This is a genomic window from Lysobacter sp. CCNWLW3, assembly GCF_036697405.1.
Classification (GTDB): Bacteria; Pseudomonadota; Gammaproteobacteria; order Xanthomonadales; family Xanthomonadaceae; genus Lysobacter.
On sequence record NZ_JBAHWA010000001.1, the window covers coordinates 219,483 to 450,168 of the forward strand.

Consider the following 230,686-nt stretch of genomic DNA (forward strand, 5'->3'; position numbering starts at 1 on the left):
AGCTGCGAGCTGGTCACGGTGGCGCCTTCCTCGAACTTGATTTCCTTGAGCACGCCGTCGACCGGCGAAGGGACTTCGAGCACGACCTTGTCGGTTTCGAGGTCGACCAGGTTCTCGTCGCGCTTGACCGCGTCGCCCGGCTTCTTGTGCCACGTGGCGATAGTGGCGTCGGAGACGGACTCGGGCAGGACGGGGACTTTGATCTCGGTGCTCATGGGGTGGGCATCCTGGCTTGCTTGATTGGTATGTGATGGACGTGGAGCGGAAGGGGGTTCGCAGCGGGACCGGCGCCGATTACTCGGCGCTGGCCTCGCCGTGCAGCGAATTGACCAGGGCGTCGGCGACCAGCTTGGTCTGCTCGGCGACGTGGTCGGCCAGATGGCCCGCCGCCGGCGAGGGCGAACGCGCGCGGCCGGCGTAGTGCAGGGCCTGCTTCGGCGCCAGGCAGGCGGCCAGGTGGTGGCGGATCTGGTACCACGCGCCCTGGTTCTGCGGTTCTTCCTGGCACCAGACCACGTCCTTGGCCGCGGCGTAGCGCTTGAGCTGTTCGCTCAGGGCTTCGCGCGGGAACGGGTAGAGCTGCTCGACGCGCAGCAGGGCGACGTCTTCCAGGCCCTGCTTCTGCGATTCTTCCAGCAGGTCGTAGTAGACCTTGCCCGAGCACACCACGACCCGCTTGACCTTCTTCGGGTTGGCGGCGGCATCGGGGATCAGGTGCTGGAACTCGCCCTGGGCCAGTTCGTCCAGGCTCGACACCGCCAGCTTGTGGCGCAGCAGCGACTTGGGCGTCATCACCACCAGCGGCTTGCGCGTGCTCATGCGCATCTGCCGGCGGATCATGTGGTAGGCCTGGGCCGGGGTGGTCGGCGCGCAGACCAGCATGTTCTCCAGCGCGCACAGCTGCAGGAAGCGCTCCAGGCGCGCGGAGCTGTGCTCCGGGCCCTGGCCTTCGTAGCCGTGCGGCAGGAACAGCGCCAGGCCGCACAGGCGGCCCCACTTGGCCTCGCCCGAGGACAGGAACTGGTCGATCACGACCTGGGCGCCGTTGGCGAAGTCGCCGAACTGGGCTTCCCAGATGTCCAGGGTCATGGGATCGGCGGTCGAATAGCCGTACTCGAACGCCATCACCGCTTCCTCGCTGAGCAGCGAGTCGATGATGGTCACGTCCGCCGGCGTCTTGACCAGCTCGCGCAGCGGCAGCACGTAATCGTCGCTGGTCTGCTCGTGCAGGATCGCGTGGCGGTGGAAGAAGGTGCCGCGGCCGCAGTCCTGGCCGACCAGGCGCAGCTTGTAGCCTTCGGTCAGTAGGGTGGCGTAGGCCAGGTTCTCGGCGAAGCCCCAGTCGCCGGCGAGCTCGCCGGCGGCCATCTTGCGACGGTCCTCGTAGATCTTGGCCACGCGCGGATGCAGCTTGACGTTGTCGGCGACGGTGTTGATCTGCACCGCCAGGCCGTCGAGCCTGGCGCGGTCGAAGGTGGTGTCGACGGGGTCGGTGATCTTGCCCGACAGGTACTTCGACCAGTCGATGGTGAACTCGTCCGGCTTGACCTCGACCAGTTCGGTGGTGACCGCGCCGGCGTCGAGCTTGTCGCGGTAGCCGTCGACCAGGGCCTGCGCCTCGGCGGCCTGGATCGCGCCTTCGGCGACCAGACGCTCGGCGTACAGCTCGCGCGGGGTCTTGTGCTTGCGGATCACCTGGTACATCAGCGGCTGCGTCGCCGCCGGCTCGTCGGCCTCGTTATGGCCGTGGCGGCGGTAGCAGACCAGGTCGATGACCACGTCGCGGCCGAAGCGGTTGCGGAAGTCCAGCGCCAGCTCGGCGCAGAACACCACGGCTTCCGGATCGTCGCCGTTCACGTGCAGGATCGGCGCGCCGACCATCTTGGCCACGTCGGTGCAGTACAGGGTCGAGCGCGCGTCTTCGCGGGCGCTGGTGGTGAAGCCGACCTGGTTGTTGATGACGATGTGGAGGGTGCCGCCGACCGCGAAACCGCGCGCCTGCGACATCTGGAACAGCTCCATGCCCACGCCCTGGCCGGCGAACGCGGCGTCGCCGTGCAGCAGGATCGGCAGGACCTGGGCGCGGCCCTGGTCGCCGCGGCGGGTCTGGCGCGAACGCACGCTGCCGGCCACCACCGGGTTGACGATTTCCAGGTGCGAGGGATTGAACGCCAGCGCCAGGTGGACCGGGCCGCCGGGGGTGGCGACGTCGGCGCTGAAACCCATGTGGTACTTCACGTCGCCAGTGTGGGCGTGGTCGCCCTCGACGTGCTCGAACTTGCCTTCGAACTCGTCGAACAGCTTGCGCGGCGGCTTGCCGAGGGTGTTGACCAGCACGTTGAGGCGGCCGCGGTGGGCCATGCCGATGACCACGTCCTGGGCGCCGTGTTCGCCAGCGCGGCGGATGGTGGTGTCCATCAGCGGGATCAGGGCGTCGCCGCCCTCCAGCGAGAAGCGCTTCTGGCCGACGTACTTGGTGCCCAGGTAGCGTTCCAGGCCGTCGGCCGCGGTCAGGCGCTCAAGGATGCGCTTCTTGTCGTCGGCGCTGCGCCCGTACTTGCCGGCCGCGGTTTCCAGGCGTTCGTACATCCAGCGGCGCTGTTCGGCGTCGGCGATATGCATGAACTCGGCGCCGATCGGGCCGGTGTAGGTGGCCTTGAGCAGGGCGACCAGGTCGCCGAGCTTCATGCGTTCCTTGCCCGCGACGCCGCCGGTGCTGAATTCGCCGGACAGGTCGCTCTCGGACAGGCGGTGGAAGCCCAGCGCCAGGTCCGGCGCCTCGGGCTTCTCCAGCAGGCCCAGCGGGTCGATGTCGGCCGCCAGATGGCCGCGCGAACGGTAGGCGGTGATCAGCTTGCCGACCCCGCGCTCGCGTTCGTCGCTGGGGCCGGTGGCGGTCGCGGCGCTGCCGTTGAGCAGGCCCCGCGCGGCGGCCCGGCTGGCCTGGGCGATGGCGTCGATGGCGGCCGAATGCGGCACGTCGCCGGCCTCGCGGCCCTTGAAACCGTCGAAGTAAGCCTTCCATTTGGCCCCGACGCTGTCGGGATCGACCAGGTACTGCTCGTACAGGTCTTCGATGAAGGCGGCGTTGGCGCCGAGTTGCGAGGACTGGGAGAACTGCTTCAGGAGGCTGTCCACGATGGTTATCGGGAAACTCTAGGGGGCGGATGTGGAGTCGCGCGCGCGCTCACGGCGCTACGCGCGGACATAGGATCGGAATTATAGCGGTAGTGTTAAGCCCAGCGGCATAACTACTTAGGTCTAAGCGACAGATTTTCTTCGATTTCCGGCCACGGACCGGGCCGGACCGTCGAAACGACCGCTGCGGCAAGCCCTGCAAATCTCGGGCCGGCGCGCGCGGTTTCAAGCCGCGCCGGAAGCCGCTGCCGGCGGGCCCGGGGTTTAGCCGGCACTCAGGCCGGCGCGCCGGGCGCGGGGCTAGATCCCGAGCGCGCGGTATTCGCTGCAGGGGCGGGCGCGTTCCCAGACCGGGTCGTAGTGGGCGCGCAGCTGGCGCGCGCGGGCGCCGTCGTCGATGCGGGTCTCGCCCTCGAAGCGGTGGCCCAGGGTGCGGAAGTACCAGCCGTCGCGGTCGTTGACGACGTAGGCGGAAGGGTAGGTCTGGTCGACCGGTTCCTCGATCGCGCGGAACTCGAACGCGGTCGGCAGGCGCTGGGCCAGGCCGATCAGCGGCGCCAGCGCGCGTTGCGGCGCGGCCGGGTCCTGCAGCAGCACGCGCACGCCGCCGCCGGCGACCGCGTGGCCGCGCAAGGCGGCGATCGCGTCGGGGCGGTCGAGCAGGCCGGGGTCGAGTTCGCGGCTGTAGATCGACAGGCCGCGGCGCGCGCCGGCGATCACGCCCAGCAGCGCGGCCAGGGCGGCTTCGCGGCTGTCGACCGGGTTGGCCGCGCCGAGCAGGCGGCGCATGCCCAGGTGTTCGATGCCGGCTTCCAGGAAGCGCTCGCCCAGCGGCAGGAAGCCGTGGCGGGCGTAGAAGCCCACCGCGCCGGCTTGGCTGTGCAGCGATACCTCGCGCCACCCCAACTCGGCGGCGCGTTGCAGCAGGGCGCCGAGCAGGGCGTCGCCGACGCCGCGCCCGCGCCAGGCCGCCAGCACGGCCATGCGGCCGATGCGCCGGTCCGGACCGAGCCGGCCGGTGCCGATCGGGGTGCCGGCCGCGTCCAGGGCCAGCACGTGCTCGCACAGCGGATCGCGCTGCGCGTCCAGTTCCAGTTCCTCGGGGACGTTCTGCTCGCGTACGAACACGGCCTCGCGCACCGCCCGCAGCGCCGGCTTCGCGGCGGCGTAGTCGGCGACGACGACGATGCTGAAACCGCGATCGGACGGGCCCGCGCTCACGCCTCGTCTCCCTCGTCCTGATCTTCGTCCAGGCCCAGGCGGTAGTGGCCGCCGGCGATCAGCTCGTGCACGCAGGCGCGGCCGGCCTCGGACAGCGCGGCGTACACGGCCCGGTCGATCTCGACCGCGTTGGCCACGGCCTGCGCGTCCTTGGCCGGCAGGGCGTATTCCTGGCCGCTGACGTAGAGGCGCGCGGCCTGGCCCTTGGCGTGGGCGCGGCGCCAGGCCAGGCGCGACCAGGGGTGGCGCCACAGGCTCGCCCCGCGCTCCAGGTCCCATTCGATCTCGATGCGCGAACGCGCCGGTTCGGCGCCGGCCGACACCACGCCGGCGGCGCGGTAGACGGTGATGAAGCGGCCGAACCAGTCGCCGAGGCGGTCGGGGTCGTTCATGCGCAGGGCGTTCAAGGCCTCGACCACGCGCGCCATCGCGGCGGCGTCGATCTCCGCCGGGTCCGGGGGCGGCGCCAGGTCGGGGTCGCGGTAGCGCAGCGATTCGTCGGCGTCGGCGGCCAGGGTGTCGATGTAGTCGCCCATCAGTTCGGCCGCGGACGGCGCGCGCATGCCGATCGAGAAGGTCAGGCAGGCGTCTTCGGCGACGCCGTGGTGCGGCACGCCCGGCGGCAGATACAGCATGTCGCCCGGGCCCAGCACCCAGTCGTGGCTGGGCGCGAACTCGCGCAACAGCTTGAGTTCGGCGTCGGGGCGGAAATCCTGCGGCGGGTTGGGGCCGGCGTCGATCTGCCAGCGCCGATGGCCCTGGGCCTGGAGCAGGAACACGTCGTACTGGTCGACGTGGGCGCCGACCGAGCCGCCGGGCGCGGCGAAGGACACCATGATGTCGTCGACGCGCCAGCGCGGCAGGAAATCGAAGGCCGGCAGCAGGGCGGCGACGTCGGCGTCCCATTTGTCCACGTCCTGCACCAGCAGGGTCCAGTCCTGATGCGGCAGCGCCGGGAACTCGGCCTCCTCGAAGGGGCCGTGGCGCAGGGAATAGCGGTCGCTGGCGCGGTCGTGCTGGATCAGGCGCGACAGTGCGGCCTCTTCGCAGGCCAGGCCCGCCAGGTCTTCAGGCTGGATCGGCGAGACCAGGCCCGGAAAGGCGTTACGGATCAACAGCGGTCGCTTCTGCCAGTAGTCGCGCAGGAATTGCGCGGCGGGCATGCCCAGCGGCGGCGCGCGGCCCGCGTCGACCTCGATCGGGTAGGCGGCGGGCTTGGACTTGCCGACGGGCGCGGCGGGGGATTTCTTGGCCATGGGGCGGACGAACTCGGGGCGGGCGCGGCTGGCCGCGCGGATTGCGCCATTGTCGCTCATGCAGCGATGAAGATAGGGACTAGGGGCCGAGTTCCCCCTTTAAAAAATGGGGCAGGGGGATTTGCTTTTGCTCGCGCACGGCCACAGCAAATCCCCCGGCGCCGCCAGCGAAGCATCGACTTCCGTTCGCGTCGGGCGCCCGCCCCATTTCAAAGGGGGCGATGGGATAGGCGCGATGCCCTCAGCTGGCGATCTCGTCGTAGCCGCGTCCCAGGAACTGCAGCAGGCACCAGCCGTGCCCGAACGGGTCGGCCAGTTGCACGATCCGGCCCCAGTTGGCCTCGCGCACCGCGCCTTCCTGGACCGCGCCGGCCGCGAGCGCGCGCGCCAGCGCCGCATCCAGATCCTCGACCACCACGTCCACGTGCGCCGGCATCCAATGGCGCGCGTAGTCGCGCGCCGAACCGCTGGCGCCGATGCTGCCGGCGGCCTTGCGCAACAGATAGATCGGCAGCTGAGCGCCGTCGAGTTCCAGCACGCTGTCGCCCAGGCGGCGCGCCGGGCGCAGGCCGAAGGCGGCGACGTAGAAGGTTTCGGCCGCGGCCAGGTCGGGAACGTCGAGATTGAGCAGCAGCCGCATCGTCGTCATGGCGCGGACTCGGCCCAGGCCTGCGTCAACGCAGGCCGATGGCTTCGGCGAAGGAGCGGTAGAACTCGCCGTCGGGATCGCTCTCGCGGTCGATTTCGATCGGGTAGGGCGTGGCTTCCTGCGGCATCGCGTTGAGCACGCCGATGAAGGCCCCGATGTCGCGGGTGTAGAAGACGTACTCGCGGTGGTCGGGCTCGGTGAACACGATCGCCAGCAGGCTGTGGCCGGCGGCCTCGATGCGTTCGCACACGCGATCCTCGAAGCGCTGCATGGCCTCGAGTTCGTCCGGCGAGGCGGTGTCCAGGCTGCGGTCGTCCTGGTAGGCCCAGATCAGGTTCAGGCGTTCCGGATAGGCGCGGAAATCGAATCCGCGCTCGAAACGCTTGAGCCGCATCAGCGACAACCCGTCGTCGGCGCGGTGCTCGGCCAGGGTCCAACCGCGGGTGTCTGCCATGGCGCGTGCGCTCCTTGCGGCCTCAGATCTCGCGCGCCAGGCGTTCGGCCAGGCCGCTGTAGCTGCCGGGCGTCATCGCCAGCAGGCGTTGCTTGTCGGCGGCCGGCAGTTCCAGGCCGGCGATGAACTCGCGCATCGAGGCCTCGTCGATGCCGTGGCCGCGGGTCAGCGCCTTGAGCTGCTCGTAGGGGTTGGGCAGGCCGTGGCGGCGCATCACCGTCTGCACGGCTTCGGCCAGCACTTCCCAGGCCGCGTCGAGGTCGGCGGCCAGACGCTCGGGATTGACGCTGAGCTTGCCCAGGCCGCGCAGCAGCGCATCGAAGCCGATCAGGGCATGGCCGAAGGCGGTGCCCAGCGCGCGCAGCACGGTGGAGTCGGTGAGGTCGCGCTGCCAGCGGCTGATCGGCAGCTTGGCGGCGAAATGCTCGAACAGGGCGTTGGCGATGCCGAAGTTGCCCTCGGCGTTCTCGAAGTCGATCGGATTGACCTTGTGCGGCATGGTCGAGCTGCCGACTTCGCCGGCCTTGACCGCCTGCTTGAAGTAGCCCAGCGAGATATAGCCCCAGATGTCGCGGCACAGGTCGACGCAGATGGTGTCGATGCGGCGCTGGGCGTCGCAGATCTCGGCGATGCCGTCGTGCGGTTCGATCTGGGTGGTGTAGGGCTGCCAGTCCAGGCCCAGAGAGGTCACGAAACGCTGCGAGAACGCCGGCCAGTCGATGTCCGGATACGACGCCACATGGGCGTTGTAGTTGCCGACCGCGCCGTTGATTTTGCCCGGCATCGGCGCGGCGGCCAGGGTCTCGCCCTGGCGCAGCAGGCGCGCGACCACGTTGGCGATTTCCTTGCCGACGGTAGTCGGCGAGGCGGTCTGGCCGTGGGTGCGCGACAGCATCGGCAGCGCGGCGTGCTCGTGCGCCATCGCGCGCAGGACCTGGATCAGCTGGTCCAGCCTGGGCAGCAGCACGTGCTGGCGCGCCTGGTTCAGCATCAGCGCGTAGCTGAGGTTGTTGATGTCCTCGCTGGTGCAGGCGAAGTGCACGAACTCCAGCGCCGGGCCCAGCTCGGCGTCGTCCTTCAGGCGTTCCTTGATCAGGTACTCGACCGCCTTGACGTCGTGGTTGGTGGTGCGCTCGATCTCCTTGACCCGGGCCGCGTCGGCCACGGAGAGCTCGTCGGCCAGCGCGCGCAGGCGCGCGCTGGCCGCGGCCGAGAACGGCGCCAGTTCGGCGATGCCCGGTTCGTCGGCCAGGGCCAGCAGCCATTCCACCTCGACCTTGACCCGGGCCTTGATCAGGCCGAATTCGGAGAAGATCGGGCGCAGCGCGTCGACCTTGCCGGCATAACGGCCGTCGAGCGGGGAAAGGGCGAGCAGCTGGGCGTTGAGGTCGGCGGACATGTCGGGGCAGGGCGGGAAACAGTCGATCATTCTAACAGCCCGGCGGTTTGCCCCGTCCGGAGCGCGCAGTACGGCGTGGCGCAGCCGCCCCCCGTCCGGCCGCCCGCACTCGACGCCCGCGGGCGCGGCGGCCATCATGGCGCCAGCCAGCGATGTCCGATGCCAGCCTCCTGCGCGGCCCTTGTTTCGGCCGGCCGCGCACCCGACCTCATCGACGTGGCCTCGCGCCGGCCGTTCCGCCCGCGCGCCGCCACGGCTCGCAACCCCCACGATTCAATGGAGTTGGCAATGGCGACCCGACGCAAGGCCCCGGCCCGATCCGCGGCGAAAACCCCCACCGCCGCCGAGCCGGCCTTCCGCCTCGAGCACGACAGCATGGGCGAGCTGCGCGTGCCCGCGGCCGCGCTGTGGGGCGCGCAGACCCAGCGCGCGGTGCAGAACTTCCCGATCTCCGGCCAAGCCATGCCGCGCGAGTTCATCCGCGCACTGGCCTACGTCAAGGCGGCCGCGGCCGAAGTCAACGGCGACCTCGAACTGCTGGATGAGGGCCAGTGGCTGGCGATCCGCGACGCCGCGCTGGCGGTCGCCGACGGCCGTCACGACGCCCAGTTCCCGATCGACGTGTTCCAGACCGGTTCGGGCACCTCCAGCAACATGAACGCCAACGAGGTCATCGCGACCCTGGCCACGCGCGCGGGCAAGGCCAAGATCCACCCCAACGACCACGTCAACCTGGGCCAGAGCTCCAACGACGTGATCCCGACCGCGATCCGGGTCTCGGCCAAGCTGGCCGCGACCGAATCGCTGCTGCCAGCGCTCAAGCACCTGCGCAAGACCATCGAGCGCCGCGCCAAGTCGCTGGCCAAAGTCACCAAGACCGGCCGCACTCATCTGATGGACGCCATGCCGCTGACCTTCGGCCAGGAGTTCGGGGCCTGGGCCTCGCAGCTGGGTTCGGCGCAGGAACGTATCGAGGACAGTCTCAAGCGCGTGCGCCGCCTGCCGATCGGCGGCACCGCGATCGGCACCGGCATCAACGCCGATCCGCGCTTCGGCAAGGCCATGGCGCGCGCCCTGTCGACGCTGGCCGGGACCAAATTCGAATCGGCCACCGACAAGTTCGAAGGCCTGGCCGCGCAGGACGACGCGGTCGAGCTGTCGGGCCAGCTGCTGACCCTGGCGGTGGCGCTGAGCAAGATCGCCAACGACCTGCGCTGGATGAATTCCGGCCCGCTCGCCGGCCTGGGCGAGATCGAACTGCCGGCCCTGCAGCCGGGCAGCTCGATCATGCCGGGCAAGGTCAATCCGGTGATCCCGGAAGCCGTGGCCATGGTCTGCGCCCAGGTCATCGGCCACCACAGCGCGATCACCGTGGCCGGCCAGAGCGGCAACTTCCAGCTCAACGTGATGCTGCCGCTGATCGCCTACGACCTGCTGGATTCGATCCGCTTGCTCGCCAACGTCATGCGCCTGCTCGCCGACAGCGCGATCGCCGGGCTCAAGGTACGCGAAGACCGCGTGCGCGAAGCGCTGGACCGCAACCCGATCCTGGTCACCGCGCTCAATCCCATCATCGGCTACGAAAAGGCCGCCGCGATCGCCAAGCGCGCCTACAAGGAAGGCCGGCCGGTGCTGGAGGTCGCGATCGCCGAGACCGGCATGGCCGAGAAGGAACTGCGCCGGCTGCTGGACCCGGCCGCGCTGACGCGCGGAGGCATCCACGGCGGTGGCGGGGGCGGCGGCTGAGTCCGTCGCGCGGTTAGCGGCGCGATGGCGCCGCGCAGGCCGGGTGCGGCCTTAGGCGCGCTTCCGGCTCGCGCAGTTGCGGATGGTCGTAGGGGATGTAGTTGTTCCAGAACCACGGAACGCAGGTCGGCCCCAGCGCGGCGTCGATCAGGTATTTGTAGATGCTCTCGCCGTTGGAGCTGTTGCTGAGGATCACCAGGCAACGCCGCCCGTCGGCCACGCACAGCGCGAGGTTGTTGGTGCCGTCGTCGTGGCCGCCCTTGAACCAGGCGCGACCCTGCGGCTCGCGGTAGGTCACCCAGCCCAGCGCGGAGGCAAGCTCGATGCCGCGATTGTCTTCGCCGACATCCTCGGACAGGGTCGGGAACTGCTGGACCGAATGGATCGCGACCTGCGGGCGCAGCAGCTCGGCCTTGCTCGCCGCGCTCAGGCCGTCGCCGCGGGCCAGGGCGGCCAGGAAGGCGGCCTGGTCGGCGATGGTGGTGTCCATCGAGCCGGCCGCGCGCACGGCGCCGCGGCGCTTGTGGCCCAGCGGCCGGTTGCGTTCGTCGTAGCCGATCGCCAGGTCGGCGGCGAAATCCTCGCGCCAGACCATGCCGCTGCGTCGCATGCCGTGGCGGTCGAACACCTGCCGTTGCATCAGCTCGCCGGCGTCTACGCCCAGGCCGGCTTCGATCACGAACTGCAGCAGGTTGATGCCTTCGCCCGAATAGGCGTAACGGCTGCCGGGTTCGAACTCGAACTTGAGCTTGCCCTTGGCGTCGTAGCCCTGCGGGGTGAAGAAGCGGAAGTTGGCGAAGCCGGAGCGGTGCGACAGCAGCAGGCGCGGGGTCAGCTTGCGCCAGCGCTCGTCGCCGGCCAGGTCGGCGTACTTCTCGTACTCGGGCAGGGGCTTGGGCAGGTAGTGCGCGATCGAGCGGTCCAGGTCCAGCCGGCCCGATTCGACCAGCGACATCGCCGCGTAGGCGAATTCGCCCTTGGTGATGGAGGCGCCGTACATGACGGTATCGGTGGTCAGCGGCAGTTGCTTTTCCTGATCGCGCCAGCCGTAGGCCTTGAGGTGGACGATACGGCCCTGGTCGATCACCGCCAGCGCCAGTCCGGGTACGCGCCCGGCCTGCATCAGGCGCTCGACTTCGCGGTCCAGCGCCGCGCCGCGCAAAGGCGCGGATTCGCGCACGGCCTGGCCGGCGCAGCCGGCGAGCAGCAGGATTGCGAAACAGGCGGGCAGAAAGCCGGAGAACAAGCGAAGTGCGGGCATGACGAGACCTCCGAGCTGGGTTCGGACGGCGACCCGCGTGGCGGGCGTCAGGGGGATTCGCTACAGGTCGAGCGGGTGCCCGTCGCAGCACCGGAGAAGCGACGGGCACCGCACTCGGTTAACTGCTGCAGTCGTGCACGCTGCCCTGGTCGAGGGTGGCGAAGGGCTTGAACGCGGGCAGGCTTGCGACCAGCGCGTCCTGGGCCGCGCGCATCTCGACGACGCGCTTGCACAGGCGCTGGGCCTGCTGGGCGATGTTGTTGGCCTCCGCGTCCATCTTGTCGCCGACCGCGCCCGGGTCGCCCTTGACCAGGCCTTCGATGGTTTCGCTGACCGCCTTGCCGGCGATGTCGGCGCCGGCCTTGCCGATCGCGATGCCGTCGTCGCGCACGCCCATGGCGTTGCTGTACAGGCGCTGGGCCTGGCTGCGCTGGGCCGGATTGAGCGTCACCGCCTTGCCGTCGATGCTCAGGTCGCCCTGCTTGGTGATGACCGCGACTTCGCTGCCGCCGTGCAGGCTGATGCGGTCGTCGCCGAGTTCGATGTGCTTGAGCACGCTGTTGCCGATCGTTCCTCGATCGTGGTTGCCGCAGCCGACCAGGGCGACGGCGAGCAGGCTGCTGGCGAAAGCGGCGGTGGCGAGTTTCATGGCGGAATCCTGCGATCGGAAGGCGGGTAGGGACGGCATCATTCGTCGTCGCGCGGGACGGTGACGGTACCGGCGACGTCGCGGTGGTCGACCGAACCGCTGCCGACCGAGCCCACGTGCAGGTTGCCGCGCACGCCGATCACATCGATGTCGCCGGAGCCGATCTCGCCGACGTCGACGTTGCCGCCGACCTCGTGCAGCTCGACGTCGCCGGAGCCGATATCGCCGACCTTGGCGTCGCGCGCGATCTTGCGCGCCTTGAGGTCGCCCGAGCCGACCGAGACCACGTGCAGGGAGCCGATGTCGTCCAGTTCGATGTCGCCGGAACCGACGTCGGCGGTGACCTGGCCGCGCACGTTCTCGGCGCGCACGTCGCCGGAACCGACATCGGCGCTGAGCGCGGCCACGCCGGTGGCGCGCGCGTCGCCGGAGCCGACGTTGAGCTGGACCATCAGATCGGCCGGCACCGTCGCCTTCAGGCGCAGATAGGCGTAATGATCGCCGAGGCTGAACCAGCTGCGCTCGCTGCGCCGGGCCACCACCACCAGCTTGTCGCCGACGCGGTGCTGGCTGAGGGTGAGTTCGGGCAGGTACTTGGCGTCGGAGGCGCAGGCGCGGCCGTGGACCGCGTGCTCGGCGCCGGTGACGACTTCGAGCTCGTGCTGGCCGATGTCGAAGACCACCGCCTTGGCGCCGGCCAGGTCCAGCTGCAGATCGCGGGCCTGGGAATGCTGGCAGTTGCCGTCCTGCGCCGTCGCTGCCAGGGGCAGCAGGGCGAGGGCGGCGAGCATGAACTTGCGCATCACGTACTCCTGTCGGGTCTGACCCGCCGCAGCGGCGGGCGTCGCGTACTCGGATGCAGCGGGGGCGATCAGGGTTGCAATGGGGTGACGCTGGGGGGGCCGCTTGTGAGCCTGCGCCGGGCGGTGCCGCTGTGCGGTCCGCCCGGCGCCGCGGGATATCAGCCCTCGTCGCGCCAGCGGCGCAGACGGACCGCGGCGAAGATCATCGCCGCGCCGGCGGCCGCACCGATCCACAGCTGCAGGCTGCCCAGCACCGAGTACATGGTGCGCAGGTTGATGACTTCGTGGATCACCGAGGGGCCTTCGCCGTTGATCTCGCCGATATTGGCCGCGTCGATCCAGCCGCCGGGGAACACGCTGACCAGCGAGCGGGCCACGATGTTCTTCCAGAACCAGCCGCTTTCCAGGTTGAACAGCTGCATCAGGTCGAACCAGGAGACGAAGATGCCGGCGAACAGCGGGATCATGATCGCCCACAGGAAGGGCTTGCTACGGGCCCAGGAGGAGCACAGCATCAGCCAGCCCACGGTCGGCAGCGCCCACAGCGCATAGATCGGAATGCCGGCCAGCAGGTTCAGCGCGACGGTGAACGGGCTGCCCGGACCCCACAGCAGGGTGATCGGGTTGCCGCCGTGGAACATCACCACCACGCTCAGGATCAGCAGGAAGCCGATCATGGTCAGCAGCGAGGCGGCGACCGCCAGGGCCGGCGCGGTCAGGGTCGCGCTGGCGACTTTGGACAAGACGGTCTGTCCGTCCGACACCGGCAGCGATTTCCAGAACAGCACGCTGCGGTCCTTGCGCTCGTCGTAGAGGCTGCCCAGGCAGTAGAAGAACACCACGAAGGCCAGCACCATCAGCGGCCAGCTGCCGGCCATGAACAACAGGCCGTCGACCGCGCCGCCGAGCTCGCGCACATCCTCGGAGTTGAGCTTCTCGGTGAGCTTGGACAGGTCCAGGCCGTTGAGCCGGAAGTTGCCGTCGTCGGTGCTGATCATGGCGTGGCTATTGGAATCCATGACCCGGCGCGCGGCCAGTTCGCCGACGCCGATGCCCATGATGCTGAGCAGCAGGAAGATGGCGCCGGCGACCATCGGCGCCCACAGGAAGCCGCCGCGGTGCTCCCAGAACTCGCGCCGCAGCAGCAGGCGGAAGGTGTGGGTGGGATGGACCGCGGCCACGGCGCGCGGGGCGGGGCGGTCGGCGTTGAGATCGATCGCGTTCATGCGTAGGTCCCCTTCATGGTGGCGACGAACAGGTCGGCCAGGCCCGGCGTGCGGGTTTCGCCCAATTCGGCCAGGCGGTCGTGCGGCGCGCCGTCGAACAGCATCACGGTCTTGCCGAACGGCAGCGAGCGTTCGTCCAGCGGCGTCAGGCCGCGCGCTTGTTCGAGCTTGTCGGCGTTGACCAGCACTTCGACGAAGCGGTCGCCGAGCACTTCCATGTCGCTGTTGAGCACGACCTTGCCGTCGCGGATGAACATCACGTCGGTGAGGATGTGTTCGATCTCCTCGACCTGGTGGGTGGTGACGATGATGGTCTTGTCCTCGTCGAAGTAGTCCTCCAGCAGGCGCTGGTAGAACTGCTTGCGGTAGAGGATGTCCAGGCCCAGGGTGGGCTCGTCCAGCACCAGCAGGCGGGCGTCGATCGCCATCACCAGGGCCAGGTGCAGTTGCACGATCATGCCCTTGGACAGTTCGCGCACGCGCAGGTTGGGCTTGAGCTGGGTGCCGGCGAGGAAGCGTTCGCACTTGGCGCGGTCGAAGCGCGGATGCACGCCGGCGACGAACTCGATCGCCTCCTTGACCCGGATCCAGCGCGGCAGCACCGCCACGTCGGCGATGAAGCACACGTCGCGCATCAGTTCGTCGCGCTGGGTGCGCGGGTCGCGGCCCAGTACCTTGAGCTCGCCTTCGAACGGGATCAGGCCGAGGATGGCCTTGAGCGCGGTGGTCTTGCCGGCGCCGTTGGGACCGATCAGACCGACGATGCGGCCGGCCGGGATCTCGAAGGCGGTGTTGTCGAGGGCGACCTTGTTCTTATAGGCCTTGCGCAGGCCGCGGGCGCTGACGACGTTGGCGAGGGAGTCGGCGTTCATTGCGCACCCGCCTTGCCGTTGCCCGCCGACAGCAGCTCTTCCGTGCTCAGGCCCAGCCGCAGGATGCGCTCCAGCACCAGCGGCCATTCCTCGCGCAGGAACCGCTCGCGTTCGTTCAGCAGCAGTTTCTTGGCAGCCTCTTCGGTGACGTACATGCCCAGTCCTCGGCGTTTTTCGACTAGCGCCTCGTCCGCCAATTCCTGATAGGCGCGCGAGACGGTGATGGGGTTGAGCTGATACTCGGCCGCGACCTGCCGCACGGAGGGCAGGGCGTCGCCGGGCTTGAGCACGCCGTCGAGCATCATGGCGACGACGCGTTCCTTCAGCTGGCGATAGATGGGAGCGCCGTCGCTCCATTGGATAGCGGTCATGGTTCAGCCCCGCGGTGCGAATGAGAAATAAGGCATGACTAAGGCCTGGCGATTGCGCCGCGCGGCCTTCCGGGCCTTGCGGTGCGGTACTGCGTCGTCGGCCGGCTCCGCGGCAGAAGCTTTGTCGAGTGCGTTGGCCAGAGCGACCGCGGTGGCGACCTCGGCCGTCAGGGCGGCGACATCGGCCGTCAGGGCGGCGACATCGGCCAGGCTTTCGACCTGTTGGGCGCGGGCATCGATGCGCAGGGCCTGGGCCTCCGCGCGACGCACGATGGCGGCGGCGTCCAAGGGCAGGGGCGCGACGGCGGCCGCGACCCGGGCCTGGGCGGCGGGGGCTTCCGGCAGGGCCGGATTCGCCGCCACCAGGGCCAGTACCAGGGTGGCGCCGCTGACCAGGAGGGCGGAAATCGAGTTATGGAGCTTGCTGTTCATGCGAACGTCCTGCTCGTTGGTAGACCGGTGTTGTATGCAACTATAACACCAAAACACGTCCGGTCAAGTCCGGCGTACCCAACTGAAGTCATACTTGGCTCACCGGCCCTCCAGCCCCCGTTCCGAGCCCGCCATGACCGCCACCGCCTCCCGAATCCGCCGTACGGCCGCCGCCGCCGCCGTTTCCTTGCTCCTGGTCGCCGGCCTGGCCTCGGCCGCCGGCGGCCTGCTGGACCGCAGCTTCCGCCCGTTGGCGGGCAAGCAGGCCGTCAATCTGCGCAGCCAGTACGGCGGCGAGGTGCTGCTGGTGGTCAACACCGCGAGCAAATGCGGCTTCACCCCGCAATTCGAGGCCCTGGAAGGGCTGCATGCCAAGTACAAGGGCAAGGGTTTCGCTGTGCTCGGCTTTCCCTCGGGCGATTTCAAGGCCCAGGAATTCGAGGACGAGAAGCAGATCCAGGAGTTCTGCACGCTCACCTACGGGGTCAAGTTCCCGATGTTCGAGAAGGTGCACGTGATCGGCGACCAGGCCACGCCGCTGTATCGGGACCTGGCGCGCAGCGCCGGCGAAGCGCCGAAGTGGAACTTCCACAAGTACCTGATCGGCCGCGACGGCAAGCTGATCGCCAGCTACGGCAGCAAGATCAAGCCCGACGATCCGACCGTGGTGGCCGCGATCGAGGCTGCCCTGAAGGCGCCGCGCCCCAACAAGGCCGGTTGAGCGCGCACGTTCGCGACGCCGCGTGGCGACCGCGCCGGCGCCAATAACGTGAATTCCGCCGCGATTGCCGATAGGCGCGCAGCCCGCGACAATGGCAGGCTTGCGCCCGCATCCGCAGCGTCAATCATTCCCAATACCAAGGAGTAGGGACCCGATGAAGGCTTTCGTGCGCGGCGCCGCCGCGCTGATCACCACCGCCGTCGCGCTGAGCAGCGCGGCCGCCATTGCCCAGGACAAGACCGTGCTGACCACCGAACGCGAAAAGATCAGCTATGCGATCGGCCTGGACGTAGGCAAGTCGATCAAGCCCGTGGGTCCGGACCTGGACATCGCCGCGTTCGAAAAGGCGGTGCGCAACAGCTTCGACGGCGGCAAGCCGCTGATCAGCGAAGACGACGCCCGCGCCACCGATCAGGCCCTGCGCGCGCGCGTGGCCGCGCGCGACGGCAAGTCGGCGCCGGGCACCGCCCCGGGCACGCCGCCGCCGGCGCCGCCGGCCGTGGCCAAGGACAAGGTCAGCCAACTGGTCGGCGGCTACATGGTCGGCCCCTCGCTGGCGCCGATCAAAGCCGAGATCGAAGTGCCGCTGCTGATGCAGGCCGTGCGCACCGTGCTGGCCGACGGCAAGCCGCTGCTGAGCGAGGCCGAGGAAAAGACCGTGCTGACCGCCTTCAGCGATCGCATGCGCAAGAAGATCGAGGCCGAAGCGGCCGCCGCGGGCGACAAGAACCGCGTCGCCGGCGCCGAGTTCCTGGCCAAGAACAAGGCGGTCAAGGGCGTGTTCACTACCCCGTCGGGCCTGCAGTACATGGTGCTGCGCGCCGGTTCGGGCGCGCGTCCCAAGCCGGGCGACCGCGTGCGCGTGAACTACAAGGGCTCGCTGCTGGACGGCACCGTGTTCGACAGCTCCTACGACCGCGGCCAGCCGGCCGACTTCGGTTTGAACCAAGTCATCCAGGGCTGGTCCGAAGGCGTGGCGATGATGAACGTGGGCGCGAAGTTCCGCTTCTGGATCCCGGCCGAACTGGCCTACGGCCCCAAGGGCGCGCCGCCCAGCATCGGTCCGAACGCCACTTTGACCTTCGACGTCGAACTGGTCGAGATCCTTTGATGCCAGGGTGTCCGGCGTCACGGCGTCGGGCACGCGCGGCATGCGATAAGCGATACGTTCAGCTGGCCGCTGGCACTTTGGCGGCTCCCCCGATGCAAGACGGCATGACCGAGCAGGCATGCCCACCCACCAGGAGTTCCGTTTGATGAAGCCCTTCCTGCGCCACACCGCCCTCGCGCTCGCCGTGGGTTCGTTGGTCCTGTTCGCCGCCGGCTGCGACAAGAAGCCTGGCGAAAAGGCCGATGCGGCCAAATCCGAAACCGCTAAGGACGAAGGCAAGGGCGACGTCAAGAACATCCCCGGCCTGGCCACCGAGAAGGAGCAGGTCAGCTACATGATCGGCCTGGACATCGCCAAGTCGCTGGAGATGGCCAAGGACGAGATCGACCTGGACACCATCAACAAGGCCATGAAGACCGTGCTGGCCGGCGAGAAGCCGCTGATGGACGAAAAGCAGGCCGCGGAAGTGCGCGACAGCTTCGCCCAGAAGATCCAGGCCAAGCAGATCGCCAAGATGATGGCCGAGGCCAAGAAGAACCTCACCGACGGCGAGGCCTTCCTGGCCGCCAACGGCAAGAAGCCGGGCGTGGTCACCACCGCCTCGGGCCTGCAGTACCAGGTGCTGACCGAAGGCAAGGGCGCCAAGCCCAAGCCCACCGACATGGTGCGCGTGCACTACAAGGGCACCTTGCTGGACGGCAAGCAGTTCGACAGCTCCTACGAGCGCAACCAGCCGGTCGAGTTCCCGCTGCAGCAGGTGGTGCCGGGCTGGCAGGAAGGCATCGCGCTGATGCCGGTGGGCAGCAAGTACAAGCTGTGGATTCCGAGCAAGCTCGGCTACGGCGAGAAGGGCACCCCGGGCGGTCCGATTCCGCCCAATTCGGTGCTGGTGTTCGAGGTCGAGCTGCTCGACGTGCTCGGCGGCGGCCCCAAGCCCGGCGGCAAGTAAGCAACCGCGCCTCGTGCGCACGCGCGTCCGGCGGCGGAGTTCGCCGGGCGCGAACGCAACAGAACCAGAGAGCCCGACATGCGCGTTACGATTTTCGGCACCGGTTACGTGGGCTTGGTCACCGGTACCTGCCTGGCCGACGTCGGCCACGACGTGGTCTGCGTCGACATCGACACGGCCAAGGTCGACGGCCTGAACCGGGGCGTGATTCCGATCTACGAGCCCGGCCTGGAGCCGATGGTCAAGGCCAATCACGCCGCCGGCCGTCTGCACTTCACCACCGACGCCGCCGCCGCGATCGCGCACGCCGACATGATCTTCATCGCGGTCGGCACGCCGCCCGACGAGGACGGCAGCGCCGACCTGCAGTATGTGCTGGCCGTGGCCCGCACCATCGGCTGCCACATCGAGCGCGCGGTGGTGGTGGTCAACAAATCGACCGTGCCGGTGGGCACCGCCGACAAGGTCCGGGCCGCGATCGCCGCCGAGCTGGCCCAGCGCGGGGTCGAGGTCGGTTTCGACGTCGCCTCCAACCCGGAATTCCTGAAGGAGGGCGATGCGGTCAACGACTGCATGCGTCCGGACCGCATCGTGGTCGGTGCTTCCAATCCGGTCGCGGTCGAGAAACTCAAGCGCCTGTACGCGCCGTTCAACCGCAATCACGAGCGCATCGTGGTGATGGACGTGCGTTCGGCCGAGCTGACCAAGTACGCCGCCAACGCGATGCTGGCGACCAAGATCAGCTTCATGAACGAGATCGCCAACATCGCCGAGAAGGTCGGCGCCGATATCGAAATGGTCCGCCAGGGCATCGGTTCGGATCCGCGCATCGGCTGGCACTTCATCTATCCGGGCGCCGGCTACGGCGGCTCCTGCTTCCCCAAGGACGTGCAGGCGCTGGCGCGTACCGCCCAGCACAGCGGCTATCGCGCGCGCCTGCTGGATGCGGTGGAGGCGGTCAACGACAGCCAGAAGGGCCACCTGTTCGAACTGATCCAGCGCCACTACGGCGGCGATATCCGGGGCAAGACCTTCGCGGTCTGGGGCCTGGCCTTCAAGCCCAATACCGACGACATGCGCGAGGCCTCCAGCCGGCGCCTGCTGAGCCAGTTGTGGGAGGCCGGCGCCAAGGTGCGGGCCTACGACCCGGAAGCCAGCGAAGAAGCCCAGCGCATCTTCGGCGAGCGCGACGACCTGGTGCTGTGCGATTCCTCGCGCGCGGCCCTGGCCGACGCCGACGCCCTGGTCGTGGTCACCGAGTGGAAACAGTTCCGCAGCCCCGATTTCGCGCGCGTGCGCAACGCGCTCGCCGATGCGGTGATCTTCGACGGCCGCAATCTCTATCACCCCGATGAAGTCGAGTCGGCGGGCCTGGCCTATTACGGCATCGGCCGCGGCCGCTCGATCCTGCTGGAAACGCCGTGAGCGCCGACCTCGCCAACGCCGAGGCCGAACGGCGCCTGATCGACCTGGAAACGCGGCTCGCGTTCCAGGAGCACGCGCTGCTCGAGCTCAGCGACGCGCTCGCCGCCGCGCGCGACGAAGAAGCGCGCACCACGCTGCTGCTGCACCGCGCTTTGGAAGAACTGCGCCAACTGCGCATGGCCCTGTCCAGCGGCGGTCCGGTCGGCAACGACGCCGCCAGCGAACCGCCGCCGCCGCACTACTGAACGGGGCGGCGCGTTCACCGCGATCGCCCGCGCTCGTTGAATCCCTTATCCACGCACGTCCCAGCCGAAGATCCAAGCCGATGAGCGACACACTGCGCGACCAATTGTTAGGCCTGGGCTTCAAGCCGGCGCCCAAGCCCGAGCGGCCCGAGCGGCCCGAGCGCGGCAACGATCCCAAGCGCGGCGGCAGCGGTCGTCGCGACGGCAAGCCCGCGCAGGGCGCGCGCAGCGACGCGCGCGCCCTGGGCGGCAAGCCCGCCCAGCCGGGCCCGCACCGCCACGAACAGCGCCGCGGCCCGGGCGGCAAGTCGGCCGGCAAGCCCGGCGCCAGACCCGCGCAGGCGGGCCAGCCGGGGCAGGGCAAGCCGCGCTCGCGCGAGGACATCGACCTGGCCAAGGCCTACGCCATCCGCGCCCAGCGCGAGAAGGACGAACGCATCGCCGCCGAGCAGGCCAAGCAGGAAGAGGCGCGCCTGCGCCGCGAGGCGCGCGCGCGCCTGAGCGAGCTGGTCAAGGGCCAGGCGCTGAACGTGCCGGACGCCGAGATCGCGCGCCACTTCCCCTACGGCGGCAAGATCAAGCGCATCTACGTCACCCCCGACCAGCTCAAGGCGCTCAACGCCGGCGAACTGGGCGTGCTGCAGATGGACGGCCGCTACGTGCTGGTGAGCGCGCAGATGCTGGCCCAGGCCGAGGAAGTGTTCGCGCCCGCGGTCGCGCTCAAGGTCGACCCGAACGCGCCCGCGCAGGACGATCCCTATGCCGATCCGCAGTACCAGGTGCCCGACGATCTGGTCTGGTAAGGTCGCGCTGCCCCGGTCCGCCCGTTCCGATCAACCCGCGCCGCGCGACGGCGCACGCGGCTCGTCCGCGAATGGATTCCGATGCGCGTAGACGAGCGTCAGTCAGACTATCTGCCGTATATCGACGGCCTGCGCGCCGTCGCCGTGCTCGCGGTGGTCGCCTACCACCTCAACGCGGTCTGGCTGCCGGGCGGCTTCACCGGCGTCGACATCTTCTTCGTCATTTCCGGTTTCGTGGTCAGCGCTTCGGTCGCGCGTTTCCCGCGCGCCGGCTTCTTCGAATCGCTGCTGCGTTTCTACGCGCGCCGCCTGCGCCGGATCGCGCCGGCGCTGATCGTCTGCCTGCTCGCCACCGTGGCGGTCAGCGCGCTGTTCATCCCCGAGGCCTGGCTCAGCGAGACCAGCCGCAACACCGGGCGCATGGCCTTCTTCGGGCTCAGCAATTTCGTCCTGGCCGCGACCGGCAACGACTATTTCTCGCCCAAGGTCGAGTTCAATCCCTACACGCACACCTGGTCGCTGGGCGTGGAGGAACAGTTCTATGTGGTGTTCCCGCTGCTGTTCCTGGCCTGGAGCTACGGCGCGCGCAAACGCTGGATCTCGCTGGCGCTGTTCGCCGTCGGCGCGGTCGTCTCGCTGTGGTACGCGCGCGGATTGAGCCAGGCCGGCGACCGCGCGGTCGAGGCCTTCTATCTGAGCACCAGCCGCTTCTGGCAGCTCGGCGCGGGCGTGCTGCTGTACCAGGCGCTGAGCCTGGCCGGGGTATCGGCGCGCACGGGCGAGGGCGGTGCGCGCGCCTGGATCTGGTTGCGCTCGGCCGGACTGGCGCTGGCGGCGCTGCTGATCGCGGCCGGCTTCGTGCATGCGCGGCCCGGGCACTCGCCCTGGCCCGACGGCCTGTGGCCGGTGCTGGGCACGCTGTTGCTGCTGGGCCTGCTGTACGCGGGCGGCGCGGGCGGCTGGCTCGGGCGTTTGCTGTCGACCGCGCCGGCGGTCGGGGTGGGGCGCATTTCGTATTCGCTGTACCTGTGGCATTGGCCGGTGTTCGTGCTGTTCCGCTGGACCCTGGGCCTGGAATCGGCCGGCACGCGCGCGCTCGCGCTGGGGTTGGCGTTCGCGCTTGCGGTGGCCTCCTATCGCCTGGTCGAGCGCCCGCTGCGCCATGCCGCGCCGCTGGTGCGCATGCGCAACTGGGGCTTCGTGACCGCATCGGTGCTGGTGGTGTTCGCCTCCAGCGCGATCTACCGGCACGTCGCGCGCCATGCGCAGGACTACTCGCTGAGCGTGGTCAGCCGCAACGCCGACGACTGGTATCCCTACGGGCCGCAGACCGATCCGGCTTATCCGGGCTGCAAGCTGGGCTCGCGCACCGAACAGATCCAGGGCGGCGCGGCGTGGGTCTACGAACGCAGCGGCTGCACGCCGGCGCCGACGGACGCGCGCCGCGTGTTCGTGGCCGGCGATTCGCATGCCGGCGGCTACTCGGAACTGCTGCAGCGCTCGGTGCTGGCCAGCGGACGCTCGGTGACGCTGTACTTCGCCGGCGGCTGCGGCGTGGCCGGCCTGGTCGACCGCCGCGAGTTCGACAACCCGCAGTGCCGCGGCTACGTGGACGCGGTCGTGGCCGATGTGACGCGCAAGGCGCGCAGCGGCGACGTGCTGTTCCTGCCGGCGCTGCGCCTGCCGCGCCTGTCCGAGCAGTGGATGCTGTTCGACGAGCGCGCCGCGGTGGGCACGGCCTTCGGCGCCGATGCCGAGGCCTCGCGGCGGCAGGGCGTGACGGCCGCGATCGAGCGCCTGCGCCCGCTCGCCCAGCGCGGCGTGCGCATCGTATTCGAAGCGCCCAAGCCCCTGTTGCGCGCGCCGCCTTACCGCTGCTCGGACTGGTTCAACCGCGACAACCCGATCTGCGCGCGCGGGCTGAGCGTGGAGCGCGACTTCCTGCAGCGCTATCGCGCCCCCAGCCTGGCCGCGCTGCAGCAGATCGCCGCGCAGTTGCCGGGCGCCAGCGTCTGGGATCCGTTTCCGGTGCTATGCCCGGGTCCGGCCTGCGCCGCGCAGCGCGAGGGCCGCCCGCTGTATTTCGACGGCGACCATCTCAGCGGCTACGGCAACCGGGTACTGCTGCCGAGTTTCGCCGCGCATCTGGACGGGTTGAGGGCCGGCGCGGCCGCGCCGGCGGTGGCCGCGGACGGGCATTGAGGTCGGGGGCCTCGCGCCCCGGCTCAAGCGGCCCGCATCGCCCGTGCCGCGTCCGGATCGGTCCGCGCCGGACGCATGCGCGCGATCATCGCCGCGATCGCCTGCGCGGTTTCCAGCGGCCGCTCCATCGGAAACAGATGGCTGCCTTCGATCCAGGCCCAGCGTTCGCCGACCAGGCGGCGGGTGGCGGCACTGCCGGCATGGCGCAGCTCGCGCGAGCGCGTGCCGGCCAGGAAGGCCACCGGCACGCGTAATCGCGTCGCCAGATCGCTGAGCGCAGTGGTGGGCAGGCTGCGATAGATCGCGTACTCGGTCTCGCGCACGAACGCGAGCTCGCGCGTGCCGTCGTCGGCCACGCGGGTGCCGTGCTCGACGTAATCCTCCAGTACGCGCGGATGCCAGCGCGCGAACGCGGGCTTGGCCTGGAAATGCGCGCGCACCGCGTCGCGGTCGGGCCAGTGCTTGCGCCGTTGCAGGGTCGCGCGTATCGGCATCAGCAGGTTGTCCAGGCCGGTGCGGCGACCGATCGAGACCAACTGCGCGCGCCAGCCCGCGATCAGCGGCGAGTCCAGCATCACCACGCCGGCCACGCGCGCGCGCAGCGCGCTGTCGGCCAGGCGATGCGCGGCGAGCAGGCTCAGGTAACCGCCCAGGGAATGCCCGACCAGCCATATCCGCGGCGCGTCGCCGGCCGCGGCCCGCACGCGCGCGACCAGTTCGTCGACCAGGTGCGGCCAATCCGGCGTCACCGGATAGCGCGGATCGTGGCCGATGCGCTCCGGCCGCACGACCCGGTAATCGGCCGCGAGCGTGTCCAGCATCAGTGCGTAGACCGGCGCCGGAAAGCCGTTGGCGTGCGAGAACAGCAGCAGATCGTGCATGAGCGGTCGCGAAGATGGGCGAGTGCGCCCGGGTTCGGGATAACCATACCATTGCGTACGGTGAGGCGGTAGCGGTCGCGGCCGACGCCGCGGGGCGCGAGCCGCGCCCGGATCGACGCAGGCGGCTCACGTGTCGGCGCAAGTCGCTGGCGGTGAGAACGCGCTTGCCTAGGATGGTCCCGGGCCGAGCTTCGGCCTTGCCTGTTCGCACCACAAACCTATCGAGAGGGAACTCATGCGCTTCATTCCGTTTGCCGGCCTGACGCTGTCGGGCCTGATCTGCTGTACTTCCGCGCTGGCCTGCGACACCGTGCTGACGCCCGACGTGATCACCATCAGCGAGTCCGGCAGCTATTGCCTCAACGCCAATCGCGACCGCCCGATCCTGATCACCGCGTCCCAGGTCGAACTGGATTGCAAGGGGCGCACCGTTTCGCGCCGTCCCGATTCGACCAGCGAATACATCGGCATCCGCGCCGACCTGGGCGACGGCGTCACCATCCGCAACTGCCGCGTCGACGGTTACCGCAGCGGCATCACCATGACCGTGGAGCGCAGCGCGCAGCTGATCAACAACACCGTCTTGAACTCGACGGAGATCGCGATCGGCGTCGCCGGCAGCCGCGACCCGGGCCCGCCGGGCATCCGTCTGACCGGCAACCGCGTGATCGGTTACAAGCTCGGCGACGACGCGTACTCGGTGTGGACGCCGGCGTTCGACGTGTGGGACGCGCCCGGCGTGCAGCTGATCAACAACGTGGTCGTCGGCTATCGCGGCGCCCGCGGCGTATTGCTCAAGCGCTCGCCGGACGCGCAGCTGACCGGCAACCAGTTCCTGGACTTCATGGTCGAGGCCAGCGGCGTGATCGCGCTGGACGAGTCGCCGCGCGCGCGCCTGGTCCACAACACCGTGGCCATGGACCGGGTCCGCGCGCGCGAGGCCTTCTACGCCAATACCGCCGACCATACCTGCGTGGAGAACATCGCCATCAACACCCAGGGCTGGGGCAGCGGCTGCGCGGTCTCGCGCCACAACATCGAGCAGCCTTGGATGGGCGAGAACTGAGCGAGGGAACCGCGACCGGCCGCGGCGCGCGCGAGCGTCGCGGCCGCTCGTTTCGGGAGGTGGTGCTCGCGGTGGAGCAGGCGGCTGCGGTTGCGGCCAGATTCGTCGCCGCCGTCGGTCAAGACGAGCAGCTACTGGGTGCGACGCCGATGCCGCCGACCTCGTCAGCGCAGCCGCCATCGCCATCGCGATTTCCGGTTGCCGATACCAGCGCCAACACACGCCACCATTGCTTTTGCGACAAAAGTCACGTCGCCGCAGGCACAGCGCCATTATTGCGCGCATGATCCAACTCGCTCAGCACGCATACCCATCGCACGAGTCGGCGCAGCCGGCGCCCGTTCTGGCGCAAATCGCCGCTTATGCGAGAAGGTGCGCGCGGGATTGGGCCTAGGCTGGGACACGGACATCGCCTGCGCTGGCCATGTGCGGCCGTGCTTGCGGCGAAGACGGGGATCCAGCGACTGCGAAGTCGTGCCTGGCGAGGCCCTGGATCCCCGCCTTCGCCGGAATCACGGCAGCGGCGCCTTCAGCCGAAGGCTTCGTGGCTCAGTTCGCGGATCGTGGACACGCCCAGGTCGCGCAGGATGCGGTGGGTGCGGTGCGGCAGCGGCGACTCGTCGATGTCGTGCGGGGCGATGTTCTTGCCCGGCACGCCGGGCAGGAACTCGATCCCGGCCGCGGCATAGCAATGCTGGACCAGCGCCGAGCAGTACAGGGCGCCTTCCTTGGCCAGCAGGTTGCTGCGCCGGCGCAGGCGCCGGCTGTGCATGGCCATCAGGGTGCCGACCAGTTCGCTGATCGAATAGCTGGACAGGCCCGACAGCAGGTCCAGGCCGGCGATCTGGATCTTGCGGATCTGCTCCTCGTCCAGGCCGAAGTCGAGGATGGCGATGTTGGGAAAGGCCTCGGCGTCGTAGTAGCGCTCGACCCGGTTCTCCTGCACGCCCAGGCGGATCTGGCGGTAGCGCAGGTCCAGGTCGGACTCGATCACCCACCACTGGCCGTCGATGCGGCGCTCGCTGAAGACGAAGGCATGCGACCACAGGCTGCGGTGGCCGTCGTGGGTCAGCGGCGCCTGGGCCTTGCGGATCAGCTTGTTGATGAAGTCGCGGCCGCCGCACAGGCCGATCCGGCCCGGGCCGGCGTACTTTTCGATGAAGGCCGCGTTGCCGAGGTTCTCGTCCTGGTCCTCGGCGTCGTGGTCGGGCGGCAGCGGGTCGCTCATCGGTCGGGCTCGGCTGGGGCGGCGGGCGGGGCGCTCGGCGAGCGCCCCGCGTGGTGTCACTCCGGATCGTAATCCAGATTCGAGGCCAGCCAGCGCTCGGCCTGGACCACGCTCACGCCCTTGCGCCGGGCATAGTCTTCGACCTGTTCCTTGTTGACGCGGCCGACCACGAAGTACTGGCTGCCCGGATGGCTGAAGTAGTAGCCCGAGACCGCCGCGGCCGGGTACATGGCGTAGCTCTCGGTCAGCTGCAGCCCGGCCTTGTTTTCGGCGTCGAGCAGTCGGAACAGGGTGACCTTCTCGCTGTGCTCGGGGCAGGCCGGGTAGCCCGGGGCCGGGCGGATGCCGCGGTAGCTCTCGTCGATCAGGTCGTCGTTGGCCAGGGCCTCGTCGTCGGCGTAACCCCAGAATTCCTTGCGCACGCGCTGGTGCAGGCGTTCGGCCAGGGCCTCGGCGAAGCGGTCGGCCAGGGCCTTGAGCATGATCGCGTTGTAGTCGTCGTGGTCGGCCTCGAAGCGCGCCACGTGCGGCTCGATGCCCAGGCCCGCGGTCACCGCGAAGGCGCCGATCCAGTCCTGGCGGCCGGAGTCCTTGGGCGCGATGAAATCGGCCAGGCAGAAGTCCGGGCGATCGATCGGCTTGTCGGCCTGCTGACGCAGGAAGTGCAGGGTGGTGCCGGCCTCGTCGCCCAGCACCACGTCGTCGCCGACGCTGTTGGCCAGCCACAGGCCGAACACCGCCTTGGCGCTGATCCACTTCTCCTCGACGATGCGCTTGAGCATCGCGCGCGCGTCGCGGTAGAGCTCGCTGGCCTGGGCGCCGACGACCTGGTCGGTGAGGATCGCGGGGTAGCGGCCGGCCAGTTCCCAGGTGTTGAAGAACGGCGTCCAGTCGATGTATTCGACCAACTCGGCCAGCGGGTAGTCGTCGAACACGTGCAGGCCCGGCTGCTTCGGCGCCGGCGGCACGTAGTCGCCCCAACCGCCGTCGTAGCGCTGGCCGCGCGCCTTCTCCAGGGACACCAGGCGCTTGCCGTCGCCGCGGTTCTTGTGGCGTTCGCGGATTTCGGCGTAGTCGGAAGCGTTGGCGGCCACGAACGGCTCGCGCAATTCGATCGAGATCAGCGACTGGGCCACGCCGACCGCGCGCGAGGCGTCCTTGACCCAGATCGTCGGCGACTTGTAGTGCGGGTCGATCTTGAGCGCGGTGTGCGCGCGCGAAGTGGTCGCGCCGCCGATCAGCAGGGGCATGGTGAAGCCCTGGCGCTGCATCTCGCGGGCGACGTGGCTCATCTCCTCCAGCGAGGGCGTGATCAGGCCGGACAGGCCGATCAGGTCGGCGTTCTCGGCCTTGGCGCGATCCAGGATGGTCTGCGCCGGCACCATCACGCCCAGGTCCACCACGTCGAAGTTGTTGCAGGCCAGGACCACGCCGACGATGTTCTTGCCGATGTCGTGGACGTCGCCCTTGACCGTGGCCATCACGATCTTGCCGTTGGACTTGCCGACGTCGCCGGTGCGCAGCTTCTCGGCCTCGATGTAGGGCAGCAGGTAGGCCACCGCCTTCTTCATCACCCGCGCCGACTTCACCACCTGCGGCAGGAACATCTTGCCGGCGCCGAACAGGTCGCCGACCACGTTCATGCCCGCCATCAGCGGGCCTTCGATCACATCCAGCGGACGGGTGGATTCGGCGCGCGCCGCCTCGGTGTCCTCCTCGATCCACTGGTCGATGCCGTGCACCAGCGAATGGCTGAGCCGGTCGCGCACCGGGCGCTCGCGCCAGGCCAGGTCCTCGACCTTCTTCTCGCCCTTCTTGCCCTTGTAGCGGTCGGCGATCTCGAGCAGGCGCTCGGTGCCGTCGGCGCGGCGGTTCAGGACCACGTCCTCGACCCGCTCGCGCAGGTCGGCGTCCAGATCGTCGTACAGCGGCAGCGCGCCGGCGTTGACGATGCCCATGTCCATGCCGGCCCGGATCGCGTGGTACAGGAACACCACGTGGATGGCCTGGCGCACCACCTCGTTGCCGCGGAACGAGAACGAGACGTTGGAGACGCCGCCGGAGATGTGGCTGTAGGGGAAGCGCCGCTTGAGCTCGCGGGTGGCCTCGATGAAGTCGACCGCGTAGTTGTTGTGCTCCTCGATGCCGGTGGCGATGGCGAACACGTTGGGGTCGAAGATGATGTCCTCGGGCGGGAAGCCGATCTCCTCGGTCAGCAGCTTGTAGGCGCGCGAGCAGATGTCGACCTTGCGGTCGATGGTGTCGGCCTGGCCGACCTCGTCGAAGGCCATCACCACCACCGCCGCGCCGTAGCGGCGCACCAGGCGCGCCTGGCGCAGGAATTCGGCTTCGCCTTCCTTCATCGAGATCGAGTTGACGATGCCCTTGCCCTGCAGGCACTTCAGGCCGGCCTCGATCACGCTCCACTTGGAGCTGTCGACCATCACCGGCACGCGCGCGATGTCGGGCTCGGCGGCGATCAGGTTGAGGTAGTCGACCATCGCCTTCTCGGAGTCGAGCAGGCCTTCGTCCATGTTGACGTCGATGACCTGGGCGCCGTTCTCGACCTGCTGGCGCGCGACCACCACCGCCTCGTCCAGGCGGCCTTCCATGATCAGTTTCTTGAACTGGGCGCTGCCGGTGACGTTGGTGCGCTCGCCGACGTTGACGAAGTTGCTTTCGGGCGTGATCTGCAGCGGCTCGAGGCCGCTGAGACGGGTTTGGCGGGGAAGTGCGGAGGTCATTCGGGAATGCGCTTGAGAAAGGGGGCTTTGGGTAAGGGGAGGCGGAGGCGCGAGGCGCGAGCGAAAGCGCTTTACTCACTTCTCACTCCTCTACGCTCACTCCTGCTACATCACGCTGCCGCGCTCACCACCTGCGGTAGCCGGCGCGGTTCCACGCCCGCGACCACCGCCGCGATCGCGGCGATATGCGCCGGGGTGGTGCCGCAGCAGCCGCCGACCAGGTTCAGCAGGCCGGCCTGGGCGAACTCGGACAGCACCGCGGCCATGTCCTCGGGCGTCTCGTCGTAGCCGCCGAAGGCGTTGGGCAGGCCGGCGTTGGGATGGGTGCTGACATAGGCGTCGGCGACCTGCGACAGCACGTCGACGTGCACGCGCAGGTCCTTGGCGCCGAGCGCGCAGTTCAGCCCGATCGCGAGCGGCTGGACGTGGCGCAGCGAGTACCAGAAGGCTTCCGCGGTCTGCCCCGACAAGGTGCGGCCGGAGGCGTCGGTGATGGTGCCGGAGATCATCAGCGGCATGCGCGCGCCGCGCGCGTCGAAGGCTTCCTCGACCGCGAACACCGCCGCCTTGGCGTTGAGGGTGTCGAAGATGGTCTCGACCATGATCACGTCGGCGCCGCCGTCGATCAGGCCGTCGGTGGCCTCGCGGTAGGCGATGCGCAGTTCGTCGAAGGTCACCGCGCGGTAGCCGGGACGGTTCACGTCCGGGCTCAGCGAGGCGGTGCGGCTGGTCGGGCCGAGCACGCCGATCACGAAGCGCGGGCGCGCCGGGTCCTGCGCCTCGGCGGCGTCGCAGGCCTCGCGCGCCAGGCGCGCGCCGGTGGCGTTGAGTTCGTAGGCCAGGTGCTCAAGGCCGTAGTCGGCCAGCGAGATCGTGGTCGAGTTGAAGGTATTGGTCTCGATCAGATCGGCGCCGGCGGCCAAGTACTCGCTGTGGATGCCGGCGATGATTTCCGGCCGGGTCAGGCTGAGCAGGTCGTTGTTGCCGCGCTGGTCGCGGGCGCAGCCGCAGCCTTCGCCGTGTTCGTGGCCGGCTCCGGCCGCTTCGGCGGCGCGCAAGGCGTCGTAGCCTTCGGCGAAGCGCTCGCCGCGGTAGGCCGCCTCGTCCAGCTCGTGGCGCTGGATCATGGTGCCCATCGCGCCGTCCATCAGCAGGATGCGTTCGGCGAGCGCGTCTTGCAGGGCTTGCGCGCGGGTCGGGTTGAGCCAGGGCAGGGTTTTCATGTTCAGGCCTTCTTGGACGGCTTGCGCGCCGGGGTTTCGGCGGGGGGTTTGCGCGCGATCAGGGCGATGACTTCGAAATGCGGCGGCCGGCGCTCGCGGGTCACGGTTTCGCAGCTGACGATCTCGAAGCCGGCCTTGGTCGAGAACTTCTGCAGGTCCTTCTCGGAGAAGCCCAGGTTGACGTGGCCGTAGGCCGCGACCACGCCGCGGTGCTCGTGGCGGGCCAGGCTGGTCAGCAGCAGGCGGCCGCCCGGGCGCAGCACGCGCTCGGCCTCGGCCACCGCCTGCGCGGGGTGCTCGGCATAGGTGAGGGCGTGCATCAGCACCACCAGGTCGAAGCTGCGGTCGGGGAAGGGCAGGGCGTGCATGTCGCCTTCGCGTACCTCGACGTTGTCGAGCTTGCGCAGGCGCTCGGAGGCGGCGGCCACCACCTTGGTGCTGGCGTCCAGGCACAGGTAGCGGTTGGAGTGCGGCGCCAGCAGTTCGGCCAGCACGCCGTCGCCGGAGGCGATGTCGAGCACGTCGCCGGGCTGCAGCAGGGGCACCGCCGAGCGCGCCAGCGCCTCCCAGGTACGGCCCGGGGAGTAGTGGCGTTCCATGTCGCCGGCGACCGAGTCGGCCCAGTTCTGATCGGCCGCGCGCATCGACAGCACCGCCGCCACGCGTTCGGCGTCCTGGCGCAGCAGCGGATCGTCGCTGCCGGTGCTCAGGGTCAGCCAGAGCGCGCGCTGGGCCTGGTCCAGCGCGCCTTCGTCGAAGCGGTAGTAGGCCGACACGCCGGCGCGGCGGTCGCGCACCAGGCCGGCTTCCTTGAGCTTGGACAAATGGGTCGACACGCGCGGCTGGGCCAGGCGGGTGATCGCCGACAGTTCGGCCACCGTCAGTTCCTCGCGCTCCAGCAGGGTCAGCAGACGCACGCGGGTGGCGTCGGCGAACACCTTGAGTCGTGACGACCAGCCTTCGAGATCCATGAGTTGAGCCTTAGAGGTGCGGGATTCGCGCGCGGGGATGGGCAGGGAGGACCGCTCGCAGGCGGCCGCGGGACGGGCCCGATCCGGGATCGCCGCTTCCTCGGCTTCCATCAACCTATCGCGATACAGAGATAAGTGTCCTCCGCGCGCCCGAAAGGGTCAAGTCTTGCGCCGCGCGCGATGCAGCTGGCGTTGGGCTGGGAGGTGGGGTTATTCGGCGGGCACGGCTACAATTCGCGCAGCGGCCGCGGACCGATGGCCGCGGCTCGATCCGCGCGCGGGTTTGCGGCGCACGGATCCCTGTCCCGGGGGCGGTTTCGCGACCGCCTCCACCCCAGAACCAGCAGAGGTGCCGACGTGGATTTTGGCTTTACCGAAGAGCAGTTGATGATCCAGGACGTGGCGCGCCGTATCGCCCAGGAAAAGATTGCTCCCAGCGCCGAGCACCACGACCGGACCGGCGAATTCCCGCTCGAGAACATCCGCACCCTGGGCGAGAACGGCCTGATGGGCATCGAAGTGCCGGCCGAGTACGGCGGCGCGGGCATGGACCCGATCAGCTACGTGCTGGCCATGGTCGAGATCGCGGCCGGCGATGCCGCCCACTCGACCATCGTGTCGGTGAACAATTCGCTGTTCTGCAACGGCATTCTCAAGTTCGGCACCGAGGAGCAGAAGCAGCTCTACGTGCGCGCGATCGCCGAGGGCCGCGAGATCGGCGCCTTCGCCCTGACCGAACCGCAGTCGGGCTCCGACGCCACGGCGATGCGCTGCAAGGCGGTCAAGCAGGCCGACGGCAGCTTCGTGATCAACGGCAAGAAGAGCTGGATCACCTCCGGCCCGGTCGCCAAGTACATCGTGCTGTTCGCCATGACCGACCCGGACAAGGGCGCGCGCGGCATCACCGCCTTCATGATCGACACCGCCAAGCCCGGCTTCCACCGCGGCAAGACCGAGCCCAAGCTCGGCATCCGCGCCTCGGCCACCTGCGAGATCGAGTTCGAGGACTACGTCGCCCGTCCCGAGGACGTGCTCGGCGACGAAGGCCACGGCTTCAAGATCGCCATGGGCGTGCTCGACGCCGGCCGCATCGGCATCGCCAGCCAGGCCATCGGCATCGCCCGCGCCGCCTACGAGGCCACCTTGGCCTACGTGCGCGAGCGCAAGGCCTTCGGCCAGCCGATCGGCGCGTTCCAGATGACCCAGGCCAAGATCGCCGACATGAAGTGCAAGCTCGACGCGGCCCTGCTGCTGACGCTGCGCGCGGCCTGGCAGAAGGGCCAGGCCGAGAAGAACGGCGGCCGCTTCAGCAACGAGGCCGCGATCGCCAAGCTCACCGCCTCCGAGGCGGCGATGTGGATCGCCCACCAGGCCGTGCAGATCCACGGCGGCATGGGCTATTCCAAGGAAATGCCGCTGGAGCGCTATTTCCGCGACGCCAAGATCACCGAGATCTACGAAGGCACCAGCGAGATCCAGCGCCTGGTGATCGCCCGCAACGAAACCGGTCTGCGCTGATCGCCGCGGCATGAAACGCTCCGGCTCGTACCGAGTCACCGCCTCACCCGGGGACCGCGCTCGCGGTCTGCGGGTATCAAAGACCGCCAAACGCGACGCGGGCCTGCGGGCCCGCGGACGCGTCGCCCTGCATCAAGCCGTCACACCCGCGAACTGAATCTCTTCACGGCCCATGCGCGAGCGTGGGCCTCATTCCATCGGACCTCCAAGTTCCCATGAGCAGCAAACCCAAAGCCGCGAAACCGACCGCCGCCGCCAAACCGGCGTCCGCCCAGCGCTCCGCCAGCAAGAGCGCGGCGGCCAAGAGCGACGCCGTGTCCCTCGAGCCGATCATCGCCGCGATGCGCAAGCGCCTGCCCAAGGCGCGCCACGCCGAGGCCGAGGCCTTCGCCCAGGCCTTCTACCGCCGCATGAGCGGCGACGAGCTGCCGCAGCACAGCCCCGATGGCTGGGCCGCGCTGGCCAGCGACTTCCTCGAGTTCGCGCGCGCGCGCAAGACCGGCAAGGCGCTGGTGCGCCTGTTCAACCCGACCATCAAGACCCACGGCTGGGAGTCGGCGCACACCGTGCTGCAGATCGCCAACGACGACATGCCGTTCCTGGTCGACTCGGTGACCATGACCCTGGCCGAGCAGGGCATCGGCGTGCACGTGCTGGGCCATCCGGTGGTGACCTTCCGCCGCGACAAGAGCGGCAAGATCGTCGCCGTCGGCGAGGGCGTGGCCGAATCCCTGATGCACCTGGAGATCGACCGCCAATCGGCCGAGGCCATGCCGCGCGTGCAGAAGGCGCTGGAAGCCGTGCTCGAAGACGTGCGCGCGATCGTGCGCGACTGGGCGCAGATGCGCGACAAGATGGGCGAGGTCGCCGATGCCCTGGGCAGCCGCAAGCTGCCGGTCAGCGACGACGGCCGCCACGAAGCCCAGGAGTTCCTGCGCTGGGCCGCCGACAACCATTTCACCTTCCTGGGCTACCGCGAATACGAGGTGACCAAGAAGGGCGGCCAGGAAGTGCTGTGCGCGGTGCCGGGCAGCGGCCTGGGCCTGCTGCGCGGCCAGGACGCGGGCACGCCGCGCCCGCTGACCTCGCTGGCGGCGCACTACATGCCGCAGTCCGGTTCGGTCGATGCGCTGATCCTGACCAAGACCAACGCCCGTTCGTCGGTGCATCGCCCGGGCTACATGGACTACATCGGCGTGCTCAGCTTCGACGCCGACGGCAAGCCGGTGCGCGAGGAGCGCTTCATCGGTCTGTACACCTCCAGCGCCTACAACCGCCGCCCCTGGGACATCCCGCTGGTGCGCCAGCGCCATGCCTATGTGATGGAGAAGTCCGGCCTGTCGTCCGACAGCCACAGCGGCAAGGCCCTGCGCCACATCCTCGAGACCCTGCCGCGCGACGAGCTGTTCCAGTCCGGCGAAGAGGAACTGCTGCGCACCTCGACCGGCATCCTCGGCCTGCAGGAGCGCGTGCGCAGCAAGCTGTTCCTGCGCCGCGACCGCTACGGCCGCTTCTTCTCGGGCCTGGTCTACATTCCGCGCGACCGCTTCAACACCGACGTGCGCCTGCGCATCGAGGCCATGCTCAAGCGCATGCTGCACGGCGAGCAAGTCGACACCACGGTGCTGATCGGCGAATCGCCGCTGGCCCAGCTGCACCTGATCGTGCGGCCGAAGTCGGGCGAGGCGATCCAGATCGACAACGCCGCGATCGAGGCCGAGCTGGCCCAGATCGTGCGCGACCGCCGCGACGAGCTGCGCGAGGCCCTGGTCGCGCGCCACGGCGAGGAGCGCGGCCTGGCCCTGGTCAACCGCTACGGCCGCGCGCTGCCGACCGGCTACGTCGACGAAGTCTCGGCCGCGGTCGCCGCCAACGACATCGAACACCTGGCCGCGCTCAGCGGCCCGGACGACCTGCGTCTCAATCTGCGCCGCATCGGCAGCGGCGAGGGCGGCCTGCGCTTCAAGTTCTACCGCCAGCACGACGACATTCCGCTGTCGGACGCACTGCCGATGATGGAGAACATGGGCCTGCGGGTGATCTCAGAGCACCCCTACCGCCTGACCGCCGGCGACACCCCGCTGTACATCCAGGACTTCGAGGTCGAGACCGTCGGCGCCGAGGTCGACGTGTCGCGCCTGGACGAGACCTTCGAGGACGCGTTCGGCCAGATCTGGCGCGGCAACGCCGAGAACGACGGCTTCAACCGCCTGATCCTGGCCGCCAACCTGTCCTGGCGCCAGGTCGCCATGCTGCGCGCCTACTGCAAGTACCTGCTGCAGGTCGGCGTGCCGTTCTCGCAGAGTTACGTCGAGGAAACCTTCTTCCGTTATCCGCTGCTGGCGCGCCTGTTGGTGGAACTGTTCGAGGCCCGCTTCGATCCCTGCACCGGCAAGGAAAGCAAGGCCGACATCAAGGCCGGCATCGAGCGCCTGAGCCAGCAACTGCAGGCCCTGGCCGGCGGCGACGCGGCCGTGCTGGCGGCGCTGCAGCCGGTGATCGAAGCGCGCAACGGCAAGCGCGAACAGCAGATCGACGTGACCCGCGCGACCCTCAAGGGCCTGCTCGACCGCGTGTCCAGCCTCGACGAGGACCGCATCCTGCGCAGCTTCATCGGCGTGATCGACGCGACCCTGCGCACCAGCTACTACCAACGCCCGGCCAACGGCGGCGAGCGCGGCTACGTCAGCTACAAGTTCGATTCGGCGCAGGTGCCGGATCTGCCCAAACCGCGTCCGTACCGCGAAATCTTCGTCTACGGCCCGCGCGTGGAAGGCGTGCACCTGCGCTTCGGCCCGGTCGCGCGCGGCGGCCTGCGCTGGTCGGACCGCCGCGAGGACTTCCGTACCGAAGTCCTGGGCCTGGTCAAGGCGCAGATGGTCAAGAACACGGTGATCGTGCCGGTCGGTTCCAAGGGCGGGTTCTTCGCCAAGCGTCCGCCGGTCGGCGGCGACCGCGACGCCGTGCTGGCCGAGGGCATCGCCTGCTACAAGATGTTCATCAACGGCCTGCTCGACATCACCGACAACATCGTCGACGGCAAGATCGTGGCGCCGCGCGACGTGGTCCGCCACGACAACGACGACCCCTACCTGGTGGTGGCCGCCGACAAGGGCACCGCGACCTTCTCCGACATCGCCAACGGCATCGCCGCCGAGCACGGTTTCTGGCTCGACGACGCCTTCGCCTCGGGCGGCTCGGTCGGTTACGACCACAAGGGCATGGGCATCACCGCCAAGGGCGCCTGGGAGTCGGTCAAGCGCCACTTCCGCAGCCTCGGCCGCGACAGCCAGAGCCAGGACTTCACCGCCGTCGGCATCGGCGACATGTCCGGCGACGTGTTCGGCAACGGCATGCTGCTGAGCAAGCACATCCGCCTGCTCGCGGCCTTCGACCACCGCCACATCTTCCTCGACCCGAACCCGGACGCGGCCAGGACGTTCAAGGAACGCGAGCGCATGTTCAAGCTGCCGCGCTCGAGCTGGGACGATTACGACAAGAAGCTGATCAGCAAGGGCGGCGGCGTGTACCCGCGCTCGGCCAAGTCGATCCCGCTGTCGCCGGAGATCAAGGCCGCGCTGGGTATCGACGCCGGCGTCGCCGCGCTCAGTCCGACCGAACTGATGAGCGCGATCCTGAAGGCGCCGGTGGACCTGCTGTGGAACGGCGGCATCGGCACCTACGTCAAGGCCAGCAGCGAGTCCAACGCCGACGTCGGCGATCGCGCCAACAACGGCCTGCGCGTGAACGGCAACGAGCTGCGCTGCAAGATGGTGGGCGAGGGCGGCAACCTGGGCCTGACCCAGCTCGGCCGCATCGAGGCCGCGCTGCACGGCGTGCTGCTCAACACCGACTTCATCGACAACTCGGCCGGCGTGGACACCTCGGATCACGAGGTCAACATCAAGATCCTGCTCAACGGCCAGGTCCAGAGCAAGAAGCTGAGCCTGCCCGAGCGCAACAAGCTGCTGGCCTCGATGACCGACGAGGTCGCCGAGCTGGTGCTCAACGACAACTACCGCCAGAACCAGGCGATCAGCCTGATGGAGCGGATGAGCCTGTCGCGCCTGGGTTCCAAGCAGCACTTCATCCGCACCCTGGAGTCGCAGGGCCTGCTCGACCGCCAGATCGAGTTCCTGCCCTCCGACGCCGAGATCGCCGAGCGCAAGGCGCGCGGCCAGGGCCTGACCCGTCCGGAGCTGTCGGTGCTGCTGTCCTACTCCAAGCTGGTGGCGTTCCAGCAGCTGCTGGATTCGGACGTGCCGGAAGACCCGTACCTGTCCAAGGAACTGGTGCGCTACTTCCCGCAGCCGCTGCAGAAGAAGTACGCCAAGGCGATGGAGAACCACCGCCTGAAGCGCGAGATCATCGCCACCGCGGTGACCAACTCGACCATCAACCGCATGGGCGCGACCTTCCTGCTGCGCATGCAGGAAGACAGCGGCCGTACCCCGGGCGAGGTCGCCAAGGCCTTCACCATCACCCGCGAGACCCTGGACGCGCGCGAGCTGTGGGCGCAGATCGACGCGCTCGACGGCAAGGTCGCCGAATCCACCCAGATCGACGCCCTGCAGGTGATCTGGAACCTGCAGCGTTCGTTCACGCGCTGGCTGCTGTCGCGTCCGGGCGCGATTCCGGACATCGCCACCGCGGTCGCGCGCTACCACGACGGCTTCAAGGACATCCGCGCCGGCAAGGGCATCCTCGGCGACGGCCAGCGGCCGGCCTACGAGGCCAGCTTCGCCGACTGGAAGGCCAAGGGCGTGCCGGTCGCGCTGGCCGACCAGCTCGCGGCGCTGCCCTACCTGGAACCCAGCTGCGACGTCATCGAAGTCGCACGCGAGCGCAAGCTCAAGCCGGTCGAGGTGGCCAAGGTCCACTTCCGCCTCGGCGAGGCCTTGCGCCTGCCGTGGCTGCAGGAGCAGATCGACGCGCTCACCGTCGACGGCCGCTGGCATGCGGTCGCGCGCGGCGTGCTGCGCGAGGAACTGGGTACCCAGCAGCGCATCCTGGTCGGCCAGGTGCTGGCCATGCCCGGCGCCACCGCCGAGGCCAAGGTCAAGCAATGGCTGGAACGCGACGACGTTTCGCTGCGTTTCACCCTGGCGATGCTCAACGAGCTGGCGGCGCAGAAGTCGCTGGACTACCCGACCGCCTCGGTCGCGGTGCAGCGTCTTTCGCAGCTGGCCTCGCGCGGCTGAGTCCCGCGTCCCTTCCCCGAAGGCGGGGGAGGGACGTCGCTGTTCCCGTTTGGGGTAGGAGCGGCGTAAGCCGCGACCCGCGTAGCGGTCGTAGCCGCGCGGTCGCGGCTTACGCCGCTCCTACCCCAGCGCTTTTCTACTCCGCCGCATCCCTGCGGAATCCGCCGTCATCGGCATTTGCCCTGGCGCGGGTTATGCTGCGCTCGCCATCCGTTCGGAGCCGCCGATGACCGCGACGCCCCGCATCGCCTTCCTCGCCAGTCCCATCGACGAGGCGCAACGCGCGCTCGCCGAGCTGATCGCATCGCACGGCCAGCACGAGCCGGCCGATGCCGACATCCTGGTCGCGCTGGGCGGCGACGGCTTCATGCTGCAGACCCTGCATCGCTACGGCAGCCTCGGCAAGCCGGTGTACGGCATGAAGCTGGGCACGGTCGGTTTCCTGATGAACCAGCACGGCGAAGGCCTGCTCGAGCGCCTGGCCGCGGCCGAACCGGCGGTGCTGCGGCCGCTGGAAATGGTCGCGCTGACCGAGTCCGGCGCCACCGTCGGCTCGCTGGCCTACAACGAGGTCTCGCTGCTGCGCCAGACCCGTCAGGCCGCGCACCTGCGCATCGACCTCAACGGCCAGACCCGCCTGGACGAGCTGATCTGCGACGGCGTGCTGGTGGCGACGCCGGCCGGCAGCACCGCCTACAACTTCTCCGCCCACGGTCCGATCCTGCCGCTGGGCTCGAGCGTGATCGCGCTGACTCCGATCGCGGCGTTCCGTCCGCGGCGCTGGCGCGGCGCCTTGCTCAAGGCCGACACCGAAGTGCGCTTCCGCGTGCTCGATCCCTACAAGCGTCCGGTCAGCGCCACCGCCGACTCGCACGAGGTGCGCGACGTGGTCGAGGTGATGATCCGCGAATCGCTGGACCGCACCGTGACCCTGCTGTTCGATCCAGAGCACAACCTCGAAGAGCGCATGCTGATCGAGCAGTTCACCAGCGGCTGAGGCGGCGCCTCTGGCTTCCTGTGGGAGCGGCGTGAGCCGCGTTCGTCTCTTCATGGAGCTGCGCGATCGCGTCCCACAGAGGGAGGCGGCCGCGTCGGCACGAGGAGGGCCGACTCGGATCGCGGCTCAAGCCGCTGCTCCGTCGTGCGGTAGCCCCCGTCATGCGGTCGCAAGCGCTGAGACGCCGCAGGAGGCACAATAGCCGCATGCCCGACCGCGACGCCGACCCCCTGATCGTAGCGATCTCCTCGCGAACCCTGTTCGACATGGAGGAGAGCCACCTGCTGTTCGAACGCGAGGGGCTGGACGCCTACGCCAGCTTCCAGCGCCAGCACGAGGACGATCTGCTCGCGCCCGGCATCGCCTTCCCGCTGGTGCGCAAACTGCTCGCGCTCAACGAGGGCGCGCCTACGGAGGCGCCGCGGGTGGAGGTGATCCTGATCTCGCGCAATTCCGCCGACAGCGGCCTGCGCATCTTCAATTCGATCGCCCACCACGGCCTGGCGATCAAGCGCGCCGCGTTCAGCAACGGCGCGCCGCCGTTTCCCTACATCAAGCCCTTCGGCGCCGACCTGTTCCTGTCGGCCAACGCCGAGGACGTGCGCAACGCGCTGCGGGCCGGGGTGGCCGCGGCCACGCTGCTGCCGGCCAAGGCGCCGCAGCAGCGCCACGATCAGCTGCGTATCGCCTTCGACGGCGACGCGGTGATCTTCGACGACGAGGGCGAGCGTGTATCGCGCGAAGGCGGCCTGGCCGCGTTCGCCAAGCACGAGCGCGAGCACGCCGGCGAGCCGCTGTCGGGCGGCCCGTTCCGCGGTTTCCTCGACGCCTTGCATCGCCTGCAGGCGGCGTTCCCGATCGGCCCCGACGCGCCGATTCGCACCGCACTGGTCACCGCGCGCTCGGTGCCCGCGCACGAGCGCGTGATCCGCACCTTGCGCGAATGGGGCATCCGTCTGGACGAAGCCTTGTTCCTGGGCGGCCGCGCCAAGGGCCCGTTCCTGGAAGCCTTCGGTGCCGACATCTTCTTCGACGATTCCGAGCACAACATCGTCTCGGCGCGCGACCACGTCGCCGCCGGTCATGTGCCGCACGGCGTCGCCAACGGCTGACCGCCGGGCCGCGCAATCGCGTGCCGCGTCAGCGCGGCGCGGCCTCGGGCGCGCCGAATGGCAGGCGGATATCGCTGAGTTTCCAGCTCAAGCCGGAGCGGGTCAGCACGAACACCACCGGCTCGCCGTCGGCGTTGGCGACCGTGGCGGTGAAGCGCGAGGGCGACTCGAAACCGTATCGGGCGTCCTTGAGCGGATCGGCCGGCAGATTGGGCGCGTAGCTGTCCTGGCCGCGCCCGCCGCCGCCGAGGCGGTTGAACAGGTTGCGGCCCTCCAGCACCGCGCCGATGCCGACCGGCGTAGCCAGCGCGTCGACCGCGCCGCCGGCGACGCCGCTGGCGATGCGCACCGCGATCGCGCCGAAGGGATTGGCCTGCACGTCCTCGCCGGCTTCGCGCACCAGATAGTCCTCCAACTGGGCCTTCAGGCTCAGGCGCAGGGCCGGGAAATCGATGTGCTTGGACAGGGCGGCGGTGTCCTGCTCCTGCACCGCCTTGCGGATCGCGTTGACGGTCAGATACGGGCCGGCGGCGACATAGCCGGCCAGCAACAGCAGCACCAGGACGACTAGGGCGATCCACTTCTTCATGCAGGTCCACCGGGCACGGGAGGAGGCCAGCTTAGCGCCCCTGCGCCCAAGCGCGCTTGAATGCCGTCAGCGCCGGCGCGGGGTCGCGGGCCGTAGCCGTGTCGACGCGATGCAGCGCCGGTCGCATGGCGATCGCCCAGCGGGCCATACCCGCCGCCACGCAGCGACCGGACTTCAGAACTCCAGGTCCAGCGCCGCGCACAGGTAGTCGGTGAACGGCGCCAGGCCGCTCAGGTCGGTTTCCAGGGTCTTGAGCAGGCGCGGGCCGGTCATCACCTCGTCGCCGATCGCGCGCAGGGCCACGAAATTCTTGCGCCGCAGGTCGTGGGCGAACTCGAAATCGTCGGGGAAACCGCGCGGCATGCGCACCAGCATCTCGTCCTCGTCGAGGTCGAAACGGCGGCGGAACTTGGGCTCGTGCGCGGCGGCCTTCCAACTGCCGGGGTTGTCGAGGATGAAGTGGCGGATGCGCCGCAGCGAGTCCGGCTCCGGATGCCACAGGCCGGAAGCGATGAAGCAGTTGCCCGGCTGCAGGTGCAGATAGAACGACGGCGCTTCGACCTGGCGGCCGCGTTCGTGGAACAGGCGCGCGCCCTGCCAGGTCTTGTACGGAGTCTTGTCGTTGGCGAAGCGGGTGTCGCGCTGGATCCGGAACAGCGAGCCGCCGACGGTCTTGGGCTCGGAGCGGTAGTGCTCGCTGACCCCGGCCAGCACCGGCTGCAGGTCGGTGAGCAGGCGCTGGAACGGGCCACGCACGTGTTCGTCGTACTCGGCCTTGTGGGCCTGGAACCATTCGCGCTCGTTGTGGCGCGCCAGGCCGCGCAGGAACTTGAAGCTGGCGTCGGAAAAATAGCGGCTCATGCGTATCGGATTGGAGTGGATGCCGTGAGTATGGCCGGGCTCAGCTCAAGACCGCGTCGATATCGCGGCCCCAGGCCTCGAGACGGTCGAGCAGGGCCAGGCGCGCGCCGTCCTGGGCATGCGCCAGGCGCAGCGCCGCCAGTTCGGCGTGGAAGCGCTCGAAGTTGTACTCGCCCAGGCCGGCGTCCTGGTACAGGCGCCGGCGGCGGTAGTCGTTCCAGCGCTCGTGTTCCTCGGGCGACAGCGTCTGCGGCCAGTTGCGCGCGCGATAGCGGAACAGCAGTTCGGGCAGGCGCGCGTCGCGGAAACCGAACGCGGCGGCGCCCAGTTCGGCCGGCGCGGTGGTGCGCACCTGCGCGAACAGGCGCTTGTCGCCGTCGCCGATGAAGCCGTCGTAGAGCGAGGCGTCGGCGTCGGCGGCCGTGCGCTCGCGCTCGACGCCGTAGACCCGGCGCACCTTGTCGGCCAGGGCGGGGCCGACCGCGCGCAGCACCGCGGCGCGGCGCTCGATCGCGGCCGGGTCGATCTTCAGGCGCTCGAAGTCGGGCTCGCGCAGATGATCCCAGGCGATCAGGGCCGGGCAGCGGTTGGTCTGCACTTCCTTCAGCGCGACCCGGGTCTCGCCTTCGGGCAGATCGGCCAGGGGCGTGTACAGGCGATCGGCGATCGCGTCGGCGTCCAGGCCGAGCAGGGCGTCGGGCTCCTGGTCGAGGTCGAACACGATCACCCGGCTGTCGATGCGCGGATGGCGCGCGATCGGCAGCACCGCGGCCGCGCACAGCCGGCTGGCCGGAAAGCGCTGGGAGACGTGCAGCACCGGCTTCATGCCGACCACGTCGAGCAGGCTGGCGGCGTAGCGCTTGTCGCGCAGGCGCAGGGCGTAGTCCCACAGCCGCGGCTGCGCGGCCTTGAACTTGCGCGCCAGCCCGATCAGGGCGCGCACGTCCGACAGCGCCTCGTGGGCGTCGCCCACGCGCACGCCGTTGGCCAGCGCCAGATGCTCGAGCTTGAACGAGGTCTGGCCGTCTTCGCGCTGCGGCCAGACCAGGCCGTCGGGGCGCAGGGCGTGCGCCAGGCGCAGCACGTCGAGCAGGTCCCAGCGCGAGTTGCCGCCGCGCCACTCGCGTTCGTAAGGGTCGTAGAAGTTGCGGAACAGGCCGTAGCGCACGAACTCGTCGTCGAAACGCAGCGAGTTGTAGCCCAGGCTGCAGGTCTCCGGGCGCGACATTTCGTCGAAGATCAGGGCGAAGGCCTCGGCCTCGCTCATGCCGTCGCGCAGGGCGTCCTGCGGCGCGATGCCGGTGATCAGGGTCGCCGTCGGGGAGGGCAGCAGATCGTCGGCGGGCTTGACGAAGACGCTGATCGGGTCTTCGATCTCGTTGAGCTCGGCATCGGTGCGCATCGCCGCGAACTGGGCGATGCGGGTCGTGCGCGGATCGGCGCCGAAGGTTTCCAGATCGTAGAACAGGAAGCTCGCGGCCATGCGCTCAGTCGTCCGCGGGCAGAAGCGAGAGGCGCGCGCGCACCGCGGCGTCGACCGCGTCCCAGTCCAGCGTGTCCAGGCTGTCGTGGCCGCGGGTCAGTTCCACCAGCAGCTCGCGCTGCAGGTTGCCGCGCTCGAAGGCGGTCGCGTAAGGCATGCGATGGAAGGTGACCATGGCGTAGCGTGGCATGAAGCGGTCGGGATGGCGCTCGGCGAGGCGGCGCTCGAGGGCGCGCTGCAGCAGGTAGTCGTCGTCGTCGACGCGATCGCGCATCTCCAGGTAGTTCTCCAGCGCCATGGTCTGGATCGCGCGCGCGTTGGGCAGGCGCTGGGCCTGGAACGCGGCGAACGCGGCGGCGCGGTCGGCGCCGTCCTCCAGCTGCCGGGCCAGGGCGACGCAGTCCTCGAAGGCGCAGTTCATGCCCTGGCCGTGGAAGGGCACCATCGCATGGGCGGCGTCGCCCAGCAGCACCGCGCGTTCGTCCAGGTGCCAGCGCTCCAGGTACAGCGTGGCGAGCAGGCCGGCCGGGTTGCGCTCGAAGTCCTGCTCCAGGTTCGGGATCAGCGGCAGGGCGTCGGCGAAGTCGCGCTCGAACAGCGCGCGCGCCTGGGCGCCGTCGCGGATGCTGGCGAAGCTGGGCTCGCCTTCGTTGGGCAGGAACAGGGTGACGGTGAAGGTTCGCTCGTCGTTGGGCAGGGCGATGCACATGTAGCGCCCGCGCGGCCAGATGTGCAGCGCGTTGGGCTCGATGCTGAAGCCGCCGTCGGGCGCGGGCGGGATCTCCAGTTCCTTGTAGGAGTGGCCGAGGAACTCGGTGCGTTCGCCCAGGTCGGTGGCGCGGTTCATCGCCGCGCGCAGCGCCGAGCCGGCGCCGTCGGCGCCGACCAGGCTGCCGAAGCCGGCGTCGTGGACGCTGCCGTCGCGCTCGTCGAGGAAACGCGCGACACGGGCATCGAAATCCACCGATTGCAGGCCGCGGTGGAAATGCAGGCGCGCGCCGGCGTCCTGGGCGATCTGCAGCAGGATCAGGTTGAGCTCGCCGCGGTGCACCGACCAGATCACTTCGCTGTCGTCGCGGCCGTAGCGCTGCAAGTCGGTGCGGCCGTCGAGGAAGTGGACCATGCGCCCGCGCATCATCACCGCCTGGGCCATCACCGCCGCATCCGCGCCGGCCAGGCGCAGCGCATGCAGCCCGCGTTCGGCCAGGGCCAGGTTGATCGAGCGCCCGCCCTGGTAGCCCTTCAGGCGCGGATCGCCGCGCTTCTCGTATACATCCACGTCCCAGCCGCGCCGCGCGAGCAGGGTGGCCAGCAGCGCGCCGGCCAGGCCCGCGCCGATGATGGTGAGGTGCTTCGAATGGTCTGCGATCAAGGCGCTTCACTCTCTAGCTGTTGTTCTGGACGTCACCTCGCATAGGCGCGAGCGATTGCTTCTTGCGGTCATTCCCGTCGGCCGCCGTTGTTCTTGTTGTCATTCCCGCGCAGGCGGGAATCCAGGAACTTCAGCGTTGCCTACGATTTCCGGCCATAGGTCCTTCCAGGTCGGATTCCGCTCTTCGATCAGGCGTATCTTCCATTCCCGATTCCACTTCTTGATCTGCTTCTCGCGTTGAATGGCGCTTTCCATCGATTCCGACAATTCATACCAGACTAGGCGAGTGACATCGTATCGTTTGCTGAAACCCTCGGTGACGTGTTCGCGATGCTGCCATACACGAGCCACAAGATCGCTGGTCACGCCGACATAAAGCGTTCCCTTGCGGGTGCTGGCCAAGAGATATACCGTCGGCGATTAGCCCATAACGTCGGGTCACTGGATTCCCGCTTGCGCGGGAATGACAGCCTCAGCTATCGCTGTTTCTTCAAACCTAGACATCGCCGTTCCTCCAGGCTTCCACCGCGCGCACGAACCGCAGCACGTCCGCATGCGTGTTGTACAGCGGGGCCGGAGAGATGCGGATCACGTCGGGCTCGCGCCAGTCGCCTAGCACGCCGTTGGCGGACAGGTGGTCGAACAGTGCGCGGCCGGCGTCTCGGCCGCTGAGACCGCGGCCGCCGATCACGCGCAGCGACAGCTGGCAGCCGCGTTGGGCCGGGTCCTGCGGGGTCGCGATCTGCAGGGTCTGCGACAGGCGGCCGCGGATCAGGCTTTCCAGATAGCCGGTCAGGCGCAGCGATTTCGCGCGCAGGGCCGGCATGCCGACGCGGTCGAACAGCTCCAGCGAGGCGCGCAGAGGCGCCAGGCCGAGGATGGGCGGGTTGCTGAGCTGCCAGCCTTCGGCGCCGGGCGTGGGCACGAACTGCGGGCCCATGCGGAAGCGCGTGCCCGCCTCGTGGCCCCACCAGCCGGCGAAGCGCGGGCGCTCGCTGTGGGCATGGCGTTCGTGCACGAAACAGCCAGCGACCGCGCCGGGACCGGCGTTCAAGTATTTGTAGTGGCACCACACCGCGAAATCGACGCCGCTGTCGTGCAGGGCCAGTTCGAGGTTGCCGACCGCGTGGGCGAGATCGAAGCCGCAGACCGCGCCCTGGGCCTGGCTCAGGCGCGCGATCGCGGCCAGGTCGAAGGCCTGGCCGCTGCGGTATTGGATGCCGGGCCACAGCACCAGGGCCAGGCGCGGTCCATGCTCGGCGATCGCCGCCGCGATCGCGGCCATGGAATAGGTGCCGCCGGGCAGGTCGGGTTCCAGTTCGATCAGGTCGGTCGCCGGATCGAAACCGTGGAACTGGATCTGCGAGGCCACCGCGTGCCGGTCGGACGGGAACGCGCCGGCCTCGATCAGGATCGCCGGGCGCTCGCGCGTGGGCCGGTAGAAGCTGACCATCATCAGGTGCAGGTTGGCGGTCAGCGAATTCATCGCCACCACTTCGGACGGCCGCGCACCGACCAGGCGCGCCAGCGGTTCGCGCACCAGTTCGTGGTAGGGCATCCATTGCGCCGAGCCGGTGAAATGGCCTTCCACGGCTTCGTGCGCCCACTTGTCCAGCACCTCCTCGACGTGCGCGCGCGCGCCGCGCGGCTGCAGGCCCAGCGAGTTGCCGCAGAAATAGGCTTGTTCGGACTCGCCGTGGCGCGGCAGCAGGAACTGCCCGCGCAGGGTCGGCAGCGGGTCGGCGGCATCCAGGGCCAGCGCGTGCGATTCGGAATACAGGTCGGTCATGGACTCAGGGCAGGTTCGCGTCTAGGACGGTCTTGGCGTAGGCGGGCGCGTACAGTTCGTCGACCTCGACGCACAGCTGCACGGACGGGTAATGCGGGGGCAGGCTGTCGCGCAGGGCCGCAAGGACGATGCCCGACAGGGCGCCGCGCACCGCTTCGCTGCGCCCCGGCAGGATCTTGAGCCGGGCGTGAACGAAGGCGCGGCCGCGCTCGGCGGTGCCGACGCGGTAATGCTCGAGCGCACAGGCGCGGCTCTTGATCGCGAGCTCGTCGAAATGGCCGCTGAGCGCGAGCGCTTGGTTGATCCGGGCCAGGGCCGCGTCGGCGTCGTAGCCGGCGAGGTTGGCGGTGTACTGCAGGCTCAGGTGCGGCATCGCCGGGGCTCAGGCGAAGCGCGCCAGCGGCAGGCCCAGCCATTCCAGGGCGGTGCCGTGGTACAGCCGTGCCTGCTCGGCCGGCGGCAGCGACAGCGAGGCGATGCCGGCGCCGGGCTCCTGCTCGCCCAGCGGGAAGGGATAGTCGGTGCCCAGCATCACCCGCGACACGCCGCAGGTGTCCAGCAGGTATTGCAGGGCGCGCGGATCGGCGACCCAGGAATCGAAGTACATCCGGCCCAGATACTCGCGCGGATTGCGCGGATTGTCGGTGGCGACCAGGTCCGGGCGCATGTTGAAGCCGTGTTCGATGCGGCCGATGGTGTAGGGGAAGCTGCCGCCGCCGTGGGCCATGCAGATCTTCAGCTTGGGCAGGCGTTCGAGCACGCCGCCGAACACCAGGCAGCAGGCCGCACGCGACTGCTCGGCCGGCATGCCGACCAGCCAGGGCAGCCAGTACTTGGGCATGCCGGCCGCGCCCATCATGTCCCAGGGGTGGACCAGCACGGCCGCGCCCAGGTCGCTGGCGGCCTGGAAGAACTCGAACAGTTCCGGCGCGTCCAGGTTCCAGTCGTTGACGTGGCTGCCGATCTGCACGCCCTGCAGGCCGAGCTGGTCCATGCAGCGTTCCAGCTCCTGCACCGCCAGCCGCGGCGACTGCAGCGGCACCGTGCCGATGCCGGCGTAATGGCGCGGGTGCGCGCGGCAGGTCTCGGCCATGTGGTCGTTGAGCGCCTGGTGCAGTTCCAGCGCATGGTGCGGCTTGGCCCAATAGCTGAACATCACCGGCACGGTGCTGATCACCTGCACCTGCACGCCGAAGCGCGCGTAGTCGTCGATGCGCTCCTGCGGGTCCCAGGTCTTGGACCAGATCTCGCGGAAGAACTTGCCGTCCTTGTAGATGCGGTGGCGGCCGTCGTCGGTGTGGTGGATCACCGGGAAGCGGTCGTCGCCGAACTTGCGCGCCAGGTCGGGCCAGTCGCGCGGCAGGTAATGGGCGTGGGTGTCGATCTTGAGCATCGCGGCCTCAGGTGTCCGGCATGACGTATTTGGCCGGCGCCGGATTGAGATGTCCGCACTGGCCGCAGCTGCGGTGCTCGCGCGAGGCGTAGAAGCGATCGAACACCGGCGGGAAGTCGGTTTCGATGTTGCGCAGGTGGAAGAACTCCTCGTACAGCTTGTGGTTGCAGCGCTCGCAGAACCACATCAGGCCGTCGTCCTCGTCCGGGCGGCGCCGGCGTTCGATCACCAGGCCGATCGAATCGGGCATGCGCTGCGGCGAATGCGGCACCCGCGGCGGCAGCAGGAAGGTCTCGCCGGCGCGGATCGGGATGTCGCGCACCGCGCCGTCTTCCTGGATGCGCAGGACCATCTCGCCTTCGAGCTGGTAGAACCACTCCGCGCCTTCGTCCCAGTGGTAGTCGGTGCGCTGGTTGGGCCCGCCGACGATCATGACGATGAAGTCGTCGACATAGATCGTCTTGTTGCCGACCGGCGGCTTGAGCAGGTGGCGGTGTTCCTCGATCCAGGCTTGCAGGTTGAGCGGTCCGGGCAGCATGGTCCTACTCCGTGGCGCGCGGCAGGCGCGCGACGCATTTGAGTTCGATCGCGATCGGGGTCGGCAGCGCGGTGATGCCCAGGGTGGTGCGGCAGGGCGCGCGGTCGATGTCGGGGAAGGCTTCGGCCCAGGCCGCGTTGTAGGCGGCGAAATCGCGCGCCATGTCGGTCAGGTAGACGGTGACGTCGACCAGATCGTCCCAGCCGGCGCCGCTGGCCTCCAGCACCGCGCGCACGTTGGCGAACACCGAGCGGCACTGCAGGGCGATGTCGTAGGACACCAGGCGGCCGTCGGCGTCGTGGACGTTGCCGGGGATGCCGTTGCTGGCCGGGTCGCGCGGGCCGATGCCGGACAGGAACAGCAGCTCGCCGACCCGGCGCGCATGCGGGTACAGGCCGACCGGGCGCGGCGCGGCGTCGGTGCGCACGCTGCCGTCGGAGGCGCTCATCGCGGCGAACCGCCGTGGGTGGAGTGCACGCGCGCGATCGCGGTGTCGTAGGCCGACTGCAGCTCTTCGTGCGACTCGATGTCCATGCCCAGGTCGTGCACGCGGCCGTTGCGCAGGCTGTAGACCCAGCCGTGCACGGTCAGCGGCTGGCCGCGCGCCCAGGCGTCGCGCACGATCGTGGTCAGGCTGACGTTCTGCACCTGCTCGATCACGTTGAGCTCGCACAGGCGGTCGTGGCGTTCGTCCTGGTGGGCGTGGGCGATGCAGGACACGTGCTTGTCGGCGACATCGGTGACGTGGCGCAGCCAGTTGTCGACCAGGCCGTAGCGGTGGCCGTGCAGGGCCGCATGCACGCCGCCGCAGCCGTAGTGGCCGACCACCAGGATGTGCTTGACCTTGAGCACGTCGACCGCGAACTGGATCACCGACAGGCAGTTGAGGTCGGTGTGCACGACCACGTTGGCGATGTTGCGGTGGACGAAGACCTCGCCGGGGGCGAGGTCGATGATCTGATTGGCCGGCACGCGCGAATCCGAGCAGCCGATCCACAGGTATTCAGGGGCCTGCTGGCGCGACAGCTTGGCGAAGAACTCGGGGTCCTCGGCGCTGATCCGTTGGGACCATTCGCGGTTTTTCTGCAGCAGGTCGTCGAGTTGCGTCATCGCTTATCCCAGGTGAAGGCCGACGTTCTTGGCGTCGGTGAAGAAACGCATGGCCTCGACGCCGCCTTCGCGGCCGAGGCCGGAGGCGCCCACGCCGCCGAACGGCGTGCGCAGGTCGCGTTGCAGCCAGGTGTTGATCCAGACCATGCCCACGCGCAGCTGCGAGGCCAGGCGATGGGCGCGGTTGAGGTCGCGGGTCCAGACCGAGGCCGACAGGCCGTAGTCGCCGGCGTTGGCCAGGGCCAGGGCGTGGCTGTCGTCGTCGAAGGGTTGCAGGGTGAGCACCGGGCCGAAGATTTCCTCGCGGTTGCTCGCGGTGTCCGGGCCCAGGCCTTCGATCACGGTCGGGGCCACGTACCAGCCCGCGCGTTCCAGCGCGCCGCCGCCGCACAGCACCTGTCCGCCTTCCTCGCGCGCGCGATCGAGCGCGCGCAGGACCTTGTCGTAGTGGGCCTGCGACACCAGCGGGCCCAGCGTGGTGGCTTCGTCGTCGGGGGCGCCCGCGCGCAGCGCCTGCGCGCGCTCGACCATGGCCGCGCGCACCTCGGCGTAGATCGGGCGTTCCACCAGCAGGCGCGAGCCGCACAGGCAGATCTGGCCGGAATTCTGGAAGGCCGAGCGCACCAGGGTATCGAGCTGGCCGCGCCAGTCGCTGTCGGCGAACACCAGGGTCGGGTTCTTGCCGCCCAGCTCCAGCGAGACCTTCTTCAGGCGCGGCGCGGCCAGCGCGGCGATGCGCTGGCCGACCGCCGTGCTGCCGGTGAACGAGATCGCCCGCACCGCATCGTGATTCACCAGCGGCTCGCCGACCTGCGGGCCCAGGCCGTGGACGATGTTGAGCACGCCGCGCGGGAAGCCGATTTCGGCCGCGAGCTCGCCGAGCATGGTCGCCGTGGCGGGCGTCACCTCGGAAGGTTTGGCGACCACGGCGTTGCCCGCGGCCAGGGCCGGGGCGATCTTCCAGGTGAACAGGTACAGCGGCAGATTCCAGGGCGAGATGGTCGCGACCACGCCCAGCGGCGAGCGCAGGGTGTAGTTGAGCCCGGCCTGGCCGTGGTGGGATTCGCTGGCGAACTGGGTCGCGGCGTGGGCGAAGAAGCGCAGGTTCGACACCGCCCGCGGGATCTCGACCTCGCGCGCGAGCCGGATCGGCTTGCCGGCGTCCTTGGACTCGGCGTGCGCGAACGCCTCCAGCCGCGATTCCAGCGCATCGGCCAGTTTCTCCAGCCAGCGCGCACGCTCGCTGTGGGGCAGGGCGGCCCAGGCCGGGAACGCAGCCTGCGCGGCGGCGACCGCGGCTTCGACATCGGCCGCATCGCCGGCGGCGACCTGGGCATACGCCTGCGCATTGGCGGGATCGTAAACGTCCAGCCAGGCGCCGCTGGCCGGGTCGCGGGACTGTCCGTCGATGCAGTGCCGGAAATAGCGCATCCGACTAGCTTAACGCGTGGGCCGTCCAGCGCCCATCGCGAGCGCGCCGGTCCCGGCGCTCGCGGCCAGGCTCACGGCCTCGCCGCATCTTGCGCGCGGTTCGCGTGCCGCAGCGCGTCATGCTGCGGCCAAGCTGCGCAAAGCCCGAACGCATCCAGGTCCCAGCTTCGCCATCGCCGGGCCCGATCCGGGCCTCTCGGCACTTGACGCGCCGGTTAGCGGCTCTGCACATTCGGGCGGACCCTTCTCATCCATGCCCGATGACGGACGGCGACGTCGACATGCGGGCCTCAACGGCGGAAGAATCAACGTGGACAGACGCGATTTCCTGACGATGTCGGGCCTGGGATTGGCCGGGCTCATGGTTCCCTACGGCAACCTCATCGCCGCCGAGGCGCTGTTGTCGCCGATGGACGTGGCCAAGAAGAAGGCGCTGGCCGACGCCGCCTTGGGCGCGGCCACCCAGGCCGGCGCCTCCTATTGCGACGTGCGCATCGGGCGCTACCTGCGCCAGTTCGTGATCACGCGCGAGGACAAGGTCCAGAACGTGGTCAATACCGAGTCCACCGGCATCGGCATCCGGGTGCTGGTCAACGGCGCCTGGGGCTTCGCCGCCACCAACCGCCTGACCAACGACGGCGTGGTCAAGGCCGCGCAGCAGGCCGCCGCGATCGCGCGCGCCAACGCCAAGAGCCAGACCGCGCCGGTGCAGCTGGCCAAGGCGCCGGGCGTGGGCGAGGTGTCGTGGAAGACGCCGATCAAGAAGAACTCGATGGAGGTCCCGCTCAAGGACAAGGTCGACCTGCTGCTGGGCGTCAACGCCGCGGCGATCAAGGCCGGCGCCGACTTCGTCAACTCGATGCTGTTCCTGGTCAACGAGCAGAAGTACTTCGCCTCCACCGACGGCTCCTATATCGACCAGGACGTGCACCGGATCTGGGCGCCGATGACGATCACCGCGATCGACAAGGCCAGCGGCAAGTTCCGCACCCGCGAAGGCCTGTCCTCGCCGATGGGCATGGGTTTCGAATATTTGGACGGCGCCGCCTCGGGCAAGGTGGTCTCGCCCAACGGCGTGGTCAACTACAGCGATTCCTACGACATGCTCGAGGACGCTGTGGCCTCGGCCAAGCAGGCGCGCCAGAAGCTGACCGCGCCCTCGGTGAAGCCGGGCAAGTACGACCTGGTGCTGGACCCCTCGCACACCTGGCTGACCATCCACGAGTCGGTCGGCCACCCGCTGGAGCTGGACCGCGTGCTCGGCTACGAGGCCAACTACGCCGGCACCAGCTTCGCGACCCTGGACAAGCTCAAAGACAAGTTCCGCTACGGCAGCGACAACGTCACCCTGTTCGCCGACAAGACCCAGGTCGGCAGCCTCGGCGCGGTCGGCTACGACGACGAAGGCGTCAAGACCAAGCGCTGGAACCTGGTCAAGGACGGCACCCTGGTGGACTACCAGACCATCCGCGACCAGGCCCATATCGTCGGCAAGACCGAGTCCGACGGCTGCTGCTATGCCGACAGCTGGTCCAGCGTGCAGTTCCAGCGCATGGCCAACGTCTCGCTGGCGCCGGGCAAGAACAAGCTCAGCGTCGCCGACATGATCAAGGACGTCGAGAACGGCATCTACATCATCGGCGACGGTTCGTTCTCGATCGACCAGCAGCGCTACAACGCCCAGTTCGGCGGCCAGCTGTTCTACGAGATCAAGAACGGCAAGATCACCGGCATGCTCGAGGACGTGGCCTACCAGATCCGCACGCCGGAGTTCTGGAACGCCTGCACCGCCGTCTGCGACGACAGCGACTACCGCCTCGGCGGTTCGTTCTTCGACGGCAAGGGCCAGCCGGGCCAGGTGTCGGCGGTCTCGCACGGTTCGAGCACGGCGCGCTTCAACGGCATCAACGTCATCAACACCGCCCGCAAGCTCGGCTGAGCGACGCCAGGAGAATTCAGATGAGTATCTTTACCGAAGCCGAAGCCCGGGCCATCCTCGAGAAGGTCGTCAAGCTGTCCAAGGCCGACGAGTGCACGGCCAGGCTCAGCGGCTCGATCAACGGCAACATCCGTTTCGCCCTCAACAACGTCTCCACCAGCGGCATCGTCGACGATGCCGACCTGGCGGTGCAGGTCGCCTTCGGCAGCCGCGTCGGCGTGGCCACGATCAACGAGTTCGACGACGCCGCGCTCGAACGCGTGGTCCGCCGTGCCGAGGACCTGGCGCGGCTGGCGCCGGAGAATCCCGAGTTCATGCCGGCGATCGAGAAGCAGGCCTACAAGCCCAGCAAGACCTTCAGCGAGGCCACCGCGGCGATCACCCCGGAATACCGGGCCCAGGTCGCGGCCGATTCGATCGCGCCCTGCCGCGCCGAGAAACTGACCGCGGCGGGTTTCCTGGAGGACGGCCAGAGCTTCGTCGCCTTCGCCAACAGCAAGGGCAATTTCGGCTACCAGCGCGCCACCAACTTCGACTACACCTGCACCGTGCGCACCGACGACGGCCGCGGTTCGGGCTGGGTCGGCCGCAACCTAATGAACGCCGACGACTTCAAGGCCGACAACGACGTGCGCACGGCCATGCGCAAGGCCACCGAGTCGGCCGAGGCCAAGGCGCTGGAGCCGGGCAAGTACACGGTGATCCTGGAGCCGGCCGCGGCCGCGGGCCTGATCTCGTTCATGATGAATTTCTTCGACGCCCGCCAGGCCGACGAAGGCCGCAGCTTCCTGTCCAAGAAGGGCGGCGGCAACAAGCTGGGCGAGCAGGTCTACGATCCGCGCGTGAACATCGTCTCCGACCCCTGGGACGAGCGCGCCGCGGTCATGCCCTGGGACAACGATGGCCTGCCGCGCGAGAAGATGGCGGTGGTCGAGAACGGCAAGGTCGCGGCCTTGCGCTATTCGCGCTACTGGGCCAAGAAGCAGGGCAAGCGCGCGGTCGGCACGCCCGGCAACCTGCTGATGGCCGGCGGCGACAAGTCCACCGCGGACCTGATCAAGGGCACCCAGAAGGGCATCCTGGTCACCCGTACCTGGTACATCCGCCTGGTCGATCCGCAGACCGTGCTGCTGACCGGCCTGACCCGCGACGGCACGTTCTACATCGAGAACGGCGTGATCAAGCACCCGGTGAAGAATTTCCGTTTCAACGAATCGCCGGTGATCATGCTCAACAACATCGAAGAACTCGGCAAGCCGGTGCGCGTGGCCGGCGACGAGTCCTCGTTCGTGATGATGATCCCGCCGATGAAGCTGCGCGATTTCACCTTCACTTCGCTGTCGGACGCGGTCTGACGCCCACCGGCGCGGGCGGCGCCGCCGGTTTCCGGCGCGCCGCCCGTCGCCGACGCGCTGCATGCGCGTTCCATCGATTCCGCCGAGTCCTCCACGCCTGTGCAACGACGCGACTTCCTGAGTTTCACCGGCCTGGGTCTGGCCGGTCTCATGCTTCCCTACGGCCGCAGCATCGCCGCCGAGGCCCTGCTGGAACCGGTCGACGGCGCGCGCCGCCGCGCCCTGGCCGACACCGCCTTGAACGCCGCCCGCGAGGGCGGGGCGTCGTACTGCGACGTGCGCATCGGCCGTTACCTGCGCCAGTCGGTGATCACCCGCGAGGCCCAGGTCCGCAACATCGTCAACGGCGAGTCCGCCGGCATCGGCATCCGCGTGCTCTGCGAGGGCGCCTGGGGTTTCGCCGCCACCGCGCGTTCCACCCCCGAGGCCGTGGCCGGCGCGGCGCGCCAGGCGCTGGCGATCGCGCGCGCCAACGCCAAGGCCCAGACCCGCAAGGTCGAGCTGGCGCCGGTGCGCGGGGTGGGCGAGGTGCGTTGGGCCACGCCGGTGCGCAAGAACGCGATGGCGGTGCCGATCAAGGACAAGGTCGATCTGCTGCTGGGCGTGAACGCCGCGGCGATGAAGGCCGGCGCGGACTTCGTCAATTCGACCCTGTTCGTGATCAACGAACAGAAGTACTTCGCATCCACCGACGGCAGCTACATCGATCAGGACGTGCACCGCATCTGGTTGCCGCTGACCGCGACCGCTGTGGACAAGGCCAGCGGCAAGTTCCGCACCCGCGACGGCCTGTCGGCGCCGATGGGCATGGGCTACGAATACCTGGACGCCGATCCGGCCGGCAAGCACGCGCTGCCCGGCGGCATGACCGGCTACGGCAGTTCCTACGATGTGATGGAGGACGCGGTCGCGGCCGCCAAACACGCGCGCGCCAAGCTCAAGGCGCCCTCGGTCAAGCCCGGCAAATACGACCTGGTGCTGGATCCGTCCAATATGTTCCTGACCATCCACGAGAACGTCGGCCATCCGCTGGAACTGGACCGCGTGCTCGGCTACGAGGCCAACTACGCCGGCACCAGCTTCGCCACCCTCGACAAGCGCGAGCAGGGCTACCGTTACGGCAGCGAGGCGGTCAGCTTCGTCGCCGACAAGACCCGTGCCGGCAGCCTGGGCGCGGTCGGCTACGACGACGAGGGCGTGAAGACGCGCGAGTGGGACCTGGTCCGCGACGGCATCCTGGTCGACTACCAGGCCACTCGCGACGAGGCCCACATCCTCGGCCACAAGGAATCGCATGGCTGCAGCTACGCCGATTCCTGGTCCAGCGTGCAGTTCCAGCGCATGGCCAATGTCTCGCTGATGCCGGGCAAGAAGCCGCTGAGCGTGGCCGAGATGGTCAAGGGCGTCGAACGCGGCCTGTACGCGCACGGGCGCGGCTCCTATTCGATCGATCAGCAGCGCTACAACGCGCAGTTCGGCGGCCAGCTGTTCTTCGAGATCAAGAACGGCGAAGTGACCGGCCTGGTCGAGGACGCGGCCTATCAGATCCGCACGCCGGAGTTCTGGAACGCCTGCGTGGCGGTCTGCGACCAGCGCGATTTCCGCCTGGGCGGCTCGTTCTTCGACGGCAAGGGCCAACCCAGCCAGGTCTCGGCGGTGTCGCACGGCTCCAGCACGGCGCGCTTCAACGGCGTCAACATCATCAACACCGCGCGTTCGCTGTAGGCGCCGCACCGATGCGTACCGCCGCCGCCCGCTCTCTCCAGGCGCCCCAGGGCGCGGACGCGCGCGCGTGAACCGCGCGCAGTTCCTGCGCCTGATGCTGGGCGGCCTGGCCGGCGCGGCCCTGGCCAGGCCCTGGCAATCGGCGCTGGCGGCGGCCGAGTACGACTTCTGGTTCACCCGCCTGAAGTACGACTCCGGCGACTGGGACGTGGACCAGCGCATGCCGGCCAACCTGATCACCTCGCTGATCGACTACACCAACCTGCGCGTGGACCCCAAGGAGCACGTGCTGGCCCTGGCCGATCCCAAGATGCTGACCGCGCCGTTCTGCTACCTGGCCGGGCACAAGCTGGTCGAGTTCAATCCCGACGAGCGCCGCAACTTCGAGCGCTATGTGCGCAACGGCGGCTTCGTCTTCGTCGACGACTGCAACCACGACATCGACGGCCTGTTCGCGCGTTCGTTCGAGTCGCAGATGGCGGCGATCTTCGGCCGCAAGGCGATGAAGAAGCTGCCCAAGAACCACCCGATCTACCGCAGCTTCTTCGTCTTCGACGGCCCGCCCGCGACCGGTTTCGAGCTCAACGGCTGGGGCGACGACCTGGTCCACGAGTACCTGCAGGGCATCGAGATCGACGGCCGCCTGGGCGTGCTCTACAGCAACAAGGACTACGGCTGCGAGTGGGACTACGACTGGCGCAACAAGCGCTTCCTGGCCGAGGACAACACCAAGTTCGCGGTCAACATCGTCATGTACGCGCTGACCGCGTGAACGAACCAGCAAGGGCAACCCCATGAGCCAGACTCCCAGCGAATCCGATATCCAGGCCGAACTCGCGCAACTGAGCACGCTGCGCAGCGCGATCGCGCAGGCCATCGTCGGCCAGGACGACGTGGTCGAGCAGTTGCTGATCGGCCTGCTCGCCGGCGGCCACTGCCTGCTGGAAGGCGTGCCCGGCCTGGGCAAGACCCTGCTGGTGCGCTCGCTGGGACAGGCGCTGGAGCTGCAGTTCCGGCGCGTGCAGTTCACCCCGGACCTGATGCCCAGCGACATCCTCGGCACCGAACTGCTGGAGGAGGACCACGGCACCGGCCACCGCCACTTCCGTTTCCAGCCCGGCCCGATCTTCACCAACCTGCTGCTGGCCGACGAGCTCAACCGCACCCCGCCCAAGACCCAGGCGGCGCTGCTGGAGGCGATGCAGGAGCGCACGGTCAGCTACGCCGGCGTCACCCACACGCTGCCGTCGCCGTTCTTCGTGCTGGCCACCCAGAACCCGCTGGAGCAGGCCGGCACCTATCCCTTGCCGGAAGCGCAGCTGGACCGCTTTCTGCTGCATATCCGCGTCGACTACCCCAGCGAGCGCGAAGAGCACGACATCCTGCAGCAGACCACCGGCGCCCACAGCGCCCAGGTGCCGCGGGTGATGCACGGCGAGCAGGTGCTGGCCCTGCAGGCGCGCGTGCGCGAGGTCCATCTGGGCGACGATCTGCTGCTGTGGATCACCCGCCTGGTGCGCGCGAGCCGGCCGCGCGACAGCGCCCTGGCCGAAGTGCGGCAGTGGGTGAAGTGGGGCGCCGGTCCGCGCGCGGGCCAGTCGCTGGTGCTGGCGGCCAAGGCGCGCGCCCTGCTGCACGGGCGCCTGGCGGCCACCCGCGACGACGTGCTGGCGCTGGCCGCGCCGGTGATGCGCCACCGCCTGCTGTTGTCGTTCGCGGCCGAGGCCGAGCAGAAGAGCGCCGACGACGTGATCGCGGCGCTGCTGCGCGGCGTGCCGTTCGCCGGCGCCTGAGCGGCGCAGGGGCAGGGCGGATAGGGCGATGAGCGATCTGATTCCGGCGGCGGTGCGCGCGCGCTTGCGCAATCTGCGCCTGACCTCGCGGCGCGCGGTCGGCGCGCACGGCCTGGGCCTGCATCGCAGCCGCAGCCGCGGCGCCGGCCTGGAGTTCGCCCAATACCGCGCCTACGAGCCCGGCGACGAACTGCGCCAGATCGACTGGAAACTGTATGCGCGCTCGGACCGCTTCTTCGTGCGCGAGGCCGAACGCGAAAGCCCGCTGGCGGTGTGGCTGCTGATCGACGCCAGCGCCTCGATGATCCAGGCCGACGCCGCGCGCCCGGGCTGGACCCGCCTGGATGCGGCCAAGGCCCTGGCGGCCTGCGTGGCCGAACTGGCGCTGCGCCAGGGCGACCGTTTCGGCCTGATCGCCTTGCGCGGCGACGGCCTGCGCCTGCTCGCGCCGGCCGCGGGCCCGCGCCAGCGCGATCGCCTGCTGCTGGAGCTGCAGGCGTTGTCGGCGCAGGGCAGCTGGCCTGCGGCCGACAAGCTGCGGCCGCTGTGGGAGCGCATCGGCGCCGACGATCTGGTGTTGATGCTGGGCGACGGTTTCGACGAAAGCGGCATCGCGGTGGCCGAGCGCCTGGCCGCGGCGCGGCGCGAAGTGCTGAGTCTGCGCATCCTCACCGCCGAGGAGCGCGATTTCCCGTATCAGGGCGGCCACCGTTTCCGCGATCCGGAGACCGGCGAGGAATTGCTCGGCGACGGCGTCGCGCTGCGCGCCGAGTTCCTGGCCCGGTTCGGCGCGGCCAGGGCCGAGATCGACGCGCGCCTGGACGCCAGCGGCATCCGCCACGCCGAGTACGTGCTGGACCAGGAACTGGATCTGCCGCTGCACCGCCTGTTCGGCGCCCGCGACGCCGCGGAGTACGCGTGAACTTCGCCTTGCTGCTGCCCGCCGCGCTGGCCGCGCTCGCGGCCCTGATCCTGCCGCCGCTGATCCATCTGGCGCGCCGTAGCGAGCAGCGCCCGACCGATTTCGCTGCGTTGCGCTGGCTGCGCCAGAAGCCGCGTCCGCGTCATCGCATCCGTTTCGACGAACGCCTGTTGTTGGTGCTGCGCTTGCTGCTGCTGGCGCTGCTCGCGCTGTGGCTGGCGCGGCCGGTGTCGTACGGCGCGGTCAGCCACCAGCCCTGGATCGTGGTCGCGCCCAGTGTCGATGCTCAGGCCGTGCCGGCGGGCGAGGGCGCGCGCGTGCGTTGGCTGGCGCCGGGTTTTCCCGCGATCGACACGCCGCCGCCGGCGCAGCCGGTCGCGCTGGCCAGCCTGTTGCGCGAACTCGACGCGACCCTGCCGCCGCAGGTGCCGCTGCGCGTGCTGGTGCCGGTCCAACTCGGCGGCGCCGACGGGCAACGGCCGGCCCTGGCGCGCAGCGTGCAATGGCAGGTGGTCGCCGGCACGACGGATGCCGCGGCAGCCGTGCCCACGGTCGCGCCGCCCAGGCTCGCGATCCGTTACGCCGCCGAGCGCGCGAACGCATTGCCGTATCTGCATGCCGCGGTCGCGGCCTGGTCGCCGCAGAACGTCGTCGTCGATAGCGCCGTCGCCAGCGCCGCGGCGCCGACCGACCCCAAGACGCAGGTGCTGGTGTGGCTGGCGCCGGGCGCATTGCCCGCGCCGGTGCTGGACTGGATCGGCGCGGGCGGCACCGCCGTGCTCGACGCGCAGACAGCATGGCCGCAGACCGGTGCGCGTGCGCCGCTGTGGCGCGATACGGATGGCGCGGTGCTGGTCGAAGGCGCGGGCTACCGCAACGGCCGCGTGCTGCGCTTCACCCGCGCACTGACGCCGCAGGCGATGCCGGCGCTGCTGGAGCCGCAATTCCCGCGCCGCCTGCGCGAACTGCTGAGCGCGCCGGCCGCGGCGCCCACTCGCGTCGTCGCCGGCGATTACGCACCGCGCACCGGCGGCCCGACGTTCGACCTGCCCGCACGTGATCTCAAGCCCTGGCTGGCGTTGCTGATCGCGGTCTTGTTCGCGCTGGAGCGCTGGTTCGCCACGCGTCCGCGCCGGGGCGTGACGCCATGAGCGCCACGCAAGGCCTGCGGACCCTGCTGGCGGGCGCGCGACTGCGGCGCGGCCTGGATGCGGCACTGATCGCCGCGCCCTGGCTCGCGGTCGCCACAGCGCTGGCGGGGCGGTGGAGCGGCGCGGTCGCGGCGGTATCGCTCGCGCTGGCCGGCATCGTCGTCGTCGCCTGGGCCTGCCGGCGCCACGCCGTGCGGTTGGACACGCAGTGGCTGGCGCGCCGGCTCAACGCACGGCGCGTGGACATGGACGACAGCGCCGACCTGCTGTTCGCCGACAACAACAACCTGGGCGCCCTGCAGAGCCTGCAGCGCACGCGCCTGCGACAACGCATCGAAACCGGCGCCACGCCCGATCTGCGCCCAGCCTGGTCGCTGCGCCGTTTGGCGCTGTCTGCCGCGCTGGCCGCGGTCGCGTTGCTCGCGATCCTGCTCTGGCCACGGCCGAGCGATGCGCCGCTGAGCGAACGCCTGGCCGATGCGGTGGGTTTGGCGCCGGCGCCCACCCAGACCCGGCTCACGCAAACGCTGCTCGCGCTCGCGCCGCCCGCATACACGCGCCTGCCTGCGCGCGAGGCCAGCCAGCTCGAAGCCAAGACCGTGCAGGGCGCGCAGCTGCGCTGGAGGCTGCGCTTCCAGCCGCAACCGAGCTCGGCCGAACTGGTGTTCCACGACGGTCGTCGTCTGCCCTTGCAACGCCAGGGCGAGGACTGGTCGGCGAGCCTGGTCCTGGACAAGTCGACCCTGTACCGGATCGTGCTGGATGCGCGGGCGCTGCCGCTGCAAACCCGGCGCCTGTACCGCCTGGATGTCGTACCCGACCGTGCGCCGCAGCTGCGCGTGATCGAACCCGACCGCGGCCTGACCCTGCTCGCGGCGGGGCAGCGCGTGTGGCCGCTGGTGTTCGACGCCAGCGACGACTACGGCCTGGCCGCGAGCGCGAGCCTGCGCATCACCCTGGCGCAGGGCTCGGGCGAGAACATCACCTTCCGCGAGCAGCGGCTGAGCCTGCGCGGCAACGGCACGGCGACCGCGAAACGCTACGCGCACCGGCTCGACCTGGCCGCGCTCGGTTTCGCGGTCGGCGACGATCTGATCGTGCAGCTCAGCGTCGACGACAACCGCCGGCCGCAGCCGCAGAGCGCGCGCAGCCCCAGTCTGATCCTGCGCTGGCCGGCGGACCTGGGTCAGGAAGCGACCGGCATCGAGGGCCTGGTCAAGACCACGTTGCCGGCCTATTTCCGCAGCCAGCGCCAGATCATCATCGACGCCGAAGCCCTGTACGCGCAGCGCCGCAAACTTGAAGCCGATCGGTACGTGAAGCGCTCCGACGAGATCGGCGTGGACCAGCGCATCCTGCGCCTGCGCTATGGCCAGTTCCTGGGCGAGGAGGCCGAGGGCGAGCCAAAGCCGCCGACCAACGATGCCGAGGACGTCGCCGCCGCCGAGCACGAGGCGCATGCCGAGGGGGGCGATGCCCACGACGACCACGATCACGCACCGTCGCCGGCGCCGTCGCGCTTCGGCGATGCCGGTTCGGTGCTGGAGGAGTACGGCCATACCCACGACCACGCCGAAGCCGCGACCCTGCTCGATCCGGAAACCCGCAAGCTGTTGAAGGCCGCGCTGGACGAGATGTGGCAGTCGGAGCTGCATCTGCGCCAGGGCCATCCGGACCAGGCCTTGCCCTATGCCTACCGTGCCCTGCGCTACATCAAGCAGGTGCAACAAGCCAGCCGCATCTACCTGGCGCGGGTCGGCCCGGAACTGCCGCCGATCGACGAGACCCGGCGCATGAGCGGCGAGCGTACAGGCCTGGCCAGACGCGGCGATGCCTTGAACGCCGCGACCGCGTCCGATCCGGCGCTGGAATCGCTGTGGCGCTCGCTCGAAGCGCCGCCGGCACTGGCCGGTTCGGCGATCGACACCGCCGCGCTGGAGCGCTGGCTGCGCGAACACGAGGCGCGCGTGCCGGATCCGCTCGCATTCGTCGCAGCGATCGACGCGCTGCGCGAGCGTCCCGATTGCGTCGCATGCCGGGCCCGCTTGCGTGGCCTGTTGTGGCCCTTGCTGACCCGTCCGCCGGCCGCGCTGCCGCGCCGAGAGGACGGCGGCGACGAAGGCCGGCGTTATCTGGATGCCTTGCGACGGGAGTCGGCGCCATGAGCGACTTCGCGTACACAGCGGATATCGTGCCGCCGGAAATCGCGCTCGCCGCCTTGCTCGCGCTGGCGGTGCTGATCGCGCTGGCCGGGCTGGTCTGGCGCCAGCTGCGCGCGCCGGCCGAACTGCGCGCGCAGGCCTGGCGTTTCGCGTTGCTGCTGCTCGCGCAACCGGCCTGCGCGATCTTGCTGTATTTCGCCTTGCTGCCGCCGCTGCTGCCGGGCCAGGCCGGCACGATGCTGGTCGCGACCGCCGGTAGCACCGGTTTCGCCGAGGGGGGCGCCGGCGATGTGCGCATCGTGCTGCCCGAGGCAGCGGCCACGCTGGACGGCGAGCGCGTGCCGGACCTGGCCACGGCCTTGCGTCGGCACCCGGGCACGCGTTGCCTGCATCTGATCGGCGCCGGTCTGGAAGCACGCGATCTCGATGCGGCGCGCGGGCTTTCGATCGAGTTCGAACCGGCGCCGCTGCCGCGCGGTCTCAGCGGCCTGTGGCTGCCGCGCCGGATCGCCGCCGGCGACGAGTTCGAGATCCATGGCCGCGCCGAAGGCCTGACCGGCGGCAGCGTCGAATTGCTCGATCCAGCCGGCCATCGCGTCGATCGCGCGGCGCTGGAGGAGGGTGGCGCGTTCGCGCTTGCCGGCAGTGCGCGCGGCGAGGGCCTGGCGAATTTCGCGTTGCGCCTGCTCGACGCGCAACGCAAACCGGTGGAGCAGGTCGAGCTGCCGCTGCGGACCGTGGCCGAGCCCGCGCCGCGCGTCCTGATCCTGGCCGGCGCGCCCAATCCCGAACTCAAGTACCTGCGCCGTTGGGCGCTGGACAGCGGTGCGCGCCTGCAGACCCAGATCGGCGTCGGCGGCGGCCTGCAACTGGGCGATGCGCCGATCGCGATCAACGCCGCGAACCTGTCCGGTTACGACTTGGCCGTTGTGGACGAGCGCGGTTGGGACAGCCTTGGGGCGGCGCAACGCGCGGCCCTGGTCGAGGCCGTGCGCAACGGCATGGGACTGGTGTTGCGCGTCACCGGGCCCTTGTCCGACGGCACGCGCGCGCAATGGCGTGCGCTGGGTTTGAACCTGGATGCCGGCCGCGATGCCGCGAACGCCAAGCTCGCGCTGGACGGCGGCGCCGACGAAGACGCGATCCGCGCGCGCATCGGCCCGGGCAGCGCGGACGCGCCGCGCGCGCGCGACGAGGTCGTGCCTGAAACCCCGGTCCTGAGCCGTCGCGTGTTGCACTTGCCGTCGACGCAGGCCCAGACGCTGCTGCGCGACAGCGACGGCGTCGCGCTCGCGGTCTGGCGCGAACACGGACGCGGGCGTGTCGCGCTGTGGACGCTCACCGATAGCTTCCGTCTGGCCTTGGCCGGTCGCGGCGATCTGCACGCGCGGATCTGGAGCGACGCATTCGCGACGGTCGCACGCGCGCAGGCGGGCGCTGCGCCCCAGATCGAAGCCGAAGCGCGCCCGCATCAACGCATGAGTCTGTGCGGGCTCGGTGCCGGCGCGCGCGTGTCCGGCCCGGACGGGCGCGAGCTGGCGTTGCTGATCGACCCGGCCAGCGGCAGCCGTCGCTGCGCGGCGTACTGGCCGCGTATGTCAGGCTGGCATCGCCTGCGCCTGGGCGAACAGGACTGGCCGTTCGCGGTGCGCGGCGCCGATGAAGCGCCGGGTCTGCGTGCGAGCGCCTTGCGGGAGCAGACCCTGGCGCTGGCCGCGCAAGCGCCGTCGCAAGCCGGTACCGGCATGGCACCGGCGAATGCGCATCGCAGCCCGTCCTGGCCGTGGTTCCTGGGCTGGTTGCTGTTGAGCGCGGCCTTGTGGTGGTTCGAACGTTCGCGCCTGGGACGTGCGCCGCTCGCGAGCTAGGCTGGCCCGGAAACGTCGGCGCCGCTGGCGGCCGAGACGCGAAACGGTTTCCACCCGCCAGGCGGATCCCATTCGCCCGCACCCGCGATCTCGGCGCTGGTGATGCGGTCGATAACCACGCCGTCCAGGCCGAGCATGTGGCTGCGCCATTGCAGCGCCGCATCGCGATCGAAGCTGAAGAGGCGTTGCGCCGAGGCGACCAGCAAGCATTCGTGGCCGGCGGCCAAACTGCCGAAGTAGCCGTCCAGGTCGAATTCACTGACGCCGCCATCGCGCAGGTCGACGAAATACACGCGATGCCCTGCGCCGACCACGAGGAAATGCGACCAGATCGTGCAGGACTCGAAGCCGTGGTAGTCGTCGCGGTAAGCGTGCAATTCGACGCGCACGAACGGCCGCTCGCCGTTGTGGACCAGGAAGATCTTGTCCGGTACGCCGGCGGGCCCGTCCAGGCGACCGATACGGATCGGCGGCATCGCGTCCCAAGGCGGATCGAGTGGGCCGCCGGCGACGACGCTGTACACGCTGCGTGTTCGCTTCAGATCGACTGCATGCGTCCGCCGTCCACCGCCAGGCTCACGCCGTTGACGTAGGCCGCGGCCGGCGAGGCCAGGAAAGCGATGGCGGCCGCGATCTCCGCCGGCTGCGCGAAGCGCCCGACCGGCACGGTCTTGCGCATGCCCTCGACGATGGCTTCCTCGGATTGGCCGGAGCTGCGGGCGCGCTCGCCGATGATCTGGGCGATGCGGCCGGTCTCGGTGTAGCCGGGCAGCACGTTGTTGACGGTGATGCCGGACGGCGCCAGTTCGCGCGAAAGGGTCTTGGCCCAGCTCGCGACCGCGCCGCGGATGGTGTTGGACACACCCAGGCCGACGATGGGTTCCTTCACCGAGGTCGAGATCACATTGACGATGCGGCCCCAGCGTGCCGACTGCATGCCCGCGAGCACCGCCGCGACCAGGGTCTGGTTGGCGAGCAGGTGGCGGTTGAAGGCGTCCAGATAGGCCTCGGGCAGGGCGCTGTGGGCGGGGCCGCCGGGCGGCCCGCCGGTGTTGTTGATCAGGATGTGCACCGGTCGGCCGGCCGCGAGCGCTTCGACCTGGGCGCGCAGCGCGGCGCTGTCGGCGACGTCGGCCGCGATCCAGCCGTGCTGCTGCGTCGCGCGCGTGGGCAAGGCCGCGACCACGGCCTGCAGGGCCTCGGGCCGGCGCGCGAGCACGGTGACGTCGGCGCCGAGCAGGGCCAGTTCCTGCGCGGCGGCGCGGCCGATGCCGTCGGAGCCGCCGCAGACCAGGGCGTGTTTGCCGGTGAGATCGAGGTCCATGGCGGTCTCCGTAAGGTCAGGCGTCGGGCAGGCCGGCGCGCATCAGGGCCGCGACTTCGCGTGCGTCGTCGCCGCCCAGCGCATCCAGGTGTTCGGCGACCGAGAGGCGGTTGGCCAGCGGGTGGTTCTGGCTGAACTTGAACTTGAGCGTGGCGCGCTCGACCTCGAAACGGAAGCCGACGATGCCGCGCAGCTGTCGGCGCAGGTCCTCGCGTTCGACCTCGAAGCGCCAGTCGCTGCCGACCCGGGCTTCGTGGTGGACGCTGAGGTCGTCGACCAGGCGCGCGAGTTCGGCCTCGTCGTCGTAGGTATCCAGCCGCCCATGCAGATGCGCGACCGCGTAATTCCAGGTCGGCACCCGCGCGGCTTCCTCTTTGTCCGGATACCAGCCCGGCGAGACGTAGGCGTGCGGGCCGTGCACCACCGCCAGCGCGCTGCCGGCATGGCCGGCCTGCGGGTTGGGTTTGGCCCAATGCCCGCGCAGCTGGATGCGCTCGCCGTCGCGTCGGTACAGCACCGGCAGGTGCGAGACCGTGGGCTCGCCGTCGCGCACGCTGATCAGGCTGATGAAGTTGTCGCGCGCGAACAGCGCGTCCAACGCGCTCAGGTCGGTCTCGGCGAAGGCGCGAGGCAGGTACATGCGGCGCTCAGTGCCGCTGCGGCAGCTTGAGCACCATCGACTCGCGCAGGGCATCGTCGTCGGCGGCGCGCGGCGGAGTCAGCTCGTCGATGGCGAAGCCGCGCTCGGCCGCGTCCTCGTCGTCCAGGCCGTCCAGCGAGACGAACTCGGCGTCCATCAGGGCCGCGCGGGCGGTGTCCTCGCTGTCGTAGGCCAGGGTATTGCCGTCGCTGTCGAAGACCTCGGCGGTGCCGGCCTCGCGCACGCGCAGGCGCGCCCAGATCACGGTGCGGCCGAGAGTGGCCAGCCACCATTCTTCGCGCAGGGTTTCGTTCATGGGGTCATCGTTCATGGAGGCATCGCTCATGGCAGCACCGTCGACAGCGCCCACAGCAGGCCGGCGCAGACCAGGCCGGCGATGATGGTCAGCAGCGACAGTCGGGCCGGGTTGGCCAGGCCGTCGAGATTGCGGTCCTGGGCCGTGCGGTAGCCGCGCGCCAGCAGCCAGCGCCAGGCGCCGGGATTGGCGAACGCGCCCGCGCCGAGCTCGCGCTGCAGGTCTGGATGGCGGTCGCGGATGTGCACCAGCGACAGCGGCCAGAAGATCACGAAGGCGCAGAAGCCGGCGATGGCGACGGCGACGAACAGCAAGGCTAGGAACAAGATCATTGGGGCAGGGATTCGGGATTGGGGATTAGGGATTCGTGAAAGCAGGATGCGCGGCCGGGGACGGTTCCGTCCTTGCCGTTGCGAATCCCGAATCTCAAATCTCTAATCCCTGTTTCATCAGAACTCGGCGCTGCCGGGCGCGCGCGGGTAGGGGATCGCGTCGCGGATATTGCTCAGTCCGCAGACATAGACCACCAGGCGTTCGAAGCCCAGGCCGAAGCCGGCGTGCGGGACCGTGCCGTAGCGGCGGAAATCGCGGTACCAGCCGTAATGGGCCGGATCCAGGCCGAACTGCGCCATGCGCGCGTCCAGCACGTCCAGGCGCTCTTCGCGCTGGCTGCCGCCGATGATCTCGCCGATGCCCGGGGCCAGCACGTCCATCGCCGCGACGGTCTTGCCGTCGTCGTTGAGGCGCATGTAGAAGGCCTTGATGTGCTCGGGGTAGTTGGTGACCACGACCGGGCGGCCGACGTGCTGCTCGGTCAGCCAGCGCTCGTGCTCGGTCTGCAGGTCCAGGCCCCATTCGACCGGGAACTCGAACTTCTGCCCCGACTTCTGCAGCAGGCCGATCGCGTCGGTGTAGTCGATGCGTTCGAACGGCGCGTTGACGAAGGCTTCCAAGCGGGTGATCGCGTCGGGTTGGACGCGCTCGGCGATGAAGGCCAGGTCGTCGCCGCGCTCGTCGAGCACCGCGCGGAACATGTACTTGAGGAAGTCCTCGGCCAGGCGCGCGTTGGCGGCCAGGTCGTTGAAGGCGACCTCCGGCTCGATCATCCAGAACTCGGCCAGGTGGCGGGTGGTGTTGCTGTTCTCGGCGCGGAAGGTCGGCCCGAAGGTATAGACCTTGCTCAGCGCCAGCGCGTAGGCCTCGGCATTGAGCTGGCCGGACACGGTCAGGAAGGTTTCCTTGCCGAAGAAGTCGCGCGAGAAATCGACCGCGCCGTCCTTGCCGCGCGGCAGGTTGGCCATGTCCAAGGTCGAGACCCGGAACATCTGCCCCGCGCCCTCGGCGTCGGAGGTGGTCACGATCGGCGTGCTGATCCAGTAGAAGCCGTTCTCGTGGAAGAAGCGATGCGCGGCCTGGGCCAGGCAGTTGCGGATGCGGGTGACCGCGCCGAACAGGTTGGTGCGCGGGCGCAGATGGGCGAACTCGCGCAGATATTCCAGCGTGTGCTGCTTGGGCTGCATCGGGTAGGTCAACGGCTCCTCGACCCAGCCCACCACTTCCAACTGGCTGGCCTGGATCTCGTAGCTCTGGCCCTGGCCCTGCGAGGCCACCAGGATGCCGGTGGCGATCACCGCGCAGCCGGTGGTCAGGTGCTTGATCTCGCTGTCGTAGTTGGACAGCGCGGCCGGCGCCACCACCTGGATCGGCGCGAAGCAGGAACCGTCGCTGACATTGACGAAGCTGAGCCCGGCCTTGGAATCGCGACGGGTACGCACCCAGCCGCGCACCGTGACTTCACCGCCCGCCGGGACCTTGCCTGCGAGTGCCTGTTCGACGCTGACCACCGTCATGAGATTCCTGCCTTGGAACGCTGTTCGATAAGAACCGGGGATGATAACGGATCGGCGCGATCCTAAGCGCCGACGGCGCCGCTACACTCGGGTCATCGAGGGCAGGGGAGCGGGGCATGGGACGAGTTTGGATGGCGGCGTTGCTGTGGCTGTGCGCCACGAGCGCCTGGGCGCAGGCGCCCACGACCCTGGACGAGGCCCGCGCCGCGCGTTTCGCCAAGCTGGCCCTGGACTGCGTGCAGCGCGAGTACCCGAACAAGCTCTCCCACCAGTTGCGCGGCGACGCCGACGTGCTGCCGCCGCGCAAGCTCTATCCGGCCTTCTACGGCTGCTACGACTGGCATTCCTCGGTGCACGGGCATTGGCTGCTGGTGCGCCTGCTGCAGCGCTATCCGCAGGCCGAGTTCGCCGCGCCCGCGCGGCGCGCCCTGGCCGCCAACCTGACCGCGGCCAATATCGCCGGCGAACTGGCCTACCTGCGCGCCGGCAGCGACGAATCCTTCGAGCGTCCCTACGGCCTGGCCTGGCTGCTGCAGCTGGGCACCCAGCTGCGCGGCTGGGACGATCCGCAGGGGCGGCAATGGGCCGCCGCGCTGGAGCCGCTGGAGCGCGAGGCCGCCGGGCGCCTGCTGCGCTGGCTGCCCAAGCTGACCATGCCGATCCGGGTCGGCGAGCATTCCCAGACCGCCTTCGCCTTCGGCCTGGCCCTGGACTGGACCCAGGCCAGCGGCGATGCGCGCCTGCACGAGGCGCTGCTGGCGCGGGTGCGCCAGTTCCACATGAACGACCGCGACTGCCCGATCGCCTACGAGCCCTCCGGCCAGGACTTCCTCTCGCCCTGCCTGGCCGAGGCCGACCTGATGCGGCGCGTGCTCGCGCCGGCCGAATACGCGCGCTGGCTGAAAGCCTTCCTGCCGGGGATCCCGCGCAAGGCCGACGCCGGCTGGCTCACCCCGGGCGTGGTGCTGGACCCCACCGACGGCAAGCTCGCCCATCTGGACGGCCTGAACCTGAGCCGGGCCTGGATGCTGGAAGGCATGGCGCGCGGCCTGCCGCCCGGCGACCGCCGCGTTGCGGCCCTGCGCGCGGCCGCCGCGCGCCACCGCGACAGCGGCCTGGCCGCGGTCAGCGACGCCCACTACGCCGGCGCCCACTGGCTGGGCAGTTTCGCGACCTATCTGCTGGCGCCGCCCGGAACTTGAAACGCTGCGTCCCGGGGCCATATCGGCAGGGTGCAGGCCGTCGCCACGGCCCGCCTGCTACCATGACCGCCTAGCAAAGAGAGTCCCCCGATGTCCGTCAGCCTCGCTCCCGCCGCCCTCGACCGTGTCCGCCACTTCCTGGCCGAGACGCCCGATGCGCTGGGTCTGCGCTTCGGCGTGACTCGCACCGGTTGCTCGGGCTGGCAGCACATCGCCGACCTGGCCCGCGACCAGCGCGAGGGCGACACCGTGTTCGAACAGGACGGCGTGCGCATCTACGTCGATCCGATCAGCCTGCCGCTGGTCGACGGCACCCGCATCGAATTCGTCAAACACGGCCTGGGCGAGCAGTTCGTGTTCCAGAACCCGAACGCCAGCGCCGAGTGCGGCTGCGGCGAGAGCTTCACCACGGCCGCCGACGCGGCCTGAGCCCTGACGCTGCGCGCGGCCGATCCGGGCCGCGACCGCGGATAACCGATAGCCGCCTGCGTACCGCGGGCGTTTTGCGCTTGCGCGGGCTGCGGTCTCGGACGGCTCTGACACCCTCTCTGCCGCGTCTGTCCGAATCGGTCCGCTAGTGCCTGCATTGACTTTCGGCCTAGCGATTACGAGCAAGTCGCGGGCTAGACTCGGGCTTCGCTCCGAGGGGATGCAGGCATGTTCCGCAAGTTCGTAGTGGCCGCGCTCGCCGCGGCCGTATTCGTCGTCGCACCGGCGCAGGCGCAAAACGCCGACGCCCGCCTCAAGGCCTATTTCGAAGCCGAATGGGAGCGCGGCCTGGTCGAGAGCCCGGAGGGCGCCAGCTACAACGGCGACAACCGTTTCAACGACCGCTGGACCGATCGCAGCCTGGCCGCGATCGCGCAGCGCGAGGCCGCCGACCGCGACGCGCTGGCCCGGCTCAAGGCGATCGACCGCGCCGCGCTGTCGGCCGACAGCCAGCTCGATTACGACACCTACGCCTGGAACCTGGAACGCAACATCGAGCGCCAGAAGTTCCGCGAATACCTGCAGCCGGTCGGCCACCAGGGCGGCGTGCAGAACGCCGACGGCATCGCCGAGGTGCTGCCCTTCGCCAGCGTCAAGGATTACCGCGATTGGCTGGCGCGCTTGAACGCGCTGCCGGAGGCGATCGAACAGACCACCGCGCTGATGCGCGAAGGCCTGAAGCAGGGCAGCACGCCGCCGCGCGTGCTGATGCAGCGGGTGCCGGCGCAGATCGCCTTGCAGATCGTCGACGACCCGGCCAAGAGCGCCTATTACCGCCCGTTCCTGCGCTTCCCGGCATCGGTGCCCGAGTCCGAGCGCGCGGCGCTGCAGGCCCAGGCCCGGCAGGCGATCTCCGAACGCGTCGTGCCCGCCTACCGCAAGTTCGCCGCCTTCTTCCAGGACGAATACCTGCCCAGGACGCGCGCCGGCATCGCCGTGTCCGATCTGCCCGAGGGCCAGGCCTATTACGATTTCCTGGCGCGCTACTACACCACCACCGATCTGAGCGCCGAGCGGATCCACCAGACGGGCCTGCAGGAAGTCGCGCGCATCCGCGCCGAGATGGAGAAGGTCAAGGCCGAGGTCGGTTTCAAGGGCACGCTGCAGGAATTCTTCGCCTACCTGCGCAGCGATCCGAAGTTCTTCTACAAGACGCCGCAAGACCTGCTGACTGCCTACCGTGCGCTGTCCAAGCGAATCGATCCGGAATTGGTGAAGGTGTTCCACACCATTCCACGCCAGCCTTACGGCGTGCGTCCTATTCCCGACAACATCGCGCCGGACACCACCACCGCCTACTACCAGCCCGGCGCCGTCGACGGCAGCCGCGCCGGCTATTACTACGTCAACCTGTACAAGCCGGAAGTACGGCCGAGCTGGGAAATGATGGCGCTGTCGCTGCACGAGGCCGTGCCCGGCCACCACTTCCAGTTCGCGCGAGGCCTGGAACTGCCGGAGCGGCCGATGTTCCGCCGCACCGCCTACTTCGTCGCCTACGGCGAGGGCTGGGGCCTGTACGCCGAGCAGCTGGGCTACGACATGGGCCTGTACGACGACCCCTACGACCGCTTCGGCCAGCTCACCTACGAGATGTGGCGCGCGGTGCGCCTGGTGGTGGACACCGGCATGCACGCCAAGGGCTGGAGCCGCGAGCGCGCGATCGCCTATTTCAAGGACAACGCCGCCAAGACCGACCAGGACATCGTCAACGAGGTCGACCGCTACATCGGCACCCCGGGTCAGGCGTTGGCCTACAAGATCGGCCAGCTCAAGATCTCGGCGCTGCGCGCCAAGGCCAAGGCCGCGCTCGGCGAGCGCTTCGACCTGCGCGCGTTCAACGACGAAGTGCTGGCGACCGGCTCGGTGCCGCTGCAGGCGCTGGAGGCGCACATCGATGCGTGGATCGCGGCGGAGCGGGGCAGGCGCTGAGCTCGCTCGGCGCCTGGGGAAAAGCAAATCCCCCTCGATCCCCCTTTTTCAAAAGGGGGGAGACGAACAGTGCGATACGGGACTTTCCGGAGTTGACGGTTCCCCCCTTTGAAAAAGGGGGGCTAGGGGGGATTTGCTCCCCCGCGCTCAATCGATCAGCCGATCAGTTTGCCCAACATCCGCAAGCCGCCCGTCCACACGCCGATCGCGGTGCCCAGGCTGGTCAGGAAGAAGTTCAGCAGCACGCGCGCGACCCGGTTGCGCCACCAGCCGCGCCAGGTCTGGACGTCGTCGCGCAGGGCCATGAAGTCGGCGTAGGTCGGCTTGCGCACCCAGGCCTCGGTGAGCGCGCTGAGCGTGCCCGAGGCCAGGGCCGGGTGCAGCGGGGTGATCGGCGAGGCCACGAACGCGACCAGGATGCTGAGCGGATGGCCGCCGGCGACCGCGCAACCGATCGCGCCGAGCACGCCGGTCGCCAACACCCACTGCAGCAGCAGATCGGAGCCGACGTCGATGCCGCCGCGCCAGAAGCCCCAGGCGAAGCCGCCGAGCACGAACACGGACAGGAAGATGGTGAACCAGGGCACGTTGCTCTTTTGCGGCAGGGATTCGAGTTCCTCGCGCACCGCCGCCGGCGCGCGGGTTTCCTCACGCAGGTGCCGGGCCAGGCCCTGCAGGTGTCCGGCGCCGACCACGGCCAGCACTTCGCGCGCCTCGCCGTGCGATTCGCGCAGGCGCGCGGCCATGTAGCGGTCGCGTTCGGCGATCACGCTTTCGTACAGCTGCGGGCTTTCGCTGGCGAACTCGCCGAAGCTGGATTCGAGCATGTCGCCCTGCTTGAGCTTCTCGATCTCCGCTTCGCCGACTTCCTCGTCGGCGAACAGCGCCGCCAACAGGCCGCCGCCGAGCTTGGCCCGGCCCCACCAGCCCAGTTTGCTGGAGGCGCGCTTGAAGGTCAGGCCGACTTCGCGGTCGATCAGGTGCACCGGCAGTTCGCGCTGGCGCGCTTCCAGCACTGCGCGCTTGAGTTCGGCGCCGGGTTCGATGCCGAGCTGCTCGGCCAGGCGGCGCTGGTAGGCAGCCAGGGCCAAGTTGGCGGCGAACAGCGCGGTCTTGCCGGTGCGCAGGACCTGGATCAGGTCCAGGCGCGCGAGCGCGTCGGGGTCGGTGAGCGCCTGCAGGCGCTGCGGGTCCAGTTCCACCGCGACCGCGTCGTAGGCGCCGCTGCCGACCGCGTCGCGCACCGCGTCCACGCTGGCCTGCGACACGTGCGCGGTCCCGAGCAGGGTGTAGCGGACGCCGTCGCGTTCGACGATGGCATGGGGTTGGCCGTGCAGGCCGTCGGTCATCGGTGCATTCATTCGGTGATTGGGCGCCGTACGGGGGCTGGCACAGGAGGCCCGGCAGGATAGAGGCTGGGGGGGATAGCGGCAAACCGCCCAGGTACGACCGTGGCCGGGCCGGGAAGTGCCCGGCCCGCCGCGCTCACTGTTCGCGTGCGTCGAACGGCGCCCGGTACCAGAACACCAGGCCCAGCGCGAGCACGATGGCGCCGATCCAGCGCAGCCAGCGCGGCCAGGCCGGCGCCGGTTGCAGCAGGTCCAGTTGGCTCACCAGCAGGGTTTCGCAGGCGCCGTTGCCGGTGTCGTCGCGTGAGGTCGAGGTGCCGCGCACGAAGTTCATGCCGGCCTGGTGCTTGTACACCACCAACTGGCCGCGCAGGCGCACCTGATCGCCCACCCGCAGCTCGCGGATGCCCTCGGCGATGTCGCTGCGTTCGGTCAGCAGATGGTTGTTGGACAGGGCGCGGGTGTGCTCGGGCCCGATCGCCGCATCGCCGCCGTAGCGGTAGTTGCAGGTCCATTCGCCGTTCCAGAAGGCCATGCGCTGATAGGCGCCGTCGCTGGCGTTGGCGCCCCAGACCAGGCACAGGTCGGCGACATTGAGATGGTCGTTGGTGCGCTCGTGGAAGGTATCCCAGAAGGTGTCCGAGTCGTGCCGGCTCACCACCAGGCCGGTGATGTCGTAATCGGCGACCGGTTCGATGCGGTAATCGACGTCGCCGGCCTGGATCGAGAACGGCGCGTCGGTGCTCGCGCGTTGGCGCGGCTCGGTGAGGACCTCTGGCAGCAGCAGGGCGCGCTCGGGCACGGTCTCGCGCTTGAGATAGCCGAATGCGAGCAGGCCGGCGCCGAGGATCAGCATCAGGCGGATCGGCGAGATCACCGGCGCGCGCTCCGGCCCGCGTCCGAGCGCAAGCCTCGGGCGTGTGTGTGCATAGCCAAGTCCACCGCCTTCCCCTGATCCTGCCGCGGCGCCCGTGGCCGCAAGCGCGCAGAGTAGAAGCAAGCGCGGCGCCGGAACAAGAGCGCCGTGCGGCGCGGCGATCAGGCCGCGGCGCGCGCGCCCGCGGCGGCGTCGAGCAGGGCCAGCGCGTGCTCCTGGGCGATGCGGCGGATCTCGCGGCCCAGATCGGGATCGTCGACCGCGCGCGCCAGCATCGCGCCGCCCACGCACAAGGTGGCCATGGTCACGGCGCGCGTGCGCGCGGCCGCGCCGTCGCCGATGTCGCGCTGCAAGGCGTGGATCAGGCTGTCCAGCACCTGCGTGTAGGCCTGCTTCACGCATTCGTCGCCACGCGCGACCTCGGACGAGAAGGTGATCAGCGGGCAGCTGTAGTCCATCTCGGCGGCATGGCGGTCGGACAGGTACTCCGCCACCAGTTGGCGTGAGTCGATCGAAGGGGCGCCGCCGGGTTCGTCGGGGCCGCAGTGCAGCAGGTGGCTCACGACCTCGGCGTACAGGTCCTGTTTGCGCTGGAAATGGTGGTAGAAGCCGCCCCGGGTGAGGCCGGCCTCGGACATGACCTCGTCGATGGAAACCTCGGCGAAGCCGCGTCGCGTGAACAGCCGGCGCGCGGCGGCGACGATCTTCTTGCGCGTACGCGCCTTGTGCTCGCGGCTGTAGGGCATGGCGGGAGGGCTCCGTGCGGGCTTCGAGTCCGGAATAGCACGATTGTAATTATGTTCTTGAACATATTAAGACCCGTCGCAGAATCGGTCGCGTTCCCCACCACGCAAGGAGCGTCACCGTGAAGCTGTACTACTTCGAATCCCCGAATCCCCGCCTGGCCTGCGCCGCCGCGCGCCAGGTCGGCGCCGCGGTCGAACTGGTCCGGGTGGACCTGATCCGCGGCGAGCAGCGCCGGCCGGACTACCTGGCCCTGAACCCCAACGGCCGGGTGCCGACCCTGGTCGATGGCGACCGCGTGCTGTGGGAGGCGCCGGCGATCGCCGCGCACCTGGCCCAGCGGCAGGGCTCGGATTTCTGGCCCGGCGACGCGCAGGACCAGATCGAGTTGCTGCGCTGGCTGCATTGGAACAGCACGCATTTCACCCGCCACGCGATCGGCCTGTTCTTCGAACACGTGATCAAGCCGCGCCTGGGCCTGGGCGAACCCGGCCCGGCCCAGGTCGAGGAAGGCACGCGCTACTTCCACCAGTTCGCCCAGGTGCTGGAGCGGCAGTTGGAGGATCGCGATTATCTGGTCGCCGACCGTCTCAGCCTGGCCGACTTCGCGGTCGCGATGGTGCTGCCCTGGGCCGAAGAGTCGCAGTTGCCGCTGCAGGACTACGCCCGCATCCGCGGCTGGTACGCGCGCATCGCCGCCTTGCCGGCCTGGCGCGAACCTTATCCGGCGCCGGTGGCGGCGCAGGCGGCCTGAAGCGTCGCGGCGCCCGAGCGGGCGCCGCGGCCGCCGTCAGGCCCAGCCGTAGGGCAGGTTGGGGCTGGACACCATGCGGTCGCCGACGCGTTCGCCGTGCAGGAAGCGCAGGCCGGCCTCGATCACGCCGCTGTCCTCGAGCACGCGCCGGTGGCCGAGGCCGCGCGTGCTCAGCAGGCGCGAATCCGGCCAGTAGCGCGCATAGCGCTCGCCTTCCGACCAGGGCACTTCGCGGTCGCCCAGGTCGTGCACGATCAGGGCCGGGCTGGCGATGGACGGGGCGTTGAGGTGGGCCTGCTGCTCCTGGAAGCCGATGCCGATGCGCGCCTCGAAGTAGGCGAACATGCGTCGGCACAGGTGCTCGCCGATCCAGACCAGGTCGGCGAAACGGTAGGCGGCCGCGACCGGATCGGCGGCCGGCGCGATCAGCACGGCGCGCTCGGCGCGCAGGCCGCGCGCCATCGCCAGCAGGGTGGCCGCGCCGCCCAGGGAATGGCCGATCACCGCCGCCGCCGGGCCGTAGTGGCGGCCGACCGCGAGCAGGTGATGGGTGAAGTCGGGCAGGGTGCTCTGGCGGCCGGGGCTCTTGCCGTGCGCGGGCTGGTCGAAGGCGACCACCGCGTAGCCGTCGCCGCGCAGGCGCTCCAGCCAGGGCGCGATGCGGGTGCCGTGGCTGGACCAGCCGTGCGCGAACAGCACATAGGGCTGGTTCTGCGGGTCGCCCCAGACGTAGGTGGCGATGCGCTGGCCGTCGACCTCCAGCTCGCCCTCGCGTGCGCCGTGGCTGGGCGCGGTCAGGGCGCGGCTGCGCGAGGACGCGAACGGGGTGCTGAACAGCAACGCGGCGCGGCGCACGGCCGCCTCGGGCGCGAACCGGCTGCCGATCAGGAAGCCCAGGCGGACGCCGTAGAGCTTAATAAAACTACGAACGGTCGTGCTAATTTTGGCGATGAGCGGGTACATGGCGGAGCCTCTCTGCACGAGATCAGGCGGTGGGGGAGGAGTAGGAACGGATCAGGCGTTCGAACGCGCGCTGGCCGCGCTCGACGCTGGTTTCGAAGCCGAACAGGCCGGCGTCGTGGTGCACGACCAGGGCCAGCCCGTAGATCTCGAATGCCAGCTGGGGGGCGTCGGTATCGGTCTGCAGCTCGCCGGCGTCGACCGCCATCTGCACCGCGCGCGCGATGTCGTTGCGCCAGCGGGTTTCGTGCTGCAGTACCCGGTCGCGCAGCGGGCCGGGGCGGTCGTCGTACTCGTTCACGGCCGACAACAGCACGCAGCCGCCGGAAGTGTGGCGGGCCCAGTCGAACCAGGCGGCGATGATCGCGCGCAGGCGCGGCAGGCCGCGCCTGGCCTTCAGCGCCGGCAGCAGCACGTATTCGAGGAAGCGCTGGCCGGCGGCGTCGAGCACCGCCAGCTGCAGGTCCTCGCGCGAGCCGAAGTGGGCGAACACGCCGCTCTTCGACATGCCCACGGCCTGCGCCAGCGGGCCAATCGACAGGCTCTCCAGCCCGCCGCCGACGGCGATGCTGTAGGCCCGGTCGATGATCGCGTCGCGGGTGGCGGCGCCCTTGCCGGTGGCGGTCAGATTGGACATGGTCGAGAAAATAGCACGTTCGTTCGTTTTGTGCCTGCCGCTTGTCGGCAAGGCTACGCCCAAACGGCACACTCAGGGTGTGCGGATCAACCCGATTCCGGCGGCGCGACGGTGTCGCCCGGCCCCAGCGGCCGCAGCATCTGCACCGTGTCCAGCCAGCGCCCGTGTTTGCGGCCCAGGCCCGGGAACACGCCGACGGTGCGAAAGCCCAGGCGTTCGTGCAGGGCCACCGAGGCGGCGTTGGAGCCGTCGCCGATCACCGCGACCATCTGCCGGTAGCCGCGCGCCTCGCAGTCGGCGATGAGCGCTTGCAGCAGGGCGCGGCCGACGCCGCGGCTCTGGCAGCCGGGTTGCACGTAGACCGTGTCCTCGACCGTCCAGCGGTAACCCTCGCGGCTGCGATAGCTGCTGGCGTAGGCGTAACCGGCGAAGGCGCCGTCGAGTTCGGCCACCAGGTAGGGATAGCCCTGCGCCAGCACCGCCTGCCAGCGCCGCGTCATCTCGGCCAGATCGGGCACCGCATATTCGTACGTGGCCACGCCCTCGCGCACTTCCAGCGCGTACAGGGCGGCGATCGCCGGCAGATCGCCGGCGACGGTGGGACGTATCAGCGGCGCGGCGGCCACCGCGCTCAATCGCGGTAGCGCTTGAGCAGGTCGCCGTAGGCGTCGATGCGGCGGTCGCGCAGGAAGGGCCAGATCCGGCGCACGTGCTCGCTGCGGCCCAGGTCGACCTCGGCCATCAGGATTTCCGGTTCGGCCTTGAGCGACTGAGCCAGGAACTCGCCCTGCGGGCCCAGCACATGGCTGGTGCCCCAGAAGTCGATGCCGGCCGCGTCCAAGGGCGATTGCTCGTGGCCGACCCGGTTGCAGCTCAGCACCGGCAGGCCGTTGGCGACCGCGTGGCCGCGGTGACTGAGCACCCAGGCGTCGCGCTGGCGGTCCTTCTCGGCCTGCTCGTCGGTCGGGTCCCAGCCGATCGCGGTCGGGTACAGCAACAGCTCGGCGCCGGCCAGGGCCATCAGGCGCGCGCCTTCCGGATACCACTGGTCCCAGCACACCAGCACGCCCAGGCGCCCGACCGAGGTCTGGATCGGCTCGAAGCCGATGTCGCCGGGGGTGAAGTAGAACTTCTCGTAGAAGCCCGGATCGTCCGGGATGTGCATCTTGCGGTACTTGCCGGCGGTGGAGCCGTCGGCGTCGAAGACCACCGCGGTGTTGTGGTACAGCCCGGCCGCGCGGCGCTCGAACAGCGAGCTGACCAGGACCACGCCGTGCTGCTTGGCCAGCGCGCCCAGGCGCTGGGTGCTGGGGCCGGGAATGGTCTCGGCCAGGTCGAACTCGGCCACCGACTCGTGCTGGCAGAAATACGGCCCGTTGTGCAGTTCCTGCAGCAGCACCAGCCTGGCGCCGCGCTTGGCGGCTTCGCCGACGCGCTCCTCGATGTTGGCGAGGTTGGCCTCGCGCGAGCCGTGGTCGCGGTCCTGGATCAGGGCGACGGGCAGGGTGGTCTTCTTCATGGGGGCGAGAATCCGGACGCGGGATGGCGACTATTGTAGGGCTCGCCGCCGATGCGCTTCATCTGCATGGCGCTGGACGTCGATCCTGTTCCGCCCAGCCGCCGCAGTGCTGGCGCGCGGCAATAACCAACCGAAACGGTCGATCCAGGTATTCGCCGGCGATAGGGGCGATGCACTGGCGGCGGCCCGGCCTGAGCGCGTCAGGCCGCGCTGCCGAGAGCGGACGGCGTTCGATACCTGTCGCGCTTAAGCCTCAGGACTCGCGGGCGGCGGCGTTGGCGCCGTCGACCACCCAGGCGATGCCGCTGGCGGCGGTAAAAAGCAGGAACACCAGCAGGGCCTGTTTGGAACCGGCGCCGGCGACCTTGCACGCGAGCAGGGCGGCCAGACTATAGGCGTGCAGCGCCTGCACGGTCGCGGCGCCGCGGCTGGCGGCTTGTCCGATGCGCCAGCGCGGGGTGAACAGCCAGACCTTCCGCAGCCGCGGCTTGAACCACAGGGCGATCAGCATGCCGGTGCCCCAAGCCGCGAACAGCACGCTGGCCACGATCGGCAGCACGGCGCTCATGTCCGGCTGCGGTGCCACGCTTAGGCCACCAGGCCCTGCGGCAATTGCATGGTGATGCAGTGCAGGCTGCCGTTCTGCCAGATCAGCGGGCGGCAGGGCACCGGCACGATCTCGCGGTCCGGGAAGGCCTGGGCCAGCACGGCCTGGGCCTCGCCGTCGGCGGCATCCCCGTAAGCCGGCATCAGCACGGCTCCATTGACGATGAGGAAGTTGGCGTAACTGGCCGCCAGCCTTCGGTTTTCGTCGATCACCGGCTGCGGCCACGGCAGCGCGAACAGGCGATAGGGCTGGCCGTCGCGGGTGCGCAGCGCGGCCAGCTCGGCGGCCATGGCCTGGAGCTCGGCGTAGTGCGAGTCGGCGGGGTCGTCGCAGCCCTGGTAGACGATGGCGTCGGCCGCGGCGAAGCGGGCCAGGGTGTCGATATGGGCGTCGGTGTCGTCGCCTTCCAGATAACCGTGGTCCAGCCACAGCACCCGGTCCTGGCGCAGCCAGTGCGACAGCTTGGCGGTGATCTCTTCGCGGCTGGCGTCCGGATGGCGCTCGTGCAGACACTGCCAGGTGCTCAGCAGGCTGCCCGCGCCGTCGGTTTCGATGGCGCCGCCTTCCAGAGCAAAATCAATGCTTTGTCGGTCACTCTTCAAGAAGATTCCCTGATCGTGCAGACGCTCGACCAGGAGGTCGTCCTGGCTGGCGTCGAACTTCCCGCCCCAGCCGGTGAAGCGGAAATCGAGCAGGCGGAAGCCGTCGCCGGCGCGCAGGCTGATCGGGCCGGAATCGCGCAGCCAGGTGTCGTCGTAGGGCGCTTCGACGAAGCGCACCCGGCCCATGTCGATCCGGGCCGAGGACAGGCGGGCGCGGGCATAGGCCTGGACATCGTCGTCGGCGACGCAGACGACCGCCGGCTGGAAGCGGGTGATCGCCGCGACCAGGGCGATGTAGGTGTCCTCGACTTCGCCCAGGCGATCGGCCCAGTCGGTGTCGGCGTTCGGCCAGGCGATCAGGACCGCGGACTGGGGTTCCCACTCCGCGGGGAAGCGCAATGCTTGCTCGGTCAAAACACGGTCTCGTTCGACGGCGTCAGCGCACGGCCGGCTTGGGCCCGATCTCTTGCGCGTCGGCCTTGTTGGCGACCACGTCGACCACCTTGTTCTTCTCGAAGTACACGGTGAACGCCGGGTAGACCCAACGGTTGATGGTGGGCCACTGGCGCTTCTGGCCGCCGCGCGGGTCCAGGCGTTCGGCCGGGGCGCCGTAGCGGGCCTCGACCTGGGCCATGGTCTGGCCGCGGACGGGCATCGCCGCCTTGTTCTCTTCGGACACGCGCTCGATCAGCAGGGTGTCGGCGGAGGCGGCGGTGGACAGGAGCAACAGGGCTGCAAACGCGAGTGCGGCGGGAGCGGTGCGGGACTTCATGGGTGCAACCTCGCTGGAGGACGCGAGATTGTACGCACAAGCCCCGATGCCACGGCAGCACGCGGCCGTCACGTTTTCGCGATCCGGCCGGGCCGGCGAGGGCGCCGCCGCGCAACGCAGAAAGGCCGCCTCGCGGCGGCCTCTCAGTCGAGCGATCATGGGCGCGAACGCCCAGGAACAGCTTCTTAGCGCTGACGCGCCTTGAAACGCGGGTTCGACTTGCAGATCACGAAGACCTTGCCACGGCGGCGAACGACTTTGCAGTCGCGGTGACGGGCCTTCGCCGACTTCAGGGAGGACAGGACCTTCATGACAGACCTCGGCAACAGGATTGGAATAGACAGCCCGCGATAATAGCGGGTATTTCCCACTACGATCAAGTGCTTGCACGAAATAATTTGCGCGGCGGCCGGGTCCGGGGTTTTCCGGGCCCCGGATCGGCCCCGCGGCAGTCCCGCCAGGGGCGGGCAAGCGGTGCCGTCCTTGCATAATAGAGGGATGACTACCCCCCACGACAGCAGCATCCCCGTCCTCACCATCGACGGCCCCTCCGGCTCCGGCAAGGGCACCATCAGCCGCCTGGTCGCCCAGTCCCTGGGCTGGCACTACCTGGATTCCGGCGCCCTGTACCGCGCGGTCGGCGTCGCCGCCGGCTGGGCCGACCTCGACCTGGCCGACCCGGCCGCCCTGGTCCGCTGCGCCTTCGACACCCGCATCGGCTTCCGCGACGACGAGCGCGGCGAGCTGCGGGTGCTGGTCAACGAGCAGGACGCCACCGACGAGCTGCGCACCGAGACCGCCGGCGCCGCCGCCTCGGCCATCGCCGCCATCCCCGAGGTCCGGGCCGCCCTCAAGGACCGTCAGCGCGCCTTCCGCCAGGCGCCGGGCCTGGTCGCCGACGGCCGCGACATGGGCACGGTGATCTTCCCGGACGCCCCTTACAAGGTCTTCCTGACCGCCAGCGCCGACGAAAGGGCGGAAAGGCGCTATAAGCAGTTGAAAGACAAAGGGGTTTCCGTTACTTTAGATGGTCTGCTGCGGGAGATTCTCGCCCGCGACGCCCGCGACGCACAGCGAGCGGTGGCACCGCTGCGACCGGCCGACGACGCCGTGCGCATCGATACCACCGGCCTGGGCATCGCCGAGGTGGTCGAACGCGTGCTGGCCTTGTTGCCGGCGCGCTGACGTTTGCGCAAACGCGGATCGAACGCGCAGCAGTGGCGGCACCGCAGTAAAAATCCAGCCCCGTCGCAATCCCGCGGCGGGATCCACAACGACACATGGTGCGGCTCCATCGCGCCACATAACGGGTGGGTCGACCACGCGCTGCTTGCGTCGCTACGACAGCGACGATGCCAGCCGGTGCGGCCCGTGTGTTCAACCGAGTAAATCAACTAATGACCGAATCATTTGCCGAGCTGTTCGAAGCTAGCCAGCAGTACCTGGCCAAACTGAAGCCGGGCGCCATCGTCACCGGCGTAGTCGTGGAAGTCCGCGGCGACGTGGTGGTGATCAACGCCGGCCTGAAGTCCGAAGGCATCGTGCCGATCGAACAGTTCCGTAACGACGCCGGCGAGATCGACGTTGCCGAAGGCGACGAAGTCAAGGTCGCCCTCGACTCGATCGAGAACGGCTTCGGCGAAACCGTGCTGTCCCGCGAGAAGGCCAAGCGCGCGATGGTGTGGGACGAGCTCGAAGAGGCGCTCGAAAAGAACGAGACCATCACCGGCCGCATCAGCGGCAAGGTCAAGGGTGGTTTCACCGTCGACATCAAGGATGTCCGCGGCTTCCTGCCCGGTTCGCTGGTGGACGTGCGCCCCGTGCGCGACTCCGCCTACCTGGAAGGCAAGGAACTCGAGTTCAAGCTCATCAAGCTGGACCGCAAGCGCAATAACATCGTCGTCTCCCGCCGTGCGGTGGTCGAGAGCGAGTACAGCGTCGAGCGCGAGCAGCTGATGGAGAAGCTGCAGGAAGGCGCGATCCTGAAGGGCGTCGTCAAGAACCTCACCGATTACGGTGCGTTCGTCGACCTCGGCGGCATCGACGGCCTGCTGCACATCACCGACATGGCGTGGAAGCGCGTGCGTCACCCGTCCGAAGTCGTGGAAGTCGGCCAGGAGCTGGACGTCCGCGTGCTCAAGTACGACCGCGAGCGCAACCGCGTCAGCCTCGGCCTCAAGCAGCTGGGCGAGGATCCGTGGGACAACATCGCGCGCCGCTACCCGGCCGACACCCGCGTGTTCGGCAAGGTCAGCAACGTCACCGATTACGGCGCGTTCGTCGAGATCGAGCCGGGCGTCGAAGGCCTGGTCCACGTCTCCGAAATGGATTGGACCAACAAGAACGTCAACCCGTCCAAGATCGTGCAGGTCGGCGACGAAGTTCAGGTCATGGTGCTGGACGTCGATGAAGAGCGTCGTCGTATCTCGCTGGGCATGAAGCAGGTCACCTCGAACCCGTGGGAGACCTTCGCGGCCATCCACAAGAAGGGCGACAAGGTCGAAGGCCAGATCAAGTCGATCACCGACTTCGGCATCTTCATCGGCCTGGACGGCGGCATCGACGGCCTGGTCCACCTGTCCGACATCAGCTGGAACACCACCGGCGAAGACGTGGTCCGCAACTACAAGAAGGGCGACACCCTGGAAGCCGTCGTCCTGGCCGTGGATCCGGAGCGCGAGCGCATCAGCCTGGGCGTCAAGCAGCTGGAGCAGGACCCGATGGGTCAGTACGTCGCTTCCAACGCCAAGGGCTCGATCGTCAAGGGCGTGGTGAAGGAAGTGGACGCCAAGGGCGCCACGATCGAACTGGCCGACGGCATCGAAGGCTACGTCGCTGCCCGCGACATCGCCAAGGAGCGCGTCGAGGACGCCACCCAGTACCTCAAGGTGGGTCAGGAAGTCGAAGCCAAGATCATCGGCACGGACCGCAAGGGCCGTTCCATGCAGCTGTCGATCAAGGCCAAGGACGAAGCCGAGCAGCAGGAGGCCCTGGCCGACTACAACCGCGCGGCCTCGGAAGCTTCCAGCGGCACCACCAAGCTGGGCGCGCTGCTGCGCGAGCAGCTGAGCGGCAACAAGTCCGAGTAATACCCAGCGTCAAGGCGCGCCGTTCCGGGCAACCGGACCGGCGTCGCCGCAATACCGCGGAGGCGGCCCGGCCCAGCCGGGTCGCCTTCGATTTGTGGCACCGTCGCGGCGCCGTCGTATCGGCACCGTCCCGACATCCCAGTAAAGAGCTTGCGCAGCGCCCATGACCAAGTCCGAACTCATCGAGATCCTTTCGCAGCGTCAGGCCCACCTGAAGGGCGACGACGTGGATCTGGCGGTGAAGGCCTTGCTCGAAATGATGGGCGGCGCGCTGTCGGTGGGCGAACGCATCGAGATCCGTGGCTTCGGCAGCTTCTCCTTGCACTTCCGTCCGCCGCGCCTGGGCCGCAACCCCAAGACCGGCGAGTCGGTGGCGTTGCCGGGCAAGCACGTGCCGCATTTCAAGCCCGGCAAGGAACTGCGCGAACGCGTCAGCGGCGTGGCGCCGCTGGACGACGACGCTTCCTGACCCAGTCGCTTGCGATCGCCGTCCCGAACGCGGGGCAGGGCGATCTCCCTTATCTGTGTACGCTATCCGTCGCCGTTCCCGCGTGCGCGACGACCCCGCGTGCGCTTCCGCCATTCACCGCTTAACCGCCGCCTCACGCCTCCGCTAAGCTAGGGGCGACACCGCGGACGCCGGAACCCCCCCATGCGCCTGATCCGTTTCCTCATCGCCTTCGTCTGCCTCGCGGCCGGCGCCACCGTCGGTGCGCTCAACCGGCAGATCGTGCCCATCGACCTGGGCTTCGGCACCTTCCCGACCACCCTGGGCGTGGCCCTGATCGTGTCCCTGCTGCTGGGCGTGCTCGCCGGCGGCCTGGCGATCACCGCCAGCCTGGTGCTGCCGCTGCGCCGCCGCCTGGCGCGCGCCGAGCGCGCCGTCGCCACCCCACGCGAGACCTGAGGCATGGAATTCATCAGCGAGTGGTTCTGGTTCTTCCTGCTGCTGCCGATCGCGGCCGTCAGCGGTTGGGTGATCGGCCGCCGCGGCGGCGAGCGCCACAGCGACAACCAGGTCAGCCATCTGTCGACCACCTATTTCCGCGGCCTCAACTACCTGCTCAACGAGCAGCCCGACAAGGCCATCGAGATCTTCCTGCACATCGCCGAGCTCGATAAGGACACCTTCGAGACCCAGGTTGCGCTGGGCCACCTGTTCCGTCGCCGCGGCGAAGTCGACCGCGCGATCCGTCTGCACCAGGCGCTGGTGCAGCGCCCCGGCCTGAGCGACCAGCAGAAGGTCCAGGCCCTGCTGGCGCTGGGCGAGGACTACATGCGCTCGGGCCTGCTCGATCGCGCCGAGACCGTGTTCAGCGACCTGGTCGCGCTGGACATGGCGCCGCTGGCGCTGCGCCACCTGATCGGCATCTACCAGTCCGAGCGCGACTGGGACAAGGCGATCGAGAACGCGCGCCGCTACGAGGCCGCCACCGGCGAGCCCATGGGCAAGCTGATCGCCCAGTTCGAATGCGAACTGGCCGACCGCCAGCGCGCCGCCGGCGACGTCGAAGCCGCGCGCGGCGCGGTCAAGCGCGCCTACGAGGCCGACGCCAACTCGGTGCGCGCCGGCATGCTCGAGGGGCGCATCGAGGTCGAGGCCGGCAACGACGCCGCCGCGATCCGCGCCTTCGAACGCGTGGCCCGCGCCGATCCCGACTATCTGCCGGAAGTGCTGCCCTCGCTGCTGAGCTGCTACGAGCGCGACGGCGACCCCACCGGCGCACGCGCGTTCCTGGCCGAGATGTGCGAGCACTACCGCGGCATCGCCCCGGTGCTGGCCCTGACCCGCATGGTCGAGGCCGAGGACGGCGTACCGGCCGCGCGCAGCTACCTCGCCCGCCAGCTCAAGGACCGGCCCTCGGTGCGCGGCGAGGCCGCCCTGATCGACCTGACCCTGGCCGAGGGCGCCGATCCGCTGGCGACCCTGCACGACCTCAAGCACATCACCGACCAGCTGCTGGTGCGCAACCCCAGCTACCGCTGCAACCGCTGCGGCTTCGGCGCGCGCAGCCACCATTGGCAATGCCCCAGCTGCAAGGAATGGGGAACGGTCAAGCCGCTGCTGAACTACGCGGTGGTCTGATCCGCATGGCGAGTTGGCTGATCACCCACCTGCTGATCGGAGCGGTCGGCACCTGGCTGGCGCGCTGGTACGCGCTGCGCATCCAACTGATCGACCAGCCCGGCGAGCGCCGCAGCCACGCCGTGGCGACCCCGCGCGGCGGCGGCATCGCCCTGGTCATCGCCCTGCTGGTCGCGACCCTGGCCCTGGCGGTGCGCCTGCCCGCGCAAGCCCCGCTGCTGGCCGCGTTCGGGCTGGGCCTGGCGCTGGTGGCCGGGGTCGGCCTGATCGACGACCACCGGCCGCTGCCGGCTTCGCTGCGGCTGGCGGTGCACGCCCTGGCCGCGGCGGTGTTCGCCTACGCGGTCTGGCACGTGCTGGACGCGCCCTGGCTGGCCCTGGGCGCGTTCGTGGCCGCTCTGGCGCTGACCAACGTCTGTAACTTCATGGACGGCATCAACGGTCTGGCCGCCAGCCAGGCCGCCCTGGTCGCCCTGGCCCTGGGCTGGCTGGCGGGGGCGCCGGGGCTGTGGCTGGGCCTGGCGCTGGCCGCGGCCTGCCTGGGTTTTTTGCCCTTCAACTTTCCCAAGGCCCGGATTTTCATGGGCGATGTGGGCAGCGGGGCGCTGGGATTCGCCCTGGCCGGGCTCGCGGTCCTGGCCGCGGCCGGTCTGGGCAGCCGATCAGCGGTCGTCCTGATGCCGCTTTCGGCGTTCCTTATCGACGCGGGCTTGACACTGTTACGACGCATGCTGCGTCGGGAAGCGTGGTGGACCGCACACGCACAACACACTTATCAGGTCTGGGCGAGGAGAGTAGGGCACACCAAAGTCACCATCGCTTACGCCATGCATACCCTCGCAGCTGTGCTCGCGCTCCCAATCCTGCTGCAAACGAGAATGGCTTTCATGCTGTGTACGGTTGCGGCGTGGTATATGTCCGGCGCTTTTTTGTGGTGGTGGTTGCAGCGCGCCGGCTCCGAGCCGGCGTTGAATTCTCCCGGCTAAGGTATAGGGGCATGGAATGAGCTCATGGCGCGATCGTCTTAAAGGTGCACTGCCGCGCACGGCGGTAGTCGCGCACGATCTCGCGATGGTGTGGTTGGTCTGGCAGGCGCTGTACCGCCTGCGCTTCGGCATCATCCCCGCCCCCGTTCCGCTGCCGCTGTGGTCGACCGAGATCGCCTTGGTGATGATCGCCCAGGGCCTGGTGTTCTGGCAGGTCGGTCTGTACCGCGGCCTGTGGCGCTTCGCCGGCGTGCCGGATCTTTGGAACATCTTCAAGGCCTGCATGCTCGGCCTGTTCGCGATCGTGCTGGTGCTGTTCCTCTATAACCGCCTCGACACCACCATGCCGCGCACGGTGCTGGTGCTGTATCCGGTGGTCCTGGTCGGCATGCTGGGCGCGCCGCGCCTGCTGTACCGCGCCTGGAAGGACAGCCGCGTCGAGCGCGCCAACACCGCCTCGGTGCGCATCCTGATCCTCGGCGCCGGCCGCGCCGGCGAAGCGCTGGTGCGCGACCTGCGCCGCTTCGGCACCTACGAGCCGGTCGGTTTCCTCGACGACGCCGCGCGCCTGCGCGGCAGCAAGGTGCAGGGCGTGCCGGTGCTGGGGCGCGTGCCTGAAGTGGCCGAGATCGCGCGCGAGACCGCGGCCAAACTGCTGGTGATCGCGATGCCCTCGGCCGACGCCAGCGCGCTGCAGCGCGTGGTGATCGCCTGCGAGCGCACCGGCCTGCCGTTCCGGATGGTGCCGCGTCTGCAGGACGTGCTGGAAGGGCGTTCGCTGCCGGGCGAGCTCAAGGAAGTCGCGATCGAGGATCTGCTCGGGCGCAAGCCGGTGCTGCCGGACTGGAAGGCGATCCGCAGCTGGCTGGGCGCGCGTTCGGTGCTGGTCACCGGCGCCGGCGGCTCGATCGGTTCGGAACTGTGCCGCCAGTGCGCGCGCCACGGCGCACGCCGCATCGCCCTGATCGAGATCGACGAACTCGCCCTGACCCAGACCGAGGCCGCGCTGCGCCGCGATTTCCCCGATCTGGAATACATCCCGATCCTGGGCGACTGCGGCGATCCGGCGGTGATCGCGTTCGCCCTGGACCAGTCCGAACCCGACGCGGTCTTCCACGCCGCCGCCTACAAGCAGGTGCCGCTGCTGGAAGCGCAACTGCGCGAAGCGGTGCGCAACAACGTGCTGTCCACCGCGACCGTGGCCAAGGCCTGCCGCGAGGCCGGCGTCGGCACCTTCGTGCTGATCTCCACCGACAAGGCGGTCGACCCGGTCAACGTGCTCGGCGCGACCAAGCGCCTGGCCGAGATGACCTGCCAATCGCTGGCCGACCAGCGCTCGACCCGCTTCGTGACCGTGCGCTTCGGCAACGTGCTCGACTCGGCCGGCAGCGTGGTGCCGCTGTTCCGCGAACAGATCCGCAGCGGCGGCCCGGTCACGGTCACCGACCCGGAGGTCACGCGCTTCTTCATGACGATTCCCGAAGCCTGCCAGCTGATCCTGCAGGCCTCGGCGATCGGCAGCCACGAGGCGATCTACACCCTCGACATGGGCGAGCCGGTGCCGATCCGCCTGCTCGCCGAGCAGATGATCCGCCTGGCCGGCAAGCAGCCGGGCCGCGATATCGCGATCATCTACACCGGCCTGCGTCCGGGCGAAAAGCTGCACGAGACCCTGTTCCACGCCGACGAGCGCTACCGCCCGACCCAGCATCCCAAGATCCTGCAGGCCGAACCGCGCAGCGTGTCGGCCAGCGTGATCGAGCCGGCCATCGCACAGATGCGCGAGGCCTCGGCGCGCTACGACCGCGAAGCGCTGAATCAGCTGCTGCGCATGGCCGTGCCCGAATTCGCCCCGGTCGGTGAACATCCCGATTACGTCGAATCCACTACCGTGGTGGCATTCCCGACACGCAACGCCAGGAAGGTTTGATGGCAGCTCGCATCCGTAAAGCAGTGTTCCCGGTCGCAGGACTGGGGACCCGGTTCCTGCCCGCGACCAAGACCGTACCCAAGGAAATGCTGCCGATCGTCGATCGGCCGCTGATCCAGTACGCGGTCGACGAAGCCATCGAGGCCGGCTGCGACACCCTGATCTTCGTCACCAACCGCTACAAGCACGCGGTCGCCGACTACTTCGACAAGGCCTACGAGCTGGAACAGAAGCTCGAGCGCAGCGGCAAGTTCGAACAACTGGAACTGGTGCGCAACGTGCTGCCCGAAGGCGTGCGCGCGGTGTTCGTGACCCAGGCCGAGGCCCTGGGCCTGGGCCATGCGGTGCTGTGCGCCAAGCCCGTGGTCGGCGACGAACCGTTCGCGGTGGTGCTGCCGGACGATCTGATCTGGAACCGCGGGCCGGGCGCGCTGCGCCAGATGGCCGACGCGGCCGAGAGTTCCGGCGCCAGCGTGATCGCGGTGCAGGACGTGCCGCGCGAACAGACCGGCAGCTACGGCATCGTCGCCACCGACAACTTCGCCGGGCGCCAGGGCCGCATCCGCGCCATCGTCGAAAAGCCCGCGCCCGAAGTCGCGCCCAGCAACCTCGCCGTGGTCGGCCGCTACGTGCTCAATCCGCGCATCTTCTCGCTGCTGGAGAACACCACGCCGGGCGCCGGCGGCGAGATCCAGCTCACCGACGCGATCGCGGCCCTGCTGGCCGAGGACACCGTCAACGCCTACCGCTTCCAGGGCACGCGCTTCGACTGCGGTACCCACCTGGGCCTGATCGAAGCGACGATCCGTTTCGCCCTCGATCACGAAGTGCTCAGCGATTCGGCGCGCCTGCTGATGCAGAACGCCTTGAGCGAACTGGGTGTCGCCGATCTGGAGTGATGCCAGGGGTTTGGAGAGCAGCGGCTAGCGGCCAGGCGCCGTGCTTGCTGGCTCGCCGTCGCCGCGATCGGAGGCGGGGTACCCGGCCATCGACAGCGGCGATTCAATCAGGCGCGCCGCGATGCGTCCGATAGAACAACAAAGCGCATAGCGCGGCGAGTCCGATCCAGACCGCCACGATCACCGCGGCGCCGACACGGCCTGCCGGGCCGCCGTCCAGGCCGCCGGCACGCGCGGCACGCGCGCGGCACTCGATCATGACGGCCGCCGGAATCATGCGGATCGCCCAGGCGATCCCCAGCGGCAGCAGTAGCAGATCGTCCAGATAGCCCAGGACCGGGATGAAGTCCGGAATCAGGTCGATGGGGCTGAGCGCATAGGCCACGATCGCCGCGACCAGCAGCTTGGCGTACCACGGAGTGAGCGGATGCCGCGCCGCCAGGTACAGCGCGTGGATCTCGCGCTTGAGTTCGCCGGCGCGTTGCCGCAGTGCATCGATCCATGGCATGCCTTCGGCCTCTACGGTGGCTGACGCCGACGGCGCGGGTCGCGTCACGATGTACGCCAGGTCGGGGCAGGGCAATAGCGCCCGTCCCGCACAGGCGCCGTCGGTGCCGCCGAAGGGCTGGCACGGCCCGGCGCCGGTTCCCGGCCTAGCGGTAGCACCAGAACGTCGCCATCGCCAAGGCCGCGCACAGCGCGGCCAGTGCGCGCGCCAGCGCCGCCATGCGGCCGACCCGGCCGATCCAGCGCTGCGCGACCGTTCCGCGCAGCACGCGTACATCGCGCAGGGTGCGCCAGTCGCGCGGCGGGAAGCGTTGTTCGCTGCGCGCGGCCGCGGCCAGCCGATGCAGGCTGCGGCCCAGCAGCCACAGCGGCACCGTCGGCAGCAGCGCCAGGGCCACCAGCAGGCCGCGCAGCCAGCGCCGCGTGCGCTCGCTATCGCCGGCCAGCGCCAATTGCCGCAGGACCTCGCCCAGCCAGGCGTCGAGCTGCCACAGCGCCAGCACGCACAGCGCCGCGATCGCGACGATGATGCGCAGGCTGCGCCTGCGATAGGCTAGGTCGGCCGGGTGGATTTCCGTATCGCGCACCGTGCGTCGCTCTCGCTGGCGTCCTCTGGCTCGACCGCATTTCAGCAAACCCCGCCGCCGTATTCCAGATCCGCCCGCTCATGACCGTCGCCAGCTATTACCGCGCCACCTTGCCGCCGATCGCCGAACGGCCTGCCTTGCAGGGCCGCGCCGAGGCCGAGGTCTGCGTGATCGGCGGCGGCTTCGCCGGGCTCAACACCGCGCTGGGCCTGGCCGAGCGCGGGGTCGCAGGGGTGGTCCTGGTCGAGGCCCAGGCCCTGGGCCACGGCGCCTCCGGCCGCAACGGCGGTTTCGTGTTCGGCGGCTACTCGCGCGGCGAGGACGCGCTGCTGCGCGAACTCGGCCCCGAGCGCGCCCGCGCCCTGTATGCCGGCACCACCGATGCGGTCGAACTGATCCGCACGCGCATCCATCGCCATGGCCTGGACTGCGACGCGGTCGAGGCCGGGGTGATCTGGGCCAACTGGTTCCGCGATCCGCAGCTGCTGCGCTCGCGCCAGCGCCTGCTGGCCGAAGCTTACGGCGCCGACTGGCGCTGGCTGGCGCAGGACGAACTGCGCGCCCTGGTGCGCAGCCCGCGCTATCACGACGGCCTGTTCGAGCCGCAGGCCTTCCATTTCCACCCGCTCAAGTACGCGCACGGCCTGGCCATGTTGGCCGAACGCGCCGGCGTCGCCGTGCACGAGCGCAGCCCGGCCATTTCGCTGCGCCGCGACGGCGCGCTGTGGCGGGTCGGCACGCCGCAGGGCGAGATCGCCGCGCGCCAGGTCGTGCTGGCCTGCGGCGGCTACCTCGCCGGCCTGCGCGCGCGCGTGGACGCGGGGGTGATGCCGATCGCGACCTACGTCATGGTCACCGAGCCGCTGCACGCGCGCCTGGACGAGGCCCTGCGCACGCGCGCGGCGGTCTACGACACCCGTTTCGCATTCGACTACTACCGGCCATTGCCGGATACGCGCCTGCTGTGGGGCGGACGGATCTCGGTGCTGGACCGTTCGCCGGCGGCGGTGGAGCGCCTGCTGCGGCGCGACCTGCTCAAGGTGTTCCCGCAGTTGCAAGGCGTGCGCATCGAGCAGGCCTGGTCCGGCCTGATGAGCTATGCGCGCCACCAGATGCCGCAGATCGGCCAGGTCGAGGAGGGCCTGTGGCTGGCCCAGGCCTTCGGCGGCCACGGCGTGGCGCCGACCACCTACGCCGGCGAAGTGCTGGCCTCGGCGATCGCGCAAGGCGATCCGCGCTGGCGCGAATTCGAACGCTACGGCCTGGTCTCGGCGCTGAAGCCGGCCGGTCTGCTGGGCGCGCAGCTGAGTTACGCCTGGGCGCAGCTCAAGGATCATTGGAAGGACTGGAACGAGAGGGTGCGCGGGTGAGCGAAGACGAAAAGACCATCGCCTACGGCGATCTGAGCTGGAGCGAGTTCGAGAAGGTGATGCTGTGCGCGGGCACGGTGCTGCGGGTCGAGGAATTTCCCGAGGCGCGCAAGCCGGCCTGGAAACTGTGGGTGGACTTCGGCCCGCACGGCGTGCGCAAGACCAGCGCGCAGGTCAAACAGCTGTACGCGGCCGAGCAACTGGTCGGCCGCCAGATCGTGGGCGTGATCAACTTCCCGCCCAAGCAGGTCGGGCCGTTCCGTTCCGAGTTCCTGCTGACCGGTTTTCCCACCGAGGAGGGCGTGGTGATCACCGCGATCGAACGGCCGGTGCCGAACGGCACGCGCCTGGCCTGACGCCGCTGCGCGGCCTTGGGGTAGGAGCGGCGCGAGCCGCGACCGCGAAACCGGCTCGCGTCGCCGCTGCGATGGCGCGGTCGCGGCTTACGCCGCTCCTACCCCAAAGCGCGTCGCACATTAAAAATGTTCAATGCGGCGCCCAGGCCTGCGTAGTCCGCGGCTGCCTAGCCTGCATACGCGATCGTTCCGGTCGCGCATTCGGGAGAGGCCGTCATGATCCGCAAACTGCTGGTTCCGATCGCTACCGCATTGCTGTTCCTGAGCCTGGGTGCCAACGCCGCGCAGTCCGCCGCACCGGCCGTGCCGCCGGCAGCGGCCGCCAAGCCCATGGCCACGCGTCCCGCAACCCAACCGATGGCCGCCGCCGCGGCCAAGCCCGCGCCGGCCGCAGCCGAGCACTGCCGCGACACCAAGGGCAAATTCGTATCCTGTGAAAAGAAAACCGAAACCAAGCATTGCCGCGACGCCCAGGGCAAGTTCACTGCCTGTCCCAAGTGATCCCGCGGTCGGCTACCGTGGGCCGACCGCCAGCGCAACCGGACCTCGTCCACAGCAAGGGCAGCTTCGGCTGCCTTTGCTGTTTTGCGGGTCGCATCGATGCGAAGCGGGGCCTATTCCTGCTCGAGCCTATGCGCTTTCTGGATGACCACTAGCGCGCGCAATATCGACACGACCAGCAGCACATGGAACAGTCCGCTCCAGAGCAGGCCAGTGGGGATGCTGCCGAGACGGTAGAACTCGTCTGGATAGAGCTGTGCGAACGTGAGCCAGATCGACGCCGACAGCAACAACGGTCCGACGATCGACCAGACTTCGGAACGACGAAAGGCGCCGATCAGGAGCACGCCGATTCCCGCCCAACCCAGCCACGCGCCGATCGACGCCTGCGGCAGCAGCATGCCGATCACGCCTACGCCGTGGCCGGCGAACACCGGCACGGTGCCGTAGGCGAGGATCAAAGCGAGCGCCAGGCAAAAACGTCCTGTTCTGAAGTCCATGGCCTCTGTCCTGGCTGTTGAGTACGCGCCGGTACGGCGCCGCCATCATGCCGCAAAGCCCCAGCGCAGCCCACGAACGCAACAAGGCAGCCGTGCTGCCCTGTTGTCTTGCGTCGCGAAGGCCGTAGCCTTCGCGTTGGCTCACAGGCTCACAGGCTCACAGGCTCACAGGCTCACAGGCTCACAGGCTCACAGGCTCAGAGCGCCTCGAACACGCCCGCCGCGCCCATGCCGGTGCCGATGCACATCGTCACCAGGCCGTACTTCTGCTGGCGACGGCGCAGGCCGTGGACGATGGTCGCGGTGCGGATCGCACCGGTCGCGCCCAGCGGATGACCCAGCGCGATCGCGCCGCCCAGCGGATTGACCTTGGACGGGTCCAGGCCGCTGTCGCGGATCACCGCCAGCGCCTGCGCGGCGAAGGCTTCGTTGAGCTCGATCCAGTCGATCTGGTCCTGGCTCAGGCCAGCCTGCTTGAGCGCCTTGGGAATCGCCGCGATCGGGCCGATGCCCATCACTTCCGGACGCACGCCGGCGACCGAGAAGCTGACGAAACGCGCGAGCGGGGTCAGGCCGTAGTCCTTGACCGCCTGGCCCGAGGCCAGCAGCACCGCGGCCGCGCCGTCGCTCATCTGCGAGGCGGTGCCGGCGGTGACCGTGCCGCCGAACTGGCCGTTGCGGAACACCGGCTTGAGCTTGGCCAGCGCCTCCAGCGAGGCGTCGGCGCGCGGGCCTTCGTCGAGCTCGATCAGGCTCTTGCGCAGCTTGATGGTGTTGCCGGCCAGGTCGGGCTGGTGCGACAGCACTTCGTACGGGCTGATCTCGCTGGCGAATTCGCCGGCCTGCTGCGCGGCGATCGCCTTCTGATGCGAGGCCAGCGCGAACGCGTCCTGGTCCTCGCGCGAGATCTTCCATTCCTCGGCGACCTTCTCGGCGGTGATGCCCATGCCGTAGGCGATGGCGACGTGGTCGTCCTTGAACACGCTCGGGCTGAGCGCGACCTTGTTGCCCATCATCGGCACCATCGACATCGACTCGGTGCCGCCGGCCAGGACCAGGTCGGAATTGCCCAGGCGGATCTCGTTGGCGGCCAGGGCCACGGCCTGCAGGCCGGAGGAGCAGAAACGGTTGATGGTCTGCGCGGCGATGGTGTTGGGCAGGCCGGCCAGCAGCACGCCGATGCGCGCCACGTTCATGCCTTGCTCGCCCTCGGGCATGGCGCAGCCGATGATCGCGTCGTCGATGCGGTTGAGGTCGATGCCCGGGGCCTGGGCGACCACCGACTTGAGCACATGCGCGAGCATGTCGTCGGGACGGGTGTTGCGGAACACGCCGCGCGGGGCCTTGCCGACCGGGGTGCGGGTGGCGGCGACGATGTAGGCGTCTTGAACTTGCTTCATGATCTTTCTCCGAAAGAGGGATTCGGGATTAGGGATTCGGGATTAGTTAGGAGCGGCGATTCGGGAGTCGCTATCGCGAATCCCGAATCTCGAATCACCAATCTCAGTTCCTCAGCGGCTTGCCGGTCTTGAGCATGTGCGCGATGCGCTCCTGCGTCTTGGGCATCTGCGCCAGGGCGACGAAGTGTTCGCGCTCGAGCTTGAGCAGCCATTCCTCGTCGACCAGCGCGCCGCGGTCGACTTCGCCGCCGCAGATCACGGTGGCGATGCGGGTCGCGATCTCGTAGTCGTGCGGCGAGATGAAACGGCCTTCCAGCATGTTGACCAGCAGCATCTTGAAGGTGGCGATGCCGACGTCGCCGGCGACCTGGACCCGGCGGCCGGGCAGGGGCGGGCGGTAGCCGCTCTCGGCCAGGCCGCGCGCCTGGGCCTTGGCCACGTGCAGCAGTTCGAAGGCGTTGAACACGACCGCATCGCCGTCGCGGGCCAGCTTGAGCTCGCGCGCTTCGAAAGCCGAGCTCGAAACCTTGGCCATGGCCACGGACTCGAACGCGGTCTTGAGCTGGGCGAACACGTCGCCGCCCGGACCGGCCGCGTCGGAGGCGCGCACCGCGAACTCCTTCAAGCCGCCGCCGGCCGGCAGCAGGCCGACTCCGGCCTCGACCAGGCCGATGTAGCTTTCCAGCGCGAACACGCTCTTGGCCGCGTGCATCTGAAACTCGCAGCCGCCGCCCAGGGCCAGGCCGCGCACCGCCGCGACCACCGGCACCAGCGAATACTTGATGCGCTGGCTGGTGGCCTGGAAGTTGGCGACCATGGCCTCGAAGCCCTTGAGGTCGCCGGCCTGCAGCAGGCCGAGCGCGCCGGACAGGTCGGCGCCGGCCGAGAACGGCTCCTTGGGCTGCCAGATCACCACGCCCTTGAACTTCTTCTCGGCGATGCCGATGGCTTCCTGGATGCCGTCGAGCACGTGGTCGTTGACCGTGTGCATCTTGGTCTTGAAGCTGATCACGGCGATGTCGTCGCCGTCGTCGGCCCACAGGCGGATGCCGTCGTTCTCGAACACGGTCTGGCCCTGCGAGAACTTCTCGCCGAGCAGGGCGTCGGGATAGCGCTGGCGCGCATAGACCGGGTTGGACGAGCGCGCGACCTTGGCGTTGCGGCCCGGGCTGTAGCTGCCGTCGGCGCCGTGCACGCCGTCGCGGCCGTCGAACACCCAGTTCGGCAGCGGCGCGGGCGCCATCGCCTTGCCGGCCACGATGTCCTCGGCGATCCAGTCGGCGACCTGCTTCCAGCCGGCGGCCTGCCAGGTCTCGAACGGGCCCAGCGACCAGCCGTAGCCCCAGCGCATGGCGAAATCGACGTCGCGCGCGGTGTCGGCGATCGATTCCAGGTGGAAGGCGCTGTAGTGGAAGCTGTCGCGGAACACCGCCCACAGGAACTGCGCCTGCGGATGGCTGCTGGCGCGCAGCGCGGCGAACCTCTTGGCCGGGTCGCGCTCCTTGAGCAGGGCGGCGACGTCGGCGTCGAGCTCGCCGGCCGAGACGCGGTAGTCCTGCGCCTTCAGGTCCAGCACCAGGATGTCCTTGCCGCGCTTGGTGTAGACGCCAGCGCCGGTCTTCTGGCCCAGCGCGCCCTTTTCGATCAGCGCGGCCAGCCACTTGGGCGCCTTGAAGTACTGATGCCAGGGGTCGTCGGGCAGGGTGTCGGCCATGGTCTTGATGACGTGGGCCATGGTGTCCAGGCCGACCACGTCCGCGGTGCGATAGGTCGCCGACTTGGGCCGGCCGATCGCCGGGCCGGTCAGGGCGTCGACGGTGTCGAAGCCCAGGCCGAACTGCTCGGTGTGGTGCATCGCGGCCAGCATCGAGAACACGCCGATGCGGTTGCCGATGAAGTTGGGGGTGTCCTTGGCGATCACCACGCCCTTGCCCAGGGTGGTGGTCAGGAAGGTTTCCAGGCCCTCCAGCACGCTGGCGTCGGTGCCGCGGGCCGGGATCAGCTCGGCCAGGTGCATGTAGCGCGGCGGGTTGAAGAAGTGCACGCCCAGGAAGCGGTGGCGCAGCTGCTCGGGCAGCACCTCGGCCAGCTTGTTGATGCCCAGGCCCGAGGTGTTGGACGCCAGCACGGTGTGCTCGGCCACGAACGGGGCGATCTTCTTGTACAGGTCCTGCTTCCAGTCCATGCGCTCGGCGATGGCCTCGATGATCAGGTCGCAGCCGCGCAGCTGTTCCAGGCCGGTTTCGTAGTTGGCCGCGCTGATGCGCTCGGCCAGGCCCTTGGCGGCGAGCGGGGCGGGGCTGAGCTTGCCCAGGTTGGCGATCGCCTTGGCGACGATGCCGTTGGGATCGCCCTCCTTGGCCGGCAGGTCGAACAGCACCGTGTCGACGCCCGCGTTGGTCAGGTGCGCGGCGATCTGCGCGCCCATGACGCCGGCGCCCAGGACCGCGGCTCGGCGGACAAGCAATTTATTAGACATCGTCTGCAACTCCTTGGATTGATTGCATTTATGCTGCGGCGCCAGGGCGGAAACGGAGGCAGGGCCACCGATGGGGTCGCCCGGGCGCGTTCGGAAAGGGGTGGCTGGAGCGGTCCGGCTCAGCTCTTGAAGCCGGCGGCGGCGAAGCGGATCAATTCGCGGCCGGCGCGTTCACGATGCGCCGCCTCGGTGACACCGGCGGGTCGCTTGATCAGGCCGAAGTCGGCCATGGCGTAGGTCAGCGACCCGGCCAGGAAGTCCAAGCGCCAGTACAGCTCTTCCTTGCTCAGGCCCGGCACCGCGGCCGCGATAGCCTTGGCGAACTCGCGCAGCACGTGGCCGTAGTGGTCGGACAGGAACTTGCGCAGGCTGTCGTTCTTTTCGGCGTAGGCGCGGGCGACCACGCGCACGAAGGCGGCGCCGCCGTGGCGGTCCTGGGCCAGGGCCAGGGCCGGCTCCACGAACGCGGCCAGGATCGGCTCGAGTTCGCCCGGATGCTGCTGGACCGCGTCTTGCAGGGCGCTCAGGCGCTGCCGGCTCATGTCGTCCATGCGCCGCCGGAACACCTCGTTGACCAGGTTTTCCTTGCTGCCGAAGTGGTAGTTGACCGCGGCGATGTTGACGTCGGCGCGGCTGGTGACCTGGCGCAGCGAGGTGCCGGTGAAGCCGAACTGGGCGAACAGCTCTTCGGCGGCGCCGAGGATGCGGTCCTTGGTGGAGAAATGGGCGGTGGCGGCCATGGGGCTCCGGGGTGGCTGAATCAAACGCTTGTTTGATCCTAGTCCGGGCCCGGCCGGATCGTCAACGGATTTTCAGCACAACCGTGCAAATCGCCTGAGCGATCCGGTAGAATTACCGTAGCCATATTGGCTAAACCCGCGTCCTGTCGCGGGTTTTCTGTTATTCTCGGGCCCTCGCAAGGAAGCAGTAGCGGCCCGCCTACCCGGAGAATTTCCATGGCGCTGGAGCGCACCCTGTCCATCATCAAGCCCGACGCCGTCGCCAAGAACGTGGTCGGCGAGATCTACACGCGTTTCGAGAAGGCGGGCCTGAAGGTCGTCGCCGCCAAGATGAAGCACCTCTCGAAGCAGGAAGCCGAAGGTTTCTACGCCGTGCACCGCGAGCGTCCGTTCTTCGCCGCCCTGGTCGAGTTCATGATCAGCGGCCCGGTGATGATCCAGGCGCTGCAGGGCGAGAACGCCGTGCTCAAGCACCGCGACCTGATGGGCGCGACCAATCCGAAGGACGCCGCGCCGGGCACCATCCGCGCCGACTTCGCCGACAGCATCGACGCCAATGCCGTGCACGGTTCGGACAGCCTGGAGAATGCCGCGATCGAGATCGCGTACTTCTTCCCGGCCACCGACGTGTACGCGCGCTAAGCCCACGTCGTGAACGACCTCCGCGCCAACCCGAACGATCTTGCGCACGCCGGCGACACGCCGGCGTCGGCAACGCCCGCCGGCGCGGACGTCGTTAGTGTCGTCAACGCCGACGTCGGCGCCGCCGACGTCGCGGTCGTCGCGACGCAGCCGGTCAACACCGGCTTCGTCGCGTTCGATCCCAGCAAGACCAATCTGTTCGATCTCGACCGCGTCTCGCTGGAGGATTTCTTCGAGCAGACCCTGGGCGAGAAGCGCTTCCGCGCGCACCAGGTGATGAAGTGGATCCACCACCGCTACGTCACCGACTTCAACGACATGACCGACCTGGGCAAGGCGCTGCGCGCCAAGCTCGAGCAGCATGCGCAGGTGCGCGTGCCGCAGGTCGTGTTCGACAAGGCCTCCAGCGACGGCACCCACAAGTGGCTGCTGGGCATGGACCCGAAGAACGCGATCGAGACGGTGTTCATCCCCGACAAGGGCCGCGGCACCCTGTGCGTGTCCTCGCAGGTCGGCTGCGCGCTGAACTGCCAGTTCTGCTCGACCGCCACCCAGGGCTTCAACCGCAACCTGTCGACCGCCGAGATCATCGGCCAGGTCTGGGTCGCGGCGCGCCACCTCGGCAATGTCCCGCATCAGCAGCGCAAGCTCACCAACGTGGTGATGATGGGCATGGGCGAGCCGCTGGCCAATTTCGACAATGTCGTGCGCGCCATGAGCATCATGCGCGACGACCTGGGCTACGGCCTGGCCAACAAGCGCGTCACCCTGTCGACCGCCGGCATGGTGCCGATGATCGACAAGCTCGGCGAGGTCAGCGACGTCTCGCTGGCGGTGTCGCTGCACGCGGCCAACGACGAGCTGCGCAGCGAACTGGTCCCGCTCAACAAGAAGTACCCGATCGCGCAGCTGATGGAAGCCTGCGTGCGTTACGCGCTGCGCAAGCGCGGCACCTCGGTGACCTTCGAGTACACCCTGATGAAGGGCGTCAACGACCAGCCCCAGCATGCGCGCCAGCTGCTGCGCCTGCTGCGCCAGTTCGACAACGCGGTGCAGATGAAGGACGCGGCCAAGGTCAACCTGATCCCGTTCAATCCGTTCCCGGGCACGCGCTACGAGCGCCCGGACGACGCCGCGATCCGCAGCTTCCAGAAGCTGCTCAACGACGCCGGCATGATCGCGCCGGTGCGCCGCACCCGCGGCGACGACATCGACGCGGCCTGCGGCCAGCTCAAGGGCCAGGTCATGGACCGGACTCGGCGCCAGGCCGAATTCCGCAAGAAACTCGAATCTCAGGGGCTGGGCGATGCGGCTTGAAGGACGCGCGATGTGGGCGAAGTGGCCGCTGTTGGCGGTGCTGCTGGCGCTCGCCTCGACCTCGCTGTCCGGCTGCAAGCGCCTGACCTTCGTCCGCCCCAATTTCGACAAGACCAAGTACGAACACACCGGGCCGGACTACGCGGTGCGCGACGACAAGCGCACCAAGGACGCCTCGGCGGCGCGCACCCGGGTCCAGCTGGCCCAGGCCGCGCTGCGCAACGGCGACCTCGACGGCGCCGAGCGCGACGCGCGCACCGCGCTCAAGGCCGACCCGCGCTCGGCCGACGCCCTGACCATCCTGGGCGCGACCGCCGAACGCCGCGGCAACATGGCCGAGGCCGGCCAGCACTACAAGAAGGCCGTCGACCTCGCCCCCGAACGCGGCGCCTTCCTCAACAACTACGGCGCCTGGCTGTGCGCCAGCGGCCGTGCCGTCGAATCGCTGAGCTGGTTCGACCGCGCCCTGGCCGACAGCGCCTATGCCACCCCGACCGCGGCCCTGGCCAATGCCGGCAGCTGCGCCGCCACCGCCGGCCAGAACGAACGCGCCGAGCGCGACCTGCGCACCGCGCTGGCCCTGGACGCCAACAACGCACTGGCCCTGGGCGGGCTGGCGCGGCTGGAATTGCAGAAGGGCAACGCCTTCGAAGCCCGGGCTTTTTCTGAACGCAGGCTGGCTGCCGCTCCCGCAGATCCGGATGCGCTGGTGCTTGCGTCACAAATCGAACAAAAACTCGGCGACACGGCTGCCGCCGCAAGATACGTTCAGCGTCTACGGGCGGAGTTCCCTGACGCGCAGGGCTCCGGGACAGGGGATGACGGTAAGCGATGATGCTTTCGAACGAAGTCGCGCCTGACGGCGGGGGTAGCTGTGGCGCGCGCCTGAAACTTGCCCGCGAGCGGGCCGGCCTGTCGCATGCGGACGTGTCCGCGCGCCTCAAGATGCCGACCCGCGTGGTGCAGGCGCTGGAACAGGACGACCTGGAGCGCATCGGCGCGCCGGTGTTCGTGCGCGGCCAGCTGCGCAGCTATGCGCGCCTGCTCGGGGTCGATCTGGAACCCGAACTCGACCGCGTCGCCGTCGCCCAACTGGCGCCGTCGCAGCTGGTCAGCCATACCCACACGCCGCGCTACCGCCGCGTGTTCGAACAAGCCACCCGGCGCGCGATCTACATCGTGCTGACCGCCGCGATCGCGGTGCCGGTCTGGCTGGCCACGCGTCCGCACCTGGACAGCAGCCTGGCCGTGCAGTCGCTGGACGTGCCGGCCACGCCGCTGGCCGACGGCGCCGCGCCCGCCGCCGAACCCGCCGCCGCGGCCCAGCGCACCCCGCTGATCGCCTCGATGGCGCCGCTGCCGGCCGCACCGGCCGCGCAGCAGACCGCCTTGTCGCTGAACTTCACCGGCGACAGCTGGGTGCAGATCTACGCGACCGACGGCCGCACCCTGGAGCAGGGCCTGCTCGGCGCCGGCGAACGCCGCAACTACGCCGCCGGCGAAGTCGCGCGCGTGGTGCTGGGCAACTCGTCCGCGGTGCAAGTGCAGCAGGCGGGCCAAGCCGTCGATCTGGCGCCGTTCAGCCGCGCGAACGTCGCGCGCTTTACGCTATCCTCTGACGGTTCCCTCGCGCCGGTCTCCGACTGACCCGCGACGCGGGTCTGCGCATGCCCCTGTAATCGGCATGTCCCTCACTGGCCCGCACCGCGGGCCGGTCATATTCCTTTGGGCTCCAGCCGGTCGGCGGGGCGAGATGAACGATGGCGATCGACGATCTGGCTGACGAACACGAACAAAGCGAACGCGTACTGGAGTGGTTGCGCCGCAACGGCGCCGGACTGATCGGCGGCGTCGCCCTGGGTCTGGCCGCGATCGGCGGCTGGAAGTGGTGGGAGAACCATCAGGTCCAGCAGCAGGCGCAGATCGCCAATCAGTACCAGGCCGCGCTCGACGCGATCGAGGCCAAGGACAAGGGTGCCGAAGCCAAGGTCAAGGCGCTGGGCCAGAACACCTATCACACGCTCGCCGCGCTGCGCCTGGCGCAGTCGCAGGTGGCCGCCAACCAGCGCGACGCCGCGATCGCGACCCTGCGCTCGATCCGCAGCGAGGATCCGGCCATCGCCGATATCGTCAACCTGCGCCTGGCGCGTCTGCTGATCGACGCCAAGCAGGCCGACGCCGCGCTCAAGCTGCTCGCCAACGCCACCACCCCGACCGCGATCGCGGCCCGCGGCGACGCGCAACTGGCCCTGGGCCAGCGCGCCAAGGCGCAGGAAGCGTATACCCAGGCGATGACCAAGCTCGATGTGGCCTCGCCGCAGCGCCGCTTGCTCGAACTCAAGCTCACCGAAGCCGGCGGTTCCCCGGTCAAGCCCGAGGCCAAGTCTTGATGAAGGTTGCAGCCATGCCCCCCAGCCGCACCGCGGTTCGAGCTTCTACGATGCGCGTCACCGCCGTGGTGATGTGCGCCTTCGCCTTGGCCGGTTGCTCCACCGTCAAGGGCTGGTTCGGCGACGGCAAGAAGGACGACGGCAAGCCCAACGAGCCGGTCGAACTGACCGACATCGTCCCGACCGCCAATGTCGCCAAGCTGTGGTCGGCGCAGGCCGGCAAGGGCGAAGGCCGCATGGGCGTGCGCCAGGGCCCGACGATCGCCGACGGCCGCGTCTACGCCGCCGCGATCGAAGGCGGCGTGCACGCCTTCGACCTGCAGACCGGCAAGTCGGTCTGGGATTACCAGCCGATGCGTCAGGGCGAGGACGCCAAGAAGAAGGACAAGGACATCCGCCTGTCCGGCGGCCCCGGTGTGGGCGAAGGCCTGGTCGTGGTCGGCAGCCTGGAAGGCGACGTGATCGCGCTCGACGCCGTCAGCGGCGCCGAGAAGTGGCGCGCCAAGGTCGGCAACGAAGTCATCGCCGCGCCCGCCATCGGCATGGGCCTGGTGTTCGTGCGCTCCAACGACGGCCGCCTGAGCGCCTTCGACGCCGCCAGCGGCGAACGCCGCTGGTTCTGGACCCGCGACGTGCCGATGCTGTCGCTGCGCGGCAACGACGCGCCGGTGCTGGGCCCGGGCTTCGTCTTCGTCGGCAACGACGACGGCACCGTGGTCGCGCTGTCGGCCACCGACGGCCGCCCGATGTGGGAGCAGGCGATCTCGCAGCCGGAAGGCCGCACCGAGCTCGACCGCATGGCCGACATCGACGGCACGCCGGTGCTGGAAGGCAGCACGCTGTATGCGAGCAGCTTCAAGAAGCAGACCCTGGCCCTCGACGGCCCCAGCGGCCGTCCGATGTGGAACAGCGAGCACGGCGGCTCCGGCCGGATCGGCGTCAGCGCCGACCGCCTGGTCGTTACCGATCCCACCGGCACCGTGTTCGGCCTGGACAAGGCCGGCGGCAGCGCGATGTGGCAGCAGGCCGGCCTGGCCCGCCGCAACGTCACCGGCGCCGCGATCCAGGGCGACTACGCCGTGGTCGGCGACTTCGACGGCTACGTGCATTGGCTCAAGCTCGACAACGGCGAATTCGCCGCGCGCCAGCGCGTCGGCGGCAAGGCCCTGCGCGCCGCGCCGGTGGTCTCCGACGGCGTGCTGGTGGTGCAGAACGTCGAAGGCGAGCTGACCGCGTTCAAGCTGCAGTAAAGCCGGGACTCGGGATTCGGGAGTAGGGATTCGCAAGAGCGGGTCCCGAAGCGGCGCAGCCTGCGCCGTTCGGCCCACCCAATTAATGGCATGGCCCGGTCGGCGAGAGCCGCACCGGGCCGTTCGTTTGTGGCCCTGGCCGCAGCCGTGAAAAACGCCGGAGCGCCCGCTCTGGCACTATGTACCACCGCCTTACCCCGGAATTCCTGCTGCGCGCGCCCGGCGCCGTGGTCGCGCTGTTCCGAATCCCAAATCCCGAATCACTAATCCCGGCTCTGAATCATGCTTCCGTTAGTTGCCCTCGTTGGCCGCCCCAACGTCGGAAAATCGACCTTGTTCAACGCGCTCACGCGCAGCCGCGACGCCCTGGTCCACGACCAGCCCGGCGTCACGCGCGACCGTCACTACGGCGTCTGCCGCCCGGAGGGCCTGCGCCCGTTCGCGGTGGTCGACACCGGCGGCATCGCCGGCGAGGACGAAGGCCTGGCCGGCGCGACCGCGCGCCAGGCCCGCGCCGCCGCCGAGGAAGCCGACCTGGTGCTGTTCATCGTCGATGGCCGCGAAGGCGCCTCGGCCCTGGACGACGACATCCTCAAGTGGCTGCGCAAGGCCGCGCGCCCGACCTTGCTGGTGGTCAACAAGACCGACGGCATCGACGTCCAGGCCGCGCTCAACGACTTCGCCCGCTACGGCTTCAGCGACCGCGTCGCGGTGTCCTCGGCGCATCGCCAGGGCATCGACCGCCTGCTCGAGGAAGTGCTGGCCAAGCTGCCGGAAGAGGGCACCCAGGCCGAGCTCGACAGCGACCCCTCGCGCATTCGCGTGGCCTTCATCGGCCGTCCCAACGTCGGCAAGTCGACCCTGGTCAATCGCCTGCTCGGCGAGGAACGCATGATCGCCTCCGAAGTGCCGGGCACCACCCGCGATTCGGTCGCCATCGACATGGAGCGCGACGGCCGCCTGTACCGCCTGATCGACACCGCCGGGCTGCGCCGCAAGTCGCGGGTCGACGAGGCGGTGGAGAAGTTCTCCATCATCAAGACCTTGCAGGCGATCGAGCAGTGCCAGGTCGCGGTGGTGATGCTGGACGCGGGCGAGGGCGTGACCGATCAGGACGCCAGCGTGCTGGGCTACGCGCTCGACGCCGGCCGTGCGCTGGTGGTGGCGGTCAACAAGTGGGACGGCCAGACCGATTACCAGCGCCAGCAGACCGAAAACCTGCTGGTGCGCAAGCTCGCGTTCGTGGATTGGGCCGAGGCGGTGCGCATCAGCGCCAAGCACGGCTCCGGCCTGCGCGAGCTGTTCAAGGCCATCCACCGCGCGCACGACTCGGCGACCCGCGAGTTCGCCACCGCCGAGGTCACCAAGGCCCTGGAAATCGCCTACGAGACCAACCCGCCGCCGGTGGTGCGCGGTCACGTCGCCAAGCTGCGCTACGCCCATCCGGCCGCCAGCAATCCGCCCACCTTCGTCGTCCACGGCACCCGCCTGCGCACCCTGGCCGACAGCTACAAGCGCTACCTGGAGAACTTCTTCCGCAAGCGCTTCAAGCTGGTCGGCACGCCGGTGCGCTTCATCTTCAAGGAAGGCACCAACCCTTACGAGGGCAAGAAGAACGTGCTGACCGAGAAGCAGGTGGCGAAGAAGCGGCGCCTGATCCGGCATGTGAAGCGCGGGAAGTGATTGGGGCGCGCGTCGCGCGCCCAGGACGGCATCTGCCCATGGTCTGATCGAGATCGTTGCAGGCGGTCTTCTTCAAGTCGCGGACAGACAACCTGGAACGGCATCGCACAACGCCCGCCCTCCGACCGCGCTGCAGGCCTTGGCGCATGGCGCTAAAGTCACTGGATTCCCGCCTTCGCGGGAATGACGGCAAAAGAAGCGAATGTCGCCGGTTTCGTATCGCCACGTCGCCTCGGGAGCCGATCAACAGCCCATGCCAGTCGAGTCCCGCGCCACCGCGATTCCCCCCGCCGACCTCAGCCTGGGCCTGCTCGCCGGCGGCCGCGCCAGCCGGCTCGGCGGCCTCGACAAGGCCTGGCTGCTGCGCGACGGACAGGCCCAGGTGCTGCGACTGGCCCAGCGTTACGCATCGCGGACCGCCGCCGTATTGGTCAGCGCCAATCGCGATCTGGACCGCTACGCCGCCCACGGCCTGCGCGCCGTTGCCGATCTGCGCCAAGGCATCGGCCCCCTGGGGGGCCTGGAAGCGCTGGCCGCCGCCTGCGCCACGCCCTGGCTGCTGACTCTGCCGGTCGATGCGTTGGCGCCGCCCGAGGATCTGCCGGAACGCCTGGCCGCGGCCGGCGCCCACGGCGCCTGCGCGATCGACGACGACGGCCTGCAGCCGTTGTTCGCGCTGTGGCGGGTCTCGGCGCTGCGTCCGGGGCTGGCCGATGCGCTCGCCCACGGCTGCCTCGCGGTGCAGGGCCTGCAGGCCGACTTGGGCATGGCGCGCGTGCGCTGCGATGGCCTACGCTTCGGCAACCTCAACACTCCCGACGATCTGGTCGCGGCTGGTATCGCCGCCGCCGATGCCGACCGACGCCATGCATGATTTCCCCACCGGCCTGAGCTACGACGAAGCCATGGCGATCGTCGCCGAAGTCGCGGCCGCGCATCGCCTGGCCACCGAAACCCTGGCCCTGCCGCGCTGCCACGGCCGCGTGCTGGCCCAGGACGTGGACGCGCCGCTGGCGCTGCCGCCGTTCGACAACAGCGCCATGGACGGCTACGCCTTCCGCCATGCCGATCTGGCCGGGCAGGGCGCCGGCCTGCGCCTGGCCGGCGAGCAGTTCGCCGGCGCCGCCTTGGCGCCTGCGCTGGAACCGGGGCACTGCCTGCGCATCACCACCGGCGCGCCGTTGCCGGCCGGCGCGGACACGGTCGCGATCAAGGAGAACGTGCGCCTGGATGGCGAGTTCGTGCTGATCCCCGTCGACACCGCGGCCGGCGCCAACGTGCGCTACGCCGGCGAAGACGTGCGCCTGGGCGATCGCGTGCTGCACGCGGGCCAGATGCTGACGCCGGCGCGGGTGTCGCTGGCCGCCTCGCTGGGGCTGCCCGCGCTGACGGTGGCGCGGCGGCCGACGGTGGCGGTGTTCACCACCGGCGACGAACTGGTCGAACCCGGACTGCCGTTGGGCCCGGGCCAGATCCACGACAGCAACCGCGACCTGCTGATGGGCCTGCTGCGCGCCGACGGCCTGGAGCCCACCGCCTGGCCGCGCCTGCCCGACGATCCGCGCCAGGTCGAGATCGCGCTGCGCGACGCCGCCTGCGCCTTCGACCTGGTCCTGACCTGCGGCGCGGTCTCGGCCGGCGAAAAGGACCATGTGCCGGCGGTGCTGGCGCGGTTCGGCCGCACCCACTTCTGGAAGGTGCGCATGAAGCCGGGCATGCCGCTGCTGTTCGGCAGCCTGGACCAGGCCCGCTTCCTCGGCCTGCCGGGCAATCCGGTCTCGGTGATGGCGACCTACCTGACCTTCGGCCGCGCCCTGATCGACGGCCTGCAGGGCCGCGGCGAACCGCGCCCGCGCTGGCGCGCGCGCCTCACCGACGCGATCGACAAGACCCATCCGCGCCGCGAATTCATCCGTGCGCGCCTGTCCGCGGGCGAGGACGGCAGCCTGTACGCCGACCCCAATCCGGCCACCGGCTCGCACCGCCTGCGCGCGGCCGCCGATTCCAACGCCCTGATCGTGATCGGCGAAGGGCCGCAGATGCTGGCCGCGGGCGCGGCGGTCGAGGTGCTGGCGTACTGATGCGCGCAACGCAGCGTCGCCGCCGGCGCCGCACAGCGCGGCTGCGAAGGCGGATAATCGCGGCATGAGCATCGAACGCATCACTCCGGCCGAAGCGCTGCGCCGGCAACGCGCGGGCGCGCTGTTGATCGACGTGCGCGAAGCCCACGAACGCGCCGCCGGCCGCGCCGAGCACGCGCTGGGCGTGGCCCGCACCGAGCTGGAAACCGAGCCCGGCGCCAGCATCGCCGGCCGCGACAGCGAGGTCCTGCTGATCTGCCAGTCGGGCGCGCGCTCGCTGCTAGCCGCGCAAGCATTGCTCGACGCCGGCTATGCGCGCGTGGCCTCGGTCGACGGCGGCACCGCGCGGTGGATCTCAGAGGGCCTGCCGCTGGCGGCGCCCGATGCCGACGCCGATTTCTACGACCGCTACTCGCGCCACCTGCGCCTGCCGGAAGTCGGTGAGGCGGGGCAGCGCCGCCTGCAGGCCGCGCGCGTGGCCGTGGTCGGCGCCGGCGGCCTGGGCTCGCCGGCCGCCTACTACCTGGCCGCGGCGGGTATCGGCACCCTGGTGCTGGCCGACGACGACCGCGTCGATCGCAGCAATCTGCAGCGCCAGATCCTGCACACCGAAGCGCGCATCGGCACGCCCAAGGTGGAGTCGGCGCGGATCGCGCTGAGCGCTTTGAATCCGCATATCCAGGTGCTGGCCTTCCCCGAGCGCATCGATTCGGGCAACGTCGAACGCCTGATCGCCGACGCCGACGTGGTCGTCGACGGCGCCGACAACTTCCCGGTGCGCTACCTGCTCAACGATGCCTGCGTGAAACTGGGCAAGCCGCTGGTCTACGGCGCGGTGCACCGCTTCGAAGGCCAGGCCAGCGTGTTCGACGCCGGCCGCCGGCGCGGCCAGGCGCCGTGCTACCGCTGCCTGTTCCCGGAACCGCCGCCGCCGGAAGCCGCGCCCAACTGCGCCGAAGCCGGCGTGCTGGGCGTGCTGCCGGGCGTGATCGGCCTGCTGCAGGCGACCGAGGCGATCAAGCTGATCCTGGGCCTGGGCGAGCCGCTGAGCGGGCGCCTGCTGCACTTCGATGCCTTGGCGATGCGTTTCCGCGAGACCCGATTGCGCCCCGACCCGGGCTGCGCGGTGTGCGCGCCCGGCCTGGCCTTCCCCGGCTACATCGATTACGCCGCCTTTTGCGCCGCGCACTGAGCCGCGCGCAAGGATGTGAAAACGGCCGACACACGGACTGTGCGACGTTCCGGTGATCGGGGACGGCCGATGCGGACGGACGAGTGGAGGCGGGCATGCGGGGAGCGGGAGCGACGATACTGCTGGCGCTGGCGTGGTTGAGCGCACCGGCGCATGCCGGCGAAGTCTGCGCACCGGCACCGGGTCCGGACAGTTATGCCGCCCGCATCGCCGCGATCGCCTGCCAGGAAAACGGGCTGTGGTTCGGCGCCTTCATCGACGTCAACGGCCGCCTGGCCAGCACCACCGTGGCCGAAGCCGAAACCTCGCGCCTGCGCGACGGCAGCACCCCGGCCTGGCGCCGCGTCGCCGACTACTGGAAGGGCAGCGGCTTGCTCTGGCAGATGAGCAGCTTCGCCGGCGCCGCCGAATGCAGCAGCGTGCCCGGCGCCGAGCCCGGCCAGACGCGCGTCGCCGACGCGTCCTGTCGCGCCTTCCTGATCGACAACCCGTGGTCGGCGGTGTTCGTGTCCTACGTGATGAACCGCGCCGGCGTGCCCAACTTCCGCGCCTCGGCCAGCCACATCGATTACGTGCGCGACGCCTATCTGCACCCGGACAGCAGCCCGTTCCAGTTCGCCGATCCCGACACCGCCACGCCCGCGCCCGGCGACCTGCTGTGCTTCGTGCGCGCCTCCGGCACGGTGTTCGGCCATGAAGGGCTGAAGGCCTTCCTGGATCGCGAGCAGGGCGCGCTCAACATGCATTGCGACATCGCCGCCACGGTCGACGGCGGCAAGCTCTATACGATCGGCGGCAACGTGCTGCAGGGCGTTACCCTGCGCGAACTCAACCTCAACAGCGGCGGTCGGCTGTGGGGCTTGCCGCGGCGCGGCGTCGGCCCGCCCGACTGCCGGCCCGGCCACGAGCAGGGCTGCAACTTCAACCGCCAGGATTGGGTGGCGCTGCTCAAGCTCAAGACCATGGCCCCGACCACGCCGCCGCCGACCCTGACCCCGGCGCGCAACTGCTGCGAGGTCTGTCCGCTGCCGATCCCCGCGGGCATGCAACGCTGTCCCGCGAATCCGCAGCCGCAGTCGCCGGCACCGCCGCCGGCAGGTTAGGACCCGCCGGCACCGGCCGCGAAGAAATCGCGCAATGCCTGTTCGAACGCCGGCTGCGCGCCGATGCTGCTGTGGTCGGCACGGGGCAAGGCGATCACCCGCGGCGGCGAAGCCAGCGCGGCGATCAGGCGATCGGTGTTCGCGGCCGGAATCACCCGGTCCAGACCGGCGCGCAGCACCAGGGTCGGGCCGCGATAGCCGGCCAGCCAGCGCGCCGAGTCGTAGCGGTCGCGCACGATCCAGTCCGCCGGCAGCAAGGGGTAGTGCGATTGCGCGACCGCGGCCAGGCTGTCGAACGGCGTGATCAGCACCAGCCGCTCGACCTTGCGCTGCGAGGCGACGTGGCTGGCGATGCCGCTGCCCAAGCTGCAGCCGATCACGTCGATGGCCTGGCCCGGATGCGCGGCGCGCACGCGGTCGTAGAACGCCAGCGCGTCGCCGAACAGCGCCGCCTCGCTGGGCACGCCGTCGCTGGCGCCGAAGCCGCGGTAGGCGAGCAGGTAGACGCTGCGATCCGGGAACAGACGCTCGAGCTGATCGCGGCGCTCCTCGATGCGTTCGGCGTTGCCGCCGAAGTAGAGCAGGGGATGCGGCGCTTCCGGCCGGATCGCCCAGCCGCGCAGTTGCACGCCCTCGCGTTCGATCGCGAAATCGGTGCTGGCCGGATCGACCCGGGTGTACTGGCCGTAATAGATCAGGTCGCGTTGCTTGGCGTACATCAGGCCGCAGATGCCGGCGTAGACCACGGCCGGCAGCCCCACCATCGCCATCAAGGCATGCTTGGAGAGTTTGAGCGCCATTGCGTTTCCCCTGGGTTGGTACGGCGTCGTTGGGATCCGGCTTTGACTATGACCAACGTCGAACGCGTCCGGCAACGGGCAGGCGATCGCGACCAGTCCGGTCGGGGCCGCGCGACGGCCGCGTCTAGGCGGCCGCGAGCACCGCGTCGATCTGTTCGGGCGTGGTCGCGTAGCTGGTCACCAGGCGCACGAAGCGCTGTCCGGCGGCGATCGCGAAGCCCTCGGGCAGGCCGCGGCTGGCCCAGTCCGCACAGACGATGCCGGCCTCGCGCCAGCGCGCGGCCAGCGCCGCCGGCACCACCGCGAACACCTCGTTGGCCTGGGTCGGCCAAGGCTGGCGCACGCCGGGCAGGGCGGCCAGGCCGGTCGCGAGCCGCGCCGCCATCGCATTGGCGTGGCGGGCGTTGTCGCGCCAGTGCCCGTCCTCGAGGTAGGCGGCCATCTGCGCGCCCAGCAGGCGGCTCTTGGACAGCGTGTGGCCGGCGCGCTTGCGCTGGAACGGCAGCGACGCCGCCAGCGCCGGGTCGAACATCAGCACCGCCTCGCAGGCCAGGGCGCCGTTCTTGGTCGCGCCGAAACTCAGCGCGTCGAAACCGGCCTGCCAGCTCATTGCCGCGGCGCTGCAGCCCAGGGCCACGATCGCATTGCCGAACCGCGAGCCGTCGAGGTGGCAGCGCAGGCCGTGGCGGCGCGCGAGCGCGGTCAGCGCCTGCAGTTCCTCCAGCGTGTACAGCGTGCCGGCCTCGCTGACCTGCGACAGCGACAGCACCGCCGGCTGCACGCTGCGGGCGATGCCGGGGCTGAGCCGGGCAAGCGCCTCGCTCAGTCCTGCCGGGGTGATCTTGCCGGCCACGCCGGGGATGCCGATCAGCTTGGCGCCGCCGCTGTAGAACTCCGGCGCGCCGCATTCGTCCTCGAGGATGTGGCTCTCGGCGTGGCACAGCACCGCGCCCCAGGGCGGGCACAGCGCGGCCAGGGCCAGCGCGTTGGCGGCGGTGCCGGTGGCGGTCAGGCAGACCTGCAGCGGCCGCTCGAACAGCGCCGCCAGCGCGGCCTCGGCCTGGGCACAGTAGCGGTCGGCGCCGTAGGAGGGCTCGGCGTCGGCATTGGCGCGCACGATCGCCTCCAGCACCCGGGCGCTGGCGCCGACCACGTTGTCGCTGGCCAGGTTGATGATCGGGCGCGGGCCCGCCGGGCCGCCGCTCATCGCGGGTGGGCGCGCTGCGCGGCCTCGAACGCGGCCAGTTGCTCGGGCGTGGCCTCGGCCTGGTGCCGGGCCTTCCACTGCGCGAACGGCTGGCCGTAGACGGCCTCTCGCGCCTCGTCGCGGCTCATCGTGATGCCGCGCGACTCGGCGGCCTCGCGGTACCAGTCGGCCAGGCAGTTGCGGCAGAAGCCGGCCAGGATCATCAGGTCGATGTTCTGCACGTCGGGGCGGTCCTGCATCAGGTGCTGGCGCAGGCGCCGGAACGCGGCGGCCTCGATGGCGATGGTGTCGTGGTCGATTTCGTTCATGGCGACTCGGTCGGTGCGGCGTGAATGGGGGATAATGCGCGGCCCAGAACCCGACGCCAATCCCGCCTCATGACGTCCGCTCCGACCCCGGCCCGCATCCTCGACGGCAAGCGCATCGCCGAGGACCTGCTCGACAATCTCAAGGCCCGGGTCGACGCGCGCGTGGCGGCCGGCCTGTCGCGGCCCGGCCTGGCGGTGGTCCTGGTCGGCAACGACCCGGCCTCCAGCGTGTACGTGCGCAACAAGCGCCGGGCGGCGCAGAAGGTCGGCATCCGCGCGATCGACTACGACCTGCCGGCCAACACCAGCGACGCCGAACTGCTGGCCCTGGTCGACCGCCTCAACGCCGACCCCGAGGTCCACGGCATCCTGGTCCAGCTGCCGCTGCCGGACCGTCGCGACGGTACCGCGCTGATCCACCGCATCGACCCGCGCAAGGACGTCGACGGCTTCCATCCCGAGAACGTCGGCCACCTCGCGCTGCGCCAGTTCGGCCTGCGGCCCTGCACCCCGCGCGGCATCACCACGCTGCTGGCCTACACCGACCGTGCGGTGCGCGGGCAGAGCGCGACCATCGTCGGCGTCAGCAACCACGTCGGCCGGCCGATGGCGCTGGAGCTGCTGATCGCCGGCTGCACCGTCACCAGCTGCCACAAGTTCACCCCGCCCGAGGTGCTGGAAGCCTCGGTGCGCGGCGCCGACATCCTGGTGGTGGCGGTGGGCCGCCCGCAGCTGATCCCGGGCGAGTGGGTCAAGCCCGGCGCGGTGGTCATCGACGTGGGCATCAACCGCCTCGACGACGGCCGCCTGGTCGGCGACGTCGGTTTCGCGGCCGCCGCGCAACGCGCCAGCTGGATCACCCCGGTGCCCGGCGGGGTCGGCCCGATGACGGTCGCGACCCTGATGCAGAACACCCTGGAAGCGGCCGAGGCGGCGGGCGGCTGAGCTTCGCGGCTTTGGGGTAGGAGCGGCGTCAGCCGCGACCCGCGCAGGTTGCCGTAGCTTCGTGATCGCGGCTGACGCCGCTCCTACCCCAGGGCAGGGCAGCGAACCCGCATCTGGTGGCCCGGACCGAGGCCGCGCCCAGCCCTAGTGGCGCATCCGCCCACGGAACGCCGAATTCCACCCGTCGCCCCAGCGCCACGGCTCCGGTTCGGGTTACAATGACTCGCTTCATCCTCCCGGGCCCGCCCATGCTGCGCATCCAGGCTGAAGCGCTTACTTACGACGATGTGTCTCTCGTCCCCGCGCATTCGAATGTCCTGCCTAAGGACGTAAACCTCTCCACGCGCCTGACCCGCGACCTGTCGATTCGCCTGCCGATCCTGTCGGCGGCCATGGACACCGTCAGCGAGGCCCGCCTCGCGATCGCGCTGGCCCAGCTCGGCGGCATCAGCATCCTGCACAAGAACATGAGCCTGGAAGCCCAGGCCGCGCAGGTCGCCAAGGTCAAGAAGTTCGAGGCCGGGGTGATCCGCGAACCGTTCACGGTGGGGCCGGCGACCACGATCGGCGAGGTGCTCAAGCTCACCCGCGCGCGCAACATCTCCGGCGTGCCGGTGGTCGACGGCGGCCAGCTGGTCGGCATCGTCACCAGCCGCGACATGCGTTTCGAGACCAAGCTCGACGATCCGGTCCGTCACATCATGACCAAGCGCGATCGCCTGGTCACCGTGCGCGAAGGCGCCAGCGACGAGGAAGTGCTGCAGCTGCTGCACAAGCACCGCATCGAAAAGATCCTGGTGGTCAACGACGGCTTCGAGCTGCGCGGCCTGATCACCGTCAAGGACATCCAGAAGAAATCCGACAACCCCAACGCCGCCAAGGACAGCGCCGAGCGCCTGCTGGTCGGCGCCGCGGTCGGCGTCGGCGGCGACACCGAAGCGCGCGTGGAAGCCCTGGCCACCGCCGGCGTCGACGTGATCGTGGTCGACACCGCGCACGGCCATTCGCAGGGCGTGCTGGAGCGGGTGCGCTGGGTCAAGAAGAATTTCCCGCAGTTGCAGGTGATCGGCGGCAACATCGTCACCGGCGATGCCGCGCTGGCGCTGATGGACCACGGCGCGGACGCGGTCAAGGTCGGCGTCGGTCCCGGTTCGATCTGCACCACGCGCGTGGTCGCCGGCGTCGGCGTCCCGCAGGTCACCGCGGTGGCGATGGTGGCCGAGGCGCTGCAGGACCGCATCCCGCTGATCGCCGACGGCGGCATCCGCTATTCCGGCGACATCGGCAAGGCGCTGGTCGCCGGCGCGTCCACGGTCATGGTCGGCGGCCTGTTCGCCGGCACCGAGGAAGCGCCGGGCGAAATCGAGCTGTTCCAGGGCCGCAGCTACAAGAGCTACCGCGGCATGGGCAGCCTGGGCGCGATGGAGCAGGGCTCCAAGGACCGCTACTTCCAGGACGCCTCCGACGCCGACAAGCTCGTGCCCGAAGGCATCGAAGGCCGGGTGCCGTACCGCGGCTCGCTGGGCGGCGTGGTCCACCAGCTCGCCGGCGGCCTGCGCGCCACCATGGGCTACGTGGGCTGCGCGACGATCGAGGAGATGCGCAAGAAGCCCAGCTTCGTGCGCATCACCAACGCCGGCGCCCGCGAAAGCCACGTGCACGACGTCCAGATCACCAAGGAACCGCCGAACTATCGCGCCGGCTAGTGCCGGCGCGCGGGATTGGGGATTGGGGATTCGGGATTCGGTAAGGCCGGTCCGTCCCCATCCCAGCGTTCCGCTTTGACGAATCCCGAATCCCCATTCCCGAATCCCGGCTCTCATGACCGACATCCACAGCGACAAGATCCTGATCCTCGACTTCGGCGCGCAGTACACGCAGCTGATCGCCCGCCGCATCCGCGAGATCGGCGTGTACTGCGAAATCTGGGCCTGGGACCACGACCCGGCCGAGATCGTCGCGTTCGGCGCCAAGGGCATCATCCTTTCCGGCGGCCCCGAATCGACCACCGAAGCCGGCGCCCCGATCGCGCCGCAGCAGGTGTTCGACGCCGGCCTGCCGCTGCTGGGCATCTGCTACGGCATGCAGACCATGGCCAAGCAGCTCGGCGGCGACACCGAAGCGGCCGACCAGCGCGAGTTCGGCCACGCCGAAGTGCAACTGGTCGCGCACGACCGCCTGTTCGACGGCCTCAAGGACCACCCCGGCTCGCCGCCGCGCCTGGACGTGTGGATGAGCCATGGCGACCACGTCTCCAAGGCCCCGGAAGGCTTCGTCGTCACCGCCAAGACCGACCGCATCCCGGTCGCCGCCTTCGCCGACGACGCGCGCCGCTGGTACGGCGTGCAGTTCCACCCCGAAGTGACCCACACCAAGCAGGGCCAGACCCTGCTGCGCCGCTTCGTGGTCGACATCTGCGGCTGCCAGACCCTGTGGACCGCGGCCCACATCATCGAAGACCAGATCGAGCGCGTGCGCGCCCAGGTCGGCGGCGACGAGGTCATCCTCGGCCTGTCCGGCGGCGTCGACTCCTCGGTGGTGGCGGCGCTGCTGCACAAGGCCATCGGCGACCAGCTGACCTGCGTGTTCGTCGACACCGGCCTGCTGCGCTACAACGAGGGCGACCAGGTGATGGCGATGTTCGCCGAGCACATGGGCGTCAAAGTCGTGCGCGTGAACGCCGCCGACCGCTACTTCGACAAGCTCGCCGGCGTCAGCGACCCGGAAGCCAAGCGCAAGATCATCGGCAATCTGTTCGTCGAGATCTTCGACGAGGAATCGCACAAGCTGGCCAACGCCAAGTGGCTGGCGCAGGGCACGATCTACCCCGACGTGATCGAGTCGGCCGGCAGCAAGACCGGCAAGGCCCACGTGATCAAGAGCCACCACAACGTCGGCGGCCTGCCCGAGAACATGAAGCTGGGCCTGGTCGAACCGCTGCGCGAGCTGTTCAAGGACGAAGTGCGGCGCCTGGGCGTGGAGCTCGGCCTGCCGCGCGAGATGGTCTACCGCCATCCGTTCCCGGGCCCCGGCCTGGGCGTGCGCATCCTGGGCGAGGTCAAGCGCGAGTACGCCGACCTGCTGGCCAAGGCCGACCACATCTACATCGACGAACTGCGCAAGGCCGGTCTGTACGACAAGACCAGCCAGGCCTTCGCGGTGTTCCTGCCGGTGAAGTCGGTGGGCGTGGTCGGCGACGCGCGCGCCTACGAATGGGTGATCGCGCTGCGCGCGGTGGAGACCATCGACTTCATGACCGCCCATTGGGCGCATCTGCCCTACGACTTCTTGGGCACGGTTTCTAACCGTATTATCAATGAGTTGCGTGGTGTTTCTCGCGTCGTTTATGACATAAGCGGCAAGCCGCCGGCGACGATCGAGTGGGAGTAGTCGACCTGCTTGCGAGCCACAGGCTCGCAGGTCGACTACTGACCGGCCATGGATGGCCGGGCCGGACCAGCCGCAGCTGAAGTGTTGCGCCATGGACGGCAGCCGCATTGCTGCCGGCTCTAACGCCTCCCAATCTAGCTCCACTAGCCGGCTAGGCGGTCGCCAGTTCGCTGCGTTTCGCCGGCCCGAACACCAGCAGGCTGAGAGCGGCGAGCACGCAGACGCCGACGCCTCCGAACAGCAGCACCCAGCCGAAGCCGTGCACCAGCGCGGCATGGCCGGCCGCGTCGATCGCCGCGGGCGACAGTTCGCTCACGGTGCCCGCCGGCAACGCGGCCGGATGGCCGGCCGCGATCCGCTGCGCCATCGCCTGCAGCTGCGCGGCGTCCACGGCGCCGGACAGGGCCTGGCGGAGATGCGAGGCGATGCCTGCCAGCAGGATGAGGCCCATCAGCGCGATGTTGATCGCCAGGGTGATCAAACGCGCGCTCATGTCGATGCCGGAGGCCATGCCGGCGCGGTCGCTGGACACCGCGCCGGTGGCGGTGTTGGTCACCGGGGTATTGGTCAGCCCCAGGCCGATGCCGGCGATCACAGCGCCCGGCAGCATGCTCAGCCAGCTGGGCTGTTCGACCGCGCTGCCGTAACGCATCGCCACGAAGCCCAGGCCGATCGCGAACAGCCCGCTCGGGATGACCACGCCCGGGCGATAGCGCAAGGCCAGGCGCTCGGCCAGCGGCGGCACCACCAGGGTCGGCAAGGTGTAGGCGAGCAAGGCCAGGCCGGTGGCCACCGCGTCGTAGCCCAAGGCGCCCTGGAAGTAGATCGGCAGGTAGATCATGAACGGCCAGAAGCTGAAGTTCATGCCGACCGAGCCGATCAGCGCGCCGGAAAACTCGCGCGACTTGAACACCGTCAGGTCGAACATCGGATGCGGCGTGACTCGCTCGACCACCCAGAACGCGACGAAGACCGCGAGCGTCGCCGCGACGATGCTCAGGCCGACGGGGCCGGCGTAACCCAGCTCCGGTCCCTGGGTGATGTAGTAAGTCAGGCCCAGCACGGACAGGGACAAGGTGAGGATGCCGAGGACGTCGAGCCGCTGCGCCTGCGTATCGCGCGACTCCACGATGCCGGCCAGCGCCAGCAGCATCGTCAGCAGGCTCAGGGGCGCGTGCACCAGGAACACCCATTGCCAGTTCGACAGCGCCACGATCGCGCCGCCGATCAGCGGGCCGAAGCCCAGGCCGACGCCGAACACGATGCCCCAGATCGCGAAGGCCTTGCTGCGTTCCGGGCCCGGCCGGAACTGATGCGAGAGCACGGCGGTCTGGCAGATCAGCATCGTGCCCGCGCTCATGCCTTGCAGGAAACGCGCGACGATCAAGACCTGCACGTTGTGCGCCAGGCCGCAGATCAACGAGGTCAGGCCGAACAGCAGCAGGCTGATCAGCAGCACGCGCCGGCGCCCGTAGCGATCGGCGAGGGTGCCGGCGGCCATCAGCACCGTGGTGCAGGCGATGGTGTAGGCATTCATGATCCACTGCATGTCGTTGAAGTCGCCGTGCAGCAGCGTTTCCAGGGTCGGCAGGATCACAGGAACGCTGGAAATCTCCAGGCCGAACATCAGGGCGGACAGGGACACGGCAGCCAGCGCGATCGCGTTCTTGCCGGTAGCGGGTGAGCTCATGCGCAGGTTCTCGATAGTGACGCGGGCACGCGGCCGCGCCGCGGTCACCGCGGCCAGGCGTGCGGGGCAGGGAAGAAACGTTCGTTGCGACGGCGGGTCGCTACCGCGTCCGGCGCAGCGCGCCGGGCGGAGATGCCGCTGGCCCGAAGGCCTTCGGGCCGTCGACGCAGGCTATTTTCGGGCCGGCACTTTCATGATGGAAATGATTTAATTTTGTAGCATTGATTAATTCACATCATGGATAGCCGGCCGTGGACTTCGACCCGACCCTGTTGCGCGCCTTCGTCGCCGTCAAACACAGCGGCGGATTCACCCGGGCGGCGCAGCGCCTGCACCTGACTCAATCCGCGGTCAGCCATCAGATACGCCGCCTCGAGGAACAGGTCGGCCGGCCCCTGCTGCATCGCACGACGCGCAGCCTGACCCTGACCGAGGACGGCGAAGACTTCCTGCGCTACGCCGAGCAGATCCTGGAATCGCTGGATGCCTTGAGCCGGCGCTTTCTGCCGTCGCCGGTGTCGGGCATCGTGCGATTCGGCGTGCCGGAAAATTTCATGGGCGAGCGACTGCCGACCTTGCTGTGCCAGTTCGCGCGCGGCTATCCAGCGGTGCGGCTGGATGTCAGCGTGGGCATGAATTTCGATCTGCACAGCATGATCGACGCCGACGAGCTGGATCTGGCGGTGGTGATCAGCGTGCCCCGGCACGAGCGCGGCACCGTGCTGCGGCGCACGCGTCTGGTCTGGATCGCCGCGGACGGCTTCGACCCCGCACCCGGTGCGTCCCTGCCGCTGGCCTTCTATCCGCCGCCCTGCGTGTATCGGCGCGAAAGCCTAGCCGCGCTCGGCCGCACCGACATCGAATGGCATGTGATCTTCACCTCGCCCAGCCACCAGGGCCTGCGTGCCGCCGTGCTCGCCGGGCTGGCGGTGACCGTGCTGACGGTGGACGACCTGGAGCCGGGCATGAAGATCGTCGACGGCCTGTACGGTCTGCCGTCGTTGCCGAAGGCGGATTTCGCCCTGATCTGCGGTGCCGGCGGTAAAACCCCGGCCGCGCTGGAGTTCGGGCGCCTGATCCTGGATATGCCGGAGCCGTCGATCGCCGCGAAACGCGCGGGCGCGAAAGCGTGAAGCCCGCGCTCGCCGCAGCCGCGACCGTGCGCGCTCCGCGCGGCTCGGGGATAATCGCGGTTTGCGCGTACGGAACCGACGGGTGAGCGAGCAGGACGACATCGACGAACGCTGGATGCGCCACGCCCTGGCCCTGGCCGAGCGCGCCGAACGCGAGCACGACGAGATCCCGGTCGGCGCGGTGCTGGTCTCGGCCGGGGGCGAGATCCTGGGCGAGGGCGGCAACCGCAACATCGGCGACCGCGACCCCAGCGCCCATGCCGAGATCGTGGCGATGCGCGAGGCCGGCCGCCGCCTCGACAACCACCGCCTGATCGGCGCGACCCTGTACGTGACCCTGGAGCCCTGCGCGATGTGCGCCATGGCGATGGTGCACGCGCGCATCGCCCGGGTGGTCTACGGCGCCAGCGACCCCAAGACCGGCGCTGCCGGCAGCGTGTTCGACCTGCTCGCCGACCCGCGCCACAACCACCGCGTCGAAGTCCGCGGCGGGGTGCTGGGCGAAGAAGCCGGCAGCCGCCTGACCGCCTACTTCCGGCGCAAGCGCGGCAAGACCGACTGAAGCCACGGGCCTCGATGTAGGAGCGGCGCAAGCCGCGACCACGCCAGTTCAACCACGACGCAAACCCGATACGCAAGCGATCAGGCGGCGACGGAATCGCTGGACCGGCTTGAACGCGACATGGCGGTCGCGGCTCGCGCCGCTCCTACCCCGAGACGACCGGCGCCGCCGCCAGATCCTGCAGGACCGACGCCGGCCGCGATCGCGAGCACCCACGCCATCTCAGCGCCTCACTCCACCGGCAGCTTGCGCCCGTCGCGATCGAACTCGCGCTTGAGCTCGGCGTCCAGCATGGTCACGCTCATGCGCGCCTCGCGGCCCAGGTTGATCGAGGCCGCCAGCACCAGCAGCACGCCCAGCATGGCCAGCCCGGTCGGCACGCCGCGCAGGCGGTAGTCGCTGAACTGGTCGATGCCGATTGCCAGGCTGGTGGCCACGAACGCGCTCATCGCCGCGTACAGCAACTGCAGGCAGGTCAGGATCAGCCGCACCCGGCGCCGGTGCTGGATGATGCGCGCCTCCAGATAGGCGCGCGCATCGTCATTGCTGGTGTCCTCCAACTGCTTGAGCTGCTGGCGCATGCGGTCGACCACGCGCGCCAGGCGATTGTTCGAGGACACCAGCAGGGACGCGGTCGCGGTCAGGAAGAACGCCGGCGTGATCATCGCCGAGACCACGGCGTAGTGGCCGGCGGAGAGGTTCAGCACATCGCTCATGGCGCGGATTCCAGCGGCAGCGGGGTGGACGCCCTATGATGCCGCCAGACGGGGCTTTCGTCAGGCCTCGCTGCGCGGCTTGCGCACCTTGGCGCGGCGGTGGCCGTGGTCCATTTCCTCGTTGACCGCCTCCACCGCCAGCGAGGACTCCAGCGCCAGCAGCACGCTGGCGGCGAACATCGCCAATACGCCGCACACCGCCAGGATGGTCGGCAGCGAGGCCAGGCGGTAGCCCAGGTAGGCATCGCCGGCCACGGTCAGGCTGGTGCCGACGAAGAAGCTGATCGCGGTGTACAGCAACTGGCTGCCGCGCAGGATGATCTTGCTGCGGCGCTTCTGGCGCGAGATATGCGCTTCCAGCATCCGCCGTTCCTCCTCGTCCTCGGTCTCGGCCAGCTCCTTCAGCAGCACGCGCGCGCGGTCGATCACCCGCGCCAGGCGGTTGTTGGCCGACAGCAGCAGCGAGGCGGTCGCGGTCAGGAAGAACGCGGGCGCCAGCATCGCGGTCAGGATCGCGTAGTGGGCGTAAGCGGCGGTCTGCGACATCGGCCGGGGGAGCGGGGAGGGGAGGTGGGCTATGATGCCCCGAACGGACGCATCGCGGCGAGGACACGACAGGGGCCCATGACAGCGAAGAACGGCAACGACCACCGACTGATCTGGATCGACCTGGAGATGACCGGGCTCGACACCGACAACGACGCCATCCTCGAGATCGCGACCGTCGTCACCGACGCCCAGTTGCAGGTGCTGGCCGAGGGGCCGGAGCTCGCGATCCGCCAGCCGCTGGAACGGCTGATGGCCATGGACGAGTGGAACCGCAACCAGCACAGCAAGTCCGGCCTGTGGCAGCGCTCGCTGGACCAGGGCGTGGGCCTGGAAGAGGCCGAGGAGCGCACCCTGGCCTTCCTGGCGCAGTGGGTGGCCCACAACGCCTCGCCCATGTGCGGCAACTCGATCTGCCAGGACCGCCGTTTCCTGCACCGCCAGATGCCGCGCCTGGAGAAGTACTTCCACTACCGCAACCTCGACGTCAGCACGGTCAAGGAACTCGCGCGCCGCTGGGCGCCCGAGGTGCTGGCCGGCGTCGGCAAGGACGCCAAGCACACGGCCCTGAGCGACGTGCACGACTCCATCGCCGAACTGCGCCACTACCGCGCCGCCATGGGCAAGCTGGGCGGCCTGGGCTGATCGTGGCGCCGCCGCGCGGCCCTTCGCGAATCGCGGCCTAGGGTAGGAGCGGCGTAAGCCGCGACCCTGAAACACGAACGGCGACCCAACAGCGAAGTAGGCGGAATCTCCGGTCGCGGCTCACGCCGCTCCTACCCCAAAAGCGCGCGCCGCCGCCTTCCTGTGGGAGCGGCGTAAGCCGCGATGCTCTTGCGGCCCTCATCGTCGCGGGGATTCAATCGCGGCTTACGCCGCTCCCACAACCGCGCCCGCTCAGGCCTTGGGCTTCGCAGGCCGCGCCGCATCGCCGTCGTCGGCGACCGCCTTCACCAGCACATCCGACAGCGGCCTGCCGTCGGCGTCGTGGTGATACACGTGCAGATCGCGCTGCGGGTAGGGAATGCTCAAGCCGCGCCCGATGATGTCGTTGCGCACCGCTTCGTTGAGATCGCTGCGCGTGCGCAGCACATCGCCGGTCTTGGCCCAGACCCGCAGCTCCAGGTTGACGCTGCTTTCGCCCAGGCCGACCACCAGCACCTCGGGTGCCGGCTCCTTCAGCACCTTGGCGTGCGCGGCCGCGGCGCCCAGCAGGGTCTCGCGCGCCTGCTGCAGATCGTCGTTGTAGCCCACGCCCACCGCGATATCGATGCGGCGGCGCGGATTGGCGGTGAAATTGACGATGGGCGCGGTGGTGATCAGGCTGTTGGGCAGCACCACAGTGCGGTTGTCGATGGTGCGCAGCCGGGTCTGGAACACCCGGATCTGATCGACCGTGCCCTCGATGCCGGCGGCCTGCACGTAGTCGCCGACCCGGAACGGGCGCTGCATGATCAGCATCACGCCCGAGGCGATGTTGGACAGCGAATCCTTCAGCGCCAGGCCGATCGCCAGGCCCGCCGCGCCCAGCACCGCCAGCACCGAGGCCGGCGACACGCCCAGGGTGAACAGCGCCGAGGTCGTGACCACGACCACCATGCCGGCGTAGGCGATGTTGCGCAGGAAGCCGCGCAGGGTGGCTTCCATGTGGCCGCGCGCCATGGCGCGGTCGAGCGCGTTGGACAGGCGCTTGGCCAGCCAGATCCCGATCAGCAGGATCGCCAGGGCGCCGGCCAGCTTGAGCCCGGCGGCCTGCGCCATGCCCCACCAATCCACGCCCTTGAGGTCCGCCAGCGACGCGGGGACCTCCACCTGCACCGGCGGGACTTTCGCCGTCACCGCCTCAGCCCGCCTTGGCCTTCGCCAGGCGCAGCCAGGTGTCGACCACGGTGTCGGGGTTCAACGACACCGACTCGATGCCCTGTTCCATCAGCCACACCGCCAGGTCCGGGTGGTCGCTGGGGCCCTGGCCGCAGATGCCGACGTACTTGCCCTTGGCGCGCGCGGCCGAGATCGCCATCGCCAGCAGCTTCTTCACCGCCGGGTCGCGCTCGTCGAACAGCTTGGCCACGATCGCCGAATCGCGATCCAGGCCCAGGGTCAGCTGGGTCAGGTCGTTGGAGCCGATCGAGAAGCCATCGAAGATCTCCAGGAACTCGTCGGCCAGCAGCGCGTTGGACGGCACCTCGCACATCATGATGATCTTCAGGCCGTTCTGGCCCTGCTTGAGGCCGTTCTTCTCCAGCACCTCGACCACGCGCCGGCCTTCGTCCAAGGTGCGCACGAACGGGATCATCACCCAGCAGTTGGTCAGGCCCATCTGCTCGCGCACCTTCAGCACCGCCTGGCATTCCAGGGCGAAAGCGTCGGAGAACGAGGGATCGACGTAACGGCTGGCGCCGCGGAAGCCGATCATCGGATTTTCTTCATGCGGCTCGTAGCGCGAGCCGCCGATCAGGTTGGCGTATTCGTTGGACTTGAAATCCGACAGGCGCACGATCACCGGGTGCGGCGCGAACGAGGCGGTAATGGTGGCGATGCCCTCGGCCAGGCGGTCGACATAGAACTGCACCGGATCGTCGCCGTAGCCGGCGATCTTCTCGTCGATCTTCTTCTTGGTGGCCGCGTCCTGCTGCGCGTATTCCAGCAGCGCCTTGGGATGGATGCCGATGTGGCTGGCGATGATCATCTCCAGGCGCGCCAGGCCGACGCCGGCATGGGGCAGCATGGCGAAGTCGAACGCGCGCTCCGGGTTGGCGACGTTCATCATCACCTTCAGCGGCGCCGGCGGCATCTTTTCCAGATCGGCGACGTGGCGCTCGAAGGGCAGGGCGCCGTCGTAGATGTAGCCGGTGTCGCCCTCGGCGCAGCTGACCGTGATGGTCTCGCCGTCCTTGATCGTCTCCAGCGCGTTGCCCGTGCCGACCACGGCCGGCACGCCCAGCTCGCGGGCGATGATCGCCGCGTGGCAGGTGCGGCCGCCGCGGTTGGTCACGATCGCGGCCGAACGCTTCATCACCGGCTCCCAATCGGGGTCGGTCATGTCCGCGACCAGCACGTCGCCGGGCTGGACCCGGGCCATGTCGTCCAGGCTGCGCACCACGCGCGCCACGCCGCTGCCGATCTTCTGGCCGATGGCGCGGCCTTCGGCGACCACCGGGCCGCGGGCGCCGAGCTGGTAACGCTCGATCTGGGTGGCCTTGGCACGCGACTTCACCGTTTCCGGGCGCGCCTGGACGATGAACAGCTTGCCGCTGACGCCGTCCTTGGCCCATTCGATGTCCATCGGGCGGCCGTAGTGCTGTTCGATCACCAGCGCCTGCTTGGCCAGCTCGTGCACGTCGGCGTCGTCGATCGAGAAGCGGTTGCGCAGCTCGGCCGGGGTGTCCTCGATGCGCACGCGCTCGCCGGGCTGGTCGGAATAGACCATGCGCAGCTGTTTGGCGCCGATCGAGCGGCGCAGGATCGCCGGCTTGCCCTGGGCCAGGGTGGGCTTGTAGACGTAGAACTCGTCCGGATTGACCGCGCCCTGGACCACCATCTCGCCCAGGCCGTAGCTGGAGGTGATGAAGACCACGTCGCGGAAGCCGGATTCGGTGTCCAGGGTGAACAGCACGCCGGAGGAACCGACGTTGGAGCGCACCATCAGCTGCACGCCGGCGGACAGGAACACGTCCTCGTGCTTGAAGCCGTGGTGGACGCGGTAGGCGATGGCGCGGTCGTTGTAGAGGCTGGCGAAGACCTCCTTGACCTTGCGGACCACGTCGTCCTCGCCGGTCACGTTCAGGAAAGTCTCCTGCTGGCCGGCGAAGGAGGCGTCGGGCAGGTCCTCGGCGGTGGCCGAGGAGCGCACCGCCACCGCCACGTCGCTGCCGCCGTTGTCGCCGCACAGCTGGCGGTAGGCGCTGCGGATGTCCTGGTCCAGGGCCGGCTGCAGTGGGGCGTCGATGACCCAGCCGCGGATTTCGCCGCCGGCCGCGGTCAGGGCCGGCACGTCCTCCACGTCCAGCGTGGCCAGGCGGTCGAAAATGCGCTGGTGCAGGTCGTTATGGGCGATGAAGTCCTTGAACGCCTCGGCCGTGGTGGCGAAGCCGCCCGGCACCGAGACCCCGAGGTTGGCGAGGTTGCCGATCATCTCGCCCAGCGAGGAGTTCTTGCCGCCTACGCGGGCCAGATCGTTGAGGCGCAGCGCGTGCAGCCAGAGGATGTTCTCGTTCAAGGCACACTGTCTCCGAGGGGGGAGGTCGCGCCCGGGCGCGGCCAAGCGGATATGATCGCCGCTGCGCCGAGCGCATACAAGCTTGATCCGACGGGCTTTTTCGTATTGGAACGCGGTTTTGGAGGGTTGGGCGATGGCAGGAACACGGCCGGTTTTCTACGTTTCGGACGGCACCGGCATCACCGCCGAGACCATAGGCCATAGCCTGCTGACCCAATTCACCGAGACCCGCTTCGTCACCGACCGCATCCCCTTCGTGGACAGCGTCGAGCGCGCGCGCGAGGTCGGGGCCAAGATCCGCGAGGCCGCCCACGCCCACGGGGTGCGCCCGATCGTGATCAATTCCTGCATGGACGGCGAGGTCGGCGCGGCCCTGGCCGAGAGCGGGGCGCTGATGCTGGACGTGTTCGCGCCCTTCATCGAGCCCCTGGAGCGCGAGCTGGAGGAGAGCCGCCAGCGCCGCATCGGCCAGGCCCACGGCATCGCCGATTTCGAGACCTACCACCGCCGCATCAACGCGATGAACTTCGCCTTGACCCACGACGACGGCCAGAGCATCGACTACAACGAGGCCGATCTGATCCTGGTCGCGGTCTCGCGCGCCGGCAAAACCCCGACCTGCGTTTACCTGGCGTTGCACTACGGCGTGCGCGCGGCCAACTATCCGCTGACCGAGGAAGACCTCGAGCACGACCGCCTGCCGCCGCGCCTGCGCCCCTACCGCAACAAGCTGTTCGGCCTGACCATCGACCCGGTGCGACTGCAGCAGATCCGCCAGGAGCGCCGCCCCAACTCGCGCTACGCCCAGTTCGACACCTGCAAGCGCGAGGTCGCCGCGGCCGAGGCCATGTTCCGCGCCGAGCGCATTCCGACCCTGAGCACCACGCACACCTCGATCGAGGAAATCGCGAGCAAGGTGCTGACCACGCTGGGCATCAACCGCGAGATGTTCTGAAGACCGTTCAGGGAGGCCTGTCGAAGGCCGGGCGGCCGCCGCTGCGAAAGCGGTTTCGGTGCGCTGCCTATGATGCGGCAGGAACCCTTAACTTAGGCTTCTGAAGCAGGGTCGTCAACGCTGCCGCGAAGCGGTTCGCGCGTGTAGGATCGGCCGCATGACATCGCTCGCAGCCCGCTCCGCACGCATCCCGCGACTGACCCGTTTCGGTTGGTTGATGGGGCTGTACGCCGAGAACCATCGCCGCCTCACGCGCCTGTTCGCGCCCGCGGACCTGGCCCCCGGCACCTACCTGTCCTCGATCGGGGACGGCCTGGACCTGCAGCTGGACGTGATCGAGCAGCACCGCTACACCACCGAGCTGCGCATGACCTACGCGCTGCTGGACCCGCTCACCGGCGAACCCGACCCCTCCGCCTGGCTGCGCCTGTACAACGACGCCCATCAGCTGGAAGCCACGAATTGCTATGTCGGGCGGCGCTGGCAGGACGTGATCGGCATGTACCCGCCGCCGGCGGAGCTGATCGGCCACCGCATGCGCATGAACACTTTTTTAGGAAAGTGGCTCGAGTATCTAGCCGAACGTGGTCATGGCATGGCAACATTGCGCCCGGTCGAGATTCGCCCGCCTGGAACACCCCTCAACGAGGGCCCAGGCGGGGCGGCAAAAAAATTAGCGATGAATGCTTGACGACATCGCTGAACGCCCGCTAGAATTTTCGTCTTTCCAGCACGTGGGGCCATAGCTCAGCTGGGAGAGCGCTACAATGGCATTGTAGAGGTCGCCGGTTCGATCCCGGCTGGCTCCACCACTCTTCGAACACTGTGAAAGGGTTTCGACGAGTTAGCTGCAAGAACAATCAGTTTTGTCCCCATCGTCTAGAGGCCTAGGACATTACCCTTTCACGGTAGCGACCGGGGTTCGAATCCCCGTGGGGACGCCAAGCAGCAAAGATAAGGCCCTGATTCGTCAGGGCCTTTTTTTTTCCGGAGTTGGTCAGATCTAGCTCAGCTCAGTTCTGCAGTCGGTCCCTTGTCCTGCAGCCTCTTGCCGCAAATGGGAGTTTGCATCCCCGACCGACGCCAGTATCCGAGGCGCTCCTGCGACTTGCAGCGAACGGCGATCTCAAGCGAGAAATCACCGATTCGACTAGGACCGACGCCGATTAATCTTTACGCTTTCCCTTGTTGGGACGGTGCGGCATTGCGAGGGCGCGCCCGGCTCTGGAGCTTCCTGATTGCGTCATCAACGTCGTCCAGGACGGCCGTGCGAATGGCAGCGATTGTCTGGAAGTTCTTGAACAATGGCAGTTCGCTAGCAATCTCGTTCTCGATGTCTTCCAAAGACTGCATGAACAACATAATCCGAGTCTTCCGGTGGTGCATGCGGACCAGCTGATTCTTCTCCAATAGGATCTGAGCTGTTAGATCATGAATTCGATTCCATGCAGTGGAATCAATAGCCGTGTCATACATGCACTCTTCAACGTAGATGAATTTCCTGCTCAAGATCCGTGCGTAGTAGCCGCCAGATCTGGACGCTACGATTGTCGACTTGCTTGAAAGGCTGGCCGAGTCCGTAGTCCTCACCAGCCCGTTGCGATGCAGGAAATCCAGGCAGTCTTCGACCTTTCGATGCGTTGCTCCAATTCTGCAAAGCAAGTCGCAACATTCTTCGACACTGACCTCCATTGACTTCTCGTCCTTTGCTCGATGCAGCAGAAACTGCAACGCAAAAGCACGGAGCATTCTGAGTCGCCGCGCGCCGAGACGGGCGTCGAAGATGTTCACGCCCTCGGCGCGCCCCTCTCGGAAGTGCTGCCACTGGCCTAAAGTTGTGCCCTTAAAGACTTCGTGAAATGGAAAGTAATACTGAGTTTCACCCTGGAGATATTGCTGCAACGCCCTGTCAGCTTCGATGTGGCCAGACGTTAGGAAATTGCGGACTAGAGTGATTCCCTTGCGAATATTGAGATCGGCGATCGCTTCAACGTAGTCGCCCGCCTGCCCCCTAAGGATGCTCTGCTGGACGATGTCAAAGAACACGCTCAGGTCCGGAACCTGCAATCGCATGTTGTTCGCAAGGTCGATGCTCGCGGACTTCTTATGCAAGATCTTCTTTGCATAGGTGAGGCGGGCGGAAATCACCGCCTTCAATGGCGGCGGGTCGAGCCAGAGCTTTCGCAGCTCGTAGGCATCAAAAGCCGAGTCCGTCTTGTGTCGTACGAAAGTAGTGTCTCGCACGCTCACTATCACGTGGCAATGAACTCGCTTTGACAGCGCCAGCCCCTCGGCAAAAACCGCGGTCTCAAGCTCCTCGTCTTCATATAGATCGATGTTGTCTACGACAATAACAGCGAGATTCTTCTTAGCAAGAAACGTCAAAACCTTGTCAACGTAAGGTTCCGTCGCTTCATAATCGTCATAAATTTTCTTTGCAATCAGGCGATTCAGCTCAATCTGATCGTTTGCGAGCATGGCCAGAGGCCCTCGCTTCAGTGCCTGAATTTCGGCTTCATACGCGGGTTCGACTACAGACTTGTAGTCCACGGGCGCATTGGGAATGCGCGTCGCGAGATAGTCTTTTAGTTGCGCGTATATGAATTTCCTCGGGTCTCCGGTCTTGCCCATTGCCTCCATGTCAATGTAAATCCAATGGGCCTTCTTCTGGGAAAGGGTTTCGCTTCCCGTGACGAGTTCGAAGTGTTTCAAATAAGTAGACTTGCCAGCTCCGACGGAGCCAATGATCAACGTAACTGGCGGGGCGTGGCTCGGGGCGCTCTTCTCAATGATCGTCTGCAGATGATCACGCTGCTTTTGTCGATTGATTCGCTGGGCTGGCACGACGCTACGGGGTTTTGGATCCGCTAAGTGCATGCCAAGCATTGCGTCAAACTTCGTCCTTGCCTCTGTTGACACAAAGCATCGGCGAAGCACTTCGCTGTCGTGGAGTAGGGATTCAGAGTAAAGCGCTCCATCGAGCGCCGGGGTAATTTGGTCGGCAATGTTGTTGCGGTCGACACGGTCGTCCGCAACCTTGAAAGCGGTAAGCAGTCGCTCTTCCGGGGCTGGCAGTTCGTTAGTTATTCGGCTGAGGCTGCCCGCTGCAACGTTCTCTGCGCTCAGTATGTTGAAAAGTTCTTCCGCCTGGCCATGCTTGTCAAAAGGGAAGAGCAGCGACGCGTAGTTGTCGTTGGTGGAATTCTCGGTATTGAAGAAGCACCAACACAGTCCGTTAGTGACTACTACAACCTGGGCGCTTTTCCGCTTGGCGTACTCTTTGGCTTGTTCTATCGCGCTGGAAATCTCCCCATCACCTAGAACGCTTCCGCCCAGCTTTAGCTTTGCCTTGTTGGTAGGCGTCGGGAACGCCGCGCCAGCCTTCTTAGCTTCCACAATGATTGTGATGTCCCCAGATCTGAGGCAGTAGTCGATGAAGCCGGCTTTGCTGTCGCCGGGCGCATACTCTTCAACGATGACGGCACCGTAAGTCCATCCGAGGACTTCTCGAAGCATTCGGTCAATTACGTCATACCGGGTTTGAGCCTCATTCGCCTGAGATAGATCCTTTTCACCCACAAAGGCCTTCAGGTCGTCAAATCGCTCGGAAGTCTCGCCCCAGTCCGTCACCCGGCTATCAGCCATCCGCAATCCCCTGGTCCATTCAAACGGTCCCAAGGATTCTAGACGTCGCCCGGTCTGTAACAAGGTACGGGGAATCTATGATTGTAAATTATTGAAATTACTAGCATTTACGTTCAGTATGCTCGAGCTGCATGTGCCCGACCATGCAAAGATCGGGTCGGAACTTTACGAGGGATCCCCATGGGGACGCCAAGTAAAACACTTTGGTCTTGGGAAACGGGGCCCTAAGTTTTTTGCGTTCGGCGTTTGCGCATGCCAATGCTGTTCGGTCAACACAGCGCTTCGAACCTCGCAGGCATTTTGCTCTGCGCGATTGATTGTTCGCGGCCTGACGCCGCGCGAATCGCAAGGACATCGGCGCGAAGCCGGCGGCGATGCGCAGCGCGATCCGGCGACGCGTTCGCGCGGACGCTGCCTCGTTCTCCATCATCGAAGTTCCATCGTGCGGATCCGCTTCGATCGCGGATCGCCACGCGAACGCGTCGCCTCGTCTTCGATGCACATGCGGCCGCACGTCCGCTCGATTAGCGCTGCGCCATGGCTGCGATCCATGCTTCGGCCGATCGCGCATGCGCGTCCCAATCGGATAGGACACCCTCGTCCTGCTTTCCTGGCCAAACCCGTTGACCGCGTCCGTGCAGGCCGGCGACGCATCGTGCCGTACGCACGCGACAGGACGGCCGAGTCCAGTCCCGGCGGCCCATCCTCGGCGCTCGCTATGCCCATGCCCGTATCGAACGCCGCGACCCTGCTCAGCCTCATGTCCGCATTCCGCTCCCGTACGCGGGGCGCCGCCGCACCGCGCTCGCGACCGATCGTACACACTGATGTCGTCGCGGATCCTCGGCGGAGTTGGTGCCAGCAGTGGCCGCACCGGCGGCCACGAGAACAGTGTTCGACCCGCGGTTGAGAGATGTGGAAACGTGCCGTGCGCCTGATCTCAACGGTCCGCGGCCCCTGGTTGCGTACCTGCCTCTCGGCCGAGGCGCCGGGTGACCGATTTGTACTCCAAATTGCGTTGAGTACTAGGACGCTTGCGCGCGTCGATCCACTGAACATTTTCAGATCGAAGCGAGGCGGAGTCTTGACAAACAGCGGCGACTCAAACCGCTACTCGAACCACAAATAGGAGAATTGGGATATGAGTAGGTGTACCGCACCAGTGAGAGGACATCGCACCGCCAGCGCAGCAGCTGAGTGCCCAGCTTGTAGCAGCCGCAGTCGCAGTTACGGGTATTCGCCCTACACGGCGCCGTATTCCCCGCCTGCTTACTCGTCCCACTCATTGTCAGGAAGCAGTGGCGGAGGGCGGATTGGCGGCGGGTCGGGCGGCAGCGCAAGACCGAGCTGGTCAAGGGCAGGTTCTACCGTGATGTACACGCCCGCCGAGGTGAGAACACTCACCCCGTTTCGCGAAACCGTCGAGAGCCGAGCAGCCGTGCCTGATCTCCGGGACGTGTTTCTTTGCCACGCATGGGACGACCGGAAGGAGGGCGCTAAAGAGCTGCACGATCTGCTTGAAGCCAAGGGTGTATCGGTTTGGTTTAGCGAGAAGGACGTCGCCCTTGGTACCTCATTGATGCGCGAAATTGACAAGGGACTGGCGAAGTCGCGAATTGGGATAGTGCTGGTGACCCCTGCGCTGCTGAACCGCCTCAAAGCAGAAGGCATCGCCGACAAAGAGCTTTCCGCGCTCCTTGCCCGTGATCGGCTCATCCCCATCGTGCATAACACGACGTACGAGGCGCTACGCGAGGTCAGCCCGTTGCTAGGCTCGCGTAGCGGCCTGAGCACTGCAGACGATCCGATGGCAGATGTAGCGGCCAAGTTGGCGGAGCTGGTTGCCGTCGACTAAGCGTATGAATTTATGAGACTTTGAATCGGTGTTGGTAGCGGTCACGTAGGACGCGGAATGGACGACGGCGCTTCAGGTAATCAGGTGGTTAAGCGGGTATAGCCGTGGGGACGCCGAGTAAAAATAGAACCAGGGCTCGGGAAACCGAGCTCTGATTCTTTTGCGCGCAGCGAAAGTTCATCGCGCAGCGAAAGTTCGTGCCGCACTCGATATTAAACGCACGCCGCGCTAGCTTGCGCGCATGAGGCGCCATCGCCATGCATCGAGTCTGGGAACGCGCGCCAGCGCGGCGGCGTCTTCTCCGCATCCTTGATCGCGACGAGGGCATCGCTGATCGTCACGCGCAAATCGGGCATGGAATCGGCGTGCATACCGTTGTGCAGGCTTTCGCCGACCATGCGCGAAAGGCGGATTACCGTGTTCAATGCAGTAAGCACGCAGGTTACCCAGCTCGATCAGCATCAATTGCGCCAGAACCCGCGCCGCAGCTTTGCGCTCGCCGTGCTTGCGCAGCAGATCGATCAGCCAGACGCTGAGCGCGATCATGGCCGCGACCGCGGTCGAGTCGATCGCCCAAGCCGTGCGGATCTAGCTCAAGAGATATCTCAATGCACCGCTTCGCTGCCGCCGCTGGGCGCGTCCAGCGACGGACGCTGGCTGTCGGCGAGTTCCTTCTCGAACTCGGCCTCGAACTGTTCGAAGCTCAGGCCGCGGTCGGCGGCTTCCTGGGCGGCGGCGGCGCTGAGCGCGGGCGAGAACTTGAGCTGCACGGTTTCGCCTTCGCGCTCGTGCAGGGCGGCGGCGCGCTTGAGCATGATCAGCACCTTGGCGGCGCTTTCGGAGCCGCCGACGATACGGCCCCCCAGGCCCAGGGTCCATTCGCCGTCGCGTCGCACGATGCCGCCCAGCAACTGGCCGTTGCGGTCGCGCATTTCCGCGTGCGGCTCGATCGCGGGCGGGGCGGGGGCTCGGGCGGCCTTGGCGGCCTTGCGCTTCTTGGCGTCGCGGCGGGCTTTGGAATGGATCGACATGGGGCTTCCTTTGGCCGCTACCGGACCGTCTACGCGCAGATCATAGCCCGAGCCGGAAGGCGCCGCGCCCCGTCGCCGGGGGCGCGGCGGCGCCCGTCGTTCAGCCGATCCGCGTCGAGTTCAGGCGCAGGGCATTGGCCACCACCGACACCGAACTCAGGCTCATCGCCAACGCGGCGATCATGGGGCTGAGCAGGCTGCCGGTGAGCGGATACAGCAGGCCCGCGGCGATCGGCACGCCTAGCGCGTTGTAGAGGAAGGCGAAGGCCAGGTTCTGCTTCATGTTGGCCACCGCCGCCGCCGAGATCGCACGCGCGCGCACGATGCCGTTCAGATCGCCCTTGACCAGGGTGAGCTGGGCGCTGGCCATCGCCACGTCGGTGCCGGTGCCCATGGCGATGCCGACGTCGGCGCTGGCCAGGGCGGGGGCGTCGTTGATGCCGTCGCCGGCCATCGCCACGCGCCGGCCCTGCGCGCGCAAACGCTCGATCAGGGCCGCCTTGTCCTGCGGCCGCATCTCGCCGTGCACGCCGTCCAGGCCGAGCCTGCGGCCGACCGCATGCGCGGTGGTCGCCGCATCGCCGCTGGCCATCACCACCTTGAGGCCGGCGTCCTGCAGCGCACGTATCGCCGCGGCGGTGGTGGCCTTGATCGGATCGGCCACCGCGAGCACGCCGGCGGCACGGCCGTCCACGGCCAGGAACATCGCGCTGGCGCCGTCGCCGCGCAGGGTTTCGGCGTGAGCGGCGAGCTCGCCGAGGGCGATGCCGTCCTCGGCCATCAAGGCCGCATTGCCGAGCGCGAGCCGGCGTTCGCCGATGCGTCCACGCACGCCCAGGCCGGTCGCTGAATCGAACTCCTGCGCCGCCTCCAGGCGCAGGCCGCGTTCGCGGGCGGCCGCGACCAGGGCCGCGGCCAGCGGATGCTCGCTGCCCTGGTCCAGGCTCGCGGCCAGGCGCAGCACCTCGTCGGGCGCATGGCCCTCGGCGGCGATCGCCTCGCGGAACGCCGGCCGGCCTTCGGTGAGGGTGCCGGTCTTGTCCACGATCAGGGTATCGATCTCGCGCAGGCGCTCGATCGCCTCGGCATCGCGGAACAGCACGCCGGCCTCGGCGGCGCGGCCGCTGGCGACCATGATCGACATCGGCGTGGCCAGGCCCAGCGCGCAGGGGCAGGCGATGATCAGCACCGCCACCGCGTTGAGCACGCCGTAGGTCCACGACGGTTCCGGCCCGAACAGGCCCCAGCCCAGCAGGGTCGCCACGGCCACGCCGAGCACGCCGAGCACGAACCAGAACGCGACCCGGTCGGCCATGCGCTGCATCGGCGCGCGCGAACGTTGCGCCTGCGCCACCAGTTGCACGATCTGCGCCAGCACCGTGTCGGCACCGACCCGCGAGGCGCGCATCACCAGGCTGCCGGTGCCGTTGAGGGTGGCGCCGATCAGCGCATCGCCGGCCTGCTTGGCCACCGGCATCGGTTCGCCGGTGAGCATGGATTCGTCGATGCTGGAGCGGCCGTCCAGCACCTCGCCGTCGACCGGCACCTTCTCGCCCGGGCGCACGCGCAAACGGTCGCCGACCTGCACCTGCGCCAGCGGCACGTCCTCTTCGCCGCCGTCGTCGCGCAGGCGCCGCGCGTGCTCCGGGGCCAGGCCGAGCAGGCGCTTGATCGCGGCGGAGGTCTTGGAGCGTGCGCGCAATTCCAGCAGTTGGCCCAGCAGGGTCAGCGAGACGATCACCGCGGCCGCCTCGAAATAGACGCCGACGCGGCCGTGCTCGCGGAACGAGGCCGGGAACAGATCGGGAGCGAGCGTGGCCACCACGCTGTAGCCGAACGCGGCGGCCACGCCGATGCCGATCAGGGTCCACATGTTCGGGCTGCGGTTGCGGATCGAGGCCAGGCAGCGCTGGAAGAACGGCCAGCCGGCCCAGAGCACGACCGGCGCGCTCAAGGCGAACTCCAGCCAGGTGCGCGTTGCGTTCGACAGCGCCGGCCAGTTGTGGCCGAACATCGCCAGGACCAAGGTCGCCAGACTCAAGGGCAGGGTCCAGGCGAAACGGCGGCCGAAGTCGTGCAGTTCCGGATTCTCCTCCTCGTCCAGGCTGGGCGTCTCCGGTTCCAGCGCCATGCCGCAGATCGGGCAGGTGCCGGGACCGACCTGGCGCACTTGCGGATGCATGGGGCAGGTGTAGACGGTGCCCGCGGGCGCGGCGATCGGCTCGGCCGGCGAGGGCGCCAGGTACTTGGCCGGGTCGGCGAGGAATTTGCTGCGGCAGCCGGCCGAGCAGAAGGCGTGGTCGTGGCCTTCGTGCTCGGCGTGGTGCGGGCTCTTGGCCGGGTCCACGCGCATGCCGCAGACCGGATCGATCACGCTCGCGGTGTTCGCATCGGCGGTCTTGTTCGCGCAGCACGAGTGCGCGGGAGCGGGCGGCTGCGCGTGATCGTGCCCATGGTCGCGATGGTTCATGCGTCCTCCTGGGCCAACGCGGCCAGGATCGGGCAGCGCTCCAGCGCGCCGTGTCCGGGGCAGGCTTCGATCAGTTCGCGCAGGCCGTCGCGGATGCGGGTGAGCTCGGCCAGCTTGCGCTCGACATCGGCGAGTTTCTCGCTGGCGGTGGCCTTGAGTGCGGCCATGTCGCCGTCGCGGCGCGAGGACAGGTCGAGCAGGTCGCGGATCTCGACCAGGGTGAAGCCCAGCGCCTTGGCGCGGCGCAGGAAGCGCAGGCGTTCGACGTCGCGCTCGTCGTAGGCGCGGTAGCCCGATGCCTGGCGCTCGGGCGGCGGCAGGATGCCGTTGCGTTCGTAGTAGCGCACGGTGTCGATGGGGACGCCGGCGCGTTTGGCCAATAGACCGATCTGCATGACGTGCAATCCGTATCGGAGTGGAGTTGGGGCCAGTGTCCGGTCTGGACCATGGTCCAGAGTCAAGCCCCGTATCCGGCGGCGAGGCTGCCCGCCGCCGGATGCGGTTCACGATCAATGCCGCGCGTAGACCGTGCTCTCGCCGTCGCCGCCCACCAGCTCTACCGCATAAGCCTGGACGCTGCCGTCGGGCATCTCCATGCCCGGCGAACCGGCCGGCATGCCGGGCACGGTCAGGCCGCGCGCCTTGGGCTTCTCCTGCAGCAGGCGCTGGATATCGGCGGCCGGCACGTGGCCTTCGACGAAATAGCCGCCGACCTCGGCGGTGTGGCAGGAGCCCTTGCCGTAGGGCACGCCCAGGCGTTGCTTGACCGGCTGCAGATCCTCGCGATCGCGCACTTCGACCTGGAACCCGGCCGCTCGCACGTGCTCGACCCAGACGCTGCAGCAGCCGCAGCTGGGGCTCTTGTGGACCACCATCTTGGGCAGCGCCGGGTTCGGGGCGAGGTGCGCTGGGTGTTGCTCGTGCTGCTCGTGAGCGGCTGCGGGCGTTTCGCTGGCGACCGCGGCGGGCGCAGGCGCGGCGGCGCCGCTGCAGGCGCTGGCCGCGAAGGCGGCGGCCAGCGCCACAGCCAACATAGGCATCGTGGGTTTCATTCGGTGTCCTCGACTATCAGTGCGAGTGTTCATGCGCGTCGTGGGCTTCGGCGGGTGGCTCGGGCTTGGCTGCGGCCGGTTTCGCAGGCCGGGCCGCCGGCGTCGCTGCGGGCGCCGCGTGCTCATGCGCCTTGCCGTCCGCATGGCGGTGACCGCTGGATACCGGAGCTTCCGGCGCGGCCTTGCCTGCAGGTGGCTCGCCTGCGCCGGCCTGCATGCCGGCGTCGTGATTCCCATGCCCGCTGTCGTCGCTCCCGTGCGCAGCCTCTTCGCCATGATGGTCGGACGCCCCGTCCGGCCGGGTCTCGCCGCCACCGTGCGAATGCCCGCCGCTTTCGGCGACCAGGGCGCGATACTCGGCCTCGTCCATCGACGGCAGGGCCTGCAGCAGCGCCGCCATGTTCCAGATGTAGTCGTCGCCCATGCTGCGGCCCCAGGCCGGCATGCCCGAGGCCTTGATGCCGTGCTTGATCGTCCAGAACGCCTGCGCGGGATCGTCCGGCGCCTGCTTGCTGAAATCGGGCGGGGCGGGGTAGAGGCCGCGGCTGAGTTCGGTGCCCTGCATGCCGGGCGCCAGATGGCAGCCGGAGCACATGGCCTGGTAGTTGCCCGCGCCCTGGCGGATGCGTGCGGCGCTGGCCAGGTCCGCAGGCGGTTGCAGCTCGTTCGCGCGCATCGCGATCGAGCGCTCGCGCACCGTTTCCAGCACCGCGTACACCGGCCGGGTGTGCGGCGCGTCGGCGCCGACGTCGTAGATGCCGGCCCAGACGAAGCCGCCCGCCGCCGCGGCCAGCGCGGTGAACGCGACGGCGATCGCCAATGAGGTCTTGCGTGTATTCATCGACATGGCGGCCCCCTCAAAACCACACCCGGACGCCGGCGACGACGCGGGTGTCCCGGGTCGATTCGCCTTCGTCGCGGCGCAGGTCGGCGGTGTCGCCGAATGCACGCTCGTGGACCACGCCCACATAGGGCGCGAAGCGACGGCTGAACTCGTAGCGCAGCCGCAGTCCGGCCTCGAGCGTGCTCAAGCCCGAACCGACGCCGCGCTGCTTGTCCTGACTGCCGTTGAACTCGAGCTCGACCAGCGGCTGCAGGATCAGGCGATTGGTCAGCAGCACGTCGTACTCGGCTTCCACATTGGCCGCGACGCGGCCGGAGGCGCCGACATAGGCGGTGGCCTGAACCTCGAACTTGTACGGCGACAGGCCCTGCAGGCCGACCGCGAACCAGTCCTGCGAACGGCCGGGTTTGAAGTCGTGCTTGGCGCCGACCACCACGTCCCACCAGGGCGTGATGCTGCGGCCGTAGAGCGCTTCGAGGTTCGCCGCCCCGGTGACGCCGCCTTCGCGCTCGCCCTCGCTGCGCAGCCACAGGCGGTTGAGATCGCCGCCGAACCAGGCCGTGGCCTCCCAGGCCTCGCCGCGGCCGTGATCGGTATCGCCGACTTCCAGACGGTCGAACAGCACGTAGGTATTGAACTCGCGCGCGTGCTGCATGTGCTGGCGCAGCGGCGGGAACGCCGCGGCGCGGTCGGCGTCGGTGAGCGGCGGAATCGGCTCGCGCGGGGCCTGGCTCGCGGCGGGCGCGTGTCCCATCGCGGCGTGATCCATCTTGGAATGGTCCATGCCTGCGTGGTCGCCGCTGTCCTGGGGCGGAGCCTCGTGGCCCATCTTCGAATGGTCCATGCCCTCGTGCTCGCCGCCGCTCTTGGACGCAGCCTCATGGCCCATCGCGGCGTGATCCTTCTTGGAATGGTCCTGCGCCGGTTCGGCTTGCGCCGGCGGCTTGGGCGTAGGCGGCTGCGGCTGAGCGGCATGTGCGCCATGGTGCTGCGCCTGCGCGGCCGCCGCGAACGCGAGCGTCAAGGCAGCGAGTGCGGCGCGACGGGAAAAGAGGAGGGCGCTCATTCTTCGACCCTCACTTCGCGCATCATGCCCGCTTCCATGTGATAGAGCAGATGGCAGTGGTAGGCCCAGCGGCCGAGCGCGTCGGCGCGCACGCGATAGCTGCGGCGCGTTCCCGGAGGCATGTCGATGGTGTGCTTGCGCACCTGGAATTCGCCCTTTTCGTCTTCCAGGTCGCTCCACATTCCGTGCAGATGGATCGGATGGGTCATCATGGTGTCGTTGACCAGGGTGATGCGCATGCGCTCGCCATAGTTCAGGCGCAAGGGCTCGGCGTCCATGAACTTCTGGCCGTCGAACGACCAGGCGAACTTCTCCATATGGCCGGTCAGGTGCAGCTCGAGCGTGCGGCTGGGATCGCGGCCGTCGGGGTCCTGGAACAGGCTCTTGAGATCGGCGTAGCGCAGCACCCGGCGGCCGTTGTCGCGCAGGCCGATGCCGGGATCGTCGAGCCGCGGCGTGCTGGACATGGTCTGCATGTCGATCAGCGGATTGCCGGTTTCGGTGGCCGGGTGCCCGCCGGCATCGCCGGAGTTCATGCCGGCCATGTCGTGACCGGAGTGGTCCATGCCGGCCATCGACGGCGCGCCGCCGGCCATGCCCATGCTGGCGCCGCAGCTGCCCTCGGGCATCGTCTTCCTGGACGCGCCGTGGCTGCCGTGATCCATGCCGCCGTGGCCCATGTCGTCCATGCTCAGGATGACGCGCGGATCGGGCGCGGGCACCGGCGCGGACAGGCCTTCGCGGACCGCGAGCGTGCCGCGTGCATAGCCGGTGCGGCCCATGTCCTGGGCGAAGATCGTATATGCGTCCTGCCCCGAGGGCTCGACGATCACGTCGAAGGTCTCGGCCACCGCGATCCGGAATTCGTCGACGCTGACCGGATGGATGTACTGGCCGTCGGCCGCCACCACGGTCATTTTCAGGCCCGGGATGCGCACGTCGAAGTAGCTCATCGCCGAGGCGTTGATGAAACGCAGCAGCACCTTCTCGCCTGCGCGGAACAGCCCGGTCCAGTTGGCCGCCGGCGCGGTGCCGTTGAGCAGGTAGGTGTAGGTATGCGCGTTGATATCCGACAGATCGGTCGGGGTCATGCGCATGCGCCCCCACTGGCCGCGATCGCGCAAGGTCGCCGCCAGCCCCTGTTCGCGCGCGTCGCGGGCGAAGTCGCCGACCGTGCGCTTGTAGGTGTTGTCGTAGTCCGACATCTTCTTCATGCGCCGGAACAAGGCGGCCGGGTCCAGGTCGGTCCAGTCCGACAGCAGCAGCACGTGTTCGCGGTCGTAGTGGAACGGCGGCGGCTGCAGCGGGTCGACCACGATCGCGCCGTACAAGCCGGCCTGTTCCTGGAACATCGAATGGCTGTGGTACCAGTAGCTGCCGGACTGGCGCAGCTGGAAGCGGTACGCATAGGTCTCGCCCGGCGGAATGCCGTCGAAACTCAGGCCGGGCACGCCGTCCATGTTGGCCGGCAGCAGGATGCCGTGCCAATGGATGGAGCTGGTATCGCGCAAGCGGTTGGCGACCCGCAGGGTGACCGTGTCGCCCTCGCGCCAGCGCAGGATCGGCGCCGGCAGGGAGCCGTTGACGGTGATCGCCGGGCGCACGCGGCCGGTGAAATTGACCGGCGCGGTGTCGATGGCGAGGTCGAAATCGAGCCCGCGCAGCTCGCGGGCGGCGGTAGCCAGGGCCGTGCCTGCGAACGCGGGCGAGCGCCACAGCCCCAGCCCGGCGGCGACGCCGCCTGCGGCCAGGCCGGTGACGAAACGCCGGCGCGAAGGCTCGGCCAGGGTATCCGGCCGTCGGCCGGAGAAATCGGAAGGCATCGTCGAACTCCAAAGGATCGATAACGCCGGCGCGAGACGCGACGGCGGCACCGGGCCCACGCGGACGCGAACGCCCGCGGTGACCCGCCTGAGCGCGCCGCGACCGCGGCGCGTGGAGCGCTTATGCGATGGGAGGTCGGATCGGGTAGGGCAATGCCGGCGCGTCGTGATCGACCGGCATCGGCCGCGCGATCAGGCTGTGGCCGATATGCGCGCCGCCGAAAGCGAACGCGATCGCGGTGGCCGGCGCGGGCTGCAGGCAGGAACAATCGCAGGTCGGCGACTTGCAGCAGTCCGGCTGGGAGGCATCGGGCGCGTGGCCCCGGTCGTGGCCGCGGTGCTCGGCGCTGGCCGACATCCGCTCGTGATCCATGCCGGCCATCGACATGCCGTCGTGGCAAGAGGTATGGGTCATGGCGGCGGCTTCGATCGCGGCCGTCATGTGGCTCAGCTGCATTTGCGTGGACGCGACCGCGTACGCCGATCCGTTGAGGATCAGGCCGACGCACAGCAGCAGTCGCAGCAAGACGGACATCACCGGCCTACTTTAGCGCCGGCACGTCGGCTTGTCGTCAAAATGCGGGAAAACAGCCTGCGAAAGCCTGAACCCTGGTTCAGACCCACGACTGTGAATCCGGCCGGCCGCGGGCGTTTTCGCCGCGTTGACGGGGCGCCCCGTATCTGTGGCGCATGGCCCCTACCGCTGCCAGGCCAGCCCAGACGCCCCGCGGCGCCGCCGATGCCGCCTCCGCGCGCGAGGCGGCGCAGGCGGGCTTGCGCTACGTCAGCGATGCCGCCCCCGGCATCGTTCGCCTGCGTTCGGGCCGTGGCTTCCGCTACCGCGATGCGCGGGGGCGGCCGGTGCGCGACCCGGCGACCCTGGAACGGATCCGCTCCCTGGCGGTGCCGCCGGCTTATCGGGAGGTATGGATCTGCGCCCAGGCCAACGGCCATCTGCAGGCCACCGGTCGCGATGCGCGCGGACGCAAGCAGTACCGCTATCACCCGGACTGGCGGCACGCGCGCGACCACGGCAAGTTCGACCGCATCGTCGAGTTCGGCTCGGCGCTGCCGCGATTGCGCCGGCGCCTGCGCGCCGACCTCAAGCGTCCGGGCTTCCCGCGCGACAAGGTGCTGGCGATCGTGGTCGCGCTGATGGCCGACACCCTGCTGCGGGTCGGCAACCATGCCTATGCGCGCAGCAACGGCAGCTACGGCCTGAGCACCTTGCGCAACCGCCATATCGACTTCCTGCGCGGCGGCCGCGCCCGCCTGCATTTCCGCGGCAAGGGCGGGCAGGTGCATGAGGTCGCGATCGACGACGCCAGGCTGGTCGGGCAGATCCGCCGTTGCCAGCAACTGCCCGGGCAGTCCCTGTTCCAATACCTGGACGACGACGGCACGGTGCAGCCGGTCGATTCGGACGCGATCAACGCCTATCTGCGCCAGGCCATGGGCGGCGAGTTCAGCGCCAAGGACTTCCGCACCTGGGGCGGCACCCTGGCCGCGTTCCGGCGCCTGGCGCCGCTGCCGCTGCCCGAGGGCCAGCGGGGCAGGGCGGCGAGCGAGCGCGCTTTGGCGCAGGTCGAGAACAAGGTGGTGCGCGAGGTCGCTCAGGCGCTGCGCAATACGCCGGCGGTCTGCCGCAAGTCGTATATCGATCCGGTGGTCTTCGCCGGCTGGCGCGAGGGCGCCTTGTCGCCCTACGCGATGAAGGCGCGCGGAGAACGCCAATGGGAGCAGGCGGTGCTCAGCTACCTCAAGCGCCGGCATCGTCGCCGGCGGAAGGCCTGAAACCACAGGCACGGCGCGTCTGTGCGGTAGCCGGACCGGGCGGGCGGCTTGGCTGCGCCGACCGCCCGGCGAACCGCCGTCAGGCCGACGGCGGGTGCTGCATCGGATGCGAGGAGCGGTGCCGGAAACGCCGCGTCAGCCACTCGCCCAGGTCGTCCACCACCGTGAACGCGGCCGGGATCACGATCAGGCTCAGCAGGGTCGAGGTGATCAGGCCGCCGATGACCGCGATCGCCATCGGCGCTCGGAAGCTGGAATCGCCGGCGAAGCCCATCGCGATCGGCATCATGCCCGCGCCCATGGCCAGCGTGGTCATGATGATCGGCTGGGCGCGCTTGCGGCAGGCGTCGATCAGTGCGTCGTGCTGGCTCAGCCCGTGCTCGTCCTCGGCGATCACCGCGTAGTCCACCAGCAGGATCGAGTTCTTGGTGGCGATGCCGATCAACATCAGCAGGCCGATCAGGGCCGGCAGGGACAGCATGTTCTGGGTCAGCAGCAAGGCACCGAACGCACCGCCCGCGCACAGCGGCACTGCGGTCAGGATGGTCATCGGCATCAGCGCATGGTTGAACAGCAGCAACAGCACCATGTAGATGCAGATCAGACCCGCCGCCATCGCCAGCATGAAGCCGATGAACAGCTCGACGAAGACCTCGGCGTCGCCGGTATTGAGGAAGCTCACGCCCGGCGGCAGCTGCTTCACGCTGGGCAACTGCTGCACCGTCTCCATGACATCGCCCAGCGGCCGGCCGTTGAGTTCGGCGGTCAGGGTGACGTTGCGCTGGCGTTGGTAGCGCGAGATCAGCGAGGGACCGCTGCCCATCTGGATGTCGGCCACCGCGGCCAAGGGCACCGGCCCGTAGCGGCCGGGCACCCGCAACTGCCCGATCAAGGCCGGATTCGCCAGCGCGGCCTCGGCGAAGCCGACCCGGATCGGAACCTGGCGATCGGGCAGGTTGAGCTTGGCCAGGCGCTGCTCGTAGTCGCCGGCAGTGGCGATGCGCGCGGCCTCGGCGATATCGGCGGTGGCCACGCCCAGGTCGGCGGCCCGCGCCGGATCCGGCACGATCTGGATTTCGGGGCGCAACAGCGAGGCCGACGAAGTCACGCTGCCCAGCCCGGGGATGCGGCGCAGGTCGCGCTCCAAGGCGATCGACGCGTCCTGCAGGTGCTGCGGATCGTCGCCGGACAGCACCAGTTGCAACTGATTGCCCGGTTCGGAACTGACATAGCTCACGCGCACGCCGGCCAGCTTGGCCAGGCGCTCGCGCGCTTCGCGTTCCAGCACGCGCTGGTCGCGTTCGCGGTCGTCGGCGACGCCCCAGTCCAGCACCAGGGTGGCCTTGCGCGATTCGCCGATGCCGGTGGTCGAGGGATCGCCCAGATCCAGCACGCTGCCGATCGCGGTGTAGACCTGCTTGAGCTCGGGGATGTCCTTGAGCAGCAGGCGCGCGCGTTCGGCCACGGCCTTGGTTTCCTCCAGCCGCGTGCCGGGCGGCAGCTCCAGGCTCAGGTTGCTGCGCCCCAGGTCGGACTGCGGGATGAAGGTGGCCGGGATCAGCGGCACCAGCGCCAGCGAGGCGAAGAACAAACCGGTGGCGATCCACAAGGTGCGCGCGCGATGGCGCAGGGCCGCGTCCACCCAGCCCAGGTACCAGCGCATCAGCTTGGAATCGCCTTTCTCCTCGCCGTGCGGCTTGAGCAGGTAGGCGGCCATCATCGGCGTCAGCAGGCGCGCGACCAGCAGCGAGAACAAGACCGCGGTGGCGGCGGTCCAACCGAACTCGCGGAAGAACTTGCCGGCGATACCCGGCATGAACGCCACCGGCACGAACACCGCCGCCAGGGTCAGCGAGGTCGCGATCACCGCGTTGCCGATCTCCCCGGCGGCCTCGCGGGCCGCCTCCAAGGGCGATTTGCCCATGCGCAGATGGCGGACGATGTTCTCGATCTCGACGATGGCGTCGTCCACCAGGATGCCCACCACCACCGACAGCGCCAGCAGGGTGATCAGGTTCAGGGTGAATCCGAAGAAGTACATCACCGCGAAGGTCGGAATGATCGACAGGGGCAGGGCCAGCGCCGATACCCAGGTCGCGCGCCAGTCGCGCAGGAACAGCCACACCACCAGCAGCGCCAACAACGCGCCCTCCCAGAGCATGGTCATCGACGAATCGTAGGAGCGGTGGGTCTCCTCGATGACGGTGGTGACCAGGCGGAAATCGATGCCGGCGTGGCTAGCCCTGAGGTCCGCGAGCGCCTGGTGCACGCCTTTCTCGACCTTGACCTCGCTGGAGCCGCGCGTGCGCGACATCGAGAACGCGACCACGTCGCGGCCGTCCAGCAGCGCCGCCTCGGTGGGGTCGGCGGCGGCGTCGCTGACCTTGGCCAGCGCCGACAGGCGCACCGCGCGCCCGTCCGGCAAGCTGATCGAATAGTCGCGCAGGGCTTGGGCATTGCCGACCGTGCCCAGAGTGCGGATGGTCTGCTGCGCACCGTCCAGTTCGGCCTTGCCGCCCGCGCGCTCGACCTGGATCTGCGCCAACTGCCGCGATACGTCGCCGGCGGTCACGCCGAAAGCCTGCAGGGCGTTCGGGTCCAGATCGATGCGCACCTGCCGCTGCACGCCGCCCACGCGGGTGACCCGGGCCACGCCGGGCACGCCGTACATCGCGCGCGAAACCTCGCGGTCGACGAACCAGCTGGCCTCGTCGGGCGTCATCTGCGGCGCGACCAGGGCGTAGGTCATCAGCGAACCGCCGATGTCGACCTTGGAGATCACCGGCTCCTGGATGTCCTGCGGCAGATCGGTGCGAATGCGCGTCACCGCGTCGCGGGTGTCGTCCAGCGCGGTGGCCAGATCGGTTTCCAGTTGGAACTCGATATTGGTGGTGCTGACGCCCTCGCTGACCGTGGAGATCACCCGCTTGACGTTGGTCACGGTCGCGACCGAGTCCTCGACCTTGCGCGTGACCTCGGCCTCGAGCTGGCTGGGCGAGGCGCCCGGCTGGGTCACCGTGACCGTGGTCATCGGGAATGCGACATCGGGGAAGCGCGCCACCGGCAGCTTGTAGAAGCCCCACAGCCCGGCGACGCACAAGACGAAGAACACCATGATCGCCGGCAGCGGCCGGCTGATCGCCCAGGAGGAGAAATTCATCGTGCGCCCGCCTTGGCGGTCGCGGCCGGCACCACGCGCACGCGGTCGCCGTCGCCGAGGAAGCCCGCGCCCTCGGCGACGACCTGCTCGCCTTGCTTCAGGCCCTCGATGATCTCCACCATTGCGTTCGTGGTCAGGCCGGTGCGCACGCGCTTGCGCTGCACCACATGCGCATCCTTCATGGTGAACACGTAGCTATGCCCGTCGCGCTGTACCACCGCGGTGCTGGGCACCATCAGGGCGCGGCCGGCGCCGGTGACGATGCGGCCCTCCACGTAGACGCCCGGCTTGAGCGCGCCGGGTTCGGGCAGGTCGACGTAGACTGTGCCGGTGCGCGTCTGCGCATCGACGCCGGGTGTGACCGCGCGTATGCGGCCGGCGACGGTGCCGCCTGCATAGGGCAGCTCGACCGTATTGCCGACCGCGACCCCGGCCAGCTGATCCTCCGGCAGTTCGGCCCGCCATTCCAGGCGGCCGTCGCGAATCAGGCGCAGCAGCTCGTTGCCCGCGGCCACGACCTGGCCCGGCTGCACCAGGCGTTTGGAGATCACGCCGTCGGCGGGCGCGCGCAGCTGAGCGAAATCCCGGCGCAGCTTGGCCGCGTCGCGGCCGGCGCGGGCGGTGGCGACCTGGGCCTCGGCCTGCACGCGGGTGGCGCGCAGCTCGTCCAGATTGCCGGCGCTGATCAACTGCTCGGCGGCCAGTTTGGCGCCGCGATCGTAACTGACCTGGGCCAGCGACAAGGACGCCTGCGCCTGCCGCAGCGAGGCCTCGGCCTGGGCCAGCTCGCTGTCCAGGGTGCGGTGATCCAACTCCAGCAGCACCTGGCCCTTGCGCACGGACTGGCCGACGTCGACGTTCAGCGCGGTCACTCGTTGCCCGCTGAGTTCCACGCCCAGTTGCATTTCCTCGTAGGGCGACACCGGGCCCGACACCAGCACGCTGCGCGCCAGCGGCTGAGCTAGCGCGGGCGCCAGCGACACCGCCAGCGCCGAGGCATCGCTGGCCTTGCTTTCCTCCTTGGCCCCTCCGCACGCCGCCAGCAGGAAGCAGATCAGGAATACGATTGGCCAACGCGGGGAGCGTGCACGCATGGAAGATTCCGTAGCAGAAGTGGGAATGGGGCTAGGCGTAGCGAGGGCGGCGGCCGCAGCGGCGATCGGCTGCGCGAGCGGCAGGCAGTTCCGGCCTCGATCGGGCACATTGCGCCCAGCTTATGAGGAGGAGTTTAAGAAGGATTAATAAGTCCCCACCGCGCGGCGCGGTCGGCGGCGGTATGTGGCGCAGGGCGACGGGATCGATCGGGGGGCAGGGCGGGCATCGCATTTGCCGACGGATCGCAGCTGGCGCGCAGGGCGAGGCCCGACACCCGAACGGCCCTGCTTGGCCGAAAGGCGAGGCGGCTCGAACTCCGTGCGTTCATCGGCGGGCATGCGTTCCGAATGACCGCAGCAAAACAACCTCGCTCGACCAATCGCTCGATTTAAACTGATTCTTATTCTCATTTATGCTAACACGCAAGCGCTCCGGGTCAAGCCGGCCAAGCCGCTGCCCGACGTCCGGCCGTTGCCGGAATGGCGGACGATACCGATCGGTAGCAACGGTCACGGCCCGCACCTGGAAGCCCGCAGAACGCTTGCGGCGCATAGACAGACCTCTCTCACGTTCGCCGACCGCAGGATCGCAGCACTGGCATCGCGTCGTCCGCCCTAAACGGTTTCAGGGCAAAATGGCCGGCTTGCGTTCGACGAATCAGATGTGCATGCGGATCGGAATCGACTTTGGCACCAGCTACTCGGCCGCGGGCGCGGTGGTGGACGGACAGTTGCAGCTGATCCGCTTCGGCGCCGACCATCAGTTCCGCACGACGGTGTTCTTCCCGCTGCGAATGCCCGACGTCGCCCAGTTCGAACTGACCGAGCAGTTGGACGAGCAGGTGAGGGCCTTGGTCGCCGGCGCCAAGCGCGACCAGACCCAGGAACTGGCGCGCGTGCAGCGCCTGCACGAAGAAGCCATGAGGCGGCCGGCGCACGCACGCGCCGAAGCCCTGGCACTGGTGCCGACGGTACGCAAGCGATCGGACTACGAAATACAGCGCGCAGCCGTCGTCGCGGTGCGCCGGCAGTGGGCCGCCGACCAGGTCCGCAAGGCCATGGAGGCTGGCGCGGACGTGGAGAACGCGCTGTACGGCGACGAGGCGGTCGAGGCCTATATGGCCAGCGGCAGCGGCCACCTGGTGGTCTCGCCCAAGTCCATGCTGGGCTACAAGCTCGAAGGCGGTGCGCGCGAGACGCTGCTGCGGATCGCCACGCAGCTGCTGAGCCACATCCGCACGAAGGCGTCCGCGCAGCTGGGCACCGAGGTGCGGGCGGCGGTGATGGGGCGGCCGGTGCGCTTCCGCAGCAGCATGAAGGAAGCCGGTAGCGCGCAGGCCCTGGAGATCCTCACCGATGCCGCCTACGCCGCCGGGTTCGACGCCATCGATTTCCTGGAAGAGCCCGCAGCCGCCGCCTACGGATATCACCGCGAACTGACCGCTCCGAGTCGGACGCTGATCCTGGACATCGGCGGCGGCACCACGGACATCGCCTTGGCCGATGTCGGCGGGCCGAGCGCGACGCCCGTCATTCACGGGTCCTGGGGCGATCCTGTCGGCGGCACCGACGTCGATATCGAGCTCAGCATGCGCGGGATCATGGCCTTGTTCGGCAAGGGCATCACGCCCACGGCGGTGCATCGCTACTACGAGGCATCGACGGTGCACGATCTGGAGCGACAGAACAACTTTCGCCAGGCCTCGTTCAAGAACGTGGACGCACCCTATGGCCCGCGTCTGGAGCGACTGAAACTCCCGGGGCATACCGTGCGCCTGAATCGCGCCGTCGAACGCGCCAAGATCGGCCTGAGCGGGCAAGAGCAGGTCGGCGTCGAGCTGGACTACATCGAGGACGGGCTGCGCGCGCAACTGGACAAAGAGCGGCTGCAGGATGCGGCCAGCCCGTTCCTGCGCCATCTGGGCGAACTCATGCGGCGGGCCAGGGCGGATCTGCCCGACGAGCCCGAGAGTATCTATCTCACCGGCGGCATGTCGCGTTCGCCTTACGTGCCGGCCGCTGCCAGGGAAATATTCCCGCAAGCGAAGATCGTCGCCGGCGATGCCTCGTTGGGCGTGGTGACGGGACTGGCGCACGCGGCTGGAGGATAGGCCGTGGATAGCCGCCGGCGGTCGACGGGCCCGGGCATGGCCCATTCCAGGTCGGAGAGAGAGCAGGGCGCGGCAAACGCCAGACCCCGCGAAACTCAACCGTTCAGGACGCGATTCAGGATGTCTTCGAGCCGGTCTGCGTTGAAGTCGGCCGGCAATAGAGCCGGGGTTTCATGCATGAGTCGCCGGCGATAGTCATCGAGCTGACGCTCCGTGACGAAGACTTCGCCCTCGCCAAGCGCTTCGTCCCGCCCTTCCTTGTCGACCAATAGCGGCAGGATCGCCAACAAGTGCTTCGCCAGCCGCGCTCGATCGCCTTGCCCGGCCTCCCGCAGGAATTCGCCGACCGAGTCCACTCCGACATACTTATAGAGCAGCTTCACGTCATCGAATTTTCCGGTATCGAAAACCTCGGAGGGGCGGTAGGTTCTGTCGAAGCCGCTCGACATGACCTCGCGCCAGTCTTTCCAGGTGCATGCGATCCACAGCTCCGGCGCGTTCAGAAAAAGATGCGTATTGAACCGCGTGCTCATGTTTTCGAAGAGGATCGGCCAAAGCTCGCATGGCGGGTAGGCAAGAAGCCCCGGGATGTCGCGTTCGAGGCGCGCGCGGTTGTGGACCGCATCCTCCGCATCCATACGATTGAGCATAGGCAACAGCTCGGCGAGGGTGTTCTCGTTCATAGCCGGCATGTCTTGGCCACCTTCATGCTGGTCACGTTCCCGTCGTCGTCGAGGGTAAATGAGTATATGTTCAGCACAGTACCATCGACATTCAAGCCGACGCCCCTCAACAGGTCGCCGAACCTCGCCGCCTCCTCCACGCTCGGGCGATAGTGGCCGGAGAGATTGTCGACAGCGGCCACACGCCCCTTTCCGTTCAATTTCATCTGACCCGCCGCAAGCACATCGGACCGGTCGCCGAGCAGGTGATGCTTGTCGCCCAGGACCAGTCGATTGTCCGCCGTGATCACGAAATCGAAATTCTTGCGTCCGTCCTTTCGCTGGATATAGCCATCCTCTCCGATCGAATGGGGCACGATCTTGCCGTTGGAAGGCAGTTCTTCATCGGGAAACTTGTTCGTGATCAGTTCCGACAACCCGCATGGATCGGTCCATCGGAGCGTGTTGGGCGCAAAATTGTAGGGATTGGAGCCGCCCACCAAGCCGATGGGGTCCTGACTTACGAAGGCGCCGATCGTCGAGTCGAAGTATCGATGCCGGTTGTAGCTGAGATCGGTTTCCGGGTCGAAGTACTGGCCTTGCAAGCGCAGGGGATTCTCAATCGAGTTCACATGCAGTTGCCTGACCGCTCCCCATGCCGCGAAGCTTGCCGACCAGACGACCTTCCCATCCATGCCGGTCAGCCTGACCGGACAGCCGTTCGGGTCGACGTGATAGTGGTATGTAACGCTCTTCGCAACGTGGGAACCACGATCGGCGGGAGAAGTCGACGCCAGCGCTTCGCGTTCCGAGCGTGACCCGACCGGTGGCTGCAACGCGGCCCGCTTGTCGATCAACGCCAGCGGAATGAAGGATCTGGGGTAATAGACATACTCGCGTACGTTTGGATGCAGCCCTTTGAAGACGCGCTTGCGGCGGCGCGTTTCAAACAAGTCGACCACGACACCGTCGCCGGGGGAGGGTAGAACTTCGGCCTGATCGTTCTCATGAGTGACCTCGCCCAGCAATGCATCGCCATCCCAATAGAACCAGGTAGTGCGCTTGGCGTTGCGCTTGAACACGCGTCGCCCCAGCGGGTCATAGCCGTAGCGCGTGATCTGGCCATCTCTGGCGCTTTCGATGAGGCGCTGGCCTGCATCCCAACGCAAGTGCAAGGCGCGCGTTTCATCGCCTGCGCTGCCACGCCGCGTCAGATTGCCGGCACGATCGAAGACATAACTCGATCCAGCGTAATCACCTTCGCGCACCCATTCGTCTGGCTGCGGTTCGCCGCCGACTGCCAGCTTTCGCTGTTTGGCATGCACGCGGGTGCGCAAGCGATCCCCGGCAGGGTCGTTGAGGAAAGTCGCCAATATCCCGCCTGGATCCGTGTGCGCCAGGATTCGACCCATCGGATCATAGGTGTAAGCATCCACTCCTTGCTGGCTGTCCTGGCGCCGGATGAGATTTCCCGATTTGTCGTAGGCATAGGTCGTCTCGAATAGCGGCGCTTCATCCTTCAGCACCGCCTGGGCGGTAAGCAGGCCGCGTGCGTCGTAGCGCAGCTGGCGCTGCATCTGCGGACTCAGATGCTCGGTCATGGCACGGCCCAACGCGTCGCGCTCGATGATTATCGGCGCCTCGTCATTTATGGCGATGCTGTGCAATTGACCGCGCAGGTCGAAGGTACTGACGACGCGATTGTCCGCGCTAGTGGTGCGGACGGTGCGATGACCGATCGCATCATAGGTGCTGGCGATGACGAAGCCATCTTGATCTTCCTCGATCAAACGCCGCTGCGGATCGAAACGGCGCTTGATCTGGCGATGGGCGTTGCGCAGCTCGATCAGCTGACCACACGCGTCGTAGCGGAAGATTTCCTTGGTTTGCACACCGGGACTATCCGCTTCGTGCAAGGTCTTGGTGGTGATGCGTCCCAGCGGATCGGTGGCATAAGCGATCCTATGACCAAGCGGATCGATCGCGCCCCTCAGGTGGCCGACGGCGTTGTACCGGTATTGACGGCTCTGTCCCCAGTAGTCGATCTCTTCGACGATGCGGCCCAGCGCATCGTGTTTGAGTACGTAGCGTTCGCCCCGTTGGTTGATCACAGCCGTCAGCTGCTCTTCGCTGTCGTATTCGTACTGGACCAACTGGCCGTCGGGCTGCAGGCGGCGGGCGATCCGACCGATGCCGACATAGGCCATCTGGGTCACCGCGCCGGCCTCGTCGGTGTAACGGATCAGCTGGTCCTCGGCATCGTAGACCGCACGCACGCGGCTGCCGTCGGGCTGCACCACGCTCAGCAAACGCCCCTTGGCGTCGTAGTCGTGACACGTGCGCTGCTCGGCGGCGTCGGTCTGCTCCAGCAGGCGACCCAGCGCATCGTGTCGGAATGCGCTGCGCGCTCCGAGCGGATCGACCAGCGCCTGCAACTGGCCGTGGCGGTCGTAGTGCAGAGCGGTGATCGCGCCCAGGGCATTGGTGCAGGCCGTGAGCTGGCCATGCGCGTCGTAGGCATAGGCCGACGTCGCGCCCAGCGGGCTGGTTTGCTCGACCAGCAAACCGCGCTCGTCCCAGCGCTGCCGCCACGTCGCCTGCAACGGATCGATCACGGCGATCGGCCGGTCGTCCTCGTCGTACTGGGTCTGCAGCGTGCTGCCGTCGGGGCGGGTCAGCTGCAGCAGGTTGCCGCGCTCGTCGTAAGCGAACTCGGTGCGCAGGCCCTCCGGGTCGACCACCGCGGTGGTGCGGCCGACCTCGTCGTACTCGAACACCGTGACCCCGCCCAGCGGGTCGATCTCGCACAAGGGCAGGCGGTATTCGTCGAACTTCACCAGCGTGGTGTGGCCCAACGAGTCGGTGACCTCCACATCGCCCAGCAGGTCGTCGTAGGCGAAGCGGTAATCGTACAGACCGCCGTCGCCCCAGCTGTGGACCACGCGCCACTGCTCGTCGTAGGCGTAGTGGAAGGACAGGCCGAGCCGGTCGGTGTGGCGCAGCATCCGGTGCTGGCAGTAGTCGAAGCTGCGCGGCGCGTCCAGCGGGTCGAAGGCCGCGACCAGGTCGCCGGCTTCGCTGTACTCGTAGCGCACCAGCGGGTGGTTGCGGCCGCTGGCGGGGTCGTGCAGCTCCAGCGCCTCGATCCGGCCCTGGCGCGAAGTCGCCTGCAGGAAGCGGCCCTGCAGCGGCTGGCCGCTGTCGGGGTCGAACGTGCCGCTTTCCACGATCCGCACCAGGTCCCCGCCACAGCGCTCGAAGCGCCAGGCGTTGCCGCAGGCATCCTCGATGCGCTGGATCGGTAGTGATTGCGCCGTCAACACGCTGAGGTTGGCGGCCGGACGCGCGAACGCGTAACGCAGGCCGTCCTTGGTGCGGACTAGCCACTCCTCGCCCTGCGCGTACAGACGCGCCCCGTCGACGAACTCGCGTAACGCGTGCTCCAGCCCTGGCGCGTTGGGGGCCTGCGGGAACACCGCCACGCCTTCGCCGCCGTGGAACAGCACGCTGCCGTCGGCGTCGAGCTCCAGCCGGATATCGGCCGGGGTCTCCCAGCCGTGGCCGCAGGCGCCGGCATGGTCGTTGTTGGAGCCGTACTCGCGCGTCCACGCCAAGGGCAAGCGGCCGGGAACGACGAAGTCCTCGTGCGTCACCGAGACGCTGCCGCTGCGGATGTCGACCGGCTCGGCACGCAGCACCTTGCACTTGAGGAAGCCCGGCTTCATGTTGCCGAACACCTTCTGCCGCAGCTTCTTGAACGCCAGGCCGCCGCGCTTGAACACCGGCCCCAGCAGCTTGAACAGGCCCTTCATCGCCATCGCCATCAGCGAAATCGTCGGCGGACCGCCGACATTGACGTTGGTGGGAATGGCCAGGTTCACCGCGGTGGGCAGGGTCAGCGCCATCTTCGGTTTCTTGGGCTTGCGGATCCGGAACGGCGGCACCATGCCGACCACGTTGCAATCCAGCACCGGCATGGCCAGCTTGGAGAAAGGGTCGCCGTCGGCCGACACGGTCATGCTGCCCATGAACAGCTCGTCGTCGGTCTGCGGACCGGTCGGCAGCTTGGGCAGGAAGGCCGGGTGGTAGGCGCCCATCGGGATGTGCAGGTTCAGCCCGCCGGTGCCGGCGGTGGCGCGCTTGATGCCGTTGACGTGCACGGTGCCGCCCAGGAAGGGCAGGTAGTCGAACGGGTCCAGCACGATGCCGATATGCGGCGTCGGCAAAGGCACCGGCAACGGCACCGGCGGGAACACGTACATGTGGATATCGATCCCGAGCTGCGGGTCGAAGTGCTTCGCGGCGATGCTCATGGTGCTGTCGACATCCTTATCTCGACTCTCAATGAACCTGGCCGGAGCCAAGTAGCGACGCTATGCCGACCGAGACGGGCACACGTCGCGAAAAATTGCCAAACAGGTAAATCCATGCCCGACTGAAGGAGGCGCCCGAACCGAACCGAGGAAGACCGCCAATTCTCGGCTCATTGACGCTCGATTTCTAAACCGCCATGCCGAAACCGAGACGCCAAGCAGTCGACCTCAAAACCAATCGAGCGGAGCGCCTCGAGGAGACGGGCACCTCGGCCAGGTCCTGGACGCCAAGCGGGCGGCTGCCGCAATGACCTCGTTCGGCGACTAGCCAAGGCCCGCGCGTGCTCAATGCGGCAGGTCGACCACCGTTCTTCCGTCGCTCTGGCAGGCTATCAGTACTTCGTAGGCGTCCTTCTCGCTCAGTTGCGCCTTGGCGGCTTCTTCTTCGCTGATCTCGGCTTCCTGATATCGGATGTTCATCTCGCCGGCGTCGTACTGGATATAAAGCTTGCCTGAGCGCCGGATAATGATTACGCCAAAGCCATTGAAGACATCTTCGCTCATGGTTTCGTCCCGATTGGAGTTGTAGTGAAGCCCCCGAGGGGGACCTGATCGATGGTGGCCTCGGGTATTCCTCCGCCGGTATACCCACCGGGTTTCCATAGCCCGTCCCATGCGCCGATTTCATTGCCGCTCGGCATGCGCAGCCCGGTTGGCGAGGGTATGTCGATACGTACCGGCGTCTTGCCCAAATCACCAGGGTTGAGTTTCAGCAAACGCTCCAGCTCATCGACATCGCCGTTGGCCTTCGCGATGAGATCGTCGGCCACCGACTTGGGCATGACGAACTGACCGCCCGGAGGACCCAGTTCAAGACGCTTTGGATCCACGCCCCATGCGATCTTCGATACGGGACCCGCGAACATGGCCAGGTGCGAATCAATGTAGTCCTTCGGAAGGTATTGCTCCGGCTTGAGTCGATTGGGCTTGGGAACCCCAACGATCGACGCGTCGGTGTGCCCTGCAAGATATGGCGCTCGCGCGAACCTGCCTCTTGCGTCTATCCATTGTCCTCGACTGTTTCTCCGGACAGCGGGCCCGCAAGCCAGGCCCAGCGGATCGGCCCAGGCGATGGCGTTTCTTGCGTATTCATAGACGCCGAGACCTCCCGCCAGCTTGATCGGGTCCTGGCTTACGAAGCTGCCGGTAGCCGGATCGAAGTACCTGTAGCGATTGTAGTGGAGGCCTGTTTCAGCATCCAGGTACTGCCCCTGGAATCGGATCGGTTGGTCGATCCGCGAAACGTGATGCGTCTCGACGGCACCCCAAGCGCTGTAGCTCGCGCCCCACAAGACATCGCCATCACCGTCCGTGACCCTGGTGGGACAGCCATTGACGTCGTTGTGGAAGTAGGCGACGGAACGCGGCCTCATCGCGGATGCCGCGCCGGGAGGCCCGTTGTTTCGGCCGCCCTCGATCAATACCAGCGGATCGAACGTCCCAGGCCGGTAAACGTACTCACGTGCCATTGGATGCAGGGCCTTGAGCGCCTGCAGCCGTTTGCGCGCCGCGAAGAAATCGACGACGTTGCCATCGACGGTCGGTTCGCGCGTGCAGTCGCTCGTGTCGGCATTGCTTTGCGTGACTTCGGAAAGCAACGCATCGCCATCCCAGAAAAACCAGATCGTTTCGGCAGGGTTGCGCTTGAATACACGCCGACCGATCGGATCGTAGCCGTATGTGGTGTTCCGGTCTTCGCGCCCATCGCTTTGCCAACAGCTTTCGACCAGGCGTTGGCTCGCGTCCCATACAAGTTTCAGCGCCGGGCACCCGGCCTCGCTTGAATGCTCGCGCCTGACCAGGTTTCCGGCGCGGTCGAATACATAGTGCAACCCCTCGAAGTCACCTTCGCGAGCCCAGGAATCCGGGGCGGGATCGCCGCCAACGACTTGCTTCATTTGCACTTCGCTGATGCGAGTTCGCAGGCGGTCGCCAGCGGGATCGTTTAGCCAGCGAGTCAGCTTTCCGAGCGGATTCGTGTGCTCGAGCACGTGCCCCATCGGGTCGTAGGTATAGCGGTCGATGCCGTACTGGCTGTCGGTACGACTGGTGAGATTTCCGGCACGGTCGTAGTCATACCTGCTGTCGAACAGCGGCGCATGGCCCTTCGTTACCGCCTGCGAGCTGAGCAAGCCGTCGGCGTTGTAGCTAAGCGTCCGCGTCAGCATCGGACTGAGCCGTTCTATTACCGCCTGGCCGAGCGCATCGCGCGTGACGGTGATCGGTGGCGCGTCGTTGATCGCGATGCTGCTTGGCTGGTTGATCGAGTCGTACTGGACCACCACCGTGTTGCCGGCGGCGGTACGTCTCTCGATACGGTTTCCGACCGCATCGTAGACATGGTCGATCGCGAAGCCGTTCTGAACCTCCTGCAGCAAGCGGCCTTCGATATCGAAGCGACGCTGCACATGACTTGTCGCGTTGCGGAGCTCGACCAGTCGTCCTGCCTTGTCGTACTTGAATGTCTCGCGCGTTCTCTTCGACGAGTCGCCGACATCCGCCCAGGTCTTCTGGGTGATGCGCCCGAGCGCATCGGTTTCGAACGCGATGACCCGGCCCAGCGGATCGATGCTACGGCGAAGACGATCGGAGGCGTCATGTTCGTAGCGGCGCGACTGCCCCCAATAGTCGATCTCCTCGATGATGCGGCCCAGCGGATCTCGTACGAGCCGGTAGGTTTCGCCGCGCTGATTCACTACGCTGGCGATCTGCTCCTCGGTGTCGTAGGTAAAGGCGACGCTGTTGCCGTCGGGCTGGACGCGTCTGGAGACCCGGCCGATGCCGCAATACTCGATCCTGGTTCTGCCGCCGCTCTCATCGACATAAGCGGTGAGTTGGTCCTCGGCATCGTACTCGCAGCTGATGCTGCCGCCGCCCGGTGTGGCGACGGTGAGCAGCCGCCCTTTCCGATCGTAGCCGTATGCGGTGCGGCGACCGGCCGCATCCGTGAGTCCCTGCAGACGCCCTAGGGCGTCATGCTCGAACCGGCTGACCTGGCCGAGCGCATCGGTGATGCGCCGCAGTTGGCCGTGGCGATCGAAGGCGAGCCGGGTGATCGCGCCGATCGGATTGACGTGCGCGACCAGTTGGCCGGCCGCGTCATAGTCGTAACGCGAGGTTGCGCCCAGCGGCGTGGTTTGTTGCAGCAGCAAGCCCTGTGCGTCCCAGGCATGCGACCACGCCGCCCCACCTGGATCGGTCACGACCAAGGGGCGATCGTCTTCATCGTACTCGGTCTGCAGCGTGCTGCCGTCAGGTCGTGTCAGCTTGAGCAGATTGCCGTGCGCGTCATAAGCGAACTCGGTGCGCAGCCCCATCGGATCGACCACCGCGGTGGTGCGGCCGACTTCGTCGTACTCGAACACGGTGACGCCGTCGAGCGGATCGATCTCGCATAGCGGCAAATTGTTCTCGTCGAACTTGACGACGGTGACGTGGCCGAGCGAATCGGTGATCTGGGTCTCGTTGAGCAGGGCATCGTAGCGGAACCTGTAGTCGTACAGGCCGCCATCTCCCCAGGCGTGCAGAACACGCCATTGATCGTCGTAGGCATAGTGGAACGACAGGCCGACGCGGTCGGTGTGGCGCAGCATCCGGTGGTGGGCGTACTCGAAGGTAAGCGCGGCGCCCAGCGCGTCGATGGCGGCGGCCAAGTCGTCATCGCCGCTATAGTCATAGCGGACCAGGGCATGGTTAAGGCCGGTGACGGGGTCATGCAACTGCAGCGACCGGATCAGCCCCCCACGCGCTTGCACGTCGATATAGCGGCCTTGCAGTACCTGCCCGGAATCGGGATCCACGCTGCCGTTTTCGACGATGCGGACGAGTTCTCCATCCTGACGCTCGAATCGCCAGTAGTTGCCGCACAGATCTTCGATGCGCTGGATCGGCAGTGATTGCGCCGTCAACACGCTGAGGTTGGCGGCCGGACGCGCGAACGCGTAACGCAGGCCGTCCTTGGTGCGGACCAACCACTCCTCGCCCTGCGCATACAGACGCGCCCCGTCGACGAACTCGCGTACCGCGTGCTCCAGCCCTGGCGCGTTGGGGGCCTGCGGGAACACCGCCACGCCTTCGCCGCCGTGGAACAGCACGCTGCCGTCGGCGTCCAGCTCCAACCGGATATCGGCCGGGGTCTCCCAGCCGTGGCCGCAGGCGCCGGCATGGTCGTTGTTGGAGCCGTACTCGCGCGTCCACGCCAAGGGCAGGCGGCCGGGAACGACGAAGTCCTCGTGCGTCACCGAGACGCTGCCGCTGCGGATGTCGACCGGCTCGGCACGCAGCACCTTGCACTTGAGGAAGCCCGGCTTCATGTTGCCGAACACCTTCTGCCGCAGCTTCTTGAACGCCAGGCCGCCGCGCTTGAACACCGGCCCCAGCAGCTTGAACAGGCCCTTCATCGCCATCGCCATCAGCGAAATCGTCGGCGGACCGCCGACATTGACGTTGGTGGGAATGGCCAGGTTCACCGCGGTGGGCAGGGTCAGCGCCATCTTCGGTTTCTTGGGCTTGCGGATCCGGAACGGCGGCACCATGCCGACCACGTTGCAATCCAGCACCGGCATGGCCAGCTTGGAGAAAGGGTCGCCGTCGGCCGACACGGTCATGCTGCCCATGAACAGCTCGTCGTCGGTCTGCGGACCGGTCGGCAGCTTGGGCAGGAAGGCCGGGTGGTAGGCGCCCATCGGGATGTGCAGGTTCAGCCCGCCGGTGCCGGCGGTGGCGCGCTTGATGCCGTTGACGTGCACGGTGCCGCCCAGGAAGGGCAGGTAGTCGAACGGGTCCAGCACGATGCCGATATGCGGCGTCGGCAAAGGCACCGGCAACGGCACCGGCGGGAACACGTACATGTGGATATCGATCCCGAGCTGCGGGTCGAAGTGCTTCGCGGCGATGGTCATGCGGGTCGCTCCTTCAACCTCTGCGGCGGGCCTACAGCGCGCTTTTCAATGCGCGAAGAAACGCACGCGCCTCATTGCTGCTGTCGTGACCAAGCCAGTACACCAAGGCCATGGCCACCAGGGTCGCGATCACCAGGATCGCGATATTGCGTCGACTCATGCTGCGCTCTCCGCTGGCGCCGGCAGCGGAGCGGAACGAGCAGGCGCGGAGGGATCGGTGAGCTCGCTCGCATCAGGCAGCACTCCGAACGGGGGCGGCGAACTCCACTCGGCCATATCCTTGTCGAGCGGATGCTTCACATCCGGCAAGCCGTTCCAGCCCGGATGAAGGAAATCGCGGCCCACCGCCACCAGCTTGCGGAAGAAAACGTCCCCGCGAGCGATCAACGCCTCCCGTTCCTCGCATAGCTTGGCAAAGACCGCTTCGAGCTTGGCTTCGAGCAGGAGATCGAGCTTCGTCAATTCCTGTGGCGAGGGGTTGGGACCCAGCTGCGAGGCTTTCGCCTCCATGTCCTTGTGCGTGACGGCGACGGAGTCCTGGTAGCGGGTGGCCGCGCGCTCGATCTTTTCCGTGCGCGAGGCGTCCTGCAGGCGCAGCAGGTCCTGCAACAGCAGCGGAAACGTCGTGGCCGCACGGTCTTCGGCCGACAACGGCTTGGCTTCGCCGATCGCTTGCAAACCGTGGTCGAGCGCGGCCTGGCGCTGCCCGTCCTTGGCGTAGCAATACGCCGCCATGCGCAAGCCCTCCATCACGAACAATACGTTGGGGATGCGCCTGGCGGCCTCCACCGCCTGCTTGTACGCCTGGGCGGCCTGCGCGTACTGACCGGCCGAAAGCCAGGCGCCGGCCTCGCCGAACCATGTCTGCAGCACCAGCGTGCCGCCGGCGGGATGTTGCGCCGCCTCCGCGCGCGTGGCGCATTCGCGCGCGAGACGATAGCGCTTGATCGCATCGCCCTGCTGCTTTTCCTTGAGGTGGGCGCCGGCGACGGCCATGTGCAGGACTACCTGCTGGTCGTGCCATCGCTCGGCTTCGCACACCTTCATCGCCTTGTCGGCGCGCAGCGAGGTTTGCGCGGCACTGCCTTTTTCCAGCGAGGTCATGACATCGGTCAGCGCCAGGCGATGCGCGACCTGCGGGCCGCTGCCGCCCGACTGCGCGGCCGTCGCCCGGGCGATGTCGAACATGTCGACCGGGGCGTCGATCACCCGCGCCGCGTTCATGTGCCGACCCGCCAGGGCTTGCCAGGCGGGATGCTCGTTCGTGTCGACGAGCGCGATACGGACGCGCGCCTGCGGCTCCCGCATTGCGGGAGCACCCAACGCCGCGCCCAGCCAAGCCTCGAACGCCTCCGCCGAAGTGACGCGTTCGGGCTCCAGTACCACGACGACGTGGCGCCAATGATCGCGGTAGTGCTCGGCGAAGGAGTTCAGCAGCGCCATGAAGCCGGCGGCGGTGTCCGCTTGTTGCTGCGAAGCCGCAGGCCAGTCCGGCTCGATGCCCTGGTCCTTCAGTGTCTGGCGGTTCTCCTCGAATCCGGTCACCAGGGTGCGCTTCAGTGCACGGCTGTAGTCCCAACTGGTTTCGAAGGGGACGTCCAGGCGCAGAAACGCATCCGGCGTGTTCCATTCGCCCGGATGCTGCTGGGCTTCGAAAAACGCGGACAGCATGCGGCGGGCATTGTCGGGCGCGCGCCATATCGCCAGGCGCAACGAGGCGTTCTCACTGGCTTCCAGCCACAGGTCACGCAGCTGTTCGAGCCGTTTTTCAACCGGACTTTTGCTCATCGGGTGCTACTCGCGCTCAGTTCAAGTCGATCTTGGCGCCGTTCACCGTCACGCCGCCGGCATTGATCTTCACCGTCGAGCCGTTGCTGGTGATGGTGATCTCGCCGTTGTTGATCTCGATGCCCGAACCGCCCACGCCCAACTTCAGCACGGCCCCGGAGCCCAGGCTCATTTCGCCGGTCGAGAACGCGGCATGGGTGCCGGTGACGCCGTGCTCGAGATTGCCGTCCACCGTCACCGAGCGGGCCCCCTTGTTGAAGTCGTCGACGGCGCCATCGACCGAACGGGCATAAGCACCGGTGACGTTGATGTTGCGGCCGCCCTGGATATTCTCGGTATGGCCCGCGGTGACGCTGCGGACGGAAGCACCGGTCACGGTCTCGCTCCAGGCGCCGGTGCGGTTGCTGGTATAGGCGCCGGTCAACGTGGTGACCAAGGGGCCGGTGATCGTTTCCGTGTAGCCCACCGCCGGGATGGTCAGGGTCTGGCCGTTCTCGAAGGTTTCGGTCACCGCGCCGGTGACCGTCGCCGTCTGAGTCCCTTTGACGGTATTGGTGCGATTGCCGGTGACGGCGTTGGTTTCGTTGCCCTTGACGGTCTTGCTGCGATCGGCTCCGATGGTGACCGTCTGGTTGTTGGCGACATCGGTGGTCTGGTCGTTCTTGATGGTGTTGGCCTGATCGTTCAAGACCATGGTGCTCATGTTCTTCTGAGCATGCAGGTCCATGCTCTGCGAGCCGGCCGTATCGGTCATGGTGAGCGCGTTGTAGCCTTCGCCCTTGACCGTCTTGGACTTGATGCCGCTGACCTCGCCGCCGTGCGGGCGCGGGTTGTCCTCGTTGTAGACCCGCCCGACGATCAGCGGACGGTCGGGATCGCCGTCCAGGAAATCCACCACGACCTCCTGACCGATGCGCGGGGCCGATACGCCGCCCATGCCTTCGCCGGCCCAGGGGTTGGAGACGCGCACCCAGCACGAGCTCTTGTCGTTGAATTCGCCCTGGCGGTCCCAGTGGAACTGCACCTTCACGCGGCCGTACTTGTCCTCGTAGATCTCCTCGCCCGGGGGGCCGACCACGGTCGCGGTCTGCGGGCCGGGCATCGGCTTCTGCTGGGTGACGCGCTGCGGGCGGAACGGGATCTTGCGTCGCAGGCTGATCACGCGGCTGCGATAGTTCAGCCCTTCGGCGCGACCGAGGTCGTCGGAGAAATTATTCTCGGCCTCGTGGTTCACGCCGACGACGAAGAAGCTGCGTTCGCCCGCATCGGCTTCCGCATGCTCGAAGTGCCCATCCAGCACGAAGTAGCGGCCCGCGGCCAGGTTGCGATGATCGCCTGCGCCCTGGAACACCTTGGTCGGCCAGGCCAGTTCCTGCGCGCGGATTTCCGCCAGATCGTCGCCCGCCGTGGTCGAGTCGAAGCGCGCCGAACCGCTGTAGGTGTAGCGCTCGAAGGTGGGAAGAAGACCGCGCGGCACCTCCAGCGGACGTTGCCCGGAAAGCGCCTTGCTGCCGGCCTTGGGATTGCTCTTGAAGTCGAAGGTCTTGTTCGATTCCACCGTGGCGGTGACGGTCCTGCGCGCCTCCCACAGGTCCAGGCAGCGTTCGTTGAGCAGGCCCTCGTCGCCATGGAAGCGCACGGGCGCGCGGCATTCGATCTGTTCGCATCGCGTGGAATCGTCCAGCAGCATCATGCGATGCCCATCGTCGGCGTCGTGCGTGAAGTAGTACCAGATGCCGGCGTCCTCCAGCAGCCGCGACACGAAGGCGAAATCCGACTCGTTGTACTGGACGCAGTAGGGCAGCTTGCGGTACTTGCCTTCTTCCACCACGAACTTGTACGCGGCGAAGTCCGAGTAGCCGCCGAAGACCTCTTCGACGATTTCCACCACCGTCTTGTCCTGGAAGATGCGGCAATTGCTGGTGTAGTCGAGGAAGGAGAACCAAGGGGAGACCGTGGCGGAGTAGTTGGTGAGCCCGTCGTCGGTGCCAAGGCGCGCGAACTCCTTCACGTAGCCGTGGAAATGGCGATCGCCGAAATCGGTCCGCAGGCTCAACAGCAGCGGGTGGCCCACCACCTCCTTCAGCTCGATGCGGGCATCGGTGGAGATCAGTTCCACCTGGAACTCGAAGGGGTTGGATACGGTCTCCGTTCCCTTCAGCTTTCGCACAGCGAAGGGTTCCGGCTCTATCGCGCTCTTGACCCGCAGCAGACGCGCGTCCTGATTGAGTTCGACCACCTTGCCAAACATTTCACTGTATCCGTACACAGGTTCGTCCTCGTGGCTCTGGCGACCCGATCCAGGCCGCCGTGTTTTACCGCATTGAATTCAAGTTGGAGTACTTAAGTCATCGTGAAGCGGTTGAAGCTGTGGGTCCGGTGCTGCACGACCATCCTTGTGGAGCGGTATCCAATAGCGATCTGTTCATGTTGCCCATGCACTTCACAGCACACGGAATTCGATCCGCCGGTTGCGCGCGCGGCCTTCGGGGGTGGCATTGTCGGCGACAGGTTGATCCGGACCGGCGCCCTGGGCGGTGATCGTGGTGGCATTGATGCCGCGCGAGACCAGATAGGACTTGACCGCGCTGGCACGGGCGTAGCTCAGGGCCACATTTTTTTCATGAGGGCCCGCGCTGTCGGTATGCCCGATCACCTGCACGGGGCGGCTGCCCACTTGGGCCCAAGCGGCGACGATCTCGTCGAGTATCGTGGCGCCGGCGGAGGTCAGCGTCGCGCTGCCGCTCTCGAATTCGATGATGCGGTTGGCCAAGGTGGCCTGAAGCACGTTGACCTTGGCCGCGCGCAGTCGGTTGGTCACCGCGTAGGTCGAGTTGAGCGAGGTCGAAAGCTCGCTGGCGACCTGCTGCCGAGCGGCCTCGTTGCCGACCTGGCCGCTGATGGTGACGGCGTTGCCGGCGATGCTCAGTTCCCCCTGCGATACCTGCTGCAGGCTCGGGCTGAGCAGGTTGCCGACATGCTCGCGCCAGTTGGGCGGGGCGATCAGCGAACCGTCGACTTCGATGCGATCGACCACGGCTGCGGCCCCGTACAGGGCGCGCAGCTTGCCCAGCACCACCTGCTTGGTGGCTTCGTCGGGTACCGCGCCGCTGGCGATGACGGGCTTGCCGGCCGGGGCGGTCGCGGGGGCGCTGACGGCGGTGGGCGCCTGCGCGAACGCACAGGCGCAGGCGAGCGTCAGGCTGGCGAACAGTCCGGGCATGGCGCGCGACCAGCGGCGGCGTTCGCCGACACCGGAGTGCCGGGCGCGATCCAGCGCGTGGCCGCTGGAAACGCGGGGCAGGGCAGGCGCACGGGGCGATTGGACTGGCATGCACATATCATTTTCCCAGAAAGGTTTCGCCGAAGCTTGTGCGCGCCGTGCGCATCGACAGTTCATCGCGCTCCAGATAGCTGACCAATCTGCTGAGCGCGGCGTCCTCGGCCAGATAGCCCTCGATCCATTCGGCATCGTCCACCCGGATAATGCGGTCGGCGGCGATCTGCGGATCGAGCGCAGCCTGCAGGGTGCGGCTGTCCGCGCCGTGGAAGCCGATGAAAAGCCGCGGGCCTTCCGGTACCCGGGCGCCGTTTCTGGTCGCCTCCTTGATCAGGATGGCCAGTTCGACATCGGCGTCTACCAGGAAGCTGGCGACCAGGTCCAGCCAGAACGCCGCCACCAGCGGCCGGTACAGGGCGTCGCGCGGCAGCGGCAGCGACAGCCCCTTGTCCACCTGCGCCAGACCGCCGGCGAGCACCGGCTGCAACAGCACGCCCAACGCAGGCAGCGTCCACTTCAGCAGCAACTGCGGATGCCCGGACTCGCGCAGCAGGGCTTGCAAGGAGCCCACGTCCTGCAGATCGAGGAAATCGTGGAACGGAGCATCGTAGACGGCGTGGTCGGCGACCATGCCCACGCGGCTTTCCGCGAGCTCGCGCAACGGCTCGCCGGCATCCGCCGCGGCCAGCGCCTGCCGGCTGAGGCGGGCCAGGGTGGACCACAGCCGCGACAAGGCCAGCGGGCTGCGGCCGATGAAACCCAGCGGCTGGTTCAGCTCCAGCCGGGTGGCGGTGAGGAAGGGGAAGCGGCGATCGGTCGCATCGCGGCTGGGCAGGAAGTGCCCGCCGATCCCGAGCCGGCTGCGCGAGCCGATGAAGGCGAAGTGCATGGGCTGCGCTTCGTCATAGAGCTGCTTCCAGCCGGGATCCTGCGTCAACAATTCCACGCCCTGGCCGGCCCAACGGTCCAGCAGCCCCATCAAGGGATGGCTTTCGGACGTGCGCACGAAGTCGCCGCGGGTGGGCAGCTTGCCGAAATAGCTCACCGACAGCGCGGTTTCAGCGGCCGCCACCATGTCAGCGGGCCTCCGTGGCGGCGGGAGCCGCGTTGACGGCGGGGGCCGCACCGGCCGCTATCGTGCCGGCCGGCGCCGTCAAGGGCGCGCCGGGGGTGACGGCGGCGCCGGCACCGGCCACCGTGGGCGGCAATTGCAGGCCTTTGAATCCCACCGTCGTCGGCGCGGCCGCACGCGTGGTGCTGATGACGCGCAATTCGAAGGCGACGCTGGCCTCGCTATTGCCCAGGGTCAGCCGGTAGTGATCCTTGCCCAGCGACACCGGCTGGGCCGCGTCGAACAGGCGCTTCATGCCGTTCTGACCGGGCGAGTTGAAGACCTCGACGGTGCGGCCGTCCATGGTGACCGCGCTGACCGAAACCCCGGGCGCACCGGGACCCGGGGTCTGGAAGGTCTTCCAGGCCGGTGGCGTGTTGCGATAGCGCAGGGTGTCGCCGTCGACGACGACCGTGTACTCGCGGCCGCTGGCGGGCAGCGGCATCACCTCGAAGATGGCCGTCGGGCCGGCGGCGGCGGCGCCATTGCCTTCACCGGCGACCCAGATGGCGAGGTTAGTGGTGAATTCCGGCCGCAAGGCGATGCCCATCTGCGCCCACTGCCTCGGCGAGATCGCATTGCCTCGCCGGATGACCAGCGGCCCCAAGGCGTCCTTGCTGAAGTTGGCGATCGCCCCGCTGGCGCCGAACACCGTATTGATGTCGGCCTGCGCGGCTTCCACCGACGCTCCGGTATTGAACGGGTACTTGCCGGCGAGGGTGGACTGGAACGGCGTGTAGACCTGTTCGGTCCAGGCGCGGTTGATCTCGCCTTCGGCCGGGCGCACCAGGGCGGCGAAAGCCGAGATCAGCGGCCGCATCAGCAAGGGGCGCAGCGCCTCGCGCTGGGTCTCGTTGAGACCGGACACGATCTGCTCGTCCACCAGCGAGGCGATTTCAGCCAGCTCGGAGTTCTGATTCTCGAGCGTGTCCTGCATCAGCTTGCGCGCGCCCGGTCCCGGGTCGCCTTCGGTCTTGATGGCGTTCAGACGCGTATGCAGCTTGCCCAGTGCCGCGAAGTAGTCGTCGATCAGCGGCGGGTTGCTGTCGCGCGGCGCCATCAGGCGGGCCAGCCCGCGGAACTCGGTGCCGATCGGTCCCGTGGGCACCGGCTCCTGCTTGCCGGTGGCCGGGTTGATCCGCATCGGAATGCCGGTGGTGTTGCGGCGCATGACCACGCGGTTGAACCACTCGATCAGGCCCTTCTTCGCCAGCCCCTTGGCCGCGACCTCGGCGCCGGGGTTGTCCCAGATGGTCTCGCGGTTCACCGCTTCCAGCAGCTTGCGCAAGGGCGAGTGCGCGGGATCGGCCAAGGAGCCCATGCGCGTCGCCGCCTGTTCGAAGGTTCCGAACTCGGGAACGCTCACGCCGCGCATGAACTTTCGCCACTCCAGCGCGTACTGCGCCTTGTACATCGTCGCCAGTTCCTTGGCGATGTGCTCCGGGCTCCCCGCCAGGCTCAGGTCGCTGGTCACCGTCTGCTCCAGCACCCAATCGGTGCTGGACAGTTGCGAGCGCGACGCTTCCTCGATGGCGTCCTCCACGTATTGTTCCCACGCGGTGCGAGAGAACGCGCCTGGAATGGCGTAGCTGCCCGCCATGCCGCTCTTTCTCGCATCCTCGCCGAGCAGGCTGTCGACCGTGATCGGCGGGAACCGCACCTGCGCGCGTTGCTTGATCTGCGCGAACACCCGCTCCACCGCGGGCGCGCCCTTCATCACCGGGCCCAGGGCGGCGCGAGCCTGTTCGACCAGATTGAACTTGGATTCCACCAGGGGCCAGTTCGGCTCGGCGCTTTCGGCGACATAGAACGACATCAGCTTCGAGGCGACCTGGCTCATGCTTTCGCGCGGCACGGTGCCGCGATTGGCTTCCAGCCAGCTGCGCCAGTAGCGCGTCAGCTGATCGTTGAGATGCGCCGCCTCGATGTGGCTGCGGCTGCTGTCGCTGATCATCAGGTAGGTCTTGAGCGCGTTGTAGGCGTCGTCGAGATTGGCCGCCGCCGGCTCCTGGTAGAGGCTGTCGCTGCTGACGGCGGCGACGGACTTGTCCTCGCCGGCAGCGCCGACCGGGATCGGCTTGAGATCGCCGCGGTGCGCATGCACCTGGGCGAGGAAGCCCTCCAGCTTCGCCGCCACCGGCTGCAGCATGAGCTGGCGCATGCCGTTGAAGTACTCTTCGCGCAGCTTGGCTTCGATCCGCTCGCCCTGGTACAGGCCGAGCCCCAGTTGCAGCGGATGGTCGTCGCGATAGGCCTTGAGCTGGGTCAGCCGGTCCTGCAGCACCAGCAACGCGTCGATGCGCGACTTCAGGTCGGACTTGCCCTGCTGCAAGGCGACCGCCTTGTCGAGGTCGGCCGTGACATTGCTGACCAGTTGTTTGTTGGCGGTGTACGACACCGTCCATCCGGTCAATGCGACCGCCAGCAGCGCCACGGAGGCGAAGAACGCCACATAGCGCAGCTTGATGGAGTTCGGGCTGGCGTAGCGCCGCACCAGTTGGCGATCGGCGAAGATCACCTTGCGGAACAGGCCGAGGACGAAATGGCCCTTGTCGCTATGCGGATTGGTCTCGCCGGCGCCGACGCGCGGAGTCAAGGAGAACTGCTGCGCGATCCGCTCGGAGGTGGGCTGCACCGCAACGCCGTCCTGGAGCGCGCTGGTGAAGTAGAAGCCGCGGAACACCGGCTTGAACTGATACGGATTCTCTTCGAACAGCGTGGCGATGAAAGTGCGCAGGGCCGGCTTGATTCCGGAGAACTCCAGCGGCATCGTCAGCAGGCCGGGCGGCATTTCGCGGCCGCGCCGCAGGCCCATCTGGGTGACGCTCATTTCCTTCAAACCTTCGCTGAGCTCGTCGAAATGCTTGTCGAAAGCGGACAGCGCCTCGGCCTCGCCCTTCGGGTCGTAGGGCAGGGTCGCGCCCCAAACGCCTTCGCGTTCGCTCGGGTCTAGGCCGTGAAAGAAATCCGCGAAGCCGGAGATCAGATCCGCCTTGGTGAATACCACGTACACCGGCGCGAACACTTCCAGGCGCTCGGTAAGCTCCTGCACGCGCTGGCGCAGGTTCTTGGCCAGCTCGATGGCGAACTCCGGCTTGCTGGCGGACAGCTCAGCGATCGAGGCGGCGATGATGATGCCGTTGATCGGCGCGCGCGGGCGGTTCTTCTTCAGCAGGCCGAGAAAGGAGAACCACTCCTGGCGATCCTCGGCATTGACGGTGTAGCGACCGGCCGTATCCAGGACGATGCCTTCGGTCGTGAAGTACCAATCGCAGTTGCGCGTGCCGCCGATGCCGTGGATGACGTTGCTGCGGTTGTCTTCGAACGGAAACCGCAAGCCGGAGTTGAGGATGGCGGTGCTCTTGCCGGCGGCGGGGTTGCCGATGATCACGTACCACGGCAGTTCGTAGAGCGCCGCTTCGCCCTTCATCACGCCGAGCTTGGAAGACTTGATGGCCTTGATGGCTTCGCTCATGCGCTCGCGCAGCACTTCGGTCTCGGCGCGGGCGGCGGGCTTGGCCGTGGCCACTGCCTGGTCCGCCTGCGTCGCGACGATCCGCTCCAGCCTGCGTTCGGCGCGATGGGCGCGGAAGCTCTTGACCGTCCACCACAACAGCCACAGGAACAACACGGCGATCGCGGCGATCGCAAGCCAGCCGCCCCAGGACGTGAGCCGTTCGAACCCGAAAGCGGCAACCGCCACGCCCAGTACGGCGACCAGGGCGATACGGATGCGGTAGTCCATCAACCAATAGCGAAGCTTGCTCATCATCGGGTTCGTCGTACTTCCGGCTCGGGCTGGATCGGGTGGATTTCGCTGGTTCGGTGCAACGGGATTGCCGACGGCCGCCGACCTCTGGGCGACTGCCCGGACAGGCGATCGCGAGATCGATCGCTCAGTGCTTCACCGCGCAGGCGGCGTCTTTCTCGCCATAGTCGCGACAGGCCTTGATACGGCAGTCGATACCGGCCGTCGTATTTGCCTTGGGGCAACGGCGAAGATCGCGCTGCAGCTTCTCGGCGCGCGCCAGGGGCTCATCGGCGGCCATCGGCTTGGCGCGCTGTTGCGGATCGACTTGTTGGATCAGGGCGTCCAAGGCTTCGTGATCGGAGCCGGTCAACGGCCGGACCAGTTTCGTCTCCGGGCGCGCAACGATCAGCCCGCCCTCCGCCGCGGCAGGAGACGCGAGCGCCTGCACCGCAGGCGAGGCGAGGGAGACGGGGGCGGCGCGAACCGGATTCAACGGCGGCGCTTCGGCCGTGACGATGTTGCCCAGCAAGGAATTTCCCAGCGCGGTTTCATCGCCCTTGTTCTTGGCTTCGACCGGCGTCGCCGGCGCGGCCTTGGGCGGGGCGCTGCGCTGCGCGGCCGCTTTCGGTTCCGTCGCCGCAACGCCAGGCTTGCGCGCCGATTCGGGCCGTTTTGCGGGGACCTGCGCGCTAGCGAACGGATTGGCGCGTTTGACCGGCCGCTGGGCAGCGGCCGTCTCGCCGAAAGGATTGGGGCCGGTTGTGGCGGCCACGGACTTGCCGCCGAACGGATTGTCGGTATCGACTATGGTCGCTGTATCGGCAGCGGAAGAGGCCGACGCCGACTCGACCGGGCGCGGGCCGGCCGCATCGGGCGGGGCGGACGCGGATGCGGCCGACGATGCAGGCGCTTGCGCCGCGGCGCCTGGACGGGACGCGTTGTCGAAAACGCTCCATGCGAAAAGCGCGCTCAATGCCAACACCGCGATGGCGACCATCGCGAACGCCGGCCGTCGACGGACATCGCGAGCAGCCGATCGACGCGATCCGCCTTGCTCCACGTCTGCTAGGATGCGGCCCGCTCCGGGATCTCTTCCTGTAGCGCTCGCATCGCTGTTCGCCAGAAGGCTGGGGCGACTCGGCTTGACGTTTTGCCGATCCAAGGCGGACTCCTTTCCTGTATGGCCTTGCACGGACATGTATGTCCGCTTGCATTCTAACGGCAGTGATCCGGTCGCCGTCAACGCGAGACCAGAGCTTACGCTGCCTATTCATGAATTTGAGGAAACTGTGATCGCGATCGTTATGGCGATGTTTCTGATCCTGACGGTAGCGGCCGTGTGGCTGCTGATGTTTCCGTCGGCACGTGAAGGCGCAAACGCGTATCTGAGCCGCGTGAGCCGGAAGCTGGGCGCGCTATTCGGACGCGCAAACGCGAGGGCGGCTACGCGGGTCGGCGAGTCTTCCCGTGCCACTCGCGCGGCGGGAAATCGCATGGCGGGCACATTGTTTCGCTATCGCTGGCCCTTGCTGGTCGCGTTCATGCTGCTCGGCCTGCCGCCGTTGGCCGTGTTCCTGATCCGCAACGACAACGTGCAATTGGAGTCGTTCGAAACCGGCTATACGGACGCCACCGGCAATTCCCAGATCGTCGAACTGTTGAATGGCGAGCGCCTGGTGCCGCCACCGCCGCTGCCGCCGGAAGTGTTCGTGATAGCCGAGGCCGAACGGCGGCAATTGGGCGAAGTCGCGGCGGAACTGATACCCGACAAGATCGTCAGCGCCGATCGCCGTTGGGATGCGATCGATGCGGCCTTCCAGCAACGCGTGCTGGTCATCTACACCGTCATGAAGCAGCGCGGCTACGAGATGGCCCTGGTCGAGGGATATCGTAGTCCCGCGCGACAGGCCGAGCTGGCGGCCGGCGGAAAAGCGACCCGGGCCAAGGCAGGGCAAAGTTGCCACCAGTACGGGCTGGCGGTCGACAGTGCGATCCTGAAGAACGGCAAGCTGCAGTGGAACATGAACGATCGCTGGGTGCGAGACGGTTATTTCCTCTATGGCGAACTCGCGGAACAAGCGGGCCTGAGCTGGGGCGGCAACTGGCGCTCGATCAAGGACTACGTCCACGTCGAAGCCAAGGCGGCATGCCGCGACGCCCGCAGCAGGGCGGGGTACGGCTGAGCGCCCGGTCCGGATCCATCGCCCTGAACGGGCCGCGGGTCCAAAGCGCTCGGGCCGCCGATGTCAGTCGTCGCTCGTGCCGGATTCGGCGTCCAGCGTCTCCAGCATGTGCTCCAAGGTGGAGTGATCCTTGACCACCCGTTTGAGCCAGACATGCAGCGGCATTTCGCCCCAGCGTGCGGCTTTCTCGGCGAGGTAGGCTACCGGGCTGTGCGGTTCGGTCTGGCGGAAGAATTCGGCCACCCGGCGCAGCTGGGCGATGGCCTCGCGGCGGTTGTTGATCGCAAGGTTCATGTTGGCGGAAGGCGGCGGAGCGGCGAGGTTATTCTCCACGGCGGCAGCCGCTACCGGCTCGCCGAACGCCGCGCCACCGGGCGCAACGTCCTGGCCGCCGTCGAGCAGCACGCCTGCCTCCCGGGCGAAACGCATCGCGGCGTCCCGAACCAGTTGCATCTGCTCACGCAGGTTGGCAAAGCTGGGACTGTCCTGGCCCAGCCGGGCATCGACAACCCGTTCGAGCGCCGCCAGCGCCTCCTGGCAATCCGGCACCGTCGTCGCCAGGCGGACGTAAAAGGAGTGCGGCGTTTCGCGTCGCGCGGCCTCGAACCTTTCCATCGACAAGCCGCTGCCGGGATCGTTCTCGCTGCGACGGTTGCGCGCCGCTTCGAAGTCGAGCAAGCCGTAGCGACCTTGCGAGGACTGCACCAAGGGCAATCGCCGGACCCATTGTTCGGCGTTCGCCAGCAGCCAGCTGACGTTGCCGATGCGCTGCTCCAGGTCGCCGTCCTCGACCTGCGGATGCACGTCGTCCCAGAACCGCTCGAGCAAGCCGGCCGTCAGCCTGAATCCGTCGGCCAGGCCGGCGAAAGAATGGGTCTGCATCTGCGCTTCGGCCAGCCACGACGCCAGCCGCAGATCCTTGCTGCGCTCGCGCAGCAGCTTCGTGCAGCGATGGGCGACACCGGGCCAGTCGGCGGACTTGAGATCCGTCACCCATTCGCCTTGTTCCAGGGTCGGATCGTCGGCACGCCGCGCCTCGGCGACGGCGTCGAAATCGGCGGAAAAGGAAAGGTCCTCGCCGGCCGGAGCGGCGTCGGAAATGGGGGCGAGGAGTTCTTCCAGCGAGGTCATGGGCTGCTTCCTGCGTATGGCGAGCGTCGATCCGGCGTAGCTTTGTCCCAGCGCGGCGCTAGGGCAGGGTGATGGTCAGATGCGCGGTACGCGCCGGCATCTGCACGACGTTGTTGTAGGCCGACAATCGCTGTTCGGTGTTGCGCTCCAGCAGGCCATCCATCAGCAGGAAGGCCGCCATACCGGCCACCGCCAACAAGGCGGCCGGCGCCCACAGGGGCACGACCCGGCGCAGCGCATGCGCGATTCTGTCCGGCGGCAGGGCATGCGGCGCGAAGCCGGTGCGCTTGCCCTTCAGGAATGCGATTTCGTCGCCGAGACGGGCGGTCAGGTAGCCGAGCTTCTCGGTGCCCTCCAGACGGTACTTGCCCTCGAAACCCAGCAACAGGCAGTAGTGATATACCTCCAGCGAAGGCAAGCGCGGCGCCCCCTGGGCGCGCAGCTGTTCCAGGCGGTCGAAAAAATGCTCGCCGGCCAGATGCTCGCCGAACAGGCGCAGCTGCAGCGGGTGGATTTCCCAGGTATCGCGCAGCGCGGACGGCTGCGACAGGATGACCTCGTCCACCGCGGCGCAAAAGGCGTACTTGGACGCGTACACGTCTTCGGCCGGGATGTTCAGCCTGGCCGCGCCGCGCTCGGCGCCCTCGAGGAAGCGCTGCACCGCCTGCACGAACACATCCTCGTCGCTAGGCAACTGCCCGCGCTTGAGCAGCATCAGCAGGTAGAAGCCTTCGGACATGAGGTCGAGCAGGCTGCGCGCCGGCGCGGCGGAGGGCGCGGCCGCCGCCATGGCGGGGCTCAACGAGGGCATCGGTTGCGGTACGGACGAATTGTCGTAGTTCATGAACTTCCTGCTTCCTGCTTCCTGCATCTAGACCGTTGTTGATCCGCAGGCGAGCGTCTCCGGCGCGCTTGCGGAGGCCTTGGCTTCATGGAGCCAGCACAATCAGCTCCATCTTCAGTTCGCGCACGCCCGCCGGCACGTAGATCATGGCCGACTGCGCCTTCAGCATGCGCTCGTACAGCGGCCCGCGCGGTTCCAGCGCGAAGTAATGGCTGCCGGGGCGCACCGGGATGGCGGCCGGCACCTGCGGCACATGGGTCATCTTCACGCCCGGCAGCGCCGACAGCACGCACTTCTCCACGTCGTCCGGTGCGCCGATCTTGAACCGCACCGGCACCGTCTGCACCAGCTCCGGCCCGGGCAGATCGGCCGACACGCCGACATAGAACTGGGATTTCTCGTCGATCTTCTGCGAGTCCAGCCGCCCCAGATGGAACGAGGGCTTGACCTCGTTCAGCGCGATCTGGAAATAGCGCGCCGAGATCACCGTGTCGATGAGTTCGCGGACCATCGCGAACAACCTGTCGAAGCCGTCCTGCGGCTGGGCATGGTCGTAAGCGGGCAGGTCGGCGAGCGAATACGCCTTGGAGAAGGTGAGCAGCGCGCCCGCCAGCCGCAGCAGTTCGGCGAACAGTCGCTCCGGATGCAGGCCCGGATGCCTGAACAGGTGCCCCAATGCCGCGAACGCCGAATTGGCGGTATGCAGCAACCAGAACGAGGCGATATCCCCGGAGCGGAACTCGATGACGTGCTGCGAGGGCTCGCGATGATGGCCGTACAGCGCGTCCACCTTCGCCTGCAGCACGTCCAGCAGCCGGCGCAGCTCCAGCTGCAACACCGACGAGGCGGCGATGGTGATGCTCGGCGCGATGAAGCTTTCGTCCAGTTCGAAGCCGCCGGTCGCCGTGCGCCGCACCCGCGCCATCGGCACGGTGCTGAACGGGTCGCGCGGCTCCTCGCCGGTGAGCAGGCGCACGCTCTTGCGCAAGTAGGACAGTTCGGCTTCGCCGGCGTCGGTGTACAGATCGCTGGTCGCGCGATTGGCCTGCACGAAGCGGGACGCGGACGATTCGCCGGCGATCGCGCAGTTGCCGCCGTGGTCCTTCAGCAAGGGCAGGGCCAGGTGGATGGTGGTGTGCTGGACGCCGGCCGGCAGGCTGGTCAACGCCAGCGGCTCGGGCAGTTCGTCGTCCGCGGGAGCGTGATAGATCTCACCGTCCGGAAAGATCGCCGACAACTGCAGGGCACGCAGAGTGCCGCTGGCCAGGCTCTGCTCGTCGAAGCGGGCCGAACGCACGCCCCAGCCATACGGGTGCAAGGCGGCGGCGACATCCTGCAACCGCGCTTCGTGGTACGCATCCTGCCGTTGGAAATGCTGCGGGCGCAGAAACAATCCCTCGCCCCAGAACACTTTGGACATCCTGCTCACAGTCAGAGCTCTTCCTTGTTCATCCATGGTGGCCTGCCGGCCGCTGCGTCAGCCGCGGGGCAGGCGGTGTCGACGACGTCTTCACTATCCTCGCGGACAGGTCGCACCCGACAGGCTGTGTACCTCGGTCGCCAGTTTGGTGGTCAGCGCGTCGCCGCTGGTGGTCGTCATCGCGCAGGCATGCAGCCCCAACCGAATGCCACTTTTGGCTGCCTTCTTGGTGTCGAACGTGAACCGCCAGCGCACCGCCGCGGGCGTCCGGAACAAGGCGACGATGCCGATTTGTCCGGCGTCGGGCGCCACCCGCTCGACCAACTCGTGATCCTGGCCCGGCATCACCAGGATTTCGGTCGCCTTGACCAGGTCGGAACCCAGGGCCGCCTTCTCGCTGTTCTCGTCGAGGAACGCCGAGTAGGGCGCCTGATCGAAGGCCGTGGTGCTCTTCAATTGGTAAACCTTAACGACCAACGCCAATCCTTTTGTGCCATTGCCCGCATTCAGGTTTTGCGCCGCAAGCAGTTCCAGCGGAACCACGCGCTCTTTTGGCTGGGGCGTCTTCAGTCCGGCCAGCTCCATGGCCTTGCCGCAACCGGCCAGGGGCAGTACCAGAACGCCACATAGCACTGCATACGCAATCTGCCGGAGAGAATGCAAGTCCATTTGTCGACTCTTCGTAGTGGGTGACGCATCCGTGACGACGAGTCACGTTGACGCTGGCAAGAAGACTACTATACCGTTGATGGGAAAGCGCACGATCTGACTATCCTGCGCGCATGACCTATGTCACGTTAAGCACGTGTCGAGTTGTCGCTAATATTTCGCTAACACCCGAGTTGACTGGATGGGTGGGTACACAAGGAGGTGGCGTCATGAAATCGTTCCCGTTCATTCAACGCAAGGTCGCCATGATCGTGGTGGCCGCGCTGCTGGCGACCGCCGGCGGCGATGCGTTCGCGGCCAAGAAGCCGCGCACCCGCGACTACGAGCCGCTGATGAAGAAGGCCGAGGCCTTCGCCAGGGCCGGGAAGGTCGAAGACGCTTTGATCGGCTTCGATAACGCGGCCCAGGCCGACCCCACTCGCAAAGAGCCCTGGGTCCGCAGGGCGCAGCTGCAGTTCGACGCCGGCCACTACGGCCGCGCCATCGTGTCCGCCGAGGAAGTGCTGCGCCGCGACCCCAGCGACAAGATCGCCGACAGCGTCCTGACCGTCGGCGGCCTGCGCGTCGCGGCGCAGTCCCTGCAGCGCCTGCAGGCCAACGGTGGCCTCAACTCGCCCACCGCCCGCAAGGAAGCCGAGGTGCTGGCGCGGACCATGCGGGCCACGATGGGGTCGGCGGTATTCGTCAACGCATACGAAGGCGGCCCCGGCCCCGTCAAGTCCAAACGCCCCAAAGCGCGCCCCAAGGCCGCAGCGCCGAAGCCCGCCGTCAACGCCAATCCGTTCGACGACACCAACGGCGGCTGACCTCACAACACGACAGGGATTTGCAGGAGATAGCAATGTCGAAGAAGGAAAGCATCCAGAAAAAGCTGCAGAAGGTCCGCCCTCCGCGCGTCCAGCTCACCTACGACGTGGAGAAGGGCGACGCCATCGAGCAGAAGGAAATTCCCTTCGTGGTCGGCGTGCTCGGCGACTTCAGCGGCAAGCCCGAGCAGGCGCTGCCGAAGATCAAGGATCGCAAGTTCGTCAGCGTCGACATGGACAACTTCGATCAGGTGCTGGAGGCCACTTCGCCGCGCGCCGCCTTCCGCGTCCCCAACAAGATCGGCGACGAAGGCGGCGAGTTCGCCGTCGAAATGAAGTTCAAGACGCTGGACGACTTCCGCCCCGAAGCGGTGGTGGAGCAGGTCGAGCCCCTGCGCAGGTTGCTGGAAGCCCGCACCAAGCTGGCCGACCTGCGCAACAAGATGGCCGGCAACGAAAAGCTCGAGGATCTGCTCAGCGATGTGTTGAGCAATACCGAGCAGCTCAAGAAGCTCAGCAAAGAAGGGCAGGAGTAAAGTCCATGACTCCCAATGCAACCACCGCCACGCAGGCCGCTGCGGACGTCGCCGAGTTCAGCCTGCTGGACCAGATCGTCGAGCAGAGCAAGGTGGCCAAGTCGACCACCGAGCACCAACGCGCCAAGGACCTGATTTCCGAGTTGGCCAAGGAAGTGCTGGAAGGCACGGTCGTGGTCTCGGACAACCTCGGCGTTACGCTGGATGCCCGCATCGCGGAGCTGGACGGAATCATTTCCGAGCAGGTCAGCGCGATCATGCATCACCCGGAGTTCCAGCAGCTGGAAAGCAGCTGGCGCGGTCTGCACTACCTGTGCTCACAGACCTCTACCGGCACCACGCTGAAGATCAAGATGTTCAATTCGCCGAAGAAGGACATGGTCAAGGACTTCAAGTCCGCGATCGACTTCGACCAGAGCGCCTTGTTCAAGAAAGTGTACGAGGAAGAGTTCGGCACCTTCGGCGGCTCGCCGTTCGGCACCCTGATCGGCGACTACCAGCTGGGACGCTCGCCGGAGGACATGTACTTCATCGAGCAGATGTCGCACGTCGCCGCGGCGGCGCACGCTCCGTTCATCAGCGCCGCCTCGGAAGAGCTGTTCGGGCTGGAGAGCTTCACCGACCTGGGCAAGCCGCGCGATCTGGCCAAGATCTTCGACACGGTCGAGTACGCGAAATGGAAGTCGTTCCGCGACGGCGAGGACAGCCGCTACGTCGGCCTGACCCTGCCTCGCTTCCTCGGCCGCCTGCCTTACAACCCGAAGGACGGGACCACGGTCGAAGGCTTCAATTTCGTCGAGGACGTCGACGGCGCCGACCACAGCAAGTACCTATGGTGCAACACGGCGTACGCCTTCGGCGCCCGCCTGACCCAGGCCTTCGAGAACTACGGCTGGTGCGCGGCGATCCGCGGCGTGGAGGGTGGCGGCCTGGTCGAGGATCTGCCGACCCATACCTTCCGCACGGACGACGGCGAGGTCGCGCTCAAGTGCCCGACCGAGATCGCCATCACCGATCGCCGCGAGAAGGAGCTGAGCGACCTGGGCTTCATTCCGCTGGTGCACTGCAAGAACACCGACTACGCCGCGTTCTTCGGCGCGCAGTCGACGCAGAAGGCCCGCAAGTACAACACCGATTCGGCCAACGCGAATTCGTCGCTATCCGCGCAATTGCAGTACATCTTCTCGATCTCGCGTATCGCACACTACCTCAAGGCGATGATGCGCGAGAAGATCGGCAGTTTCGCCTCGGCGGGAAACGTCGAGGAGTTCCTGAACCGCTGGATCGCGCAGTACGTGCTGCTGGACGACAACGCTAGCCAGGAGGCGAAAGCCCAGCATCCGCTGCGCGAGGCATCGATCCAGGTGTCGGAGATCCCGGGCCGTCCCGGCGTCTATCGCGCCGTGGCGTTCCTGCGCCCGCACTTCCAGCTGGACGAACTATCGGTTTCGCTGCGCCTGGTGGCCGAGCTGCCGGCAGGCACGAAGAAGGGCTGATCGCGCCCGCAAGGGTTGCCGTCCGCGCTCGACGACGGCAACCCGGCGCGAAACGCCGCACGGAGCAACATGAGCCCTGAGCAGGCTCCCGCAAGTTTTGGACAGCTTGTGGCAAAGGGCGCGGCGGTAAGCTCGCCCAGGAGGCGGGACGGGTTTCGTCCCGAGAGGTCTGCGAGCACGGAGTGCGCAGCAGGCCTTCCCTCAACTGGGGTCAGTGGCCCCCGAATTGGCCGTATTTGCAGCAACTTCGAATTTTTGGCGGTTCTTAGACGTATCCACTCATCACTCATGTCACATGGACGAAAAGGAAATATTCATGGCTATCAATGAGAAGATCGAAGCGACCAAGCAACCCATCAGCGCCTTCCTCAACATCGACAACAAGGCCATCAAGGGCGAGTCGCATGTCGAGAAGTACAAGGACGAGATCGAACTGTCCTCCGTGCGCTGGAACATCAAGCAACCGAAGTCCGCCACCGTGTCGTCTGCGGGCGGGCAAAGTTCGTCTCGTTCGGTGTTTGAGGGTATCGAGTTCGTGAAGAGCGCCGACCTCGCGTCCACCGGCCTGTTTCAGGCGGCGGCGAACGGCACGGTGTGGGCCAAGATCCGTTTGGCGCTGACCCGCCAGGACGGCAAGGAAGGCCAGCACATCGAGTACTGCGTGATCGAAGCGCTCAACGTCGTCGTCAGCGAGGTCGAGGTGCGCAACGGTGCGGACGGCGTGCTGGAAGAGCACGTTCGCCTGAACGTGGGCGCGATCAAGCAGACCTACACTCAGATGCTGCCGAAGGGCGGCGCGGGCGGTAACGCCGTGGCGCAGTACAGCTTTGCCCTGGCGAAGCCGACGTACAGCGTCTGAGTACATGCCGGCCGATGGCGGTTCCCCCAGCCATCTCCTGCAGCAACGGGCGCGGAAGTTGCGCCCGTTGCATTGACCGCATCGGTTTCGCGCCGACCGCCAGCCCAGACTGAGCCAGGGCAGGGGTCCGGCCCGATCGCGCGAAGCATTCCCGCCGGCTCTGCCCCGCCATACCAGGATCATGAAAGGACTCGACCCCAGCCTGCTTGAACGCCTGTTCGACGATGAGCCACGCAACCCGGGTGCGAGCGGCATGTTCAAGACACTGTCGCTGGAGCAGTACAAGGAATCCGTGGCCCGCGACCTGGAAAGCCTGCTCAACAGTCGCGCGGCATTCTCCGAAGACCTGTTGAAGGCCTTCCCCCAATGCCAGCAATCGCTGATGACCTACGGGCTGGTCGACTTCTCGTCGATGAGCCTGGCCAATGCCTTCGAGCGCGTGGCCATCTGCAGGTCTCTGGAACAAGCCATCGGGCGGCACGAGCCGCGCCTGCACAATGTGCGCGTTTCCCTGGAACGCAACGGCCGCGGCTCCGGCGGCCTGCATTTCGCCATCCACGGCCTGCTGGACGTGCAGCCGGCGCGCGAACCGGTGAGCTTCGACGCGATGCTGCAGCCCACCACGCTGCAGTATTCCGTGAGCCGCCTGCGCCGGCCGGCGGTCGCATGAGGCCGGCACCGCATCTGGGCCGGCTCGCCGGCGATGGCCTGCGGACTCGGGCCATGAGCTCGCACCGCCGGTTTCGCCGAACCCCGCTCCAAGAGATGGGCTGATGGAAGACCTGCTTCCGTACTACGAGCGCGAGCTTGCCTTCCTTCGTCGCCACGGCAAGGAGTTCGCCGAGCGCTATCCCAAGATCGCCGGCCGGCTGCTGATGTCGGGCGATGGCAGTCAGGATCCGCACGTCGAACGCCTGGTCGAATCTTTCGCGCTGCTGACGGCACGGGTATCGAAGAAGATCGAGGACGACTATCCCGAGTTCACCGATGCCTTGCTGGAAGTCCTGTATCCGCATTATCTGCGGCCGTTTCCATCCTGCTCGATCGTGCGTTTCGACCTCGACAGCCAACTGGGCAAGCTCAGCCAGGTCAGCAGAGTTCCGCGCGGGACCTTGCTGAATTCCCAGCCGGTGCGCGGGGTCAGCTGCAAATTCCGCACCAGCTACGAGGTGGTGCTGGCGCCGATCCGGGTAAAAGCCGCGAAGTTCAACGCGATCGCCGATGCCCCGATGGCGACCACGCTGCCTCCGGGCAGTGGAGGACAGATCTCCCTGACCTTCGAGTTGCTGGGCGACCAAGCCGCGCAGGCGACGGCGAGCGTCGACCGGTTGCGCTTGTTCACCGACGGGGAGCCTTCCTTCGTCGCCACCTTGCGCGACGCGCTGGCGCTGAACGTGCGCACGGCCTACCTGGAACACAACGACGACGGACGCTGGCGCAAGCTGGCCGGCACGCCTCTGCAGCAGGTCGGTTTCGCCGACGACGAATCGCTCATCGACTACCCTGATCGCTCGCACCCGGCCTATCGCCTGCTTACGGAAGCGTTCGCCTATCCGGAAAAGTTCGGTTTTTTCGATCTGGATTTGCGCGCATTGCGCCAGGCCGGCGCCAGCAGCCTGTTCACCGTGCATTTCATCCTCAAGGCCGAAGCCGCCGACTCGCCGGTTTCGCGGGCCCTGGAGGTGCTTGGGCCCGAGAACGTGCTGACCGGTTGCACGCCGGTCACCAACCTTTTTCCGCAGCAGGGCGAGCCCATCCGCGTGACCCATCGCACGGCCACGTACCCGGTCGTCGCCGATTCGCGCCGGGCCTTCGCCTACGAGGTCCATTCGATCGATTCGGTGGCGCGCGTGAGGCAAACGCCGCAGGGCGAGCACATCACCGAGTTCCGGCCGTTCTATTCCTTGCATCACGGGGAAACGCCGATCCAGACCGGTCAGTACTGGCTCGCGCATCGCGACGAGAACGTCGCCAGGAGCAGCCCCGGTTACGAAACCGAGATGTCTTTCGTCGATCTCGACTTCAACCCCGCCTTGCCGCAGACCGACGTGGTCAGCCTGAAGCTGACCTGCAGCAATCGCGACCTGCCGACGTATCTTTCCCACGGCCCGCAAAGCAGTCCGCTGCTGCAGGACGGCGGCGGCCTGGCGCGCGCGATCACATTGCTGCGCAAGCCGAGCCGGCCGCTTAGGTTCGAACGCGGCCGGGCCGCGCACTGGCGCCTGATCTCGCATCTGTCGCTCAATCACCTTTCGCTGACCGCGAGCGGGCTGCCGGCGTTCAAGGAAATGCTTCGCCTGTACGACATGGCGCGCTCCGCGGTGTCCAACCGCCAGATCGACGGCATCGTCGGCATCCGTCACGAGCCCAGCACGGCCTGGCTGCCGGGCAAGCACTTCACCAGCGTGGTGCGCGGCCTGCAGATCAAGCTCACGATCGACGAGCACAGTTTCGTCGGCGCTGGAATATCCACATTCGCGGCCGTACTGGACCGGTTCTTCGGCCTGTACGTGCATGCGAACAGTTTCACCCAACTCACCCTGCTGTCCGCGCACAGCGGCGAGGTCATAGTCCAATGCCCCCCACGAAGCGGCGAATCGATCCTGGTGTAGCGCAACAGCTGCTCGCGGCGCCGCACCGCTTCGGGTTCTTCCAGGCCTTGCGCATCCTGGAGTCGTTGTTCGCCAGGCAGGGCATGAAGCGCGGCGACGTGGTGGCGCGCAAGCTGCGCTTCAAGAACACGCTCGCCTTGGGCTTTCCCGCCAGCGAGATCGAAGGGGCGGTGGCGTACGGCAACGACGGCGCCATGCTCGATTGCCCGGAGGCCATCGAGCACGCGGTGACGATGGAGCAATTGGCCGAAGTGCACATCACGCCCGCGTTCACCGGCCTGCTCGGTGGCCAGGGAGCGCTGCCGCTGCATTACACCGAACGGCTCGCCGAGCGCGAGACGATCCACCGGGACCGTGCCGCACGCGCGTTCCTGGACCTGTTCACCAATCGCGCGGTCGCTCTGCACTACGATGCCTGGAAGAAGTACCGGGCGCCGCTGCAGTACGAACTGGAACGCAACGAGCGTTTCCTGCCGCTGGTGCTGTCGCTGGTCGGGCTGGGGCAGCAGGCGCTGCGCGAACGCATGGCCGATGGCGGCGGCGGGGACGTGTTCGACCAGGCGATCGCCCACTACGCCGGTGGGGTCTGCCAGCATCCGGTCTCCGCGGCCGCGCTGCAGCGCATACTCCGCGACTATTTCCAAGTGCCGCTGCGCGTCGAGCAGTTCGTCGGCGCCTGGTATTCGGTGCCCGAAGCGCAACGCAGCCGGCTGGGAACGAACAACGCCACCCTGGGCTCCACGGCCCTGGCCGGCGATCGGGTCTGGCAACGCGATCTGCGCATGCGGATCTGGATCGGCCCGCTGGATCGCGGGCAGTTCGACGATTTCCTGCCTGGCGGCCAGGCCGCACTCGGTCTGGCCAAGTGGCTTACCTTGCTCACCGGCTCCTGTTTCGAGTACGAGGTCCGCCTGACCCTGAAGGCCGAACACATCACGGGCGTGCGCATGAGCCCGGATGCGGGCGCCCGCCTGGGCTGGGACAGCTACGTATGCTCCCGGGCCGCGCAGGCGCCGCGCTCGGACACCAGCTACGACATTCGCACCTTGCAGTGACGCCCCGTTTCCCATCCGCCGGATTCAAAGCACGGACCGCCTAGCATGAGCATCAATCTCAAGACCCTGATCGGGAAGCTCAACGACACCAGCCGCCTCGCCGTCGAACGCGCGGCGAACATCTGCGTACAGCGCGGCCACTACGAGGTGGATCTGGAACACCTTTTTCTCGCTCTGCTCGAGCAGCCCCAAAGCGATTTCGCATTGATCGCCAAGCGCAGCGATATCGGCCTGGACTCGCTGCAACGCGATCTGGACCGGGAGGTCGGCCGGTTCAAGGACGGCAACACGCGCACGCCCGTGTTCTCGCCGCACCTGCCTACGTTGTTCGAGCATGCATGGTTGCTGGCGTCGCTCGACTCGCAGACCACGCGCATCCGTAGCGGCCATCTGCTGCTGGCCCTGCTGACCGAACCGGGCCTGTCGCAGCTGGCCTACCGTGGATCGGCGCAGTTCGTGAAGCTCAAGAAGGACGAGCTCAAGCACGACTTCGCCGCGCTGACCAAAGGCTCGCAGGAAGCCGGGGAGGGCGTGGCGTTCGCGGACGCCAGCGCGGGGGACGCCAGCACCGATGCCGCCACAGCCGACCAGGTGGCGCGCGGCGGCCTGGGCAAGACGCCGGCCCTGGACCAGTTCACCACCAACCTGACCGCGCGTGCGCGCGACGGCAAGCTGGATCCGGTGGTGGGACGCGACCCGGAGATCCGCCAGGTGATCGACATCCTGATGCGCCGGCGCCAGAACAACCCGATCCTCACCGGCGAAGCCGGCGTCGGCAAGACCGCGGTCGTGGAAGGGCTGGCGCTGCGCATCGCCGCCGACGACGTGCCGCAAGTGCTGCGCGGAGTGGAGCTGCACACGCTCGACATGGGACTGCTGCAGGCCGGCGCCAGCGTCAAGGGCGAATTCGAGAACCGGCTGAAGAACGTCATCGATGAAGTGAAGAAGAGCCCGCACCCCATCATCCTGTTCATCGACGAGGCGCATACGATGATCGGCGCGGGCGGGCAGGCCGGCCAGAACGACGCGGCCAACCTGCTCAAGCCGGCGCTGGCCCGCGGCGAACTGCGCACCATCGCCGCCACGACTTGGGGCGAGTACAAGAAGTATTTCGAGAAGGACGCCGCGCTGGCGCGCCGCTTCCAGGTCGTGAAAGTGGAAGAGCCCAGCGAAACCCTGTGCGCAGCAATGCTGCGCGGAATGGTCCCGCTGATGGAGAAGCATTTCGGCATACGCGTGCTCGACGAAGCCATTACCGAAGCCGTGCGCCTGTCGCACCGCTACATCAGCGGCCGCCAGTTGCCGGACAAGGCGATCAGCGTGCTCGACACCGCCTGCGCGAAAGTGGCGCTGGGCCAAAGCGCGACCCCGGCGATCATCGAAGAGACGCGCAAGCACCTGGACCGCATCGAAGCCGAACTGTCCAGCCTCAGGCGCGAGGCCGCCAGCGGTTGGCAGCATGGCGAGCGCATGACCGAATTGCTGGAACAGCAAGCGCAGGCGCGGGCAGCCTTGAGCGGCAACGAAGCCCGGTTGATCCAAGAGCTCGAACTGGCCGACCGTATTCAGGCCTTGCGCAACGAACTGGAAGCGGCCGCCGACGGCGGCGGCGCCCCGGCGGCGGTCGAAAGCTCGGCGGCCGCCGCGTCGGAGGAGGACGAGTCCATGGGCGACGGCGATGTCGTCGTGGCGGTGCCCACGAAGAAGAAGACCGGCAAGAGCAAAAAGGCGGAATCCGCGCAGAAGACCACGGCCTCCGGCTCGAATCCCAGGCATGCGCAGTTGCAGGTCCTTATCGACGAGCTTCGCGCCTTGCAGGGCGAAACGCCCATGGTGCCCCTGCAGGTGGACGGCCATGTCGTCGCCGACATCGTCAGCGCCTGGACCGGCGTGCCGCTGGGGCGCATGGTCAAGAACGAGGTGGCGACCGTGCAGAACCTGGCTCCGCTGCTGGCCGAGCGGGTCATCGGTCAGGACCACGCCCTCGAGGCCGTCGCCCAGCGCGTACGCACCGCCACGGCCAAGCTGGAAGACCCGAACAAGCCGCGCGGCGTTTTCATGTTCGTCGGCCCATCGGGCGTGGGCAAGACCGAAACCGCGCTGGCCTTGGCGGACATTCTCTACGGCGGCGAGCGCAAGCTGATCACCATCAACATGAGCGAGTACCAGGAAGCGCACAGCGTTTCCGGCCTGAAAGGCTCGCCTCCCGGTTATGTGGGCTACGGCGAGGGCGGAGTACTGACCGAAGCGGTGCGTCGCCAGCCCTACAGCGTGGTGCTGCTGGACGAAGTGGAGAAGGCGCATCCGGACGTCCTGGAAATGTTCTTCCAGGTCTTCGACAAGGGCATGATGGACGATGCCGAAGGGCGGGAGATCGACTTCCGCAACACCTTGATCATCCTGACTTCGAACGTCGGCTCGCCGCAGATCATGCAGGCCTGCTTGAACAAACCGAAAGAACAGACCCCCGAGGCCGGGGCCCTCGCCGACGCCCTGCGACCGATCCTGATGAAATCGTTCAAGCCGGCCTTCCTGGGCCGCCTGAAAGTCGTGCCTTACTATCCCATCAGCGACGACGTCCTGGTGCAGATCATCGAACTGAAGCTGCAGCGTATCCGCGACCGCGTCGCCAGCAATCACAAGGCCACGTTCGCCTGGGACGAGAGCCTGGTCGATGCCGTGCTGCAGCGCTGCACCGAAGTCGATTCCGGCGCACGCAACGTCGACCACATCCTCAACGGCACCTTGTTGCCGGAGATCGCCGAGAACGTGCTGGCCCGCATGATCGACGGCGGAAAGATCGAAACGATAACGGTTGGCGCGGATGAGACCGGCGGTTTCCGGTACACGATCAGCTAGGATCGCGCGGGCAAGAAGGCCTGAGACGAACGGCCGGAGGCGGGACGGGCCAGCAAGGCCTCATCGAGTTCTCGCGTAGCCGGTCGCGCCCGATGCGCCGGCGGCGGCTGGCGCCAGCGCGCAGCCGTTGGAGATAAGGCGCAGTAGCGACTCCTGCGTCGCGAGCCCACGTCCTCGCAGGTGCTTGGCCGACGTCGAACAACTTGCGCGCGAGCGACTAAGTAGGTCGCTTCGCGCTCTCTTTCTTGCGCCATGGACGATGGCGCGAACGGCCAGCGCGAGCGCGACGACCACGCTATCGGACTCCAGCGTCGCCGTGGGAGCGCCGGGAACTCGCGCCCGTCCGGGCCGCGGATGCCGCCCCGCTGGTCGCGCACGCCGGCAAAGCCCGGCAGATGGCGCATCTGCCGCGATGCACCACCACAACTCACCTAGACAACGAGAGTCGCCTCGAATGGTGCGCTAACGGTCGCTCCCTCGAACGCGACGCCAATCGAGACCGTTCCCCGCGGCTCGCGCACCTCGGCCCGATAACAGAACTGTCCATTTTCCGCATGGCCGCTTCTCGGCGCGGTCGGCGTTGAGTCAGGTGCTGGCACCTCTTCCGCCTTACGTGCCAGCGCCTCGGCCCACGGCCCGCGGTTCAGGCCGATGGGCCGTGTCCAGCCCCTTCAGGAGTGTGCAGCGCGCTGACGTCGCATCGTCTAGATGACGGAACGACCTTGTTCGGATGTCCGGGTTGCGCCGCGAACGGCGCAGGGCACCGGGAATGGAAATCGCGGTTAAGGATCATGGAAGATGATGGTCGAGGCGATGACACTGCTGCTCAAGCAGCTCAACGACTACGTGGCGCACGCGGACGGCGCCGGCCCCGGCGCGCCCCTGCAAGCCGTCTGGGGAAACGTCGCGCAGCTCGATCGGTCGGAAGTGGCGACGGAGCTCGAGAACCGCATCGTACTGACGCTGGTCAACCTAGAGGAGGAACGGGCTCTCAAGAACGGCAGGTCGTTCGCGAGCGTCGGCTCATCCGACGTGGCGTACCGTAACCGTCCTATCCATCTGAACCTGTTCCTGCTGTTCACGGCGAACTACCGGAACTACGGCACCGCGCTGCGCCGGCTGTCGCAGGTGCTCACGTTCTTCCAGGGCAAGCAGAAGTTCACGTTGGCAAACTCGCCGGGGGCGCTGCCGCAGCCGCCGATCGCCGAGTTCTCGCTCACGATGGATTTGATGTCGCCGACGTTCGAGGAGGTCAATCACCTCTGGGGGTTTCTCGGCGCCAAGCAGGGCAGCTCGGTCCTCTATCGCGGTCGTCTGGTGACGATCTCGGACGATCGTGTCCTCACAGGCGGCGGCCGCATCCGCGAGATCGACGTCATCGGCCGGGATGCCAGCGCATGATCCGCTACCGGACACTGTTCGAGGTCGACATCGCGCACGACTACTTCACGAGTCAGGGCGATGTGGTGCTCGAAGCGCAGACGGACGCGGAGCGGGCCGCGCTGACGGCGCTGTACTCGGCCACCGATGTTCTGGATATAGAACCCGATGCCGCCACGCTCGCGACGCTGTCGGGCCACAGGCTGTTGCTGCGCAGCACCTGCACGGGATTCCTCGTCGCCGCGCAGGTCGACGCCTCGACGCCGCCGCGACCGATCGTCGCACCCTCCGACACGTTCAGGCTGGCCTTTCTGTTGCGCGCGCGCGACGCGAGGTTCGCGAACTACACGGAGCTCGGGTCGCCATCGGGCTTCTACCGCTTCGGCAACGACGCGGAGAATCGCGTCGCCGGCGTCAGCTATCTGTCGCAGCCCATCCCGGTGTTCGACGCGGCGCGCCGGTACGTGGCGGGCGACGTGCGCTCCCAGGCCGCAGGGCCTACCTTCGATCTGTTCCTCGCGCTGCGCGACACCGGACCGAGCGCTATGCCGGTCGCCGCGGATTGGCGGCGCATTCCGGTCGACACTTTCAGCATGAGCGCCAGCTATCAGTCCGGGGCGATCGTTCTTGCCGCGAACCGCGTATACCGCGCGCTCGTCGACGCGCCGGGAACCGATCTCACGAACGCCGCGCAGTGGCAGCCGGTCGCGACGCTGGGCAACCAGTACGCCAGCGCCACGGATGCGATGCGCAGCGAGTTCGCGTTCGCGACGATCGATATCGCCGCAGCGGCCTTGCCGCAGGCCACCGTGCGCCTGACCAGGTCCGGCGCGGCGACGCCGGCTTCCGAACAGCACTTCACGGCGGAGCAGGGCGACTTGCTCCAAGTGCGGGTCGATCTGCGTGCGCTGCCTTCCGGCACCTATCGCCTCGAAGTACTGGACGGCACGCAGACGCCGGTTCCCGGCCTTACCACGCCCTTGTTCATCGCGGCCGACGCCCGCTCGACGGGCGCGTTCGGCGTGATCGAGATCGATCGCGGCGCTGCGGACTACGCCCTGCTCGACGGGGCGGGTGCACTGCGATCGCCGCGCTATGCGCTGCGCTTCCTGAATCGAGCGACGCGTTGGCGTTACATCTTTCCGGCGGCGCAGGCGGTGGGTGCCGGCGCGGACGTCGCGCATGAAGGCGCGGACCCGCGAGTTCTGGTCACCGCCGCCGCACGTCCGCTGTCGCGCTTCGGTACGGGATCGCGCCTGCAGGCCGATGTCCAGGCGACGCCCACTTCCGAGGAAATCCGGCTTCCCGTTCCCGAGGTCGACCGCTTGCGACGCCAGAACGCCGAGTGGTTTTCCGAAACCTATTTGCCGAACCTAACCGTAGGACCGTAACCCATGCCTCTGAATCTCAGAACTCCGGGCGTGTACATCGTGGAGGAGTCGAAGTTTCCTCCGTCCGTGGTGCCGGTCGAAACCGCGATCCCCGCGTTCTTCGGCTACACGCGCAACGCGCAGTACAAGGGAACCAACCTGCTCAACCGCCCCGTGGCGGTTAATTCTCTGCTCGAGTTCCAGGAGATCTTCGGCTTCGCGGCGGAGATCGGGGGGTTCGCGGTCGCGCTGGACGAGGGGGGCAACGTGGCCACGCCCGTGGCCGATCCGGGGCAGGGGCCGAACGCTCGGTTCCGCCTGGCGTACGCGCTGCGCCACTTCTACGACAATGGCGGCGGCCGCTGCTATATCGTGAGCGTTGGCACTTACGCCGCCAGCTCGGTGACCAGCGATATCGTCGACGCGCATATCGCGGGGCTGGAAGCGCTGGCGCGCGAGGGCGAGCCGACACTCATCGTCTTCCCCGACCTGAGCGGGATGCGCCCGGCGGCATCCGCGGATCCGGTGGTGGTCGCCGCCAATCTCGCCGCTACGCGCGCCGCGTATCACTCGGTGCTGGTACAGGCGTTGAACCAATGCGCCCTGCTGGGCGACCGCTTCCTGGTCTGCGACCTCTGGGACGGCGACCAGCCCGGCAGCGACGGCATCGCCGCCTTCCGCAACGGCATCGGCACGAACAACCTGAAGTACGGCGCGGCGTATCACCCGTACATCCAGACCACCATGGCGTGGAACTGGGACGAGTCCACCATCACGGTCACGCAGGTCGCGCGCCGCAACGACGACGGCACGGTGACCCTGCCCAGTCCGCACAATGGCATGACGCTGGCCGCGCTCAAGGCCGGCTCGCCGAACTCCAGCCCGCTGATCTACGCCAACGTGCGCAACGAACTGGCGAAGTTCACCGTCACCTTGCCGCCTGGCGCAGCGGTGGTCGGCATCTACGCCACCGTGGACCGCACGCGCGGCGTATGGAAGTCGCCGGCCAACCAAAGCCTGTCCTCGGTACGCGGCCTGAGCGTTCGCATCGACCAGGACCTCAACGACAACATGAACGTCGAGCCCAGCGGCAAGGCCATCAACGCCTTGCGCGCGTTCAGTGGCAAGGGCTTCCTGGTTTGGGGAGCGCGCACGCTGGCCGGCAACGACAACGAATGGCGCTACGTGTCCGTACGGCGCTTCTTCAACATGATCGAGGAGTCGACACGCAAGGCCACCGAGCCTTTCGTATTCGAGCCCAACGACGCCGGGACCTGGGCCAAAGTCAAGGCGATGATCGAGAACTTCCTGGTCATCCAATGGCGCGACGGCGCGCTGGTCGGCGCCAAGCCAGACGACGCGTTCTACGTGCACGTCGGCTTGGGCACGACCATGACGGCGCAGGACATTCTCGAAGGTCGCATGAACGTCGAGGTCGGCGTGGCGGTGGTGAGGCCAGCCGAGTTCGTGGTTCTGGTTTTCTCGCACAAGATGCAGGAGTCCTGATCCATGGCGTACAAGACACCCGGTGTTTATGTGGAGGAGATCTCCACGCTGGCGCCTTCCGTGGTGGCGGTGGAAACCGCCGTCCCCGTGTTCATCGGCTATACCGAGCGCGCGGAGAACGCAGCCGGCGAGAACCTGCGCTTCGTGCCCACGCGCATCCGCTCGCTGCTCGAGTACCGGCAGCTCTACGGCGGCGAGTTCACGCCCGCGGCCTACCGCGTCGTGGTCGACACCGCCGCGGGCAATCTCGTCGGCGCGGTATCGCCGCGCAATGCGGCCGACGCCGAGCGGCGCTACTACCTGGCCACCGCCCTGCGGCACTACTACGCCAATGGCGGCGGGCCCTGCTACGTCGTTTCCGTGGGATCGTACGCCGACGCTCCGGCGCTAGGCGATACCACCACGCCCGCCGGCCTGCTCGGCGGGTTGTCGCGCGTCGAACCGGTGGACGATCCCACGCTCCTGGTGTTCCCCGACGGCGTCTCGCTCAGCGTCGCCGAGATGGGGTCCTTGCAGGTCGCGGCGCTGGCGCAGTGCGAGAAGCTGCAGGACCGCTTCGTCATCATGGACCTGGTGCAGGGCGACCGGCCGGTGTCGCTGGCGCTGGACCCCATCGGCAACTTCCGCCAGAACGTAGGCACCTCGTCGCTGCGCTACGGTGCGGCTTACTACCCCTGGGTGCATACCATCTATCGCCCGGAGGTGGATTTCCGCCAGCTCAACCTGGTGACCCCGGCGTTGGCCCCCATCCCCGTCGGCACCGTCAACACATTGACCGGCGACGCGGCGATCGACGGCCTGGTCACGACGGCGCGCGACGCCGATACCGCCGTCAACACCGTGGTGGGTACGGTGAACCTATCCGCCATGACAGGGCCGAACGCGCTCACGCTCACACGCGCGAACTTCGGGCGGCTCGCTGAGCACTACGCGACCTTCCTCGATCTGTTGTGGCAGACCGAGGCGGCGACCCCGGTGGCGACGATCCGCCAGCGCTTCGCCAACCTGGTGATCCTGGCGCGCGCGGTGGTGCTGGCACTGCGTGCGCTGCAGACCGCGGCGCCGTCGCTGCCGGCCTCCGTCAATCTCGCGGTGACCGACCTCAGCAACGACACCGAGCTCGCGGCCGGCATCTCGGCGCTGATCGCCTATGAGAAGAACGCAGGCGTCATGAGCTCGATATCGACCACGCGCCTGGTCGCCGACGTCGCGGCCGACTACGCCGCGCTCAACGGCACGTCGTGGATCGCACCCAACGCCAATGCGACCGTCATCGGCGCCAGCCCCGACGTGTTCACCGGCGGCTCCGTGCGCGCCACGGCGTTGAACGCGGCCTCGGCGCTGCGCCGGCTGTTCGATCCGCCGGCTGCCGCGGTGCTCGCGATCTTCACCAGCGTTGAGTTCCTGGCCGACGAGGCGCAGAGCCAGCTGTTCGCGAAGCATCCGGTGTTCGCCAACATCCTCGAACAGGTGGACCGCGTCATGACGCTGCAGCCGCCCTCGGGCGCGGTGGCCGGTGTCTACGCTGCGGTAGACCGTATGCGCGGCGTGTGGAAGGCGCCGGCCAACGTATCGGTCGCCGACATCAGCGGCGTGGCGGTGAAGATCAACGACCAGGGGCAGGAGGACCTCAACGTCACCAGCACCGGCAAGAGCATCAACGCCATACGCACGTTCACGGGCAAGGGCTCGCTGGTCTGGGGCGCGCGCACGCTGGCCGGCAACGACAACGAATGGCGCTATGTACCCGTCCGCCGCTTCTTCAACATGGCCGAGGAGTCGATCAAGAAGGCCACCGAGGCCTTCGTGTTCGAGCCCAACGACCGCGGCACCTGGGTGCGCGTGCGCGCCATGGTGGAGAACTTCCTCACGGTGCAGTGGCGCCAGGGCGCTCTCGCCGGCGCGGTTCCTCAGCAGGCCTTCTTCGTGAAGATAGGCCTGGGCGAGACCATGACCGCCCAAGACATCCTCGAGGGCCGAATGATCGTCGAGATCGGCATGGCGGTGGTCCGCCCGGCCGAGTTCATCGTGCTGCGCTTCGCGCACAAGATGCAGACCTCATAACAAACTTCCCCAGGGAGACGAGAACATGGCTGAGTATCCGTTGCCGAAATTTCACTTCGAGGTGCAGTGGGGCGGCACCCGCATCGGCTTCACCGAAGTTACCGGGCTCGAGGTTAGCACCGACAAGATCGAGTACCGCGACGGCGCTAGCAAGGAGTACCACAAGATCCGCATGCCCGGCATGCAGACTTTCGGCGATCTCACGCTGAAGCGCGGCATCTTCGCCGGCGACAACGAGTTCTACGAGTGGTGGAATTCGGTCGCCCTCAACACCATCCAGCGCCGCGATATCACCATCAGCCTGCTCAACGAGAATCACGAGCCGGTGGTGATATGGAAGGTGAAGAACGCCTGGCCGACGAAAGTGACCTCCACCGACCTGAATTCCTCGGGCAACGAGACCGCGATCGAGACGCTGGTGCTGGCCCATGAGGGCCTGACCATGGAGAACGGCTGATCCCATGGACCTCAGCTACCCGCATCCGGGCTTCCACTTCCTGGTGGTGTTCGAACTGCTGCCGCAGTTCCCGTACGACACGCGCTGGCAGGAAGTATCCGGGCTGACCGTGAGCACGGAGTTCGAAAGCTGGCCCGAAGGCGGCGAGAACCGTTACGCGCACCAGCTGCCGAAGGGCCTGCAGTTCGGCGAGTTGACGCTCAAGCGCGGCAAGTTCATGGGTTCGGGCGTTCTGCACTGGGCGCGCAAGGCCATGGAGGAGTTCGAATACAAGCCCACCAACGTGCTGATCTCGCTGCTCGACGACGAGCACTTGCCCCTCTACAACTGGTATGTGGTGGGCGCGGTACCGAAGCGGCTGGAGATTTCCGGCATGAACGCCGGCAGCAACGAGATCCTGGTCGAGTCCTTGGCGCTGCAATACCAGTACTTCAAGTACTACGACCCGGCGAGCGTGGCGCTGGACGCGGCATCGGCGCTCGCGGGCAGCGTGGGAGTGAGCATCTGATGCCCATCGAGATCCGCGAACTTGTGATTCGCGCCACGGTGGATCCCGCTGCGGGAGGCGGCGGAGGTCCCGGCAACTGCGGCTTGCCCCAAGGCAAGGACGGCAAGGACAAAGACGGGACGCCCGTCGGCAACGGCGACTCCGCGTCGCCGGGAGGCGACCTAGTGCAGGCCTGCGTGCGCGAAGTCATGCGCATCCTCGAGCGCAAGGGGGAACGCTGATGCTGTTCGACAAGGGCAAGCTCGAGAAACTCACGCTGCGCGCGTTCAAGCCGGCGGCCAAGCCCGAGGACAAGCCCACCCCCTCGGACGACCCGAAGGACGCCTATGTTCTCCAGGTGAATCCGGGGACCTACACGCTCAACAAGCTCATCAACTACTCGCGGCACACAGGGCAGGGCGATACCGCCACCGAGGCGCTGTACAACAACACCCCGCCGGCGAATCTCTCCTTCGAATTCCTGTTCGACGGTACCGGCGTCGTGCCCGAATCCTCCGAACTCGGCGACGTTCCGTTGGTAGGCGCCGTTGCCTCGGCGCTGTCCGGCCCGAAGAAATTCGTGGTCATGGACGAGATCCGGAAGTTCGAGCGGCTGGCCTACGAGTTCAATGGCACCATCCATCGGCCGCGCGAGCTGCTCATGGTCTGGGGCACGCTGGTGTTCCCCTGCGTGCTGAGCTCGGCGAACTACCGCTACACGCTGTTCAGGCCCGACGGCACGCCGCTGCGCGCCATCGCCACTTGCTCGTTCTGCGAGCACGTGCCCAAAGCGCTGGCCGAGCGCAAGAAGAACGCCACCTCTCCGGATCTAACGCATCTGCGCGACGTGCGCGACGGCGACACCCTGCCGGGCATGGCGCACGACATCTACGGCAAGCCCGAGCTGTATCTCGAGGTGGCGCGCGTGAACAGGCTGGTGAACTTCCGGCGACTGCGTCCGGCCAGTCGCGTGGCTTTTCCACCGGTGGGAGTGAAGACATGAGCGCGTTGCCCGTGGCTCGTCCCACCGATGTCATCACGCTCACCGTGCAGGTGAACGGCATAGAACTGCCGCGCACGGTGGCCCTGCAGGGCGTGGAGGTGGTCAGCCAGGCCAATCGGGTGCCTTATGCGCGTCTTCGCGTCGGCGACGGCGACGCCGCGCGTGGTACGTACGCGCGCAGCGCCGGCGAGTTGTTCGTCCCGGGCAACCAGATCCAGGTATCCGCCGGCTACCACGGTGAAACCGAGGCCATCTTCGGCGGCGTCATCCTCACGCAGCGCATCGTGTCGCGCGACGGCGCGTCCTGGCTGGAAGTGGAGTGCCGCGACCCGGTGTTCGTCATGACCCTGGTCCGCCGCAACCGCTACTTCGAGGAAATGAGCGACAGCGACGTGGCATCCAAACTGCTGGGCGAGTACCCGGATTCCGGCGTGAGCGCAGGTGCCGTCGCCAGTAGCGACGTCAAGCATCCGCAACTGTTGCAGTACCAGTCCAGCGACTGGGATTTCCTCGTGAGCCGCATCGAGGCGGCTGGGCAACTGTGCTTCGCCAAAGCCGGCAAGGTCAGCACGATCAAACCGGCGCTGGAGGGGCAGCCCGAGGCGGAACTCGACTTCGGCTTCACCGTGCTCGAGTTCGACGCCGAGATCGACGCGCGCACCCAGTCGGGCGCCATTCGCGCCGTGGCATGGGACCCGGCGGAACAGGCGTTGCAGGAAGCCAATGCCGCGGATCCGGGATGGAGCGGCAACGGCAACCTGAGCGCGTCCACGTTGAGCGCCGCCGCCGGCCGCTCCGAGGACGTGCTCTGGCATGGCGGCAGCCTGGCCAACGACGAACTGCAGAAATGGGCCGACGGCGCGTTGTTGCGCGCACGGATGGCCGCGGCTCGCGGCCGCGTGCGATTCCAGGGCCTGACGGCCGTCAAGCCTGGCGCGCTGCTGCAGCTCTCGCGCTTCAGCGATCGCTTCAACGGCAAGGTGTACGTCACCGGCGTGCGCCACGAGTTCAGCTCGGGCAGGTGGACCACCGATGCCGAGTTCGGACTGCCGCGCGAGCCGCATGCGGCGCGCGTGTCGATGAATCACCTGCCGGCAGCGGGTCTCGCAGCCGCCGTGCATGGGCTGCAGGTGGGCGTGGTCACCGAACTGGCCGACGATCCCGGCAAGGAGCACCGCGTGCGCGTGAAGGTGCCGCTGGCCGGCATGGGCGAGCAGGGCGTATGGGCGCGCGTGGCCACGCTCGACGCCGGCGACAAGCGCGGCACGTTCTTCCGGCCGGAGAAGGGCGACGAGGTGGTGCTGGGCTTCTTTCATGACGACCCGTCGCAGCCGGTGATCCTCGGCATGCTCCACAGCAGCAAGAAGGCGCCGCCGATCGAGGCCACCGCCGACAACCACCAGAAAGCCTACGTCTCGCGCAGCGGGCTCACGCTCGAGTTCGATGACGACAAGAAATCGATCACGCTGAAGACGCCCGGCAATAACCGCATCGTCCTCAGCGACGAGGACGGCGGCATCACGCTCGAAGACCAGAACGGCAACAAGCTGGTGCTGGGCAAGGACGGCGTGGTCATCGAAAGCCCGAAGAACGGCGTGGCCGTCACCGCCAAGACCAATCTGGAAGCCAAGGGAAACAAGATCGCCTTCGAGTCGCAGACCACGCTGGAAGCCAAGGCGCAGGGCATGGCCGAGGTCTCCAGCAGCGGCAACCTGACCCTCAAAGGGTCGATGGTCATGATCAACTGAGGAACGAATCGACCGCCATGCCGCCCGCCGCCCGCGCCAACGACATGCACGTCTGCCCACTGGTCACCGGTACGGTGCCGCACGTGGGGGGGCCGGCCTTGCCCGGCGCGCCGACGGTGATGATCGGCGGCATGCCCGCACTGCGCGTCGGCGACATGCTGACCTGCGCTGGCCCACCGGACTCCGTGGTGGCGGGCAGCGGCAGCGTGATGATCGCTGGCATGCCGGCGGCGCGCCTGGGCGACAGCACCGCGCACGGCGGCAGCATCGTCGTCGGATGCTTCACCGTGATGATCGGAGGTTGACGTGGCCGACAACCCTCAATTCCTCGGTAAGGGCTGGTCGTTCCCGGTGACTTTCGACAACCAGGGGCGCAGCGTCGGCATGGCGCAAGCCGAGGACGACATCCGCCAGAGTCTCGACATCCTGCTGTCCACCCGCATCGGCGAGCGTGTGATGCACCCGGGCTTCGGCTGGAAGCGCGACGCGCTGATGTTCGAGCCGCTGTCCACGTCCTTCGGGTCGTACCTGGCGCACGAGATCGAGAGCGCCATCCTGTTCTACGAATCGCGCATCGAGCTCAACCGCGTGGACTTCGAGACCGCCACCGATCAGAGCGGTCTCATCCTGATCCGCCTCGACTACACCGTGCGCGCCACCGATACGCGTACCAATCAGGTGTATCCCTTCTACCTCGACCATCCCGAGACGAAGGCCTGACTATGGATCTGTTCCGCCGCTATGGAAACCTGCTACGGCCCGACGGCACAAACCAGTTGCAGAGGTTGCTGCCTGGGCTTGAAGCGGACTACGTGGTGCCGGACGAGCGATCGCTCGCCGACCTGCTCGACTACGCGCGCCGTGTGGCGGCCGAGGTTCGCTATTACGACCTATCCGGTCAATCCACCGGAGACTGGCAGGCCTTTCTGGAAGCGCTGCTGGTACCGGGCACCGACCGCATTCGCCCCACCGAGGAGCTGCAACTGCTGCTGCTCTCGCGCTCGGACTGGCCGCCGCACCTGGTGCTGTTCCTCGCCTTCCTCAGGCTGTTCCAGCACCTGCAGGACGATCTCAACGAACTTACGCGCCGCCACCTGCTGCATTACTACGTGAAGCAGCTGGGTCTGCTGCCCCACGCGCCCGAGCGCGACTCCGTACACGCCATCCTCGAGCTGGCGCAGAACGCGGCCGCGACGCGCCTGCCGGCGGGCACCTTGCTGGACGGCGGCAAGGACGGCGCGGGCCGCCCGCTGACCTATGCCTTGCAGAACGAGATCGTGGTGAACGCGGCGACCGTGGCGCAGCTGCGCCGCGTGGTAGTCGAGGAAGACATCCAGCATCATCGGCGCGTATTCGTCGCCGACGGCTTCTCCGCGCTCGAAGGGCAGGGCGGCTACACCTTCGGCCGGAAGCAGCTCGATCTCGATGTCTCGCAGCGTTTCATGCAGGAGGCGCCGTTGGGCTTTGCCGTGGCCGCGCCCGTCCTCAGCCTAGCCGAGGGCGAGCGCCGTATCACGCTGCGCGCCCACCTGCGCATGCCCACCGCCGAGCCGTTGAACACGCAGGGCCTCAACGAGGCGGTCACCGTCGCCTTGTCGGGCGCGGAGGGATGGCTGACGCCGGACCACGTCGAGGCGACGCTGATAGCCGATGGTGGTTCGGGCCTGCCTGCACTGGACCTGATCGTCGACATAAGCTCGGCGTCGCCCGCCATCGTCGCCTTCGATCCTGCCTTGCACGGCGCCGGCGTGGTCAGCGATCGCCCCATGCTGCGCTGCCTGGTGCGCGGCGCGTCCGGCGCCTTCGATCTCTTCGATCGCTTCAATGTCGAGCGCATCGACCTCGCCGTTAAAGTCAGCGGCCTGCGCGGCGTGGTGGTGCAGAACGACGACACCCCGCTCGACGCCAACAAGCCCATGCCGCTGTTCGGCAGCCAGCCGCGCATCGGCAGCGTGTTCTACGTCGGCAGTGCGGAGGTATTCTCGAAGAAGCTGGATTCGCTGACGTTCAACCTGGAGTGGAAGTCGCCGCCCGACGACCTGTTCGAACACTATCGCGGCTACTTCGACACCATCACCAACGTTCTTTCGGACACCTTCGCCAACAACTTCCGCGTCACCGTGGACCTGTTGCACGACCGCGTGTTTCGCCGGCTGCTGGTGAACCAGACCCTGTTCGAGCCGGTCACCACCGACGTCAACGCGATCACCGCGAATGCCAGCGCATTCGGCTTCGCGCTGCAGGGGCTGGACTACCGCGAACAACCGGACCTGCAGGTTCCCGAGACCTTCACGGCGCAGAGCCGAGCCGGTTTCGCGCGTCTGGTGCTCAGCGAGCCGACGCGTAACGATTTCGCGGCCTTCGCCAGTGTGGTTCCGTTCGAGGCCTTCGGTCACCCCGTGTTCGCGCGGCGTTACGCCAACCAGGCCATCGCGCTGGCGACGTGGACCGCTGGACCGAAGCCGCTGCTGCCCAGCGAGCCATACACGCCGGTGCTGAAGTCGCTGACCATCGATTATCACGCCACCGCCACCCTGGCGCCCAATGACGATCAACCCGCGGCGTACTTCGTGGTCGGCCCGCATGGCGCCATTCGCGCGACGCGCGTCGCGCAGGCTCGGCTGGTGCCGAGGCTGGATACGCGCGCAGAGCTGTTGTTGGGGATCCGCGACCTGAAGCCGCCCAGCGCACTCACCCTGTACTTCGACATCGACGCCGGCACCGCCACGGCCGCCGATGTGCTGGCCGCCGGCGACACGAAATGGAGCTATCTCGGCACCGGCGACGAATGGCGTCCGCTGAGCGCGGGTTCGCTGCTCATCGACAGCACGCAGGGATTCCAGGGCGCCGGCATCATCGCGATCGACGTTCCCGCCGAGGCCACCTTGGGGCACCAGAGCCTGCAGTCCGGGCTGGTGTGGTTGCGAGCGACAATCGACAAGTCGCCCGACAGCGCGGCGCGGACGCTGTCCATCCGCACGCAGGCCGCCCTGGCTCGATTCGAGCCGAGCGCGGCGCCGCTCGCGGATTTCGCGGCGCACCTGCGTCAGGGTCTGCCGGCCTCCACCATCAAAGCGCTGGTTCAACGCAATGCCGCCATCCGCAGCGTCGGCCAACCACGCGCCTCCTTCGAAGGCCGCGGCCCGGACAGCGACGAAGACTACATCCGCCGTGCCAGCGAGCGCCTGCGCCACCGACGCCGGCCGGTCACGCCTTGGGACATCGAACGTCTGGCGCTCGAGCGTTTCTCGGAAGTGTTCAAGGCCAAATGCCTGCCGCACACCGACGCCGACGGCATCGTGCGCGCCGGCCACGCGGCGCTCGTGGTGGTGCCCAACCTGCGCCATGGCGGCGCTGCGAATCCGCTGGAGCCGCGTGCGGGACAGGAACTGCTGGCGCGCATCGCCGACTACTTCGACGGCCTAGGGACGCCGTTCCTGAAGCTGCACGTGATCCGACCGGTGTTCGAGCGCATCTGCGTCGAAGCCAAGGTGGTGTTCGCGCGCGGCCGCGACCCGGGCTACTACAGCGGCGTGCTCAATGAGGACCTGCGTCGCTTCCTGTCGCCCTGGGCGTATCAGGACGGGGAGGACATCCAGTTCGGCGCCCGCATCTATCGTTCGGAGATCCTCGCGTTCATCGAAGGGCGCGAGTACGTAGACCATCTGGTCGGCTTGCGCATCTATCACACGTATTCGGGCACCAAGGCGGAAGGCATCGGCACGATGGTCATAGCCGACGACCTCATCATCTACGCGCGTCCGAAGCCCGGCCTGGGCGAGATGCGCATCGGCGACGACTTCATCGTCGGGCGCGCGGTCGAGGCGGCCGGCACCACGCAGGCGCACGCCATCCTGGTCTCGCACCCGCAGCACCTCATCACGGCCGTGGCCCCCGGAGAGGAGGTGTGCTCGGGCGTGACCACTCTCGGCATCGGCTACATGACCGTCGACCTGGATTTCGAAGTCGGGCTCGAAGCGTCATGAGATTTCCAACATCCACACAGCGGAGCAGCGACCTATGAGCGGTCAAACACGGGACTTCCTTAAGGGAGTTTTCAAGAATGGCGATCGGCCGGACGCCGGCAATTTCGCCGACCTTATCGACAGCTTTCTGAACAAGGCCACCGACGGTCTCGATCTGGATTCCGACGGTACGCTGATGCTGTCGCGCGGGCTGCGGCTCGGCGACAGCGCCGTGGCCAACATCCCCGGCGGGCTGCGCTTCAACGGCGGCCAAGTGCAGGTCAACAACGGCGCTGGCTGGAGCAACATCGGCGGCAGTGGCGGCGGATTCGCGACGGTGGGCGGTGCGGGCGCGATCGCCTACAGCGCCGGACGCGTCGGCATCAACACGGCCGCGGCGGAGCCGGGGGCAAGGCTCGAAGTGGTCCTGGGCGCGAATACCGGGCCCGCCGAACAGGTGCGCTTCGGTAACGCGATGGTCGGCAGCGGCGGCGCCGCCTTCAGCTCCTTCGCTGTGTACGGGCACCAGGCGCTGGGGGCGAACGTCACGGCGGTGAACGCCAGCTACGCGCTGCGACAGTCCAACACCGGCGTGGTGCACCTCAACGCGGCCGCGGGGCAGGTACTGAGCCTGCGCCAGGGCGGCAACTCCGTGCGGCTGGGCATCACCGTGAACGGCAACGTGGTGGTCGGCTCCGAGTCCGAACTCGCCGGTTCGGGTACGGCCGTGTTCCAAGTCGCCGGCGGCGCGTTCAAGAACGACGGCAACGGCGCCTGGGCGTTCACCTCCGACGCACGGGTGAAGGAAGAGGTACGCGACCTGGACGCCGGGCTGGCCGAGCTACGCCGCATGCGGCCTGTGCGTTATCGCTACAACGGCCTGGCGGGCACCCGCGCCGGTCTCGAAGGCATTGGCGTCCTCGGCCAGGAGATCGAGCAGGTATTGCCGGAGACCGTGGAACGGCTTCCAGCCGATTCCAACGACGATGGCATGGATGGCCTGCGCGTGTTCAATCCCTCGGCGCTCACCTACGTGCTCATCAACGCGGTGAAGCAACTCGCCGACAAGGTCGAGACGCTGGAACGCGCGTTGGGCGACGCACAGGCGCAGGCCGCGCGGTGAACGACATGCTGCGCATCTCGGCTGCGCCGCCCGAGCGGGTGAGTCTGGACTATTCCAGGCTGCGCGAGGACGGGATGCGGTCGATCCGGCTGTGGGCCAAGGACAGCTGGACGGATCACAACCTCCACGACCCCGGCATCACGCTGCTGGAGGTCGCCAGCTACGCCATGACCGAGCTGGGGCTGAAGCTGCAGCTCGACATCGCCGATCTGCTGCGCAGCGGCGAGGTCCATGGCGAGGCGGAGTTCGAACCGGCGCACCGGGTGCTGCCGGTGGGGCCGGTGAACGCGCAGGACCTGCGCGCGCTGCTGCTCGATCATCCGCTGGTCAGCGACGCGCGGATCTTCCATCCGGCGGACAACGAGGTCGCGTTCTACGAAGCGGATGCCGATCCACCGCTGACCTACGTGCCACCGCTCCTGGGGCCGGTACGCTCGCGCACCGCCGGGCTCTACGAGGTGCTGGTGGAGCTCTTCAAACGCGAGCTCAACAGCAATACCTATGCCTTGCCGGTGCTGGCCGCGGGCGATACCTGGGATGTCGAAGTGGCGCTGCCGTACTGGGACGACCCCGAGGCCGCGCCTTTCCGCCAGCCCGTGGCGCTCGATTCCATCGCCATGGTCCCCGATGCCGGGGAATTCTGGCGCGCTCTGCCAGAGAACCTCAGCTTCTTCGGCCGCGTTCAGGTGAATTACACGGACATCTCCGGCACCCCGGGCAGCGTGCAAGCCTGGGTGCTGCTGCGCGTGGTGGAGCGGATCGCGCAGCCGGGCCTGGTGGTGCCGGCCATCCTGGTCGCGGCACGCGCGGCGATCGAATCGAACCTGCCCGGGTCCACGCTGGCGCAGTTCGCCATGCGCGTACGCGATGCGGCCGCAGCCGTCGCCCAACTGGCCGAATACGTCGACGGCTGGCGCAATCTCGGCGAACAGGCCGTGCGCATCGGATTGGCGCGCGTGCAGGAGATCGGCGTGAGCGCTCGCCTGGAGGTAACCGGCGACATCGACATCGAAGCCTTGCTGGCGCGCATCTTCATGGACATCGACACGATGCTGTCGCCGCATGTGCGTTTCCATTCGCTGGCGGAACGTCGCGCCGTGGAGTCCGACCCCGAAGCGATCTACGACGGCCCCTTGCTGCGCCGGGGCTTCCTCGACCGCGCCACCAGCGGCCGGGCCGTTCCGGATGTCATCTACACCTCCGACATCCTACGGCTCATCATGCAACGCCGTGGCGCCGGCGGTGCCGACGTGGTCACGCAGGAGAACTTGGCGGCGCGTGACATCGTCGCCGTCACCGACCTCACTCTTGCCAACTTCATCAACAACCGGCCCATCACCTCGGGAGCCGAGGACTGCCTGCACCTGGTGCAGATCGCTCGCTACCGGCCGCGCCTGAGCCTGGCCAAGTCGCGCATCACCGCCGTGCGCAACGACGTCGAGGTGGTCTACGACGCCGCGCGGGTGCTCAGCCTGTTCCAGAGCATGCAGGAGCAGGCACTGAACGAGGCCTTCACCGACGATCCATCGCCCGTCTGGCCGGTGGTTGCCGGCGACGCGCTGCCGGTGGACGACTACACGCCGCTGCAAATGGATCTGCCGGCGCTGTTCGGAACCGGCGACACGCCGCTGCCGGACAGCGCCAGCGTCGAGCGACACGCCGCCGTCCGTCAGCTCCAGGGCTATCTGCTCCTGTTCGAGCAGTTCCTGGGCGACATGACCGCGCAACTGGGCAATATCAACCGCTTCTACTCCGGGAGCGGCGAGGCGGGGACCACCTACTTCACGCGGCCGCCCTTCGACCTGCCGGGCGCGCAGCGGCTGCTGCGGGGATTTCCCGCCGGCGGCGACTGGGCCGCCTTTATCGCCGACCCGGACAACGCGGTCGCGCGCGCCTTGCGCGACGCCGCCGAAACCCGCGAGCGCTTGCTCGACCGGCGCAACCGCGTGCTGGATTACCGGCTCGCGCGCCAGGGCGAAGAGGCCACTGCGCTGGCGCAGGAGGTGCATCGCTGGGCGCGCGTCGAACTGGACGTACGCACTTTGCCGCCGGCGCAACAGGAAGGCTTGATCGCAGAGCGGCGCGAAGCCGCCAACACACGCCTGCTCCGGCTGAAATCCGCGCTGCTGCGCGAAACGCCCGAGCTCAGCGCGCTGCGGCTGCTGGCGTTCAGCAACCCCTTCCGACGTGACGCCCAGATTCTCGCCGTCGAAAGCGTCGCGGCAGGCTTCCGCTGGGTGCTGAGCCCGGACGGCCAGCCGCGTCTGCGCGGCGCGGCTGCCGACGAAACCGAGGTCATGGCCGAAATCTCGGCCGAGCGCGCCTTTGCCTTCGCTGGACGAGCGAGCAACTACGCCGGCTTCGACGAGGGGGGCGGCGTTTTCCGGCTGCGGCTTACCGATGGCGGCGGGGCCGCGGCGCAGCCCATCGCGGAGAGCCTCCAGACCTTCGCCTCGCTGGCCGCCGCGAACGCGGCCGCGCCGGCGCTGGCGGCTGTGTTCGCCGCAGGGCGCACCGAGGCCTCGCTGTCGCCGCTCGAACGTCGAGTGGCTCATCACAGCGGAATCAGGGATGCGCGCCGGCGCCGCGCACTGCGCCCCATCGGCGACTTCTTCGAGATATTCGACGAGCCCGCGCCGCCAGGGTTCGTCGGCCGCCGCTGGCGGCTGCGCGAGGCCATGCCCGCGGGGGCGGTGTTGCTGGCCAGCGATGTGCGCTACGACGACACCACGGTGGCAGGCGCTGTAGCGCTGGCCGAGCAGTCCATCGGCCGCGTGCTCCGCTACGGGCTGGACGAATGGAACTATCGCGTGGTGCCCGCCGCCGGCAATCAGTTCGCGATCGAGCTGCGCGACCCCACGGAAGTGCTGCTGGCGGTGGGGCCGGGTACCTTCGCCGACGTCGCATCGGCCCAGGCCGGCATCGAAGCCGCGGTCGCGCTGCTGAGCCGCGAGTACGGCGCCGAGACGCTCTATCTGCTGGATCACGTGCTGCTGCGGCCGCGCACGAACGCGGACGCATTCCTGTCTTTACCCGAAGGCAAGGGACGCGAGCGCGACCCCTACAGCCATCGCCTATCCCTGGTGCTGCCATCGGGTTATGCACGCGACTTCGCGCTGGACCCGGCCGTCGCTCCCCGCATCCCGGTAACGCCGGATCGCTTCCGCAGCGTGGAGTTCCGCCGGCACGTGGAGGGATTGGTCCAGCGTTGCTGCCCGGCTCATCTGCTGGTGAAGGTGTTCTGGGTGGATCGCGAATCGCCGGCCAGCGCCTCGACGGCAAGCTTCGACACTTTCGAGACCCGTTATCACGCCTGGCTGGACACCGTGCTGATCCCGGGCGCGGCGACCGCGGACGTATCCGCCGCGCGCAACTCCTTGGTGGAGGCGCTGAACGCGATCGCCAATGGCGCCTAACCGTCACCGTATCCAGCGGCAGGTATTCGAGCTCACGGTCGGCGATGCCACGGCCGTGCCGGGCATCGAGGAGCAGTTGGCGCGCGCCTGCCGCGAGCCTTTGCTCGCCGGCATGACATCGATGTTCGATGCGGTGGCGCCAGCGCACGAGCTGCTGCGGCTGGAGCGGCTGGAGATCGACATAGGCCGCATCGAAGGCGACGACTGGGCGCCGGAGTTCGAGCGACGCCTGCTGACCGAACTGGGGAGGCAACTCCAAAGCCATGCCGCCAAGGCGAAGCGGGAACGAGCCGCGGAGACGGCCGAGGAGGGCGGGGGAGAGTTCGAGGCCTTCGTATTCTTCCTGCGGCATGGCCGCTTGCCCTGGTGGGGTACGGCCCCGGATTCGGGCTGGTCGAAGGTATTGGAAACGGCCGATGCGCAACGCATCGAAGCATTGCGTTCCCTCCTGCGCGAGCAACCGCGCGCAGCGACGCGTTTTATCGATGCTTTGGAGGACGAAGCGCTTGAGTCGCTGGTCGCGGACGCCGTCCCGCTGCGGGATTGCAGGCTCGCATTGCGCGAGCTGCGGCCCTCGGACTCCGCGGCGATGGGTCATCGCTGGCGCCCGAAATTCTGGGCCGCGGTGCTTGCGTGGTCGATGGCGCCGCGCGGCAGCGCTACCGGCGCCGCGCTGGTTCGCACGCTGTTGGCAGAGCGTTGCAAGCTGGTGATGGAGCGATCGCGCCGGCAAACCGGCGCGGCGGGCGGATCCACGGGAGGCGACTCCGCCCCCTTCATCAGGCCGGTGAACCCGGCGATCTTGCCCGCACCCTGGCGCGAGTGGTGCGCGGCGGCGTTCCAGCAGATGGAAGATGTCGCCCCAGCCGCACCCATCGTGGGCGAGCTTGGACAAGCGACGGCCGCGCCCCAGCAGATGGAAGATGTCGCCCCAGCCGCATCCGTAGCGAGCGAGCCTGGGCAAGCGACAGCCGCGCCGGCCCGCCAGCGTCGTGAGTCGCGGCTGCGCGAGACCGAGGCCGCGACAGGGGAGATCGTCTATCTGCCCTGGGCGGGAATCCTGTTGCTGCACCCCTTCCTCCAGGCCCTGTTCCAAGACCGTGGTTTGCTGGAAGGCCGACGCTTCGTGGACGACGAGGCGCGCCAGCGCGGCGCGCAACTGCTCGGCTATCTCGCCACCGGCCATACCGAGCCGCCGGAGTACGAACTGGGCTTCGCCAAGCTGCTCACCGGTATCGATCTGGAGGCGCCGGTGGAACGCGGCTGGCTCGAGGAGCCGGACATCGCGGCCTGCGGGTCGCTGCTCGAGGCGGTGCTGGGCCATTGGACGGCGCTGCGCAGCAGTTCGGTCCCGTGGCTGCGCAGCCAGTTCTTCCAGCGCGACGGCAAGCTCGAGACGGTGGATGGCGGTCACCGCGTGACGGTGGAGCGGCGCGCGCAGGATGTGCTGCTCACGCGTCTGCCCTGGGGCTTCGGCGTGATCGGCCTGCCATGGCTCGACGACAGGATCTTCGTGCGATGGCTGGATTAGACGAGGTTGCGATGAACACGGACACCGGCGACACCGACCTCGCGCGCCATCGGCAGCGCGGCCGGACCGTCGGACGTAGACCGCGATGTCTGCAGTCGACCGCCGGAGCAGCCGCCCGATCTCCGGGCAGCGGAAACAAGGAGAGTAGCGAGCGTGAGTAGCAGATCGATATCAAGGAACCGCCGACCCAGCGCCGGCCCATCAACGTCAGCGTCCAAATAGGAGTGACCCATGAAAGCAACCAGAGAGAAGTCCAGCAGGACCTGGCAGTTAGGTTTGCCAGCGATCATGATGATGGTCGCCGCCACCAGCGGCAGCCCTGGCGTGGCGCGGGCGGATGCGCAGGACCTGATCATCCCGTGCGCCGACTTCGAATACTCGTATGCGGCGAAGCCGGGCGAGGTGATCTCGCCGACGGACATCGAGACCAACAAGGACGCGTACTGGGAGTTCACCAATTCGGGCGGCAACCTGGCCTGCACCGGCGCGAGCCCGTACACCTGTGCCGGCCTCACGGTGACGGTGCCTGCACCGGATGTCATCCACCCGTCGGCTACCAAGACCACGATCACCGGCACCGCGGCAGGGTTGGGCGAGCAGGACCAGTTCAGCCTGAAAACCACTGACGCCGCCGACACCTCCAAGACCTGCAAGGGCACCTATCTGTTCCGCGTCACCGCCAACGGCGGCGGTTGGGGCGAACCACACCTGAACACCGTCAACGGCATGCACTACGACTTCCAGAGTGCCGGCGAATTCACCGCGCTGCGCGAGGATCGACTGGAAATCCAGACACGCCAGACCGCGGTGCCCACAGCCACCGTCCCCGTCAATGGCTGCGTCGCGGTATACACGGCCGTGGCTGCTCGCGTGGGCAGCAGCCGGGTCACCCTGCAGCCCAACCCGAACGTCGAGGAATCGCGCAATGGCATGGAGCTTCGCGTCAATGGCAAGCTGGTGCAGTTGTCGGACGCCGGCATCGTGCTCAGCGCCAACAGCAGTACGTCCGGCAAGGCGACGGGCGGGATCGACGGGCACATCCGAAAGGCCGCCAACGGCGCCATCGAGATCATCGACGCGCGCGGCACTCAGCTCGTGGCCACGCCGCTTTTCTGGGGCGGGCCGAACATCTGGTACCTGAACGTGAACGTTTACCAGACTTCGGCTACCCGGGGAACGATGGGTGTTGTCCCCGAAGGTAGTTGGATTCCGGCGTTGCCCGATGGCACGTCACTCGGACCCATGCCCGAGTCCACCGACCAGCGCTACCAGGACTTGTACGAAAAATTCGCCGATGCCTGGCGAGTGACGGATACCACCAGTCTGTTCGACTACGCGCCGGGCACCAACACCGCCACTTTCACCCTCGATGAGTGGCCGCGCAACTCACCGCAGTCCTGCGACCTGGCCGGGCAGACGTCGGTGCAGCCTGCCACAGAAGCCGTCGCGCAGGCCGCGTGCGCGGCGGTCACCGATTCGGTGCAGAAGGCCGACTGCGTGTACGACGTCAAAGTCACGGGTCACCAGGGCTTCGGCAAGAGCTACGAGATCATGCAGGCCTTCAAGCCCATCGGCACCGGTACCTGGTACAGCCCCGCGCCGCCCACGGTCACGCAGCCCCCGTCCACCGATGGCGGCTGGGCCGAACTGCTCAAGAAGTGGTGGTGGCTGATCCTGGTGCTGATTCTGATCCTGCTGTTCCTGCTGTTCAGGAAGAAGTAGCCGGAGCGGAACATGGGTGATCCAAGATCACGCGCGAAACCGATGCCGGGCGGATATTCTCTCCGCCCGGCATCGCTGCTGTGGGCCTTGTCCGCCTTGCTGTCGGCCGGCAACGCTTGGTCGGCGCCGCAGGACATCGACTTCGAACTAGATTGCGCGCAACTGCCGACGCATGTCTTCCTGGCCAAGGCGGGCACCGCCTTCGACTCCCGCATCGAGCTGCTCAACAGCCAGGGCGATCGCAGGTTCTGGGCGTTCGGCAACGCGCCGACCGGCACCAGCCCGGGCGCCCGCTGCGAGGAACGAACCGCCGGCGCCGAGTTCCGCTGCAATGGCCTGGCGCTGCGCTTGCCGACCGGATCTCCGAAGACGCCGGTGCCGGATTCCGAATCCGCACGGATTTCCGGAACGCCGTCGCTCGAAGGAAGCTTCAGTTTCAGCCTGGTCGTGGGTTCCGAAAAAAACGGCGGCGCCACCTGCAGCCGAACCTATCTACTGTCGATAGCGCCGGCCGTGGTCGACACGCAGCCGCCCACCGCGCCGGCCGGCTTCGTGGCGCAGTTCAGGTTCGGCGCGCCCTTGACCAGGATGACCGTGGACCTTTCCTGGCAGGCCGCCACCGACGATTCCGGCGTGGTGCGCTACGAGATCCAGCGCTGCGACGGGGAGTTCTGCCCGGATTTCAGAACACTGAAGTCGGTCGCCACGACACGCGCCTCGGATTCCGAGAACCTGCGCTTCGATGTCGGCTACCGCTATCGTGTGCGCGCCTTCGATCGCGCGGGCAACGCCAGCGAGTTCTCCAGCATCTCGCTGGTGCAAACCCCCGCCGAAGGTCCACCGGGCCGTCCTCACTAGGTGGCAGATGAGCAAGCGCAAACGCAGGCAAGTCGAGGGCACGCAGAACCGCGACGCGGCGTTCTTCAAGCCGCAGGGCGGGAGCGATCCCTTCTTCAAGCCCATTGCGGCCGGCGGTGCGCCGACGGTGCAGAAGGAGGACGCGCCCGCCGCCGGAGCCGAGGAAGAAAAGAAGGATCCGATCACCGAAGGGCTCAAGACCGCCGGCGAAAAACTCGCCGAGAACGAGTCGTTCAAGAAGTGGTACGAGCCGCGGCTCGCGAGCCTGAAGTACACGCTGTGGGACAGGGCCAGCCCCATGGAGAAGGCGGCGATGCTGAGCTTCCTCGGCGTGAACCTGGGCGTGGCCGGCCTCGCGTTCGCGTCCAATCCGCAACTGCGCGAGAGCCTCTCGGGGGTGAACATAGGCAAGCCCTTGGGATGGATCCCGTACTCGCCCATCAACGGCTTCAGCTACAAGCTGCCCGGCGCAGGCAAGAAAGACACCGAGTTCTCCGCGGATTTCACCTTGAATCCCTACCTGAATTTGTGGAAGAACCGTCCGTCGTTCGTTCCGTCGGCGGCCACGTTCGGCTTCGAGTCGAGCTACGACCCCACGGGCAAGGGCTTCAGCCTCACCGGCGGGAAGTTCGGTCTCGACTTCTTCGGCGGCGCATTGAAGGCGGAAGGCAAGACGTTCAAGTCATTGAGTCCGTACCCGATGATGGTGCCGGGCATGGGGCCGGGATACGAACCGACCTGGCTTATGAACCAGACGCCGGGCATGCCTGACCTCAAGCAGCAGGGATTCCAGATCATGCTGAGCGCCGACTTGTTGAGGCTGTTTCCCGGGCTAAGGAAGAGATTTTGAGCTGGCCACAATATGCAGACGCGCACCGCCACCAAGGAATCCAGCAGCCAGGCCACCAAACCGTTCTTTGGCGGACTCACTTCGGCTGCGCCCGCGTTCTTCACGCCGATGGTCCAGGCGAAGTGCGCGGACTGCGACGCTGAAGACACGATTCAGCGCCAGATCGAGTCCGACGTCGAGGAGCCTGTGCAGGTGCAGCCGCGCCACGCGGACCTGGCCGGCGGAGCGGATGCGACGCGCAGCATTCAGGCCAAATGCGCCTGTTCCGACAACGTCAAACTGCAGCCCAAGCTTACATTAGGCACTCCCGGCGACCGGTTCGAACAGGAGGCGGACCGCAACGCGGACATGGTGATGCGCAGCGACTCGCCGGTCGGGAAGATCTCGGCGGCCGAGCCGGCCCAGCTGCAGCGCGACGGCGCCGAGACCTGCAAGTTCGAAGACGAGAAAGAGAAGGACGAGGAGGATGTCGAAAAGGAAGATTCCATCCCGGGCGAGGCAAAGTTCGAGGAGCAGCCCGACCAGAAACCGGCGGACAAGGTAAGCCCGAAACGCGCGAATCCCGACGGCACCATGCCTACGGATTTCGAATCGCGCATGGACGCCTCGCGCGGGAGCGGCGTGGCGCTGGGCGCGCAGACGCGCGAGTTCATGGAATCCCGCTTCGGCTACGACTTCTCCGGCGTCCGCATTCATACCGGGTCGCACGCCGAAACGATGAATCGCGACATTCGCAGCTACGCGTTCACCTCCGGCAGCGACATCTATTTCAATTCGGGCCAATACCGTCCGGACACGGATTCGGGCAAGCACCTGCTGGCGCACGAGCTCACGCACGTGGTGCAGCAGACCGGCCCGCGCGGCGGGGGAGGCATGGTGCAGGAACGCGCGCGACCGGACACGATCGCGCGCGCCACGGATCCACCAGAAAGGAAGTGGTACTACGGCCATAACGTGAGCGGAACCCAGGTACACGGCGAGCTCGAGAAAATCCTGCGCGGCGCCGATCCGCAGAAGGACCTGGTCACCGAGGCGGCGATTCCCGGCGCGAACCGCTATGAGAGCGCCTTGAACAAGATCGGCGTCGCGGATCTGTACAAGTCGTCGCCGTCGCACACCGTCACCGGAATCAAGGGCTACAACAAGGTCGCAAGCCTAGACGACGTGGTGTCGATGAACAGCCCGGAGGTCACCGACACGGCGCCGATAAAACAGATCAAGTCGAGCCCCTCCCTGGTGTTGCCGCCTGGCGTGACAAAGTCGAAGTCCAAAGGCGTCAAACGCATACTGACGGGCGATTTCCCCGAATCGGTGACGCTCGGAGAAATCAAGCCAGCGGACACGTCCAAGCTCGCCGACGGCTGGGACCAGTTGGGACACTACGAAAAAGGCTACAAGGCCTTCGTCGTACAGATCAACAAGATCACGGGCGGCGCCACGCGCTCCAGCATCACCGTGAACCGGTTGAAGCTGACGCTCCCGGACGGGCTCAACTTCGACAATTTCGAGACCGCCAATAAGACCCCGTTCGCGCCCGCCACGTTCAAGGACCGCCGCCTGTGGGTGGCCGAAGTCGGACATGGTTCCGGCATCTACCTGTACGACGACCTGGCAGCCAAGGGCCTGACGGGACAGCCGCTGGACTGGCACCAGAAGTACTGGCCGAAGCTGATGACGGTGCGCAGCGCCCTCAACAAGCCGCATACCGGCACCACCAAGATGGGACAGACCAAGGGCATTCCCCAGGCCGTTCCGCTGGTGCAGCGCAAGGAGCCGGACGATAGCGCCCAATGGGAAAAAGACCGCAAGGCCTTCGCCACGGAATTCCGCGGCGATATGAAAAGCAAGCATCAGAACTATCGCGACAAGCTGCGTTTCGAGCGAAAACTCGGAAAGTCGGGGAAGCCGCTCCCGGAGAACCAGAAGACCGAAGTGCGCGAGTACAAATCCATGATGTTCTGGAGTGGCTTCGGCGGAAAGGTGCTCGGCCGGGTGCGCTTCATGCTGGGCGGCGCCTGGGACAAGGCCGTCGAGATATTCGAGAAATTCAAGAAAAAAATGCACGGCGTGCGCCAGAAGGTACGCGACATCTCGGATTCCCAGGTCGCCGGCGTCAGCTGGGCGAAGCGCCTGATCCAGGTCGTGGTGGCCGCGTCGAAGATCGCGGTTTCGGCCTTCATCATGGAGAGCTTCAACTTCTTCGCCGAGTGCTTCCAGCAGGGCATGGACAAGGTCGTCAACAAGTTCAAGGAGGAGCTGATCAATACGGCTCTTGGACAGAAGCTCTGCCACGCTCGCAAGGACTACCTGGCGTTCAAGGACCGCCTGGACACCGAATGGGGCGACAGCATCAAGAAGCTCGAAGAGCTCTTCGTACTGGTGAAGGACACCCAGCGCTGGATCGACATCGCCACCACGGTCATCGATCTGATACGCGTGGGCGTGCAGGTGATCTCCTGCCTCACGCCGCCGGCACTGGGCTGCCTGTGGGGCTTGGTGGCGCAGATCGGCATCGGCGCCGCATTGGGCATCGTGGTCGGCACGCAATGGTTCAACGACAACATCGTCACGCCGCAGGTACGCAAGCTGGTCCGCGCGTATGCGGCGCCTTACTACCAGTCGCTTATAAATCGTGCCTTGGGTGAGAATCTCAAGGAGTATCACTGCGACGTATCCAAGCCCTTCGATGCCAACGACTTCGAGTACAAGGAAGTCGGAATCAAGGCCGGCACCAAGGAAATGGAAGACCACCGCGCCCAGTGGGAGAAGGAGAACGAGCCGCAGATGATGGCCGACCTGCAAAAGGCGTTCGTCAAGAAGGACGGCACACCCGTGACCAAGGAGAACCTGCAGGAGCTGATCAAGCAGGTTCAGGCGAAGAAACTGGATCTCGGCCAGATCAAGACGGTGCTCGACCGGTCGCGCGATCCGGCATCGAAGAAGATCGACCTAGATGCCGCAACCAGCCAGGCCGCGCAGGGCGCGACCGCCAGCAATGCGGCTGCCGGGCAGGCGAAGGCAAAAGAACGCACGATCGACTATCCAAAGGCCACTCGCAGCAACGCAGCATTGCAGAAGATGCATGGCTGGGACCCGATGGTCTTCTATAACTGGGATACGACGGCGGCCTACAAGAAGCCGGTAACGGCGGACTCCAACGAGTTCGCGAACGCCATCTACGACCTGCAGGAATCCATGAAGCTAAAGGCCGATGGAATTCTCGGCGACGAGACCCTGATCGCGTTCTACGACCGCAACAAGTATCGGCCGGACCAGGCGTACAAGGAGTCGACCGAGTCCTTGCGGAAGGCGCGCGAGGCCAAGGCCAAGGCAGAGCAGGAGCGCGCAGAGAAGAGCAAGACCGCACGCGACAAGGCCGCGGCCGACAAGGGGGCGGGGCCGGCCGGAACGTCCGGCTACAAGACCCTCGATGCCTCCGAGTGCAAACGCACGCCGGGTCAGGAACATTCGTATCCATCCGGCGTCGAGATCTACATCAGCATCCCGAAAGTGATGGATTTCGTCGAGAAAGTCGACGAGAACCTCTTCAAGCTCAAGTACTCGCCCACCCACGTCACCGTCGACATCTTCGTCGACAAGAAGCACGTGTACCGCGTCACCAATGTCGAGCTTTCTAAGGTAGGCCTATGGAAGCTGTTAACCGCCGGCCCCGTCGACCCTTGGTCGCTGCATATCAACATGAAAGACGGCATCGAACTGTCCACAACCAAGGGCCTGTTGTCGACGAGCAGCGACGAATGGGGATTGAACTGACGTGGAATCCATGAACGCCAATATACATCCGCTGACGTCGTTGCGCGGCTCGCTCGAGCTGGCATTCCATCAGTTCGAAAGGGTGCTCGAAGCCCGCCTGAGCGCCCACATGGGCGCGCAGGGCGAGCTTTCAGATCCCGTCGCGCATTCGCTTATCCGCGCCGACGATTCGAACTACGGCGATTTCGTACGCGAGCACGCACCGGATGCGCAATCCGAAATACTGCTGATGCTCGCGCTCGCGCCGCTGATCAAGCCCGACTTCTTCGATTCCATCATGCAACGCGTGCATCCCGGCACGGGCGACTATCCCCAGTTCGGCGGCATTCGCGGCAAGCAGCATCGCGGATTCATGCCGACCGGCGACACGGCGCTGTTCTTGCTCGCGGGCGACGACCTCGAGGCTCGCATGCACTGGCAGACGCTCCTAGGCGGCGATCATCCGCTGGTAAAGAAGAGAATCGTCTACCTGGAAGATCCAGTGGATGGCGATCCGCCGATGAGCGGCCGCTTGATGGTGGATGCCGACCAGGCCGAACGCCTCATCAGCGGAAAGGTTCGCTCACCTCGCATGAGCCTGCGCTTTCCCGCGCAGCGCATGGAAACGGCCATGGAGTGGGGCGACCTCGCGCTGCCGCCGCGCACGCTCTCGGAAATCGGCGAGCTGGAAACCTGGGTGCGCAAGGGCGATGTGCTGCTCGACGAATGGCAGATGCGCCGCAAGCTGCGCCCCGGCTGTCGCGCGCTGTTCCACGGCCCTCCGGGCACGGGCAAGACGGTGACCGCATCCTTGCTCGGAAAGAGCACGGGCCGGGAGGTATACCGCGTGGATCTCTCGATGGTTGTGTCCAAGTACATCGGCGAGACCGAGAAGAATCTGGCGGCGCTGTTCGACAAGGCGGAGCACAAGAACTGGATCCTGTTCTTCGACGAGGCGGACGCCTTGTTCGGCAAGCGCACCCAGGTGCGCGACGCGCACGACCGCTATGCCAACCAGGAAGTTTCGTTCCTGCTGCAGCGGATCGAGACCTTCGGAGGCTTGATCATCCTCGCGTCCAACCTGGCGGGCAACGTCGATGAAGCCTTCGCGCGCCGGTTCGAGCACCTCATCCACTTTCCGATGCCGCGCCCGAGCGAGCGCCTTCTCATCTGGAAGAAGGGCTTACCGCCCACGGCGACGCTGGAGTCGGGCGTCGATCTGGCTCAGATCGCCAATCGCTATGAGATGAGCGGCGGCGTGATCATGAACGTCATCCGCTACGTTTCGCTGCAGGCCATTTCCCGCGATGAACGCGTGTTGCGTGCGCAGGATTTCCTTGACGGCATTCGCCGCGAGAATACGAAAGAGAACAAGCTGGAATAGCCAGCAACGAACGGAGCGCATCGGGCGGCCAGATGCGCCGGTGGTAACGGCTCGCCGGAGGGCTCCGGGAGGAACCGCCGATCGAGGGCAGGGACCATTGCGCCCCGATTGACAGCCGATCAGGCTGGCATGGCGGCGAAGCGGCGCGTGGTCGTCGCCACCAGCCGGGCAGGGCCTTGCCTCGACGGCCCCACGGCCGCGAGGCCCGATCGGAATGATCCAGGCGATCGATATCGGGCTGATCCAAAACCTGGACCGAGGCGCCCAAAAGGCAAGCAGGATCGACTTGCCGGTGAGCGCCGGCGTCCAAGCACGCAGCCAAGCCGGTTGTTCGCATGGGGCCGACGGCGAACCGCGTGACCGCCGTTCAGGCACCAGGCAGGCACCAGGTCGGCCAGAGCGCGGCCCTTTAGATCCTGCAAACAAGCTGCCCACCAGCATTGATGCCGACGTGGAAGTCTCGGCCAAGACCATGCACAGCTGTGGCGGCTAATCGGCAGAGTGGAGGCAGCGAGACGGCTGGCCTGGCGCATCGGCGAGCGCTTCTGCCTCCTTCCTTCTTTTACATAATATGCATTATGCGAAGTATTAGATGGTTCACAACCTGGGTCCGCTGGGCGTTTAACCGGGCTCCCGCTCGCTGGATCGCGGCATGAAAGCTGAACTATGCGCCCGCTTGTTGGCTTGAGGGCCAGTCTTGTCCTAACGCATGCGCCGGTGATCTACGCCTTCGAACATGAAAGCCAAGAACAGGCTCGCGGTCTCGGACGCATGAGCGACAAGTTCAAGCTTCGCGGCCTCGTCCAGGCTATCCGCCCGCATGGTCGTTGCCACCGTGCGCGGCGATGAACATGGCGACGGCCGAACGGCAATAGGATTCGATTTCGTTGTCGTCCTCTGCTCTCGCCTCATCGAAGCGTCCGATAATCAGGAGATCGGATCCTTTGAAAAGCGCGGCAAACAAGCGCGCGGACTGGCGAGGATCGGGCACGTTCAGAACCGCCTTCGCGTGTAACCGACGCAAGAAGGCCTCGATTTCGGCGATGACATGGGCGGGACCGGCTTCGTAATGGAGCTTGCTTAACGACTTTTGATTCGTCTTGTCGGCCATGACCATGGCTTCGACACTGCGGACGTCCGGGCTCAGCAGCGTGCGAAGCAGGGATGATCCCACCGCCATGAGCTGATCTTCGGCCGAACCGTCGACGCCTTCAAAAAGGATCCGTGGTGCAAACTGACGGCACCGGGTCGCGATGGCCGCGCTGAACAGCGCCTCCTTGTTCTCGAAGTGCCGATAGATGCTGAGCTTGGATATCTTCGCCCGCTGGGCGACCTTCTCCAAGGTCGTCGCCTGAAAACCCAATTCCACGAAGAGATCACAGGCCGCGTCGACAATCGTTTGGCCAAGCGCCTCATTGGCAGGCCGGCCGCGCCGGCCCTGGCTGTTATTGGTCACGGAAATTACAGTCCTTGACAGTATCCTAATTCTTTAATTAGGATACCACGCGGTACCTTAAATGAAAAGCCCACAGACGGATTTCAACGCGCATCGCGGGACGGTGTTGCGCGCCAGCCCCCTTCTATCCACAACGCGGAGCCCATCCCATGGATGACGTCATCATCATCGGCGGCAGTTTTGCCGGTCTCGCCGCCGCCCTGCAACTCGGCCGTGCCCGCCGCAAGGTCACCGTTCTCGATACCGGCCTGCCGCGCAACCGCTTCGCCGGCCATTCGCATGGCCTGCTCGGCCACGATCACAAACCACCGCTGGACATCCTGGCCGAGGCGCGGCAGCAGCTGGCGCGCTATCCCACGATCAGGCTGGTCAATGCCCGGGCTGACAGCGTCTCCGGCGCCATCGACGATTTCTCCGTTCTCACTAGCGATGGTGAAAGTCTAGGGGCACGCCGCTTGATCCTGAGCTACGGCGTCGTCGACCAGCTGCCTGATGTCGCGGGCTTTGCCGAAAGCTGGGGCACGTCCATCGTGCCCTGCCCTTATTGCGACGGCTTTGAAGTCGCCGGCCAGCATTGGGGCCTCGTCTGGTCCGGCCCGCAGTCTCACAACTATGCCAGGCTGTACCACGATTGGACCGACACGCTGACGCTCTTCGCCGATGGTCACGACATTCCGCCCGATATCCGGGCCGACCTGGCGCGCCGCAACATACCTGTCGTCGAGGGCCGAATCACCGAGATAGCCCATCGCGGGGGCCATAACGCCACCGTCAAGCTCGATAACGGCCCCAGCATCGCGGTCGACATCCTGTTCGCGCACCCGCGCAACAAGCCGTCCGCAAGCCTGCATGAATCACTGGGCCTCGCCACGGTCGATACGCCCCTTGGCATCATCCTCAAGGTCGACGAGCGCCGCGAAACCAGCATGCCCGGCATCTACGCCGCCGGCGACCTCGCCAACCCCCTCCTGCCCTCGGTCACCCTCGCATCATCGAACGGCGCGATGGCGGGTATCTTCGCCCAGCAATCGATGTTGGCTTGAGAGTAGAGAGTCTTTCCTTCGGGTGCCGCGAACCGCCATATCGTGAAGTTTGCGGCCGGTGTCACCAGAGCCGTTTGCGTCCAACCGCTTTTAGAGAAGCCTGACCCACATGGACTTTGAACACGTCACCTTCGACCTGCCACAAGGGACCTTTCACGCGCTGCAGGGCGGTGATCCCGATGGTCAGCCGACGCTTGTCTTGCACGGGTTCCCGGACCATCCGCCGACCGCGAAGCCCTTCCTTGCCGAACTCGGTCGCCGTGGACGTCACGTCGTCGCCCCTTGGCTTCGCGGTTACGCCCCGTCCCCGACCGAGGGGGCGTTCGACATGGCTGCCCTCACCGGCGACGTGCTCGCGCTGATCGACCGCTGGTCCCCCGGGCGAACCGTAGAGTTGATTGGTCACGATTGGGGCGGCGCGATCACATACGATGTCTGCGCCACCGCGCCGGAGCGGATCGAACGCGCAGTCACGATGGCATTCCCTCACCCACTGACGTTTCTGAGCCAGCCGCGCCTCGCTCAGCTACGCCGCAGCTGGTACATGGGACTCTTCCAACTGCCGGGAAGCGGCTGGATCGTCAGCGCCCGAGATCTCGCCCTCATCGACCACCTATGGCGTCAGTGGTCGCCCGGCCTATCGCTCGATCCAGCTCTCCATGCAGAGCTACACGAGACCCTGCGGGCGAGCATGCCTGCGCCCTTGCGCTACTACCGGGGGCTGCTGCGACCCGGCATGCTTGGAGCGATGCGCCGCCTATCTCAACCGATCTCAACGCCCCTGCTGCAGCTCCACGGTTCCGACGATGGCTGCATCTTCCCCCAACTGGTCGACGACAGACATCGGTTCGCCGGGCCACACAAGCTGGAAGTCGTCCCTGACGTCGGTCACTTCCTGCACATCGAAGCCCCCGAAGCGATCGCGGAACGGATCGCGGTATGGGCCGAGTAGCGGATCGCCAACTCTGGCCGAAGGTAGGACCGCCCACAAGGTCGCGTTAAAGGCGCTTTCATGGCGCGGGGCCGGGCTTGACTGCCGACCACCGCTACGCTTCGGGCGCCTGCGCGCCCATGGCCGCAGGGGGCGACCCCGCACCCCGGTCGGCCTGCGCCCTACCCCCTTCCTTGTATAGGTTGTACACCGCGCCATAGCGCGCGATCGCGCGGCATTCGCCGGCCGGCAGCTCGTAGCGGGCACCCTGCTCGGTCAGACACGTGCAGCTGCGTTCCTGACGCGCCCCGTCCGCGTCAACGCCCTCGCCGGCCGCCATGCACAGCAGCCGCTGACTCGCGCCACTATCAACCCTGGATGCCCCCGTGTCGTTCGAGCCGAGCATCATCCAACGCCGGCAAGCAATTCCACATTCACGGACAAACTGTCGTGGTCATACATCGCCCAGGCCGGACAACCTGCGCAGGTTCGCACTGGCGACCAGTCCGGCATGCTGGTGGCGGCGGCATGTCGTGTGCAGCGAACACGCCCGCTGCATAGGCCACGCGTCTGCCCACGATCGTCAGCAATGACGTGGTGTCCGCAATGTCACCCTCGAGACAGGCAAAGCATTCGATACCGGAGGAGGACAACGGAAGGTTTGTTGCTTGGAACTCCCCTGCGGCAGAAAGGCGGGAGGGGGAAGGCGCCTAGCTGCCGCGGGGGAGTGGAACACTCAAGCGGCCGGGAAGTTCTTCGTCTCCGGACGCTTCACGCCAGCCGGTGATCCTATTGATCCGGCTTGCCTGGCAAGCTCAGATCACCCGAAGAGATCTTGTAGACGTCGACTACGCACAGCAGCGGCGCATGCACGCTGGCGTTGACGCGCAGACCGGCAGTGACCCCATCAAAGCGGCTGCCTTGTACGACGCCGATGTCCTCGAAAGGCACTTTCACTTCCACTGTTTCGGCATCGAGCGTGGGACTCCAGCCCGGGCTGTCCAGCAGCATGGGAAATCCCGGCCATGTCTTCGGAAGTCTCGGTTTGACGCCTTTGGGGATATCCACCACAGCCAGCGCATCGGGGCCGCAGGCATCGTTCGGCTTGAGCACGACCCAATGGCTGTGCCAAAGGTTCCCGTCGTTGTCGCGCTTGCCGTCACCGTTCTCGTCGTACAGCGGCGTGTCGTCGAAATCCGGGTGAGCGGTGACGGCCAGGGCAAGGATGCCGGCCGCCTTTTCGAATCCGACTTCGTACGGATCGATGGTGGTGGGCCAGACATAGGAAAAGACATCGCTACCGGCGAGCTTGCCCGTGGCTGCTGGGACACTTCTGCCAGCCTTGCCGGAAACGGCCATGTGAAAAGTGGCGACGTTTCCCTCCGTGGAAATCTTCGTATGGACGATATCGAAGTCAGTCGTCACGGCCTTGTTGGCAGCCGGTTTGATGCCGCCGGTGTGATTCTTGCCGTCATGCGCAAAGCTCATGCTGGCGACGACCACGAGCGGTAGGAGAACCAGGAATCCAGACAGCTTCATCGGATAACTCCATGGATTGAGGGCAGATGTCGAGACCATCCTCACTATTTCCGGACCCGGCCGCCTCCTACCTTTGGGTGATCCGGCGTCCGTACGAAAGAGCCAGAAGGTGCAGCGGCCGCGTCACGACGGACGCGCGCCCAATGCATAACCGAGGACGTGTACCGCGAAGCGAGTTCGCAGTGCACGGTCCAGGCGCGTCATCGGAAGCTGCTGCATGATCCTGTCGACCGCAAAGCGGGGCAGCACATGTCGCCGCCAACCGCATGTCGCGTTGATCCAGTTGGCTTGGCGGAACGTTTCGACAACGACGCCGCGCCTATAACGTGCGAATACGCTGTATCTATGCCGGATCATCGCCGTTATCTCGACGTCCCAGTGCATGCGATCCGTCTCTTGCAAGTATCCGGAGACCGAAGCATGCCCTTCCCCAACCGCATCTTCCGAACCTTGCCAGTAGGGAAGATCCTGGTAGACCGCGGCGATCACCAGCTTGTCGAGGTCGCTCGCATCACTGCCGCCAAGGGAGTGGTGCAAGTTGACAATCCGGTAGGTGCAGTTCCGATATGCATCGCAGTCGCTACCCAGCACGGCCGCGTGTCGTTCAAGCAAGCCATCCAGGCAGGGAACATTGACGAGCATCAGCATGCTCTCCGTGAGTCCAGTTGCGGGACCGTCCTGCATGGCCGAGCTCTTGCAGCCCGATGCGATGCGGGTGTCGCACACAGGATGGAGCGCTTCGGGCGCGGACATCTCCCCCAAAAGGGGGGGCGCGAGGTGCGCTTTACGGTTTTTGTTTGCCGTGCCTACAATGGCTTTTCCGGCACCGAAGTGCTGGCCCCGGGTCGGGGCTTAGCCCTCATTCCTGTCGACGATCGGGACCGTCGCTCATGCGATTCAGCGTGCCTTTGCTCGTGCTGCTCGCCACGCTGCCGGCGGTCCAAGCCATCGCGTCCGGAAATGTGCCCGTCCCGCTCGAGGACTACGAGCGAACGGTACTGAATCCCGAGCTCGGCGCGCCAGCTTCGGCCATCGAGATGGTCCAGTCACCGGGCGGTTTCCTGTGGTTCAGCACCACAGACGGGCTCTATCGTTCCGATGGCGTTTCGTTCGAGCGGCTCGACATACCTGGCCTGCGCAGCTCCGGCGGCTTCGCCACCTTCAACCTTACGCCTGATACAGAAGGCGGACTTTGGCTCTCCGGCAATGGCGGTGGCACGGTCCATGTGAAGGATGGGCGCATAACAGAGTACGGCGAACGCGAAGGCCTGCCGGCCAACAAGGCGGTGCGAAATGTGGTGCAGGCAGGCGACACTACGCTGGCCGGCACGCTCGCCGGGGTATTCGAGTTACGGGGCAACCGCTGGGTCCAGGTTCCACCGATGCCGGAACTGGCGGACAAGCCCATCGAGCGGGCCGCTACCGACAGCAAAGGACGCGTGTGGTTCGTCAGCGGAGGGGCCGCCTACTACGGAAAGTGGGGCGGAGCCTCCTACCGTCGGGTGCCCTTGCCCGTAAATTCAGACCTGACCCATGGGCTGTTGAACGGCCCGGACGGCAGCGTCTGGTACTGGCGGCACGGCGGCGAGCAGGACAACCTCTGCCGCCTGTTTCCAGAGTCCCGTTCTGCGTGCTGGCACGTCTCGGAAATCCATACCCCCGTGTTCGAACCTGACGGCACGCTGTGGGGGCTGCGCAAGGGCCGCGTGTTCCGCCTGACCGGAGCCACGGCGATGAGCGGAGCCGATCCGGAAGAAGTAAACAGGCGCGCCCAGTTCCTCGATCTAAAGGTCGCCACGCTCGCACGCTCGCGCGATGGCAGCCTTTGGGCGATGAGCTCGGAAAACGTCACGCGGTTGCGGGCACCGGCGATGCGCCCTGCCCGCACGCCGTCCGGTGGTCTAGCCGCAGGCACGAACGGCGACCTTTGGCTGATCAGCTACAGCCGCGGTCTGATGCGTATCGGCCCTGTGGGCGCGACTCCCGGACTCCACGTCGGCGAAGACGGAACCCTGTGGAGCCCGGCATCACTGAAGGATCGCGACCCATCGCCGTACCTGCCCTTCGATGGAGTGGTCGACCCTGCCGAAAGCGTCGTACTGGAGCGTTACCAGAGCGGCCTGTTCAGCGGCTTCCGTATCACGAGCGACGAAAGCAGTGGCGATGTTTACGTCAACCGCATGTCGCCAGCCGGTTTGGTGAGGCTGTCTGGTGGAAAGCCGGAGGACGTGCCGCTGCCTCCTCTGGAAGCCGGTGCTGCAGTGCGCGGCGTGCAGCGCGATCGGAGCGGCAAGCTCTGGATCAGCGTGAGTTCCAACCGGGTGCCGCTATACAGGCGCGAAGGAAACCAGTGGCACCCCGTCACCCTGCCGATTACCCCTGCGGTCGTGCCTGGCAGCCTGGCCATAGATCGCGACGACACGCTCTGGTTGGCCACCAGGCAGCACGGAATCCTGGCGATGCAAGGAGGGCGACTGCGCGAGTACGGCCCCCACCAAGGCATTCGTATCGGACAGGTCTACGGAGTCTTCCCCATCGGAGGACAGGTGTGGGCATCGGGCAGCGAAGGTCTGTTCCTGCGCACCGCGGATACCTTCTTTCCCTTGGTGGGTGTCGATGACGAAGTGTTCGCAGGCGTGACCGGGTTGGTGCAGATTGCCAACGGCGACGCCTGGTTCGCGGGCGAAGGCGGAATTTTCCGCATCGAAGCCAGGGAATGGCGCTCCGTGCTTGATGACCCACGTCACCGCGTCCGCTATCTGCGCCTGGGTCGCCTGGACGGCATTACTTCGCAGGCAGCCAAAGGGCCTTATCCATCGGCCGCCCAGACGACCGACGGAACCCTGTGGTTCGCGATGCAGGGCGGTCTGTACCCTGTGGACCCGCGTAGATACGCACGGCGCGCCCCCGCTCCCCGTGTGGTGCCAACGCGCATCGCCATAGACGAGACGCCATGGAACGCCGCCGGCGCACTCGAGCTTTCACCGGATGCGCGGCGCCTCTCCATTGGGTACCAAACACCTGGCGCCATTCGTGGCGAACGCACGCGCTTCCGCTACCGCCTGACGAGGGATGGCCAGCAGGGCGAGTGGCTGGACCAGGGCAATCGACGACAGTTGTTCCTCGACCGCATTCCGCACGGCCGATATGTCCTTGAACTGGCGGCGTCCGATCGCGAGGGCTATTGGTCTGGGCCGGTAAGCACGCTTGTCTTCCGCGTGCTGCCGGCCTTCTACCAGACATGGTGGTTTCGTGCATTGCTGGCCTTGGCCGTGCTGTGCCTGGCCGTACTGCTGTACAGGGTACGGACGCGACAGTTGGCCGCACGCATTCGCGGCGAAATGAATGCCCGTCTCCGCGAGCGCGAGCGCATCGCGCGCGACCTGCACGACACGCTGCTGCAAAGCATGCAAGGCCTCGTGCTGAGTTTTCAGGCCATTGCCACGAAACTGCCTGCACACGACCCCCTGCACGAACGGATGACGAAGGTGCTCGCGCGAACGCAGGCACTGATCCGTGAGGGGCGCGACCGCGTCCACTTGCTCCGCGATCCCGAGGCCGGCACTCTGGACTTGCCCGAATGCCTGCAGGTGCACGCGCGTGATCTGGCGGAAGAACACGGAATGCTCTGCGAAGTGGACGTGCCCCATCCTCCTAGGCCGTTGGCGCCCCTCGTCTATGATGAACTGCGCCAGATGGGACGCGAGGCGATCACCAACGCCTTCCTGCATTCCCGCGGAGAGCGCGTCGTCGTTGCCGTGACCTACACGGATTTCGGCGTGATGCTGAAGGTGCAGGACGACGGTATCGGCATGCCAGGCAATGGCGTAAAGACCGAGGGACACTGGGGCCTGCAGGGCATGCGCGAACGCGCGCAGGCGATAGGTGCGACGCTTTCAATCGGCAAAGCCGAGCCCCAAGGCACGGATTTGAAGGTATTCGTGCCTGCCGACAAAGCGTATCCATCAGCGAAGAAGCCATCGAGCCGGATGGCGGAGGTCATCTCATGAGCACGCTCGAAGCCCCCATTCGCATCCTGACCGTCGACGACCATCCGGTGCTGCGCGAGGGCATCGCCGCGATGCTGGAAGCGGACGGCCGTTTCCAGGTCGCCGGCTTCGCCGAATCGGCCGAGGCCGCGCTGGCGGCCTTTCCGCTCGTGCGTCCTGACATCACGCTGATGGACCTGCAAATGCCAGGCATGGGCGGACTGAAAGGAATCCACGCCTTACGCGGCATTTTTCCCTCGGCACGCGTGGTGGTGCTGACGACATACCGCGGCGACTCGAACGCCCGGGAAGCTCTGGCCGCCGGCGCCAGCGGCTACCTGCTAAAGACCGCACTCCTCGACGAACTCGTGCAATGCCTGCAGAAGGTGCACGCCGGAGGCCGTTACATCTGCGCGGAGCTGTGCTCGGACATTGCCACGCACCTGGGCGAGGAATCTCTCACTGCGCGCGAGCGCCGAATTCTTGAACTGCTTGCCGAAGGACTCGAGAACAAGCGCATCGCCGGCCGGTTATCGATTTCGGCGGAGACGGTCAAATCCCACTTGGGCAGCCTGTTCGAGAAGCTGGGCGCACACAATCGCTCTGAAGCCATCCGCATCGCCCGGCGCCGGGGCATGTTGAACCCGGACGGATAAGCCGCTTGCGGTTGCACCCGCTCCCCCGGATTGGGGAGGCCGCATTGCTCCACTTGGCCCATGACCGTCGCCCACCACGGCGGGAAGCTGTCCCTGCGGCCGTAGTGGGCCGCGGCTCCAGGGAACGCGTCAATGACCAAGCACCTCACCCATGCCAACGGCAGTCCGGTTGCGGATAACGTCAACACTCTCACCGCGGGTCCGGGTGGACCCGCCCTCCTGCAGGACATCTGGCTGCTCGAGAAACTCGCGCATTTCGACCGCGAGGTGATACCCGAGCGGCGCATGCACGCAAAAGGAGCTGGAGCCTACGGGACGTTTACCGTTACCCACGATATAACCCGTTATTCGAAGGCGAAGCTCTTTTCCCATGTCGGCAAGACGACTTCGGTCTTCGTCCGCTTCTCCACGGTCGCCGGTGAACGCGGCGCGGCCGATGCGGAGCGCGACATCCGCGGATTCGCGGTTAAGTTCTACACGGAAGAAGGCAATTGGGACATCGTCGGCAACAACACGCCCGTGTTCTTTTTCCGCGATCCGCTGCGCTTCCCCGACCTGAACCATGCGGTCAAGCGCGATCCGCGCACCGGGCTGCGCAGCGCCACCAGCAACTGGGACTTCTGGACCCTACTGCCGGAAGCGCTGCACCAGGTGACGATCGTCATGAGCGATCGTGGCATTCCGCGCAGCTATCGCCACATGCACGGGTTCGGCAGCCACACCTTCAGCATGGTCAACGCCGAAGGCAAGCGCGTCTGGGTGAAGTTTCATTTCCGCAGCGCACAGGGCACGCAGAATCTCGAGGATGCGGACGCCGCCGCGGTCATGGGCGCCGACCGCGAGAGCCATCACCGCGACCTGTTCGATGCGATCGAACGCGGCGAATACCCATCTTGGACGCTGTACATCCAGGTGATGACTGAGGACCAGGCGCGCCTGCATCGCCACAGTCCGTTCGACCTCACCAAGGTATGGCCGAAGGCGGAATTCCCCTTGATCGAAGTGGGCGTTCTGCAGCTTGACCGAAACCCGGAAAATTTCTTCGCCGAGGTCGAGCAGGCCGCGTTCTCGCCCGCCAATATCGTGCCAGGCGTCGGCTTCTCTCCCGATCGCATGTTGCAGGCACGCCTGTTCTCATACGGCGACGCCCAGCGCTATCGGCTTGGCGTGAACTTCGGCAGCATTCCGGTCAATGCGCCGAAATGCCCCTACCACAGCTACCACCGCGACGGCGCCATGCGTGCCGACGGCAATCTCGGCCGGACACCGGCTTACTTTCCGAACAGCGTGGGCGAGTGGCAGGAGCGTCCCGACTCGCGCGAACCGCCACTGCCGCTGGAAGGCGATGCCGACCACTGGGAGTACGGCAGCGAGGACCATTTCGAGCAGCCGGGCGCCCTCTTCCGCCTGATGACGCCCGCCGAACGGAAGCGTCTTTTCGACAATACGATTCGCTCCCTTGGCGATGCTCCACTCGCAGTAAGACAACGCCACGTGCACAACTGCTTGCGGGCGGACAGGGCCTATGGCGAAGGCATGGCTTGGGCATTGGGACTCGAGATTCCCCGCGCCGCTGAGCCCGCCTGACGGCACGACAGTGTCCCGAACGATGGAGAGCATCATGAACAACATCCACACCCCCCCGCTTGTCGGACAGGAACGGGTGACGGGCGCCAAAGGCGTTCAGATCTCCTTGCGATGGTGGTTACCCTCGACTCCACGTCGGGCAACACTCGCCATCGTTCCCGGCTTCAAATCGCACAGCGGGCACTATGCATGGGCGGCGGGGCAATTCGCAGCGGACGGCATCGCCACCTACGCGGTGGACTTGCGAGGCCGTGGCCGGTCGGACGGCGAGCGCTTCTATGTCGAGGATGTCGCCGACTACCTGAGCGACATCGCCACGCTCATTTCGATCGCTCGCGCCCAGGCCCCCGATGCCCCCGTGTTCCTGCTCGGCCATAGCGCCGGCGGAGTATTGGCCTCTGCCTACGCGCTGGACCATCAGGACGAGCTGAAAGGTCTTGTTTGCGAGAGTTTCGCTTTCCGAGTGCCCGCTCCGCGAATTGTTCTGACGATCACCCGATGGATCAGTCGGATCGCGCCACGACTGCGAGTTCTGAAGTTGCCCAATAAGGGCTTCTCGCGAGACCCAGAGATCGTCGAGGCTCTCGATCAGGACGTCCTCATCCGCAACGAGGTCCAGCCGGCGAAGACCGTTGCCGAGATGCTACGTGCCATTGAAAGACTGGAGTGCGGCTTTGACCGCTTCCGGCTGCCCATCCTCATCCTCCATGGTTCGGCTGACAAGGTGACGCTGAAGGCAGGCAGCGAAATGTTCTACGAGAAGGCCGGATCCGCAGACAAGACGCTCAAGATCTATCCCGATCATGTCCATGACCTGCTGAGCGACGTTGGCAAAAAGAGCGTGCTCCGCGACATGAAGAGCTGGATCGATCAGCGCCTTTAACTCGATACCCAGCAGGAACACACCATGAGTATGCCGTCATCCAAGAGCGCTTCCGCCGTTCCCAATCGCTACGTCGAAACCGGCGGAAGAACGATTTCATACCGCAGCATCGGTGGCGGCACAGCGATCATCCTGTGCAATCGCTTTCGCGGCACGATGGATTCCTGGGACCCCGCGTTCATCGATGCGCTCGTCAGCCACGGAATCCGCGTCATTACCTTCGACTACAGCGGGCTGGGGTCTTCCACCGGGACGCCCGACTACAACCCCGAGCATCTCGCCCGGGACGCAATCGACCTGGCGGACGCACTCGAACTCGACGCACCGGTGATTGCCGGTTGGTCCCTGGGTGGAATTGCAGCGCAGATCGCGCTGGCCATGGCGCCGAAGCGCTTCAGCCGCGCGGTGCTAATCGGCACCACCCCGCCAGGTGACTTGGTGAAAGGCGCGGAGCAGCTCTTCTACGATACCGCTTCGCGTGCCGAGTACGGGCTAGAGGATGAGATCGTTTTGTTCTTCGAGCCGCGCTCCGCGGAGAGCGTCGCCGCAGCCGGACGTTCGCACGCCCGACTCGCCGCGCGCACCCTGGACCGCAGCCCGCCGGTTCCCATCGACTTCGCGGTCGCATACCTGGGCAGCGAGCCCAAGAACCCGGCCTTCCCGGCACCAGCGGTTCTTGAGTTCCTGCGAACGACCTCGGTACCCATCCTCCATATCGGAGCGGACCACGACATCATATTTCCGGTAGAGAACTGGTATGCGCTCAACCAGAAACTCCCTACCCTACAGTTGATCACCTACCCAAGCTCCGGGCACGGTCCGCAAAGCCAGCACCCTGAATCGTGCGCTGCAAACATTGCGGCCTTCATCGGGCGCCCGCTGACATAGCGTCGTTCCAACTTAACGTCAGCGCGCCGACAGATGAGTTGGCGCACAGATGCGCGCATAAAGCAGCCCCATGGGGAAGACGCTCAATAACACATCCGATGACCGGCGAATGAAGTGATGAAAATTGTCACCCACTACCCGCTCGTAGATGAGCTTCTCTCGGCGTACTCGGGGGAAGTTTCGCACGACTTTACCGGCTACTCCAATCATGTCTATCGACTCCTCAACTTCTTCGCCGCGCTTACGCACTCGCGCGGACGTTTGCCGGACGCGGTTCTGATCGCCGCTGTATTTCACGACATCGGAATCTGGACGGCGAGCACCTTCGATTACCTGGAGCCGTCGATAGCCCAGGCCAAACGCCACATAGTCACGACGCGCGACGATGCGACCGCCCCAGAAGTCACGGCGCTGATTGCCAATCATCACAAGATCCGCACTTATGAAGGCGCCTTTGCCGATTCCGTTCAGCCGTTCAAGCAAGCCGACCTGATTGACGTGTCATTGGGCATGTTGCGACACGGTCTTCCGCGCTCGTACGTGAGCGAGGTGCGAAATGCATTTCCAAACGCAGGCTTTCACCGTCGCCTCCTCGGGCTGGCGTTAACTCAGTGCGTACACGAGCCGCTGCGACCGTTTCCCATGCTGCGCTGGTAACGATCATATTCATTCAATGGCATCATCAGGAGGTATGCAATGAAATCGTCATATCCGACCGAACGCACGGCTCTTCTTCTCGTCGATCCATACAACGATTTTCTTAGCGAAGGGGGGAAGCTCTACGATCGCGCGAAGCCGATCATCGAATCTGTCGGCACGATCGGCAACATGCAAAAGATCGTCCTCGCCTTCCGCTCGGCTGGGCTACCGATCTTCTATGTCCCTCACCATCGCGCACTTCCGACCGACTTCTCTGGCTGGAGAAACGTAACGCCGTATCAGCAAGGCGCGCACCATGCGCAAGTTTTCGCAGTCGGAACATGGGGCGGCGAGTGGCACCCTGACTTCGTGCCGCAGCCACAGGACATCATGATCAAGGAGCATTGGTCCAGCGGCTTTGCGGGCACAGACCTCGACACACAGCTCACGCAGCATGGGATCGAGCGCGTCGTCCTGGTGGGGATGCTGGCCAATACCTGCCTGGAAGCCACCGGTCGCTATGCGATGGAGCTGGGTTACCACGTGACGCTTGTTCGCGACGCGACTGCTGCTTTCACGGACGAGGCAATGCATGCGGCGCACAACATCAACGGCCCGACGTATACGCACGCCATCCTGGCAACGCAGGAGCTTTTGGGACTCCTTCCCAAAGGGGGCAACCTCTCCGCAGCATATCCAATCGAAGGAGCGAAAGCATGAGTTCGGCCCTTCTCGTGACCTCAACCAAGAGCGCGACTGTACGAGCGCCCTCCGTCGACATCGACTTGGGTCAGTGGCTCTTCACTCTGACAGACCAGGAGTATCGGGCTTGCTCAACTGCGCATATCGCCGCCGGGTCCAGTCGAACCCAAGAAGGAAAGCGGGTATCCATCAATGTGGAGCAGCCTGGTGACACCCTCATGGTGCAGCACTATGTCGAGGATGTTGCCGATCGCGACCGCTGCAGAGTCGTCTCCAGGACTGACGCGATGTCTCCTCTTGGACGCACCGAGTGGCAGGTCACCTGGGAAGTCACGACGACACCTATCGATGCAACGACATGCGAGTTCACCAATCATTTTCATGTGGAAGCTTCTGATGCATTCCTGGCTCTATTGAAAGCCAATGGGGTTTCCATCGACCAGGTAGGCGAGGCGGCCCAGAAAGTGGCCGATCAGCACAACGAGGAAGAGACACCGTTATTTGCGTTGGATATTGAGCGAAAGGCCCGCAACGGTGTTTGGGCCAGATAGCTGGCCAGTCGCACGCGTACGCAGCTCCGCGCTTTGATTGCGTGAGCCGGCATTGAAATCAGCCACTTAGGCGAGGCCAATGCGTGCTACTGCGTCAGCTCGGCCATCCAATCGGCGAAGATCCGCATTCCAGGCAGGCCGGCGCCCTCCCCTGCCTGACCCGCATCGCGGTGAGCTGCCTATACGGGCCCCAATTCGAGATCGAGCTGGCGGCGAAGCTGCCGGGGCGGGTCGACAGCTGAGCCTGCCTGGGCCTGCGTTGCGGATGTTCCGCTGCTGGTGTCGCAGGGCGCGCGATGATTCTCTATTCCGGCTCGCCCAGCGGCGACACGCCGCGCTCGCGGAAGACCTCCTGCGCGACCGTCAAGCCGTTGATGGCCGCGGGAAAACCTGCATACACCGCCATCTGCAGTATCGTCTCGGTGATTTGCCGCGGCGTACAGCCGACGTTCAACGCGCCGTTGATGTGGACCCTCAACTGCGCGGAGGCGGTCCCCAGCGCGGTCAGTGCCGCGACCGTGGCGATCTGCCGGGTCGGGCGGTCCAGCCCCGGACGCGCCATCACGTCCCCGTAGGCGAAGGCGACGATCCAGTCGGCGAAATCCGGAGCGATGTCTTTCAGGCTTTCCACCACGGCCTCGCCGCTGCTGCCGGTGATGCTGTGCAAAGTGGCCAGGCCGGCGGCGTGGCGATCGGAATGTTCGGACATGACGGTACTCCTGCGAGGGGTGGATTCAATCGGTGCCGAATGCGACCAGATCGGTATGCGCGCTGGATCGACGCATCGCCGCCAGCGGAGCGTACTCCGGCGATGTCAGCAGGCCGCGAATGGCGGCCATGTCGGGAAACTCCAGCAGGATCATGTTGCGCGGCACCCAGCGGCCTTCGTAACGCAGCGGCGCGGCGTCGATGACGAGGGCCTTGCCGCCGAACTTCTCGACCAGCGGCAAGGTCAGCCTGCGGTATTCGGCGATCGTGCGTTCGTCGTGGATTTCGACGTTTCCGACCAGATAGGCGGACATTCGGCTATCTCCTTTGGCAGATGGGCGCGGCGGCTTTACCACTCGCGATAAAGCACCATTCCGGCGTGGTAGAGGACGCCGTCGGCGAAATCGCCGTCGGCGGTGAATCCGGTGTCGTCCACGTATTCGATGTGGTCGCCGGTCAGCGTGTAGTTGCCTTGGTAGGCGCTCTTGTGGCGCCCGCGCGCTTCGTCATAGCGGCCATTGGGCAGGAGTTCGTGGCGGATATGGCCGTCGGCGGTGACCCACATGCCGACGTAGGACGAGGTGTTCATGACGGAGCTCTCCTGGGAACGTGAAAGCGGCGGCGCCTGCGGCGGAGCCACGGACGCGCAAGCCGACAGACAGACGAATGCGAATACGGCGGCGCGCACGGGGCGACTCAGTACGGACTGGCGGTGGGACGCACGATCAACTCGCTGACGTCGACGTCGTCGGGCTGAGCGATCGCGTAGGCGATCGCGCGGGCGATGGCCTCGGGTTGCAGGGCGATGCGGCGGAAGGCTTTCATCGCGTCGCGCGCGCTCGGATCTGAGATCGTGTCCGCCAGCTCCGACTCGACCACGCCCGGCGACACTACCGTGACCCGGATCTTGTCGGTCTCCTGGCGCAGGCCCTCCGAGATGGCGCGCACCGCGAACTTGGTGGCGCAGTAGACGGCGGCGGTCGGCGAAACGGCGTGGCCGCCGATCGAGGACAGGTTGACGACATGGCCGCGGCCGCGCTGCTCCATGCCCGGCAACACCGCGGCGATGCCGTGCAGCACGCCGCGCACGTTGACGTCGATCATCCGGTCCCACTCCTCGACCTTGAGCGCGCTCAGGGGCGACAGCGGCATGACGCCGGCGTTGTTGACCAGGGTGTCGACGGGACCGAACGTGGCCTCGGCGAAGGCGACGAAGGCCTGCGTGTCCTCCAGGCGGGTGACGTCCAGGGCCCGGAACGCGACCTGCCCGCCCTGCCCTCGCAGTTGCTCCGACAGCGCCTGCAGACGTTCGGTGCGGCGGGCGCCCAGCACGACACGGTGGCCCTGTTGGACCAGCAAGCGGGCGGTGGCTTCGCCGATGCCGCTGCTTGCGCCGGTGACCAGGACGACTTTGGATGAGGGGACGGTATTCATGAGTGCGAGCTCCAGGGCGGGTCCGGTCGGACGGGGCCTGGAGCCGACCTCGTCAGGGGCCTTCCAGGTGAGGCCATGCTAGAAACGGCGGCCCCGCACGCTAAGACCGGATCGTCTGCGGGTATTGCCTATTCCTATTTTCCAGGCCCACAGTTGGGCTAATCTGTGCTGGTATGTAGCCCGTTCCTCTACGGAGCCCCTGCATGGCTCGCCTCGATACGCAGCCGGCGAACCTGAGCCGGCAAGCCCGGATGGTCGACCTGATCGACCGCCTCGCCCCGAGCGAGGGCTACACCCAGTCCCTGCTCGACGGGGTCACCCTGATGCGCTCTAACCGTTCGCTCGCGCGCACCCCCGCCCTGTACGAACCGAGCATCGTGATCGTCGCGCAAGGCCGCAAGCGCGGCTTCCATGGCGGTCAGGCCTACGTGTACGACGCGCAGCACTATCTCGTGCTCGCGGTGCCGCTACCGTTCGAGATCGAGACCGAGGCCAGCCCAGAGGAACCGATGCTGGGGATCGCGCTGCGCATCGATCCAAGCATGACCGCCGAGTTGGCCCTGGCTGTGGACGAGAGCCAGCCTTACGAGAGTCAGCCTTACGTGAACCGGCCGAACCCGACCGCGCGGCCGCGCACTCTGTACGCCACGCCGGTCGACGAACGCATCGGCGATGCGACCGTGCGCCTGCTCGAGGCCTTGTCGAATCCGGCGGAAACCAAGCTGCTGGCGCCGGCGATCGTGCGCGAGTTGAGCTTCCGCGTGCTGACCGGCGAGCAAGGCGGCAGCCTGCGCGCCGCCCTGACCCAGGGCGGCCACTTCGGCCGCATCGCCAAGGCCCTGCGGCGCATCCACAACCAATACGATCGCGAACTCGACGTGGCCACGCTGGCCGGCGAGGCCAACATGAGCGTTCCCGCGTTCCACGCCCACTTCAAGGCGGTCACCGCGACCTCGCCGATTCAGTACATCAAGGCGATGCGGCTGCACCAGGCGCGGTTGCTGATGATCCGCAGCGGGCTCACCGCGGCGACCGCATCCGAACGCGTGGGCTACGAAAGCGCGTCGCAGTTCAGCCGCGAGTTCAAGCGCCTGTTCGGGCGCAGCCCGGTCGAGGAGGCGCGCCATCTCAAGGACGTCTTGAACCTGGCGCCGCCGGTCCGGCACGCCGCGGTCGAAGCGCGCATGCTGGCGTCGTAACGGACGATCGTCGTCATGGCCGAATCCGAACACAGTTCCGCCGAAGCCCATGACGAGCGGATCCCCGGCACTCGCCTGGCCGCCGGGCGCGGCCGTGC

At 67.6% G+C, this 230,686-nt stretch carries 195 protein-coding genes, 2 tRNA genes and 2 pseudogenes (2 of these 199 only partly in view); 103 read left to right on the forward strand and 96 right to left on the reverse strand.

Annotated features, from left to right (window positions below; translation table 11 throughout):
* The 7 genes from sucB to purB all read right to left on the reverse strand — a co-directional run.
* A protein-coding gene (gene sucB / locus V1318_RS01015; protein WP_332936938.1) for a dihydrolipoyllysine-residue succinyltransferase crosses the window boundary here: on the reverse strand, positions 1–215 show its start. 994 nt of this gene lie to the left of the window's left edge; only the first 215 of its 1,209 coding nucleotides appear in the window; its start codon is at positions 213–215; its stop codon lies beyond the left edge, outside the window.
* Between the two features lie 79 nt (positions 216–294).
* The gene (locus V1318_RS01020) at positions 295–3,138 is read right to left on the reverse strand and encodes a 2-oxoglutarate dehydrogenase E1 component (RefSeq protein ID WP_332936940.1); all 2,844 of its coding nucleotides are present in this window, start codon (positions 3,136–3,138) and stop codon (positions 295–297) included.
* 300 nt (positions 3,139–3,438) lie between these two features.
* Complete coding sequence (locus V1318_RS01025; protein WP_332936942.1) at positions 3,439–4,359, reverse strand: GNAT family N-acetyltransferase; 921 nt, start codon at positions 4,357–4,359, stop codon at positions 3,439–3,441.
* The gene (locus tag V1318_RS01030; RefSeq protein WP_332938286.1) at positions 4,356–5,522 is read right to left on the reverse strand and encodes a cupin domain-containing protein; all 1,167 of its coding nucleotides are present in this window, start codon (positions 5,520–5,522) and stop codon (positions 4,356–4,358) included. The genes V1318_RS01025 and V1318_RS01030 overlap by 4 nt, the downstream gene beginning before the upstream one ends.
* Before the next feature lie 334 nt (positions 5,523–5,856).
* Entirely contained in the window at positions 5,857–6,255 is a 399-nt protein-coding gene (locus tag V1318_RS01035) for a VOC family protein (RefSeq protein ID WP_332938288.1), read from the reverse strand.
* 34 nt (positions 6,256–6,289) lie between these two features.
* The gene (locus V1318_RS01040; RefSeq protein ID WP_332936943.1) at positions 6,290–6,718 is read right to left on the reverse strand and encodes a DUF695 domain-containing protein; all 429 of its coding nucleotides are present in this window, start codon (positions 6,716–6,718) and stop codon (positions 6,290–6,292) included.
* Between the two features lie 22 nt (positions 6,719–6,740).
* The gene (gene purB / locus V1318_RS01045; RefSeq protein WP_332938291.1) at positions 6,741–8,117 is read right to left on the reverse strand and encodes an adenylosuccinate lyase; all 1,377 of its coding nucleotides are present in this window, start codon (positions 8,115–8,117) and stop codon (positions 6,741–6,743) included.
* A 288-nt stretch (positions 8,118–8,405) separates the two neighbouring features.
* Between purB and V1318_RS01050 the strand changes: the two genes are divergently transcribed.
* Positions 8,406–9,863 (forward strand): class II fumarate hydratase, encoded by a 1,458-nt coding sequence (locus tag V1318_RS01050; RefSeq protein WP_332936945.1) that lies wholly within the window; start codon positions 8,406–8,408, stop codon positions 9,861–9,863.
* Between the two features lie 13 nt (positions 9,864–9,876).
* Here V1318_RS01050 and V1318_RS01055 read toward each other — a convergent pair whose 3' ends face one another.
* From V1318_RS01055 to V1318_RS01085, 7 genes are all read right to left on the reverse strand, one after another.
* Positions 9,877–11,124 (reverse strand): serine hydrolase domain-containing protein, encoded by a 1,248-nt coding sequence (locus V1318_RS01055; RefSeq protein WP_332936947.1) that lies wholly within the window; start codon positions 11,122–11,124, stop codon positions 9,877–9,879.
* 118 nt (positions 11,125–11,242) lie between these two features.
* Entirely contained in the window at positions 11,243–11,773 is a 531-nt protein-coding gene (locus V1318_RS01060; RefSeq protein ID WP_332936948.1) for a hypothetical protein, read from the reverse strand.
* Between the two features lie 38 nt (positions 11,774–11,811).
* Positions 11,812–12,576 (reverse strand): hypothetical protein, encoded by a 765-nt coding sequence (locus V1318_RS01065; protein WP_332936950.1) that lies wholly within the window; start codon positions 12,574–12,576, stop codon positions 11,812–11,814.
* A 158-nt stretch (positions 12,577–12,734) separates the two neighbouring features.
* Positions 12,735–13,802, reverse strand: a complete 1,068-nt coding sequence (locus V1318_RS01070) for a hypothetical protein (RefSeq protein ID WP_332936952.1) — start codon at positions 13,800–13,802, stop codon at positions 12,735–12,737.
* Positions 13,799–14,674, reverse strand: a complete 876-nt coding sequence (locus V1318_RS01075; protein ID WP_332936954.1) for an ABC transporter ATP-binding protein — start codon at positions 14,672–14,674, stop codon at positions 13,799–13,801. Before V1318_RS01075 ends, V1318_RS01070 begins: the two co-directional genes overlap by 4 nt.
* Positions 14,671–15,045, reverse strand: coding sequence for a GntR family transcriptional regulator (locus tag V1318_RS01080; protein ID WP_332936956.1), 375 nt, complete (start codon positions 15,043–15,045; stop codon positions 14,671–14,673). Before V1318_RS01080 ends, V1318_RS01075 begins: the two co-directional genes overlap by 4 nt.
* Positions 15,046–15,048: 3 nt before the next feature.
* Positions 15,049–15,477: a hypothetical protein gene (locus V1318_RS01085; RefSeq protein WP_332936958.1), complete on the reverse strand. Its 429-nt coding sequence runs from the start codon at positions 15,475–15,477 to the stop codon at positions 15,049–15,051.
* 133 nt (positions 15,478–15,610) lie between these two features.
* On the opposite strand from V1318_RS01085, the gene V1318_RS01090 reads away from it, so the two are divergent.
* The 7 genes from V1318_RS01090 to V1318_RS01120 all read left to right on the forward strand — a co-directional run bounded on the left by V1318_RS01090 (position 15,611) and on the right by V1318_RS01120 (position 22,933).
* Complete coding sequence (locus V1318_RS01090) at positions 15,611–16,198, forward strand: glutathione peroxidase (RefSeq protein ID WP_332936959.1); 588 nt, start codon at positions 15,611–15,613, stop codon at positions 16,196–16,198.
* A 154-nt stretch (positions 16,199–16,352) separates the two neighbouring features.
* Positions 16,353–17,309: an FKBP-type peptidyl-prolyl cis-trans isomerase gene (locus V1318_RS01095; protein ID WP_332936960.1), complete on the forward strand. Its 957-nt coding sequence runs from the start codon at positions 16,353–16,355 to the stop codon at positions 17,307–17,309.
* Positions 17,310–17,427: 118 nt separating this feature from the next.
* Positions 17,428–18,258 (forward strand): FKBP-type peptidyl-prolyl cis-trans isomerase, encoded by an 831-nt coding sequence (locus V1318_RS01100; protein ID WP_332936961.1) that lies wholly within the window; start codon positions 17,428–17,430, stop codon positions 18,256–18,258.
* A gap of 78 nt (positions 18,259–18,336) precedes the next feature.
* Complete coding sequence (locus V1318_RS01105) at positions 18,337–19,683, forward strand: UDP-glucose/GDP-mannose dehydrogenase family protein (RefSeq protein WP_332936963.1); 1,347 nt, start codon at positions 18,337–18,339, stop codon at positions 19,681–19,683.
* Complete coding sequence (locus V1318_RS01110; RefSeq protein WP_332936964.1) at positions 19,680–19,928, forward strand: SlyX family protein; 249 nt, start codon at positions 19,680–19,682, stop codon at positions 19,926–19,928. Before V1318_RS01105 ends, V1318_RS01110 begins: the two co-directional genes overlap by 4 nt.
* 80 nt (positions 19,929–20,008) lie before the next feature.
* Positions 20,009–20,731: a DUF2058 family protein gene (locus V1318_RS01115; protein ID WP_332936966.1), complete on the forward strand. Its 723-nt coding sequence runs from the start codon at positions 20,009–20,011 to the stop codon at positions 20,729–20,731.
* A gap of 81 nt (positions 20,732–20,812) precedes the next feature.
* On the forward strand, positions 20,813–22,933 hold the full coding sequence (locus tag V1318_RS01120) for an acyltransferase family protein (protein WP_332936968.1): 2,121 nt from the start codon (positions 20,813–20,815) through the stop codon (positions 22,931–22,933).
* 23 nt (positions 22,934–22,956) lie between these two features.
* Here V1318_RS01120 and V1318_RS01125 read toward each other — a convergent pair whose 3' ends face one another.
* Positions 22,957–23,814, reverse strand: a complete 858-nt coding sequence (locus V1318_RS01125; RefSeq protein WP_332936969.1) for an alpha/beta hydrolase — start codon at positions 23,812–23,814, stop codon at positions 22,957–22,959.
* 235 nt (positions 23,815–24,049) lie between these two features.
* On the opposite strand from V1318_RS01125, the gene V1318_RS01130 reads away from it, so the two are divergent.
* The gene (locus V1318_RS01130) at positions 24,050–24,880 is read left to right on the forward strand and encodes a right-handed parallel beta-helix repeat-containing protein (RefSeq protein WP_332936971.1); all 831 of its coding nucleotides are present in this window, start codon (positions 24,050–24,052) and stop codon (positions 24,878–24,880) included.
* Between the two features lie 529 nt (positions 24,881–25,409).
* On the opposite strand, the gene V1318_RS01135 is transcribed toward V1318_RS01130, so the two are convergent.
* The 4 genes and pseudogenes from V1318_RS01135 to V1318_RS01150 form a co-directional block, all read right to left on the reverse strand.
* Positions 25,410–26,108, reverse strand: a complete 699-nt coding sequence (locus V1318_RS01135; RefSeq protein WP_332936973.1) for a hypothetical protein — start codon at positions 26,106–26,108, stop codon at positions 25,410–25,412.
* Between the two features lie 56 nt (positions 26,109–26,164).
* Positions 26,165–28,906, reverse strand: a pseudogene (metH, locus tag V1318_RS01140) (methionine synthase); the annotation flags it as partial.
* Between the two features lie 56 nt (positions 28,907–28,962).
* Complete coding sequence (locus V1318_RS01145; protein ID WP_332936975.1) at positions 28,963–30,075, reverse strand: homocysteine S-methyltransferase family protein; 1,113 nt, start codon at positions 30,073–30,075, stop codon at positions 28,963–28,965.
* Between the two features lie 2 nt (positions 30,076–30,077).
* Positions 30,078–31,046, reverse strand: a complete 969-nt coding sequence (locus tag V1318_RS01150; RefSeq protein ID WP_332936977.1) for a metalloregulator ArsR/SmtB family transcription factor — start codon at positions 31,044–31,046, stop codon at positions 30,078–30,080.
* A gap of 300 nt (positions 31,047–31,346) precedes the next feature.
* Between V1318_RS01150 and V1318_RS01155 the strand changes: the two genes are divergently transcribed.
* The 4 genes from V1318_RS01155 to V1318_RS01170 all read left to right on the forward strand — a co-directional run bounded on the left by V1318_RS01155 (position 31,347) and on the right by V1318_RS01170 (position 39,874).
* Positions 31,347–32,564: an acyl-CoA dehydrogenase family protein gene (locus V1318_RS01155; RefSeq protein ID WP_332938293.1), complete on the forward strand. Its 1,218-nt coding sequence runs from the start codon at positions 31,347–31,349 to the stop codon at positions 32,562–32,564.
* A gap of 215 nt (positions 32,565–32,779) precedes the next feature.
* On the forward strand, positions 32,780–37,765 hold the full coding sequence (locus V1318_RS01160; RefSeq protein ID WP_332936978.1) for an NAD-glutamate dehydrogenase domain-containing protein: 4,986 nt from the start codon (positions 32,780–32,782) through the stop codon (positions 37,763–37,765).
* 226 nt (positions 37,766–37,991) lie between these two features.
* Positions 37,992–38,762, forward strand: a complete 771-nt coding sequence (locus V1318_RS01165; protein ID WP_332936980.1) for an NAD kinase — start codon at positions 37,992–37,994, stop codon at positions 38,760–38,762.
* A gap of 206 nt (positions 38,763–38,968) precedes the next feature.
* Positions 38,969–39,874 carry a 5'-nucleotidase gene (locus tag V1318_RS01170; protein WP_332936981.1) on the forward strand — a complete coding sequence of 302 codons (906 nt, stop codon included), beginning with the start codon at positions 38,969–38,971 and terminating at the stop codon, positions 39,872–39,874.
* 28 nt (positions 39,875–39,902) lie between these two features.
* Here the strand turns inward: V1318_RS01170 and V1318_RS01175 are convergent, their stop codons facing one another.
* The 12 genes from V1318_RS01175 to V1318_RS01230 form a co-directional block, all read right to left on the reverse strand.
* Positions 39,903–40,463 carry a DUF2939 domain-containing protein gene (locus tag V1318_RS01175; RefSeq protein WP_332936983.1) on the reverse strand — a complete coding sequence of 187 codons (561 nt, stop codon included), beginning with the start codon at positions 40,461–40,463 and terminating at the stop codon, positions 39,903–39,905.
* A 174-nt stretch (positions 40,464–40,637) separates the two neighbouring features.
* Entirely contained in the window at positions 40,638–41,324 is a 687-nt protein-coding gene (locus tag V1318_RS01180; protein ID WP_332936985.1) for a DUF2461 domain-containing protein, read from the reverse strand.
* A 40-nt stretch (positions 41,325–41,364) separates the two neighbouring features.
* A complete protein-coding gene (sbcB, locus tag V1318_RS01185) occupies positions 41,365–42,807 on the reverse strand; it encodes an exodeoxyribonuclease I (protein WP_332936987.1) in 1,443 nt (480 codons plus the stop codon).
* A gap of 4 nt (positions 42,808–42,811) precedes the next feature.
* Positions 42,812–44,179 carry an NAD(P)/FAD-dependent oxidoreductase gene (locus V1318_RS01190; RefSeq protein WP_332936989.1) on the reverse strand — a complete coding sequence of 456 codons (1,368 nt, stop codon included), beginning with the start codon at positions 44,177–44,179 and terminating at the stop codon, positions 42,812–42,814.
* A 99-nt stretch (positions 44,180–44,278) separates the two neighbouring features.
* On the reverse strand, positions 44,279–44,581 hold the full coding sequence (locus tag V1318_RS01195; RefSeq protein ID WP_332936990.1) for a GIY-YIG nuclease family protein: 303 nt from the start codon (positions 44,579–44,581) through the stop codon (positions 44,279–44,281).
* A gap of 94 nt (positions 44,582–44,675) precedes the next feature.
* Complete coding sequence (gene kynU, locus V1318_RS01200; protein WP_332936992.1) at positions 44,676–45,968, reverse strand: kynureninase; 1,293 nt, start codon at positions 45,966–45,968, stop codon at positions 44,676–44,678.
* 4 nt (positions 45,969–45,972) lie between these two features.
* Positions 45,973–46,341, reverse strand: coding sequence for a 5-carboxymethyl-2-hydroxymuconate Delta-isomerase (locus V1318_RS01205; RefSeq protein WP_332936994.1), 369 nt, complete (start codon positions 46,339–46,341; stop codon positions 45,973–45,975).
* A 9-nt stretch (positions 46,342–46,350) separates the two neighbouring features.
* Positions 46,351–47,361 (reverse strand): amidohydrolase family protein, encoded by a 1,011-nt coding sequence (locus V1318_RS01210; protein WP_332936995.1) that lies wholly within the window; start codon positions 47,359–47,361, stop codon positions 46,351–46,353.
* A 7-nt stretch (positions 47,362–47,368) separates the two neighbouring features.
* Entirely contained in the window at positions 47,369–47,899 is a 531-nt protein-coding gene (locus tag V1318_RS01215; protein ID WP_332936998.1) for a 3-hydroxyanthranilate 3,4-dioxygenase, read from the reverse strand.
* A 4-nt stretch (positions 47,900–47,903) separates the two neighbouring features.
* On the reverse strand, positions 47,904–48,347 hold the full coding sequence (locus V1318_RS01220; RefSeq protein ID WP_332937000.1) for a RidA family protein: 444 nt from the start codon (positions 48,345–48,347) through the stop codon (positions 47,904–47,906).
* Positions 48,344–49,009 carry a carbonate dehydratase gene (can, locus tag V1318_RS01225; RefSeq protein WP_332937003.1) on the reverse strand — a complete coding sequence of 222 codons (666 nt, stop codon included), beginning with the start codon at positions 49,007–49,009 and terminating at the stop codon, positions 48,344–48,346. The genes V1318_RS01220 and can overlap by 4 nt, the downstream gene beginning before the upstream one ends.
* 3 nt (positions 49,010–49,012) lie before the next feature.
* Positions 49,013–50,440, reverse strand: coding sequence for an aldehyde dehydrogenase (locus tag V1318_RS01230; protein ID WP_332937006.1), 1,428 nt, complete (start codon positions 50,438–50,440; stop codon positions 49,013–49,015).
* A 310-nt stretch (positions 50,441–50,750) separates the two neighbouring features.
* Here V1318_RS01230 and V1318_RS01235 point away from each other — a divergent pair, with 310 nt between their 5' ends.
* From V1318_RS01235 to V1318_RS01275, 9 genes are all read left to right on the forward strand, one after another.
* Positions 50,751–52,379 carry a TldD/PmbA family protein gene (locus V1318_RS01235; RefSeq protein ID WP_332937008.1) on the forward strand — a complete coding sequence of 543 codons (1,629 nt, stop codon included), beginning with the start codon at positions 50,751–50,753 and terminating at the stop codon, positions 52,377–52,379.
* Positions 52,380–52,399: 20 nt separating this feature from the next.
* A complete protein-coding gene (locus V1318_RS01240; RefSeq protein WP_332937009.1) occupies positions 52,400–53,734 on the forward strand; it encodes a TldD/PmbA family protein in 1,335 nt (444 codons plus the stop codon).
* 99 nt (positions 53,735–53,833) lie between these two features.
* The gene (locus V1318_RS01245; RefSeq protein WP_332937011.1) at positions 53,834–55,459 is read left to right on the forward strand and encodes a TldD/PmbA family protein; all 1,626 of its coding nucleotides are present in this window, start codon (positions 53,834–53,836) and stop codon (positions 55,457–55,459) included.
* 94 nt (positions 55,460–55,553) lie between these two features.
* Positions 55,554–56,231 carry a DUF4159 domain-containing protein gene (locus V1318_RS01250; RefSeq protein ID WP_200943955.1) on the forward strand — a complete coding sequence of 226 codons (678 nt, stop codon included), beginning with the start codon at positions 55,554–55,556 and terminating at the stop codon, positions 56,229–56,231.
* Positions 56,232–56,253: 22 nt separating this feature from the next.
* Positions 56,254–57,252 (forward strand): MoxR family ATPase, encoded by a 999-nt coding sequence (locus V1318_RS01255; protein WP_057159251.1) that lies wholly within the window; start codon positions 56,254–56,256, stop codon positions 57,250–57,252.
* Between the two features lie 28 nt (positions 57,253–57,280).
* The gene (locus tag V1318_RS01260) at positions 57,281–58,174 is read left to right on the forward strand and encodes a DUF58 domain-containing protein (protein WP_332937016.1); all 894 of its coding nucleotides are present in this window, start codon (positions 57,281–57,283) and stop codon (positions 58,172–58,174) included.
* Positions 58,171–59,325 (forward strand): BatA domain-containing protein, encoded by a 1,155-nt coding sequence (locus tag V1318_RS01265; protein ID WP_332937018.1) that lies wholly within the window; start codon positions 58,171–58,173, stop codon positions 59,323–59,325. The genes V1318_RS01260 and V1318_RS01265 overlap by 4 nt, the downstream gene beginning before the upstream one ends.
* Complete coding sequence (locus V1318_RS01270; RefSeq protein WP_332937020.1) at positions 59,322–61,490, forward strand: hypothetical protein; 2,169 nt, start codon at positions 59,322–59,324, stop codon at positions 61,488–61,490. Before V1318_RS01265 ends, V1318_RS01270 begins: the two co-directional genes overlap by 4 nt.
* Positions 61,487–63,355, forward strand: coding sequence for a carboxypeptidase regulatory-like domain-containing protein (locus V1318_RS01275; protein ID WP_332937022.1), 1,869 nt, complete (start codon positions 61,487–61,489; stop codon positions 63,353–63,355). Before V1318_RS01270 ends, V1318_RS01275 begins: the two co-directional genes overlap by 4 nt.
* Here V1318_RS01275 and V1318_RS01280 read toward each other — a convergent pair.
* From V1318_RS01280 to asnS, 6 genes are all read right to left on the reverse strand, one after another.
* Positions 63,352–63,879 (reverse strand): hypothetical protein, encoded by a 528-nt coding sequence (locus V1318_RS01280; protein WP_332937024.1) that lies wholly within the window; start codon positions 63,877–63,879, stop codon positions 63,352–63,354. The two genes, V1318_RS01275 and V1318_RS01280, sit on opposite strands and share 4 nt — an antisense overlap.
* Positions 63,880–63,893: 14 nt before the next feature.
* On the reverse strand, positions 63,894–64,679 hold the full coding sequence (locus V1318_RS01285; protein ID WP_332937026.1) for an SDR family oxidoreductase: 786 nt from the start codon (positions 64,677–64,679) through the stop codon (positions 63,894–63,896).
* A gap of 16 nt (positions 64,680–64,695) precedes the next feature.
* Positions 64,696–65,319 (reverse strand): FMN-binding negative transcriptional regulator, encoded by a 624-nt coding sequence (locus tag V1318_RS01290; protein WP_332937028.1) that lies wholly within the window; start codon positions 65,317–65,319, stop codon positions 64,696–64,698.
* 7 nt (positions 65,320–65,326) lie between these two features.
* On the reverse strand, positions 65,327–65,650 hold the full coding sequence (locus V1318_RS01295) for a hypothetical protein (RefSeq protein ID WP_332937029.1): 324 nt from the start codon (positions 65,648–65,650) through the stop codon (positions 65,327–65,329).
* A gap of 11 nt (positions 65,651–65,661) precedes the next feature.
* Positions 65,662–65,967, reverse strand: coding sequence for a hypothetical protein (locus V1318_RS01300; protein WP_332937030.1), 306 nt, complete (start codon positions 65,965–65,967; stop codon positions 65,662–65,664).
* A 117-nt stretch (positions 65,968–66,084) separates the two neighbouring features.
* A complete protein-coding gene (gene asnS, locus V1318_RS01305; RefSeq protein ID WP_332937032.1) occupies positions 66,085–67,485 on the reverse strand; it encodes an asparagine--tRNA ligase in 1,401 nt (466 codons plus the stop codon).
* Positions 67,486–67,601: 116 nt separating this feature from the next.
* Between asnS and V1318_RS01310 the strand changes: the two genes are divergently transcribed.
* From V1318_RS01310 to V1318_RS01320, 3 genes are all read left to right on the forward strand, one after another.
* The gene (locus V1318_RS01310; protein ID WP_332937034.1) at positions 67,602–68,687 is read left to right on the forward strand and encodes a DUF2891 domain-containing protein; all 1,086 of its coding nucleotides are present in this window, start codon (positions 67,602–67,604) and stop codon (positions 68,685–68,687) included.
* A 90-nt stretch (positions 68,688–68,777) separates the two neighbouring features.
* Positions 68,778–69,116 carry an iron-sulfur cluster assembly accessory protein gene (locus V1318_RS01315; protein WP_332937036.1) on the forward strand — a complete coding sequence of 113 codons (339 nt, stop codon included), beginning with the start codon at positions 68,778–68,780 and terminating at the stop codon, positions 69,114–69,116.
* Positions 69,117–69,344: 228 nt separating this feature from the next.
* Positions 69,345–71,105: a DUF885 domain-containing protein gene (locus V1318_RS01320; RefSeq protein ID WP_332937038.1), complete on the forward strand. Its 1,761-nt coding sequence runs from the start codon at positions 69,345–69,347 to the stop codon at positions 71,103–71,105.
* Between the two features lie 155 nt (positions 71,106–71,260).
* Here the strand turns inward: V1318_RS01320 and V1318_RS01325 are convergent, their stop codons facing one another.
* The 3 genes from V1318_RS01325 to V1318_RS01335 form a co-directional block, all read right to left on the reverse strand.
* On the reverse strand, positions 71,261–72,466 hold the full coding sequence (locus V1318_RS01325; RefSeq protein ID WP_332937039.1) for a TraB/GumN family protein: 1,206 nt from the start codon (positions 72,464–72,466) through the stop codon (positions 71,261–71,263).
* Between the two features lie 124 nt (positions 72,467–72,590).
* The gene (locus tag V1318_RS01330) at positions 72,591–73,331 is read right to left on the reverse strand and encodes a hypothetical protein (protein WP_332937040.1); all 741 of its coding nucleotides are present in this window, start codon (positions 73,329–73,331) and stop codon (positions 72,591–72,593) included.
* Positions 73,332–73,492: 161 nt separating this feature from the next.
* Positions 73,493–74,077 carry a TetR/AcrR family transcriptional regulator gene (locus tag V1318_RS01335; RefSeq protein ID WP_332937041.1) on the reverse strand — a complete coding sequence of 195 codons (585 nt, stop codon included), beginning with the start codon at positions 74,075–74,077 and terminating at the stop codon, positions 73,493–73,495.
* A gap of 119 nt (positions 74,078–74,196) precedes the next feature.
* Here V1318_RS01335 and V1318_RS01340 point away from each other — a divergent pair, with 119 nt between their 5' ends.
* Entirely contained in the window at positions 74,197–74,829 is a 633-nt protein-coding gene (locus V1318_RS01340) for a glutathione S-transferase family protein (protein ID WP_332937042.1), read from the forward strand.
* Positions 74,830–74,865: 36 nt separating this feature from the next.
* Here V1318_RS01340 and V1318_RS01345 read toward each other — a convergent pair whose 3' ends face one another.
* The 8 genes from V1318_RS01345 to ykgO form a co-directional block, all read right to left on the reverse strand.
* Complete coding sequence (locus tag V1318_RS01345; protein ID WP_332937043.1) at positions 74,866–75,792, reverse strand: alpha/beta fold hydrolase; 927 nt, start codon at positions 75,790–75,792, stop codon at positions 74,866–74,868.
* Between the two features lie 22 nt (positions 75,793–75,814).
* The gene (locus tag V1318_RS01350) at positions 75,815–76,426 is read right to left on the reverse strand and encodes a TetR/AcrR family transcriptional regulator (protein ID WP_332937045.1); all 612 of its coding nucleotides are present in this window, start codon (positions 76,424–76,426) and stop codon (positions 75,815–75,817) included.
* A gap of 86 nt (positions 76,427–76,512) precedes the next feature.
* Positions 76,513–77,061: an N-acetyltransferase family protein gene (locus V1318_RS01355; RefSeq protein WP_332937047.1), complete on the reverse strand. Its 549-nt coding sequence runs from the start codon at positions 77,059–77,061 to the stop codon at positions 76,513–76,515.
* The gene (locus V1318_RS01360) at positions 77,058–77,945 is read right to left on the reverse strand and encodes a carbon-nitrogen hydrolase (protein WP_332937048.1); all 888 of its coding nucleotides are present in this window, start codon (positions 77,943–77,945) and stop codon (positions 77,058–77,060) included. The genes V1318_RS01355 and V1318_RS01360 overlap by 4 nt, the downstream gene beginning before the upstream one ends.
* Before the next feature lie 253 nt (positions 77,946–78,198).
* Positions 78,199–78,531: a hypothetical protein gene (locus V1318_RS01365; protein WP_332937050.1), complete on the reverse strand. Its 333-nt coding sequence runs from the start codon at positions 78,529–78,531 to the stop codon at positions 78,199–78,201.
* A gap of 2 nt (positions 78,532–78,533) precedes the next feature.
* Positions 78,534–79,568, reverse strand: a complete 1,035-nt coding sequence (locus V1318_RS01370) for an agmatine deiminase family protein (protein WP_332937053.1) — start codon at positions 79,566–79,568, stop codon at positions 78,534–78,536.
* 22 nt (positions 79,569–79,590) lie between these two features.
* Positions 79,591–79,926: a hypothetical protein gene (locus V1318_RS01375; protein WP_332937055.1), complete on the reverse strand. Its 336-nt coding sequence runs from the start codon at positions 79,924–79,926 to the stop codon at positions 79,591–79,593.
* 185 nt (positions 79,927–80,111) lie between these two features.
* Positions 80,112–80,237 (reverse strand): type B 50S ribosomal protein L36, encoded by a 126-nt coding sequence (ykgO, locus tag V1318_RS01380; protein ID WP_010342887.1) that lies wholly within the window; start codon positions 80,235–80,237, stop codon positions 80,112–80,114.
* 187 nt (positions 80,238–80,424) lie between these two features.
* Between ykgO and cmk the strand changes: the two genes are divergently transcribed.
* The 8 genes from cmk (at position 80,425) to galU (ending at position 88,916) form a co-directional block, all read left to right on the forward strand.
* The gene (gene cmk, locus V1318_RS01385; protein WP_332937079.1) at positions 80,425–81,111 is read left to right on the forward strand and encodes a (d)CMP kinase; all 687 of its coding nucleotides are present in this window, start codon (positions 80,425–80,427) and stop codon (positions 81,109–81,111) included.
* A gap of 212 nt (positions 81,112–81,323) precedes the next feature.
* Entirely contained in the window at positions 81,324–83,015 is a 1,692-nt protein-coding gene (rpsA, locus tag V1318_RS01390) for a 30S ribosomal protein S1 (protein ID WP_332937081.1), read from the forward strand.
* A gap of 163 nt (positions 83,016–83,178) precedes the next feature.
* Positions 83,179–83,484, forward strand: coding sequence for an integration host factor subunit beta (locus V1318_RS01395; protein WP_332937082.1), 306 nt, complete (start codon positions 83,179–83,181; stop codon positions 83,482–83,484).
* Positions 83,485–83,667: 183 nt separating this feature from the next.
* Positions 83,668–83,922 (forward strand): lipopolysaccharide assembly protein LapA domain-containing protein, encoded by a 255-nt coding sequence (locus tag V1318_RS01400; protein ID WP_332937084.1) that lies wholly within the window; start codon positions 83,668–83,670, stop codon positions 83,920–83,922.
* Positions 83,923–83,925: 3 nt separating this feature from the next.
* The gene (gene lapB / locus V1318_RS01405; RefSeq protein ID WP_332937085.1) at positions 83,926–85,101 is read left to right on the forward strand and encodes a lipopolysaccharide assembly protein LapB; all 1,176 of its coding nucleotides are present in this window, start codon (positions 83,926–83,928) and stop codon (positions 85,099–85,101) included.
* Between the two features lie 5 nt (positions 85,102–85,106).
* Positions 85,107–86,087: a lipopolysaccharide biosynthesis protein gene (locus V1318_RS01410; RefSeq protein ID WP_332937087.1), complete on the forward strand. Its 981-nt coding sequence runs from the start codon at positions 85,107–85,109 to the stop codon at positions 86,085–86,087.
* A gap of 16 nt (positions 86,088–86,103) precedes the next feature.
* Positions 86,104–88,017: a nucleoside-diphosphate sugar epimerase/dehydratase gene (locus tag V1318_RS01415; RefSeq protein WP_332937089.1), complete on the forward strand. Its 1,914-nt coding sequence runs from the start codon at positions 86,104–86,106 to the stop codon at positions 88,015–88,017.
* Positions 88,017–88,916: a UTP--glucose-1-phosphate uridylyltransferase GalU gene (gene galU / locus V1318_RS01420; protein ID WP_332937091.1), complete on the forward strand. Its 900-nt coding sequence runs from the start codon at positions 88,017–88,019 to the stop codon at positions 88,914–88,916. The genes V1318_RS01415 and galU overlap by 1 nt, the downstream gene beginning before the upstream one ends.
* Positions 88,917–89,082: 166 nt before the next feature.
* On the opposite strand, the pseudogene V1318_RS01425 reads toward galU, so the two are convergent.
* Both V1318_RS01425 and V1318_RS01430 read right to left on the reverse strand, forming a co-directional pair.
* A pseudogene (locus V1318_RS01425) lies at positions 89,083–89,385 on the reverse strand (DUF1232 domain-containing protein); the annotation flags it as partial.
* 184 nt (positions 89,386–89,569) lie between these two features.
* Entirely contained in the window at positions 89,570–90,010 is a 441-nt protein-coding gene (locus V1318_RS01430; protein ID WP_332937092.1) for a hypothetical protein, read from the reverse strand.
* A gap of 80 nt (positions 90,011–90,090) precedes the next feature.
* Between V1318_RS01430 and V1318_RS01435 the strand changes: the two genes are divergently transcribed.
* From V1318_RS01435 to V1318_RS01445, 3 genes are all read left to right on the forward strand, one after another.
* Entirely contained in the window at positions 90,091–91,380 is a 1,290-nt protein-coding gene (locus V1318_RS01435) for an FAD-binding oxidoreductase (protein WP_332937094.1), read from the forward strand.
* Entirely contained in the window at positions 91,377–91,736 is a 360-nt protein-coding gene (locus V1318_RS01440) for a tRNA-binding protein (RefSeq protein WP_332937095.1), read from the forward strand. Before V1318_RS01435 ends, V1318_RS01440 begins: the two co-directional genes overlap by 4 nt.
* Positions 91,737–91,952: 216 nt before the next feature.
* Positions 91,953–92,237: a hypothetical protein gene (locus V1318_RS01445; RefSeq protein ID WP_332937096.1), complete on the forward strand. Its 285-nt coding sequence runs from the start codon at positions 91,953–91,955 to the stop codon at positions 92,235–92,237.
* Between the two features lie 113 nt (positions 92,238–92,350).
* Here the strand turns inward: V1318_RS01445 and V1318_RS01450 are convergent, their stop codons facing one another.
* From V1318_RS01450 to V1318_RS01465, 4 genes are all read right to left on the reverse strand, one after another.
* On the reverse strand, positions 92,351–92,737 hold the full coding sequence (locus V1318_RS01450) for a hypothetical protein (protein WP_332937097.1): 387 nt from the start codon (positions 92,735–92,737) through the stop codon (positions 92,351–92,353).
* Between the two features lie 197 nt (positions 92,738–92,934).
* Positions 92,935–94,140 carry an acetyl-CoA C-acyltransferase gene (locus tag V1318_RS01455; RefSeq protein WP_332938296.1) on the reverse strand — a complete coding sequence of 402 codons (1,206 nt, stop codon included), beginning with the start codon at positions 94,138–94,140 and terminating at the stop codon, positions 92,935–92,937.
* A 100-nt stretch (positions 94,141–94,240) separates the two neighbouring features.
* A complete protein-coding gene (locus tag V1318_RS01460) occupies positions 94,241–96,616 on the reverse strand; it encodes a 3-hydroxyacyl-CoA dehydrogenase/enoyl-CoA hydratase family protein (RefSeq protein ID WP_332937098.1) in 2,376 nt (791 codons plus the stop codon).
* Between the two features lie 119 nt (positions 96,617–96,735).
* A complete protein-coding gene (locus tag V1318_RS01465; protein WP_332937099.1) occupies positions 96,736–97,356 on the reverse strand; it encodes a TetR family transcriptional regulator in 621 nt (206 codons plus the stop codon).
* 216 nt (positions 97,357–97,572) lie between these two features.
* Here V1318_RS01465 and ndk point away from each other — a divergent pair, with 216 nt between their 5' ends.
* The 11 genes from ndk (at position 97,573) to V1318_RS01520 (ending at position 109,014) form a co-directional block, all read left to right on the forward strand.
* Positions 97,573–97,998, forward strand: a complete 426-nt coding sequence (gene ndk, locus V1318_RS01470) for a nucleoside-diphosphate kinase (RefSeq protein ID WP_332937101.1) — start codon at positions 97,573–97,575, stop codon at positions 97,996–97,998.
* Positions 97,999–98,193: 195 nt separating this feature from the next.
* On the forward strand, positions 98,194–99,315 hold the full coding sequence (gene rlmN, locus V1318_RS01475; protein WP_332938298.1) for a 23S rRNA (adenine(2503)-C(2))-methyltransferase RlmN: 1,122 nt from the start codon (positions 98,194–98,196) through the stop codon (positions 99,313–99,315).
* 10 nt (positions 99,316–99,325) lie between these two features.
* On the forward strand, positions 99,326–100,150 hold the full coding sequence (gene pilW, locus V1318_RS01480) for a type IV pilus biogenesis/stability protein PilW (RefSeq protein WP_332937103.1): 825 nt from the start codon (positions 99,326–99,328) through the stop codon (positions 100,148–100,150).
* Positions 100,150–100,962 carry a RodZ domain-containing protein gene (locus tag V1318_RS01485; RefSeq protein WP_332938300.1) on the forward strand — a complete coding sequence of 271 codons (813 nt, stop codon included), beginning with the start codon at positions 100,150–100,152 and terminating at the stop codon, positions 100,960–100,962. Before pilW ends, V1318_RS01485 begins: the two co-directional genes overlap by 1 nt.
* Positions 100,963–101,075: 113 nt before the next feature.
* The gene (locus V1318_RS01490; protein ID WP_332937104.1) at positions 101,076–101,705 is read left to right on the forward strand and encodes a tetratricopeptide repeat protein; all 630 of its coding nucleotides are present in this window, start codon (positions 101,076–101,078) and stop codon (positions 101,703–101,705) included.
* Between the two features lie 50 nt (positions 101,706–101,755).
* Positions 101,756–102,955, forward strand: a complete 1,200-nt coding sequence (gene bamB, locus V1318_RS01495) for an outer membrane protein assembly factor BamB (protein ID WP_332937106.1) — start codon at positions 101,756–101,758, stop codon at positions 102,953–102,955.
* A 282-nt stretch (positions 102,956–103,237) separates the two neighbouring features.
* Positions 103,238–104,638, forward strand: coding sequence for a ribosome biogenesis GTPase Der (gene der / locus V1318_RS01500; RefSeq protein WP_332937108.1), 1,401 nt, complete (start codon positions 103,238–103,240; stop codon positions 104,636–104,638).
* 253 nt (positions 104,639–104,891) lie between these two features.
* On the forward strand, positions 104,892–105,512 hold the full coding sequence (locus V1318_RS01505; RefSeq protein ID WP_332937110.1) for an NTP transferase domain-containing protein: 621 nt from the start codon (positions 104,892–104,894) through the stop codon (positions 105,510–105,512).
* The gene (glp, locus tag V1318_RS01510; protein ID WP_332937112.1) at positions 105,505–106,719 is read left to right on the forward strand and encodes a gephyrin-like molybdotransferase Glp; all 1,215 of its coding nucleotides are present in this window, start codon (positions 105,505–105,507) and stop codon (positions 106,717–106,719) included. The genes V1318_RS01505 and glp overlap by 8 nt, the downstream gene beginning before the upstream one ends.
* Before the next feature lie 64 nt (positions 106,720–106,783).
* Positions 106,784–107,911 (forward strand): molybdopterin-synthase adenylyltransferase MoeB, encoded by a 1,128-nt coding sequence (gene moeB / locus V1318_RS01515; protein ID WP_332937114.1) that lies wholly within the window; start codon positions 106,784–106,786, stop codon positions 107,909–107,911.
* Positions 107,912–108,006: 95 nt separating this feature from the next.
* A complete protein-coding gene (locus V1318_RS01520; protein WP_332937116.1) occupies positions 108,007–109,014 on the forward strand; it encodes a DUF2272 domain-containing protein in 1,008 nt (335 codons plus the stop codon).
* On the opposite strand, the gene V1318_RS01525 is transcribed toward V1318_RS01520, so the two are convergent.
* From V1318_RS01525 to V1318_RS01535, 3 genes are all read right to left on the reverse strand, one after another.
* Positions 109,011–109,814 (reverse strand): alpha/beta fold hydrolase, encoded by an 804-nt coding sequence (locus V1318_RS01525; RefSeq protein ID WP_332937118.1) that lies wholly within the window; start codon positions 109,812–109,814, stop codon positions 109,011–109,013. The genes V1318_RS01520 and V1318_RS01525 overlap by 4 nt on opposite strands.
* Before the next feature lie 124 nt (positions 109,815–109,938).
* Positions 109,939–111,021 carry a beta-eliminating lyase-related protein gene (locus tag V1318_RS01530; protein WP_332937120.1) on the reverse strand — a complete coding sequence of 361 codons (1,083 nt, stop codon included), beginning with the start codon at positions 111,019–111,021 and terminating at the stop codon, positions 109,939–109,941.
* A complete protein-coding gene (locus tag V1318_RS01535; RefSeq protein ID WP_332937122.1) occupies positions 111,018–111,329 on the reverse strand; it encodes a DUF1244 domain-containing protein in 312 nt (103 codons plus the stop codon). Before V1318_RS01535 ends, V1318_RS01530 begins: the two co-directional genes overlap by 4 nt.
* Positions 111,330–111,398: 69 nt before the next feature.
* Here V1318_RS01535 and folD point away from each other — a divergent pair, with 69 nt between their 5' ends.
* The 3 genes from folD (at position 111,399) to guaA (ending at position 115,664) form a co-directional block, all read left to right on the forward strand.
* The gene (folD, locus tag V1318_RS01540; protein ID WP_332937124.1) at positions 111,399–112,274 is read left to right on the forward strand and encodes a bifunctional methylenetetrahydrofolate dehydrogenase/methenyltetrahydrofolate cyclohydrolase FolD; all 876 of its coding nucleotides are present in this window, start codon (positions 111,399–111,401) and stop codon (positions 112,272–112,274) included.
* A 248-nt stretch (positions 112,275–112,522) separates the two neighbouring features.
* Positions 112,523–113,980 (forward strand): IMP dehydrogenase, encoded by a 1,458-nt coding sequence (guaB, locus tag V1318_RS01545; protein ID WP_332937126.1) that lies wholly within the window; start codon positions 112,523–112,525, stop codon positions 113,978–113,980.
* A 115-nt stretch (positions 113,981–114,095) separates the two neighbouring features.
* On the forward strand, positions 114,096–115,664 hold the full coding sequence (gene guaA, locus V1318_RS01550; protein ID WP_332937128.1) for a glutamine-hydrolyzing GMP synthase: 1,569 nt from the start codon (positions 114,096–114,098) through the stop codon (positions 115,662–115,664).
* A gap of 151 nt (positions 115,665–115,815) precedes the next feature.
* On the opposite strand, the gene V1318_RS01555 is transcribed toward guaA, so the two are convergent.
* Entirely contained in the window at positions 115,816–117,354 is a 1,539-nt protein-coding gene (locus V1318_RS01555; protein WP_332937130.1) for an MFS transporter, read from the reverse strand.
* A 251-nt stretch (positions 117,355–117,605) separates the two neighbouring features.
* Here V1318_RS01555 and V1318_RS01560 point away from each other — a divergent pair, with 251 nt between their 5' ends.
* Both V1318_RS01560 and tadA read left to right on the forward strand, forming a co-directional pair.
* Complete coding sequence (locus tag V1318_RS01560; protein WP_332937132.1) at positions 117,606–118,487, forward strand: LysR family transcriptional regulator; 882 nt, start codon at positions 117,606–117,608, stop codon at positions 118,485–118,487.
* Positions 118,488–118,569: 82 nt separating this feature from the next.
* On the forward strand, positions 118,570–119,049 hold the full coding sequence (gene tadA, locus V1318_RS01565) for a tRNA adenosine(34) deaminase TadA (RefSeq protein WP_332937134.1): 480 nt from the start codon (positions 118,570–118,572) through the stop codon (positions 119,047–119,049).
* A gap of 230 nt (positions 119,050–119,279) precedes the next feature.
* Here the strand turns inward: tadA and V1318_RS01570 are convergent, their stop codons facing one another.
* The gene (locus V1318_RS01570; RefSeq protein WP_332937136.1) at positions 119,280–119,765 is read right to left on the reverse strand and encodes a DUF2721 domain-containing protein; all 486 of its coding nucleotides are present in this window, start codon (positions 119,763–119,765) and stop codon (positions 119,280–119,282) included.
* A 60-nt stretch (positions 119,766–119,825) separates the two neighbouring features.
* A complete protein-coding gene (locus tag V1318_RS01575) occupies positions 119,826–120,311 on the reverse strand; it encodes a DUF2721 domain-containing protein (RefSeq protein ID WP_332937137.1) in 486 nt (161 codons plus the stop codon).
* 78 nt (positions 120,312–120,389) lie between these two features.
* Between V1318_RS01575 and orn the strand changes: the two genes are divergently transcribed.
* Positions 120,390–120,956: an oligoribonuclease gene (orn, locus tag V1318_RS01580; protein WP_332937138.1), complete on the forward strand. Its 567-nt coding sequence runs from the start codon at positions 120,390–120,392 to the stop codon at positions 120,954–120,956.
* Between the two features lie 252 nt (positions 120,957–121,208).
* Here the strand turns inward: orn and V1318_RS01585 are convergent, their stop codons facing one another.
* Together V1318_RS01585 and ppsA are read right to left on the reverse strand one after the other, a co-directional pair.
* On the reverse strand, positions 121,209–122,150 hold the full coding sequence (locus V1318_RS01585) for a mechanosensitive ion channel domain-containing protein (protein WP_332937140.1): 942 nt from the start codon (positions 122,148–122,150) through the stop codon (positions 121,209–121,211).
* Between the two features lie 4 nt (positions 122,151–122,154).
* A complete protein-coding gene (ppsA, locus tag V1318_RS01590) occupies positions 122,155–124,530 on the reverse strand; it encodes a phosphoenolpyruvate synthase (RefSeq protein WP_332937142.1) in 2,376 nt (791 codons plus the stop codon).
* 133 nt (positions 124,531–124,663) lie between these two features.
* Between ppsA and V1318_RS01595 the strand changes: the two genes are divergently transcribed.
* The 4 genes from V1318_RS01595 (at position 124,664) to V1318_RS01610 (ending at position 126,429) form a co-directional block, all read left to right on the forward strand.
* Positions 124,664–125,485: a pyruvate, water dikinase regulatory protein gene (locus V1318_RS01595; protein WP_332937144.1), complete on the forward strand. Its 822-nt coding sequence runs from the start codon at positions 124,664–124,666 to the stop codon at positions 125,483–125,485.
* A 157-nt stretch (positions 125,486–125,642) separates the two neighbouring features.
* Complete coding sequence (locus V1318_RS01600; RefSeq protein WP_332937146.1) at positions 125,643–126,176, forward strand: DUF1249 domain-containing protein; 534 nt, start codon at positions 125,643–125,645, stop codon at positions 126,174–126,176.
* A gap of 45 nt (positions 126,177–126,221) precedes the next feature.
* Positions 126,222–126,297: transfer RNA gene (locus V1318_RS01605), tRNA-Ala, on the forward strand.
* A gap of 56 nt (positions 126,298–126,353) precedes the next feature.
* Positions 126,354–126,429, forward strand: a tRNA-Glu gene (locus V1318_RS01610).
* A 229-nt stretch (positions 126,430–126,658) separates the two neighbouring features.
* Here V1318_RS01610 and V1318_RS01615 read toward each other — a convergent pair.
* Complete coding sequence (locus V1318_RS01615; protein WP_332937147.1) at positions 126,659–129,130, reverse strand: hypothetical protein; 2,472 nt, start codon at positions 129,128–129,130, stop codon at positions 126,659–126,661.
* 1,372 nt (positions 129,131–130,502) lie between these two features.
* Here V1318_RS01615 and V1318_RS01620 point away from each other — a divergent pair.
* Positions 130,503–130,985: a toll/interleukin-1 receptor domain-containing protein gene (locus V1318_RS01620; protein WP_332937148.1), complete on the forward strand. Its 483-nt coding sequence runs from the start codon at positions 130,503–130,505 to the stop codon at positions 130,983–130,985.
* A gap of 228 nt (positions 130,986–131,213) precedes the next feature.
* Here V1318_RS01620 and V1318_RS01625 read toward each other — a convergent pair whose 3' ends face one another.
* The 9 genes from V1318_RS01625 to V1318_RS01665 all read right to left on the reverse strand — a co-directional run bounded on the left by V1318_RS01625 (position 131,214) and on the right by V1318_RS01665 (position 139,806).
* The gene (locus V1318_RS01625; RefSeq protein ID WP_332937150.1) at positions 131,214–131,531 is read right to left on the reverse strand and encodes a hypothetical protein; all 318 of its coding nucleotides are present in this window, start codon (positions 131,529–131,531) and stop codon (positions 131,214–131,216) included.
* 59 nt (positions 131,532–131,590) lie between these two features.
* Positions 131,591–132,016 (reverse strand): hypothetical protein, encoded by a 426-nt coding sequence (locus V1318_RS01630; protein WP_332937152.1) that lies wholly within the window; start codon positions 132,014–132,016, stop codon positions 131,591–131,593.
* 100 nt (positions 132,017–132,116) lie between these two features.
* Positions 132,117–134,486, reverse strand: a complete 2,370-nt coding sequence (locus V1318_RS01635) for a heavy metal translocating P-type ATPase (protein ID WP_332937153.1) — start codon at positions 134,484–134,486, stop codon at positions 132,117–132,119.
* Positions 134,483–134,881, reverse strand: coding sequence for a heavy metal-responsive transcriptional regulator (locus tag V1318_RS01640; RefSeq protein ID WP_332937155.1), 399 nt, complete (start codon positions 134,879–134,881; stop codon positions 134,483–134,485). Before V1318_RS01640 ends, V1318_RS01635 begins: the two co-directional genes overlap by 4 nt.
* Positions 134,882–134,995: 114 nt before the next feature.
* Positions 134,996–135,526, reverse strand: a complete 531-nt coding sequence (locus V1318_RS01645) for a DUF411 domain-containing protein (protein WP_332937156.1) — start codon at positions 135,524–135,526, stop codon at positions 134,996–134,998.
* A 28-nt stretch (positions 135,527–135,554) separates the two neighbouring features.
* Positions 135,555–136,385, reverse strand: coding sequence for a cytochrome c (locus tag V1318_RS01650; RefSeq protein ID WP_332937158.1), 831 nt, complete (start codon positions 136,383–136,385; stop codon positions 135,555–135,557).
* Between the two features lie 10 nt (positions 136,386–136,395).
* Positions 136,396–137,448: a copper resistance protein B gene (locus V1318_RS01655; protein ID WP_332937160.1), complete on the reverse strand. Its 1,053-nt coding sequence runs from the start codon at positions 137,446–137,448 to the stop codon at positions 136,396–136,398.
* Positions 137,445–139,271: a copper resistance system multicopper oxidase gene (locus V1318_RS01660; protein WP_332937162.1), complete on the reverse strand. Its 1,827-nt coding sequence runs from the start codon at positions 139,269–139,271 to the stop codon at positions 137,445–137,447. Before V1318_RS01660 ends, V1318_RS01655 begins: the two co-directional genes overlap by 4 nt.
* Before the next feature lie 121 nt (positions 139,272–139,392).
* Positions 139,393–139,806, reverse strand: coding sequence for a CopL family metal-binding regulatory protein (locus V1318_RS01665; RefSeq protein ID WP_332937164.1), 414 nt, complete (start codon positions 139,804–139,806; stop codon positions 139,393–139,395).
* A 155-nt stretch (positions 139,807–139,961) separates the two neighbouring features.
* Here V1318_RS01665 and V1318_RS01670 point away from each other — a divergent pair, with 155 nt between their 5' ends.
* Positions 139,962–141,065 carry a DNA topoisomerase IB gene (locus tag V1318_RS01670; RefSeq protein WP_332937166.1) on the forward strand — a complete coding sequence of 368 codons (1,104 nt, stop codon included), beginning with the start codon at positions 139,962–139,964 and terminating at the stop codon, positions 141,063–141,065.
* 79 nt (positions 141,066–141,144) lie between these two features.
* On the opposite strand, the gene V1318_RS01675 is transcribed toward V1318_RS01670, so the two are convergent.
* Together V1318_RS01675 and V1318_RS01680 are read right to left on the reverse strand one after the other, a co-directional pair.
* On the reverse strand, positions 141,145–144,225 hold the full coding sequence (locus tag V1318_RS01675; RefSeq protein WP_332937168.1) for an efflux RND transporter permease subunit: 3,081 nt from the start codon (positions 144,223–144,225) through the stop codon (positions 141,145–141,147).
* Complete coding sequence (locus V1318_RS01680) at positions 144,222–145,319, reverse strand: efflux RND transporter periplasmic adaptor subunit (RefSeq protein ID WP_332937170.1); 1,098 nt, start codon at positions 145,317–145,319, stop codon at positions 144,222–144,224. The genes V1318_RS01675 and V1318_RS01680 overlap by 4 nt, the downstream gene beginning before the upstream one ends.
* Before the next feature lie 668 nt (positions 145,320–145,987).
* On the opposite strand from V1318_RS01680, the gene V1318_RS01685 reads away from it, so the two are divergent.
* Positions 145,988–147,430, forward strand: a complete 1,443-nt coding sequence (locus V1318_RS01685) for an Hsp70 family protein (protein WP_332937173.1) — start codon at positions 145,988–145,990, stop codon at positions 147,428–147,430.
* 95 nt (positions 147,431–147,525) lie between these two features.
* Here the strand turns inward: V1318_RS01685 and V1318_RS01690 are convergent, their stop codons facing one another.
* From V1318_RS01690 to V1318_RS01740, 11 genes are all read right to left on the reverse strand, one after another.
* On the reverse strand, positions 147,526–148,113 hold the full coding sequence (locus tag V1318_RS01690) for a hypothetical protein (RefSeq protein ID WP_332937174.1): 588 nt from the start codon (positions 148,111–148,113) through the stop codon (positions 147,526–147,528).
* Positions 148,110–152,405 carry an RHS repeat-associated core domain-containing protein gene (locus V1318_RS01695; RefSeq protein WP_332937175.1) on the reverse strand — a complete coding sequence of 1,432 codons (4,296 nt, stop codon included), beginning with the start codon at positions 152,403–152,405 and terminating at the stop codon, positions 148,110–148,112. Before V1318_RS01695 ends, V1318_RS01690 begins: the two co-directional genes overlap by 4 nt.
* Before the next feature lie 345 nt (positions 152,406–152,750).
* Positions 152,751–152,969: a hypothetical protein gene (locus V1318_RS01700; RefSeq protein WP_332937177.1), complete on the reverse strand. Its 219-nt coding sequence runs from the start codon at positions 152,967–152,969 to the stop codon at positions 152,751–152,753.
* A complete protein-coding gene (locus V1318_RS01705; protein WP_332937180.1) occupies positions 152,966–157,366 on the reverse strand; it encodes an RHS repeat-associated core domain-containing protein in 4,401 nt (1,466 codons plus the stop codon). The genes V1318_RS01700 and V1318_RS01705 overlap by 4 nt, the downstream gene beginning before the upstream one ends.
* Positions 157,367–157,397: 31 nt before the next feature.
* Positions 157,398–157,526, reverse strand: a complete 129-nt coding sequence (locus V1318_RS01710) for a hypothetical protein (RefSeq protein ID WP_332937183.1) — start codon at positions 157,524–157,526, stop codon at positions 157,398–157,400.
* Positions 157,523–159,154, reverse strand: coding sequence for a hypothetical protein (locus tag V1318_RS01715; RefSeq protein ID WP_332937184.1), 1,632 nt, complete (start codon positions 159,152–159,154; stop codon positions 157,523–157,525). The genes V1318_RS01710 and V1318_RS01715 overlap by 4 nt, the downstream gene beginning before the upstream one ends.
* Positions 159,155–159,170: 16 nt before the next feature.
* Entirely contained in the window at positions 159,171–161,405 is a 2,235-nt protein-coding gene (gene tssI / locus V1318_RS01720) for a type VI secretion system tip protein TssI/VgrG (RefSeq protein ID WP_332937186.1), read from the reverse strand.
* 192 nt (positions 161,406–161,597) lie between these two features.
* Positions 161,598–162,377 carry an OmpA family protein gene (locus V1318_RS01725; RefSeq protein WP_332937189.1) on the reverse strand — a complete coding sequence of 260 codons (780 nt, stop codon included), beginning with the start codon at positions 162,375–162,377 and terminating at the stop codon, positions 161,598–161,600.
* A gap of 118 nt (positions 162,378–162,495) precedes the next feature.
* The gene (tagF, locus tag V1318_RS01730) at positions 162,496–163,560 is read right to left on the reverse strand and encodes a type VI secretion system-associated protein TagF (RefSeq protein WP_332937191.1); all 1,065 of its coding nucleotides are present in this window, start codon (positions 163,558–163,560) and stop codon (positions 162,496–162,498) included.
* Positions 163,511–167,314, reverse strand: coding sequence for a type VI secretion system membrane subunit TssM (tssM, locus tag V1318_RS01735; RefSeq protein WP_332937192.1), 3,804 nt, complete (start codon positions 167,312–167,314; stop codon positions 163,511–163,513). Before tssM ends, tagF begins: the two co-directional genes overlap by 50 nt.
* Positions 167,315–167,441: 127 nt before the next feature.
* Positions 167,442–168,293: a hypothetical protein gene (locus tag V1318_RS01740; protein WP_332937193.1), complete on the reverse strand. Its 852-nt coding sequence runs from the start codon at positions 168,291–168,293 to the stop codon at positions 167,442–167,444.
* A gap of 292 nt (positions 168,294–168,585) precedes the next feature.
* On the opposite strand from V1318_RS01740, the gene V1318_RS01745 reads away from it, so the two are divergent.
* A complete protein-coding gene (locus V1318_RS01745) occupies positions 168,586–169,479 on the forward strand; it encodes a M15 family metallopeptidase (protein WP_332937195.1) in 894 nt (297 codons plus the stop codon).
* Positions 169,480–169,542: 63 nt separating this feature from the next.
* Here the strand turns inward: V1318_RS01745 and tssA are convergent, their stop codons facing one another.
* The 4 genes from tssA to tssJ all read right to left on the reverse strand — a co-directional run bounded on the left by tssA (position 169,543) and on the right by tssJ (position 173,543).
* On the reverse strand, positions 169,543–170,610 hold the full coding sequence (gene tssA, locus V1318_RS01750) for a type VI secretion system protein TssA (RefSeq protein ID WP_332937197.1): 1,068 nt from the start codon (positions 170,608–170,610) through the stop codon (positions 169,543–169,545).
* A gap of 58 nt (positions 170,611–170,668) precedes the next feature.
* A complete protein-coding gene (locus tag V1318_RS01755) occupies positions 170,669–171,454 on the reverse strand; it encodes a DotU family type IV/VI secretion system protein (RefSeq protein ID WP_332937199.1) in 786 nt (261 codons plus the stop codon).
* An 85-nt stretch (positions 171,455–171,539) separates the two neighbouring features.
* Positions 171,540–172,874 carry a type VI secretion system baseplate subunit TssK gene (tssK, locus tag V1318_RS01760; protein WP_332938302.1) on the reverse strand — a complete coding sequence of 445 codons (1,335 nt, stop codon included), beginning with the start codon at positions 172,872–172,874 and terminating at the stop codon, positions 171,540–171,542.
* Between the two features lie 93 nt (positions 172,875–172,967).
* A complete protein-coding gene (gene tssJ / locus V1318_RS01765) occupies positions 172,968–173,543 on the reverse strand; it encodes a type VI secretion system lipoprotein TssJ (RefSeq protein ID WP_332937201.1) in 576 nt (191 codons plus the stop codon).
* Positions 173,544–173,752: 209 nt separating this feature from the next.
* Between tssJ and V1318_RS01770 the strand changes: the two genes are divergently transcribed.
* The 29 genes from V1318_RS01770 (at position 173,753) to V1318_RS01910 (ending at position 212,876) form a co-directional block, all read left to right on the forward strand.
* Positions 173,753–174,349: a hypothetical protein gene (locus V1318_RS01770; RefSeq protein WP_332937203.1), complete on the forward strand. Its 597-nt coding sequence runs from the start codon at positions 173,753–173,755 to the stop codon at positions 174,347–174,349.
* A 35-nt stretch (positions 174,350–174,384) separates the two neighbouring features.
* The gene (gene tssB, locus V1318_RS01775) at positions 174,385–174,885 is read left to right on the forward strand and encodes a type VI secretion system contractile sheath small subunit (RefSeq protein ID WP_332937205.1); all 501 of its coding nucleotides are present in this window, start codon (positions 174,385–174,387) and stop codon (positions 174,883–174,885) included.
* 5 nt (positions 174,886–174,890) lie between these two features.
* Positions 174,891–176,381: a type VI secretion system contractile sheath large subunit gene (gene tssC / locus V1318_RS01780; protein WP_332937207.1), complete on the forward strand. Its 1,491-nt coding sequence runs from the start codon at positions 174,891–174,893 to the stop codon at positions 176,379–176,381.
* Between the two features lie 316 nt (positions 176,382–176,697).
* Positions 176,698–177,240: a type VI secretion system tube protein Hcp gene (locus V1318_RS01785; RefSeq protein WP_332937209.1), complete on the forward strand. Its 543-nt coding sequence runs from the start codon at positions 176,698–176,700 to the stop codon at positions 177,238–177,240.
* A gap of 181 nt (positions 177,241–177,421) precedes the next feature.
* Positions 177,422–177,910 carry a type VI secretion system baseplate subunit TssE gene (gene tssE, locus V1318_RS01790; RefSeq protein ID WP_332937211.1) on the forward strand — a complete coding sequence of 163 codons (489 nt, stop codon included), beginning with the start codon at positions 177,422–177,424 and terminating at the stop codon, positions 177,908–177,910.
* 103 nt (positions 177,911–178,013) lie between these two features.
* Positions 178,014–179,852 carry a type VI secretion system baseplate subunit TssF gene (gene tssF, locus V1318_RS01795; protein WP_332937212.1) on the forward strand — a complete coding sequence of 613 codons (1,839 nt, stop codon included), beginning with the start codon at positions 178,014–178,016 and terminating at the stop codon, positions 179,850–179,852.
* Entirely contained in the window at positions 179,816–180,907 is a 1,092-nt protein-coding gene (gene tssG, locus V1318_RS01800) for a type VI secretion system baseplate subunit TssG (RefSeq protein ID WP_332937213.1), read from the forward strand. The genes tssF and tssG overlap by 37 nt, the downstream gene beginning before the upstream one ends.
* A gap of 45 nt (positions 180,908–180,952) precedes the next feature.
* Entirely contained in the window at positions 180,953–183,766 is a 2,814-nt protein-coding gene (gene tssH, locus V1318_RS01805) for a type VI secretion system ATPase TssH (RefSeq protein WP_332937214.1), read from the forward strand.
* 798 nt (positions 183,767–184,564) lie between these two features.
* Positions 184,565–185,167 carry a DUF4255 domain-containing protein gene (locus V1318_RS01810; protein ID WP_332937215.1) on the forward strand — a complete coding sequence of 201 codons (603 nt, stop codon included), beginning with the start codon at positions 184,565–184,567 and terminating at the stop codon, positions 185,165–185,167.
* A complete protein-coding gene (locus V1318_RS01815; protein ID WP_332937216.1) occupies positions 185,164–186,537 on the forward strand; it encodes a hypothetical protein in 1,374 nt (457 codons plus the stop codon). Before V1318_RS01810 ends, V1318_RS01815 begins: the two co-directional genes overlap by 4 nt.
* A 3-nt stretch (positions 186,538–186,540) precedes the next feature.
* The gene (locus V1318_RS01820) at positions 186,541–188,022 is read left to right on the forward strand and encodes a phage tail sheath C-terminal domain-containing protein (protein WP_332937218.1); all 1,482 of its coding nucleotides are present in this window, start codon (positions 186,541–186,543) and stop codon (positions 188,020–188,022) included.
* A gap of 3 nt (positions 188,023–188,025) precedes the next feature.
* A complete protein-coding gene (locus V1318_RS01825; RefSeq protein ID WP_332937220.1) occupies positions 188,026–190,086 on the forward strand; it encodes a phage tail sheath C-terminal domain-containing protein in 2,061 nt (686 codons plus the stop codon).
* A gap of 25 nt (positions 190,087–190,111) precedes the next feature.
* Positions 190,112–190,543 carry a phage tail protein gene (locus V1318_RS01830; protein WP_332937222.1) on the forward strand — a complete coding sequence of 144 codons (432 nt, stop codon included), beginning with the start codon at positions 190,112–190,114 and terminating at the stop codon, positions 190,541–190,543.
* 4 nt (positions 190,544–190,547) lie between these two features.
* A complete protein-coding gene (locus tag V1318_RS01835; RefSeq protein ID WP_332937223.1) occupies positions 190,548–191,051 on the forward strand; it encodes a phage tail protein in 504 nt (167 codons plus the stop codon).
* Positions 191,051–191,272: a DUF5908 family protein gene (locus V1318_RS01840; RefSeq protein WP_332937224.1), complete on the forward strand. Its 222-nt coding sequence runs from the start codon at positions 191,051–191,053 to the stop codon at positions 191,270–191,272. The genes V1318_RS01835 and V1318_RS01840 overlap by 1 nt, the downstream gene beginning before the upstream one ends.
* On the forward strand, positions 191,272–192,033 hold the full coding sequence (locus tag V1318_RS01845) for a hypothetical protein (protein ID WP_332937225.1): 762 nt from the start codon (positions 191,272–191,274) through the stop codon (positions 192,031–192,033). The genes V1318_RS01840 and V1318_RS01845 overlap by 1 nt, the downstream gene beginning before the upstream one ends.
* On the forward strand, positions 192,030–193,781 hold the full coding sequence (gene vgrG / locus V1318_RS01850; protein ID WP_332937226.1) for a type VI secretion system tip protein VgrG: 1,752 nt from the start codon (positions 192,030–192,032) through the stop codon (positions 193,779–193,781). The genes V1318_RS01845 and vgrG overlap by 4 nt, the downstream gene beginning before the upstream one ends.
* A 17-nt stretch (positions 193,782–193,798) precedes the next feature.
* Positions 193,799–194,086: a PAAR domain-containing protein gene (locus tag V1318_RS01855; RefSeq protein ID WP_332937227.1), complete on the forward strand. Its 288-nt coding sequence runs from the start codon at positions 193,799–193,801 to the stop codon at positions 194,084–194,086.
* Position 194,087: 1 nt separating this feature from the next.
* A complete protein-coding gene (locus tag V1318_RS01860; protein ID WP_332937228.1) occupies positions 194,088–194,501 on the forward strand; it encodes a GPW/gp25 family protein in 414 nt (137 codons plus the stop codon).
* A 2-nt stretch (positions 194,502–194,503) separates the two neighbouring features.
* Complete coding sequence (locus tag V1318_RS01865) at positions 194,504–197,767, forward strand: hypothetical protein (RefSeq protein ID WP_332937229.1); 3,264 nt, start codon at positions 194,504–194,506, stop codon at positions 197,765–197,767.
* A 34-nt stretch (positions 197,768–197,801) separates the two neighbouring features.
* Positions 197,802–198,869 (forward strand): tail fiber domain-containing protein, encoded by a 1,068-nt coding sequence (locus tag V1318_RS01870; RefSeq protein ID WP_332937230.1) that lies wholly within the window; start codon positions 197,802–197,804, stop codon positions 198,867–198,869.
* Positions 198,866–202,285: a hypothetical protein gene (locus tag V1318_RS01875; protein ID WP_332937231.1), complete on the forward strand. Its 3,420-nt coding sequence runs from the start codon at positions 198,866–198,868 to the stop codon at positions 202,283–202,285. The genes V1318_RS01870 and V1318_RS01875 overlap by 4 nt, the downstream gene beginning before the upstream one ends.
* Entirely contained in the window at positions 202,275–203,816 is a 1,542-nt protein-coding gene (locus tag V1318_RS01880; protein WP_332937232.1) for a contractile injection system tape measure protein, read from the forward strand. The genes V1318_RS01875 and V1318_RS01880 overlap by 11 nt, the downstream gene beginning before the upstream one ends.
* Before the next feature lie 231 nt (positions 203,817–204,047).
* Positions 204,048–205,538, forward strand: coding sequence for a hypothetical protein (locus tag V1318_RS01885; protein ID WP_332937233.1), 1,491 nt, complete (start codon positions 204,048–204,050; stop codon positions 205,536–205,538).
* A gap of 42 nt (positions 205,539–205,580) precedes the next feature.
* Positions 205,581–206,396 (forward strand): fibronectin type III domain-containing protein, encoded by an 816-nt coding sequence (locus tag V1318_RS01890; protein WP_332937234.1) that lies wholly within the window; start codon positions 205,581–205,583, stop codon positions 206,394–206,396.
* A 7-nt stretch (positions 206,397–206,403) separates the two neighbouring features.
* The gene (locus tag V1318_RS01895; protein ID WP_332937235.1) at positions 206,404–207,246 is read left to right on the forward strand and encodes a hypothetical protein; all 843 of its coding nucleotides are present in this window, start codon (positions 206,404–206,406) and stop codon (positions 207,244–207,246) included.
* Between the two features lie 12 nt (positions 207,247–207,258).
* Positions 207,259–211,020, forward strand: a complete 3,762-nt coding sequence (locus V1318_RS01900; RefSeq protein ID WP_332937236.1) for a DUF4157 domain-containing protein — start codon at positions 207,259–207,261, stop codon at positions 211,018–211,020.
* Between the two features lie 10 nt (positions 211,021–211,030).
* Positions 211,031–212,383, forward strand: a complete 1,353-nt coding sequence (locus tag V1318_RS01905; protein WP_332937237.1) for an ATP-binding protein — start codon at positions 211,031–211,033, stop codon at positions 212,381–212,383.
* A gap of 214 nt (positions 212,384–212,597) precedes the next feature.
* Positions 212,598–212,876, forward strand: coding sequence for a hypothetical protein (locus tag V1318_RS01910; protein WP_332937238.1), 279 nt, complete (start codon positions 212,598–212,600; stop codon positions 212,874–212,876).
* Between the two features lie 315 nt (positions 212,877–213,191).
* Here the strand turns inward: V1318_RS01910 and V1318_RS01915 are convergent, their stop codons facing one another.
* Positions 213,192–213,839, reverse strand: a complete 648-nt coding sequence (locus tag V1318_RS01915) for a TetR/AcrR family transcriptional regulator (RefSeq protein ID WP_332937239.1) — start codon at positions 213,837–213,839, stop codon at positions 213,192–213,194.
* A 149-nt stretch (positions 213,840–213,988) separates the two neighbouring features.
* On the opposite strand from V1318_RS01915, the gene V1318_RS01920 reads away from it, so the two are divergent.
* A complete protein-coding gene (locus V1318_RS01920; RefSeq protein ID WP_332937240.1) occupies positions 213,989–214,882 on the forward strand; it encodes an NAD(P)/FAD-dependent oxidoreductase in 894 nt (297 codons plus the stop codon).
* Between the two features lie 109 nt (positions 214,883–214,991).
* A complete protein-coding gene (locus tag V1318_RS01925; RefSeq protein WP_332937241.1) occupies positions 214,992–215,834 on the forward strand; it encodes an alpha/beta hydrolase in 843 nt (280 codons plus the stop codon).
* Positions 215,835–216,602: 768 nt separating this feature from the next.
* Here the strand turns inward: V1318_RS01925 and V1318_RS01930 are convergent.
* Positions 216,603–217,352 (reverse strand): hypothetical protein, encoded by a 750-nt coding sequence (locus V1318_RS01930; protein WP_332937242.1) that lies wholly within the window; start codon positions 217,350–217,352, stop codon positions 216,603–216,605.
* 123 nt (positions 217,353–217,475) lie between these two features.
* Complete coding sequence (locus tag V1318_RS01935) at positions 217,476–218,000, reverse strand: hypothetical protein (RefSeq protein WP_332937243.1); 525 nt, start codon at positions 217,998–218,000, stop codon at positions 217,476–217,478.
* A gap of 242 nt (positions 218,001–218,242) precedes the next feature.
* On the opposite strand from V1318_RS01935, the gene V1318_RS01940 reads away from it, so the two are divergent.
* The 8 genes from V1318_RS01940 to V1318_RS01975 all read left to right on the forward strand — a co-directional run bounded on the left by V1318_RS01940 (position 218,243) and on the right by V1318_RS01975 (position 227,247).
* A complete protein-coding gene (locus V1318_RS01940) occupies positions 218,243–221,362 on the forward strand; it encodes a histidine kinase (RefSeq protein WP_332937244.1) in 3,120 nt (1,039 codons plus the stop codon).
* Entirely contained in the window at positions 221,359–221,997 is a 639-nt protein-coding gene (locus V1318_RS01945; protein ID WP_332937245.1) for a response regulator transcription factor, read from the forward strand. Before V1318_RS01940 ends, V1318_RS01945 begins: the two co-directional genes overlap by 4 nt.
* 132 nt (positions 221,998–222,129) lie before the next feature.
* Positions 222,130–223,584 carry a catalase gene (locus tag V1318_RS01950; RefSeq protein ID WP_332937246.1) on the forward strand — a complete coding sequence of 485 codons (1,455 nt, stop codon included), beginning with the start codon at positions 222,130–222,132 and terminating at the stop codon, positions 223,582–223,584.
* Positions 223,585–223,618: 34 nt separating this feature from the next.
* Positions 223,619–224,467 (forward strand): lysophospholipase, encoded by an 849-nt coding sequence (locus V1318_RS01955; RefSeq protein ID WP_332937247.1) that lies wholly within the window; start codon positions 223,619–223,621, stop codon positions 224,465–224,467.
* A 24-nt stretch (positions 224,468–224,491) separates the two neighbouring features.
* A complete protein-coding gene (locus tag V1318_RS01960) occupies positions 224,492–225,355 on the forward strand; it encodes an alpha/beta hydrolase (RefSeq protein ID WP_332937249.1) in 864 nt (287 codons plus the stop codon).
* 117 nt (positions 225,356–225,472) lie between these two features.
* Positions 225,473–226,012, forward strand: coding sequence for a hypothetical protein (locus tag V1318_RS01965; RefSeq protein WP_332937251.1), 540 nt, complete (start codon positions 225,473–225,475; stop codon positions 226,010–226,012).
* Positions 226,013–226,051: 39 nt separating this feature from the next.
* Positions 226,052–226,714 carry an isochorismatase family cysteine hydrolase gene (locus tag V1318_RS01970; RefSeq protein ID WP_332937253.1) on the forward strand — a complete coding sequence of 221 codons (663 nt, stop codon included), beginning with the start codon at positions 226,052–226,054 and terminating at the stop codon, positions 226,712–226,714.
* Positions 226,711–227,247 carry a hypothetical protein gene (locus tag V1318_RS01975; RefSeq protein ID WP_332937255.1) on the forward strand — a complete coding sequence of 179 codons (537 nt, stop codon included), beginning with the start codon at positions 226,711–226,713 and terminating at the stop codon, positions 227,245–227,247. The genes V1318_RS01970 and V1318_RS01975 overlap by 4 nt, the downstream gene beginning before the upstream one ends.
* 304 nt (positions 227,248–227,551) lie before the next feature.
* Here V1318_RS01975 and V1318_RS01980 read toward each other — a convergent pair whose 3' ends face one another.
* From V1318_RS01980 to V1318_RS01995, 4 genes are read right to left on the reverse strand one after another with little or no spacing between them, the layout of a single operon-like run.
* Positions 227,552–227,956, reverse strand: coding sequence for a carboxymuconolactone decarboxylase family protein (locus tag V1318_RS01980; protein ID WP_332937257.1), 405 nt, complete (start codon positions 227,954–227,956; stop codon positions 227,552–227,554).
* A gap of 25 nt (positions 227,957–227,981) precedes the next feature.
* A complete protein-coding gene (locus tag V1318_RS01985; protein ID WP_332937258.1) occupies positions 227,982–228,269 on the reverse strand; it encodes a DUF1330 domain-containing protein in 288 nt (95 codons plus the stop codon).
* A 35-nt stretch (positions 228,270–228,304) separates the two neighbouring features.
* On the reverse strand, positions 228,305–228,655 hold the full coding sequence (locus V1318_RS01990; RefSeq protein WP_332938304.1) for an Atu4866 domain-containing protein: 351 nt from the start codon (positions 228,653–228,655) through the stop codon (positions 228,305–228,307).
* Positions 228,652–229,389, reverse strand: a complete 738-nt coding sequence (locus V1318_RS01995) for an SDR family oxidoreductase (protein ID WP_332937260.1) — start codon at positions 229,387–229,389, stop codon at positions 228,652–228,654. Before V1318_RS01995 ends, V1318_RS01990 begins: the two co-directional genes overlap by 4 nt.
* Positions 229,390–229,592: 203 nt before the next feature.
* Here V1318_RS01995 and V1318_RS02000 point away from each other — a divergent pair, with 203 nt between their 5' ends.
* Both V1318_RS02000 and V1318_RS02005 read left to right on the forward strand, forming a co-directional pair.
* Entirely contained in the window at positions 229,593–230,588 is a 996-nt protein-coding gene (locus V1318_RS02000; RefSeq protein WP_332937263.1) for an AraC family transcriptional regulator, read from the forward strand.
* 15 nt (positions 230,589–230,603) lie between these two features.
* Positions 230,604–230,686 carry the 5' end (the start) of a helix-turn-helix domain-containing protein gene (locus V1318_RS02005; RefSeq protein ID WP_332937265.1) on the forward strand. It continues 823 nt past the right edge of the window, so 83 of the gene's 906 nt are visible here — the first part of the coding sequence; the start codon lies at positions 230,604–230,606; the stop codon falls past the right edge of the window.

Excerpts from the sequence above, each read along its gene's own strand:
- tssM (WP_332937192.1), bottom strand. The coding sequence starts at position 167,314 with ATGAGCAAGCTTCGCTATTGGTTGATGGACTACCGCATCCGTATCGCC.
- V1318_RS01635 (WP_332937153.1), bottom strand. The coding sequence starts at position 134,486 with ATGAACCATCGCGACCATGGGCACGATCACGCGCAGCCGCCCGCTCCC.
- V1318_RS01150 (WP_332936977.1), bottom strand. The coding sequence starts at position 31,046 with ATGGATCTCGAAGGCTGGTCGTCACGACTCAAGGTGTTCGCCGACGCC.
- V1318_RS01950 (WP_332937246.1), top strand. The coding sequence starts at position 222,130 with ATGACCAAGCACCTCACCCATGCCAACGGCAGTCCGGTTGCGGATAAC.
- V1318_RS01740 (WP_332937193.1), bottom strand. The coding sequence starts at position 168,293 with ATGGTCGCCATCGCGGTGTTGGCATTGAGCGCGCTTTTCGCATGGAGC.
- ndk (WP_332937101.1), top strand. The coding sequence starts at position 97,573 with ATGGCGCTGGAGCGCACCCTGTCCATCATCAAGCCCGACGCCGTCGCC.
- V1318_RS01685 (WP_332937173.1), top strand. The coding sequence starts at position 145,988 with ATGCGGATCGGAATCGACTTTGGCACCAGCTACTCGGCCGCGGGCGCG.
- kynU (WP_332936992.1), bottom strand. The coding sequence starts at position 45,968 with ATGACCGACCTGTATTCCGAATCGCACGCGCTGGCCCTGGATGCCGCC.
- V1318_RS01955 (WP_332937247.1), top strand. The coding sequence starts at position 223,619 with ATGAACAACATCCACACCCCCCCGCTTGTCGGACAGGAACGGGTGACG.
- V1318_RS01115 (WP_332936966.1), top strand. The coding sequence starts at position 20,009 with ATGAGCGACACACTGCGCGACCAATTGTTAGGCCTGGGCTTCAAGCCG.
- V1318_RS01255 (WP_057159251.1), top strand. The coding sequence starts at position 56,254 with ATGAGCCAGACTCCCAGCGAATCCGATATCCAGGCCGAACTCGCGCAA.
- vgrG (WP_332937226.1), top strand. The coding sequence starts at position 192,030 with ATGAGCGCGTTGCCCGTGGCTCGTCCCACCGATGTCATCACGCTCACC.
- can (WP_332937003.1), bottom strand. The coding sequence starts at position 49,009 with ATGACGCAACTCGACGACCTGCTGCAGAAAAACCGCGAATGGTCCCAA.
- V1318_RS01145 (WP_332936975.1), bottom strand. The coding sequence starts at position 30,075 with ATGAAAACCCTGCCCTGGCTCAACCCGACCCGCGCGCAAGCCCTGCAA.
- V1318_RS01650 (WP_332937158.1), bottom strand. The coding sequence starts at position 136,385 with ATGTCGATGAATACACGCAAGACCTCATTGGCGATCGCCGTCGCGTTC.
- V1318_RS01035 (WP_332938288.1), bottom strand. The coding sequence starts at position 6,255 with ATGCGGCTGCTGCTCAATCTCGACGTTCCCGACCTGGCCGCGGCCGAA.
- V1318_RS01250 (WP_200943955.1), top strand. The coding sequence starts at position 55,554 with ATGCTGGGCGGCCTGGCCGGCGCGGCCCTGGCCAGGCCCTGGCAATCG.
- V1318_RS01435 (WP_332937094.1), top strand. The coding sequence starts at position 90,091 with ATGACCGTCGCCAGCTATTACCGCGCCACCTTGCCGCCGATCGCCGAA.
- V1318_RS01900 (WP_332937236.1), top strand. The coding sequence starts at position 207,259 with ATGCAGACGCGCACCGCCACCAAGGAATCCAGCAGCCAGGCCACCAAA.
- V1318_RS01485 (WP_332938300.1), top strand. The coding sequence starts at position 100,150 with ATGCTTTCGAACGAAGTCGCGCCTGACGGCGGGGGTAGCTGTGGCGCG.
- V1318_RS01965 (WP_332937251.1), top strand. The coding sequence starts at position 225,473 with ATGAAAATTGTCACCCACTACCCGCTCGTAGATGAGCTTCTCTCGGCG.
- V1318_RS01505 (WP_332937110.1), top strand. The coding sequence starts at position 104,892 with ATGCCAGTCGAGTCCCGCGCCACCGCGATTCCCCCCGCCGACCTCAGC.
- V1318_RS01350 (WP_332937045.1), bottom strand. The coding sequence starts at position 76,426 with ATGTCCAATCTGACCGCCACCGGCAAGGGCGCCGCCACCCGCGACGCG.
- V1318_RS01410 (WP_332937087.1), top strand. The coding sequence starts at position 85,107 with ATGGCGAGTTGGCTGATCACCCACCTGCTGATCGGAGCGGTCGGCACC.
- V1318_RS01755 (WP_332937199.1), bottom strand. The coding sequence starts at position 171,454 with ATGAACTACGACAATTCGTCCGTACCGCAACCGATGCCCTCGTTGAGC.
- V1318_RS01175 (WP_332936983.1), bottom strand. The coding sequence starts at position 40,463 with ATGAAGAAGTGGATCGCCCTAGTCGTCCTGGTGCTGCTGTTGCTGGCC.
- V1318_RS01680 (WP_332937170.1), bottom strand. The coding sequence starts at position 145,319 with ATGCGTGCACGCTCCCCGCGTTGGCCAATCGTATTCCTGATCTGCTTC.
- V1318_RS01335 (WP_332937041.1), bottom strand. The coding sequence starts at position 74,077 with ATGCCCTACAGCCGCGAGCACAAGGCGCGTACGCGCAAGAAGATCGTC.
- V1318_RS01445 (WP_332937096.1), top strand. The coding sequence starts at position 91,953 with ATGATCCGCAAACTGCTGGTTCCGATCGCTACCGCATTGCTGTTCCTG.
- V1318_RS01865 (WP_332937229.1), top strand. The coding sequence starts at position 194,504 with ATGGATCTGTTCCGCCGCTATGGAAACCTGCTACGGCCCGACGGCACA.
- V1318_RS01055 (WP_332936947.1), bottom strand. The coding sequence starts at position 11,124 with ATGCCCGCACTTCGCTTGTTCTCCGGCTTTCTGCCCGCCTGTTTCGCA.
- rpsA (WP_332937081.1), top strand. The coding sequence starts at position 81,324 with ATGACCGAATCATTTGCCGAGCTGTTCGAAGCTAGCCAGCAGTACCTG.
- guaA (WP_332937128.1), top strand. The coding sequence starts at position 114,096 with ATGACCGACATCCACAGCGACAAGATCCTGATCCTCGACTTCGGCGCG.
- V1318_RS01120 (WP_332936968.1), top strand. The coding sequence starts at position 20,813 with ATGCGCGTAGACGAGCGTCAGTCAGACTATCTGCCGTATATCGACGGC.
- V1318_RS01205 (WP_332936994.1), bottom strand. The coding sequence starts at position 46,341 with ATGCCGCACCTGAGCCTGCAGTACACCGCCAACCTCGCCGGCTACGAC.
- V1318_RS01695 (WP_332937175.1), bottom strand. The coding sequence starts at position 152,405 with ATGAGCATCGCCGCGAAGCACTTCGACCCGCAGCTCGGGATCGATATC.
- V1318_RS01655 (WP_332937160.1), bottom strand. The coding sequence starts at position 137,448 with ATGAGCGCCCTCCTCTTTTCCCGTCGCGCCGCACTCGCTGCCTTGACG.
- V1318_RS01575 (WP_332937137.1), bottom strand. The coding sequence starts at position 120,311 with ATGTCGCAGACCGCCGCTTACGCCCACTACGCGATCCTGACCGCGATG.
- V1318_RS01165 (WP_332936980.1), top strand. The coding sequence starts at position 37,992 with ATGACCGCGACGCCCCGCATCGCCTTCCTCGCCAGTCCCATCGACGAG.
- V1318_RS01620 (WP_332937148.1), top strand. The coding sequence starts at position 130,503 with ATGTACACGCCCGCCGAGGTGAGAACACTCACCCCGTTTCGCGAAACC.
- moeB (WP_332937114.1), top strand. The coding sequence starts at position 106,784 with ATGAGCATCGAACGCATCACTCCGGCCGAAGCGCTGCGCCGGCAACGC.
- V1318_RS01230 (WP_332937006.1), bottom strand. The coding sequence starts at position 50,440 with ATGCGCTATTTCCGGCACTGCATCGACGGACAGTCCCGCGACCCGGCC.
- V1318_RS01095 (WP_332936960.1), top strand. The coding sequence starts at position 16,353 with ATGAAGGCTTTCGTGCGCGGCGCCGCCGCGCTGATCACCACCGCCGTC.
- V1318_RS01210 (WP_332936995.1), bottom strand. The coding sequence starts at position 47,361 with ATGCTCAAGATCGACACCCACGCCCATTACCTGCCGCGCGACTGGCCC.
- V1318_RS01360 (WP_332937048.1), bottom strand. The coding sequence starts at position 77,945 with ATGAAGAAGACCACCCTGCCCGTCGCCCTGATCCAGGACCGCGACCAC.
- tssC (WP_332937207.1), top strand. The coding sequence starts at position 174,891 with ATGACTCCCAATGCAACCACCGCCACGCAGGCCGCTGCGGACGTCGCC.
- tssB (WP_332937205.1), top strand. The coding sequence starts at position 174,385 with ATGTCGAAGAAGGAAAGCATCCAGAAAAAGCTGCAGAAGGTCCGCCCT.
- V1318_RS01700 (WP_332937177.1), bottom strand. The coding sequence starts at position 152,969 with ATGAGCGAAGATGTCTTCAATGGCTTTGGCGTAATCATTATCCGGCGC.
- V1318_RS01710 (WP_332937183.1), bottom strand. The coding sequence starts at position 157,526 with ATGAGTCGACGCAATATCGCGATCCTGGTGATCGCGACCCTGGTGGCC.
- V1318_RS01880 (WP_332937232.1), top strand. The coding sequence starts at position 202,275 with ATGGCGCCTAACCGTCACCGTATCCAGCGGCAGGTATTCGAGCTCACG.
- V1318_RS01275 (WP_332937022.1), top strand. The coding sequence starts at position 61,487 with ATGAGCGACTTCGCGTACACAGCGGATATCGTGCCGCCGGAAATCGCG.
- cmk (WP_332937079.1), top strand. The coding sequence starts at position 80,425 with ATGACTACCCCCCACGACAGCAGCATCCCCGTCCTCACCATCGACGGC.
- V1318_RS01075 (WP_332936954.1), bottom strand. The coding sequence starts at position 14,674 with ATGAACGCCGACTCCCTCGCCAACGTCGTCAGCGCCCGCGGCCTGCGC.
- V1318_RS01130 (WP_332936971.1), top strand. The coding sequence starts at position 24,050 with ATGCGCTTCATTCCGTTTGCCGGCCTGACGCTGTCGGGCCTGATCTGC.
- V1318_RS01535 (WP_332937122.1), bottom strand. The coding sequence starts at position 111,329 with ATGAACGAAATCGACCACGACACCATCGCCATCGAGGCCGCCGCGTTC.
- V1318_RS01830 (WP_332937222.1), top strand. The coding sequence starts at position 190,112 with ATGGCTGAGTATCCGTTGCCGAAATTTCACTTCGAGGTGCAGTGGGGC.
- V1318_RS01675 (WP_332937168.1), bottom strand. The coding sequence starts at position 144,225 with ATGAATTTCTCCTCCTGGGCGATCAGCCGGCCGCTGCCGGCGATCATG.
- V1318_RS01060 (WP_332936948.1), bottom strand. The coding sequence starts at position 11,773 with ATGAAACTCGCCACCGCCGCTTTCGCCAGCAGCCTGCTCGCCGTCGCC.
- V1318_RS01300 (WP_332937030.1), bottom strand. The coding sequence starts at position 65,967 with ATGATCTTGTTCCTAGCCTTGCTGTTCGTCGCCGTCGCCATCGCCGGC.
- V1318_RS01770 (WP_332937203.1), top strand. The coding sequence starts at position 173,753 with ATGAAATCGTTCCCGTTCATTCAACGCAAGGTCGCCATGATCGTGGTG.
- tssH (WP_332937214.1), top strand. The coding sequence starts at position 180,953 with ATGAGCATCAATCTCAAGACCCTGATCGGGAAGCTCAACGACACCAGC.
- V1318_RS01600 (WP_332937146.1), top strand. The coding sequence starts at position 125,643 with ATGACATCGCTCGCAGCCCGCTCCGCACGCATCCCGCGACTGACCCGT.
- V1318_RS01050 (WP_332936945.1), top strand. The coding sequence starts at position 8,406 with ATGGCGACCCGACGCAAGGCCCCGGCCCGATCCGCGGCGAAAACCCCC.
- V1318_RS01840 (WP_332937224.1), top strand. The coding sequence starts at position 191,051 with ATGCCCATCGAGATCCGCGAACTTGTGATTCGCGCCACGGTGGATCCC.
- V1318_RS01310 (WP_332937034.1), top strand. The coding sequence starts at position 67,602 with ATGGGACGAGTTTGGATGGCGGCGTTGCTGTGGCTGTGCGCCACGAGC.
- V1318_RS01870 (WP_332937230.1), top strand. The coding sequence starts at position 197,802 with ATGAGCGGTCAAACACGGGACTTCCTTAAGGGAGTTTTCAAGAATGGC.
- tssF (WP_332937212.1), top strand. The coding sequence starts at position 178,014 with ATGGAAGACCTGCTTCCGTACTACGAGCGCGAGCTTGCCTTCCTTCGT.
- folD (WP_332937124.1), top strand. The coding sequence starts at position 111,399 with ATGACGTCCGCTCCGACCCCGGCCCGCATCCTCGACGGCAAGCGCATC.
- glp (WP_332937112.1), top strand. The coding sequence starts at position 105,505 with ATGCATGATTTCCCCACCGGCCTGAGCTACGACGAAGCCATGGCGATC.
- V1318_RS01910 (WP_332937238.1), top strand. The coding sequence starts at position 212,598 with ATGATCCAGGCGATCGATATCGGGCTGATCCAAAACCTGGACCGAGGC.
- V1318_RS01920 (WP_332937240.1), top strand. The coding sequence starts at position 213,989 with ATGGATGACGTCATCATCATCGGCGGCAGTTTTGCCGGTCTCGCCGCC.
- V1318_RS01905 (WP_332937237.1), top strand. The coding sequence starts at position 211,031 with ATGAACGCCAATATACATCCGCTGACGTCGTTGCGCGGCTCGCTCGAG.
- V1318_RS01525 (WP_332937118.1), bottom strand. The coding sequence starts at position 109,814 with ATGGCGCTCAAACTCTCCAAGCATGCCTTGATGGCGATGGTGGGGCTG.
- V1318_RS01690 (WP_332937174.1), bottom strand. The coding sequence starts at position 148,113 with ATGAACGAGAACACCCTCGCCGAGCTGTTGCCTATGCTCAATCGTATG.
- V1318_RS01080 (WP_332936956.1), bottom strand. The coding sequence starts at position 15,045 with ATGACCGCTATCCAATGGAGCGACGGCGCTCCCATCTATCGCCAGCTG.
- V1318_RS01785 (WP_332937209.1), top strand. The coding sequence starts at position 176,698 with ATGGCTATCAATGAGAAGATCGAAGCGACCAAGCAACCCATCAGCGCC.
- V1318_RS01415 (WP_332937089.1), top strand. The coding sequence starts at position 86,104 with ATGAGCTCATGGCGCGATCGTCTTAAAGGTGCACTGCCGCGCACGGCG.
- V1318_RS01100 (WP_332936961.1), top strand. The coding sequence starts at position 17,428 with ATGCCCACCCACCAGGAGTTCCGTTTGATGAAGCCCTTCCTGCGCCAC.
- V1318_RS01220 (WP_332937000.1), bottom strand. The coding sequence starts at position 48,347 with ATGAGCGCCTCCGACGGCAGCGTGCGCACCGACGCCGCGCCGCGCCCG.
- lapB (WP_332937085.1), top strand. The coding sequence starts at position 83,926 with ATGGAATTCATCAGCGAGTGGTTCTGGTTCTTCCTGCTGCTGCCGATC.
- V1318_RS01295 (WP_332937029.1), bottom strand. The coding sequence starts at position 65,650 with ATGAACGATGACCCCATGAACGAAACCCTGCGCGAAGAATGGTGGCTG.
- V1318_RS01490 (WP_332937104.1), top strand. The coding sequence starts at position 101,076 with ATGGCGATCGACGATCTGGCTGACGAACACGAACAAAGCGAACGCGTA.
- V1318_RS01640 (WP_332937155.1), bottom strand. The coding sequence starts at position 134,881 with ATGCAGATCGGTCTATTGGCCAAACGCGCCGGCGTCCCCATCGACACC.
- V1318_RS01375 (WP_332937055.1), bottom strand. The coding sequence starts at position 79,926 with ATGAAGTCCCGCACCGCTCCCGCCGCACTCGCGTTTGCAGCCCTGTTG.
- V1318_RS01085 (WP_332936958.1), bottom strand. The coding sequence starts at position 15,477 with ATGAACAGCAAGCTCCATAACTCGATTTCCGCCCTCCTGGTCAGCGGC.
- V1318_RS01665 (WP_332937164.1), bottom strand. The coding sequence starts at position 139,806 with ATGTCCGTCTTGCTGCGACTGCTGCTGTGCGTCGGCCTGATCCTCAAC.
- orn (WP_332937138.1), top strand. The coding sequence starts at position 120,390 with ATGACAGCGAAGAACGGCAACGACCACCGACTGATCTGGATCGACCTG.
- V1318_RS01815 (WP_332937216.1), top strand. The coding sequence starts at position 185,164 with ATGATCCGCTACCGGACACTGTTCGAGGTCGACATCGCGCACGACTAC.
- V1318_RS01465 (WP_332937099.1), bottom strand. The coding sequence starts at position 97,356 with ATGGCCGCCACCGCCCATTTCTCCACCAAGGACCGCATCCTCGGCGCC.
- V1318_RS01925 (WP_332937241.1), top strand. The coding sequence starts at position 214,992 with ATGGACTTTGAACACGTCACCTTCGACCTGCCACAAGGGACCTTTCAC.
- V1318_RS01030 (WP_332938286.1), bottom strand. The coding sequence starts at position 5,522 with ATGCCCGCCGCGCAATTCCTGCGCGACTACTGGCAGAAGCGACCGCTG.
- V1318_RS01260 (WP_332937016.1), top strand. The coding sequence starts at position 57,281 with ATGAGCGATCTGATTCCGGCGGCGGTGCGCGCGCGCTTGCGCAATCTG.
- V1318_RS01595 (WP_332937144.1), top strand. The coding sequence starts at position 124,664 with ATGGCAGGAACACGGCCGGTTTTCTACGTTTCGGACGGCACCGGCATC.
- V1318_RS01615 (WP_332937147.1), bottom strand. The coding sequence starts at position 129,130 with ATGGCTGATAGCCGGGTGACGGACTGGGGCGAGACTTCCGAGCGATTT.
- tssI (WP_332937186.1), bottom strand. The coding sequence starts at position 161,405 with ATGTTTGGCAAGGTGGTCGAACTCAATCAGGACGCGCGTCTGCTGCGG.
- V1318_RS01090 (WP_332936959.1), top strand. The coding sequence starts at position 15,611 with ATGACCGCCACCGCCTCCCGAATCCGCCGTACGGCCGCCGCCGCCGCC.
- V1318_RS01450 (WP_332937097.1), bottom strand. The coding sequence starts at position 92,737 with ATGGACTTCAGAACAGGACGTTTTTGCCTGGCGCTCGCTTTGATCCTC.
- V1318_RS01105 (WP_332936963.1), top strand. The coding sequence starts at position 18,337 with ATGCGCGTTACGATTTTCGGCACCGGTTACGTGGGCTTGGTCACCGGT.
- V1318_RS01065 (WP_332936950.1), bottom strand. The coding sequence starts at position 12,576 with ATGCGCAAGTTCATGCTCGCCGCCCTCGCCCTGCTGCCCCTGGCAGCG.
- V1318_RS01160 (WP_332936978.1), top strand. The coding sequence starts at position 32,780 with ATGAGCAGCAAACCCAAAGCCGCGAAACCGACCGCCGCCGCCAAACCG.
- V1318_RS01715 (WP_332937184.1), bottom strand. The coding sequence starts at position 159,154 with ATGAGCAAAAGTCCGGTTGAAAAACGGCTCGAACAGCTGCGTGACCTG.
- V1318_RS01555 (WP_332937130.1), bottom strand. The coding sequence starts at position 117,354 with ATGAGCTCACCCGCTACCGGCAAGAACGCGATCGCGCTGGCTGCCGTG.
- tssK (WP_332938302.1), bottom strand. The coding sequence starts at position 172,874 with ATGTCCAAAGTGTTCTGGGGCGAGGGATTGTTTCTGCGCCCGCAGCAT.
- V1318_RS01855 (WP_332937227.1), top strand. The coding sequence starts at position 193,799 with ATGCCGCCCGCCGCCCGCGCCAACGACATGCACGTCTGCCCACTGGTC.
- V1318_RS01845 (WP_332937225.1), top strand. The coding sequence starts at position 191,272 with ATGCTGTTCGACAAGGGCAAGCTCGAGAAACTCACGCTGCGCGCGTTC.
- purB (WP_332938291.1), bottom strand. The coding sequence starts at position 8,117 with ATGTCCGCCGACCTCAACGCCCAGCTGCTCGCCCTTTCCCCGCTCGAC.
- V1318_RS01890 (WP_332937234.1), top strand. The coding sequence starts at position 205,581 with ATGCCGGGCGGATATTCTCTCCGCCCGGCATCGCTGCTGTGGGCCTTG.
- bamB (WP_332937106.1), top strand. The coding sequence starts at position 101,756 with ATGCGCGTCACCGCCGTGGTGATGTGCGCCTTCGCCTTGGCCGGTTGC.
- V1318_RS01980 (WP_332937257.1), bottom strand. The coding sequence starts at position 227,956 with ATGTCCGAACATTCCGATCGCCACGCCGCCGGCCTGGCCACTTTGCAC.
- V1318_RS01825 (WP_332937220.1), top strand. The coding sequence starts at position 188,026 with ATGGCGTACAAGACACCCGGTGTTTATGTGGAGGAGATCTCCACGCTG.
- V1318_RS01810 (WP_332937215.1), top strand. The coding sequence starts at position 184,565 with ATGATGGTCGAGGCGATGACACTGCTGCTCAAGCAGCTCAACGACTAC.
- V1318_RS01290 (WP_332937028.1), bottom strand. The coding sequence starts at position 65,319 with ATGTACCTGCCTCGCGCCTTCGCCGAGACCGACCTGAGCGCGTTGGAC.
- V1318_RS01180 (WP_332936985.1), bottom strand. The coding sequence starts at position 41,324 with ATGAGCCGCTATTTTTCCGACGCCAGCTTCAAGTTCCTGCGCGGCCTG.
- V1318_RS01460 (WP_332937098.1), bottom strand. The coding sequence starts at position 96,616 with ATGTCTAATAAATTGCTTGTCCGCCGAGCCGCGGTCCTGGGCGCCGGC.
- V1318_RS01835 (WP_332937223.1), top strand. The coding sequence starts at position 190,548 with ATGGACCTCAGCTACCCGCATCCGGGCTTCCACTTCCTGGTGGTGTTC.
- V1318_RS01070 (WP_332936952.1), bottom strand. The coding sequence starts at position 13,802 with ATGAACGCGATCGATCTCAACGCCGACCGCCCCGCCCCGCGCGCCGTG.
- V1318_RS01885 (WP_332937233.1), top strand. The coding sequence starts at position 204,048 with ATGAAAGCAACCAGAGAGAAGTCCAGCAGGACCTGGCAGTTAGGTTTG.
- V1318_RS01215 (WP_332936998.1), bottom strand. The coding sequence starts at position 47,899 with ATGCTGCCCGGACCGCTCAACCTGCAAGCCTGGATCGAGGAACACCGC.
- V1318_RS01820 (WP_332937218.1), top strand. The coding sequence starts at position 186,541 with ATGCCTCTGAATCTCAGAACTCCGGGCGTGTACATCGTGGAGGAGTCG.
- V1318_RS01935 (WP_332937243.1), bottom strand. The coding sequence starts at position 218,000 with ATGCTGATGCTCGTCAATGTTCCCTGCCTGGATGGCTTGCTTGAACGA.
- asnS (WP_332937032.1), bottom strand. The coding sequence starts at position 67,485 with ATGACGGTGGTCAGCGTCGAACAGGCACTCGCAGGCAAGGTCCCGGCG.
- V1318_RS01040 (WP_332936943.1), bottom strand. The coding sequence starts at position 6,718 with ATGGCAGACACCCGCGGTTGGACCCTGGCCGAGCACCGCGCCGACGAC.
- V1318_RS01345 (WP_332937043.1), bottom strand. The coding sequence starts at position 75,792 with ATGTACCCGCTCATCGCCAAAATTAGCACGACCGTTCGTAGTTTTATT.
- V1318_RS01975 (WP_332937255.1), top strand. The coding sequence starts at position 226,711 with ATGAGTTCGGCCCTTCTCGTGACCTCAACCAAGAGCGCGACTGTACGA.
- V1318_RS01530 (WP_332937120.1), bottom strand. The coding sequence starts at position 111,021 with ATGAGCGGCGGCCCGGCGGGCCCGCGCCCGATCATCAACCTGGCCAGC.
- V1318_RS01285 (WP_332937026.1), bottom strand. The coding sequence starts at position 64,679 with ATGGACCTCGATCTCACCGGCAAACACGCCCTGGTCTGCGGCGGCTCC.
- der (WP_332937108.1), top strand. The coding sequence starts at position 103,238 with ATGCTTCCGTTAGTTGCCCTCGTTGGCCGCCCCAACGTCGGAAAATCG.
- galU (WP_332937091.1), top strand. The coding sequence starts at position 88,017 with ATGGCAGCTCGCATCCGTAAAGCAGTGTTCCCGGTCGCAGGACTGGGG.
- V1318_RS01960 (WP_332937249.1), top strand. The coding sequence starts at position 224,492 with ATGAGTATGCCGTCATCCAAGAGCGCTTCCGCCGTTCCCAATCGCTAC.
- V1318_RS02000 (WP_332937263.1), top strand. The coding sequence starts at position 229,593 with ATGGCTCGCCTCGATACGCAGCCGGCGAACCTGAGCCGGCAAGCCCGG.
- pilW (WP_332937103.1), top strand. The coding sequence starts at position 99,326 with ATGTGGGCGAAGTGGCCGCTGTTGGCGGTGCTGCTGGCGCTCGCCTCG.
- V1318_RS01320 (WP_332937038.1), top strand. The coding sequence starts at position 69,345 with ATGTTCCGCAAGTTCGTAGTGGCCGCGCTCGCCGCGGCCGTATTCGTC.
- V1318_RS01985 (WP_332937258.1), bottom strand. The coding sequence starts at position 228,269 with ATGTCCGCCTATCTGGTCGGAAACGTCGAAATCCACGACGAACGCACG.
- V1318_RS01970 (WP_332937253.1), top strand. The coding sequence starts at position 226,052 with ATGAAATCGTCATATCCGACCGAACGCACGGCTCTTCTTCTCGTCGAT.
- V1318_RS01945 (WP_332937245.1), top strand. The coding sequence starts at position 221,359 with ATGAGCACGCTCGAAGCCCCCATTCGCATCCTGACCGTCGACGACCAT.
- tssE (WP_332937211.1), top strand. The coding sequence starts at position 177,422 with ATGAAAGGACTCGACCCCAGCCTGCTTGAACGCCTGTTCGACGATGAG.
- ykgO (WP_010342887.1), bottom strand. The coding sequence starts at position 80,237 with ATGAAGGTCCTGTCCTCCCTGAAGTCGGCGAAGGCCCGTCACCGCGAC.
- V1318_RS01170 (WP_332936981.1), top strand. The coding sequence starts at position 38,969 with ATGCCCGACCGCGACGCCGACCCCCTGATCGTAGCGATCTCCTCGCGA.
- V1318_RS01670 (WP_332937166.1), top strand. The coding sequence starts at position 139,962 with ATGGCCCCTACCGCTGCCAGGCCAGCCCAGACGCCCCGCGGCGCCGCC.
- tssJ (WP_332937201.1), bottom strand. The coding sequence starts at position 173,543 with ATGGACTTGCATTCTCTCCGGCAGATTGCGTATGCAGTGCTATGTGGC.
- V1318_RS01940 (WP_332937244.1), top strand. The coding sequence starts at position 218,243 with ATGCGATTCAGCGTGCCTTTGCTCGTGCTGCTCGCCACGCTGCCGGCG.
- V1318_RS01645 (WP_332937156.1), bottom strand. The coding sequence starts at position 135,526 with ATGCCTATGTTGGCTGTGGCGCTGGCCGCCGCCTTCGCGGCCAGCGCC.
- V1318_RS01395 (WP_332937082.1), top strand. The coding sequence starts at position 83,179 with ATGACCAAGTCCGAACTCATCGAGATCCTTTCGCAGCGTCAGGCCCAC.
- V1318_RS01135 (WP_332936973.1), bottom strand. The coding sequence starts at position 26,108 with ATGAGCGACCCGCTGCCGCCCGACCACGACGCCGAGGACCAGGACGAG.
- V1318_RS01705 (WP_332937180.1), bottom strand. The coding sequence starts at position 157,366 with ATGACCATCGCCGCGAAGCACTTCGACCCGCAGCTCGGGATCGATATC.
- V1318_RS01400 (WP_332937084.1), top strand. The coding sequence starts at position 83,668 with ATGCGCCTGATCCGTTTCCTCATCGCCTTCGTCTGCCTCGCGGCCGGC.
- V1318_RS01930 (WP_332937242.1), bottom strand. The coding sequence starts at position 217,352 with ATGAAGCTGTCTGGATTCCTGGTTCTCCTACCGCTCGTGGTCGTCGCC.
- tssA (WP_332937197.1), bottom strand. The coding sequence starts at position 170,610 with ATGACCTCGCTGGAAGAACTCCTCGCCCCCATTTCCGACGCCGCTCCG.
- V1318_RS01240 (WP_332937009.1), top strand. The coding sequence starts at position 52,400 with ATGAGTATCTTTACCGAAGCCGAAGCCCGGGCCATCCTCGAGAAGGTC.
- V1318_RS01125 (WP_332936969.1), bottom strand. The coding sequence starts at position 23,814 with ATGCACGATCTGCTGCTGTTCTCGCACGCCAACGGCTTTCCGGCGCCG.
- V1318_RS01625 (WP_332937150.1), bottom strand. The coding sequence starts at position 131,531 with ATGATCGCGCTCAGCGTCTGGCTGATCGATCTGCTGCGCAAGCACGGC.
- guaB (WP_332937126.1), top strand. The coding sequence starts at position 112,523 with ATGCTGCGCATCCAGGCTGAAGCGCTTACTTACGACGATGTGTCTCTC.
- V1318_RS01315 (WP_332937036.1), top strand. The coding sequence starts at position 68,778 with ATGTCCGTCAGCCTCGCTCCCGCCGCCCTCGACCGTGTCCGCCACTTC.
- V1318_RS01270 (WP_332937020.1), top strand. The coding sequence starts at position 59,322 with ATGAGCGCCACGCAAGGCCTGCGGACCCTGCTGGCGGGCGCGCGACTG.
- tssG (WP_332937213.1), top strand. The coding sequence starts at position 179,816 with ATGCCCCCCACGAAGCGGCGAATCGATCCTGGTGTAGCGCAACAGCTG.
- V1318_RS01995 (WP_332937260.1), bottom strand. The coding sequence starts at position 229,389 with ATGAATACCGTCCCCTCATCCAAAGTCGTCCTGGTCACCGGCGCAAGC.
- sbcB (WP_332936987.1), bottom strand. The coding sequence starts at position 42,807 with ATGGCCGCGAGCTTCCTGTTCTACGATCTGGAAACCTTCGGCGCCGAT.
- V1318_RS01895 (WP_332937235.1), top strand. The coding sequence starts at position 206,404 with ATGAGCAAGCGCAAACGCAGGCAAGTCGAGGGCACGCAGAACCGCGAC.
- V1318_RS01325 (WP_332937039.1), bottom strand. The coding sequence starts at position 72,466 with ATGAATGCACCGATGACCGACGGCCTGCACGGCCAACCCCATGCCATC.
- V1318_RS01725 (WP_332937189.1), bottom strand. The coding sequence starts at position 162,377 with ATGCCCGGACTGTTCGCCAGCCTGACGCTCGCCTGCGCCTGTGCGTTC.
- V1318_RS01520 (WP_332937116.1), top strand. The coding sequence starts at position 108,007 with ATGCGGGGAGCGGGAGCGACGATACTGCTGGCGCTGGCGTGGTTGAGC.
- V1318_RS01570 (WP_332937136.1), bottom strand. The coding sequence starts at position 119,765 with ATGAGCGATGTGCTGAACCTCTCCGCCGGCCACTACGCCGTGGTCTCG.
- V1318_RS01630 (WP_332937152.1), bottom strand. The coding sequence starts at position 132,016 with ATGTCGATCCATTCCAAAGCCCGCCGCGACGCCAAGAAGCGCAAGGCC.
- V1318_RS01660 (WP_332937162.1), bottom strand. The coding sequence starts at position 139,271 with ATGCCTTCCGATTTCTCCGGCCGACGGCCGGATACCCTGGCCGAGCCT.